This window comes from Mucilaginibacter sp. GW821-FHT07H05 (assembly GCF_059418485.1).
Genome location: NZ_JBWKPY010000001.1, coordinates 461,369 through 692,054, shown reverse-complemented (window position 1 = coordinate 692,054; position 230,686 = coordinate 461,369). Strand labels below are relative to the sequence as shown.

Sequence of the window (230,686 nt, the reverse complement as noted above, 5' to 3'; positions counted from 1 at the left end):
TCCTGATCCTTTTTTTAAATATCAAGCTACCCGCAAAGATCATTGCCATAGTACTGATCTACCTGTTACAGTTTGATTTTAAACTTGGCTTTAACCTTAAAAACTCCAGGCTGCCACTCTTTTACCTGCTGATTATTCCTATCGCCTTTTTAGGCTTAATCATTAACAAAAACTACCAGCATACGCATTATATCCTGCTTTTTTTAACCGGGATAGGATTTTGGCTATTATCCATACTGGCCATACACCAGGTTAAACTAATGGTTGATAAAACCAATACGGAAACCATCCATCGTACCATTATTGCTTTCTTTATTATTAATGCCATTATTTCGCTGGCAAACCTGGGGTATATTATGTGGGAAACCGGCAGCATCAACCCTTATACCTTCCGCGGCCTGTACCAGGCTTATTTTATCAATACCGGCGATGATATTAAAGGGCTTACTTTTGATATCTCATCTACCAACGCGGCGTTAAATGCTTTGGGGGTAATTTATTTTTTGGTTAAAGAGAAGCCGCTGATGCTGTGTGTATGTATGTGTACCCTGCTGCTTACTTACAGCAACCTGATCACCCTGATCCTTTTTGCCGTATTGCTTTTACTGTTTGTTTTAAAGAGTACACGCACTCAAAAAAGCATGATCGTTATCTGCTTGGGGCTCTTGCTGATCTTCATGGTAAAAATATCACCACAGAACAAAAATTACGTTGCGCAAAGTATCCAGGCCATACTTCACAAAAAAAATGCTAATCAGATCCCGTATATCGTTCCGGCAAAGCCAATCCGGCTTACCGACAAGCCCGACAGCCTGCTAAACCCTGATGAAAAGCGGCAAAAAATTGCCTTATTATACCTGGATAGCGTACATAAAGGGCATCAGCCAAAACCCCTGACCTATTTTAAAAAGATCATCCCGGTAAGCACCGGTGGTAAAATAATGATCCCCGCACCTGATACAACTGCCGAGCAAAACAACCTGAGCAAAGAGATTGAACCCGACAGGCGGTTGATGCTGGGCTTTATCAGCACACATCCATCAAACCTGCCATTATCAACCCAACAAAACTATGCCCCGGCTATTCCCGGTAAATTAACCGGGATGATACAAACCTTCCGGTTTTTGCAACAGCATCCGGCAGATGCTATAGCGGGATTGGGTATCGGCAACTTCTCATCAAAAATAGCTTTCCGTGCCGTGGGTTTGGGCATGAGGGGGCGTTACCCCGAAAAATATACTTATATCAACCCGGCATTTTTAACCAACCACCTTGATCTGTACTTAAGTTATTTCAGCAAAAGTGTTGCTTACCGTTCGGTCATGAATAATCCTTTTTCTGTGTACGATCAGCTACTAACAGAATACGGCTTATTGGGATTATTGGCCTTGCTGATCTTTTATTTGGGCTTTTTTATAAAACAGTATAAGATGCTAAGTTATGGCCTGCCCATGCTGCTGTTTGTGGCGGGGATCTTTTTTATCGATTACTGGTTCGAGCAGTTATCGGTACTGGTATTGTTTGAATTGATGCTTTTCCTGGATATGAAGGAGCATAAAACAGCTGTCGAAAACTTAAAACCGGGCCATGCAAACTAATCCACAGGTGACCGTTTTAATGCCCGCCTATAATGCCGGGAAGTATATAGCCGAAGCTATTGCATCGGTACTTGATCAAACCTTTGCAGATTTCGAACTATTGATAGTTAATGATGGCTCAACAGATAATACTGCAGCCATTATCGAATCGTACAACGATCCGCGTATTGTCCTCATCAGCCAGGAAAATAAAGGCATAGCCGCCGCTCTTAATACCGGTTTAAAATATGCGCGCGCGCCATACATTGCCCGTTTTGATGCCGATGACATTTGTCATCCGCAGCGCCTGGAAAAACAGCTTAACTTTTTAAACGATAACCCGGGTTATATATTAGTTGGCAGCGACGCGGATTATATTTTAGAGAACGGCGACCCGCTGTTTTATTTTGATTGCATAGCGCATACGCACCAGCAGATTATAGATAAGCTTTACTTCTATTGCCCGTTCCTGCACCCTACCGTAATGTACAGGAAAGACTGCATTTGTAAAGCCGGCGGGTACCCCACAGACGCGCATAATTTTGAAGATTATTTATTGTGGACAAGCATTGCCAACCTGGGTATGCTGCACAACATACCCGAAGCATTGATCAAATACCGGCTTAATTCATCGTCGGTTACTATTGATGAACGCTGGCGCGGCCGGCGTTTCCGTCAGCTAAAGAGGGAGATCATTAAACGCGGATCTATAACCGCGACGGAAGGCGAAGAACTTTTGGCCATTATTAAAAAACAGGATGTGCGGAAAATAAAGGAAAGTTCGTACCATGCCCTGTGCGCTAAAAAGTTCCTGGCTAATAATTATCAGCCGGAAAAAGCGCGCCCGCATATTTTAAAGGCCATCCGCATCTACCCTTTCCGATGGGATAATTACCTGCTGTATACCGTAAGTTACCTGCCCGCAAAATTTATTTTATGGCTGCATGGTTTAAGCCCTAATAAACTGTAATGTACAGATGAAAGTAGTATTAATTACACGGTCAACTTTATATGCCGGTCGCGGAGGCGATACGGTGCAGGTGATAAAAACTGCGGATCACCTGCGTAAGATCGGGGTTGAAGTGGATATCAAACTATCTAACGAGGTGATCGATTACAGCGGATACGATCTGCTGCATTTTTTTAACATCACCCGCCCGGCCGATCTGCTGCGGCACAGCAAAATATCGGGCAAACCCTATGTGATCTCTACCATCCTGTTAGATCAAAGCGAATACGACCGCCATTACCGTACGGGTTTGGGCCGCGTACTCCGGCTTTTCTCGCCTGATGCGGTAGAGTATATTAAAACCATGGCGCGATGTATATTAAGGAAAGACCATCTGGCCAGTCCCGAATTTAGTTGGAAAGGGCAACGTGCCAGTATCATGGAATTACTGCGCGGCGCGGCAATGCTATTGCCTAATTCACCATCCGAATACAACAGGTTAATCCAACGCTATGGTGAAACAGCAAATCACATGGTGATCCCTAACGGGGTTGATATACAAACATTTAATGATCTGCATACCGAAAAGGACCCGGATATGGTGCTATGCGTAGCCCGGATAGAAGGTAATAAAAACCAGGTGAACCTGATAAAAGCCCTGAATAATACCCGCTTTAAAGTAGTGCTGGTAGGTAAACCCGCGCCCAATCAACCAAATTATTATGCCGAATGCCGTAAAATAGCGGCACCGAATATCCGGTTTATTGATTACCTGCCGCTGCCCGATCTGATAGATCATTACAGGAAAGCCAAAGTGCATATTTTACCCAGCTGGTTCGAAACAACCGGCCTCAGTACATTAGAGGCTGCCGCTATGGGCTGCAATATTGTAATTACCGATAAAGGCGATACCCGCTGCTATTTTGAAGATTATGCATTTTACTGCGACCCGGTATCGTCCGAAAGCATTTTACAAGCGGTTGAAAAGGCAAGCAAAGCGGCGTATAACCCCGACTTACATCATAAAATAGCTCATAATTATACCTGGGATAAAACCGCTGCCGAAACTTTAAAGGCTTACAAGGTGGCCTTATCTCATCAAACCCAAAACAATTATATCCCATATCATGAAAGCATTGTTTTGGATTGACGATAACTTAAACAACCGCATCAGTTACTATCACGTAATGCTGATGCTGGTTACCTTGCCCTTCGATCAATTTTATAGCCATATTGTGCTGATCAGCTTTGCTTTGCACACACTTTTTCATTTAAAAAAGGAAAAGCTTAAGGAGGTATTTACACAGCGGAACCTTATGCTGCAAGCTGTGTTTTTTATAACGCTTATTAGTTTAAGCTATACATTATACCCGGCCACAGCTGCAATTGATATTACCAGGCAGTTGGTTATCCTGTTGTTCCCCTTATTCTTCTCGCTTACATCATTAAATATCACAAAGTACCGCGATAACCTGCTCACTATATTTTCGGCGGTTTGTGTGGTAACTGTTGCAGGCTTATACCTGTATGCGTTTTATTTGATCCATTATTTTAAACTCCCTGTCAGGGCTATTTTCTCCGATCTTTTTATCAATCACAAATTCAGCGCACCCATCAATATGCATGCTACTTTTCTTTCGCTGCAGGTAGCTGTTGCGTTCTTTTTTATTTTATCACAGTTATTTAAAACGCAGCCATCCAAACATAAAATCATTTTAATAGCAGCTGCCGCTTTGCTTTTATCGGGGATCATTCAATTAGGTTCAAAAGCTGTATTGGTGGTTATATTGGCAGGAGTAAATATAGCTGTACCCTATTTTCTGATTTCCACTGCTAAACGCAGCAGATATATCTTGATCACAGCTACTTTATCGGTATTTATTATTGCCGGTGCTTTGAATATCACCAGCTTAAAAGATCGTTATGTAACCGGTTTGGAAACCGACTTATCTAACCCCACAGCTAATGAGAGTGTGGAACCACGGATTGTACGATGGCAAGCTGCAATGGAGGTTGCCAAGCAAAAACCCATAATTGGTTACGGCGCCGGATCTGAGCTGCATATATTAGGCGATAAATACTTTAACGAAAAGCTATACATCTCCTACCTCCACCGCCTTAACGCGCATAATCAATACATCAGCTTTTTATTGACCACCGGTTTAATAGGCTTGCTGGTCTACGTCGTCACCTTATATTCGGGGTTCCGGATAGCATTCCGGGAAAACGACCTGCTCTTTTTTGTATTTGTTTTATTGATAGCCGTTGTATCGCTTTCCGAGAGTTTGCTCAACGCCGAAAAAGGGGTATATTTTTACAGTTTATTCTTTTCGTTATTCGTTTTTTCGAACCCGAAAAAGGTGATTGGGCGTAACTATTTATTTACATAAATAATTATAAAGATGGGCAACCAAAGCAGGTTTCAGCCCGTCATCATTATAAACCGGCGCATTGCCGCATATAAGCATAACGCCATCATAATCAAACACTAATATTAAAACAAATTGACCGGGATCAACAAAAATATTTTAGCTACCCTCGCGTATTTTGATATGTTTAATTATCCATTAACGCGGGCCGAGATATTTTTGTTCCTCCAGCAAAAGCATAGCCATCAGGATTTTGATGCTGCACTGAAATACCTGGTAGCCAGCCAGTCGGTTTATAAGTTTGATTGTTTTTACAGTATAAAAAATGACCTGGCTTTGGTATCACGGCGTGTTGAAGGCAACCAAAAAGCCGCGGAATTATTAAAAACAGCGCGCCGGGTAAGCGAGTTGCTGATATGCTTCCCTTATGTAAGAGGTATAGCCATATCCGGATCTTTATCAAAAAACTACGCCGATGCCGATTCAGATATCGACCTTTTTATCATCACCGCCAAAAACCGCTTGTGGATAGCACGTACCTTAATGCACGGTTTTAAAAAGCTAACTTTTCTGTTTAATAAGCAGCATTATTTTTGCATGAATTATTATGTAGATGAGCAACAATTGCAGATCAGTGAAAAGAACATCTATACGGCAACTGAAGTGGTTACCTTAATCCCTTTGCAGGGAGATACTTGCTTTGAACAGTTTTTTGCGGCCAATAGCTGGGCACAGGATTATTTGCCTAACAACTATCTGCGCCTGTCATCTGCCCAGCCCATTAAAAATAAAACCGGGAAACAACTGATCGAGTTTTTGCTGAATAACAAACTGGGCGACCTGGCCGATAAAGCGCTAATGAAGATCACCGGGAAACGCTGGAACAAAAAGACCGTTCAAAAGCGCCTGAATATGCACGGTGTGATATTAAGCATGAGCGCCGGCGAACACTGTGCCAAACCCGACCCGGTAGAGTTCCAGAAAAACCTGATCAACCGGTATAACGAGAAGATCTCCCGCCTTTTCCAAAGCCGCGAAAGCAGCATGGTTTATTAATATGCTATATTTTTTGCAGGGTGATGATGAAATAATCGCCCATATATTTCCAGGGCCAGGTGCCTTTTAGGCGGTCTTCCCATTTCATCAGCCATTGATATTTTTTCGGATGCTTTTCGGCGAAGCCTTCTATATAGGATGGCGGCACTATGGTGCATAAACCTTCGGTGCTTAAATGCCTGAAATCCTTCCCGGCATGTTTAATTACATAGCCCGGATGATAATAAAAGCACTTAAAGTACTGCCCCTCGATATGCGCCCTGCGGCCATTTTTGCTAAAGAACCGCCGGGTGGCCGTTTTAAACTTCCCTTTAAATACCAGCAAGGTTTCCCAAAGGCAAAAGCCGGGAATAATGACCATGGTTACCGTACCGCCGGGTTTTAATAAGGGTGATAAGGAGCCCAATACTTTATCCAGTTTGCCGGTACAGTTTAAACCACCAAAGTTGGAAAAAATGGCATCGTATGGCCCGCGATTTTTAAGATCGTCCAGTTCGGTAAACGAACATAACGCTGTGGATACCATTGTGCTCATACCTGCCGACTCAACCTTTTGCTTCAAAACCTGCTGCATGCCGGTTGAGATATCGGTAGCGTGTACATGATGCCCCAGGCTGGCAAAATACAAGGCATCCTCCCCTGTTCCGCTGTTTAGTTCCAGTATACTGCTGTTGGGCTTAAGGTATTGCAACGCATGGTTACGCACGCGCGAACGCTTATAATTTACAATGGTATTAGACGAATATAGTTCGTCAAAAACAACCGACTGCCGGCTGAAAGCATCGCCGGCCAGTGCTTCGGGACTAAGCTGATCGGTTACCATGCCTTCTCGGTTTGTTTTAACCTGAATTTTTCAACAAGCGTGGCCGGGGTGTAGTATAACACCGACAAAGCCCTCCTGATCCCTTTAAGATCGGCTTTAAAGGGGTTGCTCATCAGTTGTATAAAACTATTGCGCGCCAGGTGCTGGTGATAATTACTATGCACGTATTTATGCAGTTGTTTATAGTACGATGGCGGGAAGGTATTGGTAAACATCAAAGCCATTTCGTCCGAATCTGTCCAGTTGCTTTTGGTTTTCAGATCGGCTTTTACACGTTCATAAAAAAGCGTGCCGGGTAGCGGGTATGATACCGAGATACCGATCTCAAACGGCAGCAGTTGATTAATCATCGCAATAGTAAGGGCAATATCTTCCTTAGTTTCGCCGGGATAGCCAAACTGGATAAAAAAAGATGGTTTAATACTATGCTTCTTCATTAGTTTGGTAGATTGGTGGATCTGCTCAATAGTAGTGCCCTTATCCATCGCATCCAACACCTTTTGCGATCCGCTTTCGGCGCCGATCCAAACGTTTTCGCAGCCGGACGCGGCCAGCGCAGCAATCTGGTCATCCTGCAAAAGCAGGTCGGCGCGCGACTGGATCTTGAACCTGAATTTTATTCCCGCATCGGTAATCAATTTAGCCAATGCAGGCACCCAGCCGGGTTTCAAACCAAAAATATCATCGCAAAACCAAATATGGTCCGCGCCATAATCATTAATGAGCAGCTTCAGTTCCGCCATCACATGTTCGGGACTGCGGGAGTTATAGCGACTGCCGTAAATGGGTTTAGCGCACCAGTTGCATTTAAATGGGCACCCCCGCGTGGTGCTCATGTTCAGCGAAAAATAGCCCGAGCTTTTCAGCCAGGTTTCCCGGTATGCCTGCATATTTACCAAATCCCAGGCGGGTAACGGCAGTACATCCAGGTCTTTTAAAACCGGGCGCGGATGGGTTTTGATAAACTGACCATTATTCCGGTATGCCAGTCCGGCTACATTACTGCTTTCTCCCCCGCCTAAACTGATATCGTTTACCAGCTCCAGCAAAGTTTGTTCGGCTTCGCCAATGATGACAAAATCAGCGCCTTCGTTTAGATATTCCTGATAATGATCGGTACTATCCGAACTGGAAACAATTACCGTACAGCCCCGTTCTTTAGCCAATTTGCACATCCGGAAAGCGGCCTCGCGCATATTGGTAAGGCACATTTTGGTGAGGTAGTTAAACCCGTCATCATATACCACAAAAAACTGAGGTTGATGCTTGCTGATAGCAGCGATAACATCATCAGGATCACTTAAAAACATAGTATCAAATAAAGAAACGCTGTAGCCGTTTTGCCGCATGAAGGCAGCCGCGTAAAGTGTCCCCAGGGGCGGGTATGGCTTGCCTGCCGACCATTGTTTAGGGTCGAACTGCATAAAATACGAGTGACTAAAGAGGATATTATTCATAACCGGTCTTTAATTAATGATAGCTGTTGGCGCTAAATTTAACGAGCATACACATTTTACACAGGTAGCGTTTTTATTGGTATCCAACCCTTTCCTAAAGTTTATGGCCTCCTTACTGTTCAGTATTTCGGTTAAAGAGTTTTCGCGGATATTACCTATAGTATCCAGGAAAAAGCAGGGCCTTACACTACCATCAGCTTCAATCACCGTGGATACCCAGGGCGCGTTACACTTTTTATAGGGGAAAGGATTGTGCCCATAAAAGGCAGCGTAATAATCATAGATAGCCTGAATTTTCAACGGCGGTTCGGCTATAAAGCCATTCATAAAATCGGTTTTATGCCTGGTCAATAATTGATCGATGACCGCCTGCAAATCGGGCAGGTCGCTTTCACTTAGCAGGATCTCGTGCTTTTTAGGTTCGCTCCAGGCGGTTTGGCGGTTAAAAGCATGACTGCTTACATCGGCCGGCAAAAAGCTGACCTGATCTATCCCCATGGCTTTTGCTTCCTGAATAATGGCCAACCAATTCCTGAAATTTAACCGGTGGATAACCGTGCGGGCAGTAATGCGGTAAGCCGGCCGGATTGACTTAATGTACTGAACCCCTTCTTTTAGTTTCCTAAAAGCCTGTGGTATATTACGGATAGCATCATGTAATACTTCATCTCCATCAAGAGAAATGATCAGGTCGTCTACCAGGTTTAACAGATTAAAGGCATGCTTTTCAATAGATAAGCCGGTGGATAAAAGCGTAATCTTGATGCCCTGTTTTTTAAGTATCGAACACAAGATGAAAAAGTTAGGGTTAAGCAATGCCTCTCCCCCCGACATCAGCACCTGCCTTGTGCCTAAGGTTTTCAGCGATACCAGCAGGCCCTTAATATCATCTTCCGTCAATTGCTTCAGGTTGCGGTTGTCCTTCCAGATGTCGCACATTACGCAGCGGCAATTACAGGCGCTATGCGGCATCAGGATCACAATAGGCAACGCGGTTATCTTATGCGTCTGCAATGTCTTGTAGCGCTTCCAGGTATGGCTTAATGAGGGTATCTGCATCACTGATAGCTTTTTAAAATCCCTGTATCTCGGGCTGGCGGTATTTCCATACCTTTTGTAGCAGCTTAATCTCGTAAGGGTATTTATACAAGTCTACTTTATAGCGCAGGCCGGCCACCATTTTTATAGCAATCCGTTTCAAACGGTTCAGGCGGATATCTGTAACTGTTGGATAAAGGCCGTTCAGTACCGTTTCAAAGTTCCTGATCTTGTCTATCATTTCAGGCGTTAGCCATGGCGTTAACGGGTTCTTCCGCAAATCAAAACTTTCCCATGCCGGACTGATCCAATCCTCCAGCGTTTGGGGAAAGGTAAATCCTTTAGCCTTCACTTCCTCAAACATGGTTGAACCTTCGGTGGGTACGGGGCTGTAGGTGTATATCACAATCTCTGTCATCGGGTTAACTGCCTTCACCTGCTTAATAAAATCAATCTCAAAATCTATCTGTGCTTCTACCTCCTGGGGGGTTGGCGCAGGCGTACCTAATACAAACGAATATTCGGGTACGATATCAAACCTCTTCATCCGTTCGGCAAAGCGGATGATCTGGTCGCCGGTTTGGGTGCCGCCTTTGTCCATCTGTTCTAATACGGCGTTATTGCCGCTTTCGGCACCAAAAAAGATCATCTTACAGCCCGATTCGCGAATGGCGGCCAGCGATGAATCCTTAAACTTATCCATGGTATCTATCCGGGCCATGCCCCACCAGGTCATTTTTTCGGGCTTAATCAGGTTTGCAAACTCAACCGCGCGTTTTTCTGATACAAAGAAGTTATTATCGTGAAACTCTATCGCATCAGCCCCCCATTTATCCTTAATATATTTCACATCCTGATAAACCGCCTGGGCCGATTTTGCTTTCCACCGGGCCTCGTAAATAGGCACCACCGCGCAAAACGAGCAGGTGAAAGGGCAGCCAATGCTGGAGTGATAGGCCATGGTTTTTTCGCCTAAATAGGTTTTACCTAAAAACTTGGTGACGGGGTAAAATTCATTTAGTTTATCGTAAGGTAATGGCGGCAGGCTATCCTGGTCAAGCAGGTCCTCTTTAATGGTTTTGGTGATCTTGCCGTCGGCTTTGTAAATCAGGTTTTTAACAAACTCGTAGGGTTTACTTTGCTCTAAAGCGTCGAGCAGATTGGGGAAAGCCCTATCGCCGGGACCGTTAATGATAAAATCAACATAACCCGAATCAAGCACCACTTTAGAGTGATTGGAGGGGAAATAGCCGCCCCATATCATGGTAGTATTCGGATGTTTTTGCTTAATGATTTTTGAAATAGGAATGGCCTGGCGCAACTGAGGCCCAGGCATGACCGAGAAGCCGAGATACCTGAACTCGCCGGTATCCAGATAGCTTAGTATTTTGGCTAAAGGATCATGCTCGCAATTACCGTCAACAATTACCCATTCATATTTACCCTCAACCGATGCGGCAATATTTAATATCGAATTAGGGATACGGTATTTATTGTTGGCGCTACGGGGGTTAAATAATAAAACCTTGTTCATATATCTTATCAGCAATATCTACTGTAGTTACGCCCAAACAGCCTTGCGGGTTGCTTTAAACTGTAAATAAACACAGTAAGCAACCATTATATTTTATTGCCCGTATTCCTATTAAACCACAATCCTGCTCCATTATGTTACAGCAACTCAGAAGGTATTTGCCCAAGCGTTTATCAGGCTCCCGGATCCCCGAAACCGAGGCCGCGCCGGCTTATGATATCTGGTCGGAAAACTACGATAACCAACCCGGCAACCTGATGCTTGATCTGGACGAGGTGGTATTTAGACGTTTGCTGACCCGTACCGATCTGAAAAACAAAAGCGTAGCTGATATTGGCTGCGGTACCGGCCGCCACTGGCATAAGATGATACAGCAGCAGCCCCGGCATTTAACAGGGTTTGATGTATCGGCAGGGATGCTGAACCGTTTAAAGGAAAAATTCCCACAGGCAGAAACCCAGCTGATCACTAACGACCGGCTGCCTAATATCCCAACTGATAATTTTGATGTGATCGTATCAACCCTCACCATAGCGCATATTAAAAACCTGGAAGATACCCTGTTAAACTGGTGCCGTATTGTAAAAAACGGCGGCGATATCCTCATCACCGATTTTCATCCGGATGCGCTGGCCATGGGCGGGCAACGGACATTTAAGCATGGTAACGGGCATATTGCGGTGCGCAATTTTGTACACAAACTGGCTAATGTAAAGGCAGTACTGGGCTTAAAAAACTGGAAGGTAGTTAATGATAATCAAATAGTTATTGATGAAAGCTTAAAGCATTACTACGAAAGTCAGAATGCTTTGCACGTATACGAAAAGTTCAAAGGCATGCCTATTATTTACGGGCTGCATTTTAAACATGAAGGATGATATTGAACAATGTTTACCGGGTGGGCGATGAAAAAGCGGGCAACATCAGCATCAGCGAAGGCAGAATAACGGATGGTACTGCCAACCGTGCCGACGACCTGCAGCTTGTTTTTAACAATGCCATCGCCTTCCCCGGTCTCATTAACTCGCACGATCATTTAGATTTTAACCTTTTCCCCCAATTAGGCAATCGCATTTATCATAACTATACCGAGTGGGGCAATTATATCCATCAAAAATACCCGAAGGAAATAGCGGCAGTTTTACGCATACCCATCGCATTACGTACCCAGTGGGGGCTTTATAAAAACCTGTTAGGCGGGGTTACCACAGTGGTAAACCATGGCGATAAGCTCCATATCCATAATCCGCCAATCACCATTATAGATAATTGCCAGTCGCTGCATTCTGTCCGGTTTGAAAAAACATGGAAACGCCGGCTCAATAATCCGTTAAAAAAGAACATACCGGCTGTGATACATACCGGCGAAGGTACCGACGTTGCCGCCGGCGAAGAGATAGATGAGCTATTGCGCTGGAACCTGCTGAACCGGGAACTAATTGGCATACATGGCGTAGCCATGACGCCCAAACAAGCCAAACAGTTTAAAGCTTTGGTTTGGTGCCCGCAGTCAAACTACTTCCTGCTGGGTACAACCGCCCCTATTCACCGGTTAAAAGAAAACGTATCCATACTTTTTGGCACCGACTCTACCCTTACCGGGCATTGGAGCATTTGGGAGCACATACGCCAGGCCCGTAAAACAGGTTATCTGACCGATGAAGAATTATACTTAAACCTCACACGTATACCGGCTACAGCCTGGGGAATAAATGGAGGGGATATTACGCCGGGTCACGATGCCGATCTGGTGGTTGCGCGCTTAAAGGATGAGCATAACCACATGGATAATCTGCTAACATTAAACCCGGCTGATATCCTGTTAGTGGTGGATAAAGGAAAGATCAGGTTGTTTGATGAGGCATTATATAGCCAGCTCAGTGATCTGCCCCGGCATCATTTCAGCAAGATCAAAATCGACGGGGCTTTTAAATATGTGTACGGCGATTTGCCCGGACTGATGAAAAACATCCGGCAGTTTTATCCTGACGCGCAGTTTCCGGTTACCTGTACTTGTTAAATAGATTTAATTACCCCCCGCAATGAAATATGTTTTTGTAAGTTATGTGGCCACTCCGGAGTTTGATGATCCGGAAGCATGGCTTAAACGCATTAACATGTATACCGGTGTGCTGGAAGCGCTGGCTGTTACCGATACCGTAATTAGTATAGAACAAATTAATTATGAAGGGAGCCTTTTGCGAAACTGGGTGCAGTACCATTTTATTAAATTGACCAAACGCGAAAGGCAAATCCCGCTAAAGCTTCATCGCTTTATTAAGGATCAAAACCCGGATATGGTGGTTGTGCATGGTTTACATCATCCTTTACAGGTGATGCAACTACGACTGTTTTTGAATAGGAAAACACGTATTATTTTACAGCATCATGCCGAGCAGCCCTTTAACGGGATAAAAAAATATCTGCAAAAGCTGGCCGGCCAATGCGCGGCTGCCCATCTGTTTGCATCGAAAGATATGGGGCTTGCCTGGGTTAAGCGGGGCAATCTTAATTCGGCAAATAAGATCCACGAGGTAATGGAGGTATCATCGGTATTTGAACCGATTAACAGGGCCGCGGCTTTATCAAAGACAGGGGCTACCGGACAGCCGGTATTTTTATGGGTGGGGCGCCTCAATGCTAATAAAGACCCTTTAAATGTGGTTAACGCTTTTTTAAGATATGCCGCGCTTTGGCCCCAGGCTAAATTGTATATGATCTATCATACCGATGAACTGATCGGTGAGATCCGGTTTGCCCTTAACCAACAGCCTTGTTATCAAAACAATATCGTTTTAATGGGCAAAGTACCGCATGCCGATCTGTTATACTGGTTTAACAGCGCCGATTTTATTCTTTCAGGCTCGCATTACGAGGGCAGCGGTACGGCAGTTTGCGAAGCCATGTCGTGCGGGTGCATACCCATTGTAACCCATATCGATTCTTTCAGAATGATAACCGATAATGGCAATTGCGGGATATTGTACGAGGCTGGCAACGAAGAGGCTTTATTTCAGGCTTTAAAACAAACCCGGCAAATGGACCTTCAGAAAAAGCGGGCGCATACCCTGGCACATTACCAGTCCACGCTTTCTTTCAACGCGATAGCATCGCGTTTTAGGGAAGTAACTGCCGGCTTAGGCACATAAAGCTGCATAATCTGCCCGGCAATACCGGCTATTTTGTAAGGGGCCACAGCATGGTATCGCACCCGGGGATTACTTAAAATTGAAGCGGCTATGCTGGCCATACAGTAGGTATTTTCGGTAACATGCCAGTTGGGGATAGCATCATCCATAGGCCTTACAAAACTGATCACCTTTGCGCCTGCATATAAAGCCTCCAGGCAAACCATGCCCAACCCCTCGTAATTTGAAGTATGTAAAAATACTTTACTCTGCTGCATCAGATCAAGCACCTCATCGTGTGGTATTTCGCCAACCAGGGTGATATGATCCTCCATTTTTAGCCTTTTTATCATCTGCATCAGGCGCTGTTTATCGGGGCCATCGCCACATAAAACTGCTTTAATATGCGGGAACTGATGCCTTAAACGGCAAATAACCTCAATAAATAAATGGTATTGCTTTAACGGTATGAGCGATCCTGCAGCTAAAACATCAATATGCCGCTCCTTATTTCCATTCCTGAACATCGTCTCATCAATACCACCCGGAATAACGTATTGCGGCATTACACCGTAGTTGATATACATATTACCGGCTAAAAAATCAGACAGTGCCAATAAAGAGCCGCCGCTCATATTCGCCATAGTACAGTACCGGTTACCTGGTTTGGCATCCTGCCCCAATATCCAGCAATAGTGTTTTAAGTGATATAGCCTGGCAAACTGCTCTGCTATAAAAGCACATTCGCCCAGCCAAAAGCTCAGCAGGCCAATTACCTCTTTATTTTTCCTGATCTTTTTTAGCGCCAACCATACTTTAGCCCAATTATAAACCCTCATTAATTTACCCCGGCCCCGGCCGCCGAAGGCTTCAACCGGTACACCGCACCAGGTATAGCTGCGTTTTTTAAATGGATATTGGAACGATAATATCAGCAGGTTAATTTCGGGATAGTGTTTTTTTATCGCCTTAATCAGTGCCTGCTGCAAAGGCAAACAAGTGGTATCCGATTCATCTTTCGGGAACCCGGGTGTTAATATAACCAGTGTTTTAGGCTTGTACAGCATCGGGTAATATAATTTTATTGCAATAGGCTAAACTTGTTTTATTGTGTGTGATCAGGATCACCATCGTATCATCATTAAGATTACTTAACCGCGCTAAGATCTCCCGTTCGGCTTCATTATCCAATTCACTAAAGGGTTCATCCAGTATCAGCAGATCAAAATCATGGTATAAGGCGCGCGCCAGCGCTATTCTTTGCCGCTGGCCGCCGCTGATGTTTTTACCATGCTCTTTAATCATTTTGCCGATACCTTCGGGATAAGCATTTAAAAAACCATCCAGGCCGCTCATATACAGCGCCCGCTCCAACCGAATGGTATCATATCCGTCATCTGCAAGCGTAATGTTTTTCAGGATGGTATCATTAATAAAAAAAGCCTGTTGCTTTACATACGCAATCCGGCTCCAATAGGATTGCCTTTGGGCAACATTAGTTTCATGGCCATTAATACTGATAGCCCCGCTGTCCTGCTGTAAAAAACCAAGCAGCAAATTCACAATAGTGGTTTTCCCCCGTCCCGATATACCGGATATCCCAACAAAATCACCTTGACTGATCTCCAGATCCAGATCGTTAACAACCAGTTGATCCCTGAACATGAAATCTACCCCTTCAAACCGGATGCTTTTAATTCGCTGATCAGGGTTTGAAGCTACGTGAGAGGCTGGATTTTCGGCAGGATTTGCCAGATCGCTTAAAGTAAAGCTGTAAGTGCGCATCTGCCCAACGCAGTTCAGTATTTTAACAGCCCCCGGAATGATCTTGTAAGCGGCGGCCATAAACACGCCAATAGTAAGCACATCAATAGTTGCATTACCGCCAAACCATTTGTTAATAGCTATCAGCAGCAAAAATCCCAACAAGGCAAATATTTCAATAAACCGGGCCGATAAACCATGCAAAGTTTGCTGTGTGGCCAAATTTTGGTTCAACTGATGCTGATGCCGGTGATAGCGGTTAACAAAAAAGCTGTTTTTTTGATAGACATTGCTTTCTACGTATCCCGCAAGGCACTCCTGTAAATACTGAATAACACGGGCGCTGCTTTGCTTGATTTGCGTACGCACTTTTTTAAGCTGATGCCGTGTAAACCAGCCTAATAATATAACAGGTGGCAACAGCATCACTAATAGTAAAATAAACAGTACCGGATGATAAAGCAGTATGGCCGCTATGGTAAAAACGATCAATATGCTTTGCGCGATGACCTGCTGAAAGTTGGTTAAAATATAATGACCGAACTCGATAGGTACATTGCTGATGTGCCGGATACGCAGTGAAGAATCTACATGAACAAAATCGGCATAGCTGCCTTTTAAATAATCGTTGATATTCCGCTCCGAAAGGCGGGATGCTACCCCATAAACAAACTGATGCTGGCTTTTTGACACCCATACACCGGCTAAATTTTTGATGCAAAAAACCGCGACAAACAAACCTGTGCTATAAACCGGGTTGGTATTGATCAGTATCCGGTACACCGGACTTAAAAAAGCAGTTGTTGGTAAAACGGCAGTACTACTGGTATAAGTGCGGATAATTAAAAGCAACAACACCAGGAAAACAATATCTGCCACGCCCATCAGCAAGTCGAAGCCGGCCAGGATAAACAGGCGATTTTTTTCCTTTAGGGTAAGGATATTAAACAGTTGAGCTAAAAAACCTTTCAAAACGCGGGGTTATGCATCTATTACGTTAGGTAGTACGCAAGACACGGCCTTATAGTTGCCAGCGGGAAACTGTTTATTAAAATATAAAAAGCCCTGCAGCTATCAACTGCAGGGCTATGCTATTCAAGTATATAAAGATCAGAAACCTTCGTTAATTACCACCTCATCTACTTTAACCGGGGCTGGTGCATGCGCGGCCTTTTTGCGCACCAACTCGCTTACCCGGTACATCAGGATAATGCTGATAATGGATACCGCCACTATAACATAACCCACCACATTATAATTTTCCAGCGGACTAAATTTGCTTTTCTGAACTACGATCATCCCGGCAATAGCCGCCGCAACACCGCCGGCAATTTGTTGTAAGGAAGCATTAATACTCATAAACGCTCCGCGGTCTTCCATATCAGGCACCGCACTGGTTAATGCTGATGATGGCACCATGCGGCTTAATACGCCCATCATCATCAATATGTTAAAAATAACAACCAGCCAAAATGGGGTAACCGACAGGTTTGTATATAAAACGCACATAATCATCGTCCAGATAGATGCACCCATAAATACTTTAAACTTGCTGACCTTATCACTAACCCGGCCAATTATTGGCATAATCACCAATGAACTTACCCCGGATATCATAAACAAATTAATTAATTGCGGATTTGTAATACGTAAATTATTAATAGCAAATGCGCTCCCGAACGGCATCATCATAAAACCGCCTATAGATAAGAGTGCCGTAGCCAGGAAGCCGATGCGGTAATCGCGTTTAGCTACCGTCCTCCACAAATGCGCCAATGCCGATCTATCGTGCTGAACAGACAAATGCGCCGTTACCGGCTGCATTTTAATCATAATTATAAAAGCTGTTAGGGTAGCTAAGCCACCAATCATCAGAAATGGCGCTTCCCAACCAAATAAAGTAGCTAAATACAAACCAATAGGTATACCCAGCACCTGACTGGCGCCGAAGCCCATTTGCAAAAAGCCCATTACCCGGCCGCGTTGCTGCAAGGCAAACAGATCGGTTATAATGGCCATGGAGATGGAGCCGATTACCCCGCCAAATAACCCGGTGATGATCCGCGCTACAAGCAGTTCGATGTATGAATGCGACAGACCGCAGAATACGGTGCCGGCAATAAAACCGATGTAAAAGAATAACAGCAGTTTCTTACGGTCGAACCTGTCGGCAAAGCCGGCGGTAAGCAGGCCGGAGATCCCGGCGCTAAAGGCATAGGCCGATACGGCAATGCCAAACGCTGATGGTTTAAGGTTCATGGATTTCATCAGCATATCGCCCAGGGGCGACATCACCATAAAATCAAGTATTACAGTAAATTGTGTAACAGCTAACAGAAATATCACTAATTTTTGATAACCGGTAAAAGGTATGGGTTCTTGTTGTTTCATTGTATTGTTTTTATATCAGCTCGCAGCACAAATAGCCTTTGGTATTAATTAAATTGATTATTTGATAATGATTTAGCGTAAAAGTTACTACGCGCAGCACACAATCTTCATCTTCTATATCCACGCTCCACTCCTGTATAGCCTCATCACCATCCAATAAAGCACAGATGATCTCCTTGTCGATATCCGACTTTATGTTTGTTTTAAATAGCAGTATGTGATCAAAGTTTTCCATAAATAAGTAGGTGCTCATTTATTAAGTTTCAAAAATTATATTAGTTCTTCAGTGCCTTTACCACCAGGTCAAATGTTTTCCATAATACCTCGTCAGTCATGGTAAAAGGCTTCCCTCCTACGCTTTGGCCTTCCATGTGGAAACGGATCAATGCGTAAAGCGGTGAAAAAGCGATAGACCAGTATACCTCAAACGGCATTTCGTTGATCTCGCCCCGCCTAACCACATTATCCATAAACTTGCCTATGTTTACTTTAAATTTCTGCATAAACACATCCATAAACTGCAGTTGATATGATGAGCTGCGCATCTGATCAAAAAACTTCCCCATTAAAGGGTTCTCGATCATATACTTATAGCGGTTTTTCCACTGAATCCTTAGGCCCTCTTCAAACGAAGCATCCGGATCCAGGTCTTTAAGCATGGCCTCGCCCATATGGTCGCCTTCCTCCAGCGCAACTCTCAGTATCAGGTCATCTCTGTCCTTATAATAGATATAAAGTGTAGCTACCGATATACCGCAAGCCTTCGCCAGCTTATTCATGCTGAAGCCTTCAAAGCCATATTTCACAATACTTTCAATCGCTTTTTGCTTTACCAATTGCTCTTTATCAGTATCTCTTGTACGCATGTATTTATTAATTCGCTACAAATATAAATGAATGTTCATTTATTTATGAAATATATTTTTATTTTCCCTATGTGTCATTTCGAACGAACAAGGGAAGGCTGTGAAGGGCGTGAGGAGAAATCTTATACGAGGCGACGGTCCGCGCGTAGAAGATTTCTCTCTACGTTCGAAATGACAACAAGGTTAAGAGGAGCTACTGCTTATCCAAAACATTATGATCCGGCGCCCACCGTTTTTGCCATTCGGGGTATTTGTTGAGCACTTGCTGAGGGGCATAAGTATACCAGGCATAGCCATCGCGTCTTTCCCGGTCAACCTCGGCCAGGGAATAAACAACTTTGCTATCGCGGTTGCAGAATAGCGGCCTGTGGGTTTTCAACTCATAGTACCTGGTCCAGATGGGCGGCGCTTTATCATCAGTCACCACTACCCTATCTGCTGTTGAAATCCTAAACGGTGTTACCATGCGCGGCGCGGCAACACGGTCAACCCGGGTATGCAGGATCTTTGAATCGTTAAACCAGGCCACGGCGTTTTGTATCGCATCAATTAATTCTTTTCCGGGCTGATCTATGGTCATTAAAAAACTAACCATATTGGCACTCTCCTGGTTACATATAGATGGTGGTTCAAACTTGCGGGCCCAGGCCGGCTGCAGGGTTACCTCATCATGCTGCTGGCACCAGGCGGTAGGTTTACCGGCATCGTTTATCTGGGTTTTGATAATGCATTGCAAACCTTTTGCGTAAGCTGTAATTAACTTGTCGCGTTCCTTATCATCTATAAAAGCATACTGGGGCTTGTTATCCTTTACATCTTTCAGCAATTGCATGATCCCTAAAAAAACGCCGTCGTTATAGGTAATATACTTACTATAATTATTTTCCAGCGGGTAATATTGCGGCCAGCCGCCATTTTTGTATTGCGATTTTAGCACAAAATCAAAACCCTTGATAGCGCCGGTTTTATATTTTTCTATTTTAGTAGCCGTATATACATTAGCCAAAGCTGTAATTTGGCTATAGGTGCTCCCATTATCATAGGTGGTATTTAACACATTCCTGGCCGCGCTAACCGAGTCTTTCTGGTCATCGGTCAGGATGGCAAACACATCGTAATTTTTAGGCCAGCCACCATTGCTTTTTTGAAACAGCAGGATATTATCGGCAATTTTGATGATCTCGGATGGATCGTACTTAGGGTTACCCGGCCGGGCGTTTATCATATTTTTTTTATCAGCGATACCATACCAATGCCCTGCATTATCACCAAATAAATTGGGGTCGATGCGGGTATATTTAAAGCTGGCTGTGTTCTGCTGCGCATGTGTTTGCTGCGTAAGAAGAAGCATTATAGCTGCAACCGAACAAAAAAAGATTTTGTATAAAGGGGTATTATACTGCATGGGGTAATCCAGGTTAATTGTCAGGGTAAAATTAGATGATTCTCTGCTATTTAAATGAGCAGGGTTGGTAACAATTTAGCGACCCGGACCGGAAAACAAATGGTATTGGCCATATTGGAAAAGTAAAAAGCCTATTAGAAGAACAGGCGGCCCGGAATGCACACTTCATGTGGCTTTTAGGGATGAAGAATCCCGATTCGAAATGACTGTTTACTTTTAGAAAACACCAAACATTCCCCCACCCCAACCGTTCCACTTGTATATGAAAACCTACCTGCTGATCCGTGAACAATCCATACCGATACCATTAGAGGATGCCTGGGATTTCTTTTCGTCACCGCTGAATTTGGCTAAGATTGTACCAAAGGAAATGAGTTTTAAGGTAACCTCTCCTTTTAAACCTGATACCAAAATGTACGAGGGTATGATCATCACCTATAAAATCAGTCCGCTGCTGGGCATAAAGATGAACTGGATGACGGAGATCACTATTGTAAAGGAGCACCAATACTTTGTAGATGAGCAGCGCTTTGGCCCCTACGCTATGTGGCACCACGAGCATCATTTTAAAAAGATAAAAGGCGGTGTACACATGACCGATGTGCTTAACTATGCCATCCCCTACGGGCCAATTGGCACCATTGCCAATAAGGTACTGGTACGCCGGCAGGTAGAAAAAGTATTTGCCTACCGCGAAAAGGCCGTTACCGACCTGTTTGGCGTATATAAAGGGTAATTATTTACAGTACTTTTTTATTTCGTCGGCCGCGTTTTTGGCGCCTAAAGCCAGCGCTTTATTTAAATCGGTGCAAGCCCCGGCTTTATCGTTAGTATTTACTTTAGCCAGTCCGCGGTTTAAATACGAGGTGGAATTTTGCGGGTTTATGGTTATGGCAATAGTATAATCCCTTATAGCGCCTGCCATATCTTTTAAATTAAGTTTGGCGGCAGCACGCAAATTATAGATCTCTTCATTCTGGGGGTCCATTTTAATGGCATAGTTAAAATCGGCGTTCATGCGCTCGGTATTAGGCAGCATGCTGCGGGCCACACCCCGATAAGCATAAACTACCGTATTATCCGGGTTAATAAATAAGGTGGTATTATAATCATCTACAGCGCCCTCGTAGTTTTTCTCCAGCATCCGCAATTTCGCCCTGATAAAATAAGCCTCATCATCATTTTCCTTGATCCTGATCGCTTTGCTGATGTCAGCCAATGCGCCATCATAGTCTTTCAATGCAATTTTGGCATTGCCCCGGCTGTGGTAGGCTTCGGCCGATGCCGTATCTAATTTTATAGCGGTATCAAAATCGGCCATGGCGCCGGCAATATCACCGGTGTAGGTTTTAGCCGTGCCTCTTAATACATGGAAATTAGCATTGGGGGCCTGCCTCGTCATTAATTGATTAAACAAGGATAGTTCTTCACTATAATACCCGGCATCTGTCATGGCTTTTCCAATGCGGATGTATAAATGCTGATCTTTGGCATCTAACTCAACTATCCTGTTAAAATCAGCTATCGCACCTGGTTTATCATGGGTTTTTATCCTGGCTATTGCACGCCTGTAGTAGGTTTCGGTATTGCCCTGATTCAACGCTATCGACTTATCATAATCAGACAAGGCGCCGGCATAGTTTTTAAACATGCTTTTAATATCACCGCGCAGCTTAAAGGCAAAATCATTTTGCTGGTTAATGGCTATCGCAGCATTAAGATCGGCTAAGGCGCCGCTGGTATCTTTTAATTCCATTTTTGCCCGGGCCCGGGTAATAAACGCATAACTATTTTTGCCATTCAGTTTGATTGCGGCGTCGGCATCCTCCTTAGCTTCGTCATAGTTTTTGAGGTTGATCTTAATATCGCCCCGGTTCTGGTAAGCGTCAACATTGTTTGGGTCAAGTTCTATCACCTTATCAAATTCGGCTATGGCTTCCTCATTCATGTTTTGATACATTTTAACCATACCATTATATAGGTGCAACTGCGCATTGTTCGGGTCCTGCTCAATTGCTTTGGCATAATATTCCAGGGATGACTTGTCATCGGGATTATTAGCCAGGGCGTTGGCCAGGTATTTATAAATATTAGGCAGTTTAGGATTTAGCTTAATAGCGCTTTTATAATCGGCAACAGCAGCTTTGTAATCACCTATATTAGACTCGGCGTTTGCCCGGTAAAAAAAGGCTTCGGCGTTTTTAGGGTCAAGGCCGGTGGTTATCAGGTAATCGGCAATAGCACCTTTATAATCACCAATATTACCCTTTGAGTTTGCCCGGTAAAATATCAGGTCGGCATTTTTAGGGTCAAGCTTTGCGGCTATATCATAATCGGCAATAGCCCCTTTATCATCTTTCAAATTGCTTTTGGTAACACCACGATATTCGAAAAGCGACGGATCATTAGGGGTGATACCGATGGCGGTTGTAAAATCCTGCAACGCGCCTGCATAATCGCCAATATTACTTTTGGCATTTGCCCGGTAATGGTACATATCTGCATTACCCGGACTTAGCGCTATGGCTTTTGTAAAATCGGGTACGGCATTGGCATACTGTTTATAAGCGCTATACGCGTTACCGCGATAAAAATAGGCTGTAGCGTAAGTGCCATCCAGAGCAATAGATTGGGTATAATCCTGTATAGCTGCCGGATAATCGTTCAGGTTACTATAGGCGTTAGCGCGATAAAAATAGGCTTTCGCGTTTTTGCCGTTTAACTGAATAGCCTTTGTAAAATCAGCTATAGCCCCTTTATAATCCTTAGCCCCCGATTTTTGGTTACCGCTTTGTATATAAGCATCCGCGGTTTGGGCAAGCCCGTAAAAAGGTAAAAGGATACAAATGATGAATATTCTGATCATATTATAAGTAATACTGATATGGTTTACGGGCGCAAAACAAGGGACGATGAAAGGCTGGAACCATTGCCGGTATTACGCCCGTTTAAAAACGTACCTGCTGTAAAAAAGATCGACATTCTTTTGGTGATCGAATAGCCATAGCTAAACGAAGCCTGGTTAAACGCAAAATTTTTGTTGGCCGGTTGTATCGGATTAAACTTGGTGAGGCTGCTTGTAGAATAGAAACCGCCTACCGAAACCGAAACCTGGTGCTTAAACCTTTTATCAAGCGTAAGGCCGAAGGTACCGCTATACCTGTACTGCAAAGGCCCTGTACTGCCAAAATACTGCCTTATGGCATTATCTATCGTAAAATAATCGTTTTTACCGAACAGTTTCCCGCTGCCTGCAAACGATAGCTTAATCTCGGCGCCATTTTGCGCATAACCCAAATTGGTATCAGAATATAAGGGGGCAATAAAAGTACCCTGTAACGAAAAATAATAGATATAATTGATATTAGCCATGTAGTACTTAATACCTACCTCCAAATCGGTTACGCCCTGCGTATGGCTTTTAAAATCGCTTTGCTGGTAATCATTTACCACATAGGGCAATAAACCTACCAATGCAAAACGTTTGGTAAGGCCATACTCGGCATACATGGAGTAGCTTAACGAGGTGAAACGCCCATCATTATTAAATGGCTTAAGGGTACGTACCGAATCCCAACCCTTACTGGCTTTAAAAAAGTTGACCGATGGCGATATGATCAGTTTACCGGGCCGCACCGGGAAACCGCCGGCATAGCCGTTTTGTTGCCCGGCAATAAAGATCAGCAGGGCTATAAGTAAGTATCTTGATGGGGTAATCGTTATCTTCATAAGTTTTTCAGGTTAAAATAAAGCAAACGCGTCGCGCATCCAGCGCCCTTCCAGGTTTTTATATTGCTGGCTTACTTCGTGCCCCAGATCCTTAAACACCATGATCCTTTTTTTACCGGGGATATTATTGTAAGCCGCGTATTCATTAGCAGGCGGCGCAAAAGGATCCAGCAAACCAATACCCATAATGGCCGAGCAGTCCAGATTAGTGGCAAAGTTCTTTACATCGTAATAATCCAGATTATCCAGCACCTTGCCCATGGTTAGCGCCGGCTGGATAGCTACGTATTTTTTAATACTGCTCATGGGCCAGTCAACCGCGCCCACCAGGTTGCGCACATCGCAAAAAATAGGATTTTGTGCCGAACATAGCTTTACCCGTTTATCCAAACTGGCCGTGGCAATGGCTAAAAAGCCGCCCATACTACCGCCTGATGCTAATATATTATTATGATTTAATTCGGGACGGCTAAAAATAAAATCGACACCGCGCAGGCAATCCATAATTACGCCGCGCATCACGTATTTATCCCGGTCTTCTATATGATAAAAAATAAACTCATCGCGGCGGGTATCAATAGGGCCGCGGCTGTTGCCCTGTCCGCGCACATTTAGGGTGATGATGGCCAGGTCTTCGTCCATACCCACTATAGGGTCAAGGTTTACCTGGTAACCGGGCAATCCCAGCAAAACGGCAAATTTCTTATTTTTATTCTTGTTGATGGGAATGGTCATCCAGCCGCGAATGGTCATATTATCCAGCGATTGCATCTCGATAGCATACACCCTGCGGTTATCGGTATTCAGTTTAGGCACTTCGGTTACCTTGAAATTGGGCGGTACCTTGGCCAATTCGTCTTTAGCGGTTTGCCAGAAGGCGTCAAAATCGGCTGGTTTTGAATAGGATGACCTGATCTGATCGGCACGGATGCCAAAAACCCTGCGGACAGTATCATCATAGTCGGTTACATTGATCATAAAGTTGACCTTGTAAAACCCGGCCTGCGCCTGCGGGATCTCGAAGTTATATTTCCCGGTTGTTTTTTTGCCGATCTTCACCCTTACCGAATCGGTTTTAAGCAACTTGCCTGTTGACGAGGTTACCTCGTACGATACCCTGCCCTCCTGATCGGTACCGGTGGTGTTTTTTACCTCGAAAGTATATTTAGCCGCATTGTCAAATATGGCGTTCTTATTGCCCGGTATTAAGTCGACAGCTATTTCGCCCTCATCGCTTTGGGCTGGCTTCTCCTGAAAATTAACGGCTGCCATAGCTACCGACCAGCCTGTAAGGGCAAGCCATAACATGGCCGGTTTTAAAAATTTGCTTAAAGTTTTCGCCATATATTTTACTGTCAGCCTTTTATTAACACCGATTCGTTTTCGGGGTTACGGGGTTTATTTTTTATTAAAAAATCAGACTTACGGATATAATGATTTAAAGGTTCCTCAATAAATTTAAATAAAAAAACCGATATCACATTCAAGCCAATAAAAGCATATACCAAATTCAACTGATCAAACTGGAAAGGCGAATACCAATCCTTTCCCCACTTATCATACAAAGCAAATGCCATATCGTTCAGCTGATCCCACCAGCCATGCATAAAGTTGTACATATAGCCTAAATGGATGAGGTAGAAGATATATGATGCCTTGCCCAGCAACTCTACGAAGGGCGTGGCCAGTACACTTTTCATCACCGTGTTTTCGGTCAGTAAACCATAAAAGAACAAGGCAATAGCCGTTGCTATCAGGTAATTATTCAGGATGATGCCTACCGGGTGCTGCAGGCCGGCCACCCAACCGGTGGGCACAGGCAGCGTGGCCATTATCCCCACAAAAACAAAAATAAGCAGGAAGCCTACGTAGGTATACTTTATTTTAGTGGTACGCGTGAAACCTTTATCCAGCATAATCAGCGCCAGCTTTATCCCCACAAAAAACTCGAAGCACCTTCCTAAAAAGGTATAAAGCATCATAAACGTAAAATTGCCGAAAAAGCCATACCAGTTCACATTTCTGAAGGTAAGCACCAGCACAAAGCCCAGCGCCGTAAGCGCCAGCGGCTGCACATAAAACTTTTTATACTTAGTAGCGATATAGAAAATAAAGGGGGCCGAAAAATAGAAACACTCCTCCACCGTCAGGCTCCAGCCCTGGGCAATGCCGGTATCCCACAGTTGGTAAAAAAAGCCGCGCAAAAAGAAGATATTGCCAAAGTACAATAGCACCGGACTATGGAAGCCTTTGGTGATGCTTTGATCGTGTGTGAAGTAGTAATAAACAAAGGCGCCGGTGGTAAGCAAAAAGTACATGGGATAGATGCGCGCCACCCTGTTTTTAAGGTACTGTTTAAACCAATCGGCCGTTAAATTAAAATGATTAAAATACCGGTAAGTAATTAAAAAACCCGACAGTACGAAGAAAACGGTTACCCCAATGTGGAATTCGTGGAAAAAACGTTTCGCAATTTGGGGAAATCCTTCATCAAAAACGTAATCGTAGTGGGATATAAAAACCAGGTAAGCTGCCAGGGCGCGCACGCCTGTTAACACCGGAAAGTAGTTAGATTGGCTTCGTTTATTGGTCATTGGTCCATTAATCAGTAGTCATTAGGCTTGGTATTGTCATCCAATCATTTCAAAAATAAGACCAATGATTAGCGACCAGCCACTAATGACCCCTGCACCACACCTCTCTCCAGTATCCGCTGATCGATAAAGTATTGGATCTCCGATTTTTTCATTCCCCAGTTGGGTGCGATCAGCAAATCCCAGTCGGATATGCCGAACAGCCTTTGGATCACCACATCGGGGCGCACCAGCGGCAGCAGATCGCACAAAAAGTCGGCGTATTCGGGCAAACTGAACAGCTTGAAAGGCTCGCGTTTGTATTTTACCCCCATTACCGAACCTTCTACAATATGCAGGTGGTGGAACTTTACAAACTTGATCTGCGGGAAACGGTTGATCTCGTCGGCATATTTCAGCATCATTTCCTTACTCTCGCCGGGCAGGCCGAAGATGGTATGTACGCAGATATCCAGTTTACTATCCTTCACCAGTTCCAGGGCTTTCACCAGGTCTTCGTGCGTGCAGCCGCGATTGATCTGTCCAAGAGTTTCGTTATAGATAGATTCCATCCCCATCTCCAAATCCACATCAAACCTGTCGGTATAGCTTTCCAGCAGGGCGATCTTCTCCGCGTCGATACAATCGGGACGGGTGCCTACCGATAAGCCTACGATATTCTCCGGGTCGATGCTCAGGGCCTCGTCATACATCATTTTTAAATAATGTACCGGGGCGTAAGTATTGGTATTGGGTTGGAAATAGATGATAAACTTATCGGCCTTATTGCCCTTGCGGGCGCGTTCCATACCCTGAATCACCTGCTCGCGCAGGTTAGGCGCGTTGCGCGATACCGATGGCGTAAACGAATCGACATTGCAATAGGTACAGCCGCCGTAGCCTTTACTGCCATCGCGATTGGGGCAGGTGAAGCCGCCATCCACAATTACCTTAAAAACCCGTTCGCCTTTGTATTTACGCTTTAGCCAGGGGCCATAATTGTTATAGCCCTTTTCCCACGTACCCGCTTCTGTTTCTACCATTTGCATTTGGGTACAAAGATAGCAATTTGTTGCGTCATTGGGGCATTGAGTCATTACGCTGCGCTGTCATTGGGTTAAGGCCTCACCCTACCCTTTCCAAAAGAGAGGGTTCTAAAAACAATGCTTCTCAAGTTCTCTCCTTTGGAGAGGATTTAGGTGAGGCTACCCGCCTTACATACCACCTGGTCAGCCCCAACGCTACTATCAACACCGCAATCTGCAAGCCCAACCCGATATAGCCGGTCCTGTCCATCATTGCCTGACTGGTCCCTGCCGGGTAGTCCAGTTTCCAGATGGAAGCCTTCCCTCCTTTTAAGCCCATGACATTTTGAAGGATATTGAGCGCTAAATGGATCCCGGTGGGCATGGCTATTCCGCGCGACCATAGCGCCGCCAGTCCAAATACAAAGGCCCACACAAACGGACCGGCAAACGAGGCATAAACACCCCAACCGTTCAGGATGTGGTAGGCGCCGAAGGCGATAGCCACCACAATCTGGCTGGTCCACACGCCAAATTTTTGGTTCAGCTTTACCTGAGGATACGTGCGGAAACCGATCTCTTCCATCAGCGCCAGTGGCACCAGTGTGAGGTATGGCATTAAGGACGCCCATTGGAACGCCGCCGGATTATATGTAACGGTGAGCGCGCTGAAACCCAACAGCGGAAACATCAGCAACGCAAAAATAACCGCCCCTATCAGTAAGCCATAGATAAACCGCAGCAGGGTTTTACGCTCCCACACCATCCCGATGGAGGCGAAGGGCTGCTTTTCTATTTTCATAAAAAGCCAAATAGTAATCAACCCGCCAAGGCAGCCCAGGATACCATACATCAACCGGCCTCTTAACGGCGGGAACATCATTTGCAGCATACTGCCACCAAATAGCAGCGCTATAAAAAGCAGCATAAACAACAAGCTTTTAACAAAAACCTGTACTTTAGTATGACCGGATAGGAAGGTATTTTTCATTTGGTTGCGATGTTTGATTTGCCTTTCGGCACGTAACAAAAATACTGTCCTGCAATCTAAAAAACGGCCGCCACATGTAAGTGGCGTACAAATGGCGTGCTTGCCGCCCGCTAAAACAAACACCATGGACCGCGAAAACATTAACGAAATAGCCAAACTGGTAAAGCAGCACCGCCTGGAAAAAGCCTATACCCAGCAGCAACTGTCGGATATTGCCGGTATCAGTCTGCGCTCTATCCAGCGCATTGAAAACGCCGAAGTTTTGCCGCGGCTGTATACCCTTAAAACTCTGTCCGCACATCTCGGTTTTTCGATAAATGAGGATGCCCGTGCCACCACCCAAAAGCCAGCGGCCCCGCCAGTCTTAAACCGTAACCAAAAAATAATACTCTCTATTGGAATTGCCCTGCTGCTGATTGTACTGGGAGCCGCTTTTATATTCCAGTCGCGCCGCTTTCCCGAAACGGCGTTTGAAATGTCGCTGTTTATTGCCGGGGGGATGGTGGTTTATATGGGAGTGTTGTTGAGGGTTTGGCGGTAGGGGTGATTATTTGCGGATTATAATTCCACTTAGCCCAATTAAGCGGCGACGAAAAGAAATCCCAGGCATCCGGTATAGATTGCTCACGGATTAGCAGATAAGGTCTCATGTTTAAGGGACGGTTGTGGTGGAGGGAATAATAAAATTATAATTGACTATTTACCTTTAATGGAGGTGTAGTAACAGATATTAATAATAGTCCTATAAACCCAGCTGATATGGAGGTTACAATCCAATCGCCATAAGCATGCAAACTTAAGCCTGATAATAACCGTAACCCCAATACAATGATCATAACTGTTATCAGTTTTAACCAATAATAACTGATATGATCAGCCTTCGACTGGCAGTTGCCTGGTAATTTATATATCGTCAGTAAAATAATAATAAGCCCTATAATAGTATTGCTATGTTGTAGTATTTTATATATGTAAACTTGATGATGCAATAATTCGACTGTGGCGGATAATGCCGGTATTATTCCAACGAAATATCCTCGCGGGTGGGTAAAAGCATCCCAAAGTATATGCGAAATGGCCCCTATTAAAATAGAAACACATACAACTAAAAAATATCTAAGCGAATAATCTTGCTTCCCTCTAAAAACTGAAAATCGGTTGTTTAACCAAACAGGTAAATGATCTATCAGCTTATCTTTAACTAATGTTTGATAAAAGAAAACTACAAGGAGCCCCATGGGGATATCAAACCAAAATAAACCCGGCAAAGTATGGCTGTAAACGCTGCTAACCCGCATGCGGATAAAATATTCAAAATCGGGTGTCATACTACCTACAACGAGGCCTGTGAGCGAAATCCATCGCTTAGATAAGCGACCGAAAGGTAACACTATAGCTGCATGGGCAAAAGTAAATGGCATCAGATGATAATTACAACTATTCTCCCCCTACTTAAACACCACCTTCACCGTATACAACGAAGCTGTAAGGGTCACAAAATCAGTCCAGTTAATGGTACGGTTGGCCAGGCCGGTGGGCCATGGGTCGCGCAGGGTAACGGTTTGCGGGGTAATACCGGTTTGCTGTCCGTTGGCATCAAACTTTATGTTATAGCTCATGGCGGTAACCACAAAGGCACGGCCTTCCATACCGGTAGCACCGGTACCCAATATCAGCGGGCGACCGGCCGCGAGTTCATCAAATATCACATCGGGATCCAGGACAGCCACGGCGCTGTATATTTTCGAATCCGGTCCCCAATCACGAGGGGTTGTTTTATTAACAGCAAACATCAGATCTTGTGGAGAATTAAGCGACTCTGCAGCCCTGTTGTTATTCAATTTCAACACCTGTTCCTGCGATACGTTCAGGCCATTATAATTCAGCACCATCATAAGACAGGCAGCCCAGTCGGCAGTTAATGCAGCGTTTATTGCTAACTGCAATTCTGCATCTGAGGTTGCGTTGAATGTAGGGGGCGTTCCCGCCAGAACCGCACGCTCGAACCTAAATGGCTGCGCGTAAGCCCCTACCGAAAACGTGGTGGGGTTTATCTTTTTAATATTAGCATTCTGCGCCATGGCAAGAGTGGTAAACAGACTAAATGCGATAAGGACGAAGGATCTTTTCATATATAACCTGGGCATATGGGCTACAAAGTAGTGAAATTATTTTATTTGTTTTGCCGGTTTAAGCGTCCACGCTTAAACCAACTTCTCATTAAGCGTCCACGCTTAATTTAAAATGAGCGTGGACGCTCAATCAGGACATAGTTCAAGCGTGGACGCTTGAACTGGCGGAGTACGCATGGTGCATAGCAACTCACCCGGTCTACGCTTCGCTGAACCACCCTCTCTTCGCCTGCGGGGGAAAGAGGGGATTTAGAGATCAATCAAACTTCCTGCCCTCTTTACGCGGGACACGAAGAGCGGGCCGACAAGTGAAACGATGTTGAGGGTGAGTATACACCAAGCGTAGAAACCCCTCCCTGCCACAACACAGTCCACCGCACCCCTCCCAGGGGAGGGAACTAAAATCTCTGCGCAAAACCAATGACCTAATGACAGCGCAGCGTAATGACCCAATGACGCGAAGCTAATGACCCAATGACAGCGCAGCGTAATGACCCAATGACGCGAAGCAAACTATTATGCACGCATAGCTTTATGCTTCGGTTATTTTAATTAATTTTGCTGACTACCAATTGCACTGCACTAAATGGAGACTATCGCACCGTACCAATCCAAATATAAGATCAGGTTTGTAACTGCCGCCTCGCTTTTCGACGGGCACGATGCTACCATTAACATTATGCGCCGCATTTTGCAAAGCACCGGCGCCGAGGTAATACACCTGGGCCACAACCGCAGTGTGGATGAAGTGGTGAACTGCGCCATACAGGAAGATGTGCAGGGCATTGCCCTCACCAGCTACCAGGGCGGCCATATCGAGTACTTTAAATACATGCACGACCTGCTGCGCGAACGCGGGGCAGGCCATATCAAGATCTTCGGCGGCGGCGGCGGGGTGATCCTCCCGCAGGAGATAGACGAGCTGATGGCCTACGGCATTGCCCGCATCTATTCGCCCGATGACGGCCGTAAAATGGGTCTTCAGGGGATGATCAACGACATGATGCAGCAATGTGATTTTGAAACCCGCACTAAACTAAATGGCGAACTAAAGCACCTGCCCGAAAAAGACCCAATGGCGCTGGCTGCCCTCATATCTTTAGCCGAGAACCATCCTGAACAATACGATACTGTAAAACTATATCCCTCTAAAAGCCAATCGGTTATATTAGGCATCACCGGTACAGGCGGCGCGGGCAAATCGTCACTGGTGGATGAGATCGTCCGGAGGTTTCTGACAGAAACCGGCTCGCCTGATGAGCAGACCGGCAAAACGCTGGCCATTATCTCTGTCGACCCCAGTAAGCGGAAAACCGGCGGCGCCCTGTTAGGCGATCGCATCCGCATGAATGCCATTAATAATCCCCGTGTGTATATGCGGTCGCTGGCTACCAGGCAGGCTAATCTGGCGCTGAGCAAGTACGTGCAGGAGTCGATAGATATTTGCAAGGCGGCGGGCTATGACCTGATCATTGTAGAAACATCGGGCATCGGGCAATCAGACACCATGATCACCGATTATTGCGATGTTTCCATGTACGTGATGACCCCCGAATTTGGCGCGGCTACCCAGCTGGAAAAGATAGATATGCTGGATTTTGCCGATATGGTTGCCATCAATAAATCCGACAAACGTGGCGCATTGGATGCCATCCGCGATGTGCGCAAGCAGTATAAGCGTAACCATCAGTTGTTCACGGCTGATGATAGTAGTCTGCCCGTGTTTGCCACCATGGCCTCGCAGTTTAACGATCCGGGGATGAATACCCTGTTTGCCCGGTTAATGCAGTTAATAAAAGATAAAACCGGTGTTGATTTTAACACCAGCGGCGAACATCACGAAGAAGAATCGGAAAAGATCTACATCATTCCGCCCGACCGTACCCGCTACCTGGCCGAGATTGCCGAGAGCAGCACGGCATATAATCAATGGGTGGATGACCAGTGTAAGGTGGCGCAGCAATTGTTCCAGTTAAAGGGTACATTAAACCTGTTGGAAGGACACACCCCTAACCCCTCTCAAGAGGGGAAATCAACTGCGGACGGTGTGGTTGCACATTTACAAACATTACAATCCACGCTGGAAGCTAAACTGCACCCCGAGTGCAAAGCCCTCCTGCAAAAATGGCCGGACGTGGTTAAACAATACAAGGCCGATGATTTTATTTATCACGTACGCGGGAAAGAGATCAGGCTGCCCTTAACTACAACCTCGCTGTCGCAACTGCGCATTCCTAAGATCTCGTTACCGAGATACGAAGCCTGGGGCGATATCCTGCGCTGGCTGCTGACCGAGAACCTGCCGGGCGAGTTTCCATACACCGCGGGTGTATTCCCACTAAAACGCGAAGGCGAAGACCCAACCCGCATGTTTGCCGGCGAGGGCGGCCCCGAACGCACCAATAAACGTTTCCATTATGTATCTCTGGGTCAGCCGGCTATACGGTTGTCCACCGCTTTTGATTCGGTTACACTTTATGGCGAAGACCCGCATATCCGTCCTGATATTTATGGTAAAATAGGTAATTCGGGGGTTAGCATCGCTACGTTGGATGATGCTAAGAAGCTATATTCAGGTTTCGATCTGTGTCATGCCAGCACTTCGGTATCTATGACCATCAACGGCCCCGCTCCTATGCTGCTGGGTTTTTTTATGAACGCGGCTATCGATCAGCAATGCGAAAAATACATTATTGAAAACAAGCTGGAGCATTTGGTTGAAGCTAAGTTTAAGGAATTGTATGATGATAAGGGTTTGACAAGGCCCCATTATGACGGTGCTTTACCTGAGGGGAATAATGGCCTTGGCCTGATGCTTTTAGGCCTAACCGGCGATCAGGTGCTCCCACCCGATGTTTACGAAAAAATAAAAGCCTACGCTATTGCATCTGTACGTGGCACGGTTCAGGCCGATATATTAAAGGAAGACCAGGCGCAAAACACCTGCATCTTCAGTACCGAATTTGCCTTGCGGATGATGGGCGATATGCAGCAGTATTTTATCGATAAAAAGGTGCGCAATTTTTATTCGGTATCCATATCCGGCTATCATATTGCCGAGGCGGGCGCTAACCCGATCACTCAACTGGCCTTTACCTTAAGTAACGGCTTCACTTACGTGGAATATTACCTGAGCCGGGGCATGCATATTGATGACTTTGCGCCTAACCTATCGTTCTTTTTCAGCAACGGTATCGATCCGGAATATGCCGTGATTGGTCGCGTTGCCCGTCGCATTTGGGCTAAGGCCATGAAGAATAAATACAAGGGCGGCGAGCGGTCGCAAAAGTTGAAATACCATATCCAAACCAGCGGGCGGTCACTACATGCGCAGGAGATCGACTTTAACGATATCCGCACTACCCTACAGGCTTTGTATGCCATTTACGATAATTGTAACTCACTGCATACCAACGCTTACGATGAAGCTATCACCACCCCTACCGAAGAATCGGTACGCCGGGCCATGGCCATTCAACTCATCATTAACCGCGAATTAGGTCTGGCTAAGAATGAAAATCCGCTGCAAGGCGCTTTCATTATAGAAGAACTAACCGACCTGGTGGAAGAAGCCGTATTAACCGAATTTAAGCGCATTAACGACCGTGGCGGCGTGCTGGGCGCTATGGAAACCATGTACCAGCGTGGAAAGATCCAGGAGGAATCGCTTTACTATGAGACCCTGAAGCATACCGGCGAGTTCCCCATCATCGGCGTAAATACCTTCCTTAATAAAAAAGGATCGCCAACGGTTACGCCATCCGAAGTGATCCGCGCTACGGAAGAAGAGAAGCAATTCCAGATCATGGCCCTAAGCAATTTCCAGCAACGCAATAAAGATAAAGCACCACAATTACTACATGAATTACAGCATAAAGCCATAGCCGGCGAGAATATCTTCAGCAGTTTGATGGAGGCCTGTAAGTATTGCTCGTTAGGGCAAATATCGCATGCGCTTTACCAGGTGGGTGGGCAGTACCGGCGGAATATGTAGCCCCCGGCCCCCTAAAGGGGAGTTGGTATTTACTTTTTGTCATTCTGAACTATAGTGAAGAATCTAACATACGCAGATCAGACTTGCTTTCCGGACTTGCATCGCTTGGGATTCTTCGCTCTCGCCCAGAATGACAATGCCATTTTTGCAAAACTCTTGCTTCTTTAATCCCGATTTTCTATCCTTGTTTTATGCAGGATAAAGTTATAACCGTCCCCTTTAACCGTCAGGCTTATATGAACAACCAACAGGTGGTTTGGGAGTTGATGTACAAGGAGGTTTCGCCGAGTTATTACATTTATATCGCGGCAACGGCCATAGTACTTACTATCGGTTTAATACTTGATTTAAAGGGCGGCTTACCGCTTACAACCGTGGTTGGCATCGGCATGCTGATATCTATCCTGTTACGGTTTAGGCATGTACGCATTGTGCGGCGTAATTTTTGGCGCCGGGCCGAAATGATGGCCGATAAATACGAAAATGAACTGGGCGATTACACCTACCTCTTTACCGATCAGGGCCTTACCTACCGGGATAACCAGTCTATCATTGAGGAAGACTGGGAGCTTTTTGAACCGCTTACCATCCACAAGCTCGATACCCTTTTATTGTACCTCAAAGCCAAAGAACCGGTACATTATATCATATCTAAAGAAGAAGTTGGCGAAGCTAATTATTATGCCATTACCTCCATATTGTTAGAAAAGTGCCCCCCTGCCCCCTAAAGGGGGAGTAATAAAAAACTCCCCCTTTAGGGGGCAGGGGGGCTTAATGCTGCTCTATCTTATACAGGATCCAATAATCGGTTTCAAACTTTTTTTCCATATAAAGCCTGTTATCCGCGTTACGCAATATTTGCAGATACTTGGGCGTAAGCTGGGTATAGCCATTTGCAGGGTTCTTATCGCTGGCTACCAAAATATAGCTGGCGTATTTACCGGGGTTTTCTACCGCGCTTACAAAGTTTACCTGGTAAGGCATAATTAAGCCTTGTATTTGATTAATAAAAGCAGCAATGGGATAGGCCACCGCATCGTCTAACAAAACCTTGGGGTTACCGGGCAGCGCATTAATATAATTGGCAATATCCTGGTTGTCCGCCTGCCCTTCCGGCACTTCTTTTTTCAGCAGCACGTTGATAAAACTCTGTTCCTCTTTAATGTACGATTTGTCGAGGAAGGCATACCCGGTATAAATTTGCAGGGCAACAATTAATATCAATGCAATTTTGAAGTTGGTTTGATTTTTTACGGTATTAGCTCTTATGATAATGCAAAGCAGCGCCAGTATTAAAAATATAAGGTAATACTGCTGGGTTAAATACACTTTATCATATTTTATCCTTAAAAACTCCACAAAAGCAAACGGAGTGATCAATGTTAGTATCTGATGCGTTTTTTGACGAAAAAGATAGATAGCCACCAATATCAGCGGGCAAAACATGATCACCCTTAACGATATAATAATAGAGGTTTCGGGCAATTTATGGTGCGTGGAGGTATCCCGTAAAATGTTATAATCTATTTTTTCGGCCAATACGCTCCAGGTGGCATAAGGGCTGTCAATAAAATAGTTCAGATCGGCCGCGTGGGTAAGGTTCAGCATTTTATATATCATTACCGATACCAGCGGCAATATAAATATGATGATATACAACGCGAAAGTTTTATTGATCAGTTTACGGCGTAACGAGGGGTTATTAAAACTGGTGAACAGCCTGAAAATGGATTCTTTTTCGCTCAGGTTTAAGCTTTGTATAGATATGGATAATACCAGCGGCAAAAAGAATAAGGTAAGCCAGATAAAACGGTAATCGCAAAACACCAGCACTACCAGGCAAATACTGGCTATGGATACGTGGAAAGTGGTATTTGAAGTGTAAAACTTAAAAATGTTTAAATAAAACATAAAGAAAAACACCAGCACCATATAAATAGACTTGCCCGAACAAGCCGCGTACAGCATACCGGGATGCAACATAAAAACGGCCAGCAGCAGCATGATATAAAAATCGTCCTGCACTTTTTTCATCAGGGTGTTGGCCATTACGTTAAATAGCAGCCCGATACCTACCGCCGATGCCAGGATAGGCGCCAGGTTATAACTGATGGCCGTAAATAAAAATGTGCCGTAAAAAGGAAACATGGGCGATGTTAAACCCATCACCTTCAGGCGGTCGCCCAGGCCTTCAAAAACTATTTTTGATTTTTCAACATAAAACAGCGATTCCTGGTTAAAATAACCCTGGCTATTTAAATACAACGCACAAATAACATAGTATACAATTAATACTATGGTGATAACGAGTAAAAAAACGGCTTTAGAAATTCTCATTTAACAACATTTGTGGGGTTATTCACCTTACTTAAGCCATGGTTGGTTTTTTCCCAGTAAAAAGGATTTACTACCAGTTGCCATAACCCTTTATAGGCCGATACTGAATGCATTAACCAGTAAATAGGGTTGGCTATTGCAAATAGGATCAGTTCATAATACCGCCGTTTAAACACGGCCATCATATTTACATATATCATCAGGATATTACCTACCATCAGGTTAAAAATAGACATGAACAATACCCAGTCGGGGAAAATTTCGCGGATGCTTTCCAAATCAAAAACCACGTAGGCTATAAATACACTTAACAATACCGGATAAACCAAAAAGGTTATAGGCGTAGCGCCAATAAAGAAGTTAAAGCCCAGGAAACCGCGCCAGCCCACTTTTTTAAGCAATTTGCGGGGATTACGCATATGCACCAGGTACGTTTGCATATAACCCTTTATCCAGCGCGAGCGTTGACGGATCCAGTTAAAAAAGTCGTTATTAGCTTCCTCGTAAGTGGTTGAATTAATAATGGCTACTTTATACCCTTTGGAGTAAGCCCTTAAGCCCAAATCGGCATCTTCGGTTACGTTAAACGGATCCCAGGCGCCCAACTCTATCAGGTTAGCCATTTTAAAGTGGTTACTGGTCCCCCCCAGCGGGATAGGGATATCCAGGGTATCTAAACCGGGCAGCATATAATCAAACCAGTACGAGTATTCCAGCGTAAACATGCGGGTCAGGAAATTCTCGCCGCGGTTAAAATAGTTCAGCGCGCTTTGTACGCAAATATAGTTTGATGGCAGCTTGTTAAACAGGGCCACTACTTTTTTCAGCTGATCGGTATCGGGGATATCCTCGGCATCGTAAATGGTCAGGTATTTGCCGCGCGAAAAGTGCAGGCCGTAGTTACAAGCCTTAGGCTTGGTTTTAGGCATGTGGAACGGTACAACAATCACCTCAAAAATAGCCGGGAAATCCAGGTCGCGTACAGCGTTCAGGGTTTTATCGTCGTCTTCCTCAATAATAAGTTTGATATCCAGCTTTTCACGCGGATAATCCAGACTTTGCAGGTTCCATATCAGTTTTTTGATCAGCTTATCTTCTTTATAAACCGGCAAATGGATGGTATAAACCGGCAGGTCTTCATCCTTTACTTCCCTAACCTCCTCGCGGGTAACGGCCTGAAATAACTCAAACCGCGAGCCCACCAGTGCCAGGAAAAGCTTAAATACAATGGCCAGCAAAAAGAACGAGCTAAGCACAATGTTGATAATAATGGATACCGTTTTAAAACTCAAAAACAAGCCGATAACCGTTGCCGCCAGTAAGCTGAATATAAATATCAGCTGCGGCGCTGTGAAGGTAATAATGGCCGAGTTTGCGGGATCGCGGTTAAGCAGTTCGAATACGGCCGATTTTACATATTTATCGCCCAGCAGTTTATGGCTATACCATATAATATCCAGGTCGGAAGCTACGATCACCTCGGGTTCCTTATCATAAGTAAACCTGATAAAATCAAGGAAAAGCTCGTTAGATGGGTCGGCCATGAGGGTTACCACCTTATTATTCTCTATCCGCAGGGGAATAGCCAGGTGCTCGTCGGCAAACTTCAGGTCAATTTTATTCAATACATCCTGGTCAAACGCTTCCTGCCTTATTTTTTGGTAAGGGTAGCCGGCATTGATCATAGAGCGCTCGTAATTTTTGCGCGATATATAACCAAAGTTAAGCGCTACTTTAATAAAGCATTGGCCTACGCTTTTTGATATTTCAAAAATCTTTTCCCTGTCATTTGGCGTGATAAATTTATCGTTAACCAAAACTTCGGGGATAGCTAAACTCATTTTGCGGATCAATAAAATTGGATGAATTAATAAACATCCCCGCTACAGCGCGGGGAATGTTTGTTTATATTTTTTAAATCTGCTGTTTGTTAGTCATTCATAATATCCTGCGATTTTTGCACCCTTGAACGTACATACAGGAATGATAACAATATCAGTATCAATATACCCAGCAGGATATACAGATTATAGCTTTCCCAGAAACGGGACAGGGCGCTTTTAGTATCTACGTACTCCAGGTTCTCGCTTGATTTGCTGATGTTGAACAGGTATTTATTACCGTTTACATCGGATATACAAACGTTGCTGGACAGGGTTGATAATTGCTCGGTAATAGATTTGGATACCGACAGAAATGCTTCGGCCAGTTTGGTGCCGGTTGCTGTAATTACCATAGTGGCATTATTGGCCCGCCCATAAAAAATCTGCGCTAAGCCGTTCGATACCGAATCGTTAAGGGCGTAAACAACATCATTATTATCGTTATTATAAAGCCTGAACTTTTTATTAAACTTAATAGGCGCATCAGGGAAGCCGTCCATTAGTTTATCATTACGGTCTAACAGCGCTATAATGTTGTACTTTTTAACATCGCTGGTAGATATCTGATCCGAATATTCAAAAACCGGGAAGTTATTGGCGTTGATATTATTATTCAACTCGTAAACCACCTCTCCCATTGCAGCCGCGGCATATTTAGCAAAGTTTCTGCTCACTACAATACGGGTCGATCCTGAATTAAACGCTTCGGGATACTGATAAAAGCTCAGGTCGTTGGTAATAAATGGGTTTTTCGATTCCAGGTATGATTTATCAACATCAATTTCGGCAAAAAAGTTGGTGAAGCTATTCATACAATTACCGCTGCTTGGATAAAACCTGAATTCGGCCTCCAGTGTATTGTATTTATGGTGCTGGTAACGGTTAATGGTTACCGATGTTTTTAGCTTACCCGATGCATCCAGCTTTTCGCTGTTGATCAGCATCCCGTTAAGGTAAATATTAAAAAAGCCGCGGTCGTTAGCGTTTAAGCTGCTATAGTTGGCGGTGATACTGATCTCTACCTCCTTAGGTGTAAAGCTAAAATCGCTGTTTTTAAAGTTATATGAGCTTTTTAACGACCCGATACCCGACATAAAGTTGGTTACCCCGCCTATTTGTTTCAGCGTTAGTTTCGACCGGTTTTGATCAACTGTTTTAAAGAAAGTGTTTTGGGCCTCGTTAATCACCAGGTAATCGCCAAAAGTTGAATTAAGGATATTCATGTTCCCTAACGAGGTGATACTTTTCTCGTAACCCTCGTCATCGGCACCGGTAACAAACAGTATTTCGCCCGGTACAACCAGGTTTTCAACTGTACGTACAGGTACCAGGTGGCCTTTTACATCCACCATTTTTATCACGCTATCGGTAACATTTAAAATACGCTTATTCAAATAGAACATGCCCTCGCCACGCTGCGGGGTCACGGTAATCAGGCTGCGCATATTGGCGGGCAGGTGTTTCATATCGCCAACCATAATGTAGTTGCGCACCGTATCGGGTACTTTATCAGCTTCAAAAACCTGTATGTTTTTAATATCGGTCTTTTTCATCCTGGCATAGGCCCAGGCAACTGCCTTTAAATCTTTAAGGCTTGGGTTTACAGGGTAAACTATTGCCCTTTTTGAATCGAAACAATTGGCTATGTTAATATTGGCGAAAAAGTTTTTGGTATTACGGTTTAATGCCAGGTACGAGTATCCTTTGATTTTTATCCACATGGCGGGATTATCCAGGTCGCGGCATTTATCGTCGGATATATTCAGCAGGGTTTTTACCTGTATTTTAAGGTATTTACCATCGTTTGATAAACTGCTGCGATTAAGGTCTACCGTGATTTTTTGGATCGAATCCTTAGTGAGCCTGCCGCTATACACGGGCCTGTCGGCAATAATGATGTTGATAAATGAGTTTTGCACTACCAGCGCCCTCGACGGCTCGAAGTAAATAACCATCTTGCTGCCGTTCATTTCCACCATCGGGTCTATTTTAAAGAAATAGGATGTGGATCCGCTCATACCGCTAATCGGATCGTCGTCATGCCCGTATGATTTGAACGACGAGATCATCTGCGCGGATGACGGCAGTTTTGCCAGGATCAGTATAAATGCCAATAAGGTTAAAAATCTATTCATCTGTTTTGGTCAATAAGATATATTAATTGATTACGTAAAACTCTACTCTGAAATAATTGCCGTTCTCGTCGCTTTTATAAGTAAGCTCGCCACCCAGCTCGCGCGTCATCAGCTTGGCTATTGATAAGCCCAGGCCCAGCCGGCTTTCCATATGGCCCGATGCATCATTTAATGTTTTCAGCTTGTTAAACATCATATCCAGCTCTTCCTGGCCAATGGCTACGCCTTCGTCAATCACTTCAAATACAAAACGCTGGCGCTGCAGGCTGGTAATTACCTTAATGTTATTATTGGTTTGCGAAAACTTAATACTGTTTGACAGGATGTTCTGAAATATCTGGCCGGTAAATACACGGTCGAGCTTAACATTTAAAGGCAGTTTCAGGATATTATCAACCAAATGGATGTTTTTCATCAGCGCCGTTTCGGTTAAACCCTTAAACACGTTTTGAACCTCGGCATTAATATCAAAGATCTCCATGTTGAATTTCAGCTCGGGCGATTCGATCTCTTTCACATCCATCAGCTTATTCAGCATATACTGCATCTTATCGGCCGAGTCGCTGATGTACTGCACAAATTCGCGCTGATCCGAACTTAGTCGGTAATCTTCATCCTTCACCATGTTATTACTCATGATGATGGATCCGATCAGGTTTTTTAAATCGTGGCCGGCTATATTAATAAAGCTGTTCTTTTGCTCGTCCAGTTTGCGCAACCGGTCGTACTGCATATCAATAATGCTGTTCTTCTCGGCAATATCATGGTTTTGGATCTTCAGTTGCTCGTTCGATTTTTCGATCAGGATCTGCGAGCGCACATCCCTTTCAATTACCTTATAACGGGCATTGGGGATGAGGCACGATATAAACAGGATAATAACAAAGTATTGCCCGCCGTTATTAACAACCAGGTCAAGGTTATAATTACTTAGGGCGTTAAAAAATATAGCCAGCAGCATAATGGCGATAAGGCCCTGTATAATTGAGTTAATAGGTTCCCAAAATACCTGCAGGTTAAAAAACAGGATAATAGCCGAATAAGTAAGGAAATAAACGGTTAAGTGCTGATCGTTAACTACGTTACACAATATGGCCGAAATAACCGAGAGCAGAAAAAAGCTGATATGAAGCAGTATCCGGTAATCAAACTTCCGGTTTTGGAAAAAGGTATATAAGCCCAGGATAATCAGTACCGTAATGATACGCACGATGAGGAATTGGATCCAGATATCGGGCGAGTAGATAAAATCAATAATACTAAATATAGGGTAAAGAAAAATAATAGACCAGACGATATTATTAGTTTGATACCAGGCCTTTTTATTTACTTCCTTTGAAAACTCTTCTTTAGTTATTTGAACAAACATCAGTACTATTGTTTAGATTAGGATAAAGATTGATCAACGGTTTAACGGATGAATATAGATGAAAAAAAATAAATACAACATATCATTCTTACATCCTGCAGCTATTAAACTAACAGTATTATTAATGATGGTATTGCCATGGGTAAATGCAAAAAGCAGTCCAATATTCCCGCCCGATCGCCAGTTAGCTTTCAACCGCGCCAAAACGCTCAATAATGGCATCAGCATTTCATGGCTGGAACAAACCTGGAATAAAGACCTGTTACAAACAACAGGCATAAAGGAAACCGATTTGCAATTACTAAAAAAACTTGGTTTTAACTGTGTGCGCCTCCCGGTAGCCTTTAAACATTTCGAAAAAAACAACGTCCCTTTGGGGGATGTACTTACCTGTATTGATAAAGCCTGGAAACTGTGCCGAAGCTACGGTTTTAAGATGATCATTGATTACCATTACGGCGATTTGAACGATAATAACTTCGCCACAGCTACAAATGATGTGATAAATACCTGGACAGCCATTGCCAAAAAATATCATAATATAGCCGAAGACGACCTGTTTTTTGAGTTATATAACGAGCCGCCCCCTATTAACCCGCAGGTTTGGAAAGATGCCGCTTATAACATGGTAACGGCTATACGCAAAATAGACAGCAAGCGCACACTGCTGCTTGGCGCATCAAATTATAACAGTATTTACGAGCTAAGCCGCTTTACACGTTTAAAGGATGATAATATTATTTACGTCTTCCATTTTTACGAACCTTTTTTATTTACCCATCAGGGTGCCGCCTGGGTGGGCGATCAGGTGGCAACAACAGGGGTTCCGTTTCCTTATAGTGTAGATAAATTTCCCCAATTAAATCCTAAGGCTAAAGGCACCGCCGGCGAGGCTAATTACAAAAAATACCCGCTCGATGGCAATGAAGGATCGGTAAGGGATAAGCTGCAGATTGTAAAAAACTGGGGAGATAAATACGCCGTCCCTGTTTTGTGCGGCGAGTACGGCAGCTATGATAAAGCCGACCTGCAAAGCCGCGCCCGTTACACCAAAACCGTACGGAAGTACCTCAATCAACTCCATATCCCCGGCATATTGTGGGATTATAATACCAATTTCTCCATCTTTACAGGTGAGCCGTCTATGGAGCATTTAAGTAAGGAGATGAGGGATGCGATTGGATATACGGAAAGCCGGTAATTCCTCCCCCATGATAAAATAAAAAGCGCCCGTGTTTACCATAAACGCGGGCGCTTTTTATTTATTTTATAAAGTATACATCCCGCCATCAGCTATCAGCTCGGCACCTAATACAAAGGTCGAATCGTCTGACGCGAAGAAGGCTACCACTTTTGCAATTTCTTCGGCTTTGCCAAAGCGGCCAACCGGGATCTTTTTAATCAGCCCCTCGCCCATTTCTTCCAATTGCTCATTACTGATACCCAGCTTTTCGCTGCTATGCAATGGCGTACCTACCGGGCCGGGACTAACCGCGTTAACCCTTATCCTGCGCGGCAATAACTCGGCCGACAGATTTTTGATCAGCGATAACAAAGCTGCCTTGCTGGCTGCATAAACGCTGGCGCCGGCCATCCCGATATGGGCGTTAATAGAGGTGTTGAAGATGATAGATCCGCCATCGTTCACCAGCGGCAATAATTGCTGCAAAGTAAAGTAGGCGCCTTTAAAATTAACATTCATAATCTCATCAAACATGGCTTCTTCCATACCTTCTACCGAGTTAAACTTACCGACGCCGGCATTAATAAATATAATATCGATGTTTGGCGCAATGGCTTTTACCTTTTGGCCCAACTGCTTTACCTGTGCCATATCGCCGGTATCGGATACGATACCCTGTGCCTGGCTGCCCAATTGGGCCACGGCCTCGTCGATAGATTTTTGGTTACGTCCGGTAATGATCACCTGCGCGCCCTGGGCTATAAATTCATGTGCTGTGGCCAGGCCAATACCACTATTGCCGCCTGTTATAATTGCTGTTTTACCTGTTAACTTTTTCATACCTTTATGTTTTGACAGATCAAAGAGACGCATAAATAACACACCTGTCAATAAGCCACTATTTAGTATGGGACGCACCTTTTGGTAGGTTATGGGCCCGTTTAATTAAAACAGCACCGGCCATTTTTTATATGACAAAAAAAAGACAAGCAGATTTTAGCTGCGCGATGGAAGCCGCACTTACCGTAATCAGTGGAAAGTGGAAACTGAAGATCCTGAACCAGCTGCTGGCCGGCCCGATCCGCTATACCGATATTAAACGCGGCGCTAAAGGGATTACCGAAAAAGTACTTACCCAGCAACTGCACGAGTTAGAGGCCGATGGCATTATCAGCCGTAAAGTATACCCTGTAGTACCACCTAAGGTAGAATATACCTATACCCCGCTCGGTGAGGAACTAACCGGCATCTTCTTCGCGCTTGAAAAATGGGGCAGCCATTTCCTTACCCAAACCAATGCCGATGGCAACGAAGTGCAGATGGATGCCAGTTGCTTTAATGCAGATGTGGCTAAAGCCATCCGCACGGGCGTAGATGCCTGAGTTATCGCCCGGAAACACGATAATTTAATTATATTTCTTAATACTGGCTAATCTTTGCCAGGCCATGGCAAACTATTTGGCATATTATCCGTATATTAACATACCATTAATTAATAAACCAATACCCCATTGAAAAAACTCATCTATTTAATAGTATTAAGTCTGGTAGCTTTTGGGGCTAATGCACAGGTTACCGATACCACTAAGAAGAAATTAGCGGATACGCTAAAAAAAGACCTGTTAACCGCGCCCGATACGGTACCACACCTCCATAGCCGGACAGCATCATTAATACCGCCTGCCATATTAGTGGGTTATGGTGCCAGTACCTTTTTTATTAAACCCTTGCGCCGGCTGGATAACTGGGTTTATAACGAAGCGGATGAGCACTATGTAATTACTAAAAGCAAGATGGAAAACATATTCCAGTTTACGCCATTGGCATTAGTATACGGGCTAAACTTGGTTGGGGTACGCGGGAAAAACACATTTATCGACCGTACCCTTATTTATTTCATGTCGCAAAGCATGCTTCAATTAACCTTATTTACAGTAAAGAAAACCACACACCGGCTGCGGCCCGATAATTCCGACTATCTGTCGTTTCCATCAGGCCATACCGGCAATGCCTTTGCAGGAGCCGAATTTATGGCGCAGGAGTTCAGTCAAAAATCAGTTGCCTATGGTATTGTGGGCTACTCCTTTGCTACCACAACCGGTATTTTCCGCATCTATCATAAAGATCATTGGTTTAGCGATGTAATTGCCGGGGCGGGTTTCGGCATCCTGTCTACCAAAGGGGCTTATTTGCTTTACCCCCTTATCCGTAACCGGTTAACTAAAGCCGGGCGCGAGAAGGAAAAAAACAAGGACCAAAATAAAGATGTCCCACCCGATCTGAAAAAGAAACAACCCAAAAACTCCATTTTATTGCCATCCTTTCAAAATGGCGCTTTCGGGTTCCAGTTTGCTATGCAGTTATAAATATACGACTTATCTATCGCGTGTAGAAGATTTCTCCTTACTCAAACGCACGCCCCCACCCCACTGGTTCGTTCGAAATGGCATGGTATTTAAAACAAACCCGCCATGGGCAGCGTAACGTGGCAATGCACAGCACCACTTCGCTCCTACCCATGACGTGTTTTTTTAGTTTTCCGACAGCAAAGGAGCTTCCGGATGAAAGCGGGCAGAACAATGGTGGCCTGTGTGGTTGGAAAGGGCATTAGCTTGGTGCTGAAGCGCTGGCTTGTGGGTGCGATAGCGGGGCATCAAGGTGCGGCCCTGTGGTTCTGCCCGTTTTGCAGGGCAAAGGCCATGTGCGGCAAAGGAAGCATTTTTGCTGTCTTGATTTTTTGTTACTTTTTCATCAAGGAAAAAGTAATAGACCGCTGCGGTAGATTGCCAATCATAACGCACACTTACCTGCCTATGAGATTATTAATATGATAATTGTTTTTCAAGGCATTAATGAGCTCCCGTTGGTCGGTTATCCACGCTATCGCTCGCAATGACAAAATTTAATGTCATCCACACCTTCAAAATCCCGCCAGGATTTTAAAACTCGCAATTGACATGCTGTGTTTGTCTTTAGTAACGGCATTGATATATCAATAAAACAGCAAAAGGCCATATCTGATGAGGATATGGCCTTTTGCTGTTTATCATCCCTTAAATAATTTCGGGTTCAGCTATTCAGTCAAAATATTCCTTCATCCGTTCAAAAAAGCTTTTTTCGTTTTTGCCGGGATTAGGTTTAAAGTTTGGCGAGTCCTGCAGTTTCTCCAATATCTCGCGTTCCTCGCGGTTAAGCGCCTTTGGTGTCCAGATGTTGATATGCACCAGTTGGTCACCGCGATGGTACGAGTTTACCTCGGGTACGCCCTTGCCTTTTAAACGCAGGATACGGCCGCCCTGGGTGCCCGGTTCTATCTTAATTTTAGCCTTACCGTCAATAGTAGGTACTTCCACACTGGTGCCTAAAGCGGCATCAACAAAGCTGATATGCATATCATAGATCACGTTGTTGCCATCGCGTTTCAGGGTTTCATGCGGTATCTCTTCTATCAGGATGATCAGGTCGCCCGGAACACCGCCCCTTGGGGCCGCGTTACCTTTACCACTCATGCTTAACTGCATACCTTCGCTTACACCGGCTGGGATGTTAATGGCAATGGTCTCTTCGCCTCTTACTACACCATCGCCATGGCAAACGTTACATTTCGAGGTAATTTGCGATCCTTCGCCATTACAGGTTGGGCAGGTGCTGGTAGTTTGCATCTGGCCCAAAATGGTATTGGTTACCCTGCGCACCGCGCCGCTGCCGCCGCAGGTTTTACAGGTTTGAAACGATGATTTATCCTTAGCGCCAGATCCGTCGCAGGTTTTACAAATGATCTGTTTATTTACTTTTATTTTCTTTTCGGCCCCGTTGGCAATTTCTTCCAGGGTTAAGCGTACTTTAATACGCAGGTTGCTGCCGCGGGCTACACGCCTGCCGCCGCCCTGCCGACCACCACCGCCGCCAAAAAAGCCTTCGAACGGACTGCCGCCATTGCCGAAGATATCGCCAAACTGGCTAAATATGTCGTTCATATCCATACCCGGCCCGCCGCCATAACCGCCGCTGGCCGAACCAGCGTTAGCCGCATGGCCAAACTGATCGTAACGCTGACGCTTTTCGGGATTGCTCAGCACTTCGTAAGCCTCGGCAGCTTCCTTAAAGTTTTCTTCGGCCTGCTTATCGCCCGGGTTTTTATCCGGGTGATATTTAATGGCCATTTTGCGGTAAGCCTTTTTAATCTCCTCGGCAGCAGCGCCCTTTGATATGCCCAGTATATCGTAATAATCTCTTTTTGCCATTTCTTTCTTATATCGGATTTCGAAATTTCGATTTCGGATTTTTAACTTTTCTTGATCACCATAAATTCGAAATTGAAATTCCGAATTCCGAAATCAAATTACGCTCCCACTATCACCTTTGCAAAACGCACCACCTTGTCGTTCAGGTAATAACCTTTTTCCATTTGGTCAACTACTTTGCCTTTCAGATCATCGGTTGGCGCGGGGATATTGGTTATCGCCTCGTGAATATCAGCATCAAACGGCGTCCCTATGGCTTCCATTTCCTTCAAACCTTTTTGTACCAATATATTTTTTAGCTTATGCTGAACCAGGGCCACACCTTCCTTAACCGCATTAATATCGGTCGAATTTTCCATCGCTTTAGCTGCACGCTCAAAATCATCAAGCACAGGCAGCAAAGCAACAATCATTTCCTTGCCGGCTGTTTTTAACAGTTCGGTACGCTCTTCCCGTGTACGGCGGCGGAAGTTATCAAACTCGGCATACAGGCGCAGGTATTTATCATTAGCCTGTGCCAACTCGTCTTTCAGTTTATCTTCGGCTGACGGGCCATTTAATTCAGGGGCGGTTTCTGCCGCCTCGTCATTCATCAAAGTTTCCTCTGCTGACACTTCGTCGTGCAGGTCTGTATGATCTGTATCGTCCTTCTTCTTTTTCTTTAACATGTGCTTAAAAATCATTTGCTGATAGTGCAAAACAAGTATCCTGCCATTCTCCTGTTTGAGACATGATGTCAGGGCAGTTCTGTTTTAACAGAGATAGTGACAGTTGGGATGTCAGTATGGGTGACAAGTTTCTAAGTCTTAAGTCCGAAGTCTCAAGTCTAAAGTTAGCTTAAGACTTCGGACTTTAGACTTCAGACTTAACTTATATCTCCACATCCTCCAGCACCTTACCGTTCTCGCATTTAATAATGCGCGATGGGAAAGTACGGATGATATGATAATCGTGCGTGGCAATGAGTACCGCCGTGCCTGATTGACTGATCTGTTTTAGCAACATTACAATTTCTTCGGATGTATCCGGATCAAGGTTGCCGGTTGGCTCATCGGCCAGGATAATTTCGGGATCATTTAGCAGCGCACGGGCTATTACTACCCTTTGCTGCTCGCCGCCCGATAGTTCGTGCGGCATTTTCTTTACTTTGCTGCGCAGGCCTACCTTTTCCAGCACGTCCAGCGTGCGCTCGGTAATCAGGTTTTTATCTGTCCAGCCTGTAGCGCGCATCACAAAGTGCAGGTTATCTTCAACCGATCGGTCTGTCAGCAACTGAAAATCCTGGAAAACAATACCCAGCTTGCGGCGTAAAAACGGCACATCTTTGGTTGATAATGTTTTCAAATCGTACCCGCCTGCATGGCCTTCGCCGTTGGGGATAGTGATATCGCCATAAATTACTTTCAGCAAACTGCTTTTGCCCGATCCGGTTTGGCCTATCAGCCACACAAAGTCGCCTTTATCAATATGCAGGTTAACGTTAGACAGTACCAGGTGTTTCTGCTGAAACACATCCACACCCTGCAATTTTATAATAGTATTTCCTATCATGGTAGTTTATAGCTCAAGTTTTAATATCTGGCCAAAAGGCAAATCTTTAATCAAATCCATAATGTACGTTTGCTTATCGCCCAGCCCAACCTTATCCAGGTGTTTCTCGGGCCTGTCTACCCTAAAATAAGCCAGCAGGGTAAACTGCTCGTCGCGCAGCTGCACGTAATCGGGGATTTTGGCAACGCCTTTAACTTTTATAATGTACATTTTGTAAAGCTTAAAGGTAAAAGGCGAAAGGTTAAAGGTATCCAATACGGACTAAACACCTTTCACCTTTTACCTTTCGCCTTTCACCTCCAAATGTATTGTTATTTTAAAGATTTGACAAAAATTCCATTGTATCAATCCCATCGGCATAATCCCATAGCGCCGGGCGCTGGCTTTGGCCAAAAGTAACCACCTGGTTATTTACGTTTAAAGGCATATCGCTTACAATGCACTGTATGTTTTCACTTTCGCGGATCAGCAGATCGTTAACCGCTTGCTCATCTTTATAATATTCAAAAAACACAACCGCCAGGGGCGATGTCAGGCGCTCGTCTTCCTTCACTAATAAAAACCCGTTATCCAGGTGCTTATCGCCGTTTACCAGGTAAATCGATTTGTTATAATCGTAGTTATTATTGTATTTATGGTGATGGATAATGGGCTGGTAACTTTCAACCGATTCAAAAAGAATATTGAAAATATAGCCTTCGGGCACCAATAGTTTGGATACATTACGGCAGCCCAGGCCAAAGTAATCAAATATATCGTGCCCCAATGCATGGAGCTGTCCGGTAGTCTCGTTACCGGATAATACGGCCACGCTATTCCGGTTTTTACGGATAATGTTGGGTACTTTACTAAAATAATAATCAAAATAGCGCGATGAATTATTGCTGCCGGTAGCAATTACGGCATCAAAATCGGTCAATCGCTCAATAAAAGTAAAGCTATCCGCAAAAGCGGGATCAATATCAACCAGTATATTCAGCACTTTTTTAATGAGGCGGGCATCCTGGGTAGCAGCCTTAATGAGGGCGTGATTACCCGTTGCCAGCACACACAAAACATCGTGCAGGCCAACCAGCGGGATATTACCGGCCAGTATCAATCCCACTTTTTTGCCGCCGTTAAGCCCGATATTGGGATATTTAGCCAGCCAGGTGGTCAGATCTGCCTGATTTAATGCCCCGCCTATAGCTTTAACTGCCTGCATGGTACTTTCGGGCGTGAACCAGGCATTATGGTAATATTCGGTGTTAATAGTGTCCAATAATTCCCCTGCGGGATCGCTTAACTGATAGCCAAGCGCTGAAAACGCGTTTATGATTTGATCTTTTTTTAAATTTGACATACTGATGTTAAGGTTTTGAAACCCTTGAACTCATTTTTTGTTTATATTTGCACACTTGTTTGACAAGGCAAAGTTAATTTAGAATATAAGATATTTTACAAAATGGCGATTAAAATCACCGATGAATGCATAAACTGCGGGGCTTGTGAACCCGAATGCCCTAATAACGCGATATACGACGCAGGCGCCGCATGGCGTTTTAGCGACGGTACCGACTTAAAAGGGGTTATTGATTTTGGGGATGGCAACACCTTAAACGCGGAAGAAACACAAGCCGCTTTAAGTGATGACATCTATTATATTGTACCCGATAAGTGTACCGAATGTGTAGGTTTCCATGATGAGCCGCAGTGTGCCGCTGTTTGCCCGGTTGATTGCTGTGTGGATGACGAAGATGTACGCGAAACCAAAGAAGAATTGCTGGCTAAGAAAGATTGGCTGCATATTAACGGCTAATTACATGCAATTGTCATGATATTTTTAAAAGGAGTGTATTTATACATTCCTTTTTTATTTTTACAACAATATGGAGTACGGAATTTGCAACCTGGCTATTGTTCCCCTAAGATTTGAGCCCAGTTCGCGCAGCGAGCAGGTATCGCAGGTGTTATTTGGCGAGGTGTTTGAAATAATGGAATGGCAGGATGAGTGGGCCCGCATTATTACCGCCATTGATGGTTACGAGGGCTGGATAAACGGCCTGCAATTTGTACAACTGGGTACCATTGCCTATAAGGCCCTGCAAAAAATGAAGGTGCCTTTAACCTACCGGCCTGTTACACAAGCCTGGAAAAAAGTAAATAACAGTGTACTATATCTGCCCATTGGCAGTTCGCTTGTTTTTTTGGAGGGCACTACCTGTAATATCCGTAACGAGTATTTTGATATTGTTGGCGAAATAGGCGAAAAGGAAAATATCCTGACAACAGCCAAATCATTCCTGAACGTGCCCTACCTGTGGGGCGGCCGCACGCATTTCGGTATCGATTGCTCGGGCCTTACACAGGCCGTTTATCGCCTGCAAGGCATTACCCTAAAGCGCGATGCTTATTTACAAGCCGAACAGGGTACAACCGTAGATTTTTTGCAGGAAGCCAAACTGGGCGACCTGGCTTTTTTTGATAACGCTGAAGGAAGGATCACCCATGTGGGTATTATGCTGAATAACGAGCAGATCATCCATGCATCCGGCCGTGTTAAAATCGAAAAGATAGATACCCAGGGCATCTACTCCAACGAGTTAAAGCGGTATACGCATAAGCTGAGGATTGTAAAGCGGATCTTATAGCCGCTTCGCTATTGGGTCATTACGCTACGCTGTCATTGGGTCATTTTTAGTATAAGAGGTTCTAAAATCTTTAAATAGTTGTGTTGTTTTCAGGGTTAACACTTTTTGACCCCTTAAACCACACAAACAACTGATAAACAACAACTTAACTCAATATTTTTCTTAAATTATGTTAAGTTGTGTTAACCCTTTATAAGGATCCGATCTAAACAAATAAAGGCTGCCTTTGCGGGCAGCCTTTATTTGTGATATATGATGGGTCGGTTTAGAAACCTACAGTGAAGCCAACTGAGGCGTTTTTAAGCCCTTTTTGCGCGGTGGTGTTAAACATATCGTTAAAGTAATACTTAGCAAATAAGCCTAAGCTACCGTGGCCAATACGCGCAACCGCGCCATAACGGAACTTGGTGAAGTGGTAATCGTAATTCATTTTTTGCTTACCGTTTTCATCGCTGATCTGTTTTACACGGCCGGTTAACAATACGCCCAGTTCGGGACCGAAAACATAGTGCCATTTTTTGCCGTTAGCGTTATCCTGCGAACGGAAATCGAACATGACAGGGATACGCAGGTAGGCAGATGAAAAACGGTTTTTGTCGTAATCTATCGGGTCTTTCGTATACTTTAAGCCACTCATATCAGGGTCGCGCTGTATGGTGATATCCTCACGCAGGCGGATCAATTCCCAATCGAAGCCACCGGCTACATATATTTTAAAAGTTGGGTTAAAACGATACCCGGCCTGGATCACATCAAAACCCACGTTGCTGGTTTTCCACGAACGGTAACGCAGGAACTCGTTTTGAGGAGATAGCTTAGTACTTCCGTTATCAATCAGGGCGGTTAAACCCAAATCAAACCGGGAGAAGGTTAAGCCCATGCTAAAGCCCGGTGCTTTTGAACGCCTTTTAGCAGTACTATCGCTATTGTTCTTTTTAAGGCCGAAGCTAAAATTGTATTCTCCTTTTTTATGTTTGGCTGTATCGCTTACAGCTTTATTTGAATCCTGTGCAAACACACCTGTGGCTGCCGCGCCAATGAGGGCGGTAAAAATTAAACGTTTCATATGATTTATAGGTTATATTAAGATTGATTTATTTCTGTTTTTTTACTTTGATAATGCCCAGGTTTATCCCGGTAATGGCTTCGCCTTCGTCGGTATCGGTAAACTCAATGATCTTGTCATCACGTTTATCTACAGCGGCTATCACTTTATTCAGGAAGCCGCCTAAACCGGTTGCCTTACGTTTTTTGGCCGGAATTGGTTCCTCATCGACGAGGTTACCCTCTGAACCTAATACCCTCGCATTTGAATTTTCCCCGGCATTGATAGCATCCAACGGTTTTGATATCGGCCCAACAGGCATAGCATACTGTGTATCGGGTACTTTTGTAATTAATACCGGTGGCTGATCAATTGGTGTTTGTGATTGTCCCGGATCAACTGTTGTATTACTACCTGGTGTAATTTCTTTATGATTTACCTCTGTTAATTCTTGTTTTACCGGAGTGTTTATCACCGGGCGAACTTGTGCTCCTGCATTAACAGGCTGAGCTGCGGTTACAGATTGAACCGGATCAGCTTGTTGAGTTTGCCCACCTGGTTGAACCGGATTAGCAGGTTTAACCAAAACTGCCTGTTTCTTACCATCAGTAGGATCAACATTATCCTGCTTTTTATTCAGAAAAAATAACCCTGCCGATACCATCACCACCACGCTTGCGGCTATCCTTAACATAGGCGCTATGTTTTTGCGTTTTGCAGGCCCGCCTAATTCATCGCTGATATTGGCCCAAACCTTTGCCGATGGTTCTATTTCGTAACTATCCAGCTTAGCGCGGAATAGTTGGTCCATCTCATTGTCTTGCATATTCATATCGGTTGCCCTCCATTTTTTCTACTTTTTCTTTTAATATCGTACGCGCCCTCGACAATTGCGATTTCGACGCGCCTTCTGTTATGCCGGCTATCTCGGCTATTTCCTTGTGCGAGTAGCCTTCCAATGCATACAGGTTAAACACCATCCGGTACCCCGGCGATAGCTGCTGTATCAGCGCCATCAGGTCCTTAGCGTCCAGGTTAGCGCTGGCTATCGGGTTCACCGGGATCTCGTAACTCGGTTCTTCCATATCTACCACCTGCATCATTTTGTGGTGCTTGCGGTAATACTCAATCGAGCTGTGTACCATAATGCGCCTTACCCATCCCTCAAATGACCCCTCTCCCCTGTAATCCGCCATTTTCTGAAACACCTTGATAAACCCGTTTTGCAGCATATCCTCTGCTTCCATCCTATCAGTTGCATATCGCATACAAACTGCAAGCATTTTGCCGGCATACTGCTTATACAGCAATTCCTGCGCTTTCCGCTCACCCGCTTTACAGCGTTTAATCAGCTCCTCTGTTGTGATATGTTTTGGTTGTAAAAACATCATTTGAAGGTAAGATGAGCGAAGTGGTTAAATGGTTGCACGGATTGCAAAATATTTTTTAATAATTTAATAATGCTAAATTTAAGCCTTTAAGCCCTATTATCCATCATCTATGAAAAAAGCCTTTTTATTACTGATGATATTTTTAGCCTTTGTGCTTAATACCGCTGCACAACGGCCATTAGTAAGCTATATCCTGCTTAAACCCGACCGCGTTTTCGACGGCACCCAAATGCATCATAACTGGTGGGTACTGGTTAGCGGGCACCGGATCGTATCTGCCGGCGAACCATCAACTATACCGGTGCCGGCTTCGGCCAGGGTCATTGATCTGAAAGGCATGACCTTAATGCCAGGCATGATAGAAGGCCACTCGCACCTATTCCTGCACCCCTACAACGAAACTACCTGGAACGACCAGGTACTGACCGAAAGCCGGGCCGAACGTACCGCACGCGCCGTTAACCATGCCCGCGAAACTTTATTGGCCGGCTTTACATCGTCCCGTGATTTAGGTACTGAAGGGGCCATGTATGATGACGTAGGGTTAAAGACATCGATAGAAAAAGGCATTATCCCCGGTCCGCGCTTACAGGTAGCTACCCGCGCTATTGTAGCTACCGGCAGTTACGGGCCAAAGGGCTATAACGACCAAACCGAAGCCGGCATCCCCAAAGGCGCCGAAGAAGCCGACGGTGCAGATGCCCTAACCCGTACCATCCGCTCGCAAATTGGCTATGGCGCCGATGTAATTAAGCTGTACGCTGATTATCGCTGGGGGCTGAACAATACCCCGGCCGCTACTTTTACGGTTGATGAATTGAAACTGGCTGTACAGGTGGCAGGCAGTGCGGGCCGGTTTGTAGTAGTACACGCCGGTACGGAAGAAGGTATGCGCAGGGCCATTGCGGCCGGCGTACGCACCATTGAGCATGGCGACGGTGGCACGCCCGAACTATTTAAGCTGATGAAAGAAAAAGGGATTGCGCTTTGCCCTACCCTTGCAGCTACCGAAGCTATTAATACTTACCACGATTGGAAAAAAGGTACAAGCCCCGATCCGGCAGCTGTTAAACACAAACACCAGATATTTACAGATGCCATAAAAGCCGGCGTAACCATTTGTATGGGTGGCGACGTAGGTGTTTTTGCCCATGGCGATAACAGCCGCGAGATGATATTGATGGTAGAATACGGCATGCCCCCCATTGAAGTATTACGTTCGGCCACATCGGTTAACGCGCAGGTGTTTGGCTTAAAAAATCTGGGGCAAATTAAAGAGGGCTTTTTAGCCGATATAATTGCAGTAGAAGGTAACCCGGCCGAGGATATCAAAGCGGTTAAACAGGTGAAGTTGGTGATGAAGGATGGGGTGATCTATAAACAATGACCTTGATTTTAAGGATTAAAAGATTAGCTTGATTTTAGGATGAATATATCGCTTGACCCATTTCCTGTACTTACAACCGAACGGTTGATATTGCGCCCGCTTGTTACATCCGACAGGGAAGAACTAATGAAACTGCGCTCGGATGAGCAGGTGAACAAATACCTCGACCGTCCGCCTACCATTACTTTAGCCGATACGGATGCTTTTATCCAAAAGATAGATGGGGTGATCAACAATAAGCAAGGGATATATTGGGTTATCAGTCTGAAAGATAAGCCCGCGTTAATCGGCACTATCTGTTATTATAATTTACTCCACGAAAGGGATATGGCCGAGATTGGCTATGAATTAATGCCCAATCACCAGGGAAAAGGCCTGATGCAGGAGGCTATTACCGGGGTTATCCATTATGGTTTTGAGGTGATGAGGTTGAAAATAATTACCGCCCTGCCCCACCCTGCAAACGAAAGTTCGGTTAAGCTGTTAAATAAAATTGGTTTTGTACGGGATGAGGGGTTTGAATATGTGAGCAAGGAAGAAGCGGACGGGCTTGCGGTTTATTTGTTGACATCACCCCGGTAGGTCATAACTGAACTTGTTTCAGCACCCCATTTGCAAGGTACACCAACAGTTTTAGCGTAGGGTGTCATGGTGAGCTTGTCGAACCATGGTGGACAAGGCCTGTGCACGCACCCTTCGACAAGCTCAGGGTGACAATCCCACTCTACTTCCTTGTCCGGTAATACTTATAGATCTTCACTGCCGACATGATGATCATGGAGAACACAATGATCCCGATCACCCCGAAGATCCAGTTTAGCGCGCTTTTTACCACTACCAGGAAAACGATGGCAAAAAGGAATATCGTTGCCAATTCGTTCCAAATGCGTAATTGGGTAGATGTCCATTTAAACAGGCCGTTACGCATTTGTTTGATCTTATTTTGGCAGATATAATGATAAGCGATTAAACATACCACAAAGGTGAGTTTGATATGCATCCAGCCTTCGTGCAGTAAGCCGGGCATTACATACAACATCATTAACCCGGCTAATACAGTGATAAACATAGAGGGCACAGCTATTACATTCCATAACCGGCGCTCCATAATTTCAAATTGATCAGATAATATTTTACGCTCCAGATCGGGCCGTTCCTGTGCCTCGGTATGGTAAATGAACAGCCTAACGATATAGAACAATCCCGCCATCCAGCATACCACAAATATGATGTGCAGGGCTTTGATATACAACAGATATTCGGACAGGAATGCGCTCATAATCAATCAAACACGAATTACTCTCTAATTTAACCGAATTTCACGAATTATTAATTAGTGTTAATTAGCCTAATTCGTGAAATTCGTATTCATTCAACTAATATCTAAACTCCTTAATCACCTCTACCGCGTATTTCACGTTATCAAACGGGATATCGGGCATAATGCCGTGCCCCAGGTTAAATATAAAACCGTTGGTATCCTTCATCCTGTCGAACAGGCGGTAAATGCGTTCTTTAATTACCTTTTTATCAGCATATAAAATATGCGGATCAAGGTTGCCTTGTACAGCTATGCCCTGTGGCAGGCGTTGTTTAATATCCAATAGATCAACATTCCAATCGATAGAGATCACATCAGGCTTAGCCTCGGCCATTAACGGCGCGAAAACCGAGCTGCCTTTACAGAACGAGATCACCGGAATATCCTTACGGTTCAGCTGACTGATGATCTCCACAATATAGCGATGCGAAAACTCTTTATAATCGTCCCAGGCTAAAGCTTGCGCCCAGCTATCAAAAATCTGTATAGCGTTTACCCCGGCTGCAATCTGCAGGTTCAGGTAATCAGCTGTTACTTTGGCAATTTTGGCTAATAGCTGATGTGCCATTTCGGGATGGTTATGCAGCATCAGCTTAGTCAGCTTAAAATCTTTTGACGATCCGCCTTCTACCAAATAACTCATTACGGTAAACGGCGCGCCTGCAAAACCGATCAACGGGATGCTGCCATTTAAGCGCTGCTGAATCACCTTAATAGCATCAGCCACATATTGCAGTTTATCGCCTACATCGGTTTGTAAAGCATCCACATCAGCCTGTGTGCGTACCGGGTTGGCAAACTTAGGGCCTACCCCGGCCGAAAAGCTGAGATCGCCGCCCATGGCTTCGCCTGTTACCAATATGTCCGAAAACAAAATAGCAGCATCAATCCCCAGCAAATCAACCGGCAACATGGTTACATCGGCAGCCAGTTCGGGGGTTTTGCACATTTCCAGAAACGAGTATTTGTTTTTGATCTCCCAGTACTCGGGCATAAAACGTCCAGCCTGGCGCATCATCCACACGGGTGGGCGTTCTGTTTTCTCTGAAAATGCTGCTTTTATAAATAATGAATCTTTCATATAGGAACAGGCAATCTGTTTGCCCTTATTTTATTTGTGTTTCTTTAATACGTCTTCAATCTGAATTATTACGCTTTTCATCTTCGCGGTTATTTGCCCCTCTTTTTCTTTGGCCATTTGCAGGTAGGCCGTGGCTTTATCATACTTACCATTTCGGATACTGATATTGGCCACATGCACCAGCGCCGCCACATGGTCGTTCACGGTGCGCAGCGGATATTGGGCGGCCAGCTCGTAATGTTGTTCGGCTTCTTCAAAATCCTGCTTTTGCATGCAAATACCGCCCCAAATAAACTCGTAAAACCCGCGACGCTTTTTACTAAGCCATTGCGGGTTTTTAATTTGCCTAAGCAGGGCTTCGGCGGTAGCATAATTTTTTTTATGGAAATGTTTAGCGGCTAAAATGATGGGACCTTCCTTAAAATAACCCCAAACCAGCAAGCCGATAAATACTGATACTACGCCTACCAACTCATACGTGCGCTGATAGATAAAGAACGCAGCCATCAATAAAAAAATCCCGATAACAAAAAGTCGTGCCTTGTTAGTAAACATTAATGCTGATTATCGGTAAACTTATAACCTACGCCACGGATTGAATGGAAATAAACCGGGTTTTTAGGATCGGGTTCAAAATATTTACGGAAGGTCAGGATAAAGTTGTCGATAGTACGGGTTGACGGGTAAACATCATAGTTCCAAACGGTTTCCAATATCTGCTCGCGCGATACAGCATCGTTACGGCGTTCTATCAGCAATTTCAGCAGCATCGTTTCCTTTTTGGTTAAAGGAGTGATAGAGCCGTCTTCGTTCACCAGTTCAAACGAGTTAAAGTGGATGGTTTTTCCACCAATCTTATAACTGTTAAATTCTTTCAGTTCATCACCTTTCAGGCTGCGTTTCACCAGGTTGTTCACCCTTAGTATCAGCTCTTCCAGGTTAAATGGTTTGGTCAGGTAATCATCAGCGCCCTTTTTAAGGCCCGAAATTTTGTCCTCGTTCGTATTTTTAGCGGTCAGGAACATAATAGGCACCTCGGTATTTTCCAGGCGGATGGTTTCGGCCACCACAAAGCCGTCTACTTCAGGCATCATTACATCCAGTATCACCAGATTAAAGCGTTCCTCTTTAAATATTTGCAGGGCTTTTTTACCGTTTGTAGCTGTTGATACCTTGTAGCCTTCCAGCTCAAGGTTTAGTTTGATGGCTTCTAACAGATGCTCTTCATCTTCAGCCAGTAAAATTCTTTTTTTGTTAAGCATGATCTATAAGATTTAAAAGATTGATCTCGTATTAATTTATACTGATCAGTCAAATGCTATTCCGAACAGTTTATTCGCCAATTTATTTACAACCGTATGATATTTATGACAATTTGACACGATGTAAGGATTACCAATTTCAATTAAACAACACGAATTTCACCAATTGATCGAATTTACACTTATTTTGGATCTAAACATTGATTAGCGAAAATTCGATCAATTGGTGAAATTCGTTCCTCAATATTTTAAAACACTACTTCAAATACACTACCTGCCGGGCGGTTATCACGCACATGGATAGTAGCATCGTGTTTATCTAATACCGTTTTTACAATATATAAACCCAACCCTGTACCTTTTGTATTACGGGTTTCCTCGCTGCCTACCCGGTAAAATCTGTCAAATATGCGTCCCTTCTCATTATCGGCTATCCCTATGCCCCTGTCGGCCACCTGCAAGTAGATGTTATTATCTTTCCTGAACAACTTCACATTAACCTCCTCGCAAGGTTGCGAATACTTAATAGCATTCTCTACCAAATTAGTCACTACCGATGATAGCGCGAATTTATCGCCGGTAATTTCAATCTTAGGTTCTATCTCAGCGTTAATCAGTTGCTGGTTAAAATCGCATTTATTGATCTGCAAGCGGTTTACCACACTATCCACCAAAGCCGAAAGACTAAATTGCTCCATTGGGAAGGTGTACGATTGATTCTCTATTTTAGCTGCCAGCAACATATTCTCTACCAAATCGTCCAGACGTTCTACGTCGAGCAAACATTTATCAATAAAACTCATGATCTGTTTTCTTTCCAGATCGCGTTTATGGATGGTTTGCAGATATAGTTTAATAGAGGCCAGCGGCGATTTCAACTCATGCGTAACCGATAGCAGGAAGTTTTTTTTCTGCTCGTGCAGTTTACGCTCTTTATTTACGGCTTTATGCAGGCTCCACGCGCCTAAAGCAAAAACCAGCACAAACATAGAACCTTCGCCCAAAACCATCCCAATGCGGTTTGGCTGTAAGATCACCAGTCGGTACCCCCACCAAAACAGTTGCGCAAGCGCATAAATAATGGTGGCGTAAAATATGATAAATGGCCTTTTCATTTCTTTTAGCTTTTTATTGATTAAAAACAATATCAAGACTATCAAATATAGCCAATTTTGCCTGTTCCATATCATCGCGTGTGTGTGCCGATGATACAAAGCCTACCTCGTAACCCGACGGGCCTAAATATACCCCCCGGTTTAGCAATTCGCGGTGGAAGATCTTGAAATGCGCCATGCTGCCCGCGTCGATCTCATCTGCCCGGCGGATATGCTCCTGCCCTGTAAACGCGAACCAGAAGATAGAACCCACCTGGAATATTTTGAAACCGTAACCCTTCTTTGCCACGTATTGCTCAATGGCCGAAACAAAAGCGGTGGTTTTAGCTTCCAGATCGCTATAAAAACCCGGTTTTAATAATTCGGTTAGCTGTGCTATACCCGCGCCCATGGCTACCGGGTTACCTGATAAAGTACCCGCCTGGTAAACAGGACCTTCTGGCGATATACTGCTCATGATAACGGCCGAAGCGCCATAAGCGCCAACCGGCATACCGCCACCGATGATCTTACCGTAAGTGATGATATCCGGTTGAATACCATATAAACCTGCGGCACCTTCAAAACCCACCCGGAAGCCCGAGATCACCTCGTCAAAGATCAGCATGGTACCGTTTTGGGTACACTCATTACGCAGGAACTGTAAAAAATCCTGCTGCTGTAATAGCAGTCCGTTATTAGCCGGGATAGGCTCAATAATTACCGCGGCTATCTGGTCTTTAAATTCCGCGAAAGCTTTTTGCAATGCATCACGATCGTTAAGGGCAATTACAATGGTTTCATCGGCAAAAGCTTTAGGCACACCTGCTGATGATGTTTCGCCAAAAGTAACCAGTCCCGAACCGGCTTTCACCAGCAAGGCATCTACGTGCCCGTGATAGCAGCCTTCAAACTTTAAGATCTTATCGCGTTTGGTGTAACCCCGCGCCAGCCTGATAGCCGACATTACGGCCTCGGTACCCGAGCTTACAAAACGTATTTTCTCGATGAATTTATTATTGGTCAGTATCAGTTCGGCCAGTTCATTCTCCAATGCCGTAGGCGCACCGAACGACATACCGTTTTGCATCACCTCTATCACCTTTTCGCGCACGGCGGGATGGTTGTGGCCCAAAATAAGCGGGCCCCACGAGCCGCAGAAATCGATAAACTCGTTTTCGTCCGCATCCCAAATATGGCTGCCGTTGCCTTTTTGGATAAACAGCGGCGTACCGTAAACAGATTTAAACGCCCTCACCGGCGAGTTTACCCCACCCGGGAAAAACGTTTTAGCCTTCTCATACAATGCTGCAGATTTGGTTCTGCTGATATCTTTTACTTCAGTCATTCTAATTTTCAATTTGTCGTTGCGTATAGGCCTCACCCTACCCTCTCCAAAGGAGAGGGTTCTAAAAACTCCTGAAGTCCTCTCCTTTGGAGAGGATTTAGGTGAGGCTGCTTCGCTTCGTACCTCGCAATGACATGTTGCTATATGCCCTAATCTCTAATTAACTAATCTCTAATCACTAACCTACAACCACTTATTCAACAAAACTTCCTTAGCGTGATAGGTGAGTATCGCGCTGGCCCCTGCCCGGCGGATGCTGGTTAATACCTCGGTTACGGCGCGCTGTTCGTTCAGCCAGCCGCGCTCAACCGCTGCTTTTAGCATGGCGTATTCGCCGCTTACATTGTAGGCTGCTATAGGCAGTTGGGTATTATCTTTTAGTAGTTTAATTACATCCAGGTATGGCAAAGCTGGCTTCACCATCAGGAAATCGGCACCTTCGGCTTCGTCCAGGTTGGCTTCAATTAATGCCTCACCCTGATTGGCCGGGTTCATCTGGTAGGTTTTTTTATCGCCAAATTTAGGCGCAGAATTTAAGGCATCCCTAAATGGCCCGTAAAACGCGCTGGCATATTTGGCCGAGTACGACATGATACTTACGCCGGTAAAACCATTATCATCCAGCACACGGCGGATATAGCCTACCCTCCCATCCATCATATCGCTTGGGGCTATGATATCGGCACCCATTTGCGCGTGCGCCAGGGCCATTTTGCCTAAAACTTCCAGTGTTTCATCGTTCAGGATCTGTCCGTTCTCTACAATGCCGTCATGCCCATCACTGCTGTAGGGATCCATGGCCACATCGGTAATTACGCAGGCTTCGGGGAAGTTTTGTTTTACCTGGCGGATAGCACGCAGGTACAGACTTTCATCGCGATAACTTTCAGTCGCGTATTTGTCCTTTAAAGATTCGTCGATATTTGGAAACAGGTCGAATGATTTTAGCCCCAGGTTCATGCAGCTTTCCACCTCGCGCAGCAGGTTATCTATCGAATAACGGAAGATGCCGGGCATAGATGCCACCTCGGTTTTCTGATTATCCCCATCAATAATAAACAGTGGAAATATCAGGTTGGCTGCGCTAACGTGCGTTTCCTGCACCATTTGGCGTATTACTTCGCTTTTGCGGTTTCGTCTTGGTCTTTGTAGCATTTAGCCCCCCAGCCCCCTAAAGGGGGAGTTTTTTAAATGTAATATTGTTATCAAACCCACCTTTTTTATTCCCCCTTCAGGGGGTTAGGGGGTTATTATTCCAAACACCGCCTCGGCCAGCCCAACTTCATCGGGCGAGAAAGGCAGTATGTATTTTAATCCTAATTCGGCCAGTTTGTTGCCGGTTGATTTACCAATGGCTACCAGCTTTTGATTACTCTCTACCAGGTTATCGGTAAAATAAGCTTCCACGTTCGACGGACTGGTAAACACCAGTACCTCGGCGCTTGATGCCTTTACATCGTCAATCAGTACGGTTTCATATACCGGCAGATCGATGATCTTTGTTTCGGCCGACATTTCCTTCTGGATACTGCGCATGGCGCTTTCCGAACCGGGGAATAATACCGTTTGACCATTAGCCAGTTTGGCAAACTCCCGCCCTACTTCAGTAGTATCGCCGCTATCGCCTACATAATCGGCAAAATGCCCGTTACGGCGCAACGTATCTTCAGATCCGGTACCCATTACCCCAAACTTTACCTTTTTAGGCAATTGCGGGTTCAGGTTAAAAAAGTACTCAACCGCGTTTTTACTGGTAAAAAACAGCCAGTCTACATTTTTCAAGATATACGAATCGAACTTGGTAATTACCGGCACGGTGCGGATGAGCGAGCGGCCCTCCACCTCAATATCATGTTTCTCTAAAGCACGGCGGAAATAGCTTTGTTCGGATACATCCCTTGAGATAAAAACCTTTTGCGGGAATTGTCTGTCCTTAGCAAAATACTGTAAAATCCTGTCCGCTATCCCGGTAATATCTTTAGTTTCTAAAAACAACCTGTCGGGAAATTCGTCGCCTTCGTCGGCTTTAGATGTAAATATCTGGTATCCATCCTCGTGCTTGCGGCAATAGCAGCCCAAAGGCAGATGGCAACCGCCGCCAAAACTCTTCAGCACCTTGCGTTCAACATTTAACGCTTCGGCAACTTCGGGGTGGTGCAGCGCCTGCAAAGCTTCAAACAGTTCGGTATCGCTTTCGCGGATCTGTATGGCTAATACGCCTTGCGCGGGCGCGGGGATAAATTCGGTTGGGGTTAATTCTTCCACATGAAATTCGCTCAAATCAATCCCTAAACGGCTTACGCCGGCTTTGGCAATCATAATGGCATCGTAAGCTTCGTCGCGCAGTTTACCTATGCGGGTAGGTACATTGCCGCGCAGTTCTTCAATTTCCAGGTCGGGGCGCAGGGCTAACAGCTGCGCCTTCCGGCGGTTGGATGATGTGCCCACCATGCCGCCAAACTTAACAGATAATTTATGTTTAACATCCACGCAGTCTTTCAAAATCAGCAACAGTTCAGCCGGGTCTTCCCGTTCTGATACTGCTGCGATTAGGAGTCCCGGAGGGTTATCGGTAGGCAGGTCCTTGTGCGAGTGCACCGCTAAATCAATAGTACCTGCCAGTAATTCTTCTTCCAGTTCCTTGGTGAAAAAGCCCTTACCTTCCAGCTTATCAAAGCTCAGGTTCAGGATCCGGTCGCCCTGGGTTTTAATAATTTTCAGTTCGGCAGTGATATTAACAGCTGCCAGGCTGTCTTTCACAAAATTAGCCTGCCATAAGGCCAAATCGCTTCCCCGTGTTCCGATGATCAGTTTTCTTTCCAAGTACTTATTTTTTTGCAACGCAAAAATACATTTGTTGTTTGCACCACAAATTTAAGTTTTAAACATCAGGTAAAGTAAATTTTATGAGAATGTGAGGTTAGGTTGACTTATGGGGAGATTCAACCGTTACGGGCCGTTGTTGGAATTGTTTCCAACAACATGCGCGATGGATATACGTTAGCTGTTGGTGACAACACCAACAGCGGCGTAGGCAAACTTTGTTGTAATGTGAAGTTTGGTTGACTTATGGGGGTACCAACACCTAAGGCGGCGAAGTTTGATTTAGGTATTTTTAAAATCAGTGCCTGCATTTCATCGGTTACGGTAGCCCCGCTTTCCGTTACAAATCCTCACTTCGCTACGCTTCGTTGTGAGTTTTCCACTTCAATCGGGTTTAGGTTGTACGGTTGGTGCATGTAAGGACGTTCCTTGCATATAGGGTGCTGAAACAAGTTCAGCATGAGAGGAAGTTTAAGAATGTTAGCTTACTGATTAATCAAAATCTCTTTAGCCATGATCATGGGTACGCTGATGTACTTTTTCTCCATGTAGTTCATCACTTTTTCCAGCACCTCGCGCGATTGCTCGTCCAGTCCCTGCACCTCATCGGCAAAAACAGAGTTGATAGCGGTGTTGCGGATCTCTTTGATCTTTTCGGGCACCTGGCGCATGGCCAGTTCAATACGGCGTTGTTTCAGCTGGGGTAAAAACTCGCTGATATTTTGGCTGATGATCTTTTCGGCGTGGGCCAGTTCCTGGTAACGCTCCTGGATGTTCTTTTTGGCCACTTCGTTAAGCGAGTGTACTTCTATAAAGTTCACTGCAAATTTTTCCAGTATTTCGGGGGCGGTATCGTTAGGGATGGCCAAATCTACAATGGTTTTCTTTTCGGTACAACCATTCAGTAAGGCGGTATATATTTCGGTAGTAATAACCGGCTGTGTGGCCGATGTGCAGGTGATGATCACATCAAAACCTTTATCATAAGTTTTCAGCGCTTCCAGGTCGTAAGCTACGCCATTAAGATCGGCCGCCAGTTCCTGCGCTTTGGATAACGTTCGGTTAAACACCGCGAAATTGTTGAACTTATGCTTTTGCAAGTATTTGGAAATATTGCGGTTGGTTTCGCCAGCGCCAATGATAATTACACGGGCATTGTGGCACAAATTCAGGTCGCGCAGCTTACGGTAAGCCAGCGACACTACCGAAATTGGATTTTTAGCGATATTGGTATGTGTATAAACTTCCTTGGCTGTTTTAACGGCGCAATTCATTACCATACGCAGGTAATCGCCGGTGAGGCCGGCCTCGCGGGCACTTTCATACGCTTTGCGTACCTGGGCCAGTATCTCCTTTTCGCCTACTATCAGGCTTTCTAAACTGCATGATGTGCGCAGCAAATGGGTCAATGCTTCCTGTTCTTCGTAAATACAGGCGGCATCAACAAAGGTGTTCATGTGATCGGTACATAAACCCAGTTCCATTGCTTCAATAAACTTGCAGGCGAAGGCTTTATCTACCACTTGTTCGGTAGCCATTACAAATGCTACACGGTTACAGGTGGCCAGGTAAAATATTTCGGGAATGTTAAATTGATCTTTAACCTGCCTTAGTTTTGGTAAAAGGTTTTCCTGACAAATCACCAGCTTCCCTAATTCCTTTAACTCGACTTGTTTGTGCGTAAAAGCGATTACCTTTAGATACTTCAAAGCAGTTTAAATTATAACGCAACAAATGTAAGATGCCCGCTTTGATGCAATGTCAAGCCTTTGTCAAACACAGCAATTTAGAATGTTTATAAATTAATTTACAAATACCTTATTTACAGATAATTAAAAACTTTTTTTACACAAAATTTGACCAAAATCATATATAAGTCAGCTACTTTACCTAAAAAGATAAGCTTAATTGTGCTGATTATTGGATACCTGCCTGCAGGCGTCAATCATTTTGTACATCCCGCAGGCTACATTCCTATTATTCCAGCATACCTCTTCTTTCCCAAATTAATGAATTTGCTGGCCGGTGATTTTGAGCTGCTACCAACCAGTGGTGTCTACCGGAACGGGATACATTGTTTATCCAGGAGGGATGTTTGGTTGGTAGAAAGGAATTGATGAATACACGTCCCATAGGAACACCTGGTAAACCTGCAAACTACTTCGTCATTTTCACCGGTAAAATATGCCCTTCCTTGTCAAAATGCATTTCATCAATACATACTACGCGATGATTGGCGCTGGTTTCGCCTAAAGGGCGGCGGTGATATACGATGTAATACTTACCGTCGTTAACGGAGTGGATAACCGAGTGGTGCCCGGCGCCGGTGGCTACATTAGGGTCCTGTTCCAGCACGGTAGCCAGGCGCTTGAAAGGTCCAAACGGCGAATCGGCCATGGCATAAGCCACTTTATAATCGGGGCCACCCCAGCCGCCTTCGCTCCACATAAAGTAATAGCGGCCGTCTTTCATAAACATATACGGGCCTTCTACATAGCCTTGCGGCGTGACCTCTTTATACAGCGTCCCATCCGCAAAGGGCTTAATGCCGCTAAAATCGTCTTTCAGGCGCACAACATTGCAGTGCCCCCAACCGCCATAAAACATATAATAGCTGCCGTCTTTATCCTTAAATACAAACTGATCGATAGGCTGGGCGCCGTTGGCTATCTCGCTGATCAATGGTTTACCCAGCAAATCCCGATAAGGGCCTTCCGGTTTATTGGCTACGGCTACGCCAATACCCCCAACCTCGCCCTGGTGCACATCATTAGCGCCGAAGAACAGGTAGTACTTACCGCCCTTTTGCAGCACTGCCGGCGCCCACATGGCGCGTTTGGCCCATTTTATGGCAGCGGTATCAACCACGCGGGGGTGCTTCTCCCAGGTTACCAAATCTTTTGATGAAAAAGCATCCAGGAAAACCTGATCATTGTATTTGGCCGAGTACGTTGGAAAAACCCAATAGGTATTACCATACTTGATACCTTCCGGATCGGCATACCAGCCGGGGATGATGGGGTTATGCTGGGCAGATGCGTTAATAGCCACAGCACCGAATATCATGACTAACAGTTTTCTCATTACGATGGATCTAATACCCGAAATTAGAAAAATTTACAGAGTTGTAAAGAATCAACCCGTTTCCGGACAGGGCACCTTGCATTAGGATAACTTTTTTACTGGTTAAAACGTTTAACAATAATAAATGTGGCTAATACATTTTAAAAATAGAGACTAATTTCTATATTTAGAATCCTGATACTATTTATATACTATTATTATACTGAATGAATAATTGGATACTGAGGTACGAATGCCTGGTAAAGAACAGACTTAATCCGCACTCAACCAAAACGGTGAACAATTTAACCTATTGGCAAGACCAACTGTTCATTAATTTTTTAATGTACTGCCTGCCGGTTAGTTTGCTTGCCGTTATCCCGGGTGTGTATATGTCTTTTAAGGATGGCTATCCTATTATTGCTATAGTTGATATTTTAAGCTTTACCCTGCTGTTTTGTGTTACGGTTTCCAACAGTATTTCGCTTAAAACCAGGAAGATATTTATCATCACCCTGTTTAATGTCCTTGCCGTTTTTTTGATCAGTGTATTAGGCTATGTTGGGCCCGGCGTATTTTACTTATTTGCTATTACTATACTAACAGCGCTGGTATTCCCTATCCGGTTTGCTTACTTGCTGATTTTAAGCCATGCCCTTATATTACTGGGCTTCGCGCTCGTTATCGATTTTAAACTATTTAATTGCGCGCTTATTAAGGATTACAGCGCCGGCAAATGGCTGGCCTTTAGTTCAAACCTGGTTTTTTTGAGCATTGTATTGGTTATTCTCATCCAACGTATACTGGAAAGCTTGCAAACTACTATAAAAAACAAAGACTATCTGCAAGAAAAATACAAGAAACTATTTGACCGCAGCCCTATGCCCATGTGGTTGTTCGATACCAAAACCCTGGCTTTTTTAGATGTAAATGAGGCGGCTGTAAGACATTATGGCTATACCCGGGAAGATTTCCTGTCGATGACCATCAAAGATATCCGCCCATCCAGAAATGCCGAAAATATTGAAAATCTGGTAAAAGCAAATCGCATATCCGGAGCGTTTTATGAGGGCCATGCCGAACATACTAAAAAAAACGGGGAAAATATTTACGTTAAAATTGAAAGTAATCTGGTTGAATTAGAGGGCCAAGCCGTCAGATTGGTATTGGCTACGGATATCACCGATGATCTGAATAATCAGCTGGAGGTATTTAATGTTAACCAGCGGATAAAAGAATCTGAATCTAACTTAAAGGCGATCTTTGAAAACTCAATCGATGGCTTTGTATTGCTGGATAACAATTATTATATTAAAACTTTTAACTCAAAGGCCCTGGATTATATCAAATTCAGTAAGCAACAATCAGAATTTGAGACAGGCAAAAACATTTTTGATTTTATTGAATTTTCCGGCCGCGATTATCTGCGGGAGGTGTTGAAAAAGGTGATCAGCGGCGGCGAAGTGATAGAGTATGACAGAAACTATCCTGCTGCAAACGGGGATCTATGGATCCGTTATACTATAACACCTGTATTTCAGGATAATACAATTAAGGGGGCCTGTATCAGCGGCCGGGATGTTACGGCCCGCAAAATGTATGTAAAAACAGTTGAAGCCCAGAATAAAACATTCCGCGAAATATCGTGGATGCAATCGCACCTGGTAAGGGCGCCACTGGCACGGATAATGGGTTTAACCCAATTACTTAAAGACAGTACAAATGAAGATGAAAAGGCAGAAGTTTTGGGCTTCTTAACCGCATCATCGGCCGAATTAGATGATATCATTAAGCTTATCACCCAAAAGTCTGCTTACATTGTTGAAACACACGCGCTTGAAAATGACCAGAACACTTTTATAGAAATGTAAAGCCAATCTGGCCCAATTTTAAAACTGTTAGATAAGTCCACCTCACAACATAAGCGGCCAAACCCTATATTTGCTCCATGAGCGAAAAGCAATACGCTACTTTTGAAACCGAGTTCCGTGTCCGTCCCGATGATATCGATATGTTTCAGCATGTACACAACAGCAAGTATTTTGATTATGTGCTGGCTGCCCGGTATGATCAGATGGAACGCTGCTATGGCATGGCCATGGAGAAATTTATGGAGCGCGGTTTTGGCTGGGTAGTACGCACCGCCCACGTTGATTATAAGCGCCCCCTAATGATGGGCGATTATTTTATAGTGCAAACAGGTATCCAAACCATTAACGATAAGGGCTGCCGGGTAAAATTCAGCATCACCAATAAAGCCACCGCCAAAATATGCTGCGATGGTTATTTTGATTATGTAATGATTGATATGCAAACCGGCCGCAGCGCCAAAGTGCCCGAGGATGTAATTGAACAGTATAGTAAGCCCCCCGGCCCCCTAAAGAGGGAGTAAGGAGTCGGAAAGTCTGAAAGACCAGAAAGTCCGAAAGCAGAAGTAGTTGCATCCGCACCTTTGTTCCCCCTTTAGGGGGTTAGGGGGTTTCTTTCACAGCAAAAGTTGTGTAGTAATTATAATAGAATAACAGATAAGCCACTACCCCATTCAGCACCACCAGCACCCCTATCTGCCGGTACAGGATCACAAAAAACAAGCCCATAAACAGGCCCATTACATATTGCAGATACTTATCCATATTTAAGCCCATCCAATACAGCAGGCTATGGAAAAGCAGTACAATGCTTAAACCAAACAGCAATAACTCTGCCGCCAATAACGGATTAAACCGACTGAACAGCCAAATGCCTTCAGGCAGCAGCAGCACCAAATAAACCAGCGCGAAGCCCGCAAACAGGCGCAGGCGGGTATGCGGTAGTCCGCGGGCAAAAATAAGATAGGTCTCCTCAAATTTACGCTCCTCAAATATCACCACCGCGTGTGCGGTGGCAATGGCCAGTATGGCTATGCCGGCTACCCGGGCATCGTGGCTTACATCGGCAAACAGCATAAATACCCCATTGACAATAAGGTAGGATATGCCCTTGGTGATCACATACCGGGCCTTCATTTTATCAAACACGTGGTAAATAAACAGGCTGTAAAAAGGCTTACGCCATTTGCTGCTCCACCGCAACAAAAGCGATTGGCTGCCTCCGTCCATCTGCCGGTTAATTAAGGTGGTGTAGATATAACCGCCCAGACCCGATAACAGTGCCAGGTACAGTAAAATAATGGCCGGGGTAATATAATAATGGTGCCACACCCCTACCACCACAGCGGTAAGGCCATAGGCTATAACCGGCATCAGCATGGTAGCCTGTGTAAGCATCCAGGCTGTTTGCTGTTGCCGTTTGCTGAACGCCGTACTGCTGTAAAACAAAAACTGCTGATGCGCGGCAAAGATCTGCCCGGCGGTATAATGCCAGGTTTTAATACTGTAAATGAGCCAAATGGCAAATACCACCATCAGCATCAGCGGACTGCTGATAAACGCCAGCATTAGCAATTTATGGTAATTGAGCAACTGCGCCGGGTCAACCGCACCAATTAATACCAGGAAAATAAACAGGAACAAGCCAGCATGTACGCGGTAAAAGCCGCGTGCAAATATTTTAACCAATACCCTGCTTAACGAGGTTTCCATTTTAGTGATGCGTTTTTCTTAAACTCGTTATTGCGAGGTACGAAGCAATCTCAAAACTATGTAGAGAACCATGCAATTCTGACCTGCTTACTATGAGATTGCTTCGTACCTCGCAATGACGTTGTGCCCTTATCATATTAAATTAAGCGTTTGATTATCCACCAACAACTCCGTAGCGGCAGGCAACTCGGCCGGATCAAGCGGCTGGTGCGATGTGAGCAGGAAACTTGTGCCCTGCTGCGCATGGCGCTCGGCCATCCAGGTGTATAGTATTTTTAGCGATGCCGTATCGATAGTGATCAGCGGTTCATCCAGCAGTATTACCTCGGGCTTACCCAAAAAGGCTAATAGCAAGGATAGCTTTTTCATCATCCCGCTGGAGTATGAGCCCACCGGGCGATCGACATAAGCGGTCATCAACATGCTTTCTATCAGTTGCTGCGCCTGCCCTGCCGGGGCGCCTTTGGCATCGGCAAACAAGCTGATCATCTCCATACCGGTCAAAAATTCGGGAAACAGGGGTTCGGCTTCGGCAAAGTTCACCAGCTTGCGGTAAGCCACCGGCTGTTTGGTAATGCTGATGCTATTGTTCAGCAAAATATCCCCTTTAAAGGATAAGATCCCGGCTATAGATTTCAGCAACGTGCTCTTGCCCGATCCGTTTACGCCCTTTATCCAATAGATGCCCGCCGGTATGGTCAGCTCATCTATTTTAAGCGCCGGGAAATTGCCGTAGCGTTTTTCAAACTTTTGGAAGTGGAGCATCAGCTTTTATTTGTTTGCAGTCGCCCGGCTCCAGCCGGGTGACGACTATTTCCCGGCCTCCGGCCGATGTAATTAATTATATTTTATTGCTATTAGAACGGCCGGAGGCCGGGAAATACAGGTCACTCGGCTGGAGCCGGGCGACTGCATTTTATCACAAACTACCTCTTCGCCGAGTCTGGTTTTATTATAGTTGTAATTTCTCCAATTTTAAAAAAATGCCCTAATATGGCAAAATACTCTTTTTTGTTTTCAAGATATTGCCCGGGATGCCGGGAAAATATATTAGTAATCTGATAAACACTACAAATAAAATAGTTAGATTTCCTTTCTATAGGAGTAATGCTTAGTTTACCTGAAAATTCTTTAAACGAATTAGGGCTTGGATTAGAAATGACAAGAATTAATAATATAACAGAAGTGATATAAATAGTTTTTCTCATCCTTTCTTTATCTATAAATCCTATTAACTACCCCTTCACCGATCCCTCTATCAGCATCCCGTAAAACTCGCCTACATCCATCCCGGCGGCACGTACCTGCTGCGGTATCAGGCTGGCGGCAGATTGGCCCGGCGTGGTATTTACTTCGATAAAATAAAAATCGTTGGTTTCTTCCTGTAAGATAAAATCTATCCGCACCATGCCTTTGCAGTTCAGGCGCAGGTAAACTTCGGTTACAATTCCGGCAATCTCCGCGTTCTTTTCCGCAGACAGATCGGCCGGGGTCACTTCTTTGGTAATGCCATCGGTATACTTGGCTTCATAATCAAAAAACTCCTTGCTGGTGATGATCTCCGTAGCGGGCAACACTTTCAGGTGGCCATTTAAGCGGGCGACGCCAATGCTGAACTCGCGACCTTTAATAAACTCTTCCACCAGTACCTGGCTATCTTCGTTAAACGCTTTCTCTAACGCTTCGGGCAGGGCGGCTACGTTATGCACCTTGCTCATACCCACGCTGCTGCCGCCATTGTTTGGCTTAATAAACAATGGGAATTTTAAGGCATTGGCCACCACGGCAACATCGTGCAAATCGCGGTCGAACAGTTGCAGGGATTTAGCTGTATGTAAATGATGTATGCTATGGATAATGGCTTTGGTATAAGCCTTATTCATGGTAATGGCCGATGTGGTAGCATCGCAGGTATTGTATGGAATATCCATCATATCAAAATAGCCCTGCAGCTTACCATCCTCGCCGGGGGTGCCGTGTATGGTAATAAAAGCCGCGTCGAATTTGATCTTCTCCCCTTTCAGCGTTAAGCTAAAATCGTTTTTATCGATATCCACCTGGTCGCCATTGGCTTCATAAAACCAGCGGTCGCGGTTAAGCAGGATAATGTAAACGGTATATTTTGCAGGGTCGAGGTTGGCTTTGATATTTTTAGCGCTGTTTAACGATACCTCGTATTCGCCGCTATAGCCGCCTGCCATTAATGCGATCTGTTTTGTTGCCATAGGGTCAAAGATAGGAGAAAGTGAGGAAGTCGGAAAATCCGGAAGACGGAAAGTCGGAAAGATTAAAGGACTGCTTCGGTACAATGCAAACATCACTTCTGACTTACATCTTTCGGACTTTCCGACTTCCCGACTTCCGGACTAATAAAAATTTCCCTATGTTTGATTTCTAAATACTGAAATGAGCAAACTCTGGGCATATTTTAAAACTAACGATTTTCTTAAAAACTTCTTAGGCGCAATAGGCGTAGTGATCGGCATTGTGCTGATCGCTTTCTTTAGCCTCAGTTATTATACCAAGCACGGCTCGGGGATCCCGGTTCCGCAATTAACAGGCTTGCCTGTTGAAAAAGCTGTTTCCATATTACAGGATCAGGGTTTTGAATATAAAATAGACTCCGTTTATATATTGGATAAGGCCCCCGGCACCGTTACCGAGCAGGATCCTGATGCCGGCACCAACGTAAAAGAAGGCCGGGTGATCTATCTTACCGTTGTTACCCGCTTAGCGCCTGATGTAATATTACCCAAGCTAAAAGACACCACTTACCTGGAGGCTGTAGCCATACTGGCAAACTACGGGTTAAAAGTTGGCGATACCACCTATCGCTCGGATATTGCGCGTAACCATGTGCTTGAAGTTAGGTTTAGCGGACAGATCATTAATACAGGCGATAAGATCCCCAAAGGGTCGGTACTTGACCTGGTGCTGGGCGATGGCGCCGGTGCCAGTGAAGTAGATATCCCCGAACTGGTTAACCTTGACCTCGACGCGGCTAAATTTGCCATTAAGGGCAGTAACTTGCTATTGGGTAATATTACCTATCAGGGCCCTATTACCGATTCGGCCAACCTGGTGGTGATACAGCAGTTCCCGGCCAAAACAGACTCATTAAGCAAAACCAGTATTGGCACGCGTGTAAATTTGACGGTAACACAGGGTAAAAAGAATGACTTACCTTAATATTGATGCGGCAGAAATGGCACAGCGTATGCAAAACAATCAACCCATGCACCTGCTGGATGTGCGCGAAGCGATAGAATATCATACCTATAATATCGGCGGGCTTAACATTCCGCTTTCATCTTTATCCAAAAAATTACCATTGCCGGGTTGGGAACAATCAGACGAGATCATTGTGATATGCAAGGTTGGGCTGCGCAGTAAAACGGCGCAATCAATTTTACAGCAAAATGGTTATAGTAATGTCCGTAACTTATCCGGCGGTTTAATGGCCCTGCAAAAAATAAATAGAAACAATCCCCTGTAAATATCATGACCACTGAAAAGCAATCATCAGGAACCTTAAAAAAATTCATTATAGCGCTGGTAGTTATTATTGTACTGGCATTGGCCTGCACCGGCTTATTTTACTACCTCCGTTTTTTTGGCGCTAACGTAACCGGTAACCAGCAATATCTGTACATACATACCGGCGCAACTTATAACGATGTATACGATACCATACAGGCTAAAGGCATAGTAAAGGATACCACAACCTTTAATTGGGCGGCCCATAACATGAAATATGTGAACAAGGTAAAGCCCGGCCGCTACCGCCTGAAGGAAGGGATGAGCAACCGCACGCTGATCCGTATGCTGCAATTAGGGGCACAGGAAGCAGTTACCGTTAACTTCCATAACATCAGGCTGAAGGAACAATTTGCAGGCTTTATGGGGCGCAAACTGGAGCCGGATTCGTTAAGTATTATCCGATTGCTTGATTCGGCCGAATATGTAAAGCAGTTTGGCTTTACTCCTGATAATGTTTATGTAGTGATGATGCCCGATAGCTACCAGATTTTCTGGAACACATCTCCCGGGAAGCTGTTTGAGCGGATGTACAAGCACTATCAAACCTTTTGGACACCCGAACGCAAGCAGCAGGCAGCAGCGCAGGGCTTAACCCCTATCCAGGTATCCATATTAGCATCTATAGTGGACTGGGAGTCTGTTTACGACGATGAAATGCCAACCGTGGCCAGTTTATACCTGAACCGCCTTCGCCAGGGTATCCATTTAGAAGCCGATCCTACGCTGATCTTCGCGGCGCACGATTTTACCATTCGCCGTGTGCTGAATAAGCATAAATTAATAAACTCGCCTTATAATACTTATATGTATGCCGGTTTACCTCCGGGGCCTATCATGATGCCGTCTGTAAACGCAGTAAAAGCGGTATTAAGCCCGGCAAAAACTAATTACCTGTATATGACAGCTAAAGAGGATTTTAGCAACCGCCATAATTTTGCCGCCGACATTAATCAACACCAGGCCAACGCACGCAAATATCATGAAGCGCTGGATAAACGAAACATCAAAAAATAATGTTTGAACATACCACCAAAGTGCGGGTGCGCTACGGCGAAACCGACCAGATGGGTTATATGTATTATGGCAACTACGCCGAGTTTTTTGAAGTTGGCCGTGTAGAAATGCTGCGCAGCCAGGGTATGACCTACAGCAGCATGGAGCAATCGGGCGTTATGATGCCGGTGCTGGAAATGAAATGCAAGTACATTAAGCCCGCGCGGTATGACGAGGAGATCCGCATCCGCGTGATCATGGATAAGATGCCGGGCGTAAAGATCCATTTCCGTTACGAGCTTTTTAACGAAAAAGATGAACTGATACACCAGGCCGAAACCCTGCTGGCCTTTATTAATATGAAAACCAACCGCCCCTGTCTCCCCTCGCAGGAATTTATTGACAAAATGAAGCCGTTTTTTCAGTAAATTTGAATAAATGGAATGGCTGCACCGCTTTTTATTGAAGTTTAGGTTTTATCGGTACTTTTTAGATTGGACAAAGGTTATTATCCTTCCCGGCTTTCGGCCGCTGCCTTTATATACGGTAGCTTCGTTCTTTTTTAAAGAGATCAAGCAGGATTCGCTGGTTAACCGGGCATCATCGCTGGCCTATAGCTTTATGCTGGCTACTTTTCCTGTATTCATTTTTTTATTTACGATGATACCCTATATCCCGGTAAATAACTTTCAGACTAACCTGCTCGATCTGATCGCTATGATATTACCTACTAACGCGTATCTCGCTTTCAAAAACACCATTGAGGAAATTGTTAAGCAAAAAAACCTGAGTTTATTGTCCTTTGGTTTTTTATCTGCCATGATATTTGCTACCAACGGTGTTGCCAAGCTGATGAAAGCCTTTAATAAATCATCGCTGGTAGAGGAAACCCGTACCTGGTTAAAACGCCGCTGGATAGCGCTGGTACTCACTATCTTCATTGCCATATCCCTGTTTATCGCCATCATGATCCTGATCATTAGCGGGGTGATCATTGATTACATGAAAAGCCAGTTCACCAGTTCAATATGGGCTTACGTAATTATGTTTGCCCGATGGATCATCGTGATAGCCATGTTTTTTGTCACCATAGCCATTTTGTACCGTTATGGCCCGGCCAATAAGCGTAAGTGGAAGTTTGTGAGTCCAGGCTCTATATTAGCTACCAGCTTAGCTGTGCTTACTTCTATGGGCTTCTCGTTTTATATTAACAATTTCTCATCCTACAATAAAATTTATGGCTCCATCGGCACACTCATTGTAGTGATGCTATGGATGTATTTAAACTCGCTCATCATCCTTATCGGCTTTGAATTAAATGCCAGTATCGATCTTTCTAAGCGTAATATCAAGATCGTTAAGCCCCGGTATAATACCTTCCGCACGCCAAAACAGCAGAACTAACCCACTAATTTACTTATTATCAATATGTTAAATTTAGTTTAAAAAAAACTAAATCAAATTTGCCAATTCGCCCCGGATTTGTACTTTTGTCCCCGGAGAGCTGGCAGAGTGGTCGATTGCGGCAGTCTTGAAAACTGTTGAACTGTGAAAGGTTCCTGGGGTTCGAATCCCTAGCTCTCCGCTGATGATATAAAGGCCTGTAAATCGTTGATTTACAGGCCTTTTTTACGAAGCTTAAATCCGGACATTCGGGGGCCACTGACCACCCCATTCCGGAATAGCAAACATCTCATTCCGCTACGCTTTAACCATATTAATTTATCGATTTACATTGCACTTTTCTCCGATCGCATACACAATTGCCCGCTCAAAAGCGCACGGATCGCCTGGTTAAGCCTTGCGGAATATCCACTTATTGAAGCTTGCTGTTTTCGGGCAGCAGAATGAGCTTGATGAAATTCTCACCATTTAAATACTTAACGGCAAGATCTTTAACATCCGTTGGCTTTACGGCGTTTATTAATCCTGCGTAAATGCGGGGATCCTCCAGGCGCTCTTCATTTTGTACCTGGCCAGATATATAGCCAAGCCACCATTCATTGGTTTTCACTTCAGTTTCCCGCGATCGCAGGACTTCGGCGCGCCATTTATTGATGTTCACTTGTTCTGGCCCGGATTTTATCAGCTTCGCTACCTCATCAAGTGTAGAGGCAATTAATTTGTCCACATTTGACGGTGCACAGCCGAAATTTACAATCAGAGAGAAGCGTTCCTGTGGTAGTTTGGTCATATTTACAGATGCGCCCGGTGTATATACGCCGCTTTCTTCTTCCCGTAACCGTTCCAGCAAGCGTATGGTAAGCACTTCCTTCAACGCGTCCATGGTATACCGGCTCGACTGGCTGTATTTGAATTTGCCGGACCAGACCAATAACACAGTTGCTTTGTCTTCCGTACCCTTAAAAACCTTCTTTTCGTAGTTTCCTTCCGGAATGTTGATGTCCAAATCCTTAGCAGCCATTACGGAATCCAATGCGGGTAAGCCGCCGATATATTTTAACAGCAAAGGTTGTATAGCCTTTACATCAAAATTGCCGACAAAAGTAAAGGTACTGCCGGCGGCATTTCCAAAGCGCTCTTTATATATATCAAAAGCCCTGTCCAGGCTTATCTGGTCAATTTTTGAGATACTTGGACCGCTTCTTCGGATATTATGGTTACCTAATACTGCATAAACCGTATCCTGAAAAACACTGACCGGCGAGTTAGCCCGGTTTTCGAGAGTCGCTTTCGATTTGGCAATCAAGCCGGCAAACAGGTCTTTATCCTTTCTTGGTTGTGTATAGTATGCGTACAATAACTCCAGCGCATTTTCCAATTCAGCGGGGACTGCGGATCCGTTAACGCCTGTCGTGCGCTCTGACATTTGCATGTGCACCCCAATTTGTTTGCCCGGCAAATAGTTATTCAATTGGATGGGATTATAATTACCTGCGCCGAAAGATGAAATTATGCCGGCCGCGTTAGCAGCTGATTCATAATCGCTATCCCTATACAAGGAGGATCCACCGGAAGTAGAACCACTGAACAGAATCTGATTATCTTTAAAATCGGTTGGTTTGAGAATGACTTTGACATGGTTAGCAAATTGAATAGTGGTTAGATTTAATAAACTATCGGTAATCACACTAATAATACGGCCACTTTTTGGTTTAGTTGTGAGTAAAGGTTGTTCATTTACAATATTTTGGTACTGCGATTGTTTTTCCTGCTCAACCTGACTCATCCATGTTAGTACCTTTTGTTCATCAGGCAGATTGCTTTTATCCTTATCCGGGGCCATTATTAATATATCCCTATCGTATGTTTTAATTTGCGCCCGGGCCAGATTATTCAGGTCGCTTAAATTTATTCCAGGTAAAGATTTTTTGAGCAGCGCATATTCAAATTGTATACCTGGGGATACGGTTCCTTTTAAGAAATATTGAAGGTATTCATTAACGTAACTGTCTGAATTTACTTTTTTACTTTCCTTGACGCTGGCTTCCATTTTACTCAGGTAATTTTGCTTAGCCCGGTCCAGCTCTCTTTGCGTAAAACCTAATTTTTTTATCCGGTCGGTTTCCCTCCAAATAGCTTTAAGGCCTTTTTCCAATTGCCCCGGGTTAGCATTTACAAAAACCGAAAACTGGTCGATTCCCCCTAAAAGTTCACCGATCCCCATGCCGCCGCTTATAAATGGAGGGTTAGCCTGGCGCTGTAACTCAGTTATACGCTCATTCATCATGAAGTTAAAGAGTTGCCTGATGACGGATTGGCGGAAGTCACCCGCCGTCTTCAGTGCAAGGCCCGGATGTTTAATGATGATTTGCAAAACGGTTGATGTCATTTCCTGATCAGTTACCGTTAGAAACTGGTTTTTGCCGGTAAGCGGAATGTTGTACCCGGGTCTTGCTCTTTCGTTTTTTGGGTTTTTCAGGTCGCTGAAGTTTTTCAAAATGCTCTTTTCCATCTGGTTCACATCAACATCGCCCACTACAATTAGCGCCTGCAGATTAGGGCGGTACCAGTCATGGTAAAACGACCTGATGGTTTCGGGCTTAAACCGTGTAATTACCGAGTCTGTCCCGATCGGCATGCGGGTTGCGTACCGGGAATGATTAAGCATAACCGGCCAATATTGCCGCTGCATCCTGTCCTGGGCTCCTTTACCCAGGCGCTTCTCTTCCAAAATCACACCTCGTTCTTTATTGATCTCGTCCGGATCAAGCGTGGCGTCCTGCGCCCAATCCCGCATAATTTGTATACCTTGAGACAGAATCCCGGGGTCATCAGACGGCAAGGGCAGCTGGTACACGGTTTCATCAAACGAGGTATAGGCATTCAGATCAGCGCCAAAACGTACACCTGTTTTTTGCAGGTAGTTAACCAAATCACTTTTTGGAAAGTGCCTGGTGCCATTAAAGTTCATATGTTCGAGAAAATGCGCCAGACCTTGCTGTTCATCACGCTCAAGAATAGACCCGGCTTTGTTGGCCAAATAGAATACTACCCTGTTCTTAGGTTCTTCGTTATGACGGATGTAATAAGTAAAGCCATTGGCCAATTTACCAGTCCTCACCCTGGGGTCGAGCGGCAGGGCCCCATCTTTTGGATGCCCTTTGGTGGCACGTGTAATTAACTGGCTGTAAACCTTGTTACTGCCTAAACCAAAGATGATAAGGCAAGCAGCTGCAACCATCCATTGACGGTTAGTAAATAGTTGTTTCATTTATTGGGTATATGGAAAAATTTGTTTTTATATGCAATAGGTTTCGGTGGTATATCGTACCTAACGATTAACTGAAATGATCAAATTAGGCGGTCGCCAACTTATCACCTCAATGTTATCTCCCCGGCTTCCGGCTCTTAATACTCAGGCTCAATAACAATTCCTTTCATTTTCAAAATGTTCACGCTGTCTTTGTGAAACAATATCGCGCCAGACAACATACCGGGGTTAGTATATAATGCCTCCAATATATAGCGCCTATCTTTTGAGAAATAAAAACTTAGGTACATTCCGGGAAGATGGTCTGCTGTATAGTTACCCACAAATTTCAGATTGCCGTAGCTGGATTTAGCTTTCCAGGACTCTGCCTTGATATCTGTTTTTCTGAACATGTTTGGAGAGGACCTTGGAGGTAAAAAACGGATACTGTCAAAATTCCCATACACAAAAAATGAATCGGCAATCAAGCCTGGAATGTGGTTTGTGGGGCCGTTCCAATATGCTTTTCCTATTAGTTTACCCAATTTTCCACGAGGTATATTTTCGAATGAAACATAATAATATCCATCCCGTTGTATTTTACTGGATACACATGCTAAAAAAACAAAAGATATTGTACTAAGTATAGTGATATATTTTTTCAAATTGCTCATATATTAGTTTCTTAACAGACCAGTTTGTTTACATTTTACACTGCTGAAATATGTAAAGCCCGGTGTATCATGTAAACCTCCAATAAAGCCAGCACCATTGTAAGTGATCCTCACTGTACCTGTAAGAGTATAACTATTATAAACGTTATCTAATGCTGATACGGTAAAGCCCGCGCCTGTTTCTGTTCCAGCTTTATACCTGGTTACATCAGCTTCGCCAGCGAGTTTTACCTCGCCGGTAGTAGAAATGACTCTTTTGCGCATTTCACTTCCCAGAGCGACAACATTTACCAAACTCGTATTTCCCTGTGTATAAATAGTCTGCAGGTATGCTAGTCCGGATGAAGAGTAGGTACCCCAATGAGGTCCATCAGGGACTATATGGGGCGGTGCCCCAACCTGTTCAGCAATTTCGACTAAATGTCCCCGGTCATTCAGTGCATTTTTATCAATCACAGCAACAAATGGAATGACCATTTTTATTCTGTTTCCCCTAATCGCAAATGTCGAATAATTTTCACTAACTGCCCGGAAGCCCTTACGTAAAGTGGTAGCCCTGGGTGAAGCACCTGCAACTGTACGGTAATCTGCGTCACCCTGGCCTATGTTGCAGGCAAATAAGGTTGTAAAACTGCCAAAATTTTGCTCTTCATAGCCAATACCATTAGCGTCCACACCTGATACGTTATTCGCAATCGAAGATTTATTTTTTTGACTGCTTTCCCTTTTGATTTCATTGATCTTGTTTTCAAAACCAGCTGAATCAATTACAGCACTACTTGTAAGAAACTTAGTTAATTTTAAATGTTCTTCATTAGTCAATTTTGTACTAATGCCGTTACTCTTTATGGTTTTATCCTCATTGATATTTTTATCTTTTCTTTTGCAGCCAACCGTTAAAGCTGAACAGTAGAGTAAAAGCAGCATTAATTTACCTGATGTTTTCATGTGATCAATTTTTAGGTTTAAATTGTTTTTAAGCCTCTTTATGTACATTTTCTATAACGACCCACGTTTGAACTTGGCAACCCTGACGTTGTTTCCTTTCAGGATAAGCTTAACGGAAAATACCATAGTAGGATCCTGATACTCCTGAATTGTCTTTTTGATAGTGCTCAAACTTCTTTCCAGCTTTTTCCGAAACAATACCACACCATCCATGGTCACTGAAACTGGCTTATCCAGATCAAGAAGATGGTCATTGAGATTAATGTTGAGTTCGCTAAAAGTATTTTTGCCGACACGTATTTCGTTACCAACGATGCTGACCTCGGCCATGGCTCCCTTGACCTGGGCGTCGTTTGGCGCAGACAGCCAGTAAAAGCGGTGCTGTACCCTATTGTCCTCTACCCAAATAACCTTGTCAGGAAAAGGATTTCTTTTATGAGCGGCTAACCAGGGTATCGCGATCGTATCCCGCCGGTCCATCCAGTGCGCCTTATCTGCATATAAATGAAAATCGTGGATAAATCCTTTGGGGTCGAGCCTCTGCAGGCTGTCTAATTTTTGGTTAAACGCAATGGCCAGGGTATTTCGGCTATAAGCCGTGTCTCTACCTCCCATATAAATGGCGAATGGCAGGTTCCGGAGATTAAGCGCATTAGCATCTCCGGGATGGCCGGCCATCATGGAAGCGGCAGCAAAACGGTCAGCCATACGCGGGGCAAGTTGAAATACCCCGTCGCCACCTGCCGAGTATCCCAGGATGTAGACTTTATTCGGATTGACATCTTCCAGGATGACAGCGTAGCGGATTAATGAATCCAGCAAATTGTCGATATGATCTTCGTGCCATAAATTCCAGGTATTAGTAGGTGCCCTTGGCACAATACAAAACCCTTCTTTTATCGGATACAGGGTCCGCTGGTTTTCCCACTGCTGATCGTTAACCTTCGGAGGCGCATTACCACCACCGTGAAGTGATATGTAGAGGCTACGCCCATCAGCAGGTTTGTTGCCAAATGCCCGATAGGCAATTGGCATAGCATATTTTCCAAAGCGGATAACTCCTTCTGACCACACCTTCTCTGCCGCCCGACGTAACTTGTTTTTTTCTATCGTCCATTCTTTTCTTGCAAGCTTTTCCGCTTCCACGCGGCTTAACCCTTTTTGAGCAAAGGAAGGGATAGCTAAGATGAGCAGGATACAAATCAGCGGAACCAACTTTATCCAATGAGAAGAGAAAAGACTTTTTCCTGGAGAAAAAGTTTCATTTATATTGTTTTTCATGTTATTTTTCAGTTAGTAAAGCCAGTATTCCTTCATTTTCAATAATGAGCATACCCTGACGATCTGTGGTTATGCCCGTTTCCAGCTTATATGTATATTTGGGTACGTTTCCCCGCATAACCGTTGGTAAAAAAGCGAACTGTACATTTTCGGAGGTTTTCTGCAAAGCTTCGCCTACCTCGATAATATGCGTAGAGATGATAAAAAAAGACTGATGATACTGCGCAAACGCTGCTGTAACGGCCAGCGTAGCATCATACGCATCCTTTACATTGGTGCCTTTGAACAATTCGTCAAATAAGACGATGAAGCTATTTCCGGTAGCTACTTCCTCCGCCGCCTTTTTTACGCGCAATACTTCTGCATAAAAATGGCTATACCCCATATTCAGGTTGTCGGAAACATTGATGGAGGAATAAATACCATCGCGAACTGAAAACTGCATGTGTCTTGCAGCAACGGGAAAACCCATATGGGCCAGGTAAACAGCAATGCCAAAAGCTTTCATGAACGTTGATTTACCGGCCATATTGGCTCCGGTCAAAAATAGCATGTTACTGCCTTCGTCGAAATTTATAGGATTGGCAACCCCATCAATTAACGCCGGATGCCATAATTCGCTGATCCTGACCAGATGCTCTGCTTTTGGCACCGCTTCCGCGTAGGTGAATCCACGATCTCTGCCAACTGCGCTTACAGCAATGTAGATATCCAGTTTATAGATATTTTCCAACAGGGTTTCCATCTCTGTCTGCAGCGTTTTTTTGATCAGATAATCATAAGCTGCCAGCTGCAGAATGGAAAATTTTACCGGATTTATTTGTTCCAGTAAATTCCGAAGACGGGGATGGGCAAGGATATCTAATAATATGCTTTTTTCATGATCAAAGGGCGTTGTTTCAATATCATTTAACAAGTCCAGAAACCTGCGCAAATCATTCAACATTTTAATCGTTACCGAAAGGCCGTTTTGTAATTTCTCATAGCGTTCATCCTTTAGGAGATAGTTTTGAACCCTCGTGGAAACAACATGCAATAAGGCGCCCGGATAATTGCTGCTTGTGCCCATGCGGAAATAATTTTCTACTTCCTGGAAATCCTGCTTGCTAAACGGGAATAACATTTTTTTCTGTCCGAAGTAGTTAAATAAACCGCATCGTTTATTGATCGATTGCGGATCAGTGAGTGGTTGTTGAAACATTTGCTGCAACAGCCGCTCTCCGCCACTGGTTTGCACTTTATTGAATAGATTAAAAATAGAACCCGGCGTATATTTACCCAGTAAGTTCAGATCTTCCTGGGTTTGTTTGTCGATTTTAAAGCTCATAATCCTCGATTAGACATCCGCTCCAAACCGGATTTTAAGATTTCCAGGATACCTTCATTTTTAACAATCACCATACCATGGCGATCTGCGGTTAACCCCTGTTTTAAAGAATAGGTATATACCGGTTTGTTCCCATCCATCAGTGTCGGCAAATACACAAAGTTGATATTATCGCATTTCTTTTGAAGCACCTCTCCCGCCTCGATAATATGTGTGGAAATCACAAATTGACTATTCCGTTTACCTCCAAAGGCTTCTGTAAAAGCAATAGTTGCTTCGCAGGCATCCTTAACATTCGTACCCCTGAACATTTCATCAAACAGTACAAACAAGTTCTTCCCCTGCTTAAGCTCTAATGCTATTTTTTTAATCCTTAAGACTTCAACATAAAAGTGACTGGCACCCATGCCCAGGTTATCCGGTAAATTGATGGTCGTAAACATTCCGTCCAGAACAGAAAACTGCATGTCTTTTGCTGCAACCGGGAAACCCATATGCGCCATGTAAAGCGCAATACTGAGCGATTTCATAAAGGTTGATTTACCCGCCATGTTTGCACCGGTCAGAAAAATAACGTTACTGTCCGCCGTAATACTTATGGAATTGGGCACTGCCTTTTCCAGCTGTGGATGGTAAACGCCTTCAAGCCTTACTTCATTCCGATCTTCAGGCATAGCTTTGGGGAAGATAAAGCCCCGATCTGCTGCGACTTTTCCAACAGTGATATACACATCCAATTTATAGATATAGGTCAGTAATTCGATGACCATGTCACGGAAGCGAAACCTGAAAAACTCATCAAATTCCGCGAATTCCGCGGCCGAAAGTTTTTTTCCTGACTGTGTTGCTATACCATGTGAGAAAGCAGAATTATTCAGAAGACTCCAGATCCCGGTCGCCTCCGACCAGTAAAAATTCAACGCGTCCGGTTCTAAGCCGTTCATAAACTGAGTCAGATCCTTCATGAGCGCTAATAAGACCGTAACCCCATTATGCATGGAAGAGGTATCGCCGTCCGGCATAACTATGTTGCTTAGTTTTCTGACAACCGAATCGTCCTGCGCTGAAAGCTTGGTCCGATGATCAACATTCTGCAAATAGGATTCCACCGTATCAAACTGATGGGCAGGAAAAGGGAACTTTAATCCTGCTTTAGCGAAATATTGAATAGTTTCGCTTCTTTCAGTAATTTGGGCATAATTGGAAAGCGGGGAGCGGAACATCTCTTCCAGGATCGCCGCTCCGCCACGCGTAGTGGTTCGATTGAAAATCTGATAAATGGAATCGGCCCCCTGTTTGCCGAAAAGATTCAGGTCGTTAATGGTCTGCTGATCGATAAGGAATGCCATCGCTATTTTCTTTTTCTCCTGATTAATATTATACTCCCAATGGCCAGTAAGATGCCCGGAAGCACCCAGATCAGCACAACTCTTAAATTTTTAACCTGGTCTTTTTTAACCAGTACCAAGGTATCCTTTGCCATGGGCCGGAAACTGCTGATAGGAAACTGCCCATAACTCAGCCAGCTAAAAACGCCCGTATTAAAGGCAAAGTTTGCGGTCCTCATATTAAAGCGATTCAATTCAGCATTAGACATAAAATCGGCATCTCCGGAAACGATGATGCGCTGTTCTTTGCCGTTTAAATTTCTTGTAATACTTGCCGCAAGCGGAAATGGCTTTTTCAGGTCGCCTTTCTCCGGCTCAAACTTGACGGTTGCAGAGTCACTTAAGAATTTGTCTTTTTTTAACCAGCTTTTTCTGGCATCGGTTATCAGCAATGGTCTAATATTGTATACTGTTGAACCTTCGATAGAAAGTGCCGCCGCTGTCGGCATGGAGACAACTATGCTATCATGATGTATTTGCTTTAGCGGTGGGAAAAGGTTTCCTGCCGCGCTGGTCAGGAAGGGTGCGGCCAGGTCGGGCTGGAGATCCCTGCTTTGTTGTACGATAGCCCCGTTCATCAATTGCACACCAAATTGTTTCAGCAAAGGGTTCAAAACAGCTTGCTTTCCGGGTTCGCCGGAGATCAATAGGTTACCACCGGCATCTATATATTTTTGTAGTTTAGCTGTTGCTGCGGGACTAAGTAAGATCTTTGGATCTGCCAATACGAGGGCGGAAATATCGGAAGGAATAACACCGGACTCCAATGAAATGGTATCCACGTCAAAACCCTGATTTAAAAGCGAGTTCCTGAAATTTTTCAAGTTTGTCAGCGCGCGATAGTCGCGATCTCCAATTTTAATGATATTACGTTCCAGGTTTCCTGTGGCAAACAGTATTTTGGGAATTTTAGCTTGCAGAAGCCTTTTTAACGCAGCCGATACCTCCGTTTCAGAAGGCCAGTGCTCGTTATCAGGAAACACGCGCAAAAATGTTTTTCGTCCCTTATATTTCAACTGCATGATGTAATAATTGGGTTCCTGTGAAAGGTCGATCATTTTTCTGATCTCTTCGGGCCGCTTAAACTGATCGAGGCTCATGTCACCGTTTTTAGCTACCTTTTCGGCAATCTGCGCTAAGGACTTTCCCGGGTTTCTTCTCGTAATTTCTCCACCCATACCCAGCGTATCGTAATACATGACATTTTTTAAGATGATGTTGTGTTTAAAACGAACGTAAGGCGCCCATTCGTTGATGTTTTTCTGGTACGATTCCGGATTCCCGTCTTCCATAAATCCGCCAAACAAATTAGCATAACCGGTTACTTCCAGCGGCTCGTCACCAAGTTCCCTGATGATCTTTTGCGTCTCCGGGCTAATGGTATTGGTTTTGTTTTCCGTAACATCGAAATAAACAATGAGTTGAGGAATCGCACTGATGCAACCAATAGCCAGCGTGCAAATAACAATAATGCTATAACGCGTGATTTTCACCAGCGGCGATGTCGATTCCATGCCCGACTTCAACTTATAGATGGTTAGTCCCAGAAAGAGAAACACAATAGCCAGAAAGTACACGATACCATTACTGGTGATCAGCCCGGCAAGCATCCAGTCAGTACGGCCGGCCACGGAAAGGAAGTAAGTAACATCTCTTAAAAATGGTACTCCGCGCCACAAACCTGATATATTATACAATACACCAAAAGTTACAAATGTGCATACAGCTGCTACGATTTGATAAGTGGTCAGTGAGGACATAAACAACCCGATAGCTGAATAAGCGCAAAGTAGCAGGAACAGGCCAAGCAGGCAGCTTAAAAGCAAACCGGTATCAGGTGATTTTACGGTAAAATAGCTTAACGCGATGAAAAAAGCTACGATAGAGACCAGTAAAAAGCTCAGTGCTACCATCGCTCCAAACTTTCCCAATACAATTTCGCGTACACGAATGGGTGATGAATAAAGCAGCTTGATTGTACCGCTGCTGGTCTCGCGGCTGATAAGGCCCATGGTAAGTAAAGGAAGATAGAGATACAAGTTTCCCATTACAGTCGACAACAGACCGTTTCCTCCGGAAAATATCCCTCCAATTATGCTGAAGGTGTTTTTAAAGCCGCCTTCCTGAATTTCGGCAAAGGATTCCAGCATTTTTGAATACACAATTCCGCATTGAATCGCAAAGATGATAATGAGAAACCAGGCTATTGGAGAATAAAAAAGTAATTTTAACTCTGTCTTTGCAATTCTAAAAATAGTTTTCATTAAGATGTTTTATTGGACTGGTGTTGTGATAGTTGTTTAAATATTTCCTCGACTGAGTTCTTCTCGAGCGTGATTTCCTGAAGCCGCCAGCCTTTGTTGACGCTTTCGTTTACTATGGTCTCGGCGATTCCCGAATCGCCGCTAAAGAACAGCCGAACGAGCTTCTCCGTAAGCAGATCCGCCTTCATGACGCCTTGAAGGGCTTCAAGTTCCCTAATCGCAGGCATATTGTTCAGGTGAACGAGCATACTATGCGGCGCTATGTAATTATTAAATGCATCCATGCTATCTTCAAAAACAATTCTGCCGTTCTCGATCATCATGATATCCCTGCATAGCAGTTGTACTTCAGAAAGGATATGAGAAGAAAATATGACAACCCTGTCCCTGGCAATGTCTTTGATCAACGCCCTTACCTCGATGATCTGATTTGGATCCAGACCGTTCGTTGGCTCGTCCAGGACAAGCACTTTGGGCCGGTGTACAATTGCTTGTGCTATCCCCACGCGTTGCCTGTATCCACCGGAAAGGTTTTTTATGAGCCGGTCACTAAAGTGGGCTATCCCGCAACGCTCTTTGGCTGCTTTAACCGCATCTTTTCGCTCATTACCCGACATATGTCTTAATCCCGCGCAATACATAAGGTACTCGTCGACGGTAAGGTCCATGTATAACGGTGGATTTTGGGGTAAGAACCCTATATCCTTTTTTGCCCGCATAGGATCATCCCTGAAATTTACACCGTCTATGTAAACGTTTCCCTCGGTCTGGTTCAGGGACCCGCAAAGGATGTTCATGGTTGTCGACTTTCCAGCGCCGTTCGAACCTAAAAGCCCAACAATCCCGTAGCTGTTGATCTCCATGTTAATGTCGCGTATAGCCCAGTTGGCGCTATATTTATGTGACAGATTTTCTATTTTGACAATACTTTTCTGCATTACTGACTTTAATTTTTAGGCAATTCAATTCCGTATTGATGAACCCGATAAGGGTAAATCAATACGGAAAATGAGTAAATGGATTTATTTTGGATTCTGTATGAGTTCCGGATTCTGGTTTACAATGATTGAAGAAAAAGGGAAAACGTACCCGTTACTGTTAGGCGCCAGCGTATAAGTAACATTCTTAAAGGTACGTGTGACTGTTTTGGCCAATGAAGGCTCTTTGTTTAAGCGTTTCTGGTCAAACCAGCGGAGGCCTGTTCCGAAAAACTCCCTCCGGCGCTCATCAATAACCATTTGCAAAGCCTGCTGGTCACTCGTGGCGGTCAGGGCTACATAATCGCTTGGGGTAAACCTAAATTTACGCAGGTCATTCAGCATTTGTACCGCTTCATTACGTTGTCCTGCCCTTGCCAGGCATTCCGCCCGGATCAGCCAGGTTTCATTTACCGTTAAGCCAACGCACGCCGGATCGGAACCGCCGCCAGCCCAAAAACCTCTGCCATTAAAAACAGGATAAAACTGATCACCTGGTTTGGTAAACAGGACGTATCTCAGATCTTTGGTCCCAAGTAAATTCAGCAGATCATCACTTAACTGAGGTGCGGAATAAGTAATCCTGGGTATTTTGCGCAGCAGGATTTGTTTATTTTCCATGAGCGTTGGAAAAGGTAGATTTAAAGGATTGACAGATTTATTGTAATCATAAAGTTCACTGGAAAGGGCGAGTGATTGTTCTGCCGCCTGCCGTGAAGCTTCAAAATTCCGCATGTTTAAATGTACTTTGGCCAGTAAGGCATAGGCTGCCGGCCTGCTTGGCCTTACAGCATTTTCCTTGATAACCGATATCAGGGGGATCGCTATTTCCAGGTCTTTAAGCACCTGAGCGTAAACTTGTGCAACAGTTGCTCTCGGTAAGGGTACAAATAACTTCGCTTCAAGCAAGAGCGGCACCCCCAGGTCGGTATTGGCCGTACCGGCGTCATACTGCTTAGCATAAGAGTTGACCAGGGTAAAATAAGTAAAGGCCCGCTGTACAAGTGCCTCAGCATAAATTTCATTCCGTTCCGCCAGCGAACCGCCTTTACTGTCCATAACGCCTGTTATCACGGTGTTATAGGTGTACATCGCTTTATACATCGCATTCCAGTCAAAATCGTCAATTTTTTCAAGATAAAAGGGCTTGTCCCAGGTATACATCGCCAGGCTCGAATTGTCGGTTGAAATTTGATCCTGAATATTAGGATCTTTTAGATCAATGTCATCACAGCCCAAAATGGCCGGATTCCCTGAGCCAAATTCAGCACTTGTTTGGCTATTGATTAGTAAGCGGTAATCCTGCGTATATACCAAAACTCTTTGTCCCTGAACCGGAACATTTTCGACGTACTTACGACAAGACACTAAGGCAAAGGTTAATATGGCTATTAAAAATATTTTTACAATATTCATGATGATGTCTTTGTAGGGTTATAAACTCAGGTTAACTTGGAACGAATAGGTCCGTACGGGGGCCAATTGGTAAGTGCTACTTTCATTATAAAGGTAGTCGGGGTCAATTTTTTCTTTATTCGCAGCCCAGATCATACCCAGATTGCGGCAAACCGCCGATACGCTTAAAGCTTTAATTCCTAATTTGGCCGCTACCCGCTGAGGGATCGAATACCCCAGGCGTACTTGTTGCAACTTAACATTACTTCTGCTTCTGACCAGTAAATCAGAATTTGAATACCTTTCTACACTGGTGCCATAAAAGTAACCGAGGTTATAATCAGTATTAATTCCGGGAACCGTTGTGGTCAACTCATCACCGGGGTTTCTCCAGCGTTTTGCCAGGTCCCCTGCACTGCTTACAAAATCGGTAAGTGTATTGATGGATGGTTTCCGAAAAACCCCACCTAACTGATACTGGAACTGTAAACCCAGGTCAAATTGCTTATAAGTAACATTTGTAAAATAGGCACCAAACCAGGGAGAAGCAGTTCTGCCGGAATACGCTTTAATGTCATAATAGGGATAGTCGGCAGTTGTATAAATTTTCCCGGGTTCTTTGGGGTCTTCAATAAGTGTTTCACCCTTTGCGTCCAAACCTGCAAACTTATAGGAGAACAGGAAGTCAGTTGGATAACCGTCGTGAATAATTTGTCCCTGGTAGACATCTTCATTGCCGATAGGCAGCTTAAAACGCTCGTCATGAATAATGTTGGTATTATATGACAAGTTGATGGTATTATTCCAGGTTACTGTTTTAGACCTTACCAGGGCGAAGGACACCCCAAGGTCAACACCTTGCCCGTCCAATCTTGCTGCGTTGAATAAGGTTTCGCTAAATCCGTAGGTTGCATTGATCGGTAAAGTATAAAATATGTCTGTGGTGTGTTTCTTGTAGTATTCTAATGTACCGGAAATGCGGCCATTGAATAATGAAAATTCAAGACCATAATTTAACATTCTGGTTTTCTCCCACGCCAGGTTTTCCCTTGCCGGATTTTTTATGTCAGCATAAGGAAGTCCTGAATAAAAACTCGTCCCCAACAAATCAATTACGGTTACCGGCGCATAGCCTTGTGGTGCGTTTCCGGTGAAACCATAAGTAAAGCGGCCGGATAAGGCGCTTAACCATTCAACATCTTTCAGGAAGTTCTCTTGTTTGATATTCCAGCCGATCCCGCCAGACCAAAGCGGGATCGCCCTTTTTCTGCGCTCAACGCCTAAAAGGTTAAAATCGTCAAAACGTGCGCTACCCGATATGGTGTACTTTTTGTCGTAGGTGTAAGCGGCGTTCGCGTAATAAGAAAGGGCCCTTGTCGTTTTCTCCACCACTGCCCCGGTTGTACTGCCTAAACTGGGGCGCTGGCCATAGATATCCGTGTACCGGACTGTTGGGTTTACAGTACTGAACGAATTGATCTCTTTATTGTAGCCATAACGGTTCTCTCCACTGCTCTTATTAAAAACCTCACGGATTTCATTACCCAAAACCGCATTCAATTCATGCTTATCGTTCCAGTTTTTATTAACATTAAGCTGCCCCCTGAGGTTGTAACTTCTTACTAATAAATTGCTTAATCCAAGTTTTCCGCCAATTGGGATGCCGTAAACCGGTCTGCCTGCAGAATTAATACTTGTAGCCCGATTGATCATGATCCGGGATTCATAGCTGTCCGGCTCCTGGTAATTCTCGCGCTCATTAAAATTTCTGGCCAGATTTCCGGATACTGATAAGCTCAACCAGGGTGTGATCTTACCATTAACATCAAGGATAAGGCCCAGATTATTAGCGGTATTTACGGTATTGTTATAATTTAATTCATCAATTGGTGAATATCGAAATGGAAGGTATCCTTGACTTTCAAAAGCCCGGGCGCGTTCAGGCACCATAAAAACATCATAGTATTTGGTGCTCCCGTCAGGATTTGTGAGCATATCATACGGGCGCAGGCTTCCTGGTGACATACTCATGGCCTGTGCTGAGGTGGGATTAGTCTTGTCCGTGGTATTCGCATAATTCAGAGAAGTATTGATCATTATGCGATTCTTGAAGAAACCGGAGCTTGTACCAATATTAAAAGAATATCCCTTGTTCCGGTTGCTTTTGTATACCCGGTCATCCGTATAGTAGTAGCCGGACATGTAATAAGAGCTATTGACACCTCCGCCTGACAGCGACAGATTATATTGTTTCGTGGCTGGCCTTTGCAGTAAATACTGTGAGACCTGATCCCTGTTATCATTCTGTCCGAGTGCCGCCAGTTCTGCATTCATTTGAGCTTCACTGATCTCTCCGCGCTTATTCCTGAAAATAATGGCTTGAGCCTGACTGTTATTACGCGGAAGGTAGCTTGAAGGTGCCGGATCTGATAAGAGATTAGCGTTGATCATATCTTTCTCCAGGTCAATATATTCCGGTACCGAAAGCCTCGGCCCATACTTTGTTCCTGGTTTGGCACTCGTACTGTAAGTCGTCGAGAAATTAAGCGTAGGCACAGCATTTTGCTTACCCTTTTTTGTGGTGACTACAATCACCCCGTTGGCAGCCTGGATTCCCCATATGGATGCAGCAGCCGCATCTTTAAGAAAGGTTATCTGTTGAATGTCATCCGGATTGAGAAGGTCTAACGCGCCCCGCGCAATGGAAATCTGTGATGGAAATCCGTCAATAACGAGCAGAGGTTCCACGCTCACCTGCGTATACTGGCCAACTATCGTAGAGATGCCGCGAATGTTAATGGTTCCGTTACGGCTTTGGCCGGCTGTTGTTTTGGTGGAAATATTAACACCCGGAACCATACCCTGTATACGTTCAAGTACACTGATCGTCGGAAACTGGGCAAGTTCTTTAGCAGTGATAACGCCAAACGACCCTGTCGCCCGTTCTTTGTTTAAATTTTGATAACCTGTATTTACAATGGTAACGGTTGATAACTGCGCAGCTAAGGGCTTTAAAGCAATAACAATGCTCGTTTTAGATTTAAGTACCGTTGTATCCGGCTTGTAGCCAATAAATGTGGTAATGATCGTCTCTTTCCCGGAAACGTCAAGCAGTTTGAATGTACCTTTGGCATCGGTAATATATAACTTTCCTGCACCTTGAACGGATACACTTGCTCCTGGCATAGGTTCTCCGCTCTCATTAACGACTAAGCCATTTACATCCATGTTAGTAAAAGCTGCGCTGATTCTGTCTAATAATGATGGTTCTTTCCGGGACACTACCACTATTTTATCCTGAATTTCGTAGGCTAACGGCTGATCTTTGAATAATATTTCCAAAACATCTTTTAGCTCCATATTAACCACCCGGATGTTCACGGGCCTTGCTTCCTTAAGGATATCTCCGTCTGCAACAAAATCTACCCCGGTCTGCACTTTAATATTAGCAAACAGCTTAACCAAAGGTGTATTTTTTTCTGACAAGGAAATTTTCTGTGCAAATCCGGCAGCGGCAACTTGCATCAGCGATGCAAACAAAATCAAGCAGGTTAATCGCATGATGAGGAAAATTTTATGGGATACAAAGCTTTGTATACCCTTTTTTATGGTATATTTTCTATACATTTATCTGAGTTTAGTTTAATGCGGCAGACCCCAACTTTCCAGGGCAAAGGTTCGCTGCAAATAGTTATTAATTAATTTAGAGCTAAACGAAACTTACACCAGGTTCCGGTTTCCGGAATCTGGTATTTTTGATAGGTAATTATTTACTGACGTATACTTTCCTCCCTTCAATTTTAAAGTGAACTAATTTTGTTGATTCTAATGCTTTCAGTATTTGGCTTATATTCTTAGATCGGGAAACATTGCCGGAAAATGCACCGGTTGGGAATGGTCCTTTGTAAAACACTTCAATGTTGTACCAGCGGGCGATGTCCTGCATTATTTTTTCAATCTTCGCGTCGTTAAAAACAAAGTTGCCGTCCTTCCAGGCAAGCGACTCTTCCAACGCTGCTTTTGAAACGCTCATCGTTTCCCCCTTCAATAACGACTGTTGTCCGGGAGTTAGAATGACTTCATCCTGATAAACAATTTTTCCGTGATCACTCCAGGCAGAGGCCTGATAGCCAACTTTCACACTGCCCTCAGCCAGTGTTGTAACAATATTTTTGTCTTGCCTGTAAGCTTTAATGTTAAAGTGCGTCCCTAAAACGGTCACTTCCTGTCCATCTGTCTCCACTAAAAATGGATGTAGTTTATCCTTTGCTACCTCAAAGTACGCTTCGCCATGAAGTTCAACCCGCCTGTCTTTTAAAGATGAAAAAGAGACAGGGTATTTTAGGGATGAGGCTGCATTTAACCAAACCCGGGAACCATCCGGTAATTTTACCTGGTAGGTTTCTCCCATTGCTGTAGATAGCAAATTATGCTGTCCCGGTTTTGCCGCACTGTTTTCTTTGATTTCATAAACGATTTCTCCATCTAAGGTTTTAGATATTGTTACCCCAGATTCGCTGGCCAGTTCGCCGGAGGGCATAGCAGAGAGCAGAATTTTCCTCCCGTTAGCCAGCGTTAACGTAGCAGCGCTTTTGCCTGGGGCAATATCCTGATTTGACGAAACAACTTGTGGTTGGTTGCCTATGGATAAGATCTGGTCTTTGAATAAAATTGCCACAGTCAACATCGCTGCAATTGCAGCGACCCCAGCAATGCGGGGCCATAGTTTCCTGACCTTATGACGGGTCTGTGGCTGACTCGTTATCTGGTGAAATATTTGCCCGGCGCGCAACTCGGAGAGTTCGGTTTGATGAATCTCGGTTGACTGATACGCTCTTTCAATGAGTTCAAAAAGATGCTGCTCGGCACCTTCTTCGGCTAAGAAGTTGTTAAATTCCGTTAACTCTTCAACGGATGCCGTTTTAGACTGGAATTTCTGAAGTAATAAAAGGAGCCTGTTGTCTTCTATATTCGGCATGATTAATATACGGGGAATAATTGTCCCTTTCCTATATTAATCCATGAAAAGACGATAAGGGGGTATTGAAGAAGAAAAAAAGTTAAATAATTTTTAGAATAATTAAAATCGCGGCAAGATCGGTATGCGATTTCATGTAAGATCTAAGCGAACGAAGCGCCAGTTTCATATAACTTTTAACCGTTTCAACGCTTAAATTCATACTCTGAGCCACTTGCTCATATTTCAGCCCATCAACGCGGCAAAGTTCATAAACCATTTTTTGTTGAGGGGGTAACAGCGCAATGCCGTTGGCAAGTATTTTTTGAGTATCCGTCAGCAAGATTCCCTCCTCTGTTTCGTTATGGCTTTCTGTCCAATCTTTTCGCAGTTCAATTTCTGTCTTAGCTTCCAGGACTCGCCGCCGCAGTATTTGAAAGCTTCGGTTACGTGTTAATGTGGTTAAATAGGCGCCCAGATTAGTTTCATCTGTAAGTTTCCCTGCACTCTGCCAAAGTTTCAGCATTACTTCCTGAAGTACTTCTTCAGCCAACGCTTCCGATTTCAGGAAAAAAAGTGCTCTTGAATAAACCGTTCGCCGATGGTAATCATAAATTATTTTGAAGGCGTGCTGATCACCATCCGCAATTTTGCGGAGCAGTTGGCTTTCATTATTTAGCGACCTTACTAACATTAAATGGATATAATAATCTGTTTAATATTTCAATTTTCACCACATCTAATATTTAAAAACACGCTCACGGATCTAATTTCACAGATGTTTTTTCTTGCATACAGGTGAAAATCTTTGAACATTTTTTAAAAATTTGGCAACTTTAAAAAGTTGCGCTTTCATTTCAGGCAAAGTGAAACTAAAATTACCGTCAAATTCAAAAATTAACACTTTTTAAACCTCAACAATGCCAAACTATTACTCACTCTACAACATTCAATGTAAATTTAGTAATAAGTTAAGATAAAATTAATGTTTTCAGATTAATTTGTAAAAAATCGTCCCAAACTGCGATTTTATATGAATGAGCCATTACGTGGGTATTTCGGAGATATGTTATACCCTATTTCGTGGCAAATTGACCACCATACTTGAAAAGAGTTCAAATAGAAGGCGTGTTTTTTGATCGGGCATATTCGGGACAGTTTTTTGAGAAAACGGCCCCGAATGACTATGTAAAAAGTTGAATATCAATAAGTTTAATTCGGGAATTATTGATGTTATTCGCTATTCCCCTGCGCATTTTTGTTTTTATATTCACTCGGTAGCACACCCATAATTTCCTTAAATCGCTGCGAGAAGTATTTAGTGTCGTTAATTCCTATCAGATGAGAGACCTCCTTTATGGAATGTTGTTGTGTATCAATAAGCTTTGCGGCATATCTGATTTTTACCTGCCTCATAAATTCTATCGGACTTTGCCCTGTTAAGCTCTTTATCTTTTTAACAAATACACTGCGGCTCGTCGACATCGCCGAAATAAGGGCATCTACATTAAATTCATTATCACTTATATTGTTTTCAATTTCTGTTTTAACAGCTGATAAAAAACGCTTATTAGCATCAATAAAATGATTGTTCGGCTGGGCAAGCATTTTTTCATTAGGGCTTTCCGCCTGTTGATGGAAGCTATCATATAAACGCTTCCTTTGTTCTATAATGGTTTTAATTCTTGACTTGAGCATCTGCGTATTAAACGGTTTCGTGATAAAACCATCTGCACCATGTTCATAGGCAGTTATTTCTGTATCCGGGTCTGTTTTAGCGGTTAAGAAAATTAGCGGGATATGGCTGGTTCCCGGTTGTTTCCGAAGTTCATCCAAAAATTCAATCCCATTCATCTCAGGCATCATAATATCACTTATTATAAAATCAGGCGTTTCCTTTTGGGCTATGGTTAAACCAGAAACACCATCGCCGGCCTGGAGTAAATGATAATTTTTTGCTAATAAACCAGCAATATATTCCCTAAGGTCGTTATCGTCCTCAATTAACAAAATAGTTTCCTGATCACTGCCAGCAGGTTCTTCCGGCTGTTCGGGCACCAATAGATGCGGCTGACTGAGATGCGCTCCGGGTACCTTCATAGTATCGCTGAAAATCACGTTTTCAACATCTTTAAAATGTGCGCGCCCTGTTTGAAAAAATATGGTGAAGGTGCTGCCTTTTTTCTCTTCACTATTTACCTCGATTTTTGCCCCATGGCGTTCAACTATTTCTTTGACAATTGATAAACCAATACCCGTACTGGGTTTATTTTTATCAGGATGGTACGAAACAAAACGGCTGAACAGCTTTTTTAATATTTCGCTGCTCATCCCGGCACCGCTGTCTTTTACCTGGATCGCGATTTGTGAATCGGCGCGAAAAATGTCAACCACTATCGTTTTATTCGGCGGAGTGTGTTTAACTGCATTCGACAACAGGTTAAACATCATCTTTTCGATACTGTCCGGATCAACCCAAATCTTTTGCCCCCGGCTCCGGTCATTTACTTCAAGGTTTATTTTTTCCAGTTTCGCACTTTCCGCAAAGTCAACAGCAATATTGGATACATATTCGCCAATAGCTGTCTCACTGACGTATAGCAACTGGTTTTGTATTTTTCTAAAGTCCAGGATCTGGTTAACTAAACGCAACATCCTCTTAGCATTTTTTAAAACCAGTTGAAGCTGATGATGTACCGCGGGATTAATTTGCTCATTTACTAAAATGTTTTCTACCGGCGATACCACCATGGTCAGTGGGGTTCTTATTTCGTGGGATATATCGGTGAAAAAATTTGTCTTCATATCCGTTTGTTCCCGCTCCAACTGAAGCCGGTCCCTCATTCGAAAGAAAAGTACAGCCGCACGCGCCGTAAAAAATATAATGACCAGTCCCGTTACAATGTAAAGCAGCAGGGCCCAGCCAGTTTGCCAAAACGCAGGGACTATTTTAATCTCAAGCATATGATCATTGTCAAGCCACTTACCCGTGCCATTGGTTGATCTTACGTGAAATGTATAATTTCCGGGTGCCAGGTTGATATATTTTGCACTCCGCTCTTTTGTATCTACCCAGCTGCTGTCAACGCCATCCAGTTTGTAAGCGTATTTTATCTGTTTGGTGTCGGTGAAGTTTAAGGCGGCAAATTCAAGCGTGATAAAATTCTGTTTATAATTAAGCCGGAGTAATTTGGTATCATCAATATGCTGGGAAAGAATAGACCCTGCTCCTATGGGTACGTTGCGGTTAGCCAGCTGAAGTCCTGTTAGCGCCACATATGTTTTAAAGGTATCTTTTTTAATTTTGTAAGGATCACCAACTACCAATCCGCCGGTAGTCCCCAGCATAATTTGCCCGGAATGAGCAATGATACCGCCGCCTTCCGAAAAAATTTCTCCTTTAATTAAGCGGTTAATATTATTGTAATTCTCAAACGATTTGCTGCTTTGATCAAACCTGGTAACATCCGATTCACTGATTATCCAAAGCCTGTGCTGCACGTCTTCTTTTATTTGCATGGTAAGGTTTGACGCCAGTCCATTTGCTTCAGAATAATTAAAAAACGTAGCGGGATAGCCGGCTGCGTCCTTAGCGGCAACCACGTTCATTCCTCCGCCAAAAACCGCGATATAGATTTTGCCGTTTGATGCCGTACAAATATTAAATACATCAAGACCGGAAAATCCTTTACTACCAAGCTTTTGATTATACCCTTTTAATCCAAAAAGGCCATTTTTACCACTGTTTTGTGATAATACCAGTAAGCCTTGCGTTGTGCCGACATATAATTTACCCGAACGATCTTCGGCGATGTCCCTGACGAAAGCGTAGTTAACCGGATAATTTGTAAATGTGTTTTTTAAATTATAAAACCTGCCCTCTATATCATTATCTGCCAGGTTTAACCCGCCGCTATAGGTACCAATCCATATGCGCTTACGGCTATCGGCAAAAATTTTATATATTTTGTCATCGCTCAGGCTGTAAGGGTCTTTTTTGTCCTTAAGGAAATGACTAATCTTGAATTTTTTGCCTGAGCTGCCTGGAATGAGCTTATAAACTCCGTTTCCTTTTGTTCCGATCCATATATTATGATGTGCATCCTGCATCATGGTATATGCTGCCCCGCTTAATGGCTTTCCCGTGCCGATTTCCCCGTCTTCGGTTACATATCCGATCTTTTTTAGATCGGGCGAGTAAACAGCAATCTTTTGACCTTTTGTAGCTATCCAAATGCGGTGCTGATCATCTTCGAGTATACTGCGGACATTATTATCGCCACCGGGGTTAACGGTTAAAGTCTTAAACACAGGATCGCTGAAAACGATTTTTCCAAGTCCCTGAGACCGGGTGCTGATCCACAAATTACCTTGCTTATCAGAAAAAGCCGCATAAAGCACCATAGCAGCGTAGCTGGGGTTGGAGGGATAAAGATCGGAAACCGGCATGAGCTGATCTTTTTCGGCATTATAAAAGGAGAATACGCCATCAGAGGGGTTTATCCATAAATGGTTATTGATATCTTCCCATATCATGAAACGCGCAGAAAAAGAGTTGTCATTTGTCAGGTCTCCCCTTTTTATTGTAAATAATTTGGTGGTATTGGAAGAGGTGCTGAACTTAAATATATCCGATGGTCTGTTTGTTTCGAACCAGGCATTTTTTTGATGGTCGATAAAAACAGAAAGGATGCTTGCCGGTTGATGGCCCAAAACATCCGGCAGCTTATGCTTTTCTATTTTACCGTCGCGGCAATCATATATAAAAAACTCATTCGCTGAAGCTGCAATTAACAAACGATTATCGTCAACTTTTTTAAGCGAATGAATCGCCTTCGTTGTTTCTACTGTAACCAGCCTGAATTTTGACGAATCTTTGTTATAAATATAGATTCTGCCCGCACGGGAAGCGAAAAAAATTTCACGCCCTGTTTCCAATGCGCAAAAAAATCTCTGGCCATTAGTAAAATATGCGTTTTTTATTTCGGGTTTGGAAGATAGCTGATACAGACCATTTTCTGTCAGCAGCCAGCTATTCTGTTCTTTATCCACATAAACATCATGGATACGGCTATTTGGCCGACGTGCTATAAAAGTTGGCGTAAGTGCCGAATCTTTAAAACAAATTCCTCCCAGGTGCTTATTAATAAACCAAAGGGTACCTGATGAAGTAACGATTACGCTATCTGCAAGGAACTTTTCTTTTTTTAATATGCCGGTAAAATTAGGCGTGGAAAAGGTTTCGTGGCGCGGATCAAAGCGATAAATATCATTTTCATGAGATCTTACCCATATAAAACCATACCTGTCCAGGTACATCTTATTTTTCATTAACCTGCGGCCGTTCTTAACCGCTTTATAAGCGTAAAAACTGTTTCCGTCAAAGCTGCAGATCCCATCCCAGGTTGAAAACCACATAAACCCTTTTTTATCCTGAATAATATCCATTACCGTTTTTTGCGGTAATCCGTCTTCCGTACCGTAATGGAATGCATCATATTTAACCTGAGCACCTCCCCGGATAAAAAAGAAGGAAAATAAAAAAGTAAAGCAATAGATTCGGCGGTTCATAATTTATTGTAACCAAATATACACTTTGGGCAGGTGCCGGATGAGATTTTCAGACGAAAAGCAGATTTTTTGGAGGGGGCGATATCGTCTTATTTGGTGGGTCAAAATGCAGGTGAATTTCCATAATATATCACTATTGCTTGTATAAATATAGGGTGTATCAAATGGAGACATCCATGGCAATGCACAACAACCATCACTATATGTTTTTAGTTAATTATATGATAATCAAGAATATATGTTTTAGTTTTCAATATTCAAAACTGCACTTTATTCGATTTTGCTGTTAGGCCTTATACCAACAGCAATGCTTTTTTGCACCCCTGGGTACAATTGCATTTACCCTAATAAGCTTTTTTTTATAAAAATTTGATTATCAATTACTTAAGTTATTCATGATAAAATCGTACAATTAAAGGGCAATTTGCGCAAACCGGTCGCCCTTGCTGTATTTGATATTTGTTACCATCAGTCTTTTCTAAAAGACTTACCAATTGTAACACCGGCATTAACATTTTGCTTAGCCATTTTACTGAAAACGAACTGTTATGGAGCTATAGCTCCAATAATTCAAGCAATCAGGTGCATTTGTAAGCATTAGTTATTCGGGCCGGCATTAAAAATAGATTATGCTGATATGAGACCATCTCTATTAAAAATCGAGACTAAAAAGGAAAAGTCATTTAGCATTCGGTATGGTGTTATCCCTGCATTTAAAGGCGTTTGGCATTATCATCCCGAAGTTGAGTTGCACTACGTTGTCAAAGGCGATGGCATTAGCGTCATCGCCGATAGCGTCCGTAATTTCTCGGCAGGAGAACTTATATTTTTAGGTGAAAACCTGCCGCATTGCTGGCGGCCAAGCAAAGAATATTGTGTGGAAGAAGATGCACTGGATGTTGAAGCAATTGTATTGCAATTTTTGCCCGATTGCCTTGGGCGATACCTGATCAATTTACCGGAAGCCTGTTTGTTGCCAAAACTATTTGAAAAAGCCCGGGCCGGAATGCTGATAAATGGAACAGACAAAGTTAGGATTGTAGCCCTGATGCAACGACTTTTAAATGAAGACGGGCTTAGCTGCATCATTACTTTAATGGAGATTTTAAAAGAGTTATCGGAAACAGCCCAGTATCATCAAATTGCTTTTTCCAAGAATGCATTATACCGGTGTACTGAAGAGGAGAGCAAAAGGTTCAACGATATCTGCCATCATACGCTTAAACACTTCAAACGCGAAGTAAGCTTAAGGGAAATCGCATCAGTAGGGAATCTAAGCACGGCATCGTTTTGCCGGTATTTTAAACTGATGACCAATAAGAACTACAGCCAGTTTATTACCCAGATCCGTATTAGTCATGCCTGTAAATTAATTATCGAAGACCGGCTTTCTACACCAGCTATCTGCTTCGAATCGGGTTTTTATAACCTGTCTAATTTTTACCGGCATTTTAAAAAACACACCGGCATGACACCGCTTGTCTATAAAACCACCTATACACAGCGGCGCAGGGCCAGCTGATATAAAGAAATCTTAATTAATAACATGCAATTATAACTAACCCGATAAATTATGAATCCCACTTTACAAAAAAAGGCAGTTCCAAAATCACCTTCCAGGTATGGCCTGGTTTTATCCGCGTTTTTGATGGTGTTTGCTGTACAAGGCCGTGCAGCACATCTGCCGGCACATTTTGAGGAAACGCGTCAGGCAGAAAATTTTGCCGACATTATTGTTAAAGGTACAGTAACCGATAGTAAAGGTTTAGCTGTCCCGGGTGCTACCGTTAAAGACAAAAACACTGGTAAAAGTGTTGCTACCAACACTAACGGCGAGTTTACTATAACAGCCGCATCAGGCAGCGATGTATTGATAATTAGCTTTATCGGTTATAAAACACAGGAAGTGCCGGTAAATAACCGAACCAGTATTAAAATTATCCTGGAAGAAGGAAATTCAGCGCTCAATGAAGTAGTAGTTATTGGTTTTGGTACTACAAAAAAACGTGACCTGACCGGGTCTGTCGTTTCGGTTAAAGCAGAAGACATTACGGCGAGGCCAGGCCCCAATCCTGTGGAATCATTGCAGGGAAGAGTGCCCGGGCTGGATATTACCCGCACATCAGGGCAGGCTGGCGCCGGGGTAAATATACAGCTGCGTGGCACCCGGTCATTCACGTCCAGCGGTACGCCGCTGTTTATCATCGATGGTTTGCCGGGAGATTATGCAACCATCAATGCTAATGATATCGAATCTATCGATGTATTGAAAGACGCTTCATCAACTGCCGTTTATGGTTCTGCCGGCGCTAATGGTGTTATTATTATCACCACAAAAAGCGGCAAATCGGGTAAAATGAATATCGATTTCAACTCGTATTACGGTTATAATGGCTGGTCTGTTACGCCCAAGATGGTTACCGGAGACGATTATTTGAAAGCCAAACGGGATGCTTACAGTTATGTATATGATGCTGCTAACAGTAAATGGACAACCACCGGAGCGCTTTGGCAATCGCCGGCAGACGATGCAACAATTTTCGGTGCCCAAAGATATGCCCTTTACCAGCAAAATCAGTTTGTTGATTGGGCGAAAGTTTTACTGCAAAAAAATCCCAGCACGCAAAACTATAGTTTAGCCGCTTCGGGAGGGTCTGAAAACACCAAAGCGTATGTATCCTTAAACCTTCAGAACGAAACCGGCCAGTACAGGGGCGATGATTATAAACAATATTCAACCAGTATGCGCTTAGATCATAAAATAAAAAAATGGGTATCCATTGGCGCTAACCTGCAGGCATCGTACGTAATTAGAAACAAAGCCCAGGATAAGTTGGAAAACGCCCTGACTACTGACCCGCTTATACAACCCTACAACACCGATGGCACACTAAATACCAACCTTGGCAATAACGTGTATAACCTGCTGCTCGATTATCAGCCCGGTGTTTATGCAAACGTTGATAACAACACCAAGGTGTTTTTTAACCCTTATGTAGAAGTAAAGCCGATAAAAGGGTTAAGCATTTTATCGCGCGCGGGCGTCCATATGGATTATTCCAACACTTACCGGTTTGATGGCATTGGTTCTGTATCGTACACTTATGCAAATGCCAACATTGCAAAGGCGAGTATCACTCAAAACCGTTACCAGGGGCTGCAGTGGGAAAACATCCTGACGTACAACATGAAAATAAAACAAGACCACGAACTGACATTCACCGGTGTTACTTCATATTACTACAATCAAAACACCAATACCCAACAAAACCAGAGTAATATCACCTCAAATAATTTTGAGTGGTATAAGTTTACCGGCGATGTAAATACTACGGCTACGTCATCATATACCATGTCAAAAACCTTTGGTTTGATCGGCCGTGTTAATTACTCATACCAGGGCAAATATCTTTTCTCGGCCACGGTACGCCGCGATGGGGCATCGGTTTTGTACTCCACAAACCGCTGGGATAATTTCCCGGCGCTTTCTGCCGGCTGGAGGATATCGCAGGAGAAATTTATGGATTTCAGCAAAAGCTGGCTTGACGACCTGAAGCTTCGCGGAAGCTGGGGTATTACAGGTACCGCTAAAATTGATCCGTACAGTTCGGTATCTAACGTAGAGTCGGGCAACTCTTCGTTAGGTGGCTCAACTACTGCCATCTATAAAAGCTCGCAGTATCTCACTAACCCCGATCTAACCTGGGAAAAATCAACAACTACCAATATTGGTTTAGATGCTTCTGTTTTCGGTAACCGTATCAACCTGGCGTTAGATTATTATAATACCAATACCAACGGCGTTATTTATTCTGTATCCCTGCCCAGTATTTATGGCACCTACACGCCCGGCACCAATTATCTTACCAACATCAATATAGCGCAAACCAACAATAAAGGGATTGAGGTAGCGCTAAACACACGCAATATAGTTACCAAAGATTTTGAATGGTCATCGTCAATCGCCTATTCGCGCAACCGGGAGAAGATCCTTAAAATAACCAACGGCTTTTCAGATAATCTCACTAACACCAATACTCCATACACGCTTACACTCGGTCAGCCGGTAAATTCTTTCCGTAACTTTAAGATAGATGGCATTTGGCAAATTGGCCAGGAAGCGGATGCGGCGGCATTTGGCAAGCGCCCGGGCGATATAATGGTTGACGTTCCGGGGATGACTCATGTTGCACCTGGCGTTTACACTAAGCAAATTAATGGCGTAACCACTTATTACTACGCCAATCTGGCTGCGGCCCAAAAATTTAACCCCACGCTTACGGCAGCAACTTCGCTATATAACTACAGTGCCAACGATTATCAAACTGTTGGACATAACAGCCCCGATTGGTCGCTGGGATTTCAAAACCAGTTCAAATACAAGAGTTTCGATTTGACCGTGTATACTTATATGCGCTGGGGGCAAACTATCAGTTACAATATGATGGGATGGTACCAGCCAAATGGATTTGCAACCAATGCAAGCCCTTCACGGACATTCCCGGCATCTTTTAACTATTGGACACCAACTAACCCTTCAAATGATTTCCCGGTGATGAACTACTTAGCCAGCAGTTCAACCATGATCGGTTTTTCGGGTTTAAATTATGTGGACGGGTCGTTCTTTAAAGTTAAAAATATTACGCTTGGTTACACATTGCCAACCCATATAGCCAAAAAGATATCCCTGCAAAGGTTCCGTGTGTATGGTACCATTACCAATCCGTTGATCATTGCAAAAAGTCATTTCTTAAAGGATTACGACCCTGAAATGAATGGTGGCCTTGCTTATCCGTTAACTAAACAGATTGTACTGGGTTTAAACGTAACACTTTAATATAAAATCGGCAAAATCTTATAGCTGAAAACCAATAAAAAATACAAACATGAAAAATCAACATATCAAACGAAGGATCTATAAATGCGGATTATGCTTGTGGCTTGTTACACTAAGCGTATCGTCATGTAAAAAATTAGATGAGTTCAACCCAACTTCTTTATCAGAGCAAAATGTACTTACTAATTTTACGGGCTGGAAAGCCTATCAAAGCAACTGTTATACCGGGCTTTGGGGCTCGCTCATAGGCCTGCAGTATGGATTGGTTTCGGAAGTTGGTACCGATTTATGGACATTTTCATACAACAACCATAACCAGTACAAGGATATCATGGCTTATGAAGCATTCACTACAAGTTCGGGCATCATAAAAAACGTGTGGGATTTTGCGTGGGGATCGGTGGCGGCCTGTAATAAAACCATCGCGCTTTCAACCCAGTTAACAGACGGCGCTGCCAATGCCGCTGATATAAAGACCCTGGTAGCCGAAACTAAGTGTTTGCGGGCGTATTATTATTCGGTAATAGTTGCGCAGTTTGGCAGTGTCCCACTAATTATAAACGACGATCCGCAAAAAAGTTTAACCCCCGAACGCACCCCAATCCCTCAGATTTATACCCAGATCATCGCCGACCTGACAAGTGCGGCCGCGGACCTACCGGTAACACCGTATCAAAACAATGCAGCGCGTGTAACTAAAAAGGCCGCACTTGGCTTACTTGCGCGTGCTTATGTCCAGGGTGCAGGCGAAGGGCTAACCGAGAACGGAAAATCTTACTGGCAGCGTGCTAAAGAAGTTGCAGACGACTTAATTAATAACAAGGGTTCATACAATGCCGCTATGTATACTGATTTTGCGCAGGTATTTGCTGCTGCCAATAACAGGAATAACGCTGAAGCTTTGTTTACAGCCTATGGACTTAACCCTTACGATCCATCATACGATGTCTTCACCGGTAACGCTAAACCCAATATTTATCTGCATTATTATCCAAAATTGGATGATGCATTCGGCACGGCCGATTTGTTTAAAAGAAGTGTAAACTCAAACACATCTAACGGTTATTACGGGCGCTTAAACCAACAATTTGTAGCGCCTACCAAATACCTGATCAATTGCTTTAACGCGGCGTATGATAAGCGTTGGGAAAACACCTTCGTAACGGCCTTTGCAAACTATTCGGGCGTGCAGGCCATCAGTAGTCTTGGCAGCGGCGCTCCAAGTCCGGCAAATGTTACTTACGCGGCGGCATCTGTTACGCTGACAGCTGCCATGTGCACCAAATATGGCATTGATGCCTCGCATATAGGTCAGGTCATCTATCCCTATGCAGACGTAAATGCACGTAATGCCTCGGCAAATGCTACCTGGCAATACGTTCCTTCCATCTGGCCAAAAGGCGATCATTCGGGCAGTATCTCGGTTTTAACCAGTATCCCAAATGCCAATGTGCACCCATACCCGCTGGCTCAGGACGAAGACCGGTTTTTTGTTTATTTAAGCAAAGACGCGCTTACTACTGCAGACAAAAAATTACGCAGGTATGTAACCGTGAACATCGATGACCTGTTCGATCCGTCAGACGCGACAGGCAGTACCTACAAGGCAGTTACCTCAACTAACGGGCTGCCGAACACGGCGCTGGCCAACTTGTTCCCGGCCATGATGAAGTTTAACCATAATTTTGATGGTGGCTGGCTGGGCGGCAACTTCCAGCAAAAGTTAGGCAACATTATGATTATGCGTATGGCAGAAGTTTACCTGATCGCGGCCGAGGCTACTATTCACGCTGGCGGCAACGGCGCGGCAGCGGCTCAATATTTAAATGTATTAAGGCAGCGTGCATGTAGAAACCCTGCTGATTTTAATGCAGCAACCGGAATGATGTTAACCAACGCTACTATAAACGATGTTTTTGATGAATATGCCCGCGAATTGTGCGGCGAATATAGCCGCTGGGCACTTTTAAAACGCGAGAAAGCATTTGAGAGCCGGTTAGCTGCATACAATGCTACAGCTGCTGCCAACTTTAAACCAGCCATATATTATAACCGTCCTATTCCGTTCAGCTTCCTGAGCCAAATTAATAATGCGAGTGAATTTGGGACTAATGGGTATTAATAATAAGCCCGTATAGGGTTATTTGACAGACCTGTACAGGATTTTCAAATTGATGCCGCCCGGCCGAACGGCCGGGCGGTTTTTTACTGTTTTATCAGAATACTACCCACTATAATGAGCATATTAAAGTCAACTTTTATAACATTTGCACTGTTGGTGTTAATGCCAATCCTGATAAAAGCACAGGATAAAACAGAAAAATGGGGCGTGTTTGAACTTGTGTTAAAAGGCACTGATGCCGGCAATCCTTTCTTAAACACACAGCTGAAGGCTGAGTTCAGACATGGGGACAAAATATACCGCCCCGACGGATTTTATGACGGCAATGGCATTTATAAAATAAGATTTATGCCCGATGAGGAGGGCACCTGGACCTACACCACTATCAGCAACCATAATGAACTTGATAAGAAACGAGGTGAATTTATTTGCACCCCTGCCGGGAAAAACACACACGGGCCGGTTAGGGTAAGCCACCAATATCAATTCGCTTATGCGGATAGTACGGCTTATATCCCATTTGGTACTACTATTTATGAATGGGCGTTCCGCGATGCCGAACGCCGGAAACAAACCATTGAATCGCTTAAGGCATCGCCGTTTAATAAGGCGCGCATGCTGGCAGTTCCGCCGTACAGCGATTATTATGCCAAGGGGCCGGGCAAGCTAAGTGTTTTTCCTTTTGTAGGTACCGGGAAAGAAAATTTTGATTTTTCGCGATTCAACCCCCAATTTTTTAAAGGACTGGAAGATAACATAAAGCAACTGGCCGATATTGGGGTTGAGGCCGATCTGATTCTTTTTCGCCCGTATGATAAAGATAAATGGGGCTTTGATATGATGGACGATGAAACTAACATCCGCTTCATCAAATATATGGTTGCCCGTTTTGCAGCCTATCATAATATATGGTGGAGCATGTGCAACGAGAATAGTTTTATTAAACATTTAACAGATGAAGACTGGGACCGCTATTTTCAGGTGGTGCAAAAGGCCGATCCGTATAACCATTTGCGCTCCATTCACAATGCAGACCGTGTGTATGATTACAGCAAACCCTGGGTTACCCATGTAAGCCTGCAATATTATAATGTGGTAAAGGCCCCGTGGGGAACATCGCTGCTGCGCGATATTTACAAAAAACCCATTGTTAACGATGAAATTAATTACGAAGGGGCTATTAACAGACGCTGGGGCCAATTGACGGGCGAAGAGTTAACCTTCCGTTTCTGGAACGCTTACATCGGGGGCGGATATGCCACACATGGCGATTCATCGCCTACCGGTTGGATTGGCGGCGGCGGTAAACTGGCCGGCGAAAGTCCTGCACGCATCGCTTTCCTGAAAAAGATTATGGAAGCCGCGCCGCGCGACGGATTTGAGCCTATTGACCACTATTACACTCCGAATTATATTGGTAAATATGGCGAATATTACCTGATTTACTTTGGCCGGGATAAACCTACTGAATGGCCTTTTAAGCTGCCAAAAGCCATGCTGACCGAAGGAATGAAATTTAAGGTGGAAATTATTGACACCTGGAACATGACAATTAGCCAGGCAGGTAATACTTTCGAGATTAAAAAGATGGATAACTATTTGTTTGATGATAAACAGCAGCAAAAAATTAAACTGCCAGGCAGGCCTTATATAGCTTTAAGAATTACGCGGATTGATAAGGATACCCCAAATTCTAAAAAAATCAAGAGAAATGAACTGAACGAAGATCAGCCATAACTGCGATGACCGCTTAATTAAGTATATGAAATCTTTGTTCATTTGTGCTGGCTTGATCGCACTGACTGCAGTATTTACATTGCCGGTTGCTGCCCAACAGCAAAGTAATACGGTTCAAAAACCCGACCTGCTTTATCAAAAGTAGCTGAATTGAAAAGAGCCTCACCAAGTGAGGCTCTTTTGTTTTTAACCTGTCGTATTCTCCCCTTCTATTTGCCGCATACGCACCGCTGTAGTTATTATATTATTCCCGAGATTTATCTTGTGAAGATCATCTATCTTAAATGGCGTTTTAATCAATAAATAAAGGAGGCTAATAACATGAGAAAAATAATCGTTTTATCATTTATTACGTTAGACGGCGTGATGCAAGCACCCGGCGGACCTGAGGAAGATCCATCTGGTGATTTTAAGTATGGCGGCTGGACTGCCCCCTATGGTGACGAAGTTTCTGGTAAGGTGATGCAAAAACAGATGGAACCTGCCGATCTTCTTTTAGGCAGAAAAACATTTAACATTTGGGAGGCTTATTGGCCTAAACACGCCGAGTATTGGCCAGGCGTTAATGACGTTACAAAATACGTCTTGTCTAATACCATGGATAAGTCGGATTGGGGAAATTCTGTGTTCCTGACAAGTGTGGAGGATATTGAAAAGCTCAAAAATTCAGAAGGTACCGACATCAAAGTTTGGGGCAGCAGCCAACTGGTTCAGCTATTATTACAGCATGATCTGGTTGACGAATTTTGGCTCAATATTTACCCGGTGCTGCTGGGTAAAGGGAAAAAACTGTTTAATGATCATGCGATACCGGCAGCCTTTACACTTACCGAAAGCACTATTACCCCAGGCGGCGTTATTATGGCCAATTACAAGCGAAGCGGAAAAGTTGAAACCGGCACTGTTGGCCCTTAAGCTTATTGGAAATATCAGCCATATACTATTCAACGCACATGCATTGAAGTGATAAAGTTCGCTTTGAAACCTTAACTCAACCAATGAAGCATCAAACTTGTGAGCAACTGGTTACTTCTCTGAAATTGGTTTGGGAATAGTAATAAACGCGCCAGTGTAAGTTTAATACAGTAAAATGAAAAGGTTACCAAATTGTTAAATAATTACCCTGCTTTGATAGATGGACCAATTCCAATTACTACTTTAGGGAATTACAAATTGAGTGGCCCCTATACAAACTGATATCGTTAAACTACAAAATGCGGTTGCTATTAACCGCGATGAGGCGGCCTACCGGCAGTTGTTTCTGCTATTCTATAGTCCTGTCATCCGCTTCTCCAAAAATATCGTTCATTCTGAAGAAGCAGCAGAAGAGCTTTATGTAGATATGATGATGAAAATTTGGCTGATGGGCGATAAGCTGGAACAGATAGAAAACCTGAAAGTATATTTATATACCTTAATCAAAAACGCCTCTTTAAATTATTTAAAAGCCCAAAAAAAGGTAGCCTATATTTCGCTTGATGATATTGAGGTTGAATATTACGCAAGCAGTTCGCCCGAAGAAAAAATGCTTTCTAATGAATTTAAGGATAAAATAAACCAGGCTATCAGCAACTTGCCGCCGAAGTGCCAGGTTGTATTCCGCTTAATCAAGGAAGATGGTTTCAATTACAAGCAAACCGCCGAGATACTGCAGCTTTCGGTTAACACCATTGAAGGGCACATGACTACTGCCCTAAAAAAACTTTCAATTTCATTGAAAATGATATAGCATTTTTTCGAAAACGCATCTGCCTTTTTGTTTTTTTCCAAATTTATTTAATCCTGACCGGTGGAAGCGCTGTTTTTTGTTGTCTTAAAGATAGCAAAACAAGATAACTATGTCTGAACAACTATTTTTTCAACTTTTAAGCAGGCAAATAGCCGGCGAAGCCGGCAAAAGCGAGCTGCTGCAGTTGAAGGAATTAATGGATAATAACCCTGAATGGAAAAAGCTTTATCAGTACCTGAATTATAAAACTGAGGATCAAAGCGCCGAAGATATGATTAAGGCCGAACAGGCCTTTGCCTTGCATTCCGTAAAAATGCAGCTAATTGGGGAGCAGGCATTCCCGGCTGAAGGCTACGACGACGATATGATCGTTCCTTTTTGGAAAAGAAACTTAAGATTTTTAGCCGGCATTGCGGCCGCCATACTTATTGTTTCAACAGTTGCGGTATTATTGTTTACCCCTACTGCCACATACTTTACAGCGCTTAACAAAATTGAAACAAAAAAAGGATCTAAAACACACGTTACCTTGCCCGATGGTACCGAGGTATGGGTTAATGCCGATACTAAACTGAGTTATAATTTTAAAGGCAAGCTGCGCGAAGTATGGCTAAGCGGCGAAGCTTTTTTTGATGTGAAGCATAACGCCCAACACCCCTTTATCATACATACCGAAAAGATCACCATTGAGGATTTAGGCACGGCCTTTAACGTAAAAAGCTATCCGGAAGATGCCTACATCGAAACTTCACTCATTCGCGGTAAAATTCAGATCAACTTTAACGACCGCCCCGATGAAACGGTGATCCTGCATCCTAATGAAAAGCTGACGGTAAGGAAAGATCAATCCGGTTTGGATCAAAATAAGATTGAACCTAATCAATCTAAAATTAAAGTAGATAACCTTGCCCAGCTTAATGATCAGCATCTGACAGTTGAAACAGCCTGGGTGAGTAATAAAATGGCATTTACAAATAGCCCGCTGGCAGACATAGCAGAACTGATGAAACGGCGCTTTGACATACAAGTGGAGTTTAAGGATGCCGAGGTAATGGATTACCGCTATACCGGCATATTTGAAGATGAAGACCTGAAGGAAATATTAAACATAATTAAACAATCCAAACCCTTTAACTACGAACTGAATGGAAAAAAACTGATCATCACCAAGTGAGGATTTGCATTAAATAAAAACGGGAAATGTTGACGCATTCCCCGTTAAGAATAATTGCAATATCCAGCGACATCCCCGGCTTAAGGAGAATTAACTAAATTATTCATTACTATTCAAAACAAATGTATGAAGAAAATCAGACTCTTCAATCAATATCTATTTGCGTCCACTCAAAGCAAATTGTTACTCAAAATGAAGCTACTTTTAATATTTGCAGCACTTACTTTACAAACTACTGCAGCTGTTTTTTCGCAAACAAAAGTGACCATTGATGTAAAAAACACATCATTAGCTAATGTGTTTAAAGTTATCGAACATAAAACCAATTATCGTTTTGTGTATAATAACGAGGTAGTGCCGGTTACCCGGGTTGTCACTTTTAAAGCAACCGACAAAGATTTGTCACTCATACTTGATGAATTACTGGAGAAATTGCCGGTTACTTACAAAATATTACCTAATAAGATCATCGTACTATCGCCAAAACCGACAGCCGAAAACCAGGATGTGCAAGTCCAGCCGGTTACGGTTACCGGTATGGTTACAGATGAAACCGGCAATCCTTTACCTGGTGTTTCGATCAAATCAAAATCAGATATTAAATACAGCACCGTCACCGATGTTAACGGCCACTTCAGCCTGGTTTTAAATGACCGTGACCATGTGCTTGTGTTTACTTTTATTGGCTATGCTACCATACAGCAAACTGTGCCTGCTACCGGCGGCATGCTCATCAAAATGTCGCCCTCGGCCAATAGTTTAAATGAGGTGCAGATTATTGGTTACGGCACTGTTACGCGTGCGTTAAACACCGGTTCGGTAAGTTCGCTTTCTGCCAAAGATATCGAAAACCAACCGGTGAGCAACCCATTGGCAGCTATGCAGGGGAAGTTGCCGGGCGTGCAGATCACTCAGAATAACGGCTTGCCGGGCAGTGGTTTCAGGGTACAGATCAGGGGTATCGGTTCCATATCGAACGGCACATTGCCCTTATATGTTATTGATGGCGTTCCATTTACCTTATTTAATGGTAGTGTACCGGCAACAGACGGTTTAAATGCTTACGGTATTGGTGGCGCCAATGGTGGCGAAACCAGCCCGCTCGGCATGATTAACCCGGATGATATTGAACGCATAGACGTTTTAAAAGATGCGGATGCAACGGCCATTTATGGTTCAAAAGGCGCTAATGGGGTGGTGTTAATTACCACTAAAAAAGGCAGCGGCGGTAAAACCAAATACAACGTTAACTTTTACCAGGGTATTGGTAAGGTGAGCCATTTTATAGATGAATTGAACACTCAGGATTATTTAGCGATGCGCAAGGCCGCGTTTGCCGCTTCCGGTGTAACGGCTACCACCACCAATGCCCCCGATTTATTGGTTTGGGATCAAAACGCTTATACCAACTGGCAGCAAAAGTTTATTGGCGGTACCGCTAAAACAACCAATGCCAGTATAGCTATTTCGGGGGGTGATACGCAAAACACCTTTTTGTTTAGCTCTAACTTTCGCCGGGAAGGTACCGTTTTCCCGGGTAGTTTTGGTGCCAACACCTTTTCAAACAGGTTAAACGCAGGCCACAAAAGCGAAGACAATAAGTTTGGCATTAACCTTAGTGTAAACTACGCTTACATGCAAAACAACATCATCGGTACCGACTTGTCGACTCTGTACGCTTTGCCACCAAACCTGCCGCTTTACAATGCCGATGGCAGCCTGTACTGGAATTCGTCAATAACCAACCCCTTAGCTTATTTGCTCAGGCCCAACAACAATACCACAACTAACCTCATTTCCAATCTGGATGTGTATTACCATTTGCTGCCTGGCTTAAATATTAAAGCCAACTTAGGCTATTCGCAAACCGGCTTAAAGCAAACTCTGCAAACTCCGCTTACCTCGCTTAACCCTGCAAACGTTGTTTTATCGGCCCCTACCAATCAGTTGCGCTATGCTAACAATACCTACTCTAATTATATTTTAGAGCCACAGGTAGAGTATATCCGTAAAATTGGGGACGGCAATTTACAAGCATTAGTGGGTACTACCTTTCAACGTACCTTAACCGATGGCTTAAACTTAATAGGCACCGGCTTTAGCAGCGATGCCCTTATCGGCAATTTAAATAATGCAGCAGCTATTGTAAATAATGGCAGCAATAATTCAGACTATAAATACACCGCCTTGTTTGGCCGCTTAAACTACAACTGGGGCGATAAATATATTATAGATGGTACTTTCCGTCGTGATGGTTCTTCCCGGTTCGGGATAAACAATCGTTTCGGTAATTTTGGCGCCGTTGGCGCAGCCTGGATTTTTACCCAGGAAACCTTCACTAAAAATATCGGCTGGCTTAGCTTTGGTAAACTGCGTGGCAGCTACGGCATCACCGGTAACGACCAGATACAAAACTATTTAACCGATGCCTATTTTAATACCATTGGTTCGACTAACAGCTACCAGGGGCAAGCTATTGTATATCCTGCAAACATCCCAAATCCCGATCTGCATTGGGAAACCAATAAAAAACTGGATGTAGCAATTGAGTTAGGGTTTTTAAAGGACAGGATCTATGTTAAAGCTGATTACTTCCGCAACCGGTCTTCAGATCAACTCGTATCTGCCGTGTTACCAACCCAATCGGGCTTTAACAGCTACGCTACCAACTTTCCGGCTGTTATACAAAACAGCGGATTTGAGTTTGAGTTAAACACCACTAACATTAAGCTAAAAGACTTTAAGTGGGCAACATCGCTCAATTTAACTATCCAGCGCAACAAAATTGCCGAAATTACTAATCCTTCTAAACTGTTTAGCACCTACATTATCGGGCAGCCGCTTAGTGTGGCTATGCTATATCATTTTACAGGCATTAACCCGGCAACAGGCATACCCACCTACCAGGATATGAATGGCGACGGCGCGATAACCTTTGCCGGCGACCGCGCTCCGGCACCGCAGGGACACCCTTATTACGGTGGTATGACTAATACATTTAGTTATAAAAGCCTGCAGTTGGATGTGTCATTTTTGTTTAACCATCGCATGGGATATGTCAACAATACTTCCAGTTACCCATACGGAACAGGGCCAAGCAATCAAAACACCAGTGCGCTGCAGCGCTGGATGACTCCGGGAGATAATTCCATGTACCCGGGCGCAACTACCGTTGGCACAACACCTTATTTTAATTATAACTCATCAGACGCCAACTGGGGCGATGCTTCGTTTATTAAGCTAAAAACGGTGAGCTTAACCTACGCGCTGCCAAAGCCATGGGTACGATCTATGAAGCTGACTAACTTATCGGTATTTGCCAGGGGCGAAAACCTGGTTACCTGGGCCAGGCAAAAGTACACGTATGATCCGGAAACAGCCGTTTCGGGAGCGGCCCCTGGTTTGGGTACCGGTCAATTCATAGCCATGCCTCAATTACGTACAATGGTTATCGGTCTTAATTGCACATTTTAATTAATCAGAGATCATCATGACACAAAAATATCATATATCAAAAAAAATATTGATCTGCCTGAGTATCCCGGCTTTGATCATCACGTCTTCCTGCAATAAATATGTGGAATTATCTGCCCCGCAAAACAAGATCCAGGCATCAACAGCATATTTAACAGATGCTACAGCAACAGCTGCCGTGGTTGCGCTATATAACTATGGTATCTTTAACAGCTTTAACGCGCTGCAGCAAAGCATTGCACTTTTTGCCGGCGTAAGTTCGGATGAATTGCATTACACCCTAACTACCGCGCCGGAGATCACCGAGATAGAAAACAACAATATTTCAATTAACAACCTTACCACTGCCAATAACCTTTGGTATTATGCCTATGCCGAGCTATTGGAGGCAAACGATGCGATTAGCGGGATAACAGCATCTACCTCCTTAACCCCGTCTGTAAAATCGCAGCTATTGGGCGAGGCTAAGTTTTTCAGGGCGATGATGCATTTTTACCTGGTTAATTACTACGGTGCCATACCGCTAATTACAGGCAATGACGCATTAACCAATGCCTATTTGCCACGCACAGCGCCCGAGCAGGTGTATGCCTCTATCATCAGCGATCTGAAAGATGCGCAGGGTTTGCTTCCGGTAACTTATGTGGGTACCTTAAAATCAAGGGTGAACCAACTGGCGGCCACCGCTTTGCTGGCCCGGGTGTATTTATACCATAAAGAATATGCAAATGCCGAAGCCATGGCTACACAGGTTATTGGTTCCGGAACATATACGCTGCCTACTCCGGCCTCGGCATTCCTCAATACCAGCACCGAAACCATTTTGCAATTTGCCACTTATTATGGTTATTCGGCATTTGCAGGTTCATACCGGACGGCCAGTTCTGCAGCTAATATAGCCCCGCCTCCCTATGTGTTAACCAGTACTATTGCCAACAGTTTTGAAGCCGGCGACGCCCGCAAAACAAACTGGGTTGATTCAACCGTGACCGGTTCTAAATTTTACCGGATAAATAAATACAAAATTTTCACGGCTGCTACCGCAGGCGCGGGTAACGAATTTAATGTTGTATTACGTTTAGCCGAGCAGTACCTGATCCGTGCCGAAGCAAGAGCGCAGCAAAATAACTTAACAGGGGCTGCGGCCGATGTTAATACAGTTAGGGCCCGCGCCGGCCTGGCTAACTTGCCTACACTAATAGCAGGATCGCAAACGTCATTACTTACTGCTGTTGCACAGGAAAGAAAAGTAGAGCTGTTTGGCGAGTACGGGCACCGCTGGTTTGATTTGTTAAGAACAGGCCAGGCAAATGCCGTGTTAAGCGTGCTAAAACCAGGCACATGGAATGCAACCCGGTCGGTATTATTCCCAATTCCTGATGGACAAAGGTTGGTTAATCCTGCCCTTACCCAAAACCCGGGCTATTAAAATGCATGGAATTTGTCACTAAAAACATTCGCAAAACGCCATAAGTAATAAATTGAAATCGATTTTTAAAAAATAATTAAAATGAGTAACCCAAAAAACTGGAGCAGGTGTTTAGGTACAGCTTTATTAAGCGTACTGATGTGCCACTACGCCCAGGCACAATCCCAATCAACTGACAGCCTTAAAAAGCAACTGGATAAACTAATGGCTGCTAAAACTGCTGCCGATAAGCAATTGAACGAGCGCTTAAAACTACTTGCCGCCAGCGATAAAGAAAATGAAATGACCATGGCTGCCCAATATTATTATCAGCTTAAAAATGTAAAAGCGTCCGATTCTCTCTTTGCCGTTATGCCAACCAAGTTCCCTAATGGTGTACAGGCCCGCAGCAAAGCACAACAGGCTATTTACGATGCCAAAGGTTTAGCAAACGCAGAGGCAGCTTATAATGAATGGATAAAAAAATTCCCGCCGGAAAATTATCCCAATTCGCCACTGGGCGAGGATAGAGTGGTTTATGATTACTCGCGCAGCCTTTTGGCCAACGGGTATGCAAAAGAAAAGAACATAGCCAAAGCAGTCTATTATGCCGACTTAATGCAGGCCGATTTTTGGAAAGGCAATAGCTACGGCAGTTTAGGGGAAACTTTTTATAAAAATGGCGACTTAAAAAACGCTGCTATTTATACTAAAAAAGCCATTGAAAGTACCGCTCCATATGCCGATGGTTCAAAAGGGAATAGCAATGCCGCTAAATTTGCGGCATCGGGCTATGCCAGTATGCTGGGCAGCTATGCCAAAATCTTGTACGAGCAAAAAAACTACAGGGAGGCCTTAAAGTATATTGACCTGGCTACTAAAGCATCGGCCGCGCCAAGGGCCGATTTTAATTACCGGTACTCGCAAATACTGATGGCGTTAAACCGCAATCAGGAAGCGTTTGACCGGATGGATACCGCCGTTAAATCGGGCAAAGCCACACAGGAAATGTCGGATTTGTTTAAGGTTTTGTACGTTAAATTAAAAGGAAGTGAAGTCGGTTTAGACGCTTACCAGGCCGATATCCGTAAAGGGATTATTGAAAGCATACAAAAACGCCTGGTTAAAGATATTGTAAAAGAACCGGCAGCTCCGTTTACACTGACTGATTTACAGGGCAACAAGGTATCGCTGGCCGATTTAAAAGGCAAAGTAGTGGTGCTTGATTTTTGGGCTACCTGGTGTGGCCCCTGTAAAGCATCGTTCCCGGCTATGCAGGCTGCAGTGGATAAATATAAAGACGACCCTAACGTAAAGTTTTTATTTATCCATACCTGGGAAAAAACTGCAAACCCGGCTGAAGATGCCAAAGCTTATATTGAAAGCATGAAATACAGTTTCCAGGTGTTGATGGATACTAAAGACCCTGAAACCAAGGTAAATAATGTAGTAAGCAGTTATAAGGTCTATGGGATACCTGCAAAGTTTGTAATAGACGAGAAAGGGAATATCCGCTTTAAACTTACCGGATTTGATGGCAGTAAAGAAGCCGCGGTTGACGAATTATCCATGATGATAGATATGGCCAAAACAAAAAGCTGATCAGTTTTCTATTTTTAAACAACAAAGGGGGCTAAGCCCCTTTTGTTGTTTAAATTTGCGAATCCTCAATAGTAAATTACTGCCTGCGTATAACAGGGCGCTTTGAAAAGACTAAACTTAGCCTGGTATTATGGTTGCACTAACCATAACATTTTCTGTATGCCGTGCAGACAATACCTGAGCAGTTACGTTTACATTTATTATAGTGCCATCTTTTTTTAAATGGCGTTTAATGCCAATAGCATTGAAGCCGGTTTTTAACTCCCTGAATACCATGATCGATTCTTTAATATCCTCCTTTGGGCGGATATCCAGCGCGCTCATTTTCAGGAACTCCTCGCGACTGTAGCCATAATGGCTGACTGCTGAGTTATTAGCAGCCACAAATAGCATGGTCCGCCGGTTAATGATCCAGTGGGGCGTGGGATGTTCTTCAAAATAACTACGGTATTGTTCCTCGCTTTCCGCCAATCTTTTGGTATATAACCTTATTAATTGATAGAGCATTACACCGGTGATCAGCACATAACAAATTCCTTTGATGCTGCTCAGGAAAAGTACAAAGTTTAAATCAAAATGCTTTTGCATAGCCAGCAATATCCGGTCGCTTAAAGTGATCCACAGAATACCGGCCAGCGTATAAAGGGTAGCTATTTTTGTAGCTCCGGTTCTCATAATTGTCCTTATTAGGTTAATTAAATATAGCAAGATATACTTAATAAAAAAGGCCCTGCTGCTTTTTTAAAAACACAAAAACAAGCAACTAAAAGCCAGACTAAGGTATAACCCCGAACCCGGTTTCACAACCCTTATGATATTCTTTATAAAAGTACGGTTAAAGTCAAATCCGTTAGCTAATGATACCCGTCAGTTGTAAAAATGCGGAAGGTCATTTTTTGAACGGCCTTGCCGGCCTAATCTTGTTGTATGAAAAATACAAGTATCAAACATTTAACTTTCTCGCATCAGGCTTGCCTGCGCGGCCTGGAGTTTTACCAGCTGGAACTCGGTTTTCTGCAGGAACGCCTGGAAGAAATAGCCGGAGACTATACTGCCCGTGAAGTAGCTGAACAGGTAGAACATTTTCAAAACCAGTTGATCATCCACCGGGAACAGATCGATAACCTGAAACACCGCATACATCAAAACCTTGATCAGTTAGCGGCTGACCTTAAATTGTCAGAGAATTTTATCCGGGAAACTACGGTTACTGATGCTGAAAAGATTGTCGGGGATTATCATAACGAAGAAAACCTGTTTAAAGAAATGCGGCAACATTTCAATCGCTTTGCTGCCCAATGGATGTAATCATGAACGAAATAGCTTACATACCCGCTGCAGAGGCGGTAAAACTGGTCAACCCCGGCAACCGGGTATTTATCCATGGCAGCGCGGCCACTCCGGTACACCTGGTAGAAGCACTGCAAGCCCGGTGGTTGGAACTTCATGATGTGGAACTGGTGAGTATCACAACCCTGGGGAACGTCAACTTTGACCGCCCGGAGCACCGGCGCAGTTTCTTTTTTAATTCGCTTTTCGTATCTGCCGCCACACGCAACGTAGCTAACAGCGAAGACGGCGATTATGTGCCGATATTCCTGAGCCAGATCCCGCAATTGTTCCGCAGGCAGATCCTGCCGATAGATGTGGCTATGATCCAGGTATCCCCGCCTGATAGTCATGGCTACTGCTCACTGGGTACCTCGGTAGATATTGCCCGGGCTGCGGTAGACACCGCCAAATATGTTATAGCTCAGGTTAACCCGCTAATGCCCCGTACCCACGGCGAAAGCTTTGTACACATCGGGCGTATCGATGCTATGGTTTGGCACCAGGCAGAACTACCCGAAATGGACTATGCCAGCGGGACCGATCCGGTAACCGAAAAGATTGGGAAGCATATTGCTGACCTGGTTGAAGATGGCGCAACCCTGCAATTAGGCATTGGCGGCATCCCCGATCAGGTGCTAAAAAATCTGACCGGACACAAAAACCTGGGCTTACATACCGAAATGTTCTCTGACGGGGTTATCCCGTTGATTGAAAAGGGCGTGATCAACAACCGCCTGAAAAAGATCCATCCGGGCCTTTCCGTTACGGCTTTTCTGGCCGGCACACGCAAACTTTATGATTTTGTGCATGATAACCCGGCGGTAGGCGTTATGGATATCAGCTATGTGAACGATACCAGCATCATCCGCCAGAATCAGAAAGTAACCGCTATTAATAGTGCGATCGAGATCGATTTAACAGGCCAGGTATGCGCAGATTCCATAGGCTCGTACCAATATTCGGGTATTGGTGGGCAAATGGATTTTATCCACGGCGCCTCGCTGTCCGAAGGCGGCAAACCCATTATCGCTTTACCATCACAAACCAGCAAGGGAATCAGCCGGATCGCCCCGTTCCTGAAAGAAGGCGCCGGGGTTGTTACTACACGCGGCCATATCCATTGGGTAGTGACCGAATATGGCGTGATTGACCTTTTCGGCAAAAATTTAAAACAGCGGGCCAAGGCACTGATCGGGCTGGCCCACCCCAACCATCGTGAAACTTTGGACAGAGCTTACTTCGACCGGTTTGAGCGGGCGTAAAAGCCTGATCTTTAAAAGTAAAACTGAAGGTATAGATTTAAACCCCAGCCCGTTTTTCGTCATGAATACAGGGGGCTATTCACAAAAGCGATCGGCGTGGAATACGCCATAGTTTTTTGCTTTTCTCGCAAACCAATGATAGCAGGATTGTTTGGTAAAACCGTATTTACCACTGGCATCAAGGAAGCATTCTGTACGGCGGTTAGGATCGGGCATATTGCTGGCGTCACCTTGGAAGCTAAAACTCGTTTACGTCATTGGGTTTTCAATGATTCTATCAGTCTCTTATATTTCCCTTTCGGGTATGGTATCACCAGGCCTCAGTCAACGGCAATAACTACCTTCACTGTTAAAATGCCAAAACCCGTGCTATGCAGCATATTAAAGCCAGTTTGCAGTCGTTTTTACCCTATTCGTCTTTTTTTATTGGCTTACTTAATATAAAATGGCAAATTTACTTATGCCTGTAATTAAGATCACCGATCTGTTATACCCTAAAGCACCTCGTCGCATTATTCTGCACCTGTTTTTTTGGACCCTGCTTTTCGGCCTGAGATTTTATCTCACACTCATCACGTTCAATGTTTACGATAGGTTCCCTGTTGGCGACAAGGCGGCGCTCAGTTTGTTCAGTACGGGCTTTGTCGCGGCATTTTACTATGTGCTGGTTAATGTTGTATGGAAACATCTGCTGAGTAAAAAGAAGTATTTAACAACATTTATGATCATTATCGTTCTGCTGGTAGTGTATACGGTAATTGATACCATTACCGAAAGATTAGTACTGAATACCTGCCCGGATTGCATGGTCTCTTTGGCTAAAAATCAACCCGGATATTACAATTTAGTTCGTTCAGACATTACCAATATTTTGCTGCAACGCCTATTGAGCTTTGGTACACCATTTTCCCTCTTGCTGACACTGTTTATCCCGATGTGCCTTAAAACCACCTTGAATGCCTATCGCAGCAGTATTGACAGTTTAAAACTGGCAAAAGAGAACATACAGCTGGAATTTAATTTTTTGAAAGCCCAGCTAAACCCCCACTTTTTGTTTAACACCATGAACAATATTTATGGCCTGATTATGAATGGTAACAGGGAGCGGTCAGCAGATCTTGTCGCGCGCCTTTCCGAACTGCTTCGTTATATTTTATATGATTCGAACGAAGATAGTATGCCGCTTGCCAAAGAGATTAAGTTGATGAATGATTATATTGAACTGGAAAAAGTAAGATTGAACTTTACGAAAGTGGTTTTCGACTATAGTACGGATGATGGCAGTTATGAAATAGCACCCCTGCTGCTGATCCCGCTGATTGAAAATGCATTTAAATTCAGCGCAGACGAACCAGGGTCGTTTATTAGTATATTTTTGGATGTGCTCAACGGCAGGCTTCGCTTTACCGTTGATAACAACATCGACCAGCAACGGATCAAATCCGGCCCGGGTGGTATCGGCTTAAAAAACCTTCAAAAAAGGCTGGCGCTCTACTATCCGGGTAATTACTGGTACGAGCCCTCCATATCGGACACTGGTTATGCTGTAGATTTAACCATACAATTAACATGAAAATAAACTGCATGGTGGTTGATGATGAACCCATCGCAAGGGATATCCTGAAAACGTATATCGAACGGATTCCGGAACTTATCCTGGTAAAAAGCTGTAGGAATGCGGCTGAAGCTTATGAAGGCTTACATGAGTACCCGGTTGACCTGGTTTTTCTGGACATCCAAATGCCGGTGATCAGCGGCACCGAATTCCTTCGCTCCCTGCGAAAGCCGCCGCTTGTTGTTTTTACAACAGCCTATTCCCAGTATGCTGTAGAAGGCTTCGAACTGAATTCGGTTGATTATCTGGTAAAACCGATTGTGTTTGAACGCTTTTATCAGGCGGTACAAAAAGTAACGGAACGCTTAACTGGTTATGCCCGGGCTGGTGGCGAAAAACAGGAAATACCAGACTATCTTTTTATCAGGCAGGGCGCTAAATTGATCCGTGTAAATCATAGCGAGATCATGTATGTACAGGCCGAGCGTGATTTCTGCTCGGTTTATCTGGCTGATAAGCGAATGCTGGCCAGTTTGCATTTAAAGATACTGGAAGATATGCTGCCGCAGAATAAGTTTTTCAGGGTCCACCGGTCCTACATCGTTAATATGGAAAAGATACAGGCTGTAAAGGGAAACACTATCGAATTAAGCCATGCCGAGATCCCGATAGGGGCTAATTACCGGGAGCAGCTTTTTAAGAAACTTCGCCTTTGATCTGATCATTCTCTATATATCTATCGTTTTTTGTAAAAGAGACGGATGCCGGTAATAACTAAGTTATCACCCGTTTATTTCTTTGGCACTTTTAGTAAAATCCACGAATACCAGAAGCAGAATGGCAAGGCTAACTATGACCAGATAAGGCATCAAAATGGCAAATGAACCATAACTGATCGAGTCGCCGGTAACCGAAATCAGTGCTTTAGGGTTGGCGCCTGAAGTGCGGGGGATAAGTGCTTGTGAAAAGTTCCAGCCCAGATGTATACCGGCAGGCAGCATCAGGTTTTTGGTTTTAATATAGGCCAAACCAAATAATAGCGAGCCTAATCCGGTTGTCAGCATAACCGTCACCATATCCTGCAGCGACATCAAACTGTTTACATGCATAAGGCCAAAGGGTACTACAATGGCCACTTGGGCCGCCCAGGGGCTATATCTTTTTAACAGTGCCTGGAACGGATATCCCCTGAATACAAATTCCTGAATATAAGCGGAACAGCCACACATAATGAACGTGATCAGGAGATATACAGGGTCAATACCCTTGTTGAAATGCCAGCTGGCTTTGGTCAGTGCCAAGGTAATCACAGCTGTTACCACCAGCATCAGGCAGCCGAGCACGATGCCGGTGAGCAATTGCATCCAGTGGCGCTTACCCTGAGGGTAGTAACCAAGTGATGACAGGGTCAAATGATCGCTGCGGAGGAAAAACCAGCTGACCAACAGCGATATCGCAAAAAAATAGAAAAGGCCGTTCAGGGCCGGAACGATACCGGCAATAAAGGAGGCCAGCCACATGATCAAAAAGTAGATCAATACTTTCAGCCAGGCCGGGGATGTTTGAATTAATGTTTTCACGATGCTCTTTTTTTATTTCAAAGAGCGTTAAAACTTAATTGCCATGAAAGAAAGATCGACCAGTACAGGATTATTTCCTGCAAAACCGGTTAGGTGGCAGATGAACATCCACTTCTCATTAACCAAACTACTGCCCTGGTTTAATGCTTTATCAAAGGAATTACTTTTTTACCAATCAGTTCTATTGAACGCATGAGTTGCTGGTGACTAAGCCCGGCATTGTCCATCTGGAAGGTAAACCTGTTTATACCTCCTAAGGCTTCACTATGCCGTAATAGTTTTTCAGCCACCTGATCGGGCCCGCCAACCAGCAATACGCCTTTAGGGGCTATCAGCCTGTCGAACTGTGATTTAGTTACTGGCGGCCAGCCGCGCTCCCTGCCCAGTTTAGTCCAAAGTTCGGCATAACCGGGATAATAATCCGCAATCGCTTCCCCGGTGGTAGCCCCCACATAGCCCGGCGAGTGCAGCCCCACTTTTAACTGATCCGGCGCGAACCCCGCCCTGCGCCCTGCTTCGCGATACAAATCAACCAAAGGACGAAAGCGTTCCGTTTCGCCACCAATGATAGCCACCATTAACGGCAGGCCCAGCGTTCCCGCGCGGGCGAATGATTCCGGTGTGCCGCCTACCCCCAGCCAAACGGGTAGTTTTTCCTGTAAAGACCTGGGGTAAACGGGTTGGTTTTCCAGCGCGGGCCTAAACTTACCCGACCAGGTAACAAACTCCTGATCGCGGATGCGGAGCAATAACTCCAGTTTTTCCTGGAACAGGGCATCATAATCTTTAAGATCGAATCCGAATAAGGGGTAGGCATCAATGGCAGATCCGCGACCTACCACCACCTCTGCCCGGCCTTTGGAGATCAGGTCAAGTGTTGCAAAGTTCTGGTATACCCGTACCGGGTCGGCCGTACTTAAAACCGTTACCGCGCTGGAAAGCCGGATATTTTTTGTGCGGGCTGCTGCGGCTGCGAGGATAACTGCCGGGGCCGAATCCAAAAACTCCTTTTTATGGTGCTCCCCTATGCCAAAAATATCTAATCCGGCCTCATCCGCTAAGGTGATCCTATCCAGTAACTGCTCCATCGCATCAACACTGCTCAGGGTATTGCTGCCGTACATGGCCGATGCGAAACTATCAATTCCTATTTCCATTATTTGTTAAATCATTTATTTTGTCACGTTACCATTGCGGGCACAGCCGCTGAATTTAAGGCTATTTGCCCGCAATTGCCATTTTATGTTTTTAGTTTTTCAGGAAGCGCCCCGGGATATGGTTTATTGCACATCTTCTGTATGGTTTTGACTTAGCCATTCCTGCAGAGACACAAATTTGCCAGTGGCAATATCTTTTGCCAATTCAATCCGCAACCCCGAATCTGGCCCCATATAGGTGTGCTTTTCAAAATATCCAAACATTTCAGCAAATTCCTTTGCGCCTTCAAAGAAAGTTGAAAACAATTCAACCGGCACCTGCGAAAAGCTGAGATCTTTTCCATTGGCTTTATATGCTTTAATAATATCATTAAAACTGTTTAGTTCTGTGGCAATTGAAAGATAGTTACCATTTCCAACTTTTTCAGGCTGTAAAAATGCACCGGCAACTACTTTTCCCAGGTCGTTAATGTCCGACATGTGAATCGCTTTTTTTGCCGGGTCAATCGGTAATGTCCATCCGGTTGTGCCATCCTGTTTGGGCTGTGGCCCAAGCGCCCCGACAAGGTTTTGGTAATAAAATGGTGGCTGAACAAATGTTGAGTATTTAAACCCTGCATTCTTTACCAAATCATCCACCTTTGCTTTGCCGGTAAAATGAGGAACTTCAAATGCCGCTTCACTAATGATCTCTACATCCGGAAGCGTTGACCAAATAAAATGCTGCACGCCAGTTACCTTTGCCGCTTCAATGGCATTCTTACCTTGCGCAATCTCGTCTGCACCTTCCCAAAAGTTGGTTACTGCAAATACACCATAAGCATTCTTAAAAGCGTCTTTTAATGATTGCATATCTTGCAGATCTGCATAAACTGCTTCGTTTGCCCTGCCCGTATACTTTTCCGGATTACGGGTTATTGCCCTTACATGGAAAGAGCCTTCATTTACAAGGGCGTTTACAATACCCTTGCCTTGTGCACCTGTTGCTCCAATTACTACTATTGTTTGCTTTTTCATCTGTTTGTTTTATGATGTAAAATTGCAGCAACGGCATGCCCTGGGACGATGAGAAATGATAAAAAAAAGCGTTGATAAATATCAACGCTTTTTTAAAACCAAAATTTAAAATGGAATTTATTTAACTGCTTGTTTTCTAATTCTGCTTAAAGTTTCTTTAGTTATGCCCAAAAAGGATGCAATGAGATGTTGGGGAAACCGTTGAAGAAACTGAGGATGGTTATCGGCAAATTCTTCATACCGTTTTTCTGCTGTATTACTAATGGTAGAATTCAATCTTCGTTGCGAAGCGATGAAGCTTCTTTGGTCCATTACCCTTGTCATTTGTCCAAATGCAGGTACTTTTTCTATCAGATCAAGCATATCTTTTATGTTAGCAACCAGTAGTTCGGTATCTTCCCAGGCATCAATATAATACTTCGATGGTGTAAGCATAACAGCACTTTCACGGTCGCTTGCCCAATAATTTTCAATGTATAATTGTACAATATGCTCCACACCCTTGTCATCTACGCTATATTGCCGCATAGCACCTTTTATAATAAAACCAACGTATTTACAAACATTGCCTTCTTCTAAAAAGTACTGTTTTTTCCTGAGTTTTTTGGGTTTAAAGGTTGCTGCAATTAACGCTTCTTCATCACTTGTAAGTGGCAAGGTAGCATATCGGTTAATGTAGCTTAAAAGGTTGTTGTGCATTGATCCTGGCGATTAAATTAAACCCATACAAAGATATAAAGAATGTCGCGTACTGTCAGTTCACCCAATGTATACAAATAGGAACCTATCACCCTCCCCTGGTCAAATCAAAACCATAAAAAAGAGGTTGTCTCATGGATAAAATGCAGGCGCTGAGCATCCTCGTTTTTGAAAAATGCAAACGGTTAAAAAACACCCTCACATTGTCGCGATTGCACCTCACAGATGTACCTCGTCCTCTTTAAATTTGGATAATAATTAAGCTAATTAGAAACAACATGAGAAAGATCAGAATTTTCGAACATATCTCGCTTGATGGCGTGATAGAACATGACGGAGACTACACCTATGGCGCATGGACGACACCTTATCGAAGCCCTGCCGGGGCTGCAATTCTCTTTGAGGCATACGGGCCGAACTTTGACCTGCTGCTTGCACGCAGCACCTATGATATATTCAGTGGCTTTTGGCCTAATGCCGGAGATTTCCCAATGGCAAATGCTATAAACGCTGCAACCAAATACATAGCTACCCACAGGCCCGACAGCCTGGAATGGGGCCCGGTGCAGCATTTGGGCGAGGACGTTGTAAAGGGGATCCGCGATCTCAAGTTAACGGACGGCCCCGACCTGATCGTTGTGGGTAGCTCGACGCTAACGTCCCTGTTGCTTGACCAGGGGTTGGCTGACGAACTTGTGCTCATCACCTACCCGGTTTTGCTTGGCCGGGGTAAACGCTTATTGTCCGACAGTATTGACGCGCGCGAACTCGAATTTGTGAGCACATTGACCACACCAACAGGTTTGCTGCTCAACACTTATAAACACCTTGGCCCGCTGAAAAAATAATCTTTCGCCGGGATGGCACAGGCAATACCTATATCGATTGCCAAAATACTTTTAAATAAAAAACGAGGCTGTCTCGATCAGACAGCCTCGGCCGTTGGATAGTCCCCCTGAGCAATTATACCTCGGTTTTTACCAGGACGTCGTCTTTTAGATGCGGTTGGCCCTTACCTGTTGTAATGAGGTTTAACAAGCTGTGCTGCAAAAAATAGTTCCAACCTTTAAAACAGTCCTGATAACATTCGCTTTCCGGCACTAAACCAACATGGGTAAAATGTAGCTGCGTTTTGTCTTCTTTTTTAGCAATTTCAAAGCGGATCCGGGTGCCGGTCCATTCGGTTTTATCTTCAAGGAAACTTAGATAACTGTCGGTAACCAGCCAAACTACCTTTTCGTTCGGGATCACTTCGATTAGTTTTTGTTTAGAATAATGCATATCTGCAAAGCGTACCTCAAATTCATCGTTCAGTTTTTCTGAATAGCCTTTAAAATCTTCCGACCACCAGGCGCGGATATCGTTAATGGCTTGAAATACTTCTTCCGCAGTTTGATCTACCAATAAGGTAGCTGTAAAATCTTGTGTTTTCATGTTTGGTTTTTATTGAGCTGTTTAATGTTTGATCTTCCATTTATCCGCCAGTTCGGCATTAAAACCGTCCTTGTCTTTCGGGTTAGGTTTTCCCTTTCCGGTAGTAATTAAACTGTAAAGGCTATTGGTAATATAATTTCCCCAGGCATCGTAACAAACTTTGTAACATTCGTATTCCGGCACCAGGCCCTGGTGTGTGAACTTCACCCTGGTCTTACCATCTTCCGCAGAAATATCGAAAATGAGTTTGGTGCCAATCCATTCCGTCTTATCTTTTGTAAAGCTGAACTGATTGTCCAGCACCTCGTAAACCAGTTTTTTATCCGGGATCATTTCTACGAGTTTCATTTTACATATATGGACGTCTTTGTAGTGATATACAAATACATCACCCGGTTTATCTGTCTGGCCTTCTATTTCTTCAGACCACCAGCCGCGAAAGTTTTTGATCGCTTCGAAAGCGGTTTTTGGATTCTGCTCCACTATAATGGAAGCGGTGTAATCTTGCTTTTCCATATTATGCTGTTTTAAACGGATTACTTTGACCGGATCTTTTGTTTCGGCCGATTGCTTTGGCTTACTGTTCCAGTTCGGGAACAATAAGGCCGTCAACATCATAGCTGTGAAATTTGATGTGATCATATATTGTCTTTAGTTTGGTAATTTGCTGTTTAATAAAGTTTCCAGTTTCTTCAGTTTCGAAGCCCAGAACTCATCGAAGTAGTTCAGCCAGGCCTTTAGTTCTTCAAAACCATCCTTTTTCAGCGTACAATAACGTTCCCGCCCCAGGTCCTGGATGGAAATAAAGCCGGCGGTTTCCAGTATTTTAACATGTTTAGAAACAGCAGGACGGCTCATATCGAAATTGTCGGCCAGGCTGTTAATGGTCAGGCTGTCCTCCGAGAGCAGCATGAGCATCTTCCGTCTACTCGGGTCCCCGATCACCTGGAAGGTATCAAGCGTTGGTATTCCCATGAGATGCCGCGTTTAAAAGTTTGTCGATGTTCTGGAATTTCTCTAACCAACCGTGCATCAGGCCGTGATACATGTCCAGGTTTTCTGCCTTGTCGAAGCCGCGATGGTCCAGGAACACTTCGGTGCCGTTGTCTTTGGGTTCCAATTGCCAGGTCACCACAGATTCCAGCGTGATCCGGCCTTCGCCCGGGCCGCAGTTCCAGGAATAGCTGAGTGTTTTTAAAGGTTCAATGTCCAGCACCTTGCAGTAAAAAATACCGTCAAAATTCAGGTTAGCTTTTCCGCCTGTCCGGAATTGAAATTCGTGCCCTGCAACGGGCTTGAAATCATTTTTCATGAGCCATTGCGCCATAAGCTCCGAATTGGTGAGATACTCCCAAACCGTTTCAACGGGATGGGCGAAGAAATACTGATGTTTAATAACTTTTGCCATAATGAGTAACTTTGAAGTTACTCAAATGTATAAGTAACTTCTGAGTTACGCAAATTTATTTTCATTTTTTTTATTTGTGGTTACTTATTATGCAGGTTTATGCTTACGATAAGGTGACCGGGATAGTTCAGAGACTGGAATACATGCTGCTTAACAGCTTGCAATATTGTGCTTAATTGCAAATATCACCAGGCCCGTTCTTGATCTCAGATCGAGTTTTTGCAGCAGGGCATCACGATAATTATCTATCGTATGCGGACTTACGCACATTTGCGCGGCAATTTCTTTATAGGTGAGTTCGGAGCAGCAGAGCTCCAAAAACCTTATTTCATTGGCCGACAGGTTGGCCAGTGGATCAGGAGGTTTTTCGTCATCGCGGATGGATCGCAGCAGCTTGCCAGATACCATGTCGTTCAAAAAATAGCCGTGTTCGGCAATGGTTTTGATCGCGTATACCAGGTCGGCAGCGGTCGATTCCTTTAATATATACCCACCGGCCCCGCATCTTAGCATTTTTATAATCGGCTCATCATCTTCAAACGTACTGAGGGCAAGCACCTTAACCGACGGATGTTGTTGTTTAAGCCACCTGGTTGCTTCATAGCCGTCCATCAGGGGCATGCTGATATCCATCAGTACCACATCGGGCAGGGGTTGTTTGCCTACCTTCTCCTTCAGGGCGCCGCCGTTGGCAGCATCAAACACCACCTCTATTTCTTCGGATTCCGAAAGCAGGCTGCTGATGCCCTGGCGAAACAGCGTATGATCGTCAACCACGGCAATCCTGATCTTTTGTTTTTCATATTTCATACGTAAGGTATTACAATTTTAATTTCTGTGCCGTTCTGCACGGTGATCGTTATATCGCCGCCAATAAAGGCCACACGCCTGCGAATATTGAACAGGCCCATCCCCTTTTTCTCATTCACCACTTCTTCTTCATTAAACCCTTTGCCATTATCTTTAATGGTCACGGCCAGGCCCTGATCGTTTTGCCTGATCGTTACATCAATTGCAGTAGCTTCGGCATGCCGCACAGCATTATTCAATATCTCCTGAAAAATCCGAAACAGGATGATCTCCTTGTCCTGATACTCCTCCCTCGGTTGATAATTACTATCGAAGGTAATGGTATGCAAACCGGCATTCTTCAGATAGTCGAGCTCAAAGGCGATGGCTTCGGCAAGCCCCATGCGGATGATCTCCTGCCCGTAAATCAGTCGCGAAAGCTGGCGCACTTCCTTAATAGCGCGCTTTGTAAGTTCCGACACCGATTTTACCTTTTTGCTTACACCCGCAGGCGATTCAGGATCGATGGTACTCAGCGTAACCACTGTAAGGCTAAGCAACTGGCCAATATTGTCGTGCAGGTTGCCGGCTATGGTTTGCATGGTTTGCTCCTTTACTTCTATCTGGCTTTTCAGCAGTTCGTTTTCAAAGTTGGTTTTTAGCAATTCCTTTTCCTGCTCGTGCCTTTTTTTGCGGTTGTTGTATTGCATTATATAGATAATAAGCGACAAGGGAGCGATCAGGAAGATCGCAGATGCTAAGATGACAAGTAAGTAGAGGTCCTTTGGCGATATCTGCATATAAACGCATACGACCAACTAAGGTACAAAATGATATTCAGTATACTGAATACAATATATCTTGCCGAGCTGCTAATTGCATACTGGCGATCCTGTACCAGGTAGCTAAAGAACAGATTGCTGGTTATTCCGGCAAAATAAAAGCATACTGTACCGTTAACCCACCAAAATGGCGCATAAGTTGCCAGTCTGCGCGATCTTTCTTCCCTGATCAGTAAATAATAAAAGTACACCGATGCCAATATCAGTTCTACCGACATAAAAGTAGACGCGCGTGAAACATAGGCGCCGAAGCGATTAATTATCAGCTCGGTAAAATAAAAAATAGCAAAAACGATTAACCACCCGGCCAGCAGCTTTTTGGTGTTGCGATAGGTAAGGTATAAATAGCAAAAAAAATAATTTTGGACTACACATTCCACCGCCAAAAACACATTATATAACATAAAATTGGGCTTGCTGACTACCCGCAGGTAAATGCCGCAAACCTCTACCAGTACAGTTGCCGGTAAAAAAAAGATAAAGAGCCGCCAGGCAGGCTCTTTATCCCTGTATAAACACCAGAATCCTGTCAGCATACAAATAAATTCGGCTACAGTATTTATGGTAACGAATCGAAGCATTAATCTCTTGTTTTACTTATGGTAGTAATGTGGCGCCGTAAGCGTTGCAGTTGGCTGGTGGCGGGCATAGTTCGCCCTGGTTTTCGGGCAGGGCCATAATGATGGCGCCTTTTTTGCCACTCTTATCCTTACGGCTGGTATAATAGTCGACATGATAACGCTTCGCCGAATCGGGACGGGTAGATACCATAACCAGCGTTGTATAGTTCAGATACTTATCACTCACCTTGCTGTCTGGCTTTTTTAACGAATCGTATGCGGCCAGGTAAAAACGTACGCCATCTCCTTTTTCAGCCGCTATGCTGTCTATCAGCGCTTTTAACTGCCCGATACTGAACCAGACCGAGCGCGTATCAGGATAGATATAGCCTTTCGTCTTATCCTGTGAGTTTTTAAACATGTGGGCGCGCCCGGTAAAATTTTGGACCAGCCTGCGGGCAGTGGTATCGCTGATGACACCGGTAAGCGGCTGTACATTGGCGGATGTTTCTGTGTTGGGTTTACAGGCGCCGGCGGCAATGGCAATGAGCACCGTAATAACAAACGATAATCTTTGTTTCTTCATCATTAAAAGGCTTAGTAAAGGGTTATTAATAAAAATGATCTGGTTTAAATATACCAAATACCGTTCACAAAACAACAAAATAAGGATGGCATACAAAAAGCGGAAAACAGTGTTTTGTATGCCTTAAATCCGCTTTTCAGCCTGGCTGTTTTCCGCTTTTAATACCGCGTTATGCGCCCAAACTCCCTAAATAAATATCATAAAAAGCAAAAACCTGTAAATAAATAATTTACAGGTTTTTGCTTTTTATATGAACTACACAATAACAGTAGAAGCGCTTGTCAGTTCGTAGTATATTGGGTTATTGCTGTGCCAGTCCGTAGCCGTTTGTAACTTTCCCCTTCGATTTGCTGAGTGTTTCGGAAGGGATAGGCCAGTAATATCTCGGCGGATCACCGGCAGCCGTTATGCCCGAAAGCAGGTTGCGCTGATAAACAACAACATTATTGGCCATATCAATCCCCCAATTAGTTTTCACATATCCCGCAGTTTGCAGGGCAGTGGCTTCGGCACTTGTTGGGTTAATATAGCGGAACAGGCCTTGTATGGCTACGTTATTAGTAGTGCCAACTACCTTGCTGGCTACTGCAGGAAGGTTCCTGTAGTTGTACTGGCCTCTCCATGCCGGGTAAGCAGCTGGGTTGGCAATAGTATCTGCAGGGGCACAATCAAACGTTAACGGATTGGTTAAAGCAACCTTTTTAATCCAGATGTAAGCAGGAAATTCGTATCCGTTAGCAAAACGATGATATCCCTGGGTTTTAAGGTTGTTAACCACCGTAGCCAGTTCCTGCTGAACAGCTATTGCCCTTTCAGAAAAATTACCCGAGCGGATCATATCCCAACGGCGGGTTCCTTCTCCAAGCAACTCCAGTTTACGCTCCTGCATTACAGCATCTTTTAACGCCTGACCACCCAGGGCGCCTAAGTCATATTTTGCATTGCCAAAAGCCCTTTCCCTAATTTGGTTAACCAGGGTAATGGCATCGGCTTCCCCTAATTCGGCCTTAACTTCGGCCAGCATCAAAATAACATCAGCCATACGCAATATAGGCCAGTTCATGCCCGAGTTTCTTTGCGCTGCAACATAGGGCGGGTTCATGCGGTTATCATCCCATTTATTGGTTGATATGCCTCCCAGGGTTTTACTGCCCGGAACAAAGGTCAGCATCTTTTCATTGCCATCACCGTTGCTTCCGGTAACCGCTACGCTGGCATCCCTGCGTTTATCGGCGTTTACATAATCGCCGTAGTATACCATCGGAAGGATCCGCAATGCACCAAACACCTTATTAGGCGCGGCATTAGAACTACCACCATCAGACGGACGGCCAAATGCATAGGGATACTCGCTTGTAGTTGCTGCCAATGCACCGCTTACATTCCCTATTTCAAACACCGATTCGGGACTTACCTGCAAATCTGCAGTGTACTGGAAATGACGCTGGAACGGGTTGTTGGTGTTGGCTATAGCCCGTGTGTCTGCTGTAACTAAACCAGCGGTTCCCTTATTATCAATAGCCTTTTGCAAATAAGTTTTGGCTGTTTGATAATACGTAAGGTAATCTGTACGGCGGGCGTATACGCACTTGTTGGTTTCGTTACCTTTTTTGTTAAAGGTTACGTTGCCATACAAGCCGGCTACATCGGTACGGATGGTTTGATAGCCGCCGGCATAAAGCGCTAACTCTCCTATTAATGCATTGCAATATGTTCTGGACATACGTTCGGCATTAATACCGCCTTGTCCTATATTGTACATTAACGGTTCTACCTTTTTAAGGCTTTCGATCAAATTGTCGTAAATAACAAAGCGAGAGGTTAACGAATAATCGTCGGCGCCAGTATTTTCATAACCATAGGGCACATCGCCAAAATGCATCACCAACTGATAATAACAGAACGCCCTCATAGTTACTGCTTCGCCGTATAGTTGTGTCCAATCGGTAGCTTTACCGGCAGCCGCGTCGGCTTTGTAAACGTCTTTCGCGCCAATAATATCAGCCAGCCTGCTGGCCAGCGCAAGCGTTTGGTAAAGAGAATTAAACCCGCCTGCGGCAGCATCAACCCCTAACTGATCGGAACGCAAAATGGCATTGACATTATTGGTTGAGCCATCTTCCGGATAATATTCGGCATCCGAACCAACCGGATCATTCCACCGGTATCCGCCCATGATACAGTTTTGACGGTAATTAGCATAACACCAGGATAATGATTTAAACGTTTCGGTGGTGGTGGTGGTAACAAAGTTATCATCTACACTGGATGGGGACGTTACATCTAAAAAGCTTTTTTTACACTGGGTAAAAGATAGACACAAGGCAACTGCGGCTATATATTTTATATATGTTTTCATGTTTTTATGTGTTTAACTGTTAAAAATTAAGGTTTACGCCCATAACAAATGACCGTGCACGCGGGTAAGAACCATAGTCAAATCCGGTAGTTGGATAAACCGAGTTATTGGCATTATCGTTAACACCAACTTCCGGATCCAGGCCCTTATAGCCAGTGATAGTAAGCAAGTTATATACGCTGCCATAAATACGCAGGTTATTTAAATGAACCTTTGATAATATGGATTTAGGCATGGTATATCCTAACGTAAGCGTATTTAAGCGCAGGAACGAACCTTTTTCGATACCCAGGGTTGAAGTAACGCCTGTTTCGCTATAAGATAAAGGCAAATCAGCATTAGTATTTGCCGCATTAAATTCGTCGGGGGTTTTTAACCTGACCAGCTGTCCGTTTACCACATTGTAAATTTTGTAGGCGTTGGCCATTATAGCCAATTTGTTTTGATAAACGCCTGCTTCCTTAGGGCCAAACAATGATATCAGTTTATTTGCATTGTAAATATCGTTGCCAATGCTATAATTAAAGTTTAAGCCCAGATCGATGTTTTTGTAAGCCACATTAATATTGAAACCACCTGTAACTTTAGGAGTGGTACTACCAATTACTGTAAGGTCTTTATCGTCGATCTTGCCATCACCATTCAAATCTTTATACTTAGGCAGCCCCGGATAAGCAATTTGGCCTGTCGGGCGGTCTGTACCTGTAACAACGCCATGCACTACACCACCGGTAGTAGTGGTAAGATCGGCAATGCCACTTTTTAAAGTATATAAGCCATTATTGTATGTAAAATCGTTAGGGGTATAAAAGCCATCGTAAACCAGGCCACGTACCTGGCCAACAGAACGGCCCACTATCAGTTGGTAATCGGATGCCGGGTAAGTAGCGGTACCATTCCAGCCTGATCCGTACAGACCGGTTACGTTATCAGCCAGTTTATCGATATTGTTTTTATTGAAGGTAATGTTGCCGCCTGCGGTAACCCTCCAGTTTTTATTTTTGTATAATGTCCCCAAAAGCGATAGCTCTATACCCCTGTTACTTAATTGCCCAATATTTGCATAGGTGAAAGTAAAGCCGGTTATGCCCGGAATTGTAGTTTGTAGCAGCAGGTCTTTAGTGGTATTCCAGTATGCATCCACCGTGCCCGACAATTTCCCGCCAAACAAAGTAAAATCGGTACCGATATTGCGCGTAATGGTGGTTTCCCATTTCAAATTTGGATTGGACAAGATGTTAGGGGTGCTTAGCTGATAACCCGCCAGGAGCGCGTGATTGCTTTCGTACTGGCTGCGTGGATCGGTTACAGATCCCCAGGATTGTGTTGTGACCCCTGAAGGAATATTATTGTTACCAACTGCACCGTAAGATACCCGGAGTTTCAACTCGTCTATCCAATTTGCGGCTTTCATAAAAGGCTCTTCCGAAACTCTCCAGGCAAAGGCACCACCCGGGAAATACCCCCAGCGGTTATTAGCTGTAAACCTGGAAGAAGCATCGGCACGGAAAGTTCCTGTTAACAAATACTTGCCTTTGAAACTATACATTAAACGGCCAAAGTAGGAATTAAGGCGATCGGGGGTATTTACGCTGGAAGAGAACACGCCCGAACCAGCCGCTTTATCATACTGATTGATTTGGGCAAAGGCTGTTTCCCTGGTATAATTTGAAGGAAAACGTGTGGCTTGTATGGATATGCCTGTGCCACCCGAGTTGAAAAACTCGGTACCGGCCAATACGTTTAATTTGTTATCCTTATTAATATTCCATTCGTAACCTAATGTATTTGCCCAACGCATGCCCCAACTGTCCGATTTACGATAGTCGGCGTTACCCGCATACAATTTATTGCCGGTTGCATCATCAATAAAACCATTGTAAGTAGCCCCCGACCAGTATTTACGCTGCCCCCAGTTGCCGTTGCCGCTAAAGTCGGTATGGTAGGTTAACCCTTTAATAATTTCCCAGTTTAATGAGGCTATACCCACAAAACTTTGAGAAAGTGTAAGCGGCTCATAATCACTGATGCGCGCTACAGGGCTGTAATTATCCCACAAAACGTTTTTACCATATTGCGATATGTTATTGCTCGCAGTCAATGCACCGAGGTTGCCTAAAATATGATCGGTTGCAATAGGCCTGAATTGGTAGGCAGACGAAAGTATTGATCCGCCGCCGCTTGAAGTTCCTTCATCGCCCATTGTTGGAGTGTTAGCATAACGGGCATTTAAATCAAATGAAACATTGTCAAATAATTTTTGATTTACTTTAAACTGTGCTGTTGCGCGGCGCTGGTACGATCTAAGCTTCATCCCCTCATCATCCGAATAAGTGGCATTAAACAATACCTTTGTTTTATCTGTCCCGCCTGAAACGGTTAAAGCGTGGTTCCATGATACCGATTGTTTATAGGCTTGCTTCTGGATATCATCTGATGGCAGATCGCGGTAACTTTCTATCCCACCGGTGTTTTTGCCGGCATTTGCGCCAAGGCCATATAATTGCTCAAACGGAGTTTGGTAAGCAGCTGCATTAGCTGCCGCATTGGCCCAAACGTATTTCAAATATTCGTATGGGCTTAAAGCTTCCAAATATTTAGTAGGCGTATTGATTTTAGCATAGCCATTGTAGCTTACACTGGTTTTACCGGCTTTTGCCGATTTTGTAGTAACCAGCACTACGCCATTGGCGCCGCGCGAACCGTAGATAGCTGCAGACGAGGCGTCTTTCAGCACGTCTACACTTTCTACCTGATCAGCAGGGATATCATTTAAATTGCCGGGGATACCGTCAATCAATATCAGTGCCTGGTTGCTTTGCGATATGGAAGTACCACCGCGTACACGGATGTTAATGTTACCGCCAGGGCGCCCATCCTGCGAGGTGATGTTCACACCCGGCAGTTTGCCCTGCATAGCCTGCGCCACGTTAGCAACTGGCACCGCTGCAATATCTTTCCCGCTAACCGATGATACGGCGCCGGTTAAATCACGTCGTTTAACGGTACCGTATCCAATAACCACCACCTCGCTCAGGTTTTTTTGACTTTCGTTCAGCGTGGCATCAATATTTGTACGGTTATTAATTGGTTCTTCAACAGTGGTGTATCCTATAAAAGAAAATACCAGCGTTTCTGTGCCATTAACTTTCACACTGTAACGGCCTTGAATATCAGTAACGGTTCCGGTAGTTGTACCTTTAAGCATCACACTAACGCCAGGCAGGGTTTGGCCGCGATCATCACGCACGGTACCACTTACCGTTTTAACAACCTGCTGAGCAAGGATCTGCGAGGCCATGGTCAGTACTAAAACGAGGCTAAGAAAAGCGCATCGTTTAAGCAGTGTGATTTTTTTTCGCCAGTGCTCGACGTCGAATAATAGTTGATTAAAAAAATTCATAATTAAATAGGTTTATAAAAGGTTTATAAATAAGGCCTGGCAGCGTGAAAAATTGGCAGCATCCACCAGATGATTTTAGGTACATGGTGTAACCCGGTTACTAACCATCTTTCGGTTAGTACACTATGGATTGCGGTAATAATGTTTTTGCGGGCAGGCAACAACTCAGCAACAGACCTGGCGATTGTGCGTTTGCGAAATACCACATAAAAAGCGGCTTGAAAAAAAGTAAAATTTTTCTCATAACTGTTAATTTATAGCGCGGGCAATTGGTTATTTGCCAGCAAGGTTAATAATTGGTTATTGCTAAGCTATCGGCAGCAAAGGCTGCTCGTCATGCAATCGATTGTATTGTAACAAATATATGCAAATTCGAGATGTAAAAGGTATAAAATTCATCAAAAAAGGTTCAAAAATTGACAGAAACAGAGATATTCAGGCACCGCTTATCCCAATCATCGGCTAACTATCGCACTGAAAGATGGGGCAACTACGGCTATGTGATGAACCCAGCCAGCAGGGTTTATTGTTCGTGTGGAGAGCATTCGTCCGGTCAATTCCGGCTTATTCCTTTGGGTTGTTACAATTAGGTTTGCTTCTTTAAGTCAATTTTCTTAATTTTGCGCCAACAAAAAACAATTACAGCTAAATGGCTTTGCTATGTAGTAAAAGCAGTTGATAATTGTTGATCAGCATGTTTTCAGGTTCATTGCAAAAAATCATGACAATGAATTTTGAGAGCCTTATAAATGATTGGCTTACAGCAGATTGCATACAGGTTCAGAAACCTTGCTCTCCGCTTAATAAAAGCAATCCCGCCCAAGCGGGATTTTTGTTTTTTACAACCCTGGAGAGGTGTCAGAGTGATCGAATGTGCCTGATTCGAAATCAGGTGTACTGTTACAGGTACCGGGGGTTTGAATCCCTCCCTCTCCGCTTAAATGGATGATCTTTCGATCATCCATTTTTTATAGATCCATATCAAGCTTATAAATGTTCGCTTTTTATTGAATAGCTCGAAATTATTTATCGACGCCTCTTTTTACTACCCGATACCATTACGTTTACTTCAAAAAGCCGTCGAGGTAACCTAATATTGTTTTCGTCTCCATCATCAGGCTCACATGACTCTGCGAGGGAACAACGGCCAAATGCGATTTTGGCATCGGTTGCATATCAGCGGCTACGCCACCTCCCAGTAATTGATAGGTTTTCGCCAGCTCAACTTTATCCAGGCCATCATTGTCGCCCGCAATGATCAATACCGGCGAAGTAATTTTCGCAATATTATTGTCGCCCATATCAAATGTCGTAGCGAGAAAACCAAGCATCTGGTCTATGAACTTTGTCCATTTTGTTTTATCAGGTGCTACTGCGTCATATGCCGTTTTCATAGGCGAATTCGCAAACATTTCAGCCTTCATATTTTTAAATGCACCAGCTACCTGGGGCGCCCAACCCGTACTTTTATAGGTAGAAGAAATGATCACTAATTTTTTTACCCGTTTAGGGTTTTGTATCGTCAGCTGGTAAGCTACGGAGCCGCCCATGCTGTATCCTACCACATCGGCACTGTCAACCTTTAAATAATTCATTACGCCGTCCACATCACTTGCCATGGTAGCAAGGTCTAATTTTCTGTCTGAATATGGTGTGTGCCCATGTCCCTGCATTTCAATGGCAATTACCTTTCTTGTTTTTGATAATTCAGGTATGATTTGCCCCCAGTTCATCTCAATGTTCATAAAAGCACCGTGCAGCAAAACAATAGGCTTACCCGCGCCATACACTTCGTAATAAACTTTAATGCCATTAACAGGTACGTAGCCACTGCTGGCAGGTTTACTTTGTTGACCGCTCGATTGAAATATGGTACACAAAAGCATAGCTATTATGAGTACCGGTTTTTGGATATGATATCCTTTAAGCATTTTTTTCATAACACCTTATTTAAGTTTTTGATTGATTGATATTACAAAGATGAAAAGCATTTCAGGATTTGATACTGTGTAGAAACGACAACTTTGGGGGGAAATCCCGACAAAACGTTGTTGTTTTAGGTAGCTGATATTTGCTGACCTTTTTTTGAACAGTTATTTATTTAAAACTACCCAAAAATTACTTTTTTTACCGAATACTTGTTGTTTAGTACCTTGTGTCCAAGGATCGGCAGCTCTGGCAAAACCGCACACCTATTGTAACGTTTTCGTACGGTCCTTCATAAATTTAAATACTTAAGTTTTTTATTTTCAGGAAGTTAAGCACATGGCATGGATTTTAAAGGATATGCTGACAGTTACTCTAAAACGGCATAACTATGTTAAAAACATATTTTAAACTTGCTTATAGAAATATAATAAAGGATAAAGTTTATTCTATTATTAATATTACAGGTTTAGCAATAGGCCTTGCATCAAGTATCATCATCTTACTTTGGGTACAAAATGAATTAAGCTACGACAAGTTCCATAAAAATGCAGGCCAGATCTATCGTATAGCCAGCGATTTTGGTGATTCAAAAAGCGCCGCAAACTCCGCAGGTATGCCGGTTGGATTGAAAGAGCAAATGCCCATTGTTAAAAATATGGTTCGGATACGACCAAGCAATACTACCCTACTTGAAGCAGGCGGCAAAAAGTTTGAAGAAGAGGGTGTGTTTTATGCTGACGCAAGTTTTATCGACGTGTTTTCGTACCCTTTAGTTAAGGGCGACCCTGCCACTGCATTAAAAGAAACAGATGCTATTTTAATAACACAGGCAATGGCTTCAAAATACTTTGGGAACGAAGATCCTATTGGGAAGGTTATACGAAAAGACAACCAGGAGAATGTAGTGGTAACAGGCGTTTTAGCTAATATTCCTGCTAACTCCGACCTGCAGTTCGACTTCATTCTTCCAATGGCTTCGTTAGCAAGAACAAATAATGATTTAAAAAATAATGTATGGACTAACTTTAACTTTTGGGACTATATCCAGTTAGATAAAAGTTTTGACCCTTCAAATAATAATGTATTAAAGCTGGAAAAACAAATCGACCAAATTTTTCATAAACATAGCCCCGAAACTAAGGCTTTGTTCTATTTGCAGCCTTTAACTAAAATACATCTGGCACCCGAAAGACTGGGCGATATGCCCGGGCACGGAAACGCGCAATATGTAAACATCTTTTTTATCATCGCTATTTTGATCCTGGTAGTAGCCTGCATCAATTTCATGAACCTGGCTACCGCGCGTTCAGCCCGCAGGGCAAAAGAAATTGGCTTACGCAAAGTAGCTGGCGCTGTAAGGGGGCAGCTGATCCTCCAGTTTTTAAGCGAATCTGTATTTATTTCTATTCTGTCCTTATTACTTGCGCTGGTGATCGTCCATCTTTTCTTGCCGGTGTTTAATGATCTGGCTAACAGAAAACTGATCGTCGATCTGTCGGATATAAAGCTTTGGTTAAGTCTTTTGGTCATTGCCTTGTTAACAGGGATCATCTCCGGCAGCTACCCGGCCCTATTTCTTTCGGGCTTTAACCCGGTTAAAGTGCTCAAGGGGAATGTAAAATCTATGGGCGGCAATTTATTGTTCCGCAATGCTTTGGTCGTAATCCAGTTCATGGTCTCCATCGTATTGCTGGTGGGTACAGTGGTTATCTATAATCAGCTTCAATTTATCAAAAACCGCAATCCCGGGTTTGAGAAGGCTAATCTTTTGTACGTACCGATGGCTGGAGAGATTTGGAACAAACAGCAGGCTTTTAAAGATGAATTAGCGCGAAACCCGCTGACAAGCGATTTTGCTGTCACCTCAGACCTGCCTACCAATCTGGGCAGTTGGACGCTTAGTGTATATTGGGATGGCAAGGATCCCCGGTCGCAAATGTCTTTTCCGGTAATGGCCGTTAATGAGGATTTTACCCATACCTTCCGGATGAAATTACTGAACGGGCGAAGTTTTTCAAGAGCATTTAAAGCTGATTCCAATAACTACATGATCAACGAAAAAATGGCGAAAACCATGGGTTTAAATGCCAATACCGCTGTGGGTAAAACGTTGACGCTTTGGGGTAACAAGGGCACTATTGTTGGCGTTATAAAAGACTTTAACTTTAAACCAATTCAGCAGACCATAGAACCACTGGTTTTGCCTTTTAATAAAATGGGCGGTTTTGTAGTAGTAAGGACATTACCCGGTAAAACCAAGGCAACCATACAGGCTTTAGCAAAAATAAGCCAGCAACTAAACCCAACTTACCCCTTCAAATTTAACTTCCTTGATCAGGATATCTCTAATCTTTACAAGGGAGAACAACAGATGGGCAACATATTTAACCTGTTTGCCATCCTGGGTATTTTTATTTCCTGCCTGGGTTTATATGGCTTATCAGCTTTCATGGCCGAGCAGCGCACCAAGGAAATTGGCGTACGTAAAGTATTGGGTGCATCGGTGTTAAACCTCGTCTATTTATTATCATCGGGGATCACCAGGTTAATCCTCATCGCTATAGTTATAGCCATACCACTTTCATGGTATGCGGTGAATAGCTGGCTATCCGGTTTTGCATACCATATAAATGTTAGCTGGCTGGTATTTTTCATAGCCTCCTTAACTGCATTGGGCATTGCCTGGCTTACAGTTAGCTATGAATCTATAAAAGCAGCAATCGTTAACCCCATAAGGAGTTTGAGAACGGAGTGATTTTAGGTATTGTGATGGGAACATCATTATGCAAATTGGGCAATTCCGGCGGTCTTGAAGAACCTTTTTAACGGCCTCTAAAATTCCCTCTAAGTGTTCTGATCGGCTCCTTTAAGCTTGCTTAGTAAAGCAGTCCGCCCAGGCGGGATTTTTGTTTTTATTAAACCCCGAGCGGTCAACGTAACCTGCTAAAAAACGCTCTGCCGTACAGCAATCCGCGCCCCTCCCAGCGCTACCGCGTACCCATATCTTTTCCGTGCCCCGGAGGGGCTACCTGTTTGTAGGTATTTGACCGAAGAAAACTTCACAGCTCCGTAGGTGCTGCCCTCAGTTGCAAATCGGATCATACATTTCGATATGGGGTAGCCTCTCCGAGGCATTTTCGCTCTTTTTTTTCTTGCTACAAACAGGTAGCCCCTCCGGGGCATCGAACTTTTATTAATCGTAAAAAGATGTGCGTACACGGCAGCCCTCCCCAGTGTGGGAACTTAACATTTTCATTACTCACCCCCTATTGCGAATTAAAACAATATGTAATACCTTAACCTCAAATAATCGCGACCAATAATTAAAATACCCCTAACTGTAATATTTAAGGAGTTCATCACTCTAAGAATATGATAAACATGCTATACAATGGCTATTAATCTTCAAAAAGGACAACGAATAGATATAGGACTGTCCAAAATAAGCGTAGGCTTAGGCTGGAACCCGCACGAAGGCACCGGCTACGATTTTGATCTGGACGCTTCGGCAATTATGATAGATAAAGACCGGCTGATCCCGGAAGAAGAATTCTTTATTTTTTACGGTAATACCGATTCGCCGGATGCGGCGCTGCACCACTCGGGCGATGACCCTACAGGCGGCAACAGCGATGGCGGCGATGATGAAACCATCTCGGTCGATCTGTCTAAAGTAGACGCGCGCGTTAACGAGATCTTATTTGTAGTAACCATACACGAAGCGGTGGCCCGCAGGCAAAACTACGGGCAGGTGCGCGACTCATACATCCGCATTGTGGATAATACCAGTGGGCAGGAAATTGCCAAGTACGAACTGGGCGAGGATTTTTCGATAGAAACCGGCGTGGAGTTTGGCCGTTTATACAAAAAGGATGGTCACTGGAAATTCGAGGCTTCGGGCCTGGGCTACCGGGAAGACCTGGCTTTTTTCCTGGCTAAATACTACAGAGGCCAAATTATTAAATAATTTAAACCCCTTAAAATTATGGCAATTAACCTGGTAAAGGGTCAAACAATTGACCTGAGGAAAAACGATAAAGGCGAAACCTTCGATCTGTCGTCGGTTACGATAGGCTTAGGCTGGGATATGAAACAAAACGGCGGCGGCGGCTTTTTAGGCAAGCTGTTTGGCGGCGGACAGGAAGCGGAATACGACCTGGATGCCATTGCTTTTTTATTAAACGGCGATGGCAAAGTGGCCAATATGGGCCGCGCGTTTACCAATAATGGGCGCACGATAAATATGTATGAGGGCGATGTGGTTTACTTTAACTCGCAAAAACACCCATCAGGGCATATCTGGCTAACGGGCGATAACCGCACCGGCGCCGGTGATGGCGACGATGAGCAGATCATTGTAAAACTGGATAGCCTGAGCTCAAATTATCAGCGTATTGTATTTTTGGTAACCATTTATCAGGGCAAAAAGAACAATCAGCATTTTGGCATGGTACAAAACGCCTTTATCCGCGCGGTTGACCGTGCCGGTAAAGAAATAGCCCGTTACAGTTTAAGCGGAGAAGCAGCCTTTAACGGCATGTGCGCCATGACCTTTGCCGAATTGTACCGTAAGGACGACTCGTGGAAGTTCCGCGCGCTGGGCGAACCCCACCCGACGGATAACTTTGTAGAGATCCTGAACAAGTACCGTTAAGCCGATGGTTTATAAACACTATTCGTTCGACCTGTGGTTGACGCTGATCAGATCTAACCCGCTGTTTAAACAGCAGCGGAGCAGGATCTTTCATCAGCAGTTTAATACCTTGGGCAAACCGCTGGAGGAGGTGGAACGTATTTTTCGCCAGGTAGATTTGATGTGTAACAGCATTAACGAAACTACGGGGAAAAACATCGATGCTGAGGAAATGTACCTGATGGTGATCAGCCAGATCAATGATGGTAAGATCAATTTGCACGAGATTGATATCCAGGCGCTTTACCTGCAAATGGAAGAGCTGATATTTGAATATATGCCGGTGATCTATTGCGATCGTACGCCCGGGGTACTGGCCTTTATTAAAGACCATCCCGATTGTACTACTAACCTGTTAAGCAATACCGGCTTTATTAAAGGCCTTACATTACGAAAAGTGTTAAACCATTTGGGCATCGACCGGTATTTTGATTTCCAGCTATATTCGGACGAGGCTGGCTTATCTAAGCCCAACAAAGCATTTTTTCAGCTGATGCTAAATAAGGTTGCCGCTTTAAAACAAATTGAGCTAAAAGAAATTATCCATATTGGCGATAACCCCAGGGCAGATATTTGGGGTGCGGATATGGTGGGGATCAGCAGTTTGCTGGTCAACTCCAACAATACATCTATCATAAAACTAATTCCCGATGCTACACAACATTTATTCTCTGCATAAAATTCACAGCAGCACCGTTTTTGGTTTTGATGCTGGCGATTACAGCCGCTTTAAATTTGGTGATGGGCAGGTATCCGAAAAGTTTGGTACCGACCTGGCCGAAGGCTTTATACGGGATGTATTAACCAAAAATAAGATCCATCAGCAAATGGTGGTGATATCCAGCCCCTACTCGTTTATCCCAACGGCTACCTTCGCCATGAAGGATCACTTTGTATACCGCCTTAACCGCTGGCTGGCCGAACATCACCTGCCCGTAATACAGGAAACCAAAGTGCACCGTACCATCACCTATAAAGAAGATTACGGCGAACTGAACGCCGAGCAGCGTATGAACCTGATCGGTAACGACAGCTTCCATATCGACGCGGAGTTTTTGAAAGATAAAACACTGATTTTTTTAGATGATATTAAGATAACCGGCAGTCACGAGCGCATGATATCTAAAATGATCAGGCAGTATAACCTGCATAATGATATCCATATGTTGTACTTTGCCGAGCTGGCTAATTCGGCTATCCACCCTAATATTGAAAATTATCTGAATTATCATGATGTAAAATCTATATTTGACTTGGATAGCATTATTAACAGCGGGCATTTTTGCATTAACACCCGCATTGTAAAGTACATCCTGAACTATGATCATACCAGCTTTTGCCTGTTTTTGCAGAATAAATCAAAAACGTTCATTAGCGCGTTATACAACATGGCTTTAGGCAACAGCTACCATACCATGGAGAGCTATGCCCTTAACCTTAATTATATTAAAAACTACTTATTTACAAACAACCAAGTATTAGTACAATATGGCAATTAACCTTCAAAAAGGCCAAAGAGAGGCTATTGACGCACCAAAATTTGTTATTGGTTTGGGCTGGGATACCAACAGTTCATCAACCGGTTCGGCATTTGATTTGGACGCGTCTGTCTTTATTTTAGGCGACAATAAAAAACTACTTTCAGACGAACACTTTATTTTTTATAACAACCTGAAATCGCCGGATGGCGGTGTGGAGCATACCGGCGATAATTTGACCGGCGCCGGTGATGGTGACGATGAACAGATCCTGATCGATCTGGGTAAAGTTGATCCAAAAACAACCGAGATCTGCGTGGTGGTAACCATTCACGATGCCGAAAACCGCCGCCAGAACTTTGGGCAGGTGCGTAACTCGTTCATGCGTATTTTTGACGCGGCAACCAACGCTACCTTGCTTAAATATGAGTTGGAAGAGGATTTTTCGATAGAAACTGCCGTTGAGTTTGGCCGCATTTACAAACGCGACGACAAATGGAAGTTTGAAGCCATAGGCGCCGGCATGAAAGGCGGCCTGCAAGATTATTTAACCAAATACAACTAAACCATGGCCATCAATTTAGAAAAAGGGCAGCGCATTAACCTGCAAAAAAGCAACGGCAGCACGCTGCAAAATGTTTGTGTAGGCATTAACTGGGGCGCCATTGTAAAAAAAGGCCTGTTTGGTTTTGGCAGCACCACCGAGGCTGTGGATTTGGACGGTAGCTGCGCTTTATTTAACGAGAGCAAGCAACTGGAAGAAGTAGTTTACTTTGGCAACCTGAAATCAAAAAACGGTTCGGTTAAACACAGCGGCGACGATTTAACCGGCGATATTGGCGGCGATGACGGCCTGGATAACGAAGTAATAACGCTTGATTTGGGCGCTTTGAGTCCTACCACTACCTACGTGGCTTTTGTGCTCAATAGCTTCCGCGGGCAGGATTTTGGCTCGATACCGTTCGCCTCTATCCGTATTTACGAAGGTACGCCTAAACGGGTGAACGAAGTATTTGCGAAGTACGACATTGCCCACGGGGCCGGTTTTGCCGGGCACGTATCCATGGTGATGGGCGTATTTTACAAAAAGAACGGCGAGTGGAAGTTTAACGCCATTGGCGAACCAACTAAAGACCGTAAGCTGGAAGAAACCATTAAAACCGTGGCAGCACAATATTTATAGTTTAGTATTTAAATTACACCTATCAGCAATAAGGTGGCAGGCAGGTTAGCGCTGTTGTTTTATTGATGAGCATATACCTAAAAACCCCTATATCATGGACGAAACAACACCAAAGGGCACAAATGAAACCCCAGATTTTTTAAGCGATATACCACCACTGCAACCTATTACCCCTGCCCCTATTGAAACCCCGGCTGTAGTAATGAGCACGCCTGCCCCCGCAGCCGAGCCATCAAAGCTAAAGCTGGATAAAGAGGGTAATGTGAACCTTGCCTTAATTAAGGCCGACGACGAAAAGAAATACCTTGAAAAAAGCAAGGACCTGAACCCGGCCGATTCCAATTCCATACTTAACTATGGCGCCGAAGTGCAGGGGTCGATGGAGAAATACAGTAACCAATTCCTTACCTCGGTGCGTACCTATAACTCGGGCGAAGTGGGTACGTTGATTGCCGACCTGCTGAGCGAACTGAACTATATAGATGTAGACGAACTGGAGCAGGGCGCCTTTAAAAGTTTCCTGATGAAGATCCCTTTTTTAAAGGGTTTGGTGATGGACGCCAAAAAACTGTTTTCCAAATACGACACAGTTATTGACAACGTAGACAAGATCACCAATAAGATCAAAGCCGGTCGCCTTAACTCTATTAAGGATAACAGTTCGCTGCAAACCATGTTCGATAGCAATGTGGAATATATTAAGCAGATGGAAGAACTGATTATAGCCGGTCAGCTAAAATTTAACGAATTGAACATCCAGCTGACCGCAATGGAACAGCGCCCTCAGGATTATAACGATTATGAAATTGCCGATCTGCGTGATTTTGTGAACCGTTTGGATAAACGCCTGGCCGATTTAAAAGTAGTGCGCTTTATTATGATGCAATCGCTGGCGCAGATCAGGATTGTGCAGAACAATAATACGTCTATTGCCGAAAAAGCGCAGTCTATCATTTCTACCACCATCCCGGTTTGGAAAAACCAGCTGACTATTGCCGTGGCCCTGCAAAGGCAAAAAGCCAATGTAGAGATGCAGCAGAAAATCTCGGACACGACCAACACCATTTTGCTGAAGAATGCCGAGTTACTGAAAACCAACAGCATTAACGTGGCCCGCGAAAACGAGAAGACCGTGGTATCGATAGAAACGTTGAAGAAAACAACTTCAGATTTGATAGAAACGCTGAACGAAGTGAAACGCATACACGAAGAAGGCGCGCAAAACCGTAAGACTTTAAACACCGAGTTACAAAGTTTAGAAACTGAATTGAAGAAAAATGTGACTAATGTTGGCTAAATTTGAATAATGGATGATGCCCGCAAAGCAATATTAAATGAGTCGAACAGGATAATCAGCAAGTTGCAATTGCTCTCCGTTTTTTTTGGAGACGAGATCATTTATAAAATTTATTTGCGCAGCCAGGTTATCCATCAGCTATTTGAAGATAACCCCGAACTGGATATCAATAAACTGGAGCTGTTTCATCTCCAGTTTACTCAAACCCTGCTGGATCTGTTACGCAAAATCAAAAAGAATAACGAGAAAAGCGTACTGATTTTGCTGGATGAGATCCAGCTGAACGAAGACCTGATCGATAAAATTAAGGAATCGGCCTTTTCGCTGGAACAATTTAAACTCGACCAGCAAAGGCAGGCGCTTAAGATCAATACGTCGTTACGCAAGTTGTACCAGGTTTTGTCGGATGATACGTCGGAATATCCGTTTGCCAAGAACATCAATTCGTTCAGCGCGCGCTACGCGCAGGATTTCTTTTACGAAGTATCTCCCGCGCTGATTACCGAACTGATCCAGTATCAACCTAACGATGTGTACAGTAATGCTTATGCCATCATCCAGCGCAAGCTGATGGGGCAACTGTGCAAGTACGATTTCCGCAGTAGTTTTTATTGCGGTTTGCGGGCCGGTGATATGATAGCTGAGGTTTACCAGATCAACGAAACCGAGCGCTATTTCCTGTATTTCCCCGCAAGGGAATTATTTTTGTTTTGCGATGTAAGCAAGATCAATACCAGCGGCGCGGCGACTGATCTGTCAAAAAAAGAAGGCTTTATACGCGAATTAGAAGCCAAAAACGATCAGTTGAACAGCAGCGTGAACAATATCAAAACACAAATCCCAGCCGCGGTAAGGAGCTTATTAATTGATAACTATAAAAAACTGAATGATATTAACTTCCTGCAAAATATCAGCGATGTGGATGTGCAGGCCAATATGTTAAAAAGTATGCTGAACACCGATATGATGTAAATTTGGCTTTGGGGTTAATTTAACCACAAAGTGCGCTAAGAAATATCATAATGGCTAACACAAAGCGCACAAAGGTTTTTCAACTCGCATCTTAGCTTTGTGATTAAACTTAAAAAGAACTTTGTGGCCTTTGTGTTAATCAGCATCCAAAATCTTTGTGTTCTTTGTGGTTAAATAAACCACAGGCCAACTTTCTGTTAAAATGATATCTTTACCGAAAAATCCAATCTAATCAAATGGAATTATTACACGACTTATTAGGCCCCGATCTTAAAGCCGGCTTATTGATTGTTTTAAACCTGATCGTTATCGAGAGCCTGCTGTCGGTTGATAACGCCGCCGTGCTGGCCACTATGGTGCTCGATCTGCCTAAGCACCAGCGTAGCCGGGCCTTACGTTACGGTATTATTGGCGCATATGTAATGCGCGGTATCTGCCTGTTTTTAGCAGCCTGGCTGGTAAAAATCTGGTGGTTGAAACCATTAGGCGGCCTTTACCTCCTGTACCTGGCTTTCGATTATTTTAAAGGCAAGGCCAACGAAGGCCCTGGCGGCGAAGAGGAAGTTGACAAAAGCAAAAACTGGCTTTACAAATCAACCGTTGGTTTGATAGGTAATTTTTGGGCTACCGTTGCACTGGTAGAGATTATGGACTTAGCCTTCTCTATCGATAACGTATTTGCGGCAGTAGCCTTTACCGATCACGTGGCGCTCATCTATATCGGGGTGTTCATCGGTATCCTGGCTATGCGTTTTGTGGCGCAGGCCTTTGTAAAGCTGATGGAAAAATTCACTTTCCTGGAAACTATCGCTTTCATCGTAATAGGTGTATTGGGGATAAAACTAACCTCCTCACTATTCGTTCACTTTTACCCGGAAACCGCGGTATCAAAATTTATGGAGGGCGAAAGCGCGGATATAGCTACCTCCATATTCACCGTAGCTATTTTTATTATACCTGTATTAACTTCTATATTCTTCAACTTCCCTAAAAAGCATACCATTGAGCCACATGTGGCCGAGCATGCGGAAGATGTGCTGGATAAAAGCTAAAGGAGCTTAAATGTTAAAACTAGTGAGTTTAATAAAAACGTGTCATTTCGATAGAGCGGAGGTGGGTTGGCGAGATAGGGCGAAAGAGAAATCTTATACGATATACTATGACAGACTGCATTGCGTATAAGATTTCTCCTCACCCCATCACTTTTACCCGTCGCTGTTCGTTCGAAATGACATGGGGGCTTATACCTTAACATTACAATCAACATGAATAAACTCATTGCCACCTGGTTTGGCATCGGTTATATAAAAGGCGGCGGCACTATTGCCGCCGCTGTTACCTGCGGACTGATCTGGCTGTTATGGCCAACAGCGGCCGGGCAAAACAACTGGATCTTTTTGTTAATCACCCTCATCATCACCCTCATTGGCATTTATGTTGGCAACAAGGTAGAACCCTTTTGGGGGAAGGACAGTTACCGGGTAGTGATTGATGAAGTGGCCGGCATGCTGGTTACTATGGCCTTTATCCCACATAATGCCTGGCTGTTACTGGCCGGCTTTATCCTGTTCCGCTTTTTTGATATGGTGAAACCCCTGTTCATCCGCCGGCTGGAAGCCTTACCCGGCGGCACAGGTGTAATGATGGACGATATTTTAGCCGGGGTTTATGGCAATATTGTTTTGCAAATAGCCGTATTGTTACTGCATTACTAAAAGTACCGCGGCGCGTCAATTATGATTTAGTAGTATATTGCGCTATGCATTATCGCCCCTGCTTAAAACTCATTTTTTTGCCGCTACTTATCATATTTTGTTTTACCGGCGCCGTTAAAGCGCAGGATACCGTGGTAACACAAGTAAAGCATCCTAATTTCCCGCAAAGGCTACAGGCTTTTGATGAAGACGTATTGATAGACTTTGCCCAACACCGCGTACCAGAAAAAACAAAGTTTTTAAGGGCTGTATCCAATTCATATTTATACGGCGATGTTGGCGTACCGGCAACCTTACTGGTTGGTGGCCTTATCAGTAACGATAAACAAATGCTGCGCAACTCCATGTATATTGCCAGCAGTTCGTTAGTTACCGCCGCCATAACCCAACTGGTTAAAAGTTTGGTAAAGCGCCCGCGCCCTTATGTGCGTAATGTTAAAATTATTGCCGTATATCAGGCCGGGTACTATTCGTTCCCATCGGGGCATACCTCATCTACTTTTACCACGGCAACGGCTTTATCTACTGCTTACCCTAAATGGTATGTAATAGCGCCATCGTTTTTATGGGCCGGCACTGTGGCTTATTCGCGCATGTACCTGGGCGTGCATTACCCTACCGACGTAACCGCCGGCGCTATTTTAGGCACCGGATCGGCTATCGGGATGTCGTTTTTAAGATATTGAATTTGTTTATATACAGCTATTTACTCCTGATAGCTATCGTTTTACATCTCAATAACATAATAGGTTCATTCATTTGTCAGAAACCATCGGGTTATTATCGCAACGCATTATTTTTGTAACTTTGCAATAGTATATCCTTAAAGCAATGATGCTACCGCAACTTTTAGATAATCCTTTTCAAATACGGCTGTCATTCCACAAAATGATAGAGCGTTATGAAGCGGTTGCTGCCAGCGGTGAGGGATATGCAGGTTTGCACGCTAAAGCTATCCTTAAGGAAATAGCCCCCTACCCCGAATTAAGGGATGGTATTACCGATGTAGCACAAATTGAAAACAATACCGAAGTTATCTCGCATTTATTGGCCGAGTTATTTCCGCCAACGTTAACGCTTAACGAAATTAAGGCGGTCGGCATCCCATACGTCAGCTTAATATTTAATCATTCCGAACGTTTCCGCAATATCCTTCAAGATGCCGGTCCCGGGTTTGATATCAATATCCGGGATTTTGACGAGCACCAGTTTTATGTAGCCAGCTGCTGTATGATCCTGAACCGTTTTTACGGCACACAGCTCGATTTCAGCAAACCCCTGTTTTATGATATCCCATCGGCAGATGGTATCCTGAGGCATTACCGCATTTTGTATAACGGCGATTTTATTGAAGTTATTCCTACAGCAAACGCGCCCATATTAACACAAAGCGATATCGACAATCTGTTAGATAATTATGATGACCTGGCCTTATGGAAACGGACCTTCCCTTCGGGAGCATGGATCCTGAAGGGTTTTGCTTTAATGACGCTGTTTGATGTAACCGTTGAAAATGCCGTTTCGATATTAAAAAGCAATTTGTTGGGAACCGCGTCACCCACACCCGATCTGCAACAAAGTCTGGTATCGATTTTCCGTTCTATCTTTCGTATCAGTGATATGAGGATCGGTTTCACATCATTTGATCAGGAAGAAGGCCGCTTTAGCAATAAGCCTTTTGGCCAGCGGGTAAACAGTTACCTTTTATCAAACAGCCATGATGAAGATTGTAAAACCTTGATGTGCCAGGGATCGTATGATAAAATCATTAAAGAGCATGACTATCTGGCTGTTGCCGATGTAGACGAATTTATTGCCAAAAACCCCGGCAGCGAATTAGGGCTGCGTTTTAAAGCGCAAAACGTGCGCAGCTTTGTAATTGCGCCTGTTGTTAAAAATGATGTATTGCTGGGCGTAATCGAACTGGTATCGCCACGGATAAAGGAACTAAATACCATTACTGCCCATAAACTGGAAGTGGTGATGCCTTATATTACCGATGCTATAGACCGTAAGGTTACCGATCAGCAAAACAAGGTAAGGGCCATTATACAAAACAATTATACTACCCTGCACCCCAGCGTAGACTGGAAGTTTAAACGCGAAGCGCAAAACTATATTAACAATAGTTATTCGGGGCTTGCTTATAGTTTAAAGGAAATAGTTTTTAAAGATGTATATCCGCTATACGGTCAGGTTGATATTAAGGACTCGTCTGTTACCCGTAACCAAAGCGTTAAAAACGATCTGCTGAACCAATTGCACCGCCTGATATTGATATTGGATCAACTACAACCCTATATCCCAACTGAACCTGTAAAGCAGCACCTGATTGACCTGGAAGGCTTTATTGATGAACTGAACATCCATATTAAAGCCGATACCGAACAATCCATACAGCACTACCTGGAGGTAAATGTTTATCCTTTACTGAAAGATGCCGGTAATTACAGTAATAAACTGGCTGCTGATGTTAACCACTATTTTGAGCAGGTGGATGCCTTAAGCGGCGAATTCCACAGCAACCGCCGTAATTACGAAAAAACGCTTTCGCTGATTAACGAGAAATTGGTTACCATACTGGATGACAGGCAGGAAGAGATTCAAAAATATTTCCCGCATTACTTCGAGCGCTTTAAAACCGATGGTGTTGAACATAACCTTTACATAGGCGCGTCTATTGCCCCTAAAGAGCTTTTTGACCATCACGACCTGCGTCGTTTGCGCCTTTGGCAGCTAATGGTTACCGCCGAAATGGAAATAGAGCAGTTTCATTTGAAAGATGCGCTGCCTTATAAACTGGGGGTTACTTCGCTGATATTGGTTTTCAGTACCCCTATCGCTATCCGTTTCCGTATGGATGAAAAGCATTTTGATATTGACGGCGCTTATAACGTGCGCTACGAGGTGATCAAAAAACGGATAGACAAGGCCCGTGTTTATGGCAGTAAAGAGCGCATTACACAGCAGGGCAAGATCACCATTATTTATTCAAAGGAGGAAGAGGAAGCAGAATACACCCAATACATTAACATATTGCAGCACCGCGGTATACTGGACAGCCAAATTGAACATTTTGATGTGGAAGACCTGCAAGGCGTATCCGGGCTTAAAGCATTAAGGGTAGGCATATTGCACCAACAAAACCTGCACCAGTTGCATGCGTTATCGTACGATAAGTTGTACAAGCAATTATTAACTATGCCGGTTTTGGCATAGGTGCACCGGGTAATTGCCATTGCAGGTTCCAGCGTCCACGCTGGAACCCAACTTCTCATTGAGCGTCCACGCTCCTGCTGTTTTCAAATAAGCGTGGGTGCTTGAAACTGCGGGAAATTTCAGCGTCCACGCTTAATACTCAACAATTTTCAAAGGACTATCTGGGTTTGCACTGCTATACCAATATTCATGAGCCGACCCTACAAAGCCTGCCTTCACCGGGTTGTTATGTATATAATCAACCTTTTGTTGTGTTACAGATGCAGTTATAATAAAACCGGATGATTACCATTTTGCCATAATTGGTGGCGTTTATTTAATGGATTATTTTTTCCTGATCTTTCAAACGAACTAATTAACCAATCTCTCCTGCTTTCCCGTTCGTTACCATTAATAATTTTGAATAATTCTTTTGATGTGAATGTTTTAAAGTCGCGTAATACATCGCTCAATGTTCCTTCATCTACGTTAGCTATTAAATGTAAATGATTAGTCATTAATACATAGGCATAAATATTCAAGTGCTTATGTTTTTGGCAATAACTTAAATTTTCGATCACAACATCGCTATATATCCGCCTTGTAAATAAATCAATCCAATCTACTATTGTAATTGTTACAAAGTATAGCTCATCAGTTGTTGCAATTCGTCGTGGCATAGTGTAAAGTTTAGTAATCAGATAGTAAGCGTGGACGCTTACTAATACTATGGTTCAAGCGCGGACGCTTGAACCTGCTAATCAAAAAATGTATAATGGCAGGCTCCAGCGTCCACACTGGAATCACCTTCTCATTGAGCGTCCACGCCCCTTCTATCTTAAAGTAAGCGTGGACGCTTACTTAACACTATGGTTCAAGCGCAGACGCTTGAACCTGCGGGTTTTTTCAGGGTTAACACTTAAAAAATCTAAATAATTAATTACCAGTTACTTAAGTCAATTTTTAGCCAAATTGTGTTAAGTTGTGTTAACCCCTTTGCAACAGGCTAAAACCTAAATCCAGCCGAGATATAAGGATAAGCGCCCTCCTTTGAAAAGCCGACCACACCCTGTATTAAAAACAGGTTACCCGGTAAAAAGAAGAGGCCGCCGCCATAACCCACATGCAATTGCGACGAAGTTTCGCCCGGCGACCACACCCTGCCTACATCGTTAAACGCAATCAAACCCAGGGTACCTGGCAGCAGGTACGATGTTACATCGGCCAGTTTCATCCGCAATTCAAGATTGTTGAACGCCATGGTTTTCCCGGTGAACCGCCAGCTGTAAAAGCCCCTTAAATTTTGATTACCGCCTAATTTTAATTGCTGATAATAGGCCGCGTTACCCAATGTGGTACCAACGCCAATACGGTCGGCAATAATAAATGTCGAGTCGCTGGCCGGGTTGATGTAAAAACTAAACTCCGATTCAATTTGTCCATAGGTGTGGGCATTACTATTAACAGATTTCATGGCCGACAGGTCGGTTGTCCAATAAACACCCCTGTGCGGAACAATGCTTTTATTACGTGTATCCAAACTGAAACCGGCTACTACCCCGGCAAACCCCTGTCCCGAAAACACCTTCTCGCCCGGCTGCTGCAGATCGTAATTTTTCAGGTATTTGTTTTGATTGTCATCATCATCGCCATGGTAATATTGGCCGCCAACGCCTGCGCTCACTGTCCAGTTATTGTAGGTATGCCTCAACCTGATATCGCCATCAAGGTAATTGTAAATATTGCGGTAATACCTGATCTTTTGGTTCCCCGAGTTAACAAAAACACTGTTATTACCCGTACCAAAAAAGTAACTGGTATAGTTAGGCCCTTTACTTAAAATATTAACCAGTATATCGCTTTTGCCAATAGCCTGCTTAAACTCGCCTTTATAGTTTAACAGTAAGGAGCTGGTGCCAAACCCGTAATTAACCATCAGGCTTTGCCTGAAAGCGTAAGGATCTTTCCTGAAACCCTGTTTCTGATAGATAAAATTACCGATAAACTGCAGGCCATAATCCTTATTATAACTGGCCAGCATCAACGGCTGTAAAAAATCGTATTTAAAATTCCTCTTAACAAAGCTGTTCACCAGCGTATCGGTTGATGTGCGCAACCTGGCCTGGTTAGCGGCCGGTAATTTGTTTTTTTCGTCAGACCGGTCGTAGATGTATCGGTTGCCTTTACTGTGGATGTTATCGTCTATCACAAAAGAATCCTCACCATCCCCCCCTATCATCCTAACGGTTATGGGTGACGATGCATTTCCATGTACCGCAAACACATCCTCGCCGCCCATGCCATATAGCCTGATCTCGTCTGTAACCGCCGGATCAAACGTCCGCTGATAGGTCACCTGCTCCAGTTCACCGTCTTTCTTGATTTTATTGATCTTCACCGTCACCTGGCCCGATGCTTCATTGGTGATATCGATATGTTCGCGCTTATCCGTAGCCGGCACTTCTACTTTTCCCGAAATAAAGCGATAATACTTCATGGCCTGCCGCTTTAATATATTGCGGCGGGCTATCAGTTTTTGGGTGATGTCCGCTCCGCAGAGCTTATAAATGGTATCCGGCATCAACTTAATCGACCTGCTGATCAATTGATCGGTCAGTTTACTTTGTACCTCGGCAATGGCTGTTTCCCAGTCTTGCTGGTTTAATCCGTTCAAAAAGTAGCGGTCGATGTTCCTGCCGTTCAGGTTCCACCGGTTTATGGAGCGGATATGATCCTGGTAGCTTTGAAACTTAGCCATTAATAAATGCCGGGAAACCAACCAGGGTATCACCCCCGAGGTACTGCTAAATACCTGGTCCCTGTCGCGCGGAATAGGTTCGTACAAGATCCCGTTATTATCGTCCTTTTTCCGTTCCCATCGCCATTGATCTTCGTGGCGGTCCCAATCCCCCAGCAGCATATCCAGCAAGCGGGCTTTTAAAAATGTTTTCTGGTCAACCCGGTTGTCATTATCTTCTTCCAGTTTTTCCTGGGCCTTAGTCGTATTATCGGTGTTATCTGCATCCAGTGGCTCACGCTCTTCAAAAAGGAAAACCTGGCTGGCAAAATCTTTCTGATATTTGCCAAATGCCGGGTCATCGGGTACATAAACAATTTCGGGGCTGGCATGGGGTATGCCCAATGCCTCGGCCATAGGCGGCACAATGATGGCCGCAAAAGGATGCTCGCTGGCTATCTGATCGGAAATAATGGTAGCGGCTACGGATTTTCGCAGCGTTGGCGGCAATATCCTTTCAGGGTACTTTTGGATAGTACGCAATACCCATTCGTGCCCTTTAGCATCCTGCAAACGCAGCGATTTGGTTTGCATACCGCCGCCGCGCTGTAATATTTTCAAACCACCTTTCTCCTGCAACAGGTGAAACACCCGCATTTTAACCGGGGCTGCCCAAAGCTTTCGGTAGCTTTCGCCAAAAAAGAAACGGTGGGTACCATTTACCTGGTCAAAAAGCGGTTCGATAGCTAAGGTAACGCTATCGTTTTTCACCAATGACTGGGAAAATAACTGTGTGCCGGCAAATAACAAAAAAGCGGTGAACGCGATTTTTGGGGTAATCATGCTTTTGTATAAATAACCCATAAGTCTTTATTTTTTGTGGTCAAACTTTAATACGTTCCCCTTTGTAATCTCATCCCCCTCGTTAGATATGTATAAATTATTATGTTCATCAAAGGTGATCCCTTCGGGCTGCCTGAACGAAGAAGGGTTTAACGGATATACCGCCTTAACCTTCCAATCAGCATCGGCAATAACCAACATTTTATTTACCGATGACAGGATATACCAATCGTTAGTACCCGGATCTTTTGTTAATGCCGATGGATGAAAGCTTATCTTTTTAGCACCTGACATAGCCCCGATATCCTTTACATTAATGCTGAATTGCCCGCTTTGCTTTACCGATCCATCTGCTGATAAGCTTAGCGTATACCCGCTGCAGTTTTTTGATGGGTTATCATCACTGCAATGCTTGCACAGGGCATACAACTGATTAGTTTTTTCGTCGGCATATAAGCCTTCATATTCGCCTTCAGGCAAAACCTTTTCCCATTTTTGAATGTTGGTGATAGTGCCGCTCCTTAATTGCCCGAAGGGGAAAACAAATAATACGCCGCTGCTTTTTAACACCACTACCTGATCTCCTAAAATAGCGATATCCTCATAATCCCCCGACTTGCCAAACCCGGCATGCTTCACCTCCGTATCGCCCGGTTTTAAATAATAAACACGGCCGTTTTCGTCTTCTTCGGCATACAGGGAATCGGCTTTGCCATGATGGAAAGCGATACCCGATATTTCTGTCAGTTCTTCCGGCATTCTGTATTTAACAGGCTTGTTCAAATCATATCCGGGCGGACTGTTGTAAACCTTTTTATCAGTACAGCCCATCGCCCAAATCATACCGAACACAGCAAAAAGCAGGAATAGCGCGTTTACTTTTTTCATACCTTTTTCTTTTTTAAAAGCTCATATATCGCTTTTTGCGATTGTACAGAAGGCCCATCACCCGTTATCGACACATTTTCTATTTTTTTGTCCAGCATTACCCCTTGTACGTTATCCTGAAGCTGCAGGTTAATTATATCGATCATTTCCGACTTGATCTGTTCATTGTAAACAGGGAAACATACCTCTATACGCCGGTAAATATTACGGTTCATCCAATCGGCCGACCCCATATAAACTTCGGACTGGCCATTGTTATGAAATATGAACGCCCGGCCATGCTCCAAGTAACGGTCAACAATCCGTTTAATGGTAATGTTTTCGCTCATGCCCTTTACGCCCGGTATCAGGCAGCAAATACTGCGGACCAGCAACTGCACCTTCACCCCCGCTTGTGATGCATCATACAGTTTAGAGATCAGCACCCTTTCTTCCAGGTTATTTAGTTTAATGATGATGGCAGCCGGTAACCCTTTAGCCGCGTTGCTGATCTCCCGATCTATCATCTCTAAAAACCGGTCCTGCAAATTAAACTGGGCCACCAGCAAATGCTTAAAAGGGATCAGATCTGGCGATGAGGGCTTTTCCCTTTTGGCTAAAAAGATAAACAGCAGTTCTATCTCACGCAGTATAGCCCCATTGGCGGTCATTAAAATATGATCGGTATAAAAAGCAGCGGTACTTTCATTAAAATTCCCGGTTGCCAGCAAGCCGTAATACTTAATACGCCCGTTAATGTTGCGTTTTACCAGAGCTACTTTTGCATGCACTTTCAGCGCTGTTACGCTATAAACAATGTTTACACCGGCGGCTTTCATCCGTTTGGCCCATTTCAGGTTATTGGCCTCGTCAAAACGGGCTTTCAATTCTACCAGAACAGTCACCTTTTTACCTGTGGAAGCGGCGTTCATCAAAGCGTTAACAATGCGCGAATCGCTGGCCACGCGGTACAAGGTCACATAGATTTCCTCTACCGATTCATCAAGGGCAGCCTCGTTAAAAAACCGCAAAATGGTACCGTACGATTGATAAGGCGTATTGATCAGCTGATCTTTTTTCTCTATCCGGTCAAAAATACATTCCTGCTCATCAACGGGCGTATAAATAATGGCCGGCCATTTTGGATAGCGCAGGGCCGGTATATTTACCGGGAAGCTAAACAGATCTTTTAAATTATGATAGTTACCACCTTCTACGTGGCTGGATAGCGGTATCCCCCAGCTTTCGCTTACTAAATGCAATATACGCAAAGGTATCCCCGGCTGATGCAGAAAGCGTGTGGCGATACCCTGGTCGCGTTTTAGCAATTGTTTTTCTATTTGTTCTGATAAATCGCCCGGGTATTCGTCCTTCAGGTCAAGTTCGGCATCGCGGGTAATTTTAAAGGAATAGCAGCCTGTTATTTTTTCGTTCTTAAATATCTTATCCAGGTTATACCTGATGATATCATCCAAAAAAACCACATAAGCCGTATCCTTTACATCAACCCTGAAAAACCTTGGCAGATCATTAGACGGGATATCAAGCAACATGGTTTTGGCGCTGCCATTAGGATATTCCAGGCTGATCAAAAAATAAAGCTGGTTATTTTGCGGGAAAAACCTTTTCTTTTCCGATAGTTCAACCGGCTGCAAAAAGGCCATTACCTGGCTAAAAAAATAATCGCCAACGGCATCGGCAATGGCAGCCGGCAAGGGTTCCTTATACAGTAAATGAATATTGTTTTGCCTTAAGGCCGGTATAATACTTTGGGTAAAAATTTGTCCGTATTGCTCCTGGTTTTCCTGTATTTTATCCTGCGCCAGCGTTAGCGGACTATTGCCGGCGGCGGTATCTTTTAATTTGCCCAGTTTATCCAAGGCGTAAAGAACGGGCATCCGCACCCGGTAAAACTCATCCAGGTTTGATGAAAAAATGGCTAAAAAGTTCACCCGCTCCATTAAGGGTATATCGGCGCGCGCGGCCTCCTGCAATATGCGCTGGTTAAAGGAGAGCCAGCTTAGGTCGCGGTCAAAAAAAATATATCCGGCCATTACAATTATTTGGTGGCTGCCGCGCTTGTATGAAGTACAGAGGCTACAATAAAGGCTAATACAGATACCACCAGGCCAAACATAAAGATATTATAAGCGGCCCTAAGCAAGCGGTATTTACGCCCCAGCACAACCCCTTGCGAATACACATCCTTAATCAACGTTCCATAAAGGAAATCGGTATCATTCATCACCTGTATCATACCGTGCCTGTATGTTGCCAGGTCCATTTTATAAAAATTGCCAAAAAACAGCAGGTTCACCGTTTTATTGTCCATATCCTCCTGGCTATAAACACCGTTGGGGATATTAGGCCGTGTGGCTAATATGGAAAACACCATGGCTAATAAACTGATGGTAAGCAGGATGAACGTAGGAATAGTTAAAAAGGCATTTTCATCCAGTTTTTTTAATACCAAACTAATAATTGCCGAAAGGATGATAGAGTTAACAGTAATGAGTATATGCGCTTTCTGATCGGCCATATCGCTTAAGCGCTGATTGTTGGAGGAGGTGATCCTGAACATGGTTTCAATCCCCTTTTCGGGGCGATCATCTTTTTTGTTTTTCTTCACTTTTTCAAGTATCGGCTGCGCTTCGCCTTTTTCCGCGACTACAACCGCGGGCTGATGATTTGTTTCTTTGGTTTCTTTATGGTCCTTTTTCATGGCCTCTTCCTGTTTCTCTTTTAATTTATGCAGGTTTTTTTCCTGCTGGTCACTTAAAAGCAAGCGCACATAGTCGGTAAAATAGCGGTGGCTTTCCAGCAATCCAATGCTGTTTTGGCGCCATTGCTGTTTATCAATATTATCGTGTTTACACAGCTCAAACTCCTTACGCAGGAGTTTGCTCTTATCAAAAAACTGATCGGTACCTAAATGAAAAAGGTCGGCATCGCAGATAATCTCCTGTAATAACCCATTAGGCTTTTGCGGCATTTTGGTAGACAGGATACAGCCCCTCACTTTTTCAATTACGGCAGCGTCAACCCTTAGTTGTTTTAAATGATCGGCGGCAAGGTTAGCACCCTCGGTTTCATGGTTGGCTTTATCAATAAAATAACCCACATCATGAAACCAGGCGGCACATATCACCACAAAAAAATCCTCGTCGCTTAACTGGTAATGGTTGGCAATGCGGGTAGCGTTGGCTACTACCTCTTTAGTATGTTTAAGATTGTGGTATAACAAATCCGCATCCTGATGCATCTCGTAATAGGATAATACGTATTGCTTTACCTCTTCTGCTAATTGTTGAAATTTCATTAGTATCTGTAATATCGGGTTAACCAAATTTACCCTAAAAATTTGCAATAATGCCTACTCGCAGTAAAATTATGTGTTTAACCTTACAATTTACACAGATAACAAGCAGAACAACCCGGCGGTTTTATTTAATGGCTATCAAATGCTATTCAACAACAAAGCCCTGCAATTAGCATTGCAGGGCTTATGATTATATGTTGATTTTGGGATATTATTAGTAATCACTTACCCGCACACAAAACACGGTACGGTTATCCTGGCTGTATTTGGATGTTTCATATTCGGTTAAACACCACATTAAACCGCCACCATCTACGTATAACGATTCGGCGCCGTGCGGCCACCTGTAGCGGGTACCCAGGCTTGCACCGTCGACATATTTTACCAGGCGGGCTGTAGACCCTTCGTATGTTGAATTGCCCGTAGAGGTCAGGAATGCGGTAGTGCCGGCTTTATAATCACCTTGCGCACGCATTACCGGGTCGCCGGCCGCGGTATTATCATTGGGGGTAATAACCGTTGGCGGACCAGTAACCACACCTGTTGAACTGATTGGGAAACCGAACATTTGCGGCGTACCGGTTGTTTTGTATTGACATGTCCATAAGCGTTTGTCGGAAGCGGTTGAGCCCGATCCCAGCGATACGGACGAGAAAGGACTACCGCCGCCTGCAATTTTATAATAGCCTGTTTGCGGCAGTATGCAGGTATAATCAAAGGCTATCAGGCTGCCATTTGGTTGTTTACCGATAGAGTTTTTACCGGGATCGGATACTACGTTATCAATCAGCTTATTCAGATCAAAAACACGGAAACCTAAACTGGTATCGGCTATATAAATTTTCTGGTTAAAATAAGCCACACCACCGGCATGCATGGTTACCGGGATAAAGCTATCGTACTGGATAGGGTCTTCGGGCGCTACCGGCTGGTCGTATAACAAGCTGGTGTTGTAGTTAGCTTTATCCTGCACCAGTAGGATCAGCCTGTAGGTTATGGCGCTCATGTTGGTAATATCGGCCAAAGCCAGCCTTACTCCTTTATAATGATTGTGCGCGCCGGGGATATCAGCCTCATCGGTACCGTACCAGGTTACCAGTATATAGGTGTGCGTACCCCAGGTAAAACCACAGATCCCTTGCGGGCGCCAGTCTTCGGTTTGCTCATCGCCCGGGTTCCATTTAAAGCCTTTTACCTGGTTAGCCGTCGGGATGTTAAAGCCGTAAACAGCATTATAGCCGGCCGTTGTGGCCGATCTGTTCAGCGTAATTTGTGTTGGATTTTTATAGCCATAGGATGAAAGAGAACTCACAAAAGCGCTTTCATCGGTGTAGGTAACGGTTACCGCGTCTGTTTTAAGCAGGGGAGCTTTTTCGGTTGCGGTAGCATCCGGACTTTTAATCTCTGAATTTTGGGTTTTGGTGCATGCAGTTAGTAAAACAGCCAGCATGCCTGCCGCGAGGTAGTTTATTTTTCTCATCGTAAAATAGGTTTTAATTTGGTTAAAATTGATACGAAACACAAAATGTAACTATTTAAAATAAAAAACAATTACATATTGTTTCGTTTATACGAAATTAAAAAACAATTGTTACGATAACATGCGGTTTATGTTATGTTTTGGTTTCGAAAAGATCTATTTAAATACTGAGGCCAGCATTCTATCCATATCCTCGTCGGTACCGCCAATGCTATCGCCAAAGCGGCCTATAATTTTACCCTTAGGATCAATTAATATTTTGGTAGGAATAGTATGAATGCCGTATTGCTGGTTCAAATCATCAGGATTGGGCAGGCGTTTACGGGCCAGATCCATGTTTAATCCGCGCAATACATGTTTCCATATACCTACCCCGTCTTTGGCTACAGCGCCTTTCCAAAGTTCGGGTCGGCTGTCATCATCAGAGATACCTATTATTTCCAACCCTTTGCTTTTGTATTTATTGTAAAGCGCTATCATATGCGGGTTACCTGCGCGACAGGGCACACACCAACTGGCCCAAAAATCAAGCATTACGTATTTACCTTTAAAATCACTTAGCGATAATGGTTTGCCATTAATGTCCGTTTTACTAAAAATCGCGGCTACAGCACCCGGCGAGCCAGACTCGATATCCTTTATCTCCTTAGCAAGCTGTATACCATTCTCACTATTTTTCAATTCGGCGTTAAAGCCGTTATACACCCGCCTGATCGAATCCAGGCTCATGGATGATACATAGTATTTAATCTGATCGACAGTGATATACGATGTGGGGTGCGCAATAAAAAACTGGTAAGTAGCTTTTTTAATCCGATTTTGATAGGGCTCAAATTTATCGCGAATGGCTGCCTGCTTTTCGTGATCTTTTTCGGCATAATATTCATCAAGCACCGGTTTCATTTCAGCACGAATGGGTAACACTTGGGCTTCCAATTCTTCGTATTCGGCCTGAGTTTTTGAGCCGGTAAGTTTTATGCCGGCTAAGGTAGCAGCATCGCCCGTGATGGTTTGCATTCCCGGATCAAGATAAACCGATTTGGTGCGGCTTTCCAATTTAGTGCGGGGTATCACCTCCCCCGCTGTTTTAAACAACACGCGGGCATTTACCGGGTGGTTGATATTGCCACTAATAGCGAATACTCCATTATTGACAGCTTCAGCCGCATGGGTATATTTCCCGTCGGCAGCTACATAATCAACAAATACCGAATCCATACGGGTTCCTGTTAACTGGCCTTTAAGCATAAACGTACCGGGGCGATTTTGAGCCTGAATGTTTGTGTCAAAAGCAAGTGCACTGATGAGTATAGCGTAGGCAATCTTTTTCATAATGGCTAAGATAAAGGTTTAACCACAAAATGCACACAGAACAAGCACAAAGGCCACAAAACCATTGCAAATAGCTTGTGCATAACAATGACGTTCTAAAAGCCCTTGGGTTCTTTGCGAAACCTCTGTGATCTTTGTGGTTAAACCATCATAATGATCCCCGCTTCAATACCCGGAATGGCATTTTAATTTTCTGACACTGGTCCTTCAGCAGCAGGTTACCTACGGTGCGGCCCATTTCGGTAAAGTCGGTTGTGAACACAGTGATATCCATCAGTTCCTTCAACACGGTTTCGTTAAAGGATATAATACCGATATCTTCACCCAGTTTAAAACTGGTTTGGCGTATTTTTTTAATCAGTTCGGCCAGTTCTGTTTCCTCAATGGCTATATAGGCCGTGCCGGTCTGCAATAATTCATCTTCGGCATTTTCGCTTACCTCAAACTTTTTATTGATCAGTTGGGCAAACTTCCGTACGCCGTCTATAATTTCCAGGGGGTGATTACTATAGGCGGGAATAATGATCACCAGCCGGTTGTATTTCACAAACATATCCGCCACCGACATCAGGGCGTTGTAAGTATCATTTTCAAAATCCTGGTAAACAGCCATGTAGCTGCCTTTTAGTCCACTGGTATCTTTATCCAGCATCAACAGTTTTTGCTGCGGGATCTTTTTAATCACATCCAGGTAGCTTTTGTTGGTGGTTTCATAAAAGAAATGCGGCATCACCACATAATAGTCGTACTTGCCGGCGCTCTCCGCAATAATATCGTTCAGTATTTTAGCATCGTAATGGTGGATCTGTAGGTCTACACGGGCATTTTCGGCCAGTATTTCCAATATTCCGTAGTAGATGAGTTTTTTATAATAACTGATCTTGTTGAAGATCAGCAGTACTTTCAGCTTCGCCTTGTCTTTATCAACCACGCAGAAACCTTTACCGGCTACCTTGCTGATATAGCCCTTCTTTTTGAGGTGCATATAGGCCCGCTGTACCGTAACTTTTGATAAGCCCTCTTGCTCGCACATGGTATTCATGGATGGCAGGCGCTCATTATTTTTTAAGCGGCCGGTTTGGATATCATTAACAACCGAATCGATGATCTGCTGAAATTTAAAACGGGAATTGTCCGGGGTATTTTTTATTTCCATATGGCCTGAATATAAATTGCTGTAAGGTAAAGCCAATCTACTGCTGCTTATTAAAATGATTCAGGCATTTGTAATAACAGAAACAAATTGAAATTAAATATACAATAACAAGCTGCAAAAAACAATAAACCTGAATCTATTATCGCCAATTATTTACGCCAATTCCACCGGCCCTAAAATGCCTTGACTATATAAAGGCTGTTTTTTATTGATCAGCCATTTAATGGTATCCTTATTACCTTTTAACGATGTAGCCATATAATTACCCAGCGTGGTTGTCAGTTTAACAGACAAGGTATTACTGCCTTGTTTCAGCACGCCTTTCACCGGGTAAATATGATCGCCATACCAGCGGTTACCCAGGTTTTTGCCGTTTAGCATAACCTCACTTACACCCGCTACCTTCCCCAGGTTAAGGATGTTGATATCAGCTATATTACTCACGTTAAAGGTTTGCTCGTAAACTGCATTACCGGCAAAATCCACCAGTACAGTATCGGTTTTAAAATCAATCAGTTTATCCAGTTTACGGGTTTTCCTGCTTCCATCGTAATGGTTAAGGGTTAAAGTCCATGGTGCATCAATAGCCTGTACCGCTTTTTTGGCCTGCAAAAGCGGCGCGTACTTTTTACCCTGTGCATGACTGTCAAAAACAACCAGCTTAGTTTCGGCCGGGCCCAGATTGATCTTTAGCTTATTGCTTTTCCCTTCGGTTGGATACAGGTACCGATCGCCTGTTTCCGGGTTCCAGATCCAGGCTATACGGTTTGCCGGCACCTTAAATTCGGCGATAAACTCAAACCTATCGGTATTGCTGTAATTAGAGATAAAAAAGGAATCTGTTTTTGCCGATCTATAATAAACCTGGCTCACCATCTTGTGCGGACGGTCTATCCTGACATAAGGCTCCAGATTAAACTTTCCCTGTAGGCCTTTGTACCAGTTTAACATGGTATCATCGGGCGTTGGCGCGGGGTATAAGGTTACGTTTTTACTTTTAATGCTTTTGATGGTATCATCTACCTGCTTATCCAGCGTGGCATGGTTATAAAATCCCGGTGATTTGGAGGGAGATTTACCAATATAAATGATCTGCCCGCCGGCATCGGCATAGCGTTTAATGGCTTTAGCGGTATCTACATGCAGCGTTTCGGCTTCTACAATTAACAGCACCTTGTACTGCCGCGGGCCATAAGTAAGCTTACCGTTAGGGAAAGTGGCCTTTTGCAGGATGCTTTCGCTGATATAATCGCAACCGCTGCCGTTTTGATGAATGGCTTCCCAAATACTGTGTACATAATTAGGCAATGCTGTTTCGGGGAACGGATCCCATTGCGCGCCGTATTTGCTCCACAGATCGGGCAGCGGGTGCATCACGGCAATGTCCGACATCATGGTACCATCCTGGAATACAGCCGACAACCGGCCCTTGTACCCTACCCATTGCTTCAGGTAAGGCCACCACGGATTCCGCTCGTTAAAAAAACTGCCATACCGTACCCAGCCCGGGAATGGCGCATCTTTAGGACTGTAATTAAAGCCATGTAGAATGGAATGCGTTACACCCGACAGGTTACTTTGATCGCCGGTTTGCTTAATGCGTTCCAGCGTATCGTTAAACACGATCTCGGTATTGGTGATCTCTTCGCAGCTGATCAGTTTTTTACCAGCCAACCGGGCGCCAGACGAAACAAACTTGTTCACCTCTGAATAAGAACGGCCCGCGCCCAATGCTTCCGAGGATGTGGCTTTCGCATTAAAGGTGCCATAACCAAACTCTTCTAAATTACTGCCGGTAGAGCGGCGGATCCAGGTCTCGCATTCGGGGATATCGATCTGCATGCTGGAATCAGACGGATGGTACTCGCGCCCGTAGGCTTGTACCCGCGATTTCAACCCGTTCTTTTTACACCAGGCCAAAAAGGTATCCAGGAAACGCTCCTGAAACATTTCCATTTTAGTGATCTCGAAATCGTACCGTATACGGTCTAATTTTTCCGTTAATTGTATGCTTGGTACCGATCCGTATTTTTCGTTAATAGCCATTCCCAATCTGCCTGTTTTAAACAGAATGAATGGCAGGTACGGCAATAAGGAATATTTACGGCGTTTCTCAAATTCCTGCAGCATATCATCACACCAGTTGGCGCCTTCCAACTCCAAACTATCCATAAATATCGAGCGGAAGCGCTTACCCATTAAGCCCAGCTTAGGGGTAATCGCATCCGACATTTTATTGAGGTATTTGGCAACGGCCGCTTTATTATAGTGGTTCAACACCGGCCCGCTTGCGCCCGGCGCACCAAACATGGTAGCCATAAAACCCGTCATCTTTACCAGGTAATAAAGCACGTGGCTGCCTTCGGGTACATTGATGGCGATATTATCCTTACCAACCTCCTTATCCAGATCAATAACGGAATCTATACTATTTAATCCCGCAGGCGCCAGCCGCATAAATGATAATTCCCGGTAAACAGTCGTATTTTTTGATGATATCGGCGGGTCGACCGCCTTCAGCAAATCTGCTTTGGTAAGGGTTAAAACCTTAGGGCCGCTTACGTTAATGGTTTGCAGCGCCATCATTTGAGTTTGCTCGTCCTTTGTTAAAAACTCGCCGCCAAATGGCCAGCCCGATCCCATAATAATATCGCAGATCATTCCACGCTCTTTCGCTGCGTTCAGCGTAAAATCAACCAGGGCTATCCACTCATCACTTAACCAAACCAGTTCCCTGGAGTTCATCGGATCGGCCGTTTCAGGGAATCGGATAGAGTTGATCTCTACCCCGCCAATACCCAGTTCTTTCAGCATATCCAGTTCGCGCAGCAGTTCATCTTTTACAATGCGGTTACCATTCCACCACCAGCGTACAAAGGGCTTGGCGGTATTGGCCGGGTTTTTAAATGCCGCGTACAAATCGCTTTCGGGTATGGCATCAGCACCGTACCAACCGGCATTTTTGGTCATGCTCAACAGCGGTAGCCCGGCAATAGTTACCGAACCCAGCTTAATAAACTTCCTTCTGTTTAAACTCATAATTAAAGGTTTTGATAACGGCTTTTCAGCAGGTTTTTCATAAATACATTGATGGCCCATTGGTCGGCTATCGGCTCATTGGTATAGCACTGATAGCTCATGTACGGGTATGGCCCAAATTCGGGTGTGATGGTGCAGGTATCGCGCCCTTTTTTTATCTGAATATCCATCCACCTGTCCCACCATTGCAGGTGATGGGCCAGTGCCTCAGCGTTCTCCGGCGCCCTTGGGTCGGTAACCTGCGGGCCTTCTGTATGCCCAACGCGGGCGTGCAGATGATCGGCATGCTGCATGGCCAGCTCAACGGCCTCATCCTGATCTTCCAAATAACTTTCGGACACGCAAACCCAGTGCGAAAGATCTAAAGCTAAACGCACCTCTTTAAATTCTTCCAGATATTCCTTTACCACATGCGCCGCGTAAGCCCATTTATTACGATGGGTTTCATGGATGATCCTGATACCGGTTTTGCGACTGAAATCATCGCACATGGCAAAGCATTCGGCCATTTGGCTTTTAGTATAATATTCGCGGCCCGTATGCGAATTAATGAACCGCGGCTTTATTTTGTCGGTTTGATAGGTAGCTAAGATCTCCAGGTTTTTTTGCAAGGCCATTTTATAACGCTCAAAATCCTTCCCCTCCTGCATTTCTGAATGCAGCAGGGCCAGTTCCAGATTATAGTCTTCCAGCGCCTGCAAAAGCGCGTCCCGTTCGTGCAGGGTTTGAAGGGGAAAAACCTCTACCCCATCATAACCATCGGCTACTGCTTTGGCAGCAAATTCGAGCCAGGACAAATGCTCAGATCCCCAACGGGGGGCATAAAACTTAATTTGCATCATTAAATTAACGCTTATAGATCAACGGGTTCTGTTCATCGTCGTTTAACATATCGCCTACTTTTATCTTTGCCAGGTATTCATCGGGCAATATATTGGGTTCGCCGTTAAAGGTGTTTCCATCGGGCATATAGGCACAGGTCATGGCCCGGCGAAAACCCGGCGTCATGTTAGCGTGCGCGCCATGGATGGTTAACCCGCAATGGAACGAACAACTCCCGGCCTTCATAGGCGCGGCGACCGATTTAGCGTTTTTAAACTGCGGGTAAAAATTAAATACCGCCCCCATATTTTTCCCGATGCCGGGATTTTCGAAAGTAGTTTCCTTATGCGATTGGGGGATAAAGAACAAACAGCCATTCTCCAGCGTGGCATCGTCCAGCGCTACCCAGATAGACAGCGCCCGCCTATCCGAAAACGACCAGAACGGCGTATCCAAATGCCATGATGTAGGGTTAGCCCAGGGCTTTTTGATCAGCGCCTGATCATGCCAGATCCGGATACCATCTGCACCTGAGAGGTCGGCTGCCATTTTACCGATGCGTTCATCGCACATCAGTGCTTTCACTTTATCATTAGTTTGCCAAAGGTTCAGCAACTGGTCAAATACGTTATTGTAATAATCGGCATCTTTGTTAATACCGTCATCATCGCCTATTTTAATATCCTTGCCCGGCATTTTCTGACCGTTACGCTGTATAATAGCTTCGGTAACCGCGGCCCGCCAGGTTTCCAGTTCTTCGGGGGTTAAAAAATCCTCAATAACCACATATCCGTTCTCTTTATAAAAGCCGATCTGGCTTTCTGAAAGTTGAGTATTCATATTTTAAGTTTGGTTTTATAATTGATTGCTAAAATTAGCTGACCTTACCCACGATTGATATAGGTTATTGATATATAAGTTGTACTTTTTGACATATTAACACGGAATTAACACGGCAGTTTATATCTTTATATTTCATGAAAAACTATAGTAAGTATATCATATCAAGCCCACTGGAAGAAATCTGGGGACTTTATATTACTACTACCGGCTATACCAAAATTGATATCAACCAAACCTACCCCCTCAATAACGAACATCCCGAAAGCCATGCCTTTAACTGGGACTCGGGGCGGATATTGGATGGTTATTATATTGTTTTTATCTCTAACGGGTCGGGGCTTTTCGAATCGGCCCATACCAGCACGCGCCATATCAATGAGGGTGATTGTTTCCTGCTTTTTCCGGGCACCTGGCACCGCTATAAGCCCGATACGCAAAGCGGCTGGGAAGAATACTGGGTTGGCTTTAAAGGCACCTATGCCGACGATCTGATGAAAAAAGTTTTCAGTCCCGATAACCCATTTATTACTGCCGGCTTAAACAACAACCTGTTAAAACTATTTCACGAATTGCTGGAACATGTTCAGCAGGCATCGGGCGGTTACCACCAGGTAATTGCCGGCATTACTTTACAAATGCTGGGCCTCATCCATTCCATTGCCCATCATACCGAGATCAGCGCCTCAAACACCAGTCAACTGATCGAGAAAGCGAAATTTCTTTTCAGGGAAGCTTTGCAGGAACCTGATAAAATAGAGAATATCCTGCGAAAGCTTCCGGTTAGCTATTCCAAACTCCGTAAGGATTTTAAAGCACACACCGGGCTATCACCTAACCAATACCAGCTTAATTTACGATTGGATAAATCTAAAGAGCTACTGGTAAACACCAGCCTCAGCATCAGCGAGATCGCTTATCAAACCGGGTTCGAATCATTATCTTATATGTGTAAGATCTTTAAGAAAAAAACAGGTGTTTCGCCCAAACTCTACCGCGAGCAATTTAACCCGCACTCTTAATTATTTCTTTTTGGAATAAATTACGCCTACTATTATAACAACAGACCATCAGGCAATCCATCCCCCTGAATATGAACGAATACCCGACGATCTGTGTATTTTTATGAGTTAGTTAGCGAATGGTACATTGCCTTATCAGTTAGTGTTGAATACTTTTTACACTGTGAAAGCAAGCCATCATCCGTGCCTGGTTTTACTCTTTAAAATCAAGCTTCAGTTTGAATGGTTACTGGCCCCAGCAGCCCTGATGGCAGCAGCGGGGCATCCTTTTTATAAATAATATTGGTATTGGTTAATTGCTTCTCTTTTGGCAGCGCCGCATCCCCTATCAGCCGGTTTGGCCACAGGTTAATGACTTCAATTTTTAATACATTTTCTCCCGCCTTTAAAGCCGGGGAAATATCGATATGCCAGGGCCCAGTCCATACAATACCCAGGTGTTTCCCGTTGAGGGTTACATCGGCAATGTTTTTTACCACACCCAGATCCAGATAAACCGGTTTGCCGTCAGCAACAGCTCCAAAATCAAATTTTTTGGTGTAGATGGCTTTGCCTGAAAAATATTTGATCCGTTCATCGGGATGTTTGCTCCAATCCTGCAAACCATCAAACACAACCGATTCCGGGCCGCCCCATTTGGTATCAAAAGCTACATTCCAGGCACCGGTAAGTTCCTTTGCTATGGTCAGATCAGGGAAGTTAACGGCGGTACCAGAGGTTGATAAACCCGAGTTTTTATGGAAAACCACAAAGAAAGACTGAAAAGCCGCGAATTTCAAAGGCACTTCTATCCTGCCGTTCACTACTTTATAATTTACCTTGTTGTTTACTTTGGCGGTAACAGCATCCCAAATTTCGGGCGCGTGGCTTTTAACCCGGAAAGTACAGGTAGATGCCAGCGGTTTACCATGCCGGTTGGTCACAAAATAGATCTCGACTTCGGGTGTGCTGCGGTGGATAAAATCCAGCCAGTCATCCTCGCCGCCGGTATATTCAAAATCGGGCTGGATATTGTTCTTTAATAAAACTGTCCTGATGGCTTCGCCCCAAAATACGCGGCCATTGCCGTAATGGTTTTGCTTAACGCTTTTACCGTTTACTTTGCCCCATACCTGTTTGGCCAGCGCTTGTATGGCCGTATCGCAATGCGGGAAGTTTTTTAGCCCCGAGTCCTGAACAGGCATTGGGCCAATAACCGTAGCCCCACCTTTTACCAGTTCGCTGATCTTATTCAGCACAGGCAAAGGCATGCGGCTGTTATCGGGCAAAACCAATACCGCGTAGCTCATTCCATCCGGCAAAACAATACGGCCATATTTTACCGATACGCGGGTAAGCAAAACCTCCTCGTTACACACATCATAATCGTAACCCAGACCTAAAGAAGGGTCTGTATGTTTTTGAGCGACCAGGTTGGGCGCTACGTCACCGTTATAAAACAACACATCGGCCACAAATTTGCCTGCCCGCAGCAGGTACTGGCAGCGTGCTACATAATCAAAAAATGGCGTAGTTTTTTCCCACCAGGTTACGTTGGGATTAAAGTGGGTACCGGCAGCATATTCGTATCCGGGCTTACCATCGCTGGGGCGCGATGCGGTAGAGGTGTGTATCGCGATGCGGTTAACGCCCTCGCAATAGGCCCTGTCCAGCGCTTGTTTTAGCGAGCCCGGATAATCTACCCAATGCCTGAAACTGGTAAATGCCTCGGCAGATACCGCTGCCTTGCCATAAATATGCGCGGCGGAAGCGGCCATTTTGGTCACTTTATTTTGTCCTTTATCCAGGCGCGATGTACCGTATCCCTGATCATCGGCCAATGTAGCTTCATTTTCATGGGTTAATCCCAGCCAAAACTCTCCCATCGGGAAATCGCTTCGGCCCAGATTTTTCAACCCGTCCATACACATGGTGCCCGAGCGGCTTGGTCCTGCCGCCTCGTTTTGTACCAGCATCCCTTCTTTATGGCACAAGTCGGCAAAGTGTTTATAATGCTCGTCGGCCATGCAATCGCCTAAGGTTTTGCGGTAATCGTTCAGGAAACGATCTGATACTTCGGCGCTGCCGACCAGGTAGCCCGATAAAACCGGCAGGTATGGGGTGGCATCGTAGCCGCGGTATTTTTTAAAATATTTCAGAATATCACCCGTCCAGTTGGGGAAACCGTCTTCAAAGCTATCATCGCAAAAATACATAGGCTTGTTGCCTACCTTAGCGGCTTCATCAATAAATATGCGGCCTACTTTCTCAAACTGGATATCCAGGCCCTTGCGGGCAAACCAATCAACCGATAAGCCATCGGCTTCGGGCTGTGCAATCATTAAGCGCGCGCCCGTCATACGGTGACCTGTACGGATGATCTTCCATTTACCGGCTGGCACTTCCCAGTTCAGGTGGCCGTCCTTGTCAACTTTATGTGTCAGATCTATCACTTTACTCACCGGCACCGGGCGATCGGCAGGGTTATTATGCCATTGAAACAGCACCGGGCCCATAATATCGGTAGCTAACGAAAAATTGCTGGCATCTTTATGATTGGTTTTAGCGGGCAATACAAACGCGCGTTCGCCGGTGATCTTGCCCGTATTATCGGGGACGGCAACAATAGCCGTATCCCGGTAATCCAGTTTTTCCAGGGGCAAATCAATATAATCTTTATACCCAGGCGGGTTAAATACAGCATCGTACCCCACCCGGTTACCCGGTAAAGGCAGCTTGCCCGAGAATTTTTGCGGACCGCTTAGCGACAGTTCCGATTGCAGGTACCAGCGACCGGCATCCTTTGGCTCAATCCACGGGCCACCCATATCCCAACCCGAACACATGTTGATCCCTACGCCAATATTCAGCCTTTTGGCTTCCTTCATGGCATGGCGATACAGTTCTTTCCACTCTTCCGAGAATAATTTGGTGCCTTCGGGATATGGTGTACCGCCCAATCCGCCGGCTGAGTTTACCAGTAATACCTGCCCCATGCCTTTATCGCGGTATTCTTCCAGATCGCGGGTGATGCCTTCCTTATCCACACGGCCGTTAAACCACCACCAATAGCACGATGATTTGGCACCATCGGGCGGGTGAAGGAAATTTTTGCGCAGGTCGCTGATATTGATCACTGCTACGCCATTAAAAACAGCGGCTGCCGCCTTCGAATTCAATAAGGTAACACTGGCTGCCGCTACGGCACCTGTTTCTAAAAATTTCCGCCGGTTAATATTCATTATGTATAGTTTATTAATTATTGCACATATTCGAAATGGTAGCTGCCCGATCCGGCAGACATTTCGGTTGTGTTATTTTTTTTACTGATATCTTTAAGATAAGCTACCTTGCTTAGCTCTACATTACTTTCGGTTATTACCGCAGCTGCTGTAGGTAAAACAATCTTCGCGGTGGTGTTTGGCGGAATAATCACATCCAGCATTATCTTACCACCGTCTATTTTCCAGGCCGATCTTACTTTACCGTACTGTGTTTCCAGTTCGGCCGCGGCGCTGGTGATTCCCCCGCCCGGCTTTGGGGCGATGATGATCTTTTTGTAACCCGGCGCGGCGGGATCAGGGTTTAGGCCTGCCATGGTTTTATACATCCAATCGCCAATGGCACCGTACGAGTAATGGTTGAACGAGTTCATGGTGATATTTTGGAATGAGCCATCGGGTTTAATACCGTCCCAGCGTTCCCAAATAGTAGTAGCCCCCATTTTTATAGGATAAAGCCATGATGGGTAGGTATCCTGCAAAAGCAATTTGTAAGCAATATCGGTATAACCAAAACGGGTGAGCACATGGCATAAATGCGGTGTGCCTAAAAAACCGGTAGTTAAATGGTTACCGTACGATTTGATATTATCTGCTAACCTGGCCGCCGCTTGCTCCCGCAATTTCTCCGGCAGCAAATCGAAGCTTAATGCCAGCACATAAGCCGTTTGCGAGTTAGAAACCATCCTGCCCGAAGGGGTGACATATTCGTTAAGGAAAGCTTTTTTAATATCGCTTAACAGGGCTGTATAGGCTATTACATCGTTCTCGCGCTCCAATACCTTTGCCGCATTAATTAAGTTTTGGGTTGAATAAGCATAAAAAGCCTGCGCTATCAAAAACTTATCGGTTATGGCGGCTTTCCCGTCGCGGTCGTCGGCCATGGTATAAAACAGCCAATCGCCGTAGTGCGGGCCGCTGTTCCACAAATTATTTTTACTAATGCTGCGGATATATTCAACCCAGGCTTTCATACTGGTATATTGCCCGGCCAGCAGTTTTTTATCGCCATAGGCCTGGTAAAAATTCCAGGGGATAATGGTAGCCACATCTCCCCAGCCTGCCGAACCTGCATTTTGCGGCTGGCGCACATCGGGTATTACCACCGGCACGTTGCCATCCTTATGCTGATCGACTTTCAGGTCCTGCAGCCATTTGGTGAAAAATCCGGCCACATCCATATTATAAGCGGCAGTATTAAAAAACACTTCGGCATCGCCCGTCCAGCCCAAACGTTCGTCGCGCTGCGGGCAATCGGTAGGCACATCAACAAAGTTTCCCTTTTGCCCCCATTGGATATTGTGCTGCAACTGGTTCAGCATGGCATTGGATGTCACCAGCGATCCGGTCGGCTTCATATCCGAATAAATGGCAATGGCGACTACATTGTTACTGTCTAATTTACCGTTGTAACCTGTTATTTTAATGTAACGGAAACCCTGAAAGGTAAAATGCGGTTCTACGGTGTCTTCTTTAGTCCCGCTAAGGATATATTTATTTTCCTGTTTGGCATCCCTTAAATTATCGGTGTAAAAGTTCCCGGGTTTGTCCAGCACCTCGGCATGGTTTATAGTTACGGTATCGCCTGCTTTGCCTTTCAGCTTTAATTGCACCCAGCCTACCAGGTTCTGGCCAAAATCAACCACGGTTTCGCCTTTAGGTGTTTTGATAAATTTCAGCGGATGAAAACGCTCGTGCTTAATCACCGGCGGGCCAAGCGGCGCTACCAAATTATCATAACCGGTATTGGTAACTGTAACCCCCTGCCAGTTATTACCGGTAAAGGATTGTGCCATGGCTTCGCCTTCTAAGCGGGCATCGTAGGTTTCGCCATTGTAAATATCCGAAAGCCGTACAGGCCCGTTCATAGATGATTTCCAGTTACCGTCCGATGTGATAGTCTCTTTAGTCCCATCAGCATAAGTGATCTCTAACTGAAACAGCAGTGCAACTTCTTTGCCGTACACATTCCGTTTAAATTTAAACTCCAGGTTACCCCGGTACCAGCCATCGCCAATAGTAACCAGGGCGGCATTTTTACCTTGCTTTAAAGCCGCCGTAACATCATAAGTTTGATATTGCAGGCGTTTGTGATAGCTTGTCCACCCGGGTGTAAAATAATATTGCCCAACCCTGGCACCATTTAAACGCGCCTCGTACAAGCCATGCGAAGTAATGTATAACCGGGCCTGTTTAACCGGTTTAACTACGTTAAAATTATTGGCAAACATAGGCGCGGGGCCAACCTTTCCATCGGTGGCTTTGGCTGTTTGGATCCACTTAGCCGACCAGTCGGCAGGGGCAAGCAATCCCATTTCCCAATAGTTTACCTCGCTCCAGGGCGATGCATTTTTATGATCGTCCCAAACCCTCACCTGCCAGTAGTAACGCTGCCGCGACAGCAACTTAGGCCCTGCATAATTTACATGGGCCGATTCATCGGAACTGACCTTGCCGCTGTTCCATATTAAATTTTTGGCACCGGCAACCTCCTTGTTGCTTAAAGCTACCCGGATCTCGTAAGCGGTTTGCATTACGTTATGCCCGGTGGAAACCAATTTCCAGGCCAATTGCGGCTCTGTTACATCAATGCCAACCGGGTTGGTTTTATAGTTACAGGTTAAATTACCTACCGTTAAATTTTGAGCGCTTACAACCAGCCATGGCAGGAGCAAAAGAAATAATAAACCGTGTTTTTTCATATTAATTCAGGCTAATAGAAATGAGGGGTTTGGGTTAATAATTATGTTAGTTAAAATGATCATTTACGGAAAAAAGAACTTACGGATATGATAAGGTAAGTTTAATAATTTATCGCCGGTTGCGCCACCACTAAAAACAGATGTGGTAACGGTACCGCCATTGTACATATACAAAGTCTGGTTACTTGGCCGATAAATGGCAGGATGCGTTTTACCATCGCCAAAATAATCGCCGGGAGCGGGTATATCGCCTGCGGCAGGCGTTAAAACAGTTACGTTAGACACCCCTGTTTCGGCACTGTTGAGGTGCCATACGCCATCGGCCGGGTTAAATATGGCTACATCGGTACTGCCATCGCCATTATAATCTCCCGGTACGGGGATATAGCCGGCATCGCCATAATGGAAATTTGTTTTAATTCCTTTTACGTTCCACATCCCGGTAGCTATTACATAATAAGCCGCGTCAACCTTACCATCGCCATTATAATCGCCGGGCACAGGTATTACATTGGCCGCGCCGTAATCATAACCGGTTTGCCCTTTAATATACCAATGGTAAGGGCTTGACGGGCGATACATGGCAATATCCGCTTTGCCATCTCCGTCATAGTCGGCCGGTACAGGTATATCTCCGGCTATGCCGTATACGGCGGTAACCTCGGGCACTAATTTAATATACCATGTTAAATTATTAGGTCTCCATACGGCCAGTTCGGTTTTACCATCACCATTATAATCCATTGGTACGGGCAGATCGCCTTGTGTAGCGCTGCCGTAGGTTACATTGCTCATCCCTGTAACTTTCCATACCCCGGCATTAAAGAACGAAAAGTCGCTCTTACCATCCTGGGTAAAATCAACTTTGCGGGTGGTGGTTTCCTCGTGAAACAGTGGTTTCGACATTTGGCTATCACTATCAGTTTCAAACGCGTTAACATATGGCGAAAATGTTCTCACGCTAATAAGATCATTTGTTTTCGAAAACTTCATGATACGCATATAACCGTTGCCCCCCAGCGTACGGAACTGATAATCGGACACGAATGTTTTAATTGTACGCCCGGCATAAGTATCCTGCCTGTAGCCTTCGCCATTTACGTGGCCGCCCAAAAACATAAACACGTTGCGGCACGATTTTACTTTATCGTAAATCTCCTGCGCCTGTGGCGAGTAAGCCGATGGCGTAGCGGGGCTGCCCATATAGTGGGTAACAATAATAGCTTTACGCCCGGCGTAGGTGCCTGTTAAAAGGTTGTAGGCCCAAGTATTCATATTGTTTCTTTCGGTAACCGATGCCGCATCGGTCCTGTCATCGTACTCAATATAAATGGCAATAAAGTTTAAACCGCCGGCGCTAAATAAATCAAAATGGCTATCGTTATTTGCTCCGTAATGCCCGCCGTAAAATGATTTTCCGTTAAACCTTGCCGTGCTAAAACCAAAGTATTGGTTATAAAAAGCAGTGGTACTAAAGCAGCTTCCCCTATCGTTAGTGTTTGGATTTTGCGCCGGAATTGGGTCGTGATTGCCCTGATCGTGATTGCCTACAGCCATACCGTACGGTATATTAGCTACATCAAGCTTAGCCATGGCGGTATCGGCGCGGCGCCATTGTACAGGGCTGCGGGTGGGATCTTCGCCGTTTTCAGATATATCTCCCAAATGTGCCACGTATACAATGTTAGAATCAACCTGATGATTTACAATCCAATTGGTTTGAGCGTAAAACATCCCTATAACCGAATTATAAGTGGTGCTTTGCCCCGTGTAGGTTTGTGTATCGGGCAGCACCACTATGGTAAAGTCGCCACCAGTTACGTTGTTTGTTGCCAATGCCGATGGTGACTCTGCTTCGGCAGCTTTTTTATCCTGCGGGGTAATTTTTTTACAGCCCGAAAAAAACACTGTAGTAACTAATAATGCGGTCACTGCCTTTTTTACAGTATACCAGCGCCGGTTAACGCGCCTAATATTGCTATTACCAATAGCAACCCTGAATAAATTAAGATTTAATTTTTTTTTCATCTTTTCTGTTTTATTAAATGATCAATTAAACCACAGCTATGGCTGTACACCATTTTTTACTGTGGGCAAAACACGTTATTAATAAGAAATTCAGATAGCAGATTCAGGGCTGCTTTTTGTTTGTTGGAAGGTTTTATTTTTGTTGTTTTTGTTATTTCCAGTTTACTACAGCTACAGCAAATGGTTTTAAAGTAATGGTATTGCTATTTAATTGATATTGCCCCACCGGATTATCGCCAGTGCTTACATCTACGTAATTAACCGTGGCGCCATCGGCGTTTGGTAAATCAAGCTGTATTTCTTTATCGTGCTTATTTATCAACAGCAGCTTTTTACCTTTTGTGGTTATAAAAGCCTGCGCTGCTACATCCTGTGAACTAAGTGCCGTAGCTTGCAGTTTATTGCCGGGGCCAAAATTATCTTTCAGCAATTTAAGCACCCAATAACGGGCATTGGGCTTACCGTTTTTCCAGTTCATCATACTTACATCAGGGAACTGTGTGGGATAGCCCACCAATTGCGACTCGCCTACCACATCAATACCTATTTTGGTTAACTCCACAAACAGGTACGCATACATGGCGCCCGACAGGTTCCAGTATTCGGCTGGGATGACACCTTTGTAATCATGATCGAGCAGGATATTACCTACTTCATTTATTTGTGTTTTTACGTTTGGCGCCAAACGTTTGCGTATGTTTTCGATATACCGTGTCCTGTCCAAAAAGCCTTCGGCCTGATCAAAAAACGAGTATTGGTAATGATCGATAGTTAAGTCATTAATAGACGGGCGGCCATAGAAGTGATACGAAATGGCATCAATAGGAATACCCGGCTTGTGGTTTTTTACATTAAGAAAATGCTCGAACCAGTTGGGGTCTTTTTCATGTGCCACTGATATACCTACAAATTTAATATCCGGTTGTACCTTACGCATGGCTGTAACAATGGCATCGTACATTTTAGTGTAAAGTTCGGGTGATATTTTGTGTTCCAGATCAGGCTCGTTCAGCACTTCCCAGTAATCAATTTTATAGTTATGGCCAGATTTATGATACTTGCCCAATTCATCGGTAAAACCACCTTGGGTATACCAGCTTAGCAAGCGGGCAAAATAATCTGCTACTTCTTTACAAGTAGGGTCGCGCAGTTCGGTACCCTGATTGTATACCCAGTTAACCAAATCAGCATCGTCATCTACAACTACCGGCTTGGTAGTTTTCCACATCCATACCGGAGTGGTACTAAAGTTTATAACTACCGAATGGCCTTCCTGGGCTTTCATAATATCGGCCATCGACGGATCGGCATAAGTAAAATCCCAAAAAGTTTGGTCTTTAGTGGGCTCTTTTAACTCTACAACTGCCGCCTTTGGATATGGGAACCATGGCACATAGCGCACATAATCGGCACCCATGTTTTTAAGCGCCTCAAAAGTGCCCTTGTAAATTGGAGAATTTGACCGGATGTAGGGATTATACACCACCTGCAAGGTGGGCGTTGTTTTAGAAACCGAAACTGTTTTATCCCAGTTGATGGTTACCTTTTTTGCCTGCGCATATAAGCCAGTGGCCGATAAGCCTGCCAATGCACTGATAATTGCCAGGGCGCCGGTTTTATAAATAGATGTGTTTCTCATATGATTAGTTTATTGGTTAGGATATTAACTGGTTGGTATCGGAGGCAAAATATACTAATTGTTTTCTATGCCCGACACCCGCGATTTTGACCTTTTAAAATAAGAGAGCGAATTGCTCCCTTATTTATATATTAAAAATTATTGGGGACACGGATAAGAGCGGCCGTACCGCCACCTGTCATATCTAACGAGCCTAAAGCGGCCTGAAGCCCCCATGCAGTATTATAGCTGTCGATATAAAGGTCTTTTTCATACGCCGATCCCAGGTAAATTTCTGTAACCCCGCTCCCCGCGCTGTTTGATATACTGCCTATACCACCATAGTTTAAACCTTCATCGTAATACATGGTGTAGGAGTATTCGGCATTGATAGACCCGATTGTTGTTGCCGGAATGGTACATGCCGCATTACTATAAAACCGGACGTAATAATCGTGGATCAAGTAATCCTGCATTACATAGCCCGGTACAAATGACGGCCCGTAATAAGAAGCTGATACCGATCTTTCCAGCCTGACATACTGGGCATTGGAAGTTTTAAAACTGAACACTAATGCAATTGTAAAGCACAATGCATAAAACACACTTCTGATCTTTTGATTGGTTTTCATGGGTTCAAAATTTATAAGTTATTGATTAGTAAATGCTTGATTAAGTAATCCGGCGCAGTTGCGCCGGATTAACCATATTATTATAAATCAGTATAAACTTATTCTCAATATCCTGCCGGGCCTGTTATTAATATCCCGGGTTTTGGGTTAGTTCGGGGTTTATGCCAACCTCGGCCTGTGGTATTGGGAAAAGCAACCGGTTTGCAGTTATGCCAAATGCGTTTACAGGCACCTGGGTATAATAGGTAGATTTAGCTTTAACAGCATAGGCCGTCATTACAGCAAGGGCCGTACCTGTGCGCTGCAGATCGTGCCAGCGATGGTTTTCAAAGGCCAGTTCAACCCTTCTTTCGCGGGCGATGATATCGCGCAGGGTGGCCTGATTGGTTTCGGCACTTGCGGCTAAACCGGCACGGGTGCGCACTGCATTTAAAGCGGTTAAAGGAGATTTGTTCTGTTCGTTCTGCGCCTCGGCCAGCAGCAGCAACGCGTCTGAATAACGGTATACCGGCCAGTCATCATTACTGATATTATTGGCTACGTGCGGCGTATGCAAATACTTTTTAGCGTAAGGTATACCTACCTTACCCGCGGCCGGCACATAGCCTACTATGCTTTTGTTGGCCGATACCACTAACAGATCGCTGGCATTATAGGTGCCTTCGGCAATACCGATAGAAGCATCTAAACGTTTATCGCCGGCTTCATATGCGGCTATCAGATCGGGGGATGGTGTATTCCAGCCACCGGTTGCCCCGTTAGCGGTGCCTGTGCCTGTAATTAACGTGGTAGTGGTACATCTTGGTAAAAACTGGTAGATAAAATTACTTGGGGCCGCTGTGGTTGTTTGACCTTCCTGAAACTGCACTTCAAAAATACTCTCCTTACTGTTTTTATTAGTGGTTAAAAAAACATCGGCGTAGTTGGCGTTCAATCCGTAACCCATCCCTGCCAGCGAAGCTAATAATGTTTCAGCTTCAGCATATTTTTTCTGCGTCATGTAAACCTCGGCCAGTAACATGGTAGCCGAACCTTTCGTAGCTTCGCCAGTTTGGGGAAATTTAGCCGGTGGCAATAATTTGCTCGCTGCATCAGTAGCATCAGCTATGATCTGTGCATATACCTGGTCAACAGTTGATCGTGATACAAAAGCATCGTTGGCATTTTCCACCTCTTTTAAATATAAGGGAACGCCGCCAAACAATCTTACTAGCTTAAAGTAATTCCAGGCGCGCAAAAATTTAGCCTGCCCTATTACATTAGCTTTAACAGCGTCTGTTGCGCTTGAGGCATTAGGCGCTCGGCCAATAACCACGTTGCACCTGAAAATGGTTAAATAACAATCATAATACTCCATATTGGTAACGCTGTTGGTAGATTCGTCGTTCCAGTCCGAAACATTTTCGCGATGCACATAGGCTGTACCACGGTTTGCCGGATAAGGCTGATAATGTGCATTATCCGATTTCATTTCTGTGCAGAAATAATCATAATTCATCAGATCGCGCATGGGCACATAAGCTGCTGCTATGGCCGATTTTAATTGCGCATCTGTTTGATAAAAAGTAGCCGGTGATGTTTGATCAAGCGGGTGAAGATCGAGATAGCTCTTTTTACAGGATGAAACCGTAAAAGCCAGCACGGTAATTACTATATATATCTTTTTCATGTCGTTGTAATGTATAGAAATGAATTTATTTGAATGTTGTACTGATACCTATAGAAAATGTACGGGGAATAGGATATCCCTGCTCATCTACACCAATACCTGAGTTGGCATCAAGGCCCGACAGACTAATCTCGGGGTTCATGCCTGAATAGCCGGTGATAATGAACGCCTGTTGTACCGAAGCATATAAGCGCAGGTTTTTCAGCATCATACTATTTTTTAACTTAAAATTATAACCTAACGATATGTTTTTAGCCGTAAGGTATGATCCATTTTCTACCCATTGCGAGTTTACCTGACGGCCCATGGCTGTAGTGTTGATCAGCGTACGCGGATAAACTCCCGAACCCGGGTCAGCTTCCGAACGCCAGTGATCTAAAGCGGCCGCTACCGGCACCCGTGAACCATCCATATTGGTTTGGTAAGCCCATTTTGCAGCATTTAACACCTTGCCGCCAACCGAACCAGACATGGTAATGCCCAAATCGAAGTTTTTATATCTAAAATCGTTGGTAAAGCCAAAATTAAAATCGGGAGTTGGGTCGCCAATAAACGTACGATCGTTTACATCGTCAATTACCCCATCGCCATTAATATCAGCTACCTTAATAGTACCTATGTTTGATACCCCGTTAGGGTTTGCCGATGTTGCCTGATATTTAGCCGAGCTGGCCAGATCGGCCGCGTCTTTATACAAGCCAAGGAAAACAAATCCATAAAATTCGCCTAAATGATGGCCTTCCTGGATACGGAAATAGTCGGAACTTACCGTGTTATTTCTGCGAAGATAACCAGGTGATACCAGTTTTTTTACCAGGTTCCTGTCGATGGAAACATTGAAATTACTGTTCCACTTTAATTTACCGGTCAGGTTCACCGTGTTTACGCCAAATTCGTGCCCCCACATTTCCAGGTCGCCAACGTTTGAAATAATGGTAACAAAACCTGATGCGCGCGGGATTGGCCTTGGCATAATTAAATGATCGGTATTTTTATGGTAATAATCATAAGTAAAATTAATACGGTTATGCAGTAAGCTCAGGTCTAAACCAATATCAAACTGTTTGTTACGTTCCCACTGTAATTGAGTGTTGCCTAAAACGTCAATCACCTGGCCGGGCACTAATACACCATTATAAGTATAGTTGGATAAATGTATTTGAGATTGCGCCAGGTAGTTAGAGAAGAAGTTGTTACCGGTAATACCATAACTGGCGCGGATTTTTAAAAGATCTATACTTTTAAATTTCTCCATGAACTTCTCATCGCTCATTACCCAGCCGGCCGATATTGAAGGAAAATAGCCATACTGATTATCGGTACCAAACCTGGAAGAACCATCGCGGCGGATAGCGCCCTGCAACAGGTATTTCCCTTTGAAATTATAACTTAAACGGGCAATGGCCGAAAGCAGCGAGTATTGTGTGGTATTACTTCCACCGGCCGTAATAGTGGTTGCGTTGCTCAGATACTGTATATCATCACTCGGGTAACCGGTTGCTGATATGGTGTTGCTTTTCTGATCAAATTTTTGCGCCGAATATCCAACAAGCGCTTCAATATGATGATCGGTAAAAAAAGTTTTCTCGTAGTTAAGATTGGCTTCGGCCGTATACGAATAATTATCAACCGAAGAGCTTAAACCGGTAGACTGTACCGGGGCCGAAGCTTGTGTAGAAAGCGCGACTGACGGAGAGAATTGATTACGGGTTTCTCCGCCTTTATCTGCACCAAAATTGGTTTTTAGACTAAGGCCCGGTATAAATTCATAGTTTAAATAAGCGTTACCTAATATGCGTGTGGTAGCATAATCATCGCGGCTTTCCTTTAATAATGCTAATGGGTTAACATAAGCCACCATACCCGATGAATAGGCGCCTACGGCATACGAACCATCAGGATTATATGGGCTTACAATCGGACTGGCTTCAAAAAAACGTTCAAAGTAACCGCCAACGCCATCGGTTGAAAGCCTGTTGTTATGATCGCGGCGATAGGTTGGCGCCAAATTAAAGCCTATTTTTAGTTTGTTGTTATCGCCGATGCTCAGAGACTGGTTAATACGCAATGAAAATAATTGGGTACCGGTATTAATTATCACACCATCCTGTGCCTCATACCCTGCAATTACGGTAGAAGACGATTTTTCGTGTGCCGACATTACAGTTAATGTATGGCTTTGTATGGGCGCCGATTGGGTAAGCAGCTTAAACCAATTGGTACCTTCGCCATAGCGCGTCATATCTCCCTGGTAATCTGCAGGAATGGCAGATGGGGCCAGTCCTTCGTATTTTACCTTATCTTCAAACCGTTGCTGCATAAACGTGCCAAATTCGGTAGCGTTCATCATTTTAGGGACGCGGTTGCCCGGAATTTTCTGCACGCCAACATTGCTGGTATATTCCACCTTAGAATCTCCGGCTTTGGCATGTTTGGTCGTGATCAGCACCACGCCGTTGGCCGCACGCGAACCATACAACGCCGTTGCCGATGCATCCTTTAGTATAGAATATGATTCGATCTCATCAGGATTAATATTGTTAATACTGCCGGTTATCGGCAGGCCATCAATTACAAACAATGGCTGATAATCTGTTGAAAACGATGCCGCGCCACGGATACGGAACGCGATACCACGGCCAGGCTGGCCACTGGTTGCCGAAACCTGGACACCCGGCGCTTTTCCGGCCAACTGCTGGCCAAACTGCATTACAGGCATATCTGCCAGCGGGGCGGCGCTTATTTGCGATACCGAACCCGTCACTTCCCGGCTGCGCTGTTTACCATAACTTACGGTAACTTCTTCCAGCCCGGTTACGGTGGCTTTTAATTTTACGTTGATAACCGTTTGATTTCTGAAAGTTACCTCCTGGGCCTCGTACCCTACCGATTTAAATACCAGTACATCGCCGGGCGCGGCAGCAATGGAATAATCGCCGGATACGCTGGTGGCGACACCCTTTTGCGTGCCTTTAATTAATACAACAACGCCTGGAATTGGCTCGTTCCGATCGTCGGTCACTCGTCCCCCGATCTTACCTGTCTGCTGGCTAAATGCCCATGTGCTGCAAAGCAAGGCAAGCAGCAACACACAGAAGTGCTTAATAGCATAGTAAAGTTTTTTTTGCATAGTGGTTGGTTTTAATAAAATTAACCCGATTGCCTTAGGGTGGCACCCGGATCAATAATTGGTTTGTATTTGTGTATAATTGGTTAACTTTTGTACGTTTTTGCTCCCACAATTAAACGTTTTGAAATATTTTGAAACTTCATAGACATAGATTTTTAATGAAAAACAAATAAACAATAACATCTTGCAATGTTATGTAAGCTATATTAACATAAACCCATTCCTATATTAACAAAAGATGAAATAATACAAAAGAGCACTATTACAACTCAAGCTTATTTCTTAGCACACCTGCACCACATCCATATTTAACAATTGGCCCAGCTTATTTATTTTGGTAGCGATATGTCCCACGCCCACCGCGCAATGATGCGCCGGGCCATAGCTGTTCCAGTTATTCACAAATTTCCGCGCCCCTATACTAAATTTATAGCGGCTGTTGGTATTCCCTATTTCCAGGATCGGGCCGGCTACCGATTCGCCTTCGGCTACCAGCAGCATCAGCTTCCCCCCTTTTTGTTCCACTACCGATAACAGGGTTACCGGGCCATTTTTTACCGACATTTCTACCGATAAGCCCCTGCCTACCTTACCGTGATACACTTTTAATGGCCTTACTTTTGTTTTGCCCTCGGCAATCTTGATATGCCCCGGGCCATCATGCCCCATCAGCACAATATCGGCCGCAAAGTCCATCGCATAGTATTCTGTAAACGATCCGCCTGCACCAAAACTGTCCATGATCTTCATGGCCTGGGCATTCTTAATCTCGTACTCGCCCGCTACCGGGATATTTCTTGCCGTTAAAAGGGAGTTACCCAAAATAATAGAGCTGATAGCATCCTCGTTATCGGCATTGCCCGATCCTTTGTAGTAATAAGCCATCGAGCCTAATTTGTACCGGTCAACCAGCTGATCAAGCGCTACAGATGTACGGGCGGCACGTTCCAGTTCGGCGTTAGAGCAATCGCTTTGCACATCAAACTGGGTATGGAATACCATTAATCGCTCAGCTATCTGCTCCTGTGTAACCGCTTTACGCATTTCGGCCAGTTCATCTACTTCCAGCAGTTCAATATGCCCGCCAAAGCTGGCGTATTGCTGGGTTAAATCGGTATAAATATCCAGCATACCGCTGTAATAATGACCCATGCAACCCATGCGGTTATAGGCCATAATATGGGCAACTTTGGCAGCTTCCACCCACTCGGTTACTTCGTCCCAGCATTCGGGGTCGTTGTTCAGCATCCCGGTGATCTGGTGAAATTTGATACCGGTACGGTTAAATACATTAGCAATTTCCGGCACCGGGCAAGCCGAACAAAAGGCCAGCCATTCGCCCGTCATTTTGGTGCGGTCGTCCATTTTATTGAAGCTGGCATAGTCAATCGCTGCTTCGGGGGCCAGGTTTAGTATAATAACAGGCACTTTAGCCCGCTGAACAACAGGCAATACGGTAGATGAAAGCGCGTAAGTGGTAACGTATAAAAATATCAGGTCTACATCCTGCTTCCTGAATTCGCTGCCGGCTTCAAAAGCTTTTTCGGCGGTATCTATCAGGCCAAGGTTAACAATTTCGGGGTGTATAGCGGCCAGCTTATTTTCTACTGTGGTTAAATATCCTTCGAGCCTTTGCTGCAAACCTGCAAATTGCTCCCAGTAGGCATCTAAGCCAATGCCAAAAAGGCCTATCTTTAGTTGTTTATTCATGTAAAGTGAATAGCTGTTGGATGCTATTTATAATTGATTAAACAAACATAAGCCCGTAGCTATAACGCAGATAGTCAGATATGACATCTCTATTGTAGAATTTGACATTTCTGCTCATCTTGCATCCGTACGTATAGTAAATATTATAATTTAGTATGACCAATTTGATATTAACCTTTTATGGATAATTATTTTCTCTACTTCCCGGTAAGTGAGAAGGATGAATCGTGGGGATTAACCGTGCTTAATACCGGCAGTACCAAAATTGAGCGCAATTCATCTTACCCCCCAGCTAATCATCCCTCCCACCATAACTTCGACTGGAGTAAGGGCAGGGTATTGCAGGAATACCAGCTGATCTATATTACCCGTGGCGGAGGGATATTTGAATCGGAAAGCTGCAAGGAGGAGATTACCGAAGGATCGGTTATTTTGCTGCACCCTAAAGAGAAACACCGCTACCGCCCCCATAAAACTACCGGCTGGGACGAAATGTGGGTTGGTTTTAAAGGCGACTTTATTGATAATATCATCGAAAAAAAGTACTTCGATCCGTCGAAGGCGGTCTTCCGTATAGGGTTTAACGAGACTATTGTAAACCTGTTTAATGATATTGTTAAATTCAGCAAGGAAGAAAAGCCAGGCTACCAGCCGGTTATATCGGGCGCTATTATTTACATCCTTGGTTTGCTACATTCCGAGCAACAGCAAAAAAGCCTGAAGGAAAAAGACAATACCGAACTAACGGTTAGCAAAGCCCGTGTAATTTTCCGCGAAAAGGTATACGAGAAGATCTCGCCCGAGCAGGTGGCCGAAGAGTTACAAATTGGCTATTCGCTTTTCCGCAAGATCTTTAAAAAGTACACCGGCCTGGCGCCGGGGCAATATCTTATCCAGCTAAAAATGCAAAAGGCAAAGGAACTGCTGGCCGATCCATCCAAACTCATCAAGGAAATTGCCTACGAACTGCACATTGAATCGTCGCTGTATTTTTGCAAGCTGTTTAAGGAAAAGGTTGGTATAACACCTGTAGAATACCGAAACCAGATTTTGAAGAAACATAAGTTTTAGGACTCATCCGATCTTATTTCCCTCAATACTGGGTTCAGTCTGCGACTGAAGCTTAATAGATGAAGCAAGTCTGTGACTTGAGATGTTGATACAAAAAAAGTCGCAGACTTTTATTTATCATAGGCTTCAGTCGCAGACTGAAGCCAGTAGTGAGACGATGTCCGGAGGAGGGTTATACTATCGTCACCGTAATCCCCAGTCCTTCCAGCGTTTTTACCATGTGCTCGGATACGCCGCTGTCGGTAATGATCTGGTCCACCTCATCCAGTCCGCAAATTTTACCGAAACCGCGGCGGCCAAACTTGGTTGAATCGCACAGTACAATGGTTTTTTGCGATACGCTGATCATCTGCTTATTGAGATGTGCTTCCATAACGTTAGTAGTAGTGAGGCCAAAATCCAGATCGATCCCATCCACACCCAGGAATAATTTACTGCAGAAAAAATCACCCAGGATCTGCTCGGCATAGCTTCCCATCACCGATGATGAACTTTTGCGCAGCAAACCACCTAATTGCAATACTTCAACAGAAGGAAATTTCATTAATTCCAAAGCCACATTCAGCGCCGAAGTAATTACGGTTAAGCCCGCCCTGGGCGGAATATTTTTAGCAAAAGCCAGCATAGTAGTACCCGAAGCGATGATAATAGAATCGTTATCCTGCACCAATGCCGCGGCGGCCGCGCCGATATTCATCTTCTCAACCGATTGAAATTTTTCTTTTTCGTTTACAGGGCGGTCAACAATATAAGGGTTATTTAAAGTGGCACCGCCATGTGTGCGGAACAGCAGATTCTTATCTTCCAGCACCTTCATATCTTTACGAATGGTAACCGAAGATACTTTTAGCTCTTTACATAATTCAACAACATTTAAATTGCCTTCTTTTTGAAGTTTGTTTAGGATATATTGATGTCTTTCCGCTAAATTGATCATAGGGTAACAGGCTTTATGCTACGCAAAGTAATGAATATATGAGATATGATTATAAATTTTTGGTTATATTTTTATTATTCCAATCCGATTTTCTATACTTACATATTATTTCATTTAGTTACTTTTAAAGTATAAACCAAAAGTTCCGGCTACGGGACCCGTATAAACCCAATATAAATTCCTAATGGAAAAATACATTCTATCACTCGACCAGGGCACAACCAGTTCGCGGTCTATCGTATTTAATAAAGCGGGCAGCATTGTCTCCATCGCGCAAAAAGAATTTACCCAAATTTACCCCAAACCGGGCTGGGTGGAGCATAACGCGGTAGAGATCTGGTCGTCGCAGGTTTCAGTAGCCGCCGAATCTATTTTAAACGCCGGCTTAACAGCTAAAGATATAGCGGCCATAGGTATCACCAACCAGCGCGAAACCACTATTTTATGGGATAAACGCACCGGCGAGCCGCTTTATAATGCCATAGTATGGCAGGACAGGCGCACATCCGGCTTTTGCGATGAGTTGAAAGAGAAAGGCTATCGCAACCTGATCCAGCAAAAAACCGGTTTAGTTTTAGATGCATACTTTTCGGCCACTAAAATAAAATGGATTTTGGACAATGTGGAAGGAGCGCGTGAAAAAGCCGCTGCCGGGCATATTGCCTTCGGTACGGTAGATAGCTGGCTGGTGTGGAAACTCACCGCGGGCGCTGTGCATATTACCGATGTCAGCAATGCATCACGCACCATGATCTATAATATCCATACCATGGAATGGGACGAGGAATTGCTGAACCTGTTTGATATCCCCCGCAATATCCTGCCCGGCGTAAAATCATCCAGCGAGGTTTACGGCGAAACTGCAGGATCGGTACTGGCGGCGCAGATCCCAATAGCGGGTATAGCCGGCGATCAGCAAGCGGCTTTATTTGGCCAAATGTGCACCGAAAACGGCATGGTAAAAAATACCTACGGTACGGGTTGTTTTATGCTGATGAACATTGGCGATACCCCTATCGTATCTAAAAACAACCTGGTAACCACCATAGCCTGGAAGATAAACGGCAAAGTGCAATACGCCTTAGAGGGCAGCATTTTTATTGGTGGCGCGGTGGTACAATGGCTGCGCGATGAGTTAAAAATGATCAGTTCATCGGCAGATGTGGAAGACCTGGCAAAAAAGGTAGCAGATACCGGCGGTGTTTACCTGGTACCGGCCTTTGCAGGCTTAGGCGCCCCCCACTGGAACCAGGACGCGCGGGGCACTATTACGGGTATTACCCGCGGCACCAACCAATCGCACATTGCACGGGCTGCTTTAGAGAGTATTGCTTTCCAAACCATGGAAGTACTGAAGGCTATGGAGGCAGACTCGGGCCTGAGCATTAAACAACTGCGTGTGGATGGCGGTGCTACGGCCAATAACCTGCTGATGCAGTTCCAGGCAGATCTGTTGAACACGACAGTGATACGCCCGGCAGTGACCGAGGTTACAGCGATAGGCGCGGCTTACTTAGCCGGACTCGCAACCGGCTTTTGGAGCAGCATGGAAGATATCAGCGGACAATGGAAAATTGAAAAAAGCTTTGAACCCGGCATAGAAAAAGATATAGACGAACGTATTAAAGGCTGGAACCGCGCCGTAAGGGCCGCCAAAGCTTACGCCGAAAACTAATTGATCAACCATTATAAAATCTAAAATATCATGAATGAACTTACCGCCGAGTTTATCGGCACCATGGTACTTATCCTGTTAGGTAACGGGGTGGTAGCCAACGTTGTACTTACCGGCACCAAGGGCAACAACGGCGGCTGGATAGTAATTACCACCGCCTGGGCGCTGGCTGTATTTGTGGGTGTTGTTATTGCCGCGCCATATAGCGGTGCGCATTTAAACCCGGCCGTAAGTATTGGCCTGGCCATAGCCCAAAAATTCAGCTGGGCTAAAGTACCGGCCTATGCGGGTGCGCAGCTATTAGGCGCCATGGCGGGCCAAACATTGGTTTGGCTGTTTTATAAAGATCATTACGCTATTACCGAAGATAAGGGCGCCAAACTGGCTACCTTTTGCACCGGTCCTGCTATCCGTAAAACGTCATCGAACCTGATCAGCGAAATCATTGGCACTTTTGTGCTGATATTTGTGATCTTTTATTTTACCGATGCCGAGATCAAAAAGGACAAGGTTATTATCGGCTTAGGATCATTAGGCGCAATGCCTGTAGCGTTTTTGGTATGGGTGATAGGCCTTGCCCTGGGCGGCACAACAGGCTATGCTATTAACCCCGTGCGGGATTTGGGTCCGCGTATTATGCATGCCCTATTACCTGTAGACAAAAAAGGCAGCAGCGATTGGGGCTACGCCTGGATACCCGTAATTGGGCCTGTTATAGGCGCTGTATTAGCGGCGCTGGCATTTTTATGGCTGAAGATTTAATGTTTAAGATTTAACCACGGAGAGTAAGAACACAAAGGCCACGAAGATTAGCTTCGTGGCCTTTGTAATTATAAAAACATGTCATGCTGAACTTGTTTCAGCACCCCCACTAAACCGTAGCTGAAGTTTCAAACTTCAGCCATTTCAGGCACAAGTTAAGCCAGCACATAAGCCAACCCTTAAACTTGCGCCAGCATGAAGGGTTCGACGAGCTCACCATGACACCCCTGTTATATTACTTCAAATATCCACCCTTTTCAAACACCTTTACCCATACCTGGTAACCGGCATCGTTAGGGTGTAGTCCGTCTGCGGTATATTCGGCTTTTAGGTGGCCTTCGCTATCCAGAAAATTTGGATACAGATCAATAATGTTTACGTTTTTAGCTTTCAGCTTTTTGATGGCTTCGTTAATGGCCAAAATATGCTGATCTTTCCCGTAGTGATTAGGGAATTTACCGAACGACGCGTTTACCGGTAGCAGCGTACAAAAGTAGATCTGCGTTTTTGGCGAACCGGCACGAATGCGGGCTATCATTTTTTTATGGTTGCGGGTAATGATACTATCAGGCACATTGCGCGACATATCGTTAATCCCGATCAGGATAAATATCTTTTTAGGCTGCCCGGCAATTATCTCGTCCATACGTTCTAAAACCCCAAATGTCAGATCGCCGGATATGCCCCTGTTACGGGCGTGCGGATTGTTAAATAATTTGGCCCAATTGCAACGCGCGGTGATGCTGTTACCTAAAAACACTACATCATCAGCAGTAACCGGGTGCGCCTTAAACGAGGCGATGCTATCCGCCGTTATTTTAGGGCGATAAGTGCTATCCATAAACCCGGCCGGATATACCGCAGGCGGTTTAGGCGCAGGTGTTGCGGGTGTAGTTTGTGCGAATATCGTACCCGAGCAAACTATTGCCCCGGTAATTAATAGGATCCTTTTTGCAGATAATAAATTTATCATTTTAATTAAGCATTAGCCAGCAAATTCGCCTTTTCCCTGTTCCAGGTAAGGGCGGTGAAAAATATAGATAAGATACAAGCGGCAAGGATCACGTAGAACGAAGCATTCCAACCGTAATGATCAAGCACCTGGCCAATGGCTATGTTGGCTAAAAGGGCGCTGCCCATATAACCAAAAAAACCGGTCAGTCCTGCTGCTGTACCTGCCGCTTTTTTAGGCACCAGATCAAGCGCCTGCACGCCTATCAGCATCACCGGGCCATAAATAAGGAAACCGATTGATATTAACGAGGCATTTGCTATCCATAAATTACCCACCGGGCACTGCCAATATACCAAAACAGCTACAATGATCAGCAACATATAAATAATTGTGGCGGGCGCACGACGGCCTTTAAATACCTTATCACTCATCCAGCCACAAATTAAAGTCCCGGGGATACCGGCAATTTCAAAGTACGAATACGACCAGCTAATTTGCTTAGGATCAAAATGTTTAACCTCGGTTAAATAGGTAGGCGCCCAATCCTGGATCCCCTGCCTGATCAAATAAACAAAGGCGTTGGCAAAGGCGATATACCATAACAAACGGTTATTAAATACAAAGTTAAAGAAAATCTGCTTCGCCGTTAACTCCTTCTCGTGCTCAACTGAGTAATCTTTAGGGTAGTCATTTTTATAGGCTTCAACCGGCGGCAATCCAACAGATTGCGGGGTATCGCGCACCAGCAGAAAAGCAATCAGCGCGAAGCCTAAAGCGATGAACCCCGGGAAGTACAACTTGCTTTGCCAGGTACCAAAAATAATGATAGCCAAATAAACTACGGCCCCCATCAAAGCGCCACCAACATTGTGCGCGCAATTCCAGATAGACATGGTACGGCCGCGTTCCCTTGTAGAGAACCAGTGTACCACTACCCTGCCGCATGGCGCCCAGCCCATCCCCTGGAACCAGCCGTTAATGAGCAGTATAGAAAACATGATCACCACCGACGAGGTAGCCCACGACATGGTACCCATAATGATCATACAGATGGCGGATAATACCAAACCAATACTCAGGAAATAACGCGCGTTACTACGATCGGATACGTTACCCATCAAAAATTTACTTAAACCATAAGCGATACCCCCGGCTGATAAAGCAAAGCCCAGATCTGACTTTGAATACCCCAATTTGATCAGGTCGGGCATCACTAACGAGAAATTCTTCCGCACCAGGTAGTAGCCCGCATACCCTAAAAATATCCCGATAAATACCTGCCAGCGCATGGCTTTGTATTTTGGATCGATCTCCTCTTTTGGCAGTTGCTCTTTATGGACGGCAGGCGAAAATATCTTTGATATCATTTATAATTGATTTATGGCTTGGTTAGGTTTTATTGAAAGTACAGGTTGGGATAATCGGTGATGATACCGTCTACTCCTAAGGCTTTCAGGGCGGCTATATCTTCTTTAGTATTTACTGTCCAGGGCAATACTTTTATGCCGCGCGCATGGCATTCTTTGATCATATCGGCTGTTACCAGTTTAAACGTTGGACTGTATACAAATGGATCGTAACCCAAATCTGCCAGGTTTTCGGCCAGACTTAGTTTGTTTTCAACCAGATAAGATGTGCGTACGCCCGGATATTTTTTATGAATAATCTGGATGGTACGCTTATCAAACGACTGGATCACTACGTAGGGCAATATCTTTTTTTCGATGATCACATCCATCAGCAGCTTTACAAATGTTTCGGGATCGGGATTGTAGAGCTCGTCATCCTCCTTGCTGCATTTGGTTTCGATGTTATAAAGCACCTGCCGTTTGCCTGTAACCTTAATATGGTTTTGTACGCTGTCAATCAAATCGGCCAGCAAGGGAACACTCACTTTTACCCTTTTTTGCTGTGGAAATTTGGTATAAGGTTTCGATCCTACATCAAATTTGGCTATATCAGCATAGTTCATTTTGTAAAGCACATATTTCTTGCCGTCCTCTTTCGGGATCTCTTTCCCATCAGGTAAAAGCGCGAATAAGGGGTTAAAGACATCGTCATGCGCTACTACCACTTTACCATCGGCGGTAATATGGGTATCCATTTCCAGGGTTTCAACGCCCAAATCAACAGCATTCAGCATAGCCGGAATAGTGTTTTCGGGCATTAAGCCACGGCCGCCGCGATGGGCTTCCCTGTCGTACGCCGGATACGGCGCGTTCTTCAGGTTCTTTACCTGCTGGGCTTTACAACCGGCCATGGCAAACCCGGCTACTATGGCTAAGTAAATTGCTTTTTTCATCTCTTCTTAATTGGTTATTATTACAGGTAACCAGCAATTAAATGCTCATTTCCTTTTCGTACTTATCGCCAAAGCGGTCGGTTGCTACCACTTTTATTTTTTTAACACCGGCATCAACATGTGCTATAAACAAATGGTCGGTTTTTTTGGGTTCTGCAAACGATCGTTTAGCCGGTAGCTGATCGCCCTGGTATAACTGCACGGTCAGCGGGTCAAATCCCTTCTGGTTTTCCATAGCGCCTTTAGGCTGCCCATCGGCCCAGTACTCTACCTTCCATTGCGGGTCCCAGTTCCAAACGTTGGCAATTACGCGTTTTTGGTTGGTCAGTTCATCGGCATATAATGCAATCTGGTACGATTTATCCTCACCGGTTGATTTGTAGTACCATTTCATATCGTTACCATCAACATGGTAAACGCCGTAACCACGCGGGGTGCCGTCCTCACAAACGGGGCCAGTCCACCAGGCGCCGCAAACAGTACCGTGGTTATGCTCGTAAACATTATCGGTTATCACATTACGGTGATAATGTGTATGGCCCGACATAATGTGCGCATTTTTATAAGGCGCCATCAAGGCATAAAGATCTTTATTATTTTTTACCTGGTTGTGTACCGGTATATGCAGGCACACGATCAGCAGGCGGTCTTTCGGTACATTTTGCAGGTCTTTTCGCAGCCAGTTCAGCTGTTCGGTGGTAATATAACCATCATATTCGCGGTCGGGGCCCAGGTACCGTACATTATCAATAACCGCATAATGCGCCTTACCCCTGTTAAACGAGTAATAAGTTGGCCCGTAATGCTTTTTAAAGGTTTTGTCCGATTGATCGTCTCCCCCCTGTCGGTAATCCTCATCGTGGTTGCCCAGCGCCTGGAAAAACGTAACATCCATTCGGCGTATCGCCTCGTTATGCTGAACAAACAGGTCGTGGTTATCCCACACCAAATCGCCTACGCAGATGCCGTGTACCAGTTCATCAGCGCCCATTTCTTTTACTACTTTGCGCACATCAGGCACCGACGTTTCCATCATTTGCTTCACATCGGCCATGTTTTTCACCTGCGGGTCGGCCCAAAGGATAAAGCTATGCTTATCGTCGGCGCGGTTTAGCGGCACCAGCTTAAAATCGTATTTGGCATTATCGGCTACAGGCACATAAAATTTGGCCAACCGGTCCTCATGCGGGAACTCATACCCGGACGGTACACTTACAAAAACAAACTCGGCATTGATATCTTTAGGTAGCTTGTATACCCCGTCGGCACCCGTTTTCACTACGCTGTAACCATCCGATACCCATACATCAGCAAGGGGTTTCCCTCCGGCTGTTACTTTGCCGGTTACGGTATCATCATCGGTTAGCGCGTATAAAAAATTAGTTTTAAAGGTTAGCGCAAGCCCGCCGGAGACAAACAGCACTTTTTTAATGAACGATCTGCGTTTCATAGTGTAAAATCAAATTAAATATGGGTTATAATTATAAAGGAAGCAGGGTTTTAGCCCTGCTTCCTTTTCTATTGGTTTTAATTATGGTTAAATTAATCTTTAACTACTGTAGCCGGAACACCTGCAGGGAATTCACCTTCTATCTCGTTAATCTGCGATGTTTTGCTTAACACCACCAATGTTTGCGACCTTGCTTTAACCCATTTACCTAAACGCGCGCTATAAACACCACCCAATTTATAGTAGTTACCAATATCGGAAACAGCGGGGTAGGTTAACGACAGTGTATTAGTACCTTGCCTATAGTATGGTTGAGGTTTTAATGTAATTGGGTCTACCGTATCGTAAAAATCGGTATTAGCTACGCGGTAACCCAATTCGGGCGGGCCGGCTGTATATAAGGAGCCACCGGTTGAAATAAATTCACAATCGATAGGCGTACTTGCCGAGGTTACATTTATACCCTCAAACACAGCAATACCCGATGCGTTACCGCTATTGGCTAATATGCCGCCAAATGCCGTACCAAAACCTTCCCCTGCTTTGTTTACATAATCATAGTTACGTATCCAGTTAGACGAAGCTATGGATGTTGATGCGGGCAATGTAGAGGTTGCAGGGCCGTTAATTAGTTTGCCGGTACCTCCTACGTAAAAGAATGTACCTTTTTTGGCGGTGCCCGAAGTCATATTTATCTTATATGTTTTAAACTGTATGGTTGTTGATGTACCACCCGTAGCCCAGCCATTTGCAGGGAAGCCCAGCGGTGTTGCTGCACCCGCGTTATTACAAAATACTAACGAGTAAGGTGTTACAGAAAAATCTATATCCTTGGTAGCTATAAACTGCACATATTCGTAATTACCGTCGGAACCTATTACATCGCTAATAAAACCGCTGATAACAAAAGGTACATTTACAATTTCCGAACTTAAAATTACCAGATCATTAATGTTACGCAAGCGTAATTGCGGCACTAAACTGCCTGTACTGCCAACGGTGTTAAATACAATACCGTAAAAGTTAGCACTCACCGGCAATGATGTATTGGCAAAGGTTGCCGTAGCCTCGGTATGCAGTGTAATGTTATCAAAACCGTCATTCACCAGTTTATCGCCGCTAAATTTATCAGCCGCGGTTGGTATCGGGTCAAAACCGCCTTTTACAACAGCCACCATAATACTTTCGTAATCTGCAGGTTTAGCTAATAACTGGCTGGTGGTAGCTTTAGTTACCACAACAGCCGCGCCGCTCCTTACTTTGGTAACATTGCTTGCCGAAAGGTTGGTAACTTGCAATATGCCGTTGGCGCGGGTAAGCGTACCGCCGTTAAGGTTAATAACTACCGAATCGCCGGGTACGTATTTGGCAGCATCGGCGCCTATATTTATGGCTATACCCCTGTAAATATTAAGGCGACGGTGATCTTGTACCACCAGCAATCCTGCAGGCATATTCTTACCCGTGTGGTCTGAAATTACCACACCGGTCAATTTATCCGAACCGTACATAACGTTGGTATTTAAAACCACGTCGGTACCCTGATATATCTGGCGCAGGTCTAACGCCGGGATATAGGGACTAATAACGCCACCCGGATAGTTGTTACCTTTTTGGCAACCAGACCACATGCCGAGGCCTGAAAGGAACAAAAATGAGTAAAATAATATCTTTTTCATGTTTTTGATTTTTTATATCGATGATAAATGATATGCCTGTATTATGGTTTTTGCCACCAAACTTGTGTGCTGATGACATCCTGGCCCTGGGTTGCTACAGCTGCTGTATAATTAGCCGGATTGGCCGATTGTACATATATAGGGTAGTTTAACCTTGCAGGCATGATCTTATTATTTAATAACCCTGCGCCTTTTGGTAATACCGGATGGCCTGTACGCCTGTTCTCGAACCATTCCTGCGAATCGGTAAAGAACAAAGCATAGTATTTTTGCACGTGGATAGCTTCCATTTTGGCGTCGAGTGATGCTGCATCATTCCAAACTATACCCGCAGCAGCTTCATAAGTTGCGGTTGTAATAGGCGCTGTAAAATAGGTTGGCAACCAAAAGGTAATTGCGGCAGTTACACCATTATCGTAATAGCCCTGTGCAGTACCTTTGGTGATATAACCTTTAACAAATGCCTCTGCCAATATAAATTGCAACTCGGCATAATTCATGATATTGCCCGATAGCGGCTCGTTTTCATAAGTTCTGGTACTGGTTGTTGAATAAAAGTAAGAACGCTGGTGCCCGCTTGGTAACGAACCTGCGGCATAGCCGCTTGGTGTACCTACAAAAGAACCGTTGCTGGGCGCAATCGCCCAAACACCGCCTGCAACCCCATTTATCTGCGTATATAAACGCGGATCGCTCCACTTGGTTAGGTTGTCCAAAAAGAACGATGTTAACGAAGGGGCCCTCCAATCCTGCTCGCGCACACCGTTGATGAATGGCGATGTTAAATAACCTGTACCGGTCCATCTCAAAACAGCAGCATCGGTATTACTGGTCATAATAGGGTAGTTAGACGAGCTAACATCAATGATATCTTTGATCTTAGCCTGTACATCTGCAGCAACCTCGGCCTTGCCTGATAACCGCAGCAGTAACCTTAAATAAAGTGAATTTCCAAACTTGCGCCACAGTGCAACGTTACCGTTATAAACCGGGTCGCTGGCGCCGTTTACGTTGGTAGCTGTTTTAAGCAGGGTGTTGGCATTTTCCAGTTGTTTAAAAATATCAAGGTAAATATCTTTTTGCTTATCAAATTTAGGTTCAAATAACAGGCTATCCCTCCCCAGGTTCGACTGAAAGTACGGGATGTCGCCGTAAGTGTCCGTAAGTATAGAATAGATCCACGACTGGCATATCAGCGAGATACCTTTATAACCTGCACTTGCCGTAAGCGGTTGATTGGCTATAGTGTAAATATCTTTAAAATTGCTGAGTTGAATGTACAGGTTATTCCAGGTATAATCAGCCTGGTTAGGCTTAATATCGTACCTGAATACTGCGCCCTCACCATCGGTCTCGTTTACAGTTACCTGTACCAGTTCGTTGTTAAAACTACGTGACTTCAGCATGTTAGCGCTAACGGTGTTAACCAGGGCCGGCGCAAGTAATTGCTGCGGTAGCGCGGTAAGCGACGCGTTAGGGTTGATATTAAGTTCGCTAAAATCTTTTTTGCATGATGACATCAGAAAGCCGCTAAGGGCAAAGGCGAACATCAATTGATATAAATTCTTTTTCATTTTTTGATCGTTGCTTAAAGTGTGATAACTAAATTAACACCCATAGTACGTGTTGACGGGAACTGGCCTACCTCGAAACCCTGCGTAATATCAGAGCCGTTAAGCGTACCAAATTCCGGATCAAATCCCGGCCATTTTGTCCAAATAAACAGGTCGCGACCGTATACACCTACAGTGGCACGCTGCACACCTATCTTACTTGTGAACCTAACCGGCAGGGTGTAATCCAAACGCACCTCGCGCAGTTTAATAAAGTTGGTGCTGTAAGTAGAACCTTCGGCGTTATAGCTACCGTAGGCGTGCTGATAATATTGATCTATATCTGTTGCTGTAACATCATTAGGGCGAAAAGTACCATCGGCATTTCTAACCACACCATTACCGATAATACCGTTATAACGGCCCGGAAGTGTATTGGTTGTTTTTCCCTGTTCGGCTAATTTATAAGCAGTAAGCGAGTAAGCTACCGCTCCATACTGACCATCAACTAAAACACTCGCGTGGAATTGCTTGTACTTAAAATCGTTATTCAAACCCATTTTCCATTTAGGTTGGGTATTACCCAAATAAACCGGGGTAGATGTTGTTAAGGCTGTACCAACTGCTTGTACTGCAGGGTCGGCGTTGTAAATTACCTGCCCGTCTGGTGCGCGCTGGTAACCTATCCCGTAAAGGTCGCCCATGCTGCCACCTACCGTAGCAACTAACTGGCCCTGGCTTACAGGGCCTGTTTGTAATACAATGCTGCTGTCCGACAGTTCGGTGATCTTATTACGGTTGGCCGAGAAGGTATAGTTCATACTCCACGAAAATTTATTTGTCTTTACCGGGGTACCATTCACGGTTAGCTCCACACCTTTATTTTTTACCCGGCCAATATTAACTACCACTTGCCGCGCACCTGCTGCTGCATCAATGATGCGATTAAGTTGCTGGTTCCTGGTATCGCCTGTATAAAGGGCTACGTCAAAACCTAAACGGTTGTTAAATAAGCGCACATCGGCACCGACTTCAAATGTTAATGTACTAAGCGGTAAAAGATTTGGGTTTGGTAATAACGTTGGGTTAACTAAACCACCGTTATAAGTACTGCCTGCCGACGAGTAGGCAAAATTTACACGGTAAGGAATTGTTGAACCAACACCTACTTTAGATGCCGAGAACCGTAATTTGGCAAAACTGATTTGGGTAGGCAGCTTAAATGCATCCGTTGCACTAAAGGCTAAACTGGCCGATGGGTAAAAGAAGCCTACTTTATCGGTACGCTGTGCCGAAGCCAGGGTACTGTTCCAATCCTGGCGACCGGTAATATCCAAAAACAGGTAATCTTTGTAGCTGGTAGTAAGCAAGCCATAAAAGCTGTTGATGGCAAATTTTTGTGTCACCGGTACAGTGATCAGCGGGCCTGCATTGTTAGATGTAGTATATATACCTGGATAAGTAAGTGAATCGGCACGTACTTCATCTACCTTATAGGTATTTTTAAGCATACTGCCACCTGCTGTAGCACTAAAGTTAAAATCCTTTACCTTTTTATTATACCTTAATAAGAAATCGGCGCTGGCTTCCTGGCTGTAGATATCCTGCGTGCGGAACGATCCTTTAGGATATTTAGTACCGGCATCATAAGGGCGGTCTTGCTCACGCGCTTCATAACTCATATCCAGGGATGTGCGTAACTGCAGGCTAAACTCTTTAGTAATGGCATAGGTAGCTTGTACGTTACCTGTTACCGCGTTACGATTGGTTTTGTTCAAAAACTCGTAACTGATAGCGTAAGGGTTTTCGGGGAACGAGCTGAACGGGAATTCGATAACACGGCCAACCTGTCCATTTTTCCAATAATTCTTTAACCAATCAATATCAGCGCTTGGCTGCCAAAATATGAACCAATACATTAACGATTGGTTACCATAACCTGCGCCAGGTAAATTATCGCTGAATTTATTTTGATAGTTAACTTTTGAACTGATGGTTAGTTTATCGTTAATTTTTGAATTGACAGATAAACCAACTGACGTACGGTTATATCCCGTATTGGGCGTGATCCAATCGTTCTGAACATTACCTGCCGAAAAGCGTGCGGTGGTTTTATCGCTGCCACCATCTATGCTGATGTTATTGGTCAATGTTTTAGCTGTATTAAAAAAACTATGGATCTTATCAGGATAAGCTACCCATGGTGTACGCTCTTTACCCTGCGCCTGGGTTACAGGATCAAACTGGTAAAACATCTGTCCGTTAAACCGCGGGCCATAGGCCGAGCTTGTACCGCTGGTACTGATACCATCAGGACCTGCGCCGTACGAATAATAATTGGCTCCCAACGTTCCCTGGCCATATTCATACTGATAATCCGGCCAGCGGTTAACTTTCTCTATATTAGCATTAGATGTAAAAGTAATACCAAGGCCTTTCTTTTTTTGACTGCCGGATTTGGTAGTGATCATTACCGCACCATTAGATCCGCGCTCACCATATAATGCCGAAGCGCCCGGGCCTTTTAGTATGGTTACACTTTCAATGTCATTGGGGTTAAGATCGTTGATGCTGCTACCATAGTCGGCCGGCATATTATCGCTCCCGGTACCGTATACGGTCTCGCCGCTTATACCGGTGCGCCTGCCGCTACCACTGCTAACAATAACACCGTCCACCACTATTAAAGCTTCGTTACTACCGGTCAGGTTGTTTTCGCCACGCAGTATGATCTTGGTAGATCCGGTAGGGCCGCTATTAGAGCGTACCAGGTTCAAACCTGCTACCTTGCCCGAAAGCGCGTCTGTCCAGTTGGAGGATAACGCATTGGTCAATTGTTCGCCCTTAATTGTTGTAGTGGCATAACCCAGCGCCTTTTCATCGCGCTTAATACCCAATGCCGTTACTATCTTAACTTCCTCAAGCGCGGTAGCTGATAATTTTAAGCGAATATTGATCTTTTCCTGATTGGCGGTAAAGGTGCGCGTTAATACCTCGTAACTTACAAAGGTAAACCTAATCTCGGCGCCCTTTGGCACACGGATGCTAAACAAACCATTTGCATCGGTAAGGCCCAATGTCCGTCTGTTGGCATCGGCAATGCTTACACCAGGGAGCGGGCTGCCATCAGCATCGTCTACCACTGTACCTTTTACGGTAACTACATCAGCTTGCTGTGCTTCCGCTAAACGCGGCAAAACCATTAACGCTACAAGTATTAATGGTAACATTTTTACCAGGGGCCTATGCAGCCACCCGTCAAAAAATGATGCTTTCAGTGCTTCAATTTTCCTGTTTAAAGTACAGGAGATTTGAAAAAGCACCTCCACATAATGAGTAAAGGTTTTCTTCATAATAATTCAGGATTTTACGATTGGTTTTGATTTGTTGGTTTTATTAATTTCATTTCCTTGTGATTAAACCACAAAGATGCTTCATCTATGTAAATTTAGTTTTAATTTAGTATTAACAGTTACTTAACATTCATTATATCGCCACTTTGTTACCATGCTGCATTAAAGCCGGGTAGTACGGTTCTAATAAATATTGATTAGCTAATTGCGTAAACTGCTGCACCTGTGCGACTTCCCAATTTTCATCATAGCCCAACTCCGATGAAATAATTTTGGCCACCGCCGGCGCCATCAATATGGCCGCTTTAGCATCCAGAAACAAAACCCTTAGCCGCCGCGCCAGCACATCCTCAATATTACGCGCCATCTCGTTACGTACCGCCCAAACCACTTCGGCCCTGATGATATCATACCCATCCAGTAAAACTGCACCCATTCCGGAATTCTCCGCTGCAAGTTTCTTAATACCTTCGGCATCAGCACCATAGCAAGCCAATGGCCCCACTGGTACGGCTGTAGTATAACCATGGATATGTGTTTCCCGCGAAGCGCATTTCGCCGGGTGTAGTTTAGCCACTTCTATCGCTTTATCAATTACGTCTTCGGCCATTTTACGGTAAGTGGTCCACTTACCGCCGGTTATAGTGATCAGGCCCGATGAGCTGACAATTAATTTGTGACTGCGCGAAATTTCTTTGGTTGCACCGGTATCATTACCCGTAGCGGCCAGGGGCCGTAAACCTGCAAAAACAGACAATACATCTGTCCGCTTAGGTTTTTTGGTCAAGTATTGCGATGCGGTATTCAAAATAAAATCAATCTCCTTTTCCAGCGCAACCGGCTCCAGGCTGTGCTGGTTTAACGGCGTATCGGTGGTGCCCAATAGTAAGCTGCCATGCCAGGGCACAGCAAAAAGTACACGTCCGTCATCGGTTTTAGGGATCATCAGCGCGCTTTCACCATTTAAAAACGATTTATCCAATACCAGATGCACACCCTGACTGGGCCTTACAATAGGTTTATTTGATGGGGTATCCATTTGCAATATCTCATCAACAAATACACCTGTGGCGTTAATTACAACTTTGGCTTTCAGCGTGTACTCTTTTTGCCCTTCCATATCAAAGGCCTTAATACCGTTTATTTTTTCGCCGTTTTTAAGCAGCCCGGTAACCTTCATATAGTTAATCAGCACACCGCCGTTATCCGCACAGGTTTGCGCCAGGTTAATGGCCAAACGCGCGTCGTCAAATTGGCCGTCGCTATAGCGCACACCGCCTATCAGGTTCTTTTTCTCTAACCCTGGGATGGCTTGCAGCACCTTTGGGGTTGACAAAAATGCCGAATGCTTAAAGCCACGGTTACCTGCCAGCAAATCGTACACCTTAAGACCAATTAAGTACATGAATTTTGATTTTAAACCAAAGGCCGGAATAATAAACTCCTGCTCCTTTACCAAATGCGGCGCGTTCTTAAAAAGCAAGCCCCGCTCCTTCAGCGCTTCGTAAACCAAACCAATATCGCCCTGTGCCAGATAGCGCACACCACCATGCACCAGTTTAGTACTGCGGCTTGATGTCCCCTTTGCAAAGTCGGCCTGCTCAACCAGTAAAGTTTTAAAACCACGCAAAGCAGCATCAAGTGCGGTGCCTAAACCCGTTGCCCCACCACCTACTACAATTACATCCCAGGCTTCGCCTTTGTTAATTTCCTGTATAAAAATATCCCGTTCAAATTTCATTCCGCTTAGTTTCGTATACAAATATTGCAATTGTTTTTGAAATAAAAACAAACAAAACGAAACATATTTTCCACCAAAACAGCCGAATTACTTAAAATTCACTGGTTTCACATTATTATTGGTTTTTTTTCAATAAAACAACGTAATGTTTACGAAATCATTAGATTCAGGAAGAAACTTACTAAGTATCAAATTTTTAAGCGCGCGGTCCTTAGGTTATCTCTTAAGTACACACCAGGTTGTCATACAGCGCATATTTTGCACGTTGGTGGTTTTAATGGGTTCAAATAACTCGCCGCCCAGTTCGCGGGTGTATTCAAGCAGTGTTTCCTGGTTTACCAGGTAGCGGGTACTGCCATCGGGTAAATAATAGCGGCCGTTGCCTAATGGTTTAACTAATTCTTCTATACCTATATCGGATGCCAGACGGGCGAACAGGTAGCCACCCGGCTTAAGTACCCGCCAAACAGAGCGCAGCATATCATCAAAGTGGTTATGATCCTGCGCGAAATGCAAAACCGCGCTGCAAATAGCCAGATCAAAAAATGCATCTGCATAAGGCATATCCTCTGCTTTGGCTACAACAAAATTACCTGCCGGAAGCGCGGGCGCCAATTGCGCCGATAATTGCCGTACAGCCTCAACCGCCCTTGCATCAGCATCCATGCCATAAACATGGTAACCGTTGCGCAAAAAATAGTGCAGGTTGCGGCCTCCCCCACAGCCAACATCCAATATGGTTTGGCAATTGCTAAAACGGCCTTTCAGCAACTGATCGAACAAATAGATATCAATGTTGCCGTATAAGGCTTGTGGGTCATTAGTCATTAGTCATTAGTCATTAGTCATTAGTCATTAGTGGGAAACTGATCTTGCAAATTAATGTTTTAAGGGGATATGTTTTAACTATATTTACTGTAAGCTTTTATTATGCCTAAGGAAGAAACCGCCGACCTGCTTAATTACCTTGCACCATTGCCATCCGCTATGCGGGATAAAGTGCTTTGGCTGCGCGGTTTTGTATGGGATGAATATCCGCAGTGTAACGAGTTGATCTACGATAATTACAACGCGGTGGCCATCGGCTGGTCGCCGACCGAAAAACTGAGCCATGTGTTTTGCTCCGTTGCCGTTTACCGCGCCGGATATAATATCCACTTCGGGTTTTACTGGGGTGCAGAAGTGCCCGATCCTAAAAAGATGCTGATAGGCAAGGGTAATCAATACCGGTATATCCAGGTAAAAGACCTTATTGATTTCCCCATTGATTATATCAGGCAACTGGTGATGGACGCCTATATTTTATCGCTGAATAAAATAAAGGACCAAAAACTGGTTGTTGAGGGTAAAACCATCGTCAAATCTGTTTCAACAAATAAACGGGCAAAGAAAAAAGGCGACCAGTAACTACCTTATATTTCAATTTAGCGGGTGGCCGCTGTGCGGATATAGCATATATATGATAAACAGTAATTTTGCGTTAGATATTAAACTCCATGAGCAAATTTCCCATACCCGATACTGTGCTGTATGTATGCACCGGCAGCAAATGCGCCAAACGGGGCGGGAAAAGCATGTATAAAACAGCCCGGGCTTTGGCCAAATACGATAGAAGCTTTGAAGTGGTACGTACAGAATGCACAGACCGGTGCGATTGGGCACCGGTCTGCGCTATACAACCGGGTAATACCTGGTTAAAAGAATATGCCGAAAAGGATGTACTGAAGCTATTACAGCAACAAATGCAGGGGCAAAAAGATTAAGCTTCGCTGTCGTATTTAATATCGCCTACGTGTTTGTCAATTTGCCAGCGTCCTGTACCTTCTTCGCCAATTACCTCAAACAATTCCAGCGCGCGGCGTGCTTTGTATTCTTCTTCACGCTGCTCTTTCAGGAACCAGTTTAAAAATTCGAGGGTTACATAATCCTGCTCCTTATGGCAGCGGGCGGCAATGTTTTTAATAGATTGCGTTACGCTGATCTCCTGGTCAAGGGCATCCTCAAATACTTCTTTAAATGAATTGTATTCTATTTTAATACCGCTTACATCGGGCGAAACAGCTGTGCCGCCCATATCCAGCACGTATTTAAAAAACTTGAGCTGGTGGGTACGTTCTTCTTCGGCTTGTTTAAAAAAGTATGCAGATGAACCGTCAAAACCATTCCTGTCGCACCATGATGCCATGGCTAAATAAATGGACGATGATTGCGCTTCCTTCTTTATCTGCTGGTTTAAAAGGCTCTCTATATCCGATGATATCAGGCACTTTACACGGATCAAATCTTTCATATCTAAGATGCTTTTAGGTGAATTATAACAATAATAGTGCTATAAATTAACAATATACCTATCAGGATATAATATAAAATGAGTCTAAATACGATTAAACGGCCAAACGGTACAGACGATCGTAAATAATGTGGTTAAGTTCCAGCATGGTAAAGGCACCCTGCAGCAGTTCTTTAAAGTGAACGATCTCTATAACAGATAGAATATAAGAATGATCGCAGGCGCAGATAAAAACGATCTCGATATCGGCAGACTTCCCGCTTTTCAGCAGGATGGCATCTACATCTATATTATAAACTGCTTTTTTGAGTTTCAGCAGGCAGCGGTAATCAAAGCGCGCCAGTTTCCCGGCAAAGTCAACATACCAGCAGCTTTCTCTGTCGGATTGATAGATCCCTCCCCAAACGGTTGTAAAAACCTCGGTTAGTTTCATTTCATCAATTAGGAGTTCTGTCTCTTGCATCTATGATTCCTTTGCGATACAAAAGTGATCATTATTTATAATTAATCCAAATAAGATTAAAGAATTATCTGATCAGGAAATCATACTTTGCTAATGCCGCGACGAACTAAATCACTCCAGCCTTCTCCAACTCCGCAGCCATTTGCTGCTGCAGGCTCAATGCTTCGGCGCGGGCAGCATCTGCAAAGTCTTCGCCGTTTGAGGCGTAGATGATAGAACGTGAGGAGTTGACCAGCAAGCCACAATCTTTATTCATCCCATATTTACACACATCTGATAAGCTGCCGCCCTGTGCGCCAACGCCCGGGACCAGTAAAAAGTTGTCGGGCGCGTAGGCGCGGATGTTGGTAAACTCGGTACTTTTGGTTGCCCCCACGACATACATAATGCGGTCGGCGCCAGCCCAGGTATTAGCCTTTTTAATAACAGACTCATATAAATAACCACCCTCAGTTTCCAGGTATTGGAAATCCTTACTGCCTACCGACGAGGTAAGCGCCAGGATGATCACCCACTTACCCTCGTAAGCTAAATAAGGCTTTACACTATCGTTACCCATATAAGGGGTAACGGTGATCGCGTCAAAATTCATCCCCGATGTGGCCTCGTCAAAAAAGGCGCGGGCGTATTTATCAGATGTATTTCCGATATCGCCGCGTTTGGCATCAATAATATTCAGGGTATCTGCCGGCAGGTATTTGCAGGTATCAATTAAGCTTTGCAGGCCTTTAATACCATAGCTTTCATAAAAGGCAGAGTTGGGTTTATACGCCACACATAAATCGCGGGTGGCATCAATAATGCGTTTGTTAAATTCAAAAATGGGATCGGGATAGGCTTTTAAAAAGCTGGGTATCTTATCTAAATCGGGATCTAACCCCACACATAAAAACGATTTTTTCTTTTTGATTTCGGCAATAAGTTGTTCCCTGGAAAGCATACGGTAACGGTAAGATGTATTTTGATTGTAAAAAAACTAAAAATTCCCTTAACTGTTAAGTCTCCGGAAAGATATTTTATTAAAAAGTTTGAAATAATAAATTTTATTAGTTAAAATTGCATCGTTATCCTTTGAATTTTTCTTGCACCAAAGAAACAGTTTAAAAATTCCACGTTATTTTACTAAATAAAATTACAAGTTTTGGCGTTGTTTTTGTGTGTTTTGGCTAACAAAATATCTCTCAATTTTTAAAAAATCCTTTTGAATTATAAATTCATCCCATGTCTGATATTACTATTGAATTGAACGATAAACTCGTTTCAGAACTGCGTGATATGGCCCGTACTTTAGGCATTGCCGAAGCAGACGAGCTACGCAAACCACAACTTATTACCCGCATTGTTGAACAACAGCAGCTAATTGAAGCCGCCCGTGCGCAACAAAGCATTTTAGCCAGCAACTATGCCGAAATTAACGCAGAACCAGTTGCCGCTACCGAGGATGCTGATGACAAGCCCCGCAAAAGAACCCGCGTTATCAAAGCAAAATCATCAACTACACCACGTGTTGATGTTCCATTAAATGATACCAACCTTTTTGAAGAAGAAGACGAGCCGCCTTATACCACGGATGAAGAAGCGCCTGTAGCCGAACCCGCACGTGAAGTGATAACCGGCGATGATGATGAGTCGCCTGTTAAAGCAGACGAGCGCCCGGCCGATAGCCGTACCCCCAAATTTGAACGCCGCCAGCCAAATCAGCAGCAGCAAAACAAAAAAGACGAGGTTAACCTTGATTTTGATAATGTTATTGTGAACGAAGGCGTATTGGAAATTATGCCCGATGGCTATGGCTTCCTGCGCTCATCTGATTATAACTACCTGACTTCTCCCGATGATATTTACGTATCACAATCGCAAATAAAACTGTTTGGCTTAAAAACCGGTGATACCGTTCGCGGTAGCATCCGCCCGCCAAAAGAGGGCGAAAAATATTTCCCGCTGGTACGTGTGGAGGCCATTAACGGCCGTGTACCTGCCGAAGTGCGTGACCGTGTCCCGTTTGATCACTTAACGCCTTTGTTCCCGTCAGAGAAACTGAGCTTGTTCACCGATCCGGGCAATTATTCAACCCGTATTATGGACCTGTTCTCGCCTATTGGTAAAGGTCAGCGTGGTTTAATTGTGGCCCAGCCTAAAACCGGTAAAACCATGTTATTAAAGGATGTGGCCAATGCCATAGCCAAAAATCACCCCGAGGTTTACCTGATCATCCTTTTGATTGACGAACGCCCCGAGGAGGTAACCGATATGGCCCGCAGCGTACGCGCCGAGGTAATCGCGTCGACATTTGATGAGCCGGCCGAGCGCCACGTAAAAATTGCCAATATTGTATTAGAAAAAGCAAAACGCATGGTTGAATGCGGGCATGATGTAGTGATCCTGCTGGATTCTATCACCCGTTTAGCCCGTGCTTATAACACCGTTGCGCCTGCATCGGGTAAAATATTATCAGGTGGTGTGGATGCTAACGCATTGCACAAACCAAAACGTTTCTTTGGTGCGGCCCGTAACATTGAGGATGGCGGATCGTTAACCATCATCGCGACAGCCTTGACAGAAACCGGTTCTAAAATGGACGAGGTGATCTTCGAAGAGTTTAAAGGTACCGGTAACATGGAGCTGCAGTTGGATCGTAAATTATCTAACAAACGGATCTTCCCTGCTATCGACCTTACCGCATCAAGCACACGCCGTGATGATTTGCTGCTTGACCGCGATACATTGCAACGCATCTGGATACTGCGTAACCACTTGGCCGACATGAACTCGCAAGAGTCGATGGAGTTCCTGCAAACACAGATCCGCGGAACAAAAACCAACGAAGAATTTTTAATTTCGATGAACTCGTAGTAGAATAACTATTCAAAAATAAAATTTGGCTTTGTAACCTTTGTGGTCAATTTAACCACAAAGGTCACAAGGTTTTTTTCACAAAGAACACAAAGCTAAACTACTATTTAAAAATTCTTCGTGTCCTTTGTGTTAAGCCATCATGATATTCCTTTGTGGACTTTGTGGTTAAATCGCCACACAACCCAATTTAATTTTGTTGTTAAAGCAGATTTTCAATTTTGATGCAACCTCTTCATCCATCCTTAATAAATTCTTGGTAACTTCACCCCCATGATGCGGACGCGTGTAAGAAAACATCTACCTAATGCCATCACCTGTGCTAATCTGTTCAGTGGTTGTGTGGGTATTGTATTCGCTTTTAACGATAACCTGATAGTTGCCTCCTACTGTATTTTCCTGGCAGCTATATTCGATTTTTTTGACGGCTTTGCCTCCAGGGTGCTGCAGTCGTTTTCGGGTATTGGCAAGGATCTTGATTCGCTAGCCGATATGGTGAGTTTTGGCTTCCTGCCCTCGGCTATATTATACGAGTTATTTTTAAAGTCGCCGCAGATCTATAAAATCGGTGATTATATCTGTTTCATCGCCTTTGCCATAGCCGTATTCTCGGCTTTACGCTTAGCCAAATTTAATATCGATACCCGCCAGGCCGAGATATTTATAGGCTTACCTACACCGGCCAATGCCATCCTTATCGCTTCGTTACCCTTTATTGTAGAACAATACAGCGCCTTTGATCAGTACATTTTAAACAGGTACACGCTAATTGTGCTGGATATTATTATGTGCGCGCTGCTGGTAGCCGAATTACCGCTAATGTCGCTTAAATTTAAGGCCAACGATTCGAACCGTAATTTTTACCGTTATTTATTACTGCTATTTTCGGCTATTCTGATACTATTTTTTAAATTTGCCGCCGTACCGGTGATCATATTTATATACATCACCTTATCTATCATTCAACTAAAATTCGACAATGACAAAGTTCCAGGCTGAAATTGATGTAATGCCCAAAAAAGAAATTCTTGATCCGCAGGGAAAAGCGGTAACAGGTAGCATGAAAAATTTGGGATTGCCCGAAATTCAGAACATCCGCATAGGCAAACACATATCGCTGGAAATTGAGGCCGAAAATGAAGAAACCGCCCGCCAAAAGGTAGACCAGGCCTGCAAAAGCTTATTAGCCAACCTGATTATGGAAAGCTACAGCTTTACTGTGGTAGTAGCTTAAAGCCGAAGGCTGAAAGCAAAAAGCTTTGGTCTTTTAGCTTTCAGCTTAAAGAAGCGCTTCCGTATCCGATTTTATTTTGGCCAGTTTAACCAGGTTATTGGTAACCACGGTTTTTATCCAGCCAAACTTTTCGTTAATTTGGTCTATATCCTGCCCGCCTGCTTTGCAAAGCAGCTCCACATCCTGCATGGTAGCCTGGCAATCCAGCATGCCAAAAAAACCCAGGTTAGGCTTTAGCTTGTGCGCCGCTCCTCCTGCTACTACCCAGTCGCCTGCGGCAATAGCCGTGCTTATGGTAGCTAACAGCTCGGGGGTTTGCTGTAAAAACAGTTCGATGGAATCTACGATAAACTCGTGACTGCCATCTGCAATTTCATAAAGAAAAGAAAGGTCAAAATCCTGATTATCCGCCATCTTATTTTTTTTCTATATCAAATTTATAATTTTTTAACAACCAAACAATCCTGTAAGTTATTTTTAAGTTGTAACATATTTAATTTACTTACCGGATGTATCCATCCGGGGGCTATCTCACTTAGCGGTTCCAGCGTAAAACGCCGGTTTTGCAGCTCGGGATGCGGAATTATTAAACCGGGTTCGTTAATAATATGATCCTCATAAAATAATATATCAATATCTATGGTGCGTGCCCCCCATTTCGCATCACGCTTGCGGCCCAGGTCAAGCTCTACCTGTAATATTTTTTCGAGCACCTGCCGTGGCGACAGCTCCGTTTCAACTAAAAGCACCTGGTTCAGGTAATCCGGCTCGTTTGTTTTGCCCCAGGCCTGGGTTTCATATATGGCCGATTGCTGTACTATAACGCCCACTTTATCCTTTATCCCGGCTATGGCCTGTTCCAGGTAATCAAATCTATCACCCAAATTACTACCCAAAAGCAAAAAAACACTAAACATGTTGTAACAAATATTAAGGATAACGCTCTTAGCTGTAATGCGGCGCTGAATTGTTAAGTTTGCATAGATAAACAGATTATATTTTTTAATGAAACAATTTTTCAAATTTGTACTGGCAACTATTATAGGTATTCTTTTTACCTGCCTGATATTGATCTTTATTTTGATAGGCATTATTGCTTCAGCCGGCAGCGATAAAACAGTTGATGTAGACTCCAATTCCATTTTGCACATTGCATTTACGTACCCAATTGCCGAACGCACACCTAAAAACCCGCTGGCCGGGTTAAGTTTTTTAGGCTTCGACGGCGATAAAGCCGTTGGCCTCAACGATATTTTAGCCAACATTAAAAGAGCTAAAACAGATGATAATATTAAAGGCATTTTCCTGGACGAAAGCTATATGCTATCGGGCCAGGCCACTACCGAGGAGGTACGTAACGCGCTGATCGACTTTAAAAAATCGGGCAAATTCATTGTCGCTTATTCAGAAATATATACACAGGGCGCGTATTACCTGGCATCGGTAGCCGATAAGGTTTATATGAACCCCAAAGGCATCTTTGAATTTAGCGGCTTTAGTCAGCAGGTTACCTTTTTAAAGGGGGCGCTGGATAAGCTGGGTATAGAAGCCCAGGTGATAAAAGTAGGCACCTATAAAAGCGCTGTTGAGCCGTACGTCCTGAACAAGATGAGTGATGCTAACCGCGAGCAGGTTACCTCCTATTTGGGCTCGCTGTATGATCATTTTTTAAACGGCATCAGCACCGCGCGTAAAGTAAACCGCGATACCTTATTTAATATTGCCAATAACCTGAACGTGCAATTCCCCGAAGACGCTTTGAAATACAAGCTGGTCGACGGTTTGAAATATAAAGACGAAGTACTTGACGAATTAAAGCAACGTACAGCAACCTCTAAAAAAAGCAAACTGCACAGTGTGGACCTTGCCGATTATACCAAAAGCGATGGCAAGACTAATGACGGCGAAGAAAAAACATCATCAAAAAACCGGATAGCCGTAATTTATGCATCGGGCGATATTAATGGCGGTGAAGGTAGCGAAGGCAACATAGGCTCGGAAGGGATCTCAAAAGCCCTGCGCGAAGTGCGTTTGGATAGCAAAGTAAAAGCGGTGGTATTACGGGTTAATTCTCCGGGCGGCAGTTCGCTGGCGTCGGATGTAATTTGGCGCGAGGTGAAGCTTACGCATGATGTTAAACCCATCATCGTATCTATGGGCGATTACGCGGCTTCGGGTGGTTACTATATCTCCTGCGCGGCCGATTCGATCATTGCCGAACCTAATACGGTTACGGGCTCTATCGGCATCTTCGCCTTATTACCAAACATGCAGAAACTGTTTAACGATAAGCTGGGGATCACCTTTGATGGTGTAAAAACCGGTAAATATGCCGATTTGGGCACTACCGATCGTCCGCTTACAGCCGAAGAGCGTGCCATACTACAAAACCAGGTAAACCGGGGGTATGATGATTTTACCAAACATGTAGCCCAAGGCCGTAAAAAAACACAGGCTTATATTAACAGCATTGGCCAGGGCCGGGTATGGACAGGCACACAGGCCCTTAAATTAGGTTTGGTTGACCGCCTGGGTAACATTAACGATGCCGTTGCTATGGCTGCTAAAAAGGCCAACGTGAAAGATTATAACCTGGTAAGCTACCCCGAGCAGAAAAGCATCTTCAATAAGTTTGGAGAAGGCCTGACCGCTAAAGTAAAAGCCCGCATGATACAATCGGAATTGGGTGAGAACTACAAATATTACGAGCAAATAAAAACCGTAACCCAAATGATGCGCACTCCGCAAGCCCGGATGCCATTTGAGGTGGTGATTAAATAAGTTTTTGGAAGATATTTAATAGAAAAGCCGCCTGGATGGGCGGCTTTTTTGCGTATTTAAAAACTTCGTAAGTCTTCGGTAGTTCTTAATGTTCAATTCGTACTTTTACCTTCATCAATTATATACATGGAGAACAAACCCATTGCCCGCACGTTTCGCCTTTTATCGCAGCTGATGGAACTGCACGAGGTTAACCCCTTTAAAATAAAGTCCATTGCTAATGCTGCTTTTAAGCTGGATAAGCTGCCCTTCCCCATTGCCGGTAAAACCCTGGCCGAACTGGAAAAAATTGACGGTATAGGCAAAAGCACCGCCACCAAAGTGATAGAACTGCTGGAAACCGGCACCATTGCCGAAATGCAGGAACTGATAGATGCTACCCCACCGGGCATAGTAGAAATGCTGGGCATTAAAGGTATCGGCCCAAAAAAGATAGCCACTATCTGGCACGATCTGGGTATTGAAAATATTGGCGAACTATACTATGCCTGTAACGAAAACCGCCTGATTGAAGCCAAAGGCTTCGGGTTGAAAACACAGGAAGAGATCCGGAAGGTGATTGAATACCGCATGGCCAGCAACGGCAAGTTCCTGTATGCGCAGGTAGAAGCGGATGCGGACAGGCTGATGGATCTGTTAAAAAGCACTCTACCGGGCGGGCTAATAGAGTTTGCCGGCGAATATCGCCGTAAATGCGAAATTATCAGCGAACTGGTTATTGTGGTAGGCAGCCGCGATAAGGATATTTTAGAGAGCGCCTTAATGAATTCGGGCCTGATCAATAACATGAATGCCAATCACCATCACCTGGAAGGCGAACTGGAAAGCGGCCTGCTGGTAGACCTGATTTGCTGCGCCAAAGTTGATTTCCACCAAACCCTGTTTGAACAGACCGGCACCGAGGCACATGTGGAAGCTGTTTTAGCACTTGCTACCGTGCCCATTGAAATACCCGAAACCGAGCATATTATTTATCAAAAAGCAGGCCTGCAATATATGCCGCCCGAACTGCGCGAGGATGACCGATTTATTGAACTGGCACAGCAGGAGAAATTGCCCGAACTGATCACCATTTATGATTTAAAAGGCACGCTGCATAACCACAGTACCTGGAGCGACGGCGTTAACACGCTGGAAGAAATGGCGCTGTATTGCCGCGATGTAATGAAGCTGGAGTATCTGGGTATTTGCGATCATAGCAAAAGCGCTTTTTATGCCAAGGGCATGAGTATTGAAAGCGTTTTAAACCAGCACGAGGAGATTGATCATCTGAATAAAAAGCTGAACGGTTTCCATATTTTTAAAGGTATCGAATCGGATATTTTAGGCGATGGATCGCTGGATTACCCCGATGAGATACTACAGCGTTTTGATTTTGTGGTAGCATCTGTGCACTCCAACCTTAAAATGAGCGAGGAAAAGGCAACCGCCCGGCTAATTAAAGCCATTGAAAACCCATACACAACTATGCTGGGGCACCCAACCGGCCGGTTGTTATTAAGCCGCGAAGGCTACCCTATCGATTATAAAAAGGTGATTGACGCCTGTGCCGCTAATGCTGTGGTGATAGAGATTAATGCTAACCCGCTAAGACTCGATTTGGATTGGCGCTGGCAGCAATACGCGCTGGAAAAGGGCGTTTGGCTATCCGTTAACCCCGACGCGCACCGCACCGAAGGTTTCCACGATATGAAATATGGCGTGTTTGTTGGCCGCAAGGGTGGTTTGTCTAAAGATAAATGTGTTAATGCCTTATCTTTAGCGGAAATTGATCAATTTTTTAAAGAGAAAAAGACGAAGTAGTAAACCCTGTCATGCTGAACTTGTTTCAGCACCCCACTTGCTGAGTAATCAGCATATGAGATCCTGAAATAAACTCGGGATGACCTATTAATTTTTATTGATATTTACACCATGGGCAACCCGCTTAAAAATAAAATACAGGAAAAAATAACTACCCTGCCCGAGTTAAAAAAGCGGGTAGATGGCTGGAAAGCTTCCGGCGAGCGGGTTGTGTTTACCAATGGTGTGTTTGATTTACTGCATACCGGGCATATTACTTATATGGTAGATGCTGCCTCGCTGGGTACTAAACTCATTATCGGGCTTAACTCGGACAGTTCGGTTAAACGACTGAAAGGCCCCGAACGGCCGGTAAACGATCAGGACAGCCGTGCCTTGCTTTTAGCCTCTATGCTTTTTATTGATGCGGTAGTAATTTTTGAAGAAGACACGCCGTTAAACTTGATCAGTACCCTACTGCCTGATGTTTTGGCCAAGGGGGGCGATTATACCGTTGATACCATAGTTGGCGCCAAAGAGGTAATGGCCAATGGCGGCGATGTGGAAGTGATCAGCTTTGTGGATGGCTTTTCGTCTACCGCAATTATCAGGAAAATAAGAGACGCGCAATAACCCGAAATGAAGATACTTGTTATCCGCTTTAGCTCCATGGGCGATATTATTTACACCACACCGGTTGTGCGGTGCCTTAAACAATTGCCCAATGTTGAAGTGCATTTCCTCACCAAACCGGCCTTCCGCTATATCTACGATAATAATCCCTACCTTGATAAACTACTGCTGTTAAAAGACAACTTATCGGATACTATCGCCGAGATTAAGGCCGAACAGTACGATCAGATCATCGATTTGCACAGTAACCTGCGTACCGCCATCATCAAATTGCGTACAGGCATTAAATCATCTACGTATAATAAGCAGCGCATTAGTAAATGGCTGAGCTTAAAATTTAAGCTTAAACTGGTTGCGCCGGTGCATTTGGTAGAACGTTACTTAAAAACCGTTGAATTTTTAGGCGTAAAAAACGATGGCCTGCCGATAGATTATTATATCAAGAAAAATCACCGGTTAAACGAACTGCTGCCTGCTTCGCACCAAAAGTTTATCGCTTTTGTTATTGGCGCTACACATTTCACCAAGCGTATGCCTAATGATCAGGTGATCAGCATTTGCCAAAAACTGCGTTTGCCTGTAGTATTATTGGGCGGTAATGATGTGAGGGACAATGGCCAGATCATTGCCGGGGCAGTTGGCCCATACGTGTATAATGCCTGCGGCGTTACTACGCTTGATGAATCGGTTTACCTGGTATCAAAAGCCGAAACAGTGATTGGCTTTGATACCGGCCTAACCCATATTGCCGAAGCTTTTAACAAGCCCATCGTATCTGTATGGGGCAGCACCGTGCCCGAATTGCTGGGTGTACAACCTTATATGGTTAAAAAAACCTTAACAGCAGGTATTGAGCTGCCTTGCAGGCCCTGTTCAAAATTTGGCCGCAGTGCCTGCCCGCTTGGTCATTTTAAGTGTATGAAGAATATTGATGAAAAAAGTATTGTAACTTTTGTAAATAATTAACAGCCTGCTTACCTTAAATTAGCATCTTTAGTTAAACGATGAAGAAACTCAGCATCATAGCAATGATCATTTGTCTGGCTTACAGCTATGCACATGCACAGCGTAAAATTGAATATGGTTTTAGGATTGGCGGCGGGGTAGCTATCCAGGATATTGCTAACAGCAGCATTTTAGGCAGTAACTCCGTCCGTACTTTTAATGCCAATGTGGTGGTAAATTTCCCGATATTAAAAGATTATTATTTGCGGACAAGCCTGGGCATAGCTAACAAGGGTGGTGTTATTACGGAAGATGCGCTAACCACCACCAATAAAATCACTTATTACCAACTACCTGTAAACATTATGCGTAAATATAATGTACCTACTTTAGGGAAAGTAATAGCCGGTATCGGCGGATATTTTGCCATTGGGGCTAAAGGGACAATAACCTACGAAACACCCAACAGCACTACATCAAATGATATAGCTTTTGGTAATGAAAATGATTTTAAAAAATACGATGGCGGTATTAGCTTAATAACAGGGTTGGAATTAAATAATCACCTTACTTTTAACCTGGGATATGATTTTGGTGTGCTTAATATTGCATCACAAACATTAAAGGATACCGACTATAAAAGTGTTTATAACCGCGCGTTTACCATTACCCTGGGTTTAACATTTTAAATTATTTAACACTTAATTTTTTTAATGAAAAAGCTATTATTAGTACGGCACGCCAAGGCAGGCAGTCATGATATGAAAGATTTTGACCGGCCTTTAACCGATAAGGGTTTGCATGATGCCGCCCTGATAGCCGGTAAACTAAAAAAAGCTGAGTTGATACCCGAGTATATTGTCACCAGCCCGGCCCTGCGCACTAAAACCACCGCTGATATTTTAGCAAAAGTACTGGCCATTACAAACATGGGCGACAATAACCATATCTACGAAGCAAATACGCACAACCTGTTAAAAACCATTAACCATTTACCCGACGAATACAGCTTTATAGCCTTGGTGGGCCATAACCCCGGCATTAGCCAGATACTGTATGAATTAACCGGTGAAGTAAGAGAAATGTCGCCCGGCGATGCGGCCCTGATCGGGTTTGATTTTGATGAATGGGAAATGGTACATACCGATACCGGCAAACTGGCCTGGTACGATTCGCCAAAGAATGTTTAGGTTTTATAGGTAATTTAAAAATTAACCACAGAGCGCACGGAGGTTTTCACAGAGGACACAGAGGCATATCTGTAAAAAATCACCTTTATTCACTATGTATTATCTCATTTTATTTTCATTTATCTCTGTGTTCTCTGTGATTTCTATCTCTGTGCGCTCTGTGGTTAATTTCTAAACCTCAACCTAATTTACCACATAAGTCTTCCCCGGCAGCGACCGTATAAAGCCCTGCATCTCCATATTCAGTAAATTCATAGCTAACTGACTGGTAGGCATATTAATGCGGATAGCCAGGTCGTCAATAGCCAGGGGCAACTTATTTTGCCTGATGGTTTCAAATATTAATTGCTCGTTAGCCGACAGGTCGATTGGCAGCATCAATTGTTCAATCGGCTTTGCATCATCCTTTTTCTCCCAGCCCATAATGTAAGCCAGATCGGCCATACAGGATAACAGGGCGGCCTTATTATTACGGATCAGGAAATTGCAGCCTTCCGAAAATTCATCGTTGATCCTTCCGGGGAAGGCAAACACATCCCGGTTATAGCTGTTGGCAATTTCGGCGGTGATCAGCGCGCCGCCTTTTATGCTGGCCTCTACCACAATAGTGGCATCGGCCATACCGGCCACAATACGGTTGCGCTGCGGGAAATTCTCGCGGTTAGGTATTGTTCCCGATGGATACTCGGTCAGCACCGCGCCATTTACCTGCATTTTATCGGCCAAAGTCCGGTTGCCGGCCGGATACATGGTATCAAAACCATGCCCTAAAACGCCAACCGTTGGAATATTAAACTTCAGGCTTTCGCGATGCGCGGCTGTATCAATACCCAGCGCCAGTCCGCTTACAATTAAAATGTTATACTGCTGCAATTCCTCAATCAGCAGGTGGCAAAGCTGTTTACCATACTCGGTAGCGTTACGTGTACCCACAATGCTGATTACTTTAGGTACGTTCAGATCGGCATTGCCCCTGCTATAAAGCAGCAGCGGCGCATCGTCACACATTTTTAACCTTTTGGGATACCGGGCATCGGTGTAAAATATGGGATCTACCTTGTTTTTTTCTATAAAAGTCAGTTCTTTTTCAGCCCTTAGTAAATGAGGTGTCATGTCTGATAACAGCTCTACCCTTTTATCGCTGATGCCCGGCACATTTTTCAGTTTGTACGGCGGAGTTTTAAATACACCTTCGGCGCTACCTGCGTAAGCGATAAGGGCGCGGGAATAAGCCGGGCCAATTCCTTTTATAAATGTGAGGGCAATTTGGTGTAATAGCGACATATAAGCCCGCTAATATAAAAAACAACCGTTAAATGCTAAAATAATTAGGAAAATATGTGGCGCAGCTTACTTTATTGGTGCAAACGCAACATGCCTGTAGGGTTAACACAACTTAACACAATTCATGCATAATTTTTTATAAACTACTTATAATCAATTGATTATAATTTTAGCGTGTTAACCCAAAAATGGCCTGATTTTGCTCGCTCTGAATGTTGTACTCATTATTCAGATGCGTTTGCCCCGGAAAATATGCACGGATAATTTTTGGCCGTTTTAAGCGTATAATAATAACACACTTATAAACAGAACCTATATGAAAACAACAAAAAACAAAAGCCGGAGTATTTTATTTCGGTACCTGGTAGCTATCCCCTTAGCATTAGGCTTATGCTTTGCAATCACCGTTGCCAGGGCACAGGAGCCGCCAAAGTTGGGCACGCCCCCACCGCCGCCGCCATCACCTAAGGAGGTGTTTGATAAAATAAACCCTTTTAAAAAGAATAAAAAGGACGCGAAAAGCACTAACAAAAAAAGCAGCAAAGCCGATAATGCTGCTACCCCAGCCACGCCCCCTGCTCCACCCGCACCGCCCGATCCGCTGAATTTGTTTAAAAAGATTAAAAAGCCCTGATCAGTGCAATAGAATTGATCATATTAAAGCCTGTTTACCTCACGTAAACAGGCTTTTTGCTTTTGCACAATTAGCTGTTCTTCAAACAACTAAAAAAAACTATAAAAATAGTTTGCAAACTATAAAAATAGTTTATACCTTCATTCCAAGCAAACTATAAAAATAGTTAGGAATGAAGAAAATAAAAGAACTCACCAAGGCCGAAGAACAGGTAATGCAGATATTATGGCAACTGGGCGAAGCCATTGTAAAAGACATTATTGAGAAAATGCCCGACCCAAAACCTGCCTATAATACAGTATCAACCGTGGTTAGGGTGCTGGAGGGCAAGGGTTTTATTGATCATAAGGCTTATGGCAACTCCTACGTGTACTTTGCCACCGTACCCGAAGCCGATTACAAAAAGTTTACGTTTGATAAAATGATGAGCAGCTATTTCAGCAACTCGTATCAAAGCCTGGTATCATTCCTGGTAAAAGAAAAAGACCTGAGCATTGAAGAACTGCAGGAGTTAACCCAACTGGCCGAAAAACTTAAAAATAAAAAATCATGAGCTGGATATATTACCTGTTAGAGGCTAACTTGTACCTCGCCGCGTTTTACCTGGTTTATTACTTTGTTTTACGGCGCGAAACTTACTATCAACTTAACCGCGTTTACCTGATGAGTATTTGCATAATGGCATTCATCATCCCATTATTGCAAATAGGCACATTGCGGAAGGTACCTCCGTCACCAATTGTGTATCAGGCTATAACGCCGGTTAACAATACCTACATTTGGACACGTGCGGATTATTGCTTGCTTTTATATATCACGGTTGCCGCCGTTATGTTAACTGCCTTTGCCATAAAATTATATAAGCTGATGCAACTATCGCGCAAAGCAAAACAGCATAACAACGGCTTTTATTTAATAGAGATTGCCGATAATAATAACGCCTTTTCATTTTTTAAATACCTGTTTATTGACCCTAAACTGGCCAGTTCGCCGGCTGTACTTCAGCACGAATTGGTACATATCCGGCAAAAACACAGCCTGGATATCGTTTTTCTGGAATTGTTTAAAATCGTCAACTGGTTTAACCCGGTGGTTTACCTGCTGCAAAACAGTGTTAAAGAGCTGCATGAGTTTATTGCCGACCAGGAAACTGCCACCCAGCAACAGGATGTTAACGGTTATACCGATTTCCTGATCAACAGCGCTTATGGGTTTACCGAAAGCCATTTGGTCAACAACTTCTTTAATAAAAACCTCTTAAAAACCCGAATTATTATGCTCCACCAAAAACGTTCAGGCAGTTTAGCAAGGCTAAAACTGCTGGTTGCCCTACCCCTGCTGGGCGGCATGCTCTGTCTATCAACCCTTGGTTTTACTAAGGATTATTCTTTAATTGACCTGGCACCTGCCCAAGCCAAACAAGTGCCGCCACCACCGCCTGTAGCAGTACCAAATAAGCCCCAAACCCCGCCGCCGCCGCCACCTGTCGAGCCACGCCATCACAAATATGCAGGCAAAAAAATGCCGCCACCGCCAAAGGTAAGCAAGGTGCGTTTCCCACCCCCGGTTGTTAAGCCTGATGCAGATGGTAAGTTGGCACCGCCGCCACCGCCAAAGGTAAGCAAGGTGCGTTTCCCGCCCCCAATGGTTAAAAAGGATGCAACCTCACCTAAACCAAAAGTGACTCAAATTCGTTTCCCGCCGCCTATTGTGAAGCCGGGTACAACCCCACCGGCACCCAAAGAAAAACCGACGCCGGTTACGCCTTCGGGTACCGCAAACGATACCGCAAAATTTATCAGATAACAAATGCCTATAAACAATAACGGCAGATATGTTTAAACATATCTGCCGTTATTGTTTATAGCTATGTCGTACTATCCTTTCACGTATATCACCTGCTTGGTTTCAAAAAACTCTTCGGTAAAGTGATCTTTTAAATAATATTGCTGCACCTTTAAGCCCGATTCTTTGATCTCCTGCTCCAAATCTCCGCCTTTTAAATAAAGGATGCCGTTGGGCAACGTATTGTTTGATGCTTTGTTAAACTTGCCCCTCACCCATGGGTAAAAATCCTTCAACTGGGTAACCGCCCGCGATACCACAAAATCAAACTGACCGGGAACGTCTTCGGCCCGCGTGTGCGTGGCTGTAACATTTTTAAGGCCGATAGCTTTGGCCACTTCCTGTACCACTTTTATCTTTTTTCCGATGGAATCTACTAAATGAAACTGCGTTTCAGGAAACATAATAGCCAGCGGTATACCGGGGAAACCGCCTCCGGTGCCCACATCCATTACCCGTTCGCCGGGCAAAAAGGCCATCACTTTGGCAATCCCCAGCGAGTGCAGCACATGGCGTTCGGGTAGCAATTCAATATCCTTACGGGATACTACATTAATCTGATCGTTCCAGTGCTGGTACAGGGCCGGTAATTGGCTGTATTGCTGCAATTGCTGTTCGGATAAATGGGGGAAATATTTGGATACCAGGTCAGATCTCATCTTTTTTAATATGGCTAACAATGCTGCCTAATAAATAACGGGCTTTAAACAACTGCCCTTTTACGGTGCCAATAGGCAGGTCAAGCTGCTGGGCTATCTCCTCGTACGATAGCTCGTCGAAATAGCGTAGAGTAATCAGCCGGCAGTAACGCGGCGGCAAGCTTTCTATTAATGTTTTCAGTTCGCGTGTTTGCTGGCTCTTTATCCAGGTTTCTTCGGGGTTTAAAACATCGGCTGCTATCTGCAAGCTGCGTTCTTCCCCATCGTCGTCCATCATGCCGTTCAGCGAAAGCGTATTCAGCTTTTTTTTACGGATAAAGTCGATACAATTATTAGTAGCAACCCTAAACAGCCAGGTGCTAAACGCGTGACTTGGCTGATATTTATCTAATTTTTCAAAAGCTTTGCCAAAGGTTTCAACAGTAAGGTCCATCGCGTCCTCTTTGTTGTTTACCATTTTAAGGGCCATAAAGTAAATAGCATCTTTATACCGATGCATCAAATCGGCATACGCCCGCTGGTCTCCATCCAGTGCTTTCACCACCAGTTGGAAATCATTCTTTGCATTCTCGGTAAAATTAGTATTTACTTCCATTGCGTTGTTTTAATAAAGGTACCGATAAGACCGAAAATATTCAGATAAAAATAATATAGCATATCTAAAAACGGTAAATAAAACAGCAAGTCCTTAGCATTCAATTTTTTAAATATCCTGATGTAAAAAAACAACTGTATCGCCAACCTTAAACCGAACAAACCTAATGCCAGTAATGGTTCAAAATTTAAAATAAGAGATATGATGAGCAACAGATAATAAATAAACCCGCTCAAGGCATCGGTAGTGAGCATACGGCGGTGGCGGTCTTTGTAAAACTTACCTACGCCCATGTGCCGCTTTTTTTGCCGGTACCAGCCGGATAGATCTGTTTTAGCCTGGCTATAGGTAAAAGCATCGCGGTCAATCTCTATCCTTACATTACTTTCTGTTGCGTTCTGGTTCACAAAAAGGTCGTCATCGCCCGAAATGATATGCATGTGCGATGCGAAGCCCTTTGACTTAAAAAACAAAGTTTTGGTATAAGCCATATTGCGGCCTATGCCCATATAGGCATCGCCCCCCAATGCGGCCGACAAATAATTGATGCCGGTTTTTAAGGTTTCGAAACGGATAAAGGTATTCATGATACCGCCTGATTTTTGATACGGCGAGTAGCCCAGCACCAATTCGGCCTTACCATCAAAATTGCGGGCCATCAGCCTGATCCATTGTGTAGATGCGGGGATACAATCGGCATCGGTAAATAAAAGATGCTCGTTTGCAGCGGCTTTAATGCCCAGGGTTAAAGCAAACTTTTTACCTGTTTTAAAACGGTCGTGCTCGGTAATGGTCACCACTTTAAGGCGCGGATAGTTAGCCTGCATATCCAGCAAAAGGATGTCCGATCCATCAGACGAGCAATCGTTGATCAGGATAACCTCAAAATCGGGATAATCCTGCGCCATAATAGCCGGTAAAAACTGGCTCAGGTTTTTAGCCTCGTTACGCGCGCTGATGATAACAGATATGGGGATAACAGCGCTTGGTTCAGTTTCAGCGGGTGGGATTTTATAGGCCGCCAGCCTGCTATATTTCCCAATTAAAAAGTATAACTGGATAATAAAACAAAGCTGAAAAAGAACGAATAAACTGATATGTATATAATTTTCCAAACGGGTTAAAATAAGCGTGTAAAATTGGCAAAAATGAATGGTAATTCCCTTAATATCGCGTAAATATTGTTAACATAAAAAGGAAAGCTACCTTACCGAATTTGACGGCTGTTTAGCAGCCCCGGCCAAAAAATCAGCAGCGTCCTGCGCCCACTGGTGTGGATACATTTTTAAATATTCCTGATGCCCCGCCAAAGGGAATAAGCTTAATTGCTTTATCCCGCCCAAATTATTATAAATAGCGTCAATTTCCTGGCGCGATACCTTATCATCTTTCTGCCCGTACATTAATAAAACAGGGCATTTTATGCTTTTAGCATACTCCTGCGGATTATGAGCGAACGCGTTAAATTTATTTTCTACCCCGCCCCAAAATACCAGTAAATTAGCCATAGGAAAAGCCGGGACATGCATGTTTTTAAACCTGCCCTGTACCGTTTTGAGCATGGTACCAAAAGGGCATTCCATTATTATGGCTTTGATTTCGGGAGCATCATCTTTCATACATTTCATAATAGCAACTGCACCCATGGATGAGCCATAAAGAATGATGTTTTTTTCGCCCATTTGGCTAATATGGTCTATGGCGGTTTTAACTTCTTTTGCCTCATAAAAACCAATGGTAGTTTGGTTTCCTTCCGAGCCTCCCGAGCCCATAAAATCAACCAATAAGGTATTGTATCCTAAATTATTAAATACCATAGCCTCACCCAATGATGCACTTTTTTCGCTACTGTAACCATGAAATAATATCACGGTTCCTTTTGCCTGGGGATGTTTAATATACCAGCATGCTATGTTTTTATTACTCTTTAGGGTAATTGTTTCAAAAGGGATATCCGGCTTGCTCAAATTTACAGGCCGGGGATTACTGACACCGAATAACAGTGTCTTCAACTTGTCCACAAATGAAAGCTGTGTAGCATCCCTGGTTTTTGCTTTGCCGCTATTATCAAAATGGGTGAATTTATAAGCATGAAATCCGGCAACAATATTCATTATTAAGAATAAGGACAAAATAAACCACATCATGCGCTTGAAGAAAGTTTTTGGGTTGAGCTTCATAAATTACTGACTGTAGCTAATATAGCTGATTTATTTTGATATAGGCATTGCCATTGGGCATCGGCATATTCGGGCTATTCTCACTTTATTTGCTAATTTTGCTGCCCGATAATGAAATTTACTTTAACAGCACAGGATAAGCTTTCCAAAGCGCGCGCGGGCGAGATCACCACAGATCACGGTACGATACAAACCCCTATTTTTATGCCGGTTGGCACGGCGGGTACGGTAAAAGCCGTTCACCAGCGCGAGCTGATGCAGGATATAGAAGCCCAGATCATTTTGGGGAATACCTATCATTTATACTTAAGGCCGGGCTTAAATACCATTGAACAAGCCGGTGGCTTACACAAATTTAACGGATGGGATAAACCCATTTTAACCGATAGCGGCGGCTACCAGGTATACTCGCTGACGGATGTGCGTAAGATCAAAGAAGAAGGCGTTACCTTCCGCTCGCATATCGATGGTTCAAAGCATTTGTTTACGCCCGAAAACGTGATGGATACCCAGCGCACCATTGGCGCCGACATTATTATGGCCTTTGACGAGTGCACGCCTTACCCTTGCGAATACCATTATGCCCGCCGGTCTATCGAAATGACGCACCGCTGGCTAAAACGCTGCTGCGACCGCTTTGACAGCACCGAACCTAAATATGGCTACAGCCAAACACTGTTCCCCATTGTGCAGGGATCGGTTTATAAAGATCTGCGGGTAAAGTCGGCAGAAGTGATCGCTTCGTTTGAGCGGGAGGGTAATGCCATTGGCGGCCTTTCGGTTGGCGAACCGGCCGAAGAAATGTACGCCATGACAGAAATTGTGTGCGACATATTACCGGAGCAAAAACCACGTTATTTAATGGGCGTTGGCACACCGGTAAACATACTGGAAAATATTGCCCTTGGTATAGATATGTTTGATTGCGTAATGCCTACCCGTAATGCCCGTAACGGCATGCTTTTTACAAAAGACGGCATTATCAATATCCGTAACGAGAAGTGGAAGAATGATTTTAGCGCCATTGAGGCCGATAGCGACCTTTGGGTAGATACGCAGCACACTAAAGCTTACCTGCGCCACCTGGTAGCATCGGGCGAGATTTTGGGCGCGCAGATAGCCAGTTTACATAACCTGCATTTTTACCTGTGGTTGGTTACCACAGCCCGCGAAAAGATCATCAGCGGTGAGTTTTACGAATGGAAAAAAATAATGGTTAACCGCTTAGGGCAAAGATTATAATGACATCCTTTTTAAAGAGACATTTTAAGGTTATCGACCGGTATATCATCAGCAAATACCTGGGTACGTTTACGTTTACCCTGGGCATATTTGTGGTGATTACCGTAGTGTTTGATATATCCGAACGCCTGGATAACTTTTTAAAAGGGAAAGCGCCTATCCATGATATCATATTTCAATACTATGCCGGCTTTGTGCCCTTTTATTTGAATATGCTGTCGCCGCTAATCAATTTCCTGGCGGTGATCTTCTTTACAGCCAAAATGGCCAACCAAACCGAAGTTGTGCCTATATTGAGCGGAAAGGCCAGCTTTAACCGGTTTTTACGCCCTTATTTTATATCGGCAACGGTGGTATTCTTCT

The 230,686-nt window shown here is 44.2% G+C and carries 189 protein-coding genes, 2 tRNA genes and 1 pseudogene (2 of these 192 cut by a window edge); 76 read left to right on the top strand and 116 right to left on the bottom strand.

Annotated elements, in window-relative coordinates; translation table 11 throughout:
- The 5 genes from AC07M6_RS02940 to AC07M6_RS02920 form a co-directional block, all read left to right on the top strand.
- On the top strand, window positions 1–1,598 hold the 3' portion of the coding sequence (locus AC07M6_RS02940; protein WP_494887415.1) for a hypothetical protein. The gene continues 67 nt to the left of window position 1, outside the view; only the last 1,598 of its 1,665 coding nucleotides appear in the window; its start codon lies off the left edge, out of view; it ends in the stop codon at window positions 1,596–1,598.
- Entirely contained in the window at window positions 1,588–2,547 is a 960-nt protein-coding gene (locus AC07M6_RS02935) for a glycosyltransferase family 2 protein (protein WP_494887414.1), read from the top strand. The genes AC07M6_RS02940 and AC07M6_RS02935 overlap by 11 nt, the downstream gene beginning before the upstream one ends.
- A gap of 7 nt (window positions 2,548–2,554) precedes the next feature.
- A complete protein-coding gene (locus tag AC07M6_RS02930) occupies window positions 2,555–3,676 on the top strand; it encodes a glycosyltransferase family 4 protein (RefSeq protein ID WP_494887413.1) in 1,122 nt (373 codons plus the stop codon).
- Window positions 3,654–4,916 carry an O-antigen ligase family protein gene (locus AC07M6_RS02925; RefSeq protein WP_494887412.1) on the top strand — a complete coding sequence of 421 codons (1,263 nt, stop codon included), beginning with the start codon at window positions 3,654–3,656 and terminating at the stop codon, window positions 4,914–4,916. Before AC07M6_RS02930 ends, AC07M6_RS02925 begins: the two co-directional genes overlap by 23 nt.
- Window positions 4,917–5,030: 114 nt before the next feature.
- Complete coding sequence (locus tag AC07M6_RS02920) at window positions 5,031–5,951, top strand: hypothetical protein (protein ID WP_494887411.1); 921 nt, start codon at window positions 5,031–5,033, stop codon at window positions 5,949–5,951.
- A 4-nt stretch (window positions 5,952–5,955) separates the two neighbouring features.
- Here the strand turns inward: AC07M6_RS02920 and AC07M6_RS02915 are convergent, their stop codons facing one another.
- The 4 genes from AC07M6_RS02915 to AC07M6_RS02900 are packed head-to-tail and all read right to left on the bottom strand — an operon-like array spanning window position 5,956 to window position 10,803.
- Window positions 5,956–6,774, bottom strand: a complete 819-nt coding sequence (locus tag AC07M6_RS02915) for a class I SAM-dependent methyltransferase (protein ID WP_494887410.1) — start codon at window positions 6,772–6,774, stop codon at window positions 5,956–5,958.
- Entirely contained in the window at window positions 6,768–8,231 is a 1,464-nt protein-coding gene (locus AC07M6_RS02910) for a B12-binding domain-containing radical SAM protein (RefSeq protein WP_494887409.1), read from the bottom strand. The genes AC07M6_RS02915 and AC07M6_RS02910 overlap by 7 nt, the downstream gene beginning before the upstream one ends.
- Before the next feature lie 9 nt (window positions 8,232–8,240).
- The gene (locus tag AC07M6_RS02905) at window positions 8,241–9,290 is read right to left on the bottom strand and encodes a radical SAM protein (protein WP_494887408.1); all 1,050 of its coding nucleotides are present in this window, start codon (window positions 9,288–9,290) and stop codon (window positions 8,241–8,243) included.
- 13 nt (window positions 9,291–9,303) lie between these two features.
- Window positions 9,304–10,803 carry a B12-binding domain-containing radical SAM protein gene (locus tag AC07M6_RS02900; RefSeq protein WP_494887407.1) on the bottom strand — a complete coding sequence of 500 codons (1,500 nt, stop codon included), beginning with the start codon at window positions 10,801–10,803 and terminating at the stop codon, window positions 9,304–9,306.
- A 134-nt stretch (window positions 10,804–10,937) separates the two neighbouring features.
- Between AC07M6_RS02900 and AC07M6_RS02895 the strand changes: the two genes are divergently transcribed.
- The 3 genes from AC07M6_RS02895 to AC07M6_RS02885 are packed head-to-tail and all read left to right on the top strand — an operon-like array spanning window position 10,938 to window position 13,952.
- Complete coding sequence (locus AC07M6_RS02895; RefSeq protein WP_494887406.1) at window positions 10,938–11,681, top strand: class I SAM-dependent methyltransferase; 744 nt, start codon at window positions 10,938–10,940, stop codon at window positions 11,679–11,681.
- On the top strand, window positions 11,678–12,823 hold the full coding sequence (locus tag AC07M6_RS02890; RefSeq protein WP_494887405.1) for an amidohydrolase family protein: 1,146 nt from the start codon (window positions 11,678–11,680) through the stop codon (window positions 12,821–12,823). The genes AC07M6_RS02895 and AC07M6_RS02890 overlap by 4 nt, the downstream gene beginning before the upstream one ends.
- Window positions 12,824–12,845: 22 nt before the next feature.
- Entirely contained in the window at window positions 12,846–13,952 is a 1,107-nt protein-coding gene (locus tag AC07M6_RS02885; RefSeq protein ID WP_494887404.1) for a glycosyltransferase family 4 protein, read from the top strand.
- Here the strand turns inward: AC07M6_RS02885 and AC07M6_RS02880 are convergent.
- The 6 genes from AC07M6_RS02880 to pelA all read right to left on the bottom strand — a co-directional run bounded on the left by AC07M6_RS02880 (window position 13,880) and on the right by pelA (window position 20,357).
- Complete coding sequence (locus AC07M6_RS02880) at window positions 13,880–14,998, bottom strand: glycosyltransferase family 4 protein (RefSeq protein ID WP_494887403.1); 1,119 nt, start codon at window positions 14,996–14,998, stop codon at window positions 13,880–13,882. The two genes, AC07M6_RS02885 and AC07M6_RS02880, sit on opposite strands and share 73 nt — an antisense overlap.
- Complete coding sequence (locus AC07M6_RS02875; protein ID WP_494887402.1) at window positions 14,982–16,667, bottom strand: ATP-binding cassette domain-containing protein; 1,686 nt, start codon at window positions 16,665–16,667, stop codon at window positions 14,982–14,984. The genes AC07M6_RS02880 and AC07M6_RS02875 overlap by 17 nt, the downstream gene beginning before the upstream one ends.
- A gap of 138 nt (window positions 16,668–16,805) precedes the next feature.
- Window positions 16,806–18,086, bottom strand: a complete 1,281-nt coding sequence (locus AC07M6_RS02870) for an MFS transporter (RefSeq protein WP_494887401.1) — start codon at window positions 18,084–18,086, stop codon at window positions 16,806–16,808.
- A gap of 10 nt (window positions 18,087–18,096) precedes the next feature.
- The gene (locus AC07M6_RS02865) at window positions 18,097–18,339 is read right to left on the bottom strand and encodes a hypothetical protein (protein WP_494887400.1); all 243 of its coding nucleotides are present in this window, start codon (window positions 18,337–18,339) and stop codon (window positions 18,097–18,099) included.
- A 22-nt stretch (window positions 18,340–18,361) separates the two neighbouring features.
- A complete protein-coding gene (locus AC07M6_RS02860) occupies window positions 18,362–18,952 on the bottom strand; it encodes a TetR/AcrR family transcriptional regulator (RefSeq protein ID WP_494887399.1) in 591 nt (196 codons plus the stop codon).
- Window positions 18,953–19,145: 193 nt separating this feature from the next.
- Window positions 19,146–20,357, bottom strand: coding sequence for a pectate lyase (gene pelA / locus AC07M6_RS02855; RefSeq protein ID WP_494887398.1), 1,212 nt, complete (start codon window positions 20,355–20,357; stop codon window positions 19,146–19,148).
- A 262-nt stretch (window positions 20,358–20,619) separates the two neighbouring features.
- On the opposite strand from pelA, the gene AC07M6_RS02850 reads away from it, so the two are divergent.
- Complete coding sequence (locus AC07M6_RS02850; RefSeq protein WP_494887397.1) at window positions 20,620–21,093, top strand: SRPBCC family protein; 474 nt, start codon at window positions 20,620–20,622, stop codon at window positions 21,091–21,093.
- Here the strand turns inward: AC07M6_RS02850 and AC07M6_RS02845 are convergent, their stop codons facing one another.
- From AC07M6_RS02845 to AC07M6_RS02820, 6 genes are all read right to left on the bottom strand, one after another.
- Complete coding sequence (locus tag AC07M6_RS02845) at window positions 21,094–23,223, bottom strand: tetratricopeptide repeat protein (RefSeq protein ID WP_494887396.1); 2,130 nt, start codon at window positions 23,221–23,223, stop codon at window positions 21,094–21,096.
- Between the two features lie 23 nt (window positions 23,224–23,246).
- Window positions 23,247–24,086 carry a hypothetical protein gene (locus AC07M6_RS02840; RefSeq protein ID WP_494887395.1) on the bottom strand — a complete coding sequence of 280 codons (840 nt, stop codon included), beginning with the start codon at window positions 24,084–24,086 and terminating at the stop codon, window positions 23,247–23,249.
- Window positions 24,087–24,098: 12 nt separating this feature from the next.
- Window positions 24,099–25,430, bottom strand: a complete 1,332-nt coding sequence (locus AC07M6_RS02835) for an acetylxylan esterase (RefSeq protein ID WP_494887394.1) — start codon at window positions 25,428–25,430, stop codon at window positions 24,099–24,101.
- 11 nt (window positions 25,431–25,441) lie between these two features.
- The gene (locus AC07M6_RS02830) at window positions 25,442–26,680 is read right to left on the bottom strand and encodes an acyltransferase family protein (protein ID WP_494887393.1); all 1,239 of its coding nucleotides are present in this window, start codon (window positions 26,678–26,680) and stop codon (window positions 25,442–25,444) included.
- A gap of 68 nt (window positions 26,681–26,748) precedes the next feature.
- A complete protein-coding gene (gene mnmL / locus AC07M6_RS02825) occupies window positions 26,749–27,702 on the bottom strand; it encodes a tRNA modification radical SAM protein MnmL/YtqA (RefSeq protein WP_494887392.1) in 954 nt (317 codons plus the stop codon).
- A 127-nt stretch (window positions 27,703–27,829) separates the two neighbouring features.
- The gene (locus AC07M6_RS02820) at window positions 27,830–28,675 is read right to left on the bottom strand and encodes a CPBP family intramembrane glutamic endopeptidase (RefSeq protein WP_494887391.1); all 846 of its coding nucleotides are present in this window, start codon (window positions 28,673–28,675) and stop codon (window positions 27,830–27,832) included.
- Window positions 28,676–28,799: 124 nt separating this feature from the next.
- Here AC07M6_RS02820 and AC07M6_RS02815 point away from each other — a divergent pair, with 124 nt between their 5' ends.
- Complete coding sequence (locus tag AC07M6_RS02815; protein WP_494887389.1) at window positions 28,800–29,216, top strand: helix-turn-helix transcriptional regulator; 417 nt, start codon at window positions 28,800–28,802, stop codon at window positions 29,214–29,216.
- 145 nt (window positions 29,217–29,361) lie between these two features.
- Here AC07M6_RS02815 and AC07M6_RS02810 read toward each other — a convergent pair whose 3' ends face one another.
- Window positions 29,362–30,096: a DUF4184 family protein gene (locus AC07M6_RS02810; RefSeq protein WP_494887387.1), complete on the bottom strand. Its 735-nt coding sequence runs from the start codon at window positions 30,094–30,096 to the stop codon at window positions 29,362–29,364.
- A 27-nt stretch (window positions 30,097–30,123) separates the two neighbouring features.
- Window positions 30,124–30,807, bottom strand: a complete 684-nt coding sequence (locus AC07M6_RS02805) for a cysteine peptidase family C39 domain-containing protein (protein WP_494887385.1) — start codon at window positions 30,805–30,807, stop codon at window positions 30,124–30,126.
- A 586-nt stretch (window positions 30,808–31,393) separates the two neighbouring features.
- Between AC07M6_RS02805 and AC07M6_RS02800 the strand changes: the two genes are divergently transcribed.
- Together AC07M6_RS02800 and AC07M6_RS02795 are read left to right on the top strand one after the other, a co-directional pair.
- On the top strand, window positions 31,394–34,801 hold the full coding sequence (locus AC07M6_RS02800; protein ID WP_494887384.1) for a methylmalonyl-CoA mutase family protein: 3,408 nt from the start codon (window positions 31,394–31,396) through the stop codon (window positions 34,799–34,801).
- Window positions 34,802–34,992: 191 nt separating this feature from the next.
- Entirely contained in the window at window positions 34,993–35,529 is a 537-nt protein-coding gene (locus tag AC07M6_RS02795) for a hypothetical protein (protein ID WP_494887382.1), read from the top strand.
- Window positions 35,530–35,572: 43 nt separating this feature from the next.
- On the opposite strand, the gene AC07M6_RS02790 is transcribed toward AC07M6_RS02795, so the two are convergent.
- The 4 genes from AC07M6_RS02790 to AC07M6_RS02775 form a co-directional block, all read right to left on the bottom strand.
- On the bottom strand, window positions 35,573–37,138 hold the full coding sequence (locus tag AC07M6_RS02790) for a hypothetical protein (protein WP_494887380.1): 1,566 nt from the start codon (window positions 37,136–37,138) through the stop codon (window positions 35,573–35,575).
- Window positions 37,135–38,979 carry a glycosyltransferase gene (locus AC07M6_RS02785; protein ID WP_494887378.1) on the bottom strand — a complete coding sequence of 615 codons (1,845 nt, stop codon included), beginning with the start codon at window positions 38,977–38,979 and terminating at the stop codon, window positions 37,135–37,137. Before AC07M6_RS02785 ends, AC07M6_RS02790 begins: the two co-directional genes overlap by 4 nt.
- Window positions 38,980–39,068: 89 nt before the next feature.
- Complete coding sequence (locus AC07M6_RS02780; protein ID WP_494887377.1) at window positions 39,069–41,156, bottom strand: cellulose biosynthesis cyclic di-GMP-binding regulatory protein BcsB; 2,088 nt, start codon at window positions 41,154–41,156, stop codon at window positions 39,069–39,071.
- Between the two features lie 22 nt (window positions 41,157–41,178).
- Window positions 41,179–42,525 carry a sensor histidine kinase gene (locus AC07M6_RS02775; protein ID WP_494887375.1) on the bottom strand — a complete coding sequence of 449 codons (1,347 nt, stop codon included), beginning with the start codon at window positions 42,523–42,525 and terminating at the stop codon, window positions 41,179–41,181.
- Between the two features lie 58 nt (window positions 42,526–42,583).
- Between AC07M6_RS02775 and AC07M6_RS02770 the strand changes: the two genes are divergently transcribed.
- On the top strand, window positions 42,584–43,726 hold the full coding sequence (locus AC07M6_RS02770; RefSeq protein WP_494887373.1) for a glycoside hydrolase family 5 protein: 1,143 nt from the start codon (window positions 42,584–42,586) through the stop codon (window positions 43,724–43,726).
- 66 nt (window positions 43,727–43,792) lie between these two features.
- Here the strand turns inward: AC07M6_RS02770 and AC07M6_RS02765 are convergent, their stop codons facing one another.
- Window positions 43,793–44,548 carry an SDR family oxidoreductase gene (locus tag AC07M6_RS02765; RefSeq protein ID WP_494887372.1) on the bottom strand — a complete coding sequence of 252 codons (756 nt, stop codon included), beginning with the start codon at window positions 44,546–44,548 and terminating at the stop codon, window positions 43,793–43,795.
- 131 nt (window positions 44,549–44,679) lie between these two features.
- Here AC07M6_RS02765 and AC07M6_RS02760 point away from each other — a divergent pair, with 131 nt between their 5' ends.
- Both AC07M6_RS02760 and AC07M6_RS02755 read left to right on the top strand, forming a co-directional pair.
- The gene (locus tag AC07M6_RS02760; protein ID WP_494887371.1) at window positions 44,680–45,090 is read left to right on the top strand and encodes a winged helix-turn-helix transcriptional regulator; all 411 of its coding nucleotides are present in this window, start codon (window positions 44,680–44,682) and stop codon (window positions 45,088–45,090) included.
- Window positions 45,091–45,219: 129 nt separating this feature from the next.
- Window positions 45,220–46,074 carry a phosphatase PAP2 family protein gene (locus AC07M6_RS02755; protein ID WP_494887370.1) on the top strand — a complete coding sequence of 285 codons (855 nt, stop codon included), beginning with the start codon at window positions 45,220–45,222 and terminating at the stop codon, window positions 46,072–46,074.
- Between the two features lie 165 nt (window positions 46,075–46,239).
- Here AC07M6_RS02755 and AC07M6_RS02750 read toward each other — a convergent pair whose 3' ends face one another.
- The 6 genes from AC07M6_RS02750 to AC07M6_RS02725 all read right to left on the bottom strand — a co-directional run bounded on the left by AC07M6_RS02750 (window position 46,240) and on the right by AC07M6_RS02725 (window position 50,845).
- A complete protein-coding gene (locus AC07M6_RS02750) occupies window positions 46,240–46,509 on the bottom strand; it encodes a hypothetical protein (RefSeq protein ID WP_494887369.1) in 270 nt (89 codons plus the stop codon).
- 276 nt (window positions 46,510–46,785) lie between these two features.
- Window positions 46,786–47,952 carry a molecular chaperone DnaJ gene (gene dnaJ, locus AC07M6_RS02745; protein ID WP_494887368.1) on the bottom strand — a complete coding sequence of 389 codons (1,167 nt, stop codon included), beginning with the start codon at window positions 47,950–47,952 and terminating at the stop codon, window positions 46,786–46,788.
- 98 nt (window positions 47,953–48,050) lie between these two features.
- Window positions 48,051–48,620 carry a nucleotide exchange factor GrpE gene (locus tag AC07M6_RS02740; RefSeq protein WP_494887367.1) on the bottom strand — a complete coding sequence of 190 codons (570 nt, stop codon included), beginning with the start codon at window positions 48,618–48,620 and terminating at the stop codon, window positions 48,051–48,053.
- Window positions 48,621–48,822: 202 nt separating this feature from the next.
- Window positions 48,823–49,503 (bottom strand): cell division ATP-binding protein FtsE, encoded by a 681-nt coding sequence (locus AC07M6_RS02735; protein ID WP_494887366.1) that lies wholly within the window; start codon window positions 49,501–49,503, stop codon window positions 48,823–48,825.
- Between the two features lie 6 nt (window positions 49,504–49,509).
- Complete coding sequence (locus tag AC07M6_RS02730) at window positions 49,510–49,713, bottom strand: fructose-6-phosphate aldolase (RefSeq protein WP_494887365.1); 204 nt, start codon at window positions 49,711–49,713, stop codon at window positions 49,510–49,512.
- Window positions 49,714–49,819: 106 nt separating this feature from the next.
- Window positions 49,820–50,845 carry an acyl-CoA reductase gene (locus AC07M6_RS02725; RefSeq protein ID WP_494887364.1) on the bottom strand — a complete coding sequence of 342 codons (1,026 nt, stop codon included), beginning with the start codon at window positions 50,843–50,845 and terminating at the stop codon, window positions 49,820–49,822.
- 102 nt (window positions 50,846–50,947) lie between these two features.
- Between AC07M6_RS02725 and AC07M6_RS02720 the strand changes: the two genes are divergently transcribed.
- Window positions 50,948–51,301 (top strand): 4Fe-4S dicluster domain-containing protein, encoded by a 354-nt coding sequence (locus tag AC07M6_RS02720; protein ID WP_494887362.1) that lies wholly within the window; start codon window positions 50,948–50,950, stop codon window positions 51,299–51,301.
- Window positions 51,302–51,371: 70 nt separating this feature from the next.
- Window positions 51,372–52,133, top strand: coding sequence for a C40 family peptidase (locus AC07M6_RS02715; protein WP_494887359.1), 762 nt, complete (start codon window positions 51,372–51,374; stop codon window positions 52,131–52,133).
- 265 nt (window positions 52,134–52,398) lie between these two features.
- Here AC07M6_RS02715 and AC07M6_RS02710 read toward each other — a convergent pair whose 3' ends face one another.
- Genes AC07M6_RS02710 through AC07M6_RS02700 form a run of 3 tightly spaced genes read right to left on the bottom strand, consistent with a single transcriptional unit; the run spans window position 52,399 to window position 54,566 of the window.
- Complete coding sequence (locus tag AC07M6_RS02710; protein ID WP_494887358.1) at window positions 52,399–53,199, bottom strand: outer membrane beta-barrel protein; 801 nt, start codon at window positions 53,197–53,199, stop codon at window positions 52,399–52,401.
- 28 nt (window positions 53,200–53,227) lie between these two features.
- The gene (locus tag AC07M6_RS02705; RefSeq protein WP_494887355.1) at window positions 53,228–53,989 is read right to left on the bottom strand and encodes a hypothetical protein; all 762 of its coding nucleotides are present in this window, start codon (window positions 53,987–53,989) and stop codon (window positions 53,228–53,230) included.
- 1 nt (window position 53,990) lies between these two features.
- Entirely contained in the window at window positions 53,991–54,566 is a 576-nt protein-coding gene (locus tag AC07M6_RS02700; protein ID WP_494887629.1) for an RNA polymerase sigma factor, read from the bottom strand.
- Between the two features lie 112 nt (window positions 54,567–54,678).
- Between AC07M6_RS02700 and AC07M6_RS02695 the strand changes: the two genes are divergently transcribed.
- Together AC07M6_RS02695 and AC07M6_RS02690 are read left to right on the top strand one after the other, a co-directional pair.
- Window positions 54,679–55,956, top strand: coding sequence for a metal-dependent hydrolase family protein (locus tag AC07M6_RS02695; RefSeq protein WP_494887353.1), 1,278 nt, complete (start codon window positions 54,679–54,681; stop codon window positions 55,954–55,956).
- 39 nt (window positions 55,957–55,995) lie between these two features.
- Entirely contained in the window at window positions 55,996–56,538 is a 543-nt protein-coding gene (locus tag AC07M6_RS02690; protein ID WP_494887352.1) for a GNAT family N-acetyltransferase, read from the top strand.
- A gap of 142 nt (window positions 56,539–56,680) precedes the next feature.
- Here AC07M6_RS02690 and hemJ read toward each other — a convergent pair whose 3' ends face one another.
- The 11 genes from hemJ to AC07M6_RS02635 form a co-directional block, all read right to left on the bottom strand.
- The gene (gene hemJ / locus AC07M6_RS02685) at window positions 56,681–57,235 is read right to left on the bottom strand and encodes a protoporphyrinogen oxidase HemJ (RefSeq protein WP_494887350.1); all 555 of its coding nucleotides are present in this window, start codon (window positions 57,233–57,235) and stop codon (window positions 56,681–56,683) included.
- A gap of 97 nt (window positions 57,236–57,332) precedes the next feature.
- Entirely contained in the window at window positions 57,333–58,358 is a 1,026-nt protein-coding gene (hemE, locus tag AC07M6_RS02680) for a uroporphyrinogen decarboxylase (protein ID WP_494887347.1), read from the bottom strand.
- A gap of 30 nt (window positions 58,359–58,388) precedes the next feature.
- On the bottom strand, window positions 58,389–58,865 hold the full coding sequence (locus tag AC07M6_RS02675; protein WP_494887345.1) for a tetratricopeptide repeat protein: 477 nt from the start codon (window positions 58,863–58,865) through the stop codon (window positions 58,389–58,391).
- Between the two features lie 47 nt (window positions 58,866–58,912).
- A complete protein-coding gene (locus AC07M6_RS02670; protein WP_494887343.1) occupies window positions 58,913–59,620 on the bottom strand; it encodes a response regulator transcription factor in 708 nt (235 codons plus the stop codon).
- Window positions 59,621–59,868: 248 nt separating this feature from the next.
- Complete coding sequence (locus AC07M6_RS02665; RefSeq protein ID WP_494887342.1) at window positions 59,869–60,735, bottom strand: sensor histidine kinase; 867 nt, start codon at window positions 60,733–60,735, stop codon at window positions 59,869–59,871.
- A 13-nt stretch (window positions 60,736–60,748) separates the two neighbouring features.
- Complete coding sequence (gene hemL / locus AC07M6_RS02660) at window positions 60,749–62,062, bottom strand: glutamate-1-semialdehyde 2,1-aminomutase (RefSeq protein ID WP_494887340.1); 1,314 nt, start codon at window positions 62,060–62,062, stop codon at window positions 60,749–60,751.
- Between the two features lie 183 nt (window positions 62,063–62,245).
- On the bottom strand, window positions 62,246–63,217 hold the full coding sequence (gene hemB / locus AC07M6_RS02655; protein ID WP_494887338.1) for a porphobilinogen synthase: 972 nt from the start codon (window positions 63,215–63,217) through the stop codon (window positions 62,246–62,248).
- A gap of 84 nt (window positions 63,218–63,301) precedes the next feature.
- Entirely contained in the window at window positions 63,302–64,885 is a 1,584-nt protein-coding gene (hemC, locus tag AC07M6_RS02650) for a hydroxymethylbilane synthase (protein ID WP_494887336.1), read from the bottom strand.
- Between the two features lie 119 nt (window positions 64,886–65,004).
- Entirely contained in the window at window positions 65,005–65,196 is a 192-nt protein-coding gene (locus tag AC07M6_RS02645; RefSeq protein WP_494887335.1) for a hypothetical protein, read from the bottom strand.
- Between the two features lie 174 nt (window positions 65,197–65,370).
- Window positions 65,371–66,594 carry a glutamyl-tRNA reductase gene (gene hemA / locus AC07M6_RS02640; protein WP_494887333.1) on the bottom strand — a complete coding sequence of 408 codons (1,224 nt, stop codon included), beginning with the start codon at window positions 66,592–66,594 and terminating at the stop codon, window positions 65,371–65,373.
- Between the two features lie 448 nt (window positions 66,595–67,042).
- The gene (locus AC07M6_RS02635; RefSeq protein ID WP_494887331.1) at window positions 67,043–67,969 is read right to left on the bottom strand and encodes a glycoside hydrolase family 43 protein; all 927 of its coding nucleotides are present in this window, start codon (window positions 67,967–67,969) and stop codon (window positions 67,043–67,045) included.
- 206 nt (window positions 67,970–68,175) lie between these two features.
- Between AC07M6_RS02635 and AC07M6_RS02630 the strand changes: the two genes are divergently transcribed.
- Together AC07M6_RS02630 and AC07M6_RS02625 are read left to right on the top strand one after the other, a co-directional pair.
- Complete coding sequence (locus tag AC07M6_RS02630; RefSeq protein WP_494887330.1) at window positions 68,176–69,819, top strand: PAS domain S-box protein; 1,644 nt, start codon at window positions 68,176–68,178, stop codon at window positions 69,817–69,819.
- Between the two features lie 77 nt (window positions 69,820–69,896).
- Window positions 69,897–70,340, top strand: coding sequence for an acyl-CoA thioesterase (locus AC07M6_RS02625; protein WP_494887329.1), 444 nt, complete (start codon window positions 69,897–69,899; stop codon window positions 70,338–70,340).
- Between the two features lie 79 nt (window positions 70,341–70,419).
- Here the strand turns inward: AC07M6_RS02625 and AC07M6_RS02620 are convergent, their stop codons facing one another.
- The 4 genes from AC07M6_RS02620 to AC07M6_RS02605 form a co-directional block, all read right to left on the bottom strand.
- The gene (locus tag AC07M6_RS02620; protein ID WP_494887327.1) at window positions 70,420–71,529 is read right to left on the bottom strand and encodes a hypothetical protein; all 1,110 of its coding nucleotides are present in this window, start codon (window positions 71,527–71,529) and stop codon (window positions 70,420–70,422) included.
- A 132-nt stretch (window positions 71,530–71,661) separates the two neighbouring features.
- Window positions 71,662–72,294, bottom strand: a complete 633-nt coding sequence (locus tag AC07M6_RS02615) for an ABC transporter ATP-binding protein (protein ID WP_494887326.1) — start codon at window positions 72,292–72,294, stop codon at window positions 71,662–71,664.
- A 161-nt stretch (window positions 72,295–72,455) separates the two neighbouring features.
- Complete coding sequence (locus AC07M6_RS02610; RefSeq protein WP_494887325.1) at window positions 72,456–72,737, bottom strand: hypothetical protein; 282 nt, start codon at window positions 72,735–72,737, stop codon at window positions 72,456–72,458.
- Window positions 72,738–72,764: 27 nt separating this feature from the next.
- Window positions 72,765–73,754, bottom strand: coding sequence for a D-alanine--D-alanine ligase (locus tag AC07M6_RS02605; RefSeq protein WP_494887324.1), 990 nt, complete (start codon window positions 73,752–73,754; stop codon window positions 72,765–72,767).
- Window positions 73,755–73,935: 181 nt separating this feature from the next.
- Between AC07M6_RS02605 and AC07M6_RS02600 the strand changes: the two genes are divergently transcribed.
- From AC07M6_RS02600 to AC07M6_RS02575, 6 genes are all read left to right on the top strand, one after another.
- On the top strand, window positions 73,936–74,718 hold the full coding sequence (locus tag AC07M6_RS02600; protein ID WP_494887323.1) for a PASTA domain-containing protein: 783 nt from the start codon (window positions 73,936–73,938) through the stop codon (window positions 74,716–74,718).
- Window positions 74,705–75,025, top strand: a complete 321-nt coding sequence (locus tag AC07M6_RS02595) for a rhodanese-like domain-containing protein (protein WP_494887321.1) — start codon at window positions 74,705–74,707, stop codon at window positions 75,023–75,025. Before AC07M6_RS02600 ends, AC07M6_RS02595 begins: the two co-directional genes overlap by 14 nt.
- Window positions 75,026–75,030: 5 nt before the next feature.
- The gene (gene mltG / locus AC07M6_RS02590; protein ID WP_494887320.1) at window positions 75,031–76,083 is read left to right on the top strand and encodes an endolytic transglycosylase MltG; all 1,053 of its coding nucleotides are present in this window, start codon (window positions 75,031–75,033) and stop codon (window positions 76,081–76,083) included.
- On the top strand, window positions 76,083–76,490 hold the full coding sequence (locus AC07M6_RS02585; RefSeq protein ID WP_494887318.1) for an acyl-CoA thioesterase: 408 nt from the start codon (window positions 76,083–76,085) through the stop codon (window positions 76,488–76,490). Before mltG ends, AC07M6_RS02585 begins: the two co-directional genes overlap by 1 nt.
- 10 nt (window positions 76,491–76,500) lie before the next feature.
- Complete coding sequence (locus AC07M6_RS02580) at window positions 76,501–77,466, top strand: YihY/virulence factor BrkB family protein (protein WP_494887316.1); 966 nt, start codon at window positions 76,501–76,503, stop codon at window positions 77,464–77,466.
- Between the two features lie 94 nt (window positions 77,467–77,560).
- Window positions 77,561–77,647 (top strand) — tRNA-Ser (locus AC07M6_RS02575).
- Between the two features lie 231 nt (window positions 77,648–77,878).
- Here AC07M6_RS02575 and AC07M6_RS02570 read toward each other — a convergent pair.
- The 13 genes from AC07M6_RS02570 to AC07M6_RS02510 form a co-directional block, all read right to left on the bottom strand.
- Window positions 77,879–80,737 (bottom strand): M16 family metallopeptidase, encoded by a 2,859-nt coding sequence (locus tag AC07M6_RS02570; protein ID WP_494887315.1) that lies wholly within the window; start codon window positions 80,735–80,737, stop codon window positions 77,879–77,881.
- 137 nt (window positions 80,738–80,874) lie between these two features.
- Window positions 80,875–81,381 carry a hypothetical protein gene (locus AC07M6_RS02565; RefSeq protein WP_494887313.1) on the bottom strand — a complete coding sequence of 169 codons (507 nt, stop codon included), beginning with the start codon at window positions 81,379–81,381 and terminating at the stop codon, window positions 80,875–80,877.
- A 12-nt stretch (window positions 81,382–81,393) separates the two neighbouring features.
- Entirely contained in the window at window positions 81,394–82,338 is a 945-nt protein-coding gene (locus tag AC07M6_RS02560) for a hypothetical protein (protein ID WP_494887312.1), read from the bottom strand.
- Window positions 82,339–82,389: 51 nt separating this feature from the next.
- Window positions 82,390–83,619, bottom strand: coding sequence for a hypothetical protein (locus tag AC07M6_RS02555; protein WP_494887310.1), 1,230 nt, complete (start codon window positions 83,617–83,619; stop codon window positions 82,390–82,392).
- 1 nt (window position 83,620) lies between these two features.
- Entirely contained in the window at window positions 83,621–84,946 is a 1,326-nt protein-coding gene (locus AC07M6_RS02550) for a MutS-related protein (RefSeq protein WP_494887308.1), read from the bottom strand.
- Window positions 84,943–86,295: a MutS-related protein gene (locus tag AC07M6_RS02545; protein WP_494887306.1), complete on the bottom strand. Its 1,353-nt coding sequence runs from the start codon at window positions 86,293–86,295 to the stop codon at window positions 84,943–84,945. Before AC07M6_RS02545 ends, AC07M6_RS02550 begins: the two co-directional genes overlap by 4 nt.
- Before the next feature lie 2 nt (window positions 86,296–86,297).
- Window positions 86,298–88,598, bottom strand: a complete 2,301-nt coding sequence (locus AC07M6_RS02540; protein WP_494887304.1) for a Gldg family protein — start codon at window positions 88,596–88,598, stop codon at window positions 86,298–86,300.
- Window positions 88,598–89,536, bottom strand: coding sequence for an ABC transporter ATP-binding protein (locus AC07M6_RS02535; protein WP_494887303.1), 939 nt, complete (start codon window positions 89,534–89,536; stop codon window positions 88,598–88,600). The genes AC07M6_RS02540 and AC07M6_RS02535 overlap by 1 nt, the downstream gene beginning before the upstream one ends.
- Window positions 89,537–89,620: 84 nt before the next feature.
- Complete coding sequence (locus AC07M6_RS02530) at window positions 89,621–90,991, bottom strand: RagB/SusD family nutrient uptake outer membrane protein (protein ID WP_494887301.1); 1,371 nt, start codon at window positions 90,989–90,991, stop codon at window positions 89,621–89,623.
- Window positions 90,992–91,009: 18 nt separating this feature from the next.
- Window positions 91,010–94,597, bottom strand: coding sequence for a SusC/RagA family TonB-linked outer membrane protein (locus AC07M6_RS02525; RefSeq protein WP_494887299.1), 3,588 nt, complete (start codon window positions 94,595–94,597; stop codon window positions 91,010–91,012).
- Between the two features lie 139 nt (window positions 94,598–94,736).
- Window positions 94,737–95,948, bottom strand: a complete 1,212-nt coding sequence (locus tag AC07M6_RS02520; RefSeq protein ID WP_494887297.1) for a FecR family protein — start codon at window positions 95,946–95,948, stop codon at window positions 94,737–94,739.
- A gap of 82 nt (window positions 95,949–96,030) precedes the next feature.
- Entirely contained in the window at window positions 96,031–96,621 is a 591-nt protein-coding gene (locus AC07M6_RS02515; RefSeq protein ID WP_494887296.1) for an RNA polymerase sigma factor, read from the bottom strand.
- A 539-nt stretch (window positions 96,622–97,160) separates the two neighbouring features.
- Window positions 97,161–101,498, bottom strand: coding sequence for a two-component regulator propeller domain-containing protein (locus AC07M6_RS02510; RefSeq protein WP_494887294.1), 4,338 nt, complete (start codon window positions 101,496–101,498; stop codon window positions 97,161–97,163).
- A 637-nt stretch (window positions 101,499–102,135) separates the two neighbouring features.
- Between AC07M6_RS02510 and AC07M6_RS02505 the strand changes: the two genes are divergently transcribed.
- From AC07M6_RS02505 to AC07M6_RS02460, 10 genes are all read left to right on the top strand, one after another.
- Entirely contained in the window at window positions 102,136–103,020 is an 885-nt protein-coding gene (locus AC07M6_RS02505) for an AraC family transcriptional regulator (RefSeq protein WP_494887292.1), read from the top strand.
- A gap of 51 nt (window positions 103,021–103,071) precedes the next feature.
- Complete coding sequence (locus tag AC07M6_RS02500) at window positions 103,072–106,335, top strand: SusC/RagA family TonB-linked outer membrane protein (protein WP_494887290.1); 3,264 nt, start codon at window positions 103,072–103,074, stop codon at window positions 106,333–106,335.
- 49 nt (window positions 106,336–106,384) lie between these two features.
- On the top strand, window positions 106,385–108,457 hold the full coding sequence (locus AC07M6_RS02495) for a RagB/SusD family nutrient uptake outer membrane protein (protein WP_494887289.1): 2,073 nt from the start codon (window positions 106,385–106,387) through the stop codon (window positions 108,455–108,457).
- A gap of 162 nt (window positions 108,458–108,619) precedes the next feature.
- Window positions 108,620–110,194 (top strand): DUF5060 domain-containing protein, encoded by a 1,575-nt coding sequence (locus tag AC07M6_RS02490; protein WP_494887287.1) that lies wholly within the window; start codon window positions 108,620–108,622, stop codon window positions 110,192–110,194.
- A 321-nt stretch (window positions 110,195–110,515) separates the two neighbouring features.
- Window positions 110,516–111,109, top strand: coding sequence for a dihydrofolate reductase family protein (locus AC07M6_RS02485; RefSeq protein ID WP_494887285.1), 594 nt, complete (start codon window positions 110,516–110,518; stop codon window positions 111,107–111,109).
- Window positions 111,110–111,371: 262 nt separating this feature from the next.
- Window positions 111,372–111,923, top strand: coding sequence for an RNA polymerase sigma-70 factor (locus tag AC07M6_RS02480; protein ID WP_494887284.1), 552 nt, complete (start codon window positions 111,372–111,374; stop codon window positions 111,921–111,923).
- Window positions 111,924–112,032: 109 nt separating this feature from the next.
- Window positions 112,033–113,097: a FecR family protein gene (locus AC07M6_RS02475; protein WP_494887282.1), complete on the top strand. Its 1,065-nt coding sequence runs from the start codon at window positions 112,033–112,035 to the stop codon at window positions 113,095–113,097.
- Between the two features lie 192 nt (window positions 113,098–113,289).
- Entirely contained in the window at window positions 113,290–116,571 is a 3,282-nt protein-coding gene (locus AC07M6_RS02470; RefSeq protein WP_494887281.1) for a SusC/RagA family TonB-linked outer membrane protein, read from the top strand.
- A 16-nt stretch (window positions 116,572–116,587) separates the two neighbouring features.
- The gene (locus AC07M6_RS02465; RefSeq protein ID WP_494887279.1) at window positions 116,588–118,000 is read left to right on the top strand and encodes a RagB/SusD family nutrient uptake outer membrane protein; all 1,413 of its coding nucleotides are present in this window, start codon (window positions 116,588–116,590) and stop codon (window positions 117,998–118,000) included.
- Between the two features lie 81 nt (window positions 118,001–118,081).
- Window positions 118,082–119,581: a redoxin domain-containing protein gene (locus tag AC07M6_RS02460; RefSeq protein WP_494887277.1), complete on the top strand. Its 1,500-nt coding sequence runs from the start codon at window positions 118,082–118,084 to the stop codon at window positions 119,579–119,581.
- A gap of 117 nt (window positions 119,582–119,698) precedes the next feature.
- Here AC07M6_RS02460 and AC07M6_RS02455 read toward each other — a convergent pair whose 3' ends face one another.
- Window positions 119,699–120,256: a PAS domain S-box protein gene (locus AC07M6_RS02455; protein ID WP_494887275.1), complete on the bottom strand. Its 558-nt coding sequence runs from the start codon at window positions 120,254–120,256 to the stop codon at window positions 119,699–119,701.
- Between the two features lie 252 nt (window positions 120,257–120,508).
- Here AC07M6_RS02455 and AC07M6_RS02450 point away from each other — a divergent pair, with 252 nt between their 5' ends.
- On the top strand, window positions 120,509–120,889 hold the full coding sequence (locus AC07M6_RS02450; RefSeq protein WP_494887273.1) for a hypothetical protein: 381 nt from the start codon (window positions 120,509–120,511) through the stop codon (window positions 120,887–120,889).
- The gene (locus tag AC07M6_RS02445; RefSeq protein WP_494887271.1) at window positions 120,880–122,175 is read left to right on the top strand and encodes an acetyl-CoA hydrolase/transferase family protein; all 1,296 of its coding nucleotides are present in this window, start codon (window positions 120,880–120,882) and stop codon (window positions 122,173–122,175) included. The genes AC07M6_RS02450 and AC07M6_RS02445 overlap by 10 nt, the downstream gene beginning before the upstream one ends.
- Window positions 122,176–122,250: 75 nt before the next feature.
- Here the strand turns inward: AC07M6_RS02445 and AC07M6_RS02440 are convergent.
- Window positions 122,251–122,397: pseudogene (locus tag AC07M6_RS02440) on the bottom strand (glycoside hydrolase); the annotation flags it as partial.
- A 223-nt stretch (window positions 122,398–122,620) separates the two neighbouring features.
- Between AC07M6_RS02440 and AC07M6_RS02435 the strand changes: the two are divergent.
- Both AC07M6_RS02435 and AC07M6_RS02430 read left to right on the top strand, forming a co-directional pair.
- The gene (locus tag AC07M6_RS02435) at window positions 122,621–123,748 is read left to right on the top strand and encodes a sensor histidine kinase (protein ID WP_494887269.1); all 1,128 of its coding nucleotides are present in this window, start codon (window positions 122,621–122,623) and stop codon (window positions 123,746–123,748) included.
- Complete coding sequence (locus tag AC07M6_RS02430) at window positions 123,745–124,446, top strand: LytR/AlgR family response regulator transcription factor (protein WP_494887267.1); 702 nt, start codon at window positions 123,745–123,747, stop codon at window positions 124,444–124,446. The genes AC07M6_RS02435 and AC07M6_RS02430 overlap by 4 nt, the downstream gene beginning before the upstream one ends.
- A 66-nt stretch (window positions 124,447–124,512) precedes the next feature.
- Here AC07M6_RS02430 and AC07M6_RS02425 read toward each other — a convergent pair whose 3' ends face one another.
- The 4 genes from AC07M6_RS02425 to AC07M6_RS02410 all read right to left on the bottom strand — a co-directional run bounded on the left by AC07M6_RS02425 (window position 124,513) and on the right by AC07M6_RS02410 (window position 128,183).
- Window positions 124,513–125,310: a CPBP family intramembrane glutamic endopeptidase gene (locus AC07M6_RS02425; protein WP_494887265.1), complete on the bottom strand. Its 798-nt coding sequence runs from the start codon at window positions 125,308–125,310 to the stop codon at window positions 124,513–124,515.
- Window positions 125,311–125,450: 140 nt separating this feature from the next.
- Window positions 125,451–126,467 carry an LLM class flavin-dependent oxidoreductase gene (locus AC07M6_RS02420; protein WP_494887263.1) on the bottom strand — a complete coding sequence of 339 codons (1,017 nt, stop codon included), beginning with the start codon at window positions 126,465–126,467 and terminating at the stop codon, window positions 125,451–125,453.
- A 123-nt stretch (window positions 126,468–126,590) separates the two neighbouring features.
- Window positions 126,591–127,484, bottom strand: coding sequence for an NmrA/HSCARG family protein (locus AC07M6_RS02415; RefSeq protein ID WP_494887261.1), 894 nt, complete (start codon window positions 127,482–127,484; stop codon window positions 126,591–126,593).
- Between the two features lie 117 nt (window positions 127,485–127,601).
- On the bottom strand, window positions 127,602–128,183 hold the full coding sequence (locus AC07M6_RS02410) for a Crp/Fnr family transcriptional regulator (RefSeq protein WP_494887260.1): 582 nt from the start codon (window positions 128,181–128,183) through the stop codon (window positions 127,602–127,604).
- A gap of 278 nt (window positions 128,184–128,461) precedes the next feature.
- Here AC07M6_RS02410 and AC07M6_RS02405 point away from each other — a divergent pair, with 278 nt between their 5' ends.
- Window positions 128,462–129,031: a dihydrofolate reductase family protein gene (locus AC07M6_RS02405; RefSeq protein WP_494887259.1), complete on the top strand. Its 570-nt coding sequence runs from the start codon at window positions 128,462–128,464 to the stop codon at window positions 129,029–129,031.
- A gap of 115 nt (window positions 129,032–129,146) precedes the next feature.
- Here the strand turns inward: AC07M6_RS02405 and AC07M6_RS02400 are convergent, their stop codons facing one another.
- The 10 genes from AC07M6_RS02400 to AC07M6_RS02355 form a co-directional block, all read right to left on the bottom strand.
- On the bottom strand, window positions 129,147–129,617 hold the full coding sequence (locus AC07M6_RS02400; protein ID WP_494887257.1) for an SRPBCC family protein: 471 nt from the start codon (window positions 129,615–129,617) through the stop codon (window positions 129,147–129,149).
- Window positions 129,618–129,638: 21 nt separating this feature from the next.
- Window positions 129,639–130,259, bottom strand: a complete 621-nt coding sequence (locus tag AC07M6_RS02395) for an SRPBCC family protein (RefSeq protein ID WP_494887256.1) — start codon at window positions 130,257–130,259, stop codon at window positions 129,639–129,641.
- A 9-nt stretch (window positions 130,260–130,268) separates the two neighbouring features.
- Window positions 130,269–130,592 (bottom strand): ArsR/SmtB family transcription factor, encoded by a 324-nt coding sequence (locus AC07M6_RS02390; RefSeq protein ID WP_494887255.1) that lies wholly within the window; start codon window positions 130,590–130,592, stop codon window positions 130,269–130,271.
- Window positions 130,573–131,025, bottom strand: coding sequence for an SRPBCC family protein (locus AC07M6_RS02385; RefSeq protein WP_494887254.1), 453 nt, complete (start codon window positions 131,023–131,025; stop codon window positions 130,573–130,575). The genes AC07M6_RS02390 and AC07M6_RS02385 overlap by 20 nt, the downstream gene beginning before the upstream one ends.
- A 150-nt stretch (window positions 131,026–131,175) precedes the next feature.
- Window positions 131,176–131,835 carry a response regulator transcription factor gene (locus AC07M6_RS02380; RefSeq protein WP_494887252.1) on the bottom strand — a complete coding sequence of 220 codons (660 nt, stop codon included), beginning with the start codon at window positions 131,833–131,835 and terminating at the stop codon, window positions 131,176–131,178.
- Complete coding sequence (locus AC07M6_RS02375) at window positions 131,832–132,524, bottom strand: sensor histidine kinase (protein ID WP_494887250.1); 693 nt, start codon at window positions 132,522–132,524, stop codon at window positions 131,832–131,834. Before AC07M6_RS02375 ends, AC07M6_RS02380 begins: the two co-directional genes overlap by 4 nt.
- A 47-nt stretch (window positions 132,525–132,571) precedes the next feature.
- Window positions 132,572–133,237, bottom strand: coding sequence for a hypothetical protein (locus AC07M6_RS02370; RefSeq protein WP_494887248.1), 666 nt, complete (start codon window positions 133,235–133,237; stop codon window positions 132,572–132,574).
- A 16-nt stretch (window positions 133,238–133,253) separates the two neighbouring features.
- Complete coding sequence (locus AC07M6_RS02365; RefSeq protein WP_494887247.1) at window positions 133,254–133,805, bottom strand: hypothetical protein; 552 nt, start codon at window positions 133,803–133,805, stop codon at window positions 133,254–133,256.
- A 298-nt stretch (window positions 133,806–134,103) separates the two neighbouring features.
- Window positions 134,104–136,161: a RagB/SusD family nutrient uptake outer membrane protein gene (locus AC07M6_RS02360; protein ID WP_494887245.1), complete on the bottom strand. Its 2,058-nt coding sequence runs from the start codon at window positions 136,159–136,161 to the stop codon at window positions 134,104–134,106.
- A 19-nt stretch (window positions 136,162–136,180) separates the two neighbouring features.
- Complete coding sequence (locus AC07M6_RS02355; RefSeq protein WP_494887244.1) at window positions 136,181–139,462, bottom strand: SusC/RagA family TonB-linked outer membrane protein; 3,282 nt, start codon at window positions 139,460–139,462, stop codon at window positions 136,181–136,183.
- Between the two features lie 951 nt (window positions 139,463–140,413).
- Between AC07M6_RS02355 and AC07M6_RS02350 the strand changes: the two genes are divergently transcribed.
- Window positions 140,414–140,500 (top strand) — tRNA-Ser (locus AC07M6_RS02350).
- Window positions 140,501–140,628: 128 nt separating this feature from the next.
- Here AC07M6_RS02350 and AC07M6_RS02345 read toward each other — a convergent pair.
- Window positions 140,629–141,504 carry an alpha/beta fold hydrolase gene (locus tag AC07M6_RS02345; protein ID WP_494887242.1) on the bottom strand — a complete coding sequence of 292 codons (876 nt, stop codon included), beginning with the start codon at window positions 141,502–141,504 and terminating at the stop codon, window positions 140,629–140,631.
- Window positions 141,505–141,881: 377 nt separating this feature from the next.
- On the opposite strand from AC07M6_RS02345, the gene AC07M6_RS02340 reads away from it, so the two are divergent.
- From AC07M6_RS02340 to AC07M6_RS02280, 13 genes are all read left to right on the top strand, one after another.
- Window positions 141,882–144,248, top strand: coding sequence for an ABC transporter permease (locus AC07M6_RS02340; protein ID WP_494887241.1), 2,367 nt, complete (start codon window positions 141,882–141,884; stop codon window positions 144,246–144,248).
- Window positions 144,249–144,884: 636 nt separating this feature from the next.
- The gene (locus tag AC07M6_RS02335) at window positions 144,885–145,460 is read left to right on the top strand and encodes a TerD family protein (RefSeq protein WP_494887240.1); all 576 of its coding nucleotides are present in this window, start codon (window positions 144,885–144,887) and stop codon (window positions 145,458–145,460) included.
- Window positions 145,461–145,478: 18 nt separating this feature from the next.
- Window positions 145,479–146,147, top strand: coding sequence for a TerD family protein (locus AC07M6_RS02330; RefSeq protein WP_494887239.1), 669 nt, complete (start codon window positions 145,479–145,481; stop codon window positions 146,145–146,147).
- A 4-nt stretch (window positions 146,148–146,151) separates the two neighbouring features.
- Window positions 146,152–146,865: an HAD family hydrolase gene (locus AC07M6_RS02325; RefSeq protein ID WP_494887238.1), complete on the top strand. Its 714-nt coding sequence runs from the start codon at window positions 146,152–146,154 to the stop codon at window positions 146,863–146,865.
- Window positions 146,837–147,685 (top strand): phosphoribosyltransferase family protein, encoded by an 849-nt coding sequence (locus tag AC07M6_RS02320; protein ID WP_494887237.1) that lies wholly within the window; start codon window positions 146,837–146,839, stop codon window positions 147,683–147,685. The genes AC07M6_RS02325 and AC07M6_RS02320 overlap by 29 nt, the downstream gene beginning before the upstream one ends.
- A complete protein-coding gene (locus AC07M6_RS02315) occupies window positions 147,675–148,229 on the top strand; it encodes a TerD family protein (RefSeq protein ID WP_494887236.1) in 555 nt (184 codons plus the stop codon). The genes AC07M6_RS02320 and AC07M6_RS02315 overlap by 11 nt, the downstream gene beginning before the upstream one ends.
- A gap of 3 nt (window positions 148,230–148,232) precedes the next feature.
- Window positions 148,233–148,847, top strand: coding sequence for a TerD family protein (locus AC07M6_RS02310; RefSeq protein WP_494887234.1), 615 nt, complete (start codon window positions 148,233–148,235; stop codon window positions 148,845–148,847).
- A gap of 94 nt (window positions 148,848–148,941) precedes the next feature.
- Window positions 148,942–150,144 carry a toxic anion resistance protein gene (locus tag AC07M6_RS02305; protein ID WP_494887232.1) on the top strand — a complete coding sequence of 401 codons (1,203 nt, stop codon included), beginning with the start codon at window positions 148,942–148,944 and terminating at the stop codon, window positions 150,142–150,144.
- Window positions 150,145–150,153: 9 nt separating this feature from the next.
- The gene (locus AC07M6_RS02300; RefSeq protein WP_494887230.1) at window positions 150,154–151,116 is read left to right on the top strand and encodes a hypothetical protein; all 963 of its coding nucleotides are present in this window, start codon (window positions 150,154–150,156) and stop codon (window positions 151,114–151,116) included.
- A 236-nt stretch (window positions 151,117–151,352) separates the two neighbouring features.
- Window positions 151,353–152,168: a DUF475 domain-containing protein gene (locus AC07M6_RS02295; RefSeq protein WP_494887229.1), complete on the top strand. Its 816-nt coding sequence runs from the start codon at window positions 151,353–151,355 to the stop codon at window positions 152,166–152,168.
- Window positions 152,169–152,381: 213 nt separating this feature from the next.
- The gene (locus AC07M6_RS02290) at window positions 152,382–152,831 is read left to right on the top strand and encodes a phosphatidylglycerophosphatase A family protein (protein WP_494887227.1); all 450 of its coding nucleotides are present in this window, start codon (window positions 152,382–152,384) and stop codon (window positions 152,829–152,831) included.
- 77 nt (window positions 152,832–152,908) lie between these two features.
- Window positions 152,909–153,517 (top strand): phosphatase PAP2 family protein, encoded by a 609-nt coding sequence (locus AC07M6_RS02285; RefSeq protein ID WP_494887225.1) that lies wholly within the window; start codon window positions 152,909–152,911, stop codon window positions 153,515–153,517.
- A 145-nt stretch (window positions 153,518–153,662) separates the two neighbouring features.
- On the top strand, window positions 153,663–156,050 hold the full coding sequence (locus AC07M6_RS02280; RefSeq protein ID WP_494887224.1) for a GAF domain-containing protein: 2,388 nt from the start codon (window positions 153,663–153,665) through the stop codon (window positions 156,048–156,050).
- 266 nt (window positions 156,051–156,316) lie between these two features.
- On the opposite strand, the gene AC07M6_RS02275 is transcribed toward AC07M6_RS02280, so the two are convergent.
- From AC07M6_RS02275 to AC07M6_RS02225, 11 genes are all read right to left on the bottom strand, one after another.
- Complete coding sequence (locus AC07M6_RS02275) at window positions 156,317–156,709, bottom strand: transposase (protein WP_494887222.1); 393 nt, start codon at window positions 156,707–156,709, stop codon at window positions 156,317–156,319.
- A 326-nt stretch (window positions 156,710–157,035) separates the two neighbouring features.
- Window positions 157,036–159,609: a BamA/TamA family outer membrane protein gene (locus AC07M6_RS02270; protein WP_494887220.1), complete on the bottom strand. Its 2,574-nt coding sequence runs from the start codon at window positions 159,607–159,609 to the stop codon at window positions 157,036–157,038.
- 27 nt (window positions 159,610–159,636) lie between these two features.
- Window positions 159,637–160,497, bottom strand: coding sequence for an SdiA-regulated domain-containing protein (locus AC07M6_RS02265; RefSeq protein ID WP_494887218.1), 861 nt, complete (start codon window positions 160,495–160,497; stop codon window positions 159,637–159,639).
- Window positions 160,494–162,530 (bottom strand): polyphosphate kinase 1, encoded by a 2,037-nt coding sequence (gene ppk1 / locus AC07M6_RS02260; protein WP_494887217.1) that lies wholly within the window; start codon window positions 162,528–162,530, stop codon window positions 160,494–160,496. Before ppk1 ends, AC07M6_RS02265 begins: the two co-directional genes overlap by 4 nt.
- A 5-nt stretch (window positions 162,531–162,535) precedes the next feature.
- Window positions 162,536–163,795, bottom strand: coding sequence for a Pycsar system effector family protein (locus tag AC07M6_RS02255; protein WP_494887215.1), 1,260 nt, complete (start codon window positions 163,793–163,795; stop codon window positions 162,536–162,538).
- Window positions 163,796–164,009: 214 nt separating this feature from the next.
- On the bottom strand, window positions 164,010–165,275 hold the full coding sequence (locus tag AC07M6_RS02250; RefSeq protein WP_494887213.1) for a YajG family lipoprotein: 1,266 nt from the start codon (window positions 165,273–165,275) through the stop codon (window positions 164,010–164,012).
- Between the two features lie 156 nt (window positions 165,276–165,431).
- Window positions 165,432–166,607, bottom strand: coding sequence for a TlpA disulfide reductase family protein (locus tag AC07M6_RS02245; RefSeq protein ID WP_494887212.1), 1,176 nt, complete (start codon window positions 166,605–166,607; stop codon window positions 165,432–165,434).
- A 148-nt stretch (window positions 166,608–166,755) separates the two neighbouring features.
- The gene (locus AC07M6_RS02240) at window positions 166,756–167,763 is read right to left on the bottom strand and encodes a winged helix-turn-helix domain-containing protein (protein ID WP_494887211.1); all 1,008 of its coding nucleotides are present in this window, start codon (window positions 167,761–167,763) and stop codon (window positions 166,756–166,758) included.
- Window positions 167,764–167,916: 153 nt separating this feature from the next.
- Window positions 167,917–170,802, bottom strand: coding sequence for a glycosyl hydrolase (locus AC07M6_RS02235; protein ID WP_494887210.1), 2,886 nt, complete (start codon window positions 170,800–170,802; stop codon window positions 167,917–167,919).
- Window positions 170,803–170,804: 2 nt separating this feature from the next.
- Window positions 170,805–171,644: a sugar phosphate isomerase/epimerase family protein gene (locus tag AC07M6_RS02230; RefSeq protein ID WP_494887208.1), complete on the bottom strand. Its 840-nt coding sequence runs from the start codon at window positions 171,642–171,644 to the stop codon at window positions 170,805–170,807.
- Window positions 171,645–171,648: 4 nt separating this feature from the next.
- Window positions 171,649–172,464 carry a phytanoyl-CoA dioxygenase family protein gene (locus AC07M6_RS02225; RefSeq protein ID WP_494887206.1) on the bottom strand — a complete coding sequence of 272 codons (816 nt, stop codon included), beginning with the start codon at window positions 172,462–172,464 and terminating at the stop codon, window positions 171,649–171,651.
- A gap of 137 nt (window positions 172,465–172,601) precedes the next feature.
- Here AC07M6_RS02225 and AC07M6_RS02220 point away from each other — a divergent pair, with 137 nt between their 5' ends.
- Complete coding sequence (locus AC07M6_RS02220; protein WP_494887204.1) at window positions 172,602–173,486, top strand: helix-turn-helix domain-containing protein; 885 nt, start codon at window positions 172,602–172,604, stop codon at window positions 173,484–173,486.
- 206 nt (window positions 173,487–173,692) lie between these two features.
- Here AC07M6_RS02220 and AC07M6_RS02215 read toward each other — a convergent pair whose 3' ends face one another.
- The 8 genes from AC07M6_RS02215 to AC07M6_RS02180 all read right to left on the bottom strand — a co-directional run bounded on the left by AC07M6_RS02215 (window position 173,693) and on the right by AC07M6_RS02180 (window position 190,235).
- A complete protein-coding gene (locus AC07M6_RS02215; protein WP_494887202.1) occupies window positions 173,693–176,707 on the bottom strand; it encodes a glycosyl hydrolase in 3,015 nt (1,004 codons plus the stop codon).
- Between the two features lie 17 nt (window positions 176,708–176,724).
- Window positions 176,725–179,448, bottom strand: a complete 2,724-nt coding sequence (locus AC07M6_RS02210) for a family 78 glycoside hydrolase catalytic domain (RefSeq protein WP_494887201.1) — start codon at window positions 179,446–179,448, stop codon at window positions 176,725–176,727.
- 63 nt (window positions 179,449–179,511) lie between these two features.
- Complete coding sequence (locus AC07M6_RS02205) at window positions 179,512–181,476, bottom strand: FG-GAP-like repeat-containing protein (protein ID WP_494887200.1); 1,965 nt, start codon at window positions 181,474–181,476, stop codon at window positions 179,512–179,514.
- A 151-nt stretch (window positions 181,477–181,627) separates the two neighbouring features.
- On the bottom strand, window positions 181,628–183,115 hold the full coding sequence (locus AC07M6_RS02200) for a glycosyl hydrolase family 39 (protein ID WP_494887199.1): 1,488 nt from the start codon (window positions 183,113–183,115) through the stop codon (window positions 181,628–181,630).
- 131 nt (window positions 183,116–183,246) lie between these two features.
- Entirely contained in the window at window positions 183,247–183,726 is a 480-nt protein-coding gene (locus AC07M6_RS02195; protein WP_494887198.1) for a hypothetical protein, read from the bottom strand.
- A 127-nt stretch (window positions 183,727–183,853) separates the two neighbouring features.
- Window positions 183,854–185,395, bottom strand: coding sequence for a RagB/SusD family nutrient uptake outer membrane protein (locus tag AC07M6_RS02190; protein ID WP_494887197.1), 1,542 nt, complete (start codon window positions 185,393–185,395; stop codon window positions 183,854–183,856).
- A gap of 25 nt (window positions 185,396–185,420) precedes the next feature.
- A complete protein-coding gene (locus tag AC07M6_RS02185) occupies window positions 185,421–188,525 on the bottom strand; it encodes a SusC/RagA family TonB-linked outer membrane protein (protein ID WP_494887196.1) in 3,105 nt (1,034 codons plus the stop codon).
- Window positions 188,526–188,807: 282 nt separating this feature from the next.
- Complete coding sequence (locus tag AC07M6_RS02180; protein ID WP_494887195.1) at window positions 188,808–190,235, bottom strand: arabinose isomerase; 1,428 nt, start codon at window positions 190,233–190,235, stop codon at window positions 188,808–188,810.
- A gap of 180 nt (window positions 190,236–190,415) precedes the next feature.
- On the opposite strand from AC07M6_RS02180, the gene AC07M6_RS02175 reads away from it, so the two are divergent.
- Window positions 190,416–191,306: an AraC family transcriptional regulator gene (locus AC07M6_RS02175; protein WP_494887193.1), complete on the top strand. Its 891-nt coding sequence runs from the start codon at window positions 190,416–190,418 to the stop codon at window positions 191,304–191,306.
- A gap of 172 nt (window positions 191,307–191,478) precedes the next feature.
- Here AC07M6_RS02175 and AC07M6_RS02170 read toward each other — a convergent pair whose 3' ends face one another.
- On the bottom strand, window positions 191,479–192,243 hold the full coding sequence (locus AC07M6_RS02170) for a DeoR/GlpR family DNA-binding transcription regulator (protein ID WP_494887192.1): 765 nt from the start codon (window positions 192,241–192,243) through the stop codon (window positions 191,479–191,481).
- 184 nt (window positions 192,244–192,427) lie between these two features.
- Here AC07M6_RS02170 and glpK point away from each other — a divergent pair, with 184 nt between their 5' ends.
- Entirely contained in the window at window positions 192,428–193,918 is a 1,491-nt protein-coding gene (gene glpK, locus AC07M6_RS02165; RefSeq protein WP_494887190.1) for a glycerol kinase GlpK, read from the top strand.
- A gap of 30 nt (window positions 193,919–193,948) precedes the next feature.
- Complete coding sequence (locus tag AC07M6_RS02160) at window positions 193,949–194,680, top strand: MIP/aquaporin family protein (protein ID WP_494887188.1); 732 nt, start codon at window positions 193,949–193,951, stop codon at window positions 194,678–194,680.
- Between the two features lie 235 nt (window positions 194,681–194,915).
- Here AC07M6_RS02160 and AC07M6_RS02155 read toward each other — a convergent pair whose 3' ends face one another.
- From AC07M6_RS02155 to AC07M6_RS02115, 9 genes are all read right to left on the bottom strand, one after another.
- Entirely contained in the window at window positions 194,916–195,653 is a 738-nt protein-coding gene (locus tag AC07M6_RS02155; RefSeq protein ID WP_494887186.1) for a GDSL-type esterase/lipase family protein, read from the bottom strand.
- A 5-nt stretch (window positions 195,654–195,658) separates the two neighbouring features.
- The gene (gene glpT / locus AC07M6_RS02150) at window positions 195,659–197,002 is read right to left on the bottom strand and encodes a glycerol-3-phosphate transporter (RefSeq protein WP_494887184.1); all 1,344 of its coding nucleotides are present in this window, start codon (window positions 197,000–197,002) and stop codon (window positions 195,659–195,661) included.
- Window positions 197,003–197,031: 29 nt separating this feature from the next.
- The gene (locus AC07M6_RS02145; protein ID WP_494887183.1) at window positions 197,032–197,937 is read right to left on the bottom strand and encodes a glycerophosphodiester phosphodiesterase family protein; all 906 of its coding nucleotides are present in this window, start codon (window positions 197,935–197,937) and stop codon (window positions 197,032–197,034) included.
- Window positions 197,938–197,974: 37 nt separating this feature from the next.
- Window positions 197,975–199,387 (bottom strand): calcineurin-like phosphoesterase C-terminal domain-containing protein, encoded by a 1,413-nt coding sequence (locus AC07M6_RS02140; RefSeq protein WP_494887182.1) that lies wholly within the window; start codon window positions 199,385–199,387, stop codon window positions 197,975–197,977.
- Between the two features lie 92 nt (window positions 199,388–199,479).
- Window positions 199,480–201,066 carry a DUF5689 domain-containing protein gene (locus tag AC07M6_RS02135; RefSeq protein WP_494887180.1) on the bottom strand — a complete coding sequence of 529 codons (1,587 nt, stop codon included), beginning with the start codon at window positions 201,064–201,066 and terminating at the stop codon, window positions 199,480–199,482.
- A 41-nt stretch (window positions 201,067–201,107) separates the two neighbouring features.
- Window positions 201,108–202,640 (bottom strand): SusD/RagB family nutrient-binding outer membrane lipoprotein, encoded by a 1,533-nt coding sequence (locus AC07M6_RS02130; protein WP_494887178.1) that lies wholly within the window; start codon window positions 202,638–202,640, stop codon window positions 201,108–201,110.
- A gap of 14 nt (window positions 202,641–202,654) precedes the next feature.
- On the bottom strand, window positions 202,655–205,972 hold the full coding sequence (locus tag AC07M6_RS02125; protein ID WP_494887177.1) for a SusC/RagA family TonB-linked outer membrane protein: 3,318 nt from the start codon (window positions 205,970–205,972) through the stop codon (window positions 202,655–202,657).
- A gap of 133 nt (window positions 205,973–206,105) precedes the next feature.
- Entirely contained in the window at window positions 206,106–207,713 is a 1,608-nt protein-coding gene (locus AC07M6_RS02120) for a glycerol-3-phosphate dehydrogenase/oxidase (RefSeq protein ID WP_494887176.1), read from the bottom strand.
- A gap of 216 nt (window positions 207,714–207,929) precedes the next feature.
- Complete coding sequence (locus AC07M6_RS02115) at window positions 207,930–208,541, bottom strand: class I SAM-dependent methyltransferase (protein WP_494887175.1); 612 nt, start codon at window positions 208,539–208,541, stop codon at window positions 207,930–207,932.
- A gap of 102 nt (window positions 208,542–208,643) precedes the next feature.
- Between AC07M6_RS02115 and AC07M6_RS02110 the strand changes: the two genes are divergently transcribed.
- Entirely contained in the window at window positions 208,644–209,120 is a 477-nt protein-coding gene (locus tag AC07M6_RS02110) for a hypothetical protein (protein ID WP_494887173.1), read from the top strand.
- Between the two features lie 89 nt (window positions 209,121–209,209).
- A complete protein-coding gene (locus AC07M6_RS02105; protein ID WP_494887171.1) occupies window positions 209,210–209,476 on the top strand; it encodes a (2Fe-2S) ferredoxin domain-containing protein in 267 nt (88 codons plus the stop codon).
- On the opposite strand, the gene AC07M6_RS02100 is transcribed toward AC07M6_RS02105, so the two are convergent.
- The 3 genes from AC07M6_RS02100 to pyrF form a co-directional block, all read right to left on the bottom strand.
- Window positions 209,473–210,003, bottom strand: a complete 531-nt coding sequence (locus tag AC07M6_RS02100) for a ferritin (RefSeq protein ID WP_494887170.1) — start codon at window positions 210,001–210,003, stop codon at window positions 209,473–209,475. The genes AC07M6_RS02105 and AC07M6_RS02100 overlap by 4 nt on opposite strands.
- Before the next feature lie 94 nt (window positions 210,004–210,097).
- Window positions 210,098–210,466, bottom strand: a complete 369-nt coding sequence (locus AC07M6_RS02095) for a hypothetical protein (protein WP_494887168.1) — start codon at window positions 210,464–210,466, stop codon at window positions 210,098–210,100.
- Between the two features lie 106 nt (window positions 210,467–210,572).
- A complete protein-coding gene (pyrF, locus tag AC07M6_RS02090) occupies window positions 210,573–211,406 on the bottom strand; it encodes an orotidine-5'-phosphate decarboxylase (protein ID WP_494887167.1) in 834 nt (277 codons plus the stop codon).
- A gap of 281 nt (window positions 211,407–211,687) precedes the next feature.
- On the opposite strand from pyrF, the gene rho reads away from it, so the two are divergent.
- The 3 genes from rho to purS all read left to right on the top strand — a co-directional run bounded on the left by rho (window position 211,688) and on the right by purS (window position 214,553).
- Entirely contained in the window at window positions 211,688–213,319 is a 1,632-nt protein-coding gene (gene rho, locus AC07M6_RS02085) for a transcription termination factor Rho (RefSeq protein ID WP_494887165.1), read from the top strand.
- Between the two features lie 273 nt (window positions 213,320–213,592).
- Window positions 213,593–214,318, top strand: coding sequence for a CDP-alcohol phosphatidyltransferase family protein (locus AC07M6_RS02080; protein WP_494887163.1), 726 nt, complete (start codon window positions 213,593–213,595; stop codon window positions 214,316–214,318).
- On the top strand, window positions 214,299–214,553 hold the full coding sequence (gene purS / locus AC07M6_RS02075) for a phosphoribosylformylglycinamidine synthase subunit PurS (RefSeq protein WP_494887162.1): 255 nt from the start codon (window positions 214,299–214,301) through the stop codon (window positions 214,551–214,553). The genes AC07M6_RS02080 and purS overlap by 20 nt, the downstream gene beginning before the upstream one ends.
- A 45-nt stretch (window positions 214,554–214,598) precedes the next feature.
- Here the strand turns inward: purS and AC07M6_RS02070 are convergent, their stop codons facing one another.
- Together AC07M6_RS02070 and folK are read right to left on the bottom strand one after the other, a co-directional pair.
- Complete coding sequence (locus AC07M6_RS02070) at window positions 214,599–214,967, bottom strand: Hpt domain-containing protein (RefSeq protein ID WP_494887160.1); 369 nt, start codon at window positions 214,965–214,967, stop codon at window positions 214,599–214,601.
- A gap of 23 nt (window positions 214,968–214,990) precedes the next feature.
- Window positions 214,991–215,470: a 2-amino-4-hydroxy-6-hydroxymethyldihydropteridine diphosphokinase gene (gene folK / locus AC07M6_RS02065; protein ID WP_494887159.1), complete on the bottom strand. Its 480-nt coding sequence runs from the start codon at window positions 215,468–215,470 to the stop codon at window positions 214,991–214,993.
- 88 nt (window positions 215,471–215,558) lie between these two features.
- Between folK and sppA the strand changes: the two genes are divergently transcribed.
- The 6 genes from sppA to AC07M6_RS02035 all read left to right on the top strand — a co-directional run bounded on the left by sppA (window position 215,559) and on the right by AC07M6_RS02035 (window position 221,884).
- A complete protein-coding gene (sppA, locus tag AC07M6_RS02060) occupies window positions 215,559–217,334 on the top strand; it encodes a signal peptide peptidase SppA (RefSeq protein WP_494887157.1) in 1,776 nt (591 codons plus the stop codon).
- A 126-nt stretch (window positions 217,335–217,460) separates the two neighbouring features.
- Window positions 217,461–219,137, top strand: coding sequence for a helix-hairpin-helix domain-containing protein (locus tag AC07M6_RS02055; protein WP_494887155.1), 1,677 nt, complete (start codon window positions 217,461–217,463; stop codon window positions 219,135–219,137).
- A 111-nt stretch (window positions 219,138–219,248) separates the two neighbouring features.
- Window positions 219,249–219,749, top strand: a complete 501-nt coding sequence (rfaE2, locus tag AC07M6_RS02050) for a D-glycero-beta-D-manno-heptose 1-phosphate adenylyltransferase (RefSeq protein WP_494887153.1) — start codon at window positions 219,249–219,251, stop codon at window positions 219,747–219,749.
- 6 nt (window positions 219,750–219,755) lie between these two features.
- Window positions 219,756–220,715 carry a glycosyltransferase family 9 protein gene (locus tag AC07M6_RS02045; protein WP_494887152.1) on the top strand — a complete coding sequence of 320 codons (960 nt, stop codon included), beginning with the start codon at window positions 219,756–219,758 and terminating at the stop codon, window positions 220,713–220,715.
- A 38-nt stretch (window positions 220,716–220,753) separates the two neighbouring features.
- On the top strand, window positions 220,754–221,383 hold the full coding sequence (locus tag AC07M6_RS02040; RefSeq protein WP_494887151.1) for a porin family protein: 630 nt from the start codon (window positions 220,754–220,756) through the stop codon (window positions 221,381–221,383).
- A gap of 24 nt (window positions 221,384–221,407) precedes the next feature.
- Complete coding sequence (locus AC07M6_RS02035) at window positions 221,408–221,884, top strand: SixA phosphatase family protein (RefSeq protein WP_494887150.1); 477 nt, start codon at window positions 221,408–221,410, stop codon at window positions 221,882–221,884.
- Between the two features lie 183 nt (window positions 221,885–222,067).
- On the opposite strand, the gene dprA is transcribed toward AC07M6_RS02035, so the two are convergent.
- Window positions 222,068–223,168: a DNA-processing protein DprA gene (gene dprA / locus AC07M6_RS02030; RefSeq protein ID WP_494887149.1), complete on the bottom strand. Its 1,101-nt coding sequence runs from the start codon at window positions 223,166–223,168 to the stop codon at window positions 222,068–222,070.
- A 316-nt stretch (window positions 223,169–223,484) separates the two neighbouring features.
- Between dprA and AC07M6_RS02025 the strand changes: the two genes are divergently transcribed.
- From AC07M6_RS02025 to AC07M6_RS02015, 3 genes are all read left to right on the top strand, one after another.
- Window positions 223,485–223,802: a hypothetical protein gene (locus AC07M6_RS02025; protein ID WP_494887148.1), complete on the top strand. Its 318-nt coding sequence runs from the start codon at window positions 223,485–223,487 to the stop codon at window positions 223,800–223,802.
- A gap of 172 nt (window positions 223,803–223,974) precedes the next feature.
- Entirely contained in the window at window positions 223,975–224,355 is a 381-nt protein-coding gene (locus AC07M6_RS02020) for a BlaI/MecI/CopY family transcriptional regulator (RefSeq protein ID WP_494887147.1), read from the top strand.
- Window positions 224,352–225,608, top strand: a complete 1,257-nt coding sequence (locus tag AC07M6_RS02015; RefSeq protein WP_494887146.1) for a M56 family metallopeptidase — start codon at window positions 224,352–224,354, stop codon at window positions 225,606–225,608. Before AC07M6_RS02020 ends, AC07M6_RS02015 begins: the two co-directional genes overlap by 4 nt.
- A gap of 71 nt (window positions 225,609–225,679) precedes the next feature.
- On the opposite strand, the gene rsmG is transcribed toward AC07M6_RS02015, so the two are convergent.
- From rsmG to AC07M6_RS01995, 4 genes are all read right to left on the bottom strand, one after another.
- Window positions 225,680–226,306, bottom strand: a complete 627-nt coding sequence (gene rsmG / locus AC07M6_RS02010) for a 16S rRNA (guanine(527)-N(7))-methyltransferase RsmG (protein ID WP_494887144.1) — start codon at window positions 226,304–226,306, stop codon at window positions 225,680–225,682.
- Window positions 226,296–226,901, bottom strand: coding sequence for an RNA polymerase sigma factor (locus AC07M6_RS02005; RefSeq protein WP_494887143.1), 606 nt, complete (start codon window positions 226,899–226,901; stop codon window positions 226,296–226,298). The genes rsmG and AC07M6_RS02005 overlap by 11 nt, the downstream gene beginning before the upstream one ends.
- On the bottom strand, window positions 226,892–228,016 hold the full coding sequence (locus AC07M6_RS02000; RefSeq protein ID WP_494887141.1) for a glycosyltransferase: 1,125 nt from the start codon (window positions 228,014–228,016) through the stop codon (window positions 226,892–226,894). Before AC07M6_RS02000 ends, AC07M6_RS02005 begins: the two co-directional genes overlap by 10 nt.
- Window positions 228,017–228,103: 87 nt before the next feature.
- The gene (locus tag AC07M6_RS01995; protein WP_494887139.1) at window positions 228,104–229,015 is read right to left on the bottom strand and encodes an alpha/beta hydrolase; all 912 of its coding nucleotides are present in this window, start codon (window positions 229,013–229,015) and stop codon (window positions 228,104–228,106) included.
- 177 nt (window positions 229,016–229,192) lie between these two features.
- Here AC07M6_RS01995 and tgt point away from each other — a divergent pair, with 177 nt between their 5' ends.
- Complete coding sequence (tgt, locus tag AC07M6_RS01990) at window positions 229,193–230,323, top strand: tRNA guanosine(34) transglycosylase Tgt (RefSeq protein WP_494887137.1); 1,131 nt, start codon at window positions 229,193–229,195, stop codon at window positions 230,321–230,323.
- Window positions 230,323–230,686 carry the beginning of an LptF/LptG family permease gene (locus AC07M6_RS01985; protein ID WP_494887135.1) on the top strand. Its footprint extends 734 nt past the window's final position, so 364 of the gene's 1,098 nt are visible here — the first part of the coding sequence; it begins with the start codon at window positions 230,323–230,325; its stop codon lies beyond the right edge, outside the window. Before tgt ends, AC07M6_RS01985 begins: the two co-directional genes overlap by 1 nt.

Coding starts and splice junctions, on each gene's coding strand:
- AC07M6_RS02935 (WP_494887414.1), top strand. CDS start 1,588: ATGCAAACTAATCCACAGGTGACCGTTTTAATGCCCGCCTATAATGCC.
- AC07M6_RS02930 (WP_494887413.1), top strand. CDS start 2,555: ATGAAAGTAGTATTAATTACACGGTCAACTTTATATGCCGGTCGCGGA.
- AC07M6_RS02925 (WP_494887412.1), top strand. CDS start 3,654: ATGAAAGCATTGTTTTGGATTGACGATAACTTAAACAACCGCATCAGT.
- AC07M6_RS02915 (WP_494887410.1), bottom strand. CDS start 6,774: ATGGTAACCGATCAGCTTAGTCCCGAAGCACTGGCCGGCGATGCTTTC.
- AC07M6_RS02910 (WP_494887409.1), bottom strand. CDS start 8,231: ATGAATAATATCCTCTTTAGTCACTCGTATTTTATGCAGTTCGACCCT.
- AC07M6_RS02905 (WP_494887408.1), bottom strand. CDS start 9,290: ATGCAGATACCCTCATTAAGCCATACCTGGAAGCGCTACAAGACATTG.
- AC07M6_RS02900 (WP_494887407.1), bottom strand. CDS start 10,803: ATGAACAAGGTTTTATTATTTAACCCCCGTAGCGCCAACAATAAATAC.
- AC07M6_RS02895 (WP_494887406.1), top strand. CDS start 10,938: ATGTTACAGCAACTCAGAAGGTATTTGCCCAAGCGTTTATCAGGCTCC.
- AC07M6_RS02890 (WP_494887405.1), top strand. CDS start 11,678: ATGATATTGAACAATGTTTACCGGGTGGGCGATGAAAAAGCGGGCAAC.
- AC07M6_RS02885 (WP_494887404.1), top strand. CDS start 12,846: ATGAAATATGTTTTTGTAAGTTATGTGGCCACTCCGGAGTTTGATGAT.
- AC07M6_RS02880 (WP_494887403.1), bottom strand. CDS start 14,998: ATGCTGTACAAGCCTAAAACACTGGTTATATTAACACCCGGGTTCCCG.
- AC07M6_RS02870 (WP_494887401.1), bottom strand. CDS start 18,086: ATGAAACAACAAGAACCCATACCTTTTACCGGTTATCAAAAATTAGTG.
- AC07M6_RS02865 (WP_494887400.1), bottom strand. CDS start 18,339: ATGAGCACCTACTTATTTATGGAAAACTTTGATCACATACTGCTATTT.
- AC07M6_RS02860 (WP_494887399.1), bottom strand. CDS start 18,952: ATGCGTACAAGAGATACTGATAAAGAGCAATTGGTAAAGCAAAAAGCG.
- pelA (WP_494887398.1), bottom strand. CDS start 20,357: ATGCAGTATAATACCCCTTTATACAAAATCTTTTTTTGTTCGGTTGCA.
- AC07M6_RS02850 (WP_494887397.1), top strand. CDS start 20,620: ATGAAAACCTACCTGCTGATCCGTGAACAATCCATACCGATACCATTA.
- AC07M6_RS02845 (WP_494887396.1), bottom strand. CDS start 23,223: ATGATCAGAATATTCATCATTTGTATCCTTTTACCTTTTTACGGGCTT.
- AC07M6_RS02840 (WP_494887395.1), bottom strand. CDS start 24,086: ATGAAGATAACGATTACCCCATCAAGATACTTACTTATAGCCCTGCTG.
- AC07M6_RS02835 (WP_494887394.1), bottom strand. CDS start 25,430: ATGGCGAAAACTTTAAGCAAATTTTTAAAACCGGCCATGTTATGGCTT.
- AC07M6_RS02830 (WP_494887393.1), bottom strand. CDS start 26,680: ATGACCAATAAACGAAGCCAATCTAACTACTTTCCGGTGTTAACAGGC.
- mnmL (WP_494887392.1), bottom strand. CDS start 27,702: ATGGTAGAAACAGAAGCGGGTACGTGGGAAAAGGGCTATAACAATTAT.
- AC07M6_RS02820 (WP_494887391.1), bottom strand. CDS start 28,675: ATGAAAAATACCTTCCTATCCGGTCATACTAAAGTACAGGTTTTTGTT.
- AC07M6_RS02815 (WP_494887389.1), top strand. CDS start 28,800: ATGGACCGCGAAAACATTAACGAAATAGCCAAACTGGTAAAGCAGCAC.
- AC07M6_RS02810 (WP_494887387.1), bottom strand. CDS start 30,096: ATGCCATTTACTTTTGCCCATGCAGCTATAGTGTTACCTTTCGGTCGC.
- AC07M6_RS02805 (WP_494887385.1), bottom strand. CDS start 30,807: ATGAAAAGATCCTTCGTCCTTATCGCATTTAGTCTGTTTACCACTCTT.
- AC07M6_RS02800 (WP_494887384.1), top strand. CDS start 31,394: ATGGAGACTATCGCACCGTACCAATCCAAATATAAGATCAGGTTTGTA.
- AC07M6_RS02795 (WP_494887382.1), top strand. CDS start 34,993: ATGCAGGATAAAGTTATAACCGTCCCCTTTAACCGTCAGGCTTATATG.
- AC07M6_RS02790 (WP_494887380.1), bottom strand. CDS start 37,138: ATGAGAATTTCTAAAGCCGTTTTTTTACTCGTTATCACCATAGTATTA.
- AC07M6_RS02785 (WP_494887378.1), bottom strand. CDS start 38,979: ATGAGTTTAGCTATCCCCGAAGTTTTGGTTAACGATAAATTTATCACG.
- AC07M6_RS02780 (WP_494887377.1), bottom strand. CDS start 41,156: ATGAATAGATTTTTAACCTTATTGGCATTTATACTGATCCTGGCAAAA.
- AC07M6_RS02775 (WP_494887375.1), bottom strand. CDS start 42,525: ATGTTTGTTCAAATAACTAAAGAAGAGTTTTCAAAGGAAGTAAATAAA.
- AC07M6_RS02770 (WP_494887373.1), top strand. CDS start 42,584: ATGAAAAAAAATAAATACAACATATCATTCTTACATCCTGCAGCTATT.
- AC07M6_RS02765 (WP_494887372.1), bottom strand. CDS start 44,548: ATGAAAAAGTTAACAGGTAAAACAGCAATTATAACAGGCGGCAATAGT.
- AC07M6_RS02760 (WP_494887371.1), top strand. CDS start 44,680: ATGACAAAAAAAAGACAAGCAGATTTTAGCTGCGCGATGGAAGCCGCA.
- dnaJ (WP_494887368.1), bottom strand. CDS start 47,952: ATGGCAAAAAGAGATTATTACGATATACTGGGCATATCAAAGGGCGCT.
- AC07M6_RS02740 (WP_494887367.1), bottom strand. CDS start 48,620: ATGTTAAAGAAAAAGAAGAAGGACGATACAGATCATACAGACCTGCAC.
- AC07M6_RS02735 (WP_494887366.1), bottom strand. CDS start 49,503: ATGATAGGAAATACTATTATAAAATTGCAGGGTGTGGATGTGTTTCAG.
- AC07M6_RS02730 (WP_494887365.1), bottom strand. CDS start 49,713: ATGTACATTATAAAAGTTAAAGGCGTTGCCAAAATCCCCGATTACGTG.
- AC07M6_RS02725 (WP_494887364.1), bottom strand. CDS start 50,845: ATGTCAAATTTAAAAAAAGATCAAATCATAAACGCGTTTTCAGCGCTT.
- AC07M6_RS02720 (WP_494887362.1), top strand. CDS start 50,948: ATGGCGATTAAAATCACCGATGAATGCATAAACTGCGGGGCTTGTGAA.
- AC07M6_RS02715 (WP_494887359.1), top strand. CDS start 51,372: ATGGAGTACGGAATTTGCAACCTGGCTATTGTTCCCCTAAGATTTGAG.
- AC07M6_RS02710 (WP_494887358.1), bottom strand. CDS start 53,199: ATGAAACGTTTAATTTTTACCGCCCTCATTGGCGCGGCAGCCACAGGT.
- AC07M6_RS02705 (WP_494887355.1), bottom strand. CDS start 53,989: ATGGACCAACTATTCCGCGCTAAGCTGGATAGTTACGAAATAGAACCA.
- AC07M6_RS02700 (WP_494887629.1), bottom strand. CDS start 54,566: ATGTTTTTACAACCAAAACATATCACAACAGAGGAGCTGATTAAACGC.
- AC07M6_RS02695 (WP_494887353.1), top strand. CDS start 54,679: ATGAAAAAAGCCTTTTTATTACTGATGATATTTTTAGCCTTTGTGCTT.
- AC07M6_RS02690 (WP_494887352.1), top strand. CDS start 55,996: ATGAATATATCGCTTGACCCATTTCCTGTACTTACAACCGAACGGTTG.
- hemJ (WP_494887350.1), bottom strand. CDS start 57,235: ATGAGCGCATTCCTGTCCGAATATCTGTTGTATATCAAAGCCCTGCAC.
- hemE (WP_494887347.1), bottom strand. CDS start 58,358: ATGAAAGATTCATTATTTATAAAAGCAGCATTTTCAGAGAAAACAGAA.
- AC07M6_RS02675 (WP_494887345.1), bottom strand. CDS start 58,865: ATGGCTGCGTTCTTTATCTATCAGCGCACGTATGAGTTGGTAGGCGTA.
- AC07M6_RS02670 (WP_494887343.1), bottom strand. CDS start 59,620: ATGCTTAACAAAAAAAGAATTTTACTGGCTGAAGATGAAGAGCATCTG.
- AC07M6_RS02665 (WP_494887342.1), bottom strand. CDS start 60,735: ATGAAAAGGCCATTTATCATATTTTACGCCACCATTATTTATGCGCTT.
- hemL (WP_494887340.1), bottom strand. CDS start 62,062: ATGACTGAAGTAAAAGATATCAGCAGAACCAAATCTGCAGCATTGTAT.
- hemB (WP_494887338.1), bottom strand. CDS start 63,217: ATGCTACAAAGACCAAGACGAAACCGCAAAAGCGAAGTAATACGCCAA.
- AC07M6_RS02645 (WP_494887335.1), bottom strand. CDS start 65,196: ATGCAGGCACTGATTTTAAAAATACCTAAATCAAACTTCGCCGCCTTA.
- AC07M6_RS02635 (WP_494887331.1), bottom strand. CDS start 67,969: ATGAGAAAACTGTTAGTCATGATATTCGGTGCTGTGGCTATTAACGCA.
- AC07M6_RS02630 (WP_494887330.1), top strand. CDS start 68,176: ATGAATAATTGGATACTGAGGTACGAATGCCTGGTAAAGAACAGACTT.
- AC07M6_RS02625 (WP_494887329.1), top strand. CDS start 69,897: ATGAGCGAAAAGCAATACGCTACTTTTGAAACCGAGTTCCGTGTCCGT.
- AC07M6_RS02620 (WP_494887327.1), bottom strand. CDS start 71,529: ATGGAAACCTCGTTAAGCAGGGTATTGGTTAAAATATTTGCACGCGGC.
- AC07M6_RS02615 (WP_494887326.1), bottom strand. CDS start 72,294: ATGCTCCACTTCCAAAAGTTTGAAAAACGCTACGGCAATTTCCCGGCG.
- AC07M6_RS02610 (WP_494887325.1), bottom strand. CDS start 72,737: ATGAGAAAAACTATTTATATCACTTCTGTTATATTATTAATTCTTGTC.
- AC07M6_RS02605 (WP_494887324.1), bottom strand. CDS start 73,754: ATGGCAACAAAACAGATCGCATTAATGGCAGGCGGCTATAGCGGCGAA.
- AC07M6_RS02600 (WP_494887323.1), top strand. CDS start 73,936: ATGAGCAAACTCTGGGCATATTTTAAAACTAACGATTTTCTTAAAAAC.
- AC07M6_RS02595 (WP_494887321.1), top strand. CDS start 74,705: ATGACTTACCTTAATATTGATGCGGCAGAAATGGCACAGCGTATGCAA.
- mltG (WP_494887320.1), top strand. CDS start 75,031: ATGACCACTGAAAAGCAATCATCAGGAACCTTAAAAAAATTCATTATA.
- AC07M6_RS02585 (WP_494887318.1), top strand. CDS start 76,083: ATGTTTGAACATACCACCAAAGTGCGGGTGCGCTACGGCGAAACCGAC.
- AC07M6_RS02580 (WP_494887316.1), top strand. CDS start 76,501: ATGGAATGGCTGCACCGCTTTTTATTGAAGTTTAGGTTTTATCGGTAC.
- AC07M6_RS02570 (WP_494887315.1), bottom strand. CDS start 80,737: ATGAAACAACTATTTACTAACCGTCAATGGATGGTTGCAGCTGCTTGC.
- AC07M6_RS02560 (WP_494887312.1), bottom strand. CDS start 82,338: ATGAAAACATCAGGTAAATTAATGCTGCTTTTACTCTACTGTTCAGCT.
- AC07M6_RS02555 (WP_494887310.1), bottom strand. CDS start 83,619: ATGAAAAACAATATAAATGAAACTTTTTCTCCAGGAAAAAGTCTTTTC.
- AC07M6_RS02550 (WP_494887308.1), bottom strand. CDS start 84,946: ATGAGCTTTAAAATCGACAAACAAACCCAGGAAGATCTGAACTTACTG.
- AC07M6_RS02545 (WP_494887306.1), bottom strand. CDS start 86,295: ATGGCATTCCTTATCGATCAGCAGACCATTAACGACCTGAATCTTTTC.
- AC07M6_RS02540 (WP_494887304.1), bottom strand. CDS start 88,598: ATGAAAACTATTTTTAGAATTGCAAAGACAGAGTTAAAATTACTTTTT.
- AC07M6_RS02535 (WP_494887303.1), bottom strand. CDS start 89,536: ATGCAGAAAAGTATTGTCAAAATAGAAAATCTGTCACATAAATATAGC.
- AC07M6_RS02530 (WP_494887301.1), bottom strand. CDS start 90,991: ATGAATATTGTAAAAATATTTTTAATAGCCATATTAACCTTTGCCTTA.
- AC07M6_RS02525 (WP_494887299.1), bottom strand. CDS start 94,597: ATGTATAGAAAATATACCATAAAAAAGGGTATACAAAGCTTTGTATCC.
- AC07M6_RS02520 (WP_494887297.1), bottom strand. CDS start 95,948: ATGCCGAATATAGAAGACAACAGGCTCCTTTTATTACTTCAGAAATTC.
- AC07M6_RS02515 (WP_494887296.1), bottom strand. CDS start 96,621: ATGTTAGTAAGGTCGCTAAATAATGAAAGCCAACTGCTCCGCAAAATT.
- AC07M6_RS02510 (WP_494887294.1), bottom strand. CDS start 101,498: ATGAACCGCCGAATCTATTGCTTTACTTTTTTATTTTCCTTCTTTTTT.
- AC07M6_RS02505 (WP_494887292.1), top strand. CDS start 102,136: ATGAGACCATCTCTATTAAAAATCGAGACTAAAAAGGAAAAGTCATTT.
- AC07M6_RS02500 (WP_494887290.1), top strand. CDS start 103,072: ATGAATCCCACTTTACAAAAAAAGGCAGTTCCAAAATCACCTTCCAGG.
- AC07M6_RS02495 (WP_494887289.1), top strand. CDS start 106,385: ATGAAAAATCAACATATCAAACGAAGGATCTATAAATGCGGATTATGC.
- AC07M6_RS02490 (WP_494887287.1), top strand. CDS start 108,620: ATGCCAATCCTGATAAAAGCACAGGATAAAACAGAAAAATGGGGCGTG.
- AC07M6_RS02485 (WP_494887285.1), top strand. CDS start 110,516: ATGAGAAAAATAATCGTTTTATCATTTATTACGTTAGACGGCGTGATG.
- AC07M6_RS02475 (WP_494887282.1), top strand. CDS start 112,033: ATGTCTGAACAACTATTTTTTCAACTTTTAAGCAGGCAAATAGCCGGC.
- AC07M6_RS02470 (WP_494887281.1), top strand. CDS start 113,290: ATGAAGCTACTTTTAATATTTGCAGCACTTACTTTACAAACTACTGCA.
- AC07M6_RS02465 (WP_494887279.1), top strand. CDS start 116,588: ATGACACAAAAATATCATATATCAAAAAAAATATTGATCTGCCTGAGT.
- AC07M6_RS02460 (WP_494887277.1), top strand. CDS start 118,082: ATGAGTAACCCAAAAAACTGGAGCAGGTGTTTAGGTACAGCTTTATTA.
- AC07M6_RS02455 (WP_494887275.1), bottom strand. CDS start 120,256: ATGAGAACCGGAGCTACAAAAATAGCTACCCTTTATACGCTGGCCGGT.
- AC07M6_RS02450 (WP_494887273.1), top strand. CDS start 120,509: ATGAAAAATACAAGTATCAAACATTTAACTTTCTCGCATCAGGCTTGC.
- AC07M6_RS02445 (WP_494887271.1), top strand. CDS start 120,880: ATGGATGTAATCATGAACGAAATAGCTTACATACCCGCTGCAGAGGCG.
- AC07M6_RS02435 (WP_494887269.1), top strand. CDS start 122,621: ATGGCAAATTTACTTATGCCTGTAATTAAGATCACCGATCTGTTATAC.
- AC07M6_RS02430 (WP_494887267.1), top strand. CDS start 123,745: ATGAAAATAAACTGCATGGTGGTTGATGATGAACCCATCGCAAGGGAT.
- AC07M6_RS02420 (WP_494887263.1), bottom strand. CDS start 126,467: ATGGAAATAGGAATTGATAGTTTCGCATCGGCCATGTACGGCAGCAAT.
- AC07M6_RS02415 (WP_494887261.1), bottom strand. CDS start 127,484: ATGAAAAAGCAAACAATAGTAGTAATTGGAGCAACAGGTGCACAAGGC.
- AC07M6_RS02410 (WP_494887260.1), bottom strand. CDS start 128,183: ATGCACAACAACCTTTTAAGCTACATTAACCGATATGCTACCTTGCCA.
- AC07M6_RS02405 (WP_494887259.1), top strand. CDS start 128,462: ATGAGAAAGATCAGAATTTTCGAACATATCTCGCTTGATGGCGTGATA.
- AC07M6_RS02400 (WP_494887257.1), bottom strand. CDS start 129,617: ATGAAAACACAAGATTTTACAGCTACCTTATTGGTAGATCAAACTGCG.
- AC07M6_RS02395 (WP_494887256.1), bottom strand. CDS start 130,259: ATGATCACATCAAATTTCACAGCTATGATGTTGACGGCCTTATTGTTC.
- AC07M6_RS02390 (WP_494887255.1), bottom strand. CDS start 130,592: ATGGGAATACCAACGCTTGATACCTTCCAGGTGATCGGGGACCCGAGT.
- AC07M6_RS02385 (WP_494887254.1), bottom strand. CDS start 131,025: ATGGCAAAAGTTATTAAACATCAGTATTTCTTCGCCCATCCCGTTGAA.
- AC07M6_RS02380 (WP_494887252.1), bottom strand. CDS start 131,835: ATGAAATATGAAAAACAAAAGATCAGGATTGCCGTGGTTGACGATCAT.
- AC07M6_RS02375 (WP_494887250.1), bottom strand. CDS start 132,524: ATGCAATACAACAACCGCAAAAAAAGGCACGAGCAGGAAAAGGAATTG.
- AC07M6_RS02370 (WP_494887248.1), bottom strand. CDS start 133,237: ATGCTTCGATTCGTTACCATAAATACTGTAGCCGAATTTATTTGTATG.
- AC07M6_RS02365 (WP_494887247.1), bottom strand. CDS start 133,805: ATGATGAAGAAACAAAGATTATCGTTTGTTATTACGGTGCTCATTGCC.
- AC07M6_RS02360 (WP_494887245.1), bottom strand. CDS start 136,161: ATGAAAACATATATAAAATATATAGCCGCAGTTGCCTTGTGTCTATCT.
- AC07M6_RS02355 (WP_494887244.1), bottom strand. CDS start 139,462: ATGGCCTCGCAGATCCTTGCTCAGCAGGTTGTTAAAACGGTAAGTGGT.
- AC07M6_RS02345 (WP_494887242.1), bottom strand. CDS start 141,504: ATGAAAAAAATGCTTAAAGGATATCATATCCAAAAACCGGTACTCATA.
- AC07M6_RS02340 (WP_494887241.1), top strand. CDS start 141,882: ATGTTAAAAACATATTTTAAACTTGCTTATAGAAATATAATAAAGGAT.
- AC07M6_RS02335 (WP_494887240.1), top strand. CDS start 144,885: ATGGCTATTAATCTTCAAAAAGGACAACGAATAGATATAGGACTGTCC.
- AC07M6_RS02330 (WP_494887239.1), top strand. CDS start 145,479: ATGGCAATTAACCTGGTAAAGGGTCAAACAATTGACCTGAGGAAAAAC.
- AC07M6_RS02325 (WP_494887238.1), top strand. CDS start 146,152: ATGGTTTATAAACACTATTCGTTCGACCTGTGGTTGACGCTGATCAGA.
- AC07M6_RS02320 (WP_494887237.1), top strand. CDS start 146,837: ATGCTACACAACATTTATTCTCTGCATAAAATTCACAGCAGCACCGTT.
- AC07M6_RS02315 (WP_494887236.1), top strand. CDS start 147,675: ATGGCAATTAACCTTCAAAAAGGCCAAAGAGAGGCTATTGACGCACCA.
- AC07M6_RS02310 (WP_494887234.1), top strand. CDS start 148,233: ATGGCCATCAATTTAGAAAAAGGGCAGCGCATTAACCTGCAAAAAAGC.
- AC07M6_RS02305 (WP_494887232.1), top strand. CDS start 148,942: ATGGACGAAACAACACCAAAGGGCACAAATGAAACCCCAGATTTTTTA.
- AC07M6_RS02300 (WP_494887230.1), top strand. CDS start 150,154: ATGGATGATGCCCGCAAAGCAATATTAAATGAGTCGAACAGGATAATC.
- AC07M6_RS02295 (WP_494887229.1), top strand. CDS start 151,353: ATGGAATTATTACACGACTTATTAGGCCCCGATCTTAAAGCCGGCTTA.
- AC07M6_RS02290 (WP_494887227.1), top strand. CDS start 152,382: ATGAATAAACTCATTGCCACCTGGTTTGGCATCGGTTATATAAAAGGC.
- AC07M6_RS02280 (WP_494887224.1), top strand. CDS start 153,663: ATGATGCTACCGCAACTTTTAGATAATCCTTTTCAAATACGGCTGTCA.
- AC07M6_RS02275 (WP_494887222.1), bottom strand. CDS start 156,709: ATGCCACGACGAATTGCAACAACTGATGAGCTATACTTTGTAACAATT.
- AC07M6_RS02270 (WP_494887220.1), bottom strand. CDS start 159,609: ATGATTACCCCAAAAATCGCGTTCACCGCTTTTTTGTTATTTGCCGGC.
- AC07M6_RS02265 (WP_494887218.1), bottom strand. CDS start 160,497: ATGAAAAAAGTAAACGCGCTATTCCTGCTTTTTGCTGTGTTCGGTATG.
- ppk1 (WP_494887217.1), bottom strand. CDS start 162,530: ATGGCCGGATATATTTTTTTTGACCGCGACCTAAGCTGGCTCTCCTTT.
- AC07M6_RS02255 (WP_494887215.1), bottom strand. CDS start 163,795: ATGAAATTTCAACAATTAGCAGAAGAGGTAAAGCAATACGTATTATCC.
- AC07M6_RS02250 (WP_494887213.1), bottom strand. CDS start 165,275: ATGAGAAAAATAAACTACCTCGCGGCAGGCATGCTGGCTGTTTTACTA.
- AC07M6_RS02245 (WP_494887212.1), bottom strand. CDS start 166,607: ATGAAAAAGATTGCCTACGCTATACTCATCAGTGCACTTGCTTTTGAC.
- AC07M6_RS02240 (WP_494887211.1), bottom strand. CDS start 167,763: ATGGAAATAAAAAATACCCCGGACAATTCCCGTTTTAAATTTCAGCAG.
- AC07M6_RS02235 (WP_494887210.1), bottom strand. CDS start 170,802: ATGAGTTTAAACAGAAGGAAGTTTATTAAGCTGGGTTCGGTAACTATT.
- AC07M6_RS02230 (WP_494887208.1), bottom strand. CDS start 171,644: ATGATGCAAATTAAGTTTTATGCCCCCCGTTGGGGATCTGAGCATTTG.
- AC07M6_RS02225 (WP_494887206.1), bottom strand. CDS start 172,464: ATGAATACTCAACTTTCAGAAAGCCAGATCGGCTTTTATAAAGAGAAC.
- AC07M6_RS02220 (WP_494887204.1), top strand. CDS start 172,602: ATGAAAAACTATAGTAAGTATATCATATCAAGCCCACTGGAAGAAATC.
- AC07M6_RS02215 (WP_494887202.1), bottom strand. CDS start 176,707: ATGAATATTAACCGGCGGAAATTTTTAGAAACAGGTGCCGTAGCGGCA.
- AC07M6_RS02210 (WP_494887201.1), bottom strand. CDS start 179,448: ATGAAAAAACACGGTTTATTATTTCTTTTGCTCCTGCCATGGCTGGTT.
- AC07M6_RS02205 (WP_494887200.1), bottom strand. CDS start 181,476: ATGAAAAAAAAATTAAATCTTAATTTATTCAGGGTTGCTATTGGTAAT.
- AC07M6_RS02200 (WP_494887199.1), bottom strand. CDS start 183,115: ATGAGAAACACATCTATTTATAAAACCGGCGCCCTGGCAATTATCAGT.
- AC07M6_RS02195 (WP_494887198.1), bottom strand. CDS start 183,726: ATGAAAACCAATCAAAAGATCAGAAGTGTGTTTTATGCATTGTGCTTT.
- AC07M6_RS02190 (WP_494887197.1), bottom strand. CDS start 185,395: ATGAAAAAGATATATATAGTAATTACCGTGCTGGCTTTTACGGTTTCA.
- AC07M6_RS02185 (WP_494887196.1), bottom strand. CDS start 188,525: ATGCAAAAAAAACTTTACTATGCTATTAAGCACTTCTGTGTGTTGCTG.
- AC07M6_RS02180 (WP_494887195.1), bottom strand. CDS start 190,235: ATGAATAAACAACTAAAGATAGGCCTTTTTGGCATTGGCTTAGATGCC.
- AC07M6_RS02175 (WP_494887193.1), top strand. CDS start 190,416: ATGGATAATTATTTTCTCTACTTCCCGGTAAGTGAGAAGGATGAATCG.
- AC07M6_RS02170 (WP_494887192.1), bottom strand. CDS start 192,243: ATGATCAATTTAGCGGAAAGACATCAATATATCCTAAACAAACTTCAA.
- glpK (WP_494887190.1), top strand. CDS start 192,428: ATGGAAAAATACATTCTATCACTCGACCAGGGCACAACCAGTTCGCGG.
- AC07M6_RS02160 (WP_494887188.1), top strand. CDS start 193,949: ATGAATGAACTTACCGCCGAGTTTATCGGCACCATGGTACTTATCCTG.
- AC07M6_RS02155 (WP_494887186.1), bottom strand. CDS start 195,653: ATGATAAATTTATTATCTGCAAAAAGGATCCTATTAATTACCGGGGCA.
- glpT (WP_494887184.1), bottom strand. CDS start 197,002: ATGATATCAAAGATATTTTCGCCTGCCGTCCATAAAGAGCAACTGCCA.
- AC07M6_RS02145 (WP_494887183.1), bottom strand. CDS start 197,937: ATGAAAAAAGCAATTTACTTAGCCATAGTAGCCGGGTTTGCCATGGCC.
- AC07M6_RS02140 (WP_494887182.1), bottom strand. CDS start 199,387: ATGAAACGCAGATCGTTCATTAAAAAAGTGCTGTTTGTCTCCGGCGGG.
- AC07M6_RS02135 (WP_494887180.1), bottom strand. CDS start 201,066: ATGAAAAAGATATTATTTTACTCATTTTTGTTCCTTTCAGGCCTCGGC.
- AC07M6_RS02130 (WP_494887178.1), bottom strand. CDS start 202,640: ATGAAAAAGAATTTATATCAATTGATGTTCGCCTTTGCCCTTAGCGGC.
- AC07M6_RS02125 (WP_494887177.1), bottom strand. CDS start 205,972: ATGAAGAAAACCTTTACTCATTATGTGGAGGTGCTTTTTCAAATCTCC.
- AC07M6_RS02120 (WP_494887176.1), bottom strand. CDS start 207,713: ATGAAATTTGAACGGGATATTTTTATACAGGAAATTAACAAAGGCGAA.
- AC07M6_RS02115 (WP_494887175.1), bottom strand. CDS start 208,541: ATGACTAATGACCCACAAGCCTTATACGGCAACATTGATATCTATTTG.
- AC07M6_RS02110 (WP_494887173.1), top strand. CDS start 208,644: ATGCCTAAGGAAGAAACCGCCGACCTGCTTAATTACCTTGCACCATTG.
- AC07M6_RS02105 (WP_494887171.1), top strand. CDS start 209,210: ATGAGCAAATTTCCCATACCCGATACTGTGCTGTATGTATGCACCGGC.
- AC07M6_RS02100 (WP_494887170.1), bottom strand. CDS start 210,003: ATGAAAGATTTGATCCGTGTAAAGTGCCTGATATCATCGGATATAGAG.
- AC07M6_RS02095 (WP_494887168.1), bottom strand. CDS start 210,466: ATGCAAGAGACAGAACTCCTAATTGATGAAATGAAACTAACCGAGGTT.
- pyrF (WP_494887167.1), bottom strand. CDS start 211,406: ATGCTTTCCAGGGAACAACTTATTGCCGAAATCAAAAAGAAAAAATCG.
- rho (WP_494887165.1), top strand. CDS start 211,688: ATGTCTGATATTACTATTGAATTGAACGATAAACTCGTTTCAGAACTG.
- AC07M6_RS02080 (WP_494887163.1), top strand. CDS start 213,593: ATGATGCGGACGCGTGTAAGAAAACATCTACCTAATGCCATCACCTGT.
- purS (WP_494887162.1), top strand. CDS start 214,299: ATGACAAAGTTCCAGGCTGAAATTGATGTAATGCCCAAAAAAGAAATT.
- AC07M6_RS02070 (WP_494887160.1), bottom strand. CDS start 214,967: ATGGCGGATAATCAGGATTTTGACCTTTCTTTTCTTTATGAAATTGCA.
- folK (WP_494887159.1), bottom strand. CDS start 215,470: ATGTTTAGTGTTTTTTTGCTTTTGGGTAGTAATTTGGGTGATAGATTT.
- sppA (WP_494887157.1), top strand. CDS start 215,559: ATGAAACAATTTTTCAAATTTGTACTGGCAACTATTATAGGTATTCTT.
- AC07M6_RS02055 (WP_494887155.1), top strand. CDS start 217,461: ATGGAGAACAAACCCATTGCCCGCACGTTTCGCCTTTTATCGCAGCTG.
- rfaE2 (WP_494887153.1), top strand. CDS start 219,249: ATGGGCAACCCGCTTAAAAATAAAATACAGGAAAAAATAACTACCCTG.
- AC07M6_RS02045 (WP_494887152.1), top strand. CDS start 219,756: ATGAAGATACTTGTTATCCGCTTTAGCTCCATGGGCGATATTATTTAC.
- AC07M6_RS02040 (WP_494887151.1), top strand. CDS start 220,754: ATGAAGAAACTCAGCATCATAGCAATGATCATTTGTCTGGCTTACAGC.
- AC07M6_RS02035 (WP_494887150.1), top strand. CDS start 221,408: ATGAAAAAGCTATTATTAGTACGGCACGCCAAGGCAGGCAGTCATGAT.
- dprA (WP_494887149.1), bottom strand. CDS start 223,168: ATGTCGCTATTACACCAAATTGCCCTCACATTTATAAAAGGAATTGGC.
- AC07M6_RS02025 (WP_494887148.1), top strand. CDS start 223,485: ATGAAAACAACAAAAAACAAAAGCCGGAGTATTTTATTTCGGTACCTG.
- AC07M6_RS02020 (WP_494887147.1), top strand. CDS start 223,975: ATGAAGAAAATAAAAGAACTCACCAAGGCCGAAGAACAGGTAATGCAG.
- AC07M6_RS02015 (WP_494887146.1), top strand. CDS start 224,352: ATGAGCTGGATATATTACCTGTTAGAGGCTAACTTGTACCTCGCCGCG.
- rsmG (WP_494887144.1), bottom strand. CDS start 226,306: ATGAGATCTGACCTGGTATCCAAATATTTCCCCCATTTATCCGAACAG.
- AC07M6_RS02005 (WP_494887143.1), bottom strand. CDS start 226,901: ATGGAAGTAAATACTAATTTTACCGAGAATGCAAAGAATGATTTCCAA.
- AC07M6_RS01995 (WP_494887139.1), bottom strand. CDS start 229,015: ATGAATATTGTTGCCGGATTTCATGCTTATAAATTCACCCATTTTGAT.
- tgt (WP_494887137.1), top strand. CDS start 229,193: ATGAAATTTACTTTAACAGCACAGGATAAGCTTTCCAAAGCGCGCGCG.